This window comes from Pseudooceanicola aestuarii, from assembly GCF_010614805.1.
Taxonomy (GTDB): domain Bacteria; phylum Pseudomonadota; class Alphaproteobacteria; order Rhodobacterales; family Rhodobacteraceae; genus Pseudooceanicola; species Pseudooceanicola aestuarii.
This window is the reverse complement of the sequence record NZ_JAAFZC010000001.1, coordinates 1,535,406-1,758,951: the sequence shown is the minus strand read 5'-3', so window position 1 is coordinate 1,758,951 and position 223,546 is coordinate 1,535,406. Positions and strand designations below refer to the sequence as shown.

Below are 223,546 nucleotides of genomic sequence, written 5' to 3'. Positions count from 1 at the left end.
CCACCGGCCAGCGCGTCGCGTATTTCTTCGGGGTGGCGACCCTGTGCTGCATCCCGTGGTATGGCTTTACCGTGTTGGGAGCACTGGTGGGCAACGCTATCCCGCAAGGGCTGGCGCTGGACTTCGCGCTGCCGATCACCTTCCTTGCGATGATCGCGCCGATGCTGACCACGCCTGCGCACCTCGTCGCCTGTGGCGTGGCGGTTGCCGCATCGCTCTGCCTGACATGGGTGCCATACAATTTCGGCCTGATCCTGTCCGGCCTGGCGGGGATGATCGCCGGGGCGCAGGTCGAACAACGGATGGAGGCCCGAAAATGATCGAACGTCCCGAACTGTGGTACGTGATCGCCGCGCTGGCGGTGGGCAGCTTCGGGCTGCGCTTTGTCTTCATCGGGCTGGTCGGCGACCGCCCCTTGCCGGAATGGCTGCTGCGCCACCTTCGGTTCACCGCCGTGGCCATCCTGCCCGCGCTGGTGGCGCCGCTGGTGGTCTGGCCCTCCGCCACAGGCGGGGAATTCGACGTGCCGCGATTCGGTGCGGCGGTGGTCACGCTGGTCGTGGGCCTGCTGACCCGGCAGACGCTGACCGCGATCCTGTGCGGCGCGGTCACCCTGTTCGGGCTGCTCTACCTGGTGGGCTGACCGCTGGGCGCGTCAGCGGCGAAGTCTCAGGACGCGACCGCGCCCTGAGGGGTGAAATTTTCGTAGAAGGGCACTTGCGGCGCGCCGGTGATCCGTTCGAATTGTTCTGCCAGATCATTGGGATAATATCCGACATCGATACCGGAAAAGCCAGGCAGCTGCCGCAGAATATTGCCGGTGCTGTGGGCGCAATGGGCAGCGGCGACCTCTCCCCTTGCATAGGCCAGCTCCAGCGCGCGGGCGGCCACGGCGGGGGATACCTCGATCCGCTGGGTAACGACGTGATGGGTCGCCCGGGCGTGCATCGACTTGAACCCCTGCCAGAAGGCCGGATCGATGCCGATCAGCACATCGCCGCGCCGCTCGATCTCTTCGTGGTGGAAGGAGCCTGCGGGATCAAAAATCACCCGCTCGCCGGCATTGATCAGCAGCGCGGTATGGGCGCCAAAACCGGTGCGGTTGTTGCGCACCGTGATCAGGGTCAGGGCCGGCGGGCCGGAATGGGTATAGCTTCCCCGCGCCACGACGGATTGCTGCGGTCCGCCGACAAAGGCATCCGTGCCCCCGCCCGGCGCTGCCGCACAACCGGCCAATCCGGTCAGTGCGGCGATCACGAGGATCATCCTGATCATGGGTCTCTCCGTTGCCACCCCGGAAGGAGCAGGTCAGCCGCGCGGGCTCAGGTGTTGAACAGGGCGAGGAACACCAGAACGCCAATCGAAAGAGCGGCCGTCCAGGTTGCCACCTTGATGAACCCGTCAAAGGTCTTTTCCTGAACCGTGGTATCCATTTCACCGTGCTTGTGATCGGCCATCGCGCGAACCTCGTGTATGCTTGTCAATCTGTGATGCGGAATACCGGGTTTTGCAGCCCCTGTCACGCCATCAGGTTTCGCGCGGGGTGGAGTTTTCCAGATCCTCGACCAGCCGGAACCCGATGCGCCGCGCCTGGGGCGCTTCCGGCCGCTTGGGCAGGGCCCGCAGCATCACGGACAGCTGGCTGACATGCTGCACCAGCTGGGTTTTCGCCCCGGCCGGGTCGCGCCCGTGGAAGGTGACGATATCGGGGTCGAAATAGCCCATCCCCTCGATCCGAAGGATGCCGAGTTCGCCGCCGGCGAAGCCCATGGCGACCTCGTGTTCGGCGTCCAGGGTCTCCTCGAACTTCTGGATGTAGAGGATCAGCCGTTCGTAGGCCCATTCCGCCGGGCTTTTCGACTTCACCGGCTTGGTGGTGATGTGGTCGGGCAGCGGCCCCAAGGGTTGCGCGTCGGGATCGGCGATCACCTCGTGACGGCGCGGCAGGACCGCGTTTTCAGCCGCCTCTGCGCTGGTTGCAATCCTGTCGTCCATGTCGTCCCCTCAAATGCTGTGCCACAGGTAGGCGCCATCGTCCCGCAAGGTCCGGGTGGCCGCGCCGGCCTGATGCAGGTGGTTGAGATGGGCCACCGCCTCGACCAGTGCCAGCCCATAGGTGCCGTCGTCAATCTTGCGTTTGAACAGCGGCGGGAAACATTCTACCGCGGTGCGGGGCGTGGCGATGAAATCGCGCAGCCGAGCCAGGGCGCCGTGGTGGTTTTCGATCAGCTGGTGCATCCGCTTGGGCAGGCCGGTAAAGGGCAGCTTGTGCCCGCCCAGCACCAGCTGATCCTCCCGTGCAGGGCCGGACAGGCGCTCGCAGGCCTCCAGCCAATCTGCCAGGGGATCGGCCTCCGGTTCGGAGGGTTGCACCCCGACATTCGGACTGATGGAGGGCAGCAACTGATCGCCGCCCAGCACCAGGTTGTCGTCGCGCGACCACAGGGTGACATGTTCCGGTGCATGGCCGTTGCCCATGCGCACATCCCAGTCCCGGCCGCCGATGCGGATGCTGTCACCCTCGACCAGGCGAGTATAGCCAACGGGGATGGGATGCACGATATCGACGAAGTTGAACGGGCGTTGCGCCATCCGTGCGCGCAGGCGGTCCTCCGGCATGCCGGCGCGGCGCCAGAAGGTTTCGGCCTGGGGCGAGGGCAGCTTTTCCTCGTCCAGCACCAGCATCCGGGCCGTCAGCCATGCGGTGCGCGAGGTGATCAGCTCCGCCCCGTGATGGGTCATGAACCAGCCTGCCATGCCGACGTGATCGGGATGGTGATGGGTCAGCAGCACACGGCGCACCGGACGCCCGCCCAGCGGTCCGGCCAACAGCGTTTCCCACAATGCCACCGACGCCTTGGTGTAGGTTCCTGTATCGACCAGCGTCCAGCCGTCGCCGTCGTCCAGCGCGTAGACGTTCACATGATCCAGCGCCATGGGCAGCGGCAACCGCAGCCACAGCACGCCCGGTGCGACCTCCACCGCCTGATCGGGGCCGGGATGGCCCTCCCAGGGGTAGTGGATCTTGCCGGAGGCCGGGGCGCCCGCCCGCGACGTTGCGGCGCTGCGCCCTGTCTCTGCCTCCGTCACACTCACGCGCTCAACTCCTCCACGCTCAGGGCATAGAGGTCGGCGGCGCCTTCCACGGCCTCCGCCAGGTAGCTTTGATGCTGAGGCAGCAGGCGCTTGATGTAGAACCGGGCCAGGCGGGTGCGCGGGCCATCGGTTTCGGCCTCCGCCATCGCGGCCTTCAGGTGGTAATAGCCGCCCAGCACGCGGGCAAAGCCCATCAGGTAGGGCATGGAGCCGGCGAAACGGTCATTCAGATCGCCCTGGGCGACCATCCATTCCGTCGCCTCGCGCAGCGTTTCGGTTGCCTGCCAGACGGGTTCACCCAGTTCGGGCATCCGGTCGCGGGCCTGTTCGGCGCAGGTCTCGATCTCGTCCAGCAGGGCATAGGCCATCTCCCCGCCGTCCATCATCTTGCGCGCCACCAGATCCATCGCCTGGATGCCATTGGTGCCTTCGTAGATGGAGGTCACGCGCACGTCGCGGCTGTATTGCGCGGCGCCTGTCTCCTCGATGAAGCCCATGCCGCCATGGACCTGTAGCCCGGTTTCTGCGACGCAAATCCCGGTTTCCGTCCCGAACGCCTTGGCAATCGGGGTCAGGAAAGCGGCGCGGGCGGACCATTCGGCTTCGCCCGTGGCCTTCTGCATGTCCAGCGCCACGGCGCAGGCCAATGCGATCGCGCGGGAGGCGAAGACATCGGCCTTCATCGTGGCCAGCATCCGGCGCACGTCGGCATGGTCCACGATGCTGCCCGTACCGCCCGGCTTCCCCTCCAGCGGCGTGCGACCCTGCTTGCGGTCCGACGCATAGGCCAGCGCCGCCTGGTAGGCGCCTTCTGCCACGCCGACACCCTGGATACCGACGTTCAGGCGGGCGTTGTTCATCATGGTGAACATCGCCGCCATGCCCTTGTGCTCCTCCCCGATCAGCCAGCCGGTGGCGCCGTCATATTCCATGACACAGGTGGGGGAGCCGTGCAGACCCAGCTTGTGTTCCAGCGAGACGACGCGCAGTGAATTCGCATCGCCCAGCGACCCGTCCGGGTTCACCAGGTATTTCGGCACCATGAACAGGCTGATCCCCCGCGTTCCGGGCGCGGCGTCGGGCAGCCGGGCCAGCACGGCATGGCAAACATTGCCGCCGAAATCATGGTCCCCCCAGGAGATGAAGATCTTCTGACCGGAGATGGCATAAGTGCCATCGCCCTTCGGCTCCGCGCGCGAGCGCAGGGCGCCGACATCGGACCCGGCCTGCGGCTCCGTCAGGTTCATCGTGCCGGTCCACTCGCCGCTCAGCAACTTGGGAAGATACAGTGCCTTCATCTCGTCATTGGCGTGATGTTCCAGCGCCTCGATCTGGCCTTGCGTCAGCAGCGGGTTCAGTCCCAGCGACAGGCAGGAGGCGCTGAGCATATCGTTCAGGGCCGAGGTCAGGGTGATCGGCAGGCCCATGCCGCCGTATTCCGCAGGCCCCGACAGGCCCATCCAGCCACCGTCGGCAAAGGCGCGGAACCCTTCGGCGAATCCCCGGGACGTGCGCACCACGCCGTTCTCCAGCCGGGCCGGATCCAGGTCGCCGTTGCGTTGCAGCGGCGCAAAGACCTCCTCCGACAGGCGGCCGACTTCGGTCAGCACGGCCTCCACCGTGTCCGGTGTCGCCTCCGCGAACATCTCGGTCGCGGCGACCTTGTCGAAATCGACAACATGTTCGCACAGAAAGGTGAATTCGGAAACGGGTGCCCGGAAAGCCATGAGTATCTCCTCCTGAAAGTCCTTAACAACTGCGGCGCTTGGCCTTATTGCGAAGGTTCCGCCTGCATAGCCTAGATGTCCGGCGGGCACCATCAACCCGAACGCCGCGTCACGACTCGATGTCCCAGCTCCGCCTTTTGAACGACGATGCCACAGGCCATGCCGCCGCAGCCCGATTGCTGGCGCAGGGCGCCCTTGTCGCCATCCCGACCGAGACGGTCTACGGGCTGGCCGCCGACGCCGCCAACGGCGAAGCTGTGGCCGCCATCTACGCGGCCAAGGGGCGGCCCAGTTTCAACCCTCTGATCGCCCATGTCGCCGATCTGCCGATGGCCGAGGCGCTGGCCAATTTCACCCCCGCCGCGCGACGGCTGGCCCATCTGTGGTGGCCGGGGCCGATGACGCTGGTCCTGCCCCGGCGCGACGGGGCGGCTGTGTCATCGCTGGTGACCGCCGGGCTGGACACGCTGGCGCTGCGGATGCCTGCCCACCCCGCCGCCCGCGCAATCCTGCAACGGCTGGGCCGGGCCGTCGCCGCACCGTCAGCCAACCGGTCGGGCCGGATCTCTCCCACCCGTGCCAGCCATGTAGCCGGGGATCTGGGCGACCGGATCGCGGCGGTTCTGGATGGCGGAACCTGCGGGATCGGTGTCGAATCCACGATTCTGGCGCCCGGCGACGGCGCCGATGTCACGATCCTGCGTCCCGGCAGCCTGACCGCCGAGATGCTGCGCGCGGCCGGGTTCATCCCGCAGCTGCCGGATCCATCGGGCGGCATCACGGCGCCGGGAATGCTGGCATCGCACTACGCGCCCGACGCGCCGGTGCGGCTGAACGCGCGCAGCGCGCGCGGGGGGGAGGTGATGCTGGGGTTCGGCGCCGGGGTTGCGGATCTGAACCTCTCCCCCGATGGTCGGCTTGAGGAAGCGGCGGCCAATCTCTTTGACATGCTGCGACGGCTGGACGCGCGCGGTGCGCCGGGCATCGCCGTGGCGCCGATCCCCGATCACGGCCTGGGCGTGGCGATCAACGACCGCCTGCGCCGCGCCGCCGCACCGCGCGGCTGACCACGGGGCCGTTTCGCGCCTCGCGACCGGTGAAACTCTCAGGCTGTGCCGGCCGAAGATGACAGGCTGAGCGCATCGATCCCCTGCGCCTTCAGCGCCCCGTTCCATTTGGCGGCATCGTCCTCGGCAAAAATCAGATCGCAATCCGACGGGCCCAACAGCCAGCCGTTCTGTGCGATCTCCCCCTCCAGCTGACCGGCGCCCCAGCCGCAATATCCAAGCATGACCAACGCCCGGTCCGGCCCGTCGCCGATCGCGATGTCCTCGATCACGTCCAGGGTAGCGGTCATCGCCAACCCCGGCGCGATCTGCATGGAAGAGATGGGAGAGCTGTAATCGTCGCTATGCACGACGAACCCGCGCTCCCCCTCCACCGGGCCGCCGGTCCGCACGGTGGTCACGCTGCTTTGCGGTCCGGGGGGCAGGTCCAGCTGCTGCAACAGATCGGCGAATTGCATCCCGCCTACAGGCTTGTTGATCATCAGCCCCATCGCCCCTTCGTCGGAATGGGCACAGATCAGAATCACCGAATGCGCGAACCTGTCATCGGGCAGGCCCGGCATCGCGATCAATATCTTTCCAGTCAGATCAGAGAGATCAATCAAAGGAGTAACTCGGAATGCCTGTATCTGTTCACCACCACCATGACGTTGGATTGCATCACATGCAACCGACGCGATACTTGTCCGCGCGAACATCGCCTTGGGCGGGGGCGCCCTCGCCGCCTTGTGACTTGGATTTCAGCGCAAGTTGACGCAATTGATTGGCATGTTTCTGTTCCGCTCTGCCGTCTTGGCCCTTATCCTTGGTTCCAGCGCCGCCTGCGCGCAGACGAACCCCTATGCCGACCATCTGCATGCCCGGCTTCTGCCCGGCTGGCGCAATGCCGATGGCAGCCATGTCGCCGGGCTGGAGTTGACCTTGGCCGAGGGCTGGAAGACCTATTGGCGCAGCCCCGGCGAGGGTGGCATCCCGCCACAATTCGATTGGTCCGGGTCGCGCAACCTGTCCGATCTGCGCGTCGTCTGGCCACGTCCGGTCGTGTTTGATCAGAACGGGTTGCAATCCATCGGGTACAAACACCGGGTGATCCTGCCGCTGGTGGTCGATCCGGGGCGGAGCGGAAAAGACGTGGAATTGCAGGCACGTATCGACCTGGGCATCTGTGAGACGGTGTGCGTTCCGCTACAGATCCAGGTGCAGGCCACCCTGCCCGCCGACCAGCGCGCGCGCAGCCCGCAGATCGTGTCGGCCATGGCACAGCGCCCCTATACGGGTGCGGAGGCCGGGGTGACCGCCACCCGATGCAGCATCGCGCCGGGTCGCGACGGCTCCGTCACCGTTGAGGCGCGGGTCAGCGTGCCACCGCAGGGCCGGGGGGAGACCGCCGTGGTCGAAATGGCGGATCCGGCAATCTGGGTCACCCCCACGAAAACCGCCCGCCAGGGGGGGGACCTGGTGGCGCAGGTGGAGATGACGCATGCGGGCGGCGGGGTCTTTGCCTTCGACCGATCTGCCGTAACGGTGACCATCCTGACCGCCGAACGCGCGATCGAGATCTCGGGCTGCGACCGCTCCTGATCACGGGGCAAACGGCCTGCGTCGGCGCGCTTGCCAGCGGCCTGCCCCGTCAGACGCCGCGGGGGGACCGGCGTCTCAGCGCATGGGACAGTGCGCTGACGCCATATAGCACCAGTGACACGACCGCCATTCCCGTCACGAACAGCAGCAGCGCCACCCCCATGCCGGCCTCCGCCCCACCGCCGGGCAGCAGCGCGGCCAGCGGCGCAAACAGCTCCCCACGCAGCAGCACATGGCCCATGGTCAGGCCCAGCCAGGCCAGCATCCCCCCCAGGCCCAGCCAGCCGACCGCCCGGATCCCTCCGGCCCGCCGCGTCCGCAGGCTGCGCCGGAACGCGCCGATCATCCGCGCCACGTCATGCTGCATCGCCATCAGCGCCGGGACGACCAGCAGCACCAGCACCATGCCAAAGCCCAGCCCGTAAACCAGCGTGATCACTGTCGGTTTCAGGAACTGCGCCTGCGAGGAGCGTTCATACAGCAGCGGCGCCAGCCCCAGCACGGTGGTCATGGTGGTCAGCATCACGGGCCGCAACCGGTCAGCCGCACCGTCGATGATCGACGGGAACAGGCCGCGATCTTCGGCATATTCGTCGATCGTCGTCACCAGGACGATGGAATCGTTGATGATGATGCCAGTCATGCCCAGCAGTCCGACCACCGTGAACATCGACAGCGGCACCTCCCACAGCGCATGGCCGTAGATCGTGCCGACCAGCCCGAAGGGGATGATCGCCATCACCACCACCGGCCGGGTCCAGCTGGAGAAGACCCAGGAAAGCACCAGGTAGATCCCGGTCAGCACCAACACCAGGCCGGTGGTGGCGTCGGACAGGAAATCGCCCTCCTGCTCGGCCAGGCCGGACAGGCGCCATTCCACCTGGAATTCCGAGGCAATGGTGGGCAGGATATCGTCCTCCAGCACCTTCATGATCTCTTCCGCGCGGGCGGGATCGTCCTCCGAGATATCACCGGTGACAGAAATCAACCGCAAACCGTTCTCGCGCCGCACGGTGGAGAACCCGGTGCGGCGGTCCACCTGCACGATATCGGCCAGCGGCACATAGGCCCCCTGCGGCGTGCGCAGCATGGTGCGTTCCAGGAAATCGGCGGTCAGCTCGTCCTCCGGCAGTTCCACCCGGATGGTGGCAGACCGGGGGCCATCGGGATAGGTCGCCGCCTCGACCCCGTTCAGCCGGTGGCGCAGCACCTGGCCAAGCATATCGATGGTAAAGCCCAGAGCCTGGCCCTGCGGCGTCAGGTCGAGGATCAGTTCCTCCTTGTCGTAGGACAGGTTGTCCTCCACCGCCGAAACTTCGGCGAAGCGCAGCAGGTCTTCTTTCAGCCGCTCCGACACGGCCTTCAGCGTCTCGGCTTCCGCCCCGTAGAATTGAACATCCAGCGCGTCGCCCCCCGGCCCCGACCGCCAGCCGCGAAAGGAGACCTCTTCCGCCAGCGGATGCTGCACGACCGCCTGCTGCAAATCCGCGACAAAGGCGAAGGATGAATAGGGGCGCAGGTCCGGGTCGATCAGCTCGATCGCGATGGAGCCAAGCAGATCGGCATCCTTCGTCTCGGCCCCCGCAAGGCTGCGCCCGGAATTGCCGCCGAACTCGGCGATCACGTAATCCAGAGGGTTGCGCCCGTGCTCTGCCTCGTATCGGGCCGCGACCTCCTGCGCCGCGCGCTGCATCTCCCGCATCTGCGCCATGGTGTCATCGCGCGTGGCGCCGGGTGCCATCATGAAGTTGCCGGTGACCGATCCGCGTTCCGGCGAGTTGAAGAACCGCCATTGCACGTCACCCCGGATGAACAGCGCCGCCTGGCTGGCAAAGATCACCACCACCCCGGCCAGCACCGGGTAGCGCGCCCGGATCACCCCGGCCATGAACGGTCGGAACAAGCGATGCCGCATCCAGACAAAGCCCCTGTTCACCACCCGCGAGGGTGCGTCGTACCAATGGTCCTTGTCGGAATGTGCCAGCGCGTGGCTCATGTGGTTCGGCAGGATGAGGAAACACTCCACCAGCGACGCCAACAGCACCACGATCACGGTAAACGGGATGTCCTGGATCATGTCCCCGAACCGTCCGCCGATCGCCGTCAGTCCGAAAAAGGCGATCACCGTGGTCAGCGTGGCCGAAAATACCGGAAGCGCCATGCGCCGGGCCGCGTTCTCAGCCGCCTGCACCGGGGTTTCGCGCAGCTTGCGCACCCGCGCATCGGCATGTTCGCCGACCACGATGGCGTCATCGACCACGATCCCCAGCGTGATGATCAGCGCGAACAGAGAGATCATGTTGATCGTCAGTCCGGCCACGTACATCAGCGCGATCGCCGACAACATGGAGGCCGGGATGCCCGCCGCCACCCAGAACGCCGTGCGCGCGTTCAGGAACAGGAACAGCAGTGCCACCACCAGCAACAGGCCCGTCGCGCCATTGTCCACCAGGATGTTCAACCGCCCGGTGATCGCCTCCGCCCGGGTGCGGATCAGATCAATGGAGGTGCCTTCCGGCAGAGTACCCTCCATCTGCGCGGCGACGTCCTCCACCTGGCGCTGGATCTTGATCGCATCGCCCTGGTCGGATCGGTCCACCCGGACGGAAATCGCCGGGTTCTCCCCGACAAAATAGCCACGGGTGCGATCGACGCCCTCCACCCGGATGCGGGCCACATCGCCCACCGTCAGGGCAGAGCCATCGGGATTGGACCGCAGAACGATCCCCGCAATCTCATCGGCCGAGCGTTTTTCCCGGCCCGTGCGCACACGGGCATTGGCGCCGGTGACGTCGCCGGCGGGATCGGCGTCGACCTCTGCGGCGATGGCCAGGGCGATCTCCTGCATGGTGACTTCGTGGGCGATCAGGTTCAACGAAGGTACCTCGATCACCGTTTCGGGCGCCGCGACACCGCGAATGGTGGTGCGGGTGACGCCCTCCGCGAACAGGCGGGTGACGAATTCATCCGCGAACCGGGCCAGTTGATCGACGCCCACCGGACCGGTCAGTACCACGTCCGTCACCCGGTCGCGCCAGCCGCCGCGCCGGACCTCCGGGTCTTCGGCCTCCACCGGCAGGGTGGTGATGGCATCGACCGCCGTCTGCACATCGTCACCGGCGCGCGACATGTCCCATCCGGGTTCGAATTCCAACCGGATGGAGGCGCGCCCTTCGCGGGAATTGGCGATACTGCTTTCCACACCCTCCACCGCCAGAAGGGCAGGTTCCAGCAGCTGCACGATGGCGGTGTCGATATCCTCTGCCCCGGCCCCTTCCCAGATGACGGAGACATCGACATCATCCACCACCACGTCGGGAAAGAACTGCGCCCGCATCCGTGGAACAGCGGCCAGCCCTGCGACCAGCAAGATCACCAGCAGCAGGTTCGCCGCCGTGCGGTGGCGGGTGAAATAGGACAGCAGCCCGCCGGCGGCCTGGGGGATGGGGCGGGTCATCTGGTCACCCTCCCATCCGGGATTCCAGCCGTTCCACCACCTGCGCGGGGACGCTGGGCTGTTCCAGCTGGGCCAGGATGCGGGTGCGCATCGCGTCCGGGAGACGTTTGTTTTCCTGAACAAAGGCGACCAGTCGGGCGCGGCGTTCGGCGCTCAGCTCCACCATCGCGGGGGCGGCGGGGGTCTGCGCCGTCTCGGGTCGGGGCCCCAGCGGCTTGACCCTGATGCCGTCGCCCAGCAGCGGAGAGCGTTGCGTGACCACCGACCGTCCATGCACCGCAGGCCCCCGCACCAGCACGTCGTCGCCCTGCCGCCGGACCAGCGTGACGGGCAGCGTCTCCAGCCGGCTGTCGGCGCCGATCACCAACACCGTGCCCTCGGCATCCAGGGCCGAGGCAGGCAACCGGACCACCCCGGCAAGGGGCTCCTCCCGCACGCGGATTGTGACGAAATCTCCGGGCTTCAGCCCGCGTGCGGCGTCCAGACGGGCCAGCAGCAGCCGCCCGGTCTGCCCTTCGCCCACCGCCGCGCCATCGCGGCTGATCGTGCCGGTGGTGGTCAGCGACGCGCCCAGCACATCCAGCGTGACCTCCACATCCGCAGGACGAAGGGTGCCATCGCGGTCGATCAGGCGGGAATATTGCGGCGTAGAGACCCGGAATGCGACTTCCAGCGCGGCGCCATCGACCAGATCGGCCAGCTTTTCATTGGCCGAAACGCGCCGCCCCTCGACCACTGCGACGCCCGACAGGGTGCCGTCGAATTTCGCGCGGATCACCATGTCATCGACGCGGCGCCGCGCCTCGTCCCGCGCCAGCCTGGCGCGGGTCAGGGTGGTTTCGGCCTGATCCACACGGGTTTCCGCCGCCGCCAACGCATTGCGCGCCGCCAGCACCGCCTGCCGAGCCGAGGCGGCCGCCAGTTCCGCCGTCTCCACCGCGGCTTCGGTCCCCACGCCCCGGTCGCGCAGATCCTGCTGCCGCCTGAACGCCCGGTCGCGCAGGCCGGCCTGGTCCTCGGCGGCGGTCAGGGTGTCGCGGGCGATCTCCACCGCGCGGGCGGCATCGCGGCGATTGGCCTGCGCATCCGCCAGGTCGGCACCGGCACGGGACAGCGCGGCATCGGCATCGGCGGGATCGACGCGGGCAAGCACCTGGCCCTCGGAGACGGTGCCGCCTTCCTCGAAACTGTCGGCCAGCCCGATGATGGTACCGCCGGCGGCGGCGCGGATTTCCAGGGTGCGCCGGCTCTGAACCTCGCCAAAGACGGTCAGGACGGGCGTGACCTCGCGCGGGGTGGCCTCCTCCACCTTGACCGCGAAGACCCGTTCGCGGGCGCGCGGCATCGATGGTTCGTCCGTCAGCCAGGTGTTGATCGCCGAAGAGACGAGTGACCCGGCGTAGACCAGCAGCCCGAGGGTGACGGAAAGAAGAAATAGCCCGGTCAAGCTAAGCCGCAGAAAACGCATTTGGGGTCCAGTCGATCCTTGAAACTGACAACGAAGTATCGTGCCCCGCCGTGGCAAAGCCAAGCCACAAGGCTGTTACGCCCGTTCCCGCGATTTCCACCGGATTTTTTTGCCGCACGTTCGAATTTTCACATGGCCGGCGGCGGGGCGATCACTTGCGGCGCAGATGTTCGTCCAGGCGCGGCATGATTTCCACGAAATTGCAGGGCATGTGGCGATAATCCAGCTGCTTCACCAGGATCTCGTCCCAGGCGTCCTTGCAGGCACCGGTACTGCCGGGCAGCGCGAACAGATAGGTGCCGCCCGCCACCCCGCCGGTGGCGCGGCTTTGCACGGCAGAGGTGCCGATCTTGGCCATGGAAACATGGGTGAAGACAGTGCCGAAGGCGTCGATCTCCTTTTCGTAGACATCGCGATGGGCCTCAACGGTCACGTCGTGCCCGGTCAGCCCCGTTCCCCCGGTCGAGATGACGACATCCACGCCGTCATCCGCGATCCACGCCCGCAGCCGCGCGGCAATGGCGGCCCGGTCGTCGGGTAGCAGGTCGCGATCGGCCAGCAGGTGACCGGCCTGCGCAATCCGCGCCACCAGCGTGTCACCGGAGCGGTCGTCTGCCAGCGTCCGCGTGTCCGAGAGGGTCAGCACCGCGATGCGCACGGGGATGAAGGGGCGATCGGTCATCGTCAGCTCCGTTTTGGAAGGGCCTGCCGCAGGGGGCGGAGGGCGCCCTGGCCGTCGCATTGCCTGCGAATGGACAGGGTCGAGGCCCGGAGCGGGTTCTGCGGCGGGCGGTGCAGGTTCATCTCCCGGCCTCCAGCTTGGCCTGCGCCTCCAGCAGATCCGCCCAGGCGGCGCGCTTGGCCTGGGGTTGGCGCAACAGGTAGGCCGGGTGGGTCATCGGCAAGGCGGGTTTGCCGAAGGCCTCCGCCCATTGGCCACGCAGCTTCAGGATGCCGCGTTTGCCCAGTGCCGCCTGACACGAGATATTGCCCATCAGCAGGATCACGTCCGGATCCACCAGCGCCACGTGACGTTCGACAAACGGCAGCATCATGGCGATCTCGGCCGGTTCCGGGTCGCGGTTTCGCGGCGGGCGCCAGGGCAGGACATTGGTGATGTAGACGCCCCGCTCCGGCACCTCTGCCGTGCGATCCAGCCCGATGGCGCCCATCATCCGGTCCAGCAATTGCCCGGCCCGGCCAACGAAGGGGCGGCCGATCTTGTCCTCATCCCGGCCCGGCGCTTCGCCCAGAACCATCAGGCGCGCCTGCGGATGGCCGTCGGCAAAGACCAGGTTCTGCGCCCCGCGCTTCAGCTCGCAATGCTCAAAGCCGGCGATGGCGGCGCGCAGCTGGTCCAGCGTCTCCACCCCTTGCGCGGCCTGCCGGGCCAGCGCGACCGGATCGGCCCTTGGCTGCTCCACCGCGGTGGCCGGGCTGGCCGGGGCGCCCCGGCGGCCCTGCGGCGCGGGGTTCAGCGCAAACCGGTCCACGGGCGCATCGACGATGCATTCGTCGACGCCCAGTTCAACCTGCCAGGCCAGCAGGGCGCGATCCAGATGCCATTGCTCGAACGATTCCATGGCGGCAATCTACGCGTCCTCCCCGGCGGGCGGAAGCGCGCTTGTGACCCCGGCGCCCCCGCGCCTATAACCCCCGCAATCAGCGGAGTCGCCATCATGACCTTTCAGCAGGACCACCTTCTGGGAATCGAGCCCCTCGCCCCCACCGAAATCACCGCCCTACTGGACCTTGCCGACAGCTACGCCGAACTGAATCGCGCCGAGCACAAGCACGGCGATGCCCTGCGTGGCCTGACCCAGGTGAACATGTTTTTCGAAAATTCGACCCGCACGCAGGCCAGTTTCGAACTTGCGGGCAAACGGTTGGGCGCTGATGTGATGAACATGGCGATGCAGGCATCCTCGATCAAGAAGGGCGAAACCCTGATCGACACGGCCATGACGATCAACGCGATGCATCCCGATCTTCTGGTCGTCCGCCACCCTCATTCCGGCGCCGTGGACCTGTTGGCGCAAAAGGTGAATTGTGCCGTGCTGAATGCCGGGGACGGGCGCCACGAACACCCCACGCAGGCGCTGCTGGACGCGCTGACGATCCGACGCGCCAAGGGACGGTTGCACCGCCTGTCCATCGCCATCTGCGGCGACGTCGCCCATTCCCGTGTCGCCCGGTCCAACCTGATCCTGCTGGGCAAGATGGAGAACCGCCTGCGTCTGGTCGGCCCGCCGACCCTGATCCCCGGCCAGTTCGCCGAATTCGGTTGCGAGGTCTACGAAGACATGGAGGAAGGGCTGCGCGATGTCGACGTGGTGATGATGCTGCGCCTCCAGAAGGAGCGGATGGACGGCGGCTTCATCCCCTCGGAGCGGGAATATTACCACCGCTACGGGCTGGATGCGGAGAAACTGTCCTTTGCCAAGCCCGACGCCATCGTCATGCATCCCGGCCCGATGAACCGCGGGGTGGAGATCGACGGCACCCTGGCCGATGACATCAACCGATCGGTCATCCAGGACCAGGTGGAAATGGGCGTGGCCGTGCGCATGGCCGCGATGGACCTTCTGGCCCGCAATCTGAAGACCCGGCGGGCAGCGGCATGACGGAGATTTCGAAAAAGCCGGCGCACCCGAAAAAGACCGCTCATTCCGAAATGACTGACCATTCCGACATGACGGACGGTTCCGTCATATCAGAAACGACCGCAGGTTCAGACAATGCAGAAATAACTGAACAGACGAACGCAAACGACAAACCGCGCCGCGCCGCACCCTCGGAAGCGGCGATGATGGGGCGGGTGGCCACCATCGTCCTGCTGTTGCTGTTCGCGCTGGTGGCCGTCGTCGTCTGGATCGCCTGACCCGCAGGCTCTCCCCGTCCTCGCAATCCGCGCTTTGCACTGGTCAAACCGGGGCACGGGGTGACAGGATGACCCGGTGACGCAACGGCAGGGCAAACCCATGGCGGAACCGCAGGTCGACGGCTGGGAGGGTATCCTCGCCCCTAACGAACGCATCCTGTGGCAAGGCCGGCCACGCGGCGGGCTGGGCTTTGGCCCCGGCGCGCTGATCGCCCTGCCCTTCGGGCTGGCCTTTTCCGGCTTTGCGCTGTTCTGGATGGTGCTGGCCTCCGGCGCGGGCGGGCTGTTCTGGATGTTCGGCCTGATCCACTTCACCGCAGGGCTGGCCGTGGCCCTGGGGCCGATCCTGTTCCCCGCCTGGCGGCGGCGGCATACCTGGTACACCCTGACCGACCGGCGGGCCTTCATCGCGACGGACATGCCCCTGCGCGGGCGCCGGCTGGACAGCTACGATCTGCGTGCCACAACCCGGCTGAGCCTGGTGCCCGGCCCACCCGCGACAATCCACTTCGCCACCCGCAGCCAACGCGGACGGAATGGAACCCGCGCGGTGCCTGTCGGGTTCGAAAGGATAGAGGACGGCGACAGGGTCTATCGTCTGATGCGCGACCTGCGCGCGTCGTCCGCCGAAAGCCCGCCCGCCCACAGCACTCAGACGGAGCAGCCGACCCCATGACCCTGACCATCCGCCCCGCCGACCGCGATGCCACTTTTGTCTTCGCCACCGACCCTGAGGCCGACGTCCTGGCCCCCCTGCGCGAGGCACCGCCCCTGAACGGTCGGGCCAGCGCCACGGTAGCGGAGGTGCTGGGCCTCTCTGATCTGACCCCCGACGCGGTGGAGGTGGTGCATCCCGCCGATCTGGCCGGTCTGGGCCTGTCCGGCTACCTGACCGACGGGCTGGGATTGCAGGAGGACGCCGTGGCCCGCGACCGGGCCCGGCTGGACGCACTGAGCGCGCCGGTGGTCCTGTTGCAGGGCAGCGCCGCCGGAACCCGGGATCTGACCCTCGACCCGCCCCGCACCTTGCAATTCATCGGCCGCTATCCCGCCGCGCGCGGCAACAGCACGATGGAACCGCTGGTCAGCGACAGCGCCCGCGACCGTCTGGCCACGACGCCGGCGCCCCCGGCGCCAGCGCCACGGCGCCGGGGCTGGACGGCCGCCGTGGTGCTGGGCACCGCCGTGCTGCTGGCGATCCTGGCCACGATCTACGCCATCGTCCAATAAGCCGCCCCGTTGGATCACCCCGCCGCCCGGACGCATCGAAATCGGCGATTCACCCCGCCGCCCGATCTGCTACAAGGCGGGCAACGAACGGGGATGCCAGAATGACCACCACGCTTCTCAAGAACCTGATGCTTGTCGATCCCGAGGCGGGAACCGTCGAACCCGGTGCCCTGCTGATGGCCGAGGGGCGGATCGTCGCCGCCGGGGCCGAAGCCGATCTGCAAGGCGCCGACACGACCCATGATTGCCGCGGGCTGCACCTGGCGCCCGGTATCGTGGATATCGGCGTCAAGGTCGGAGAGCCGGGCGAACGGCATAAGGAGAGCTTTGGCACCGCCGGCCGCGCGGCGGCGGCGGGCGGCGTAACCACCATCGCCACCCGCCCCGACACGCTGTCGCCCATTGACACGCCCGAGACGCTGGAATTCATCGCCCGCCGCGCGCGGGAGGCAACGCCGGTGCGCGTGCTGCCCATGGCCGCCCTGACCAAGGCGCGTGCCGGCCGCGAAATGACGGAGATCGGGTTCCTGCGCGACGCGGGTGCCGTGGCTTTCACCGATTGCGACCAGGTGATCACGGATACCAAGGTGCTGTCGCGCGCCCTGACCTATGCCCGCGCCCGCGACGCGCTGGTCATCGGACACCCGCAGGAGCCGGGCCTGTCGGCGGGGGCCTGCGCCACCTCGGGCAAGTTCGCCGCTCTCAAGGGCCTGCCGTCGGTCACACCGATGGCAGAGCGCATGGCCCTGGACCGCGACATCGCCCTGATCGAGATGACGGGCGTGCGCTACCACTTCGACCAGATCACCACCGCCCGCGCCCTGCCCGCCTTCGAACGGGCCAAGCGCAACGGGCTGGACGTCACGGCGGGCGTGTCGATCCATCACCTCACGCTGAACGAATTCGACGTCGCCGATTACCGAACGTTCTTCAAGGTCAAGCCGCCGCTGCGCTCCGAAGACGACCGCCGCGCGGTGGTGGAGGCGGTGGCCAGCGGGCTGATCGACATCATCTCCTCCATGCACACGCCACAGGACGAGGAAAGCAAACGCCTGCCCTATGAACAGGCCGCATCCGGCGCCGTGGGACTGGAAACATTGCTGCCCGCCGCGCTGCGGCTGGTCCATGCGGGCGATATCGAGCTGGCGCAACTGTGGCGCGCATTGTCCCTGAACCCGGCCCGCCGGCTGGGGCTGGACAGCGGACGGATCGCCCCCGGCGCGCCGGCGGACCTGGTGCTGTTCGACCCCGATGCGCCCTTTGTGCTGGATCGCTTTGCGCTACAGTCGAAATCCAAGAACACCCCCTTTGACGGTGCCCGGATGCAGGGACGCGTGCGCGCGACCTTTGTCGCCGGAACCCAGATCCATGGAGAGCCGCTGTGACCCCCGATCTCGTCACCCCGCCCGTGCTGCTGCTGTTCTGGGCGGTGGCGGGCTATTTGCTGGGATCGGTCCCCTTCGGCATCGTGATGGCACGGGTTTTCGGACTGGGCGACCTTCGACAGATCGGATCGGGCAATATCGGTGCCACCAACGTCTTGCGCACCGGCAACAAGCTGGCGGCGCTGCTGACCCTGATCACCGATGCGGGCAAAGGCGCGGCGGCGGTGCTGATCGCCCGCGCGCTGGCTGGCGAGGATGCCGCACAACTGGCCGGGTTCGCCGCGTTCCTGGGCCATTGCTTTCCGGTCTGGCTGCGGTTCGCCGGGGGCAAAGGGGTCGCGACCTACCTGGGCACGTTGCTGGCATTGGCCTGGCCGCTTGGGCTGGCCGCCTGCGCCACCTGGGCGGTGGTGGCGGCGCTGATGCGCATCTCCTCGCTGTCGGCGCTGGTTGCAGCCGCCTCTACCCCGATCTGGGCGGTGCTGCTGGGCCGGGCGGAGGTGGCCGCCCTGTGCGCGGCGCTGGCACTTCTGATCTTCTGGCGACACGCGACCAATATCCGCCGCCTGCTGGCCGGGACAGAGCCCAGAATCGGCGGCAAATAACCTTTGACTGGGGCAGGACCATTTTGTCTGCTATGCCCGTTACGCATATTTTTTTAGGAGTTTGAGATGGATTTGACCCCCTCCATGCAGAATTTCATCCTGCATTGTGGTGAAATGGGCCCGCGTTGGGGGATGAATAGGTCCGTCGCACAGATCTTTGCCCTGTTGCACGTGGCGTCCGACCCGCTGACTGCCGAAGAAATCAGCACCACCCTGTCGCTGGCGCGGTCCAACGTCTCTACCGGGTTGCGCGAATTGCAGGGCTGGAAGGTCATTCGCGCCAACCGGCAGCTGGGCGACCGGCGCGATTGGTTTACCACGATCCGCGACATGAACGCCCTGACCCGCGCGATCACCGACCACCGGCGCGCGCGTGACCTGCACCCGACCCTGGCCGCGCTGGCCAAGCTGAAGGACGAGGCCGCGCAGGACGGCACTCCCGGCCCCGTGGCGTTACGCATGACCGATTGGCACGACGCGCTGGATGAGGTCGACCGCCTTCTGGCCCAGACCATGGCCCTGACGGCCGCCGAACGGCGCGCGGTGCTGGACGGCGGGTTGCTGATCGATGTGCTGGGCACAGATGAAGGCGCCGAAGACGACGGCGCGGCCGGAGAAGGCGATGGCGGCAAGAAAACCGGAAAGAAGAAAAAGAAATAGGGCGCCGCCCGCGCGCCGCCCTGTATCCTGTTCCGTACCGCTTGGCCCTGCCTGACGGCGCGACGCCGGATCAGTAGCTGTATTCGCCGAACACCCGCGTCACGTCGTGATCCCATGCGCTGTTGTACCGGTCCATCAGCTCATCCGCGGGCACCTTGCCGGACTCGACGCTTTCGCGCAGGGCGTTCAGGAAATGCGTCTCGTCCGGGATCAGGCCCTGGGCGCCGGGACGGGCGCGGGCCTTCAACCCGGCCTCCGCGATGTCCAGAACCTCGCGGGCCAGATCGTGCATGTTGATATCGTCGATCCGCGCCTGCAAGCCGTGATCTGCGGCTGCGATGCGCATCTCGTCGCGCTGCGCGGGCGTGAACCGGCGGGCCACGTCCCATGCGGCATCCAGCGCGCCCTGATCATACATCAGCCCGACCCAGAACGCCGGCAGCGCGCACAGCCGCCGCCACGGCCCCCCATCGGCGCCGCGCATCTCGATGAATTTTTTCAGCCGTGCCTCGGGGAAGATCGTGGTCAGATGATCGGCCCAGTCCGACAGGGTCGGCTTCTCGCCGGGCAGGGCCGGCAATTCGCCCTTCAGGAAATCGCGGAAGGACTGGCCCAGCGCATCGATGTAGACCCCATCGCGGTAGACGAAGTACATCGGCACATCCAGCGCGTAATCGACCCAGCGGTCAAAGCCGAACCCATCCTCGAACACGAAAGGCAACGTGCCGGTACGGTCACCGTCCAGATCGCGCCAGACGCGGCTGCGATAGCTTTTCAGCCCGTTGGGCTTGCCCTCGAAGAACGGCGAATTGGCGAACAGCGCGGTGGCCACGGGTTGCAGCGCCAGCGCCACGCGCATCTTCTGGACCATGTCCGCCTCCGACCCGAAGTCGAGGTTCACCTGAACCGTGCAGGTGCGGCGCATCATGACCCGTCCGGTGGTGCCGACGCGTTGCATGTAACCGTCCATCAGCTTGTACCGGCCCTTGGGCATCAGCGGCATGTCGTCATGCAGCCAATGCGGCGCGGCGCCCAGCCCGATGAAGCCCACACCGACCTTGTCGGCGATGTCCTTCACGTCACGCAGGTGGGCGTTCACCTCGTCGCAGGTCTCGTGAATCGTCTCCAGCGGCGCGCCGGAGAGTTCCAGCTGCCCGCCCGGCTCAAGCGAGACATTGGCGCCGTCCTTGGTCAGTCCGATCAGACGGCCGTCTTCCTCCAGCGGGGCCCAGCCGTGGCCGTCGCGCAGCCCTTCCAGCACCGCCAGGACCGAACGTTCGCCCGCATAGGGGATGGGTTTCAACGTGTCGCGGCAATAGCCGAACTTTTCATGCTCTGTCCCGATGCGCCAGTCGGACACGGGCTTGCAGCCGTCTTCCAGATATTCGGCAAGTTGTTCGTACCGTTCGATCGGCCCGCCGCCGGTTTGGGGTATGGACATTGGGGCCTCTTTTCTCGGTCAGCAGAACATGAACCCCAAGGCATTATTGGAATTGTTCGGCGTGTCAATGCACAGCCGCCTCGGCATCAGTGCAGACGCAGGGCGGCACGCTCCCAGATCACGATGGTGTGAGGGGGCGGGCGCTCCCGGTAGCGCTGCATATGGGTCAGCAGGGTCTCCGTCTTCAGGCCGGGCAACGCTGCGAAGACGTCGAACAGGGCTTCGCTGCCCTCGGCGTTGAAGGGGATGAACAGGTCCGGCTGGCCCGCCTGCGACAGCGACCAGCCGGGCGGGTATGCAGAGGGATCGACCGCCAGTCGGCTGACCTCGCTCAGCGCCACGACGCCCCCATCGAGCGGGCCGAAATAGGCGATCTGCCCCTCGTCCACGCGGACCACGCCAGGTCCGCCGCCATCGGTGCGAAACCGCGCCCGCTGCACCCCCGCCACGATCAGCGCGCCGGCGACCAGCAGCAGCACGGCGCCGATCCAGCGCAGCAGGCCAAAGCTGCCCAGCGTCCAGTACAGCCCCAGAAGCGCCACCACGCCCCCCGCCAGCGCCTCGCGCCATTTCATCAGGGCGGCGCGCGCCTCGGGGCGGACAAAGCTCATGACCAATCTCCCAATGCCTGTTGCCACAGGGTCATCGCGGCCACCGCCGCCGTATCGGCCCGCAGGATGCGCGGGCCCAGCGCGACCGGCGTGGCAAAATCCAACCCGCGCAGGCGCTGGCGTTCAGCCGGCGAAAATCCGCCCTCCGGCCCGATCAGGATGGCCCAGGGGCCGGGTTCGCCGCGCAGGGCGGCGTCCTCTCCCGCAAGGGCCTCGTCACAGAACATCAGGCGGCGCCCGGCAGGCCAGCCGGCCAGCAGGCGGTCCAGCGGCGCCAGCTCCGCCACCTCGGGCACGTAGGTGCCGCCGCATTGTTCCGCTGCTTCCACCGCATGGGCCTGAAGCCGGTCGCGGCGGATCCGCTCGGAATTGGTGAAATCGGTCTGCACCGGCAGGATCCGCGCGGCCCCCATCTCGGCCGCCTTCTCGACAATGAAATCGGTGCGCGCCTTCTTGATCGGGGCGAACAGCAGCCACAGGTCCGGCGGGTCGCGCTGCGGTGCGGTCTGTTCGGCACAGGCCAGTTCCCCACCGCGCTTGCCCGCCTGCGTGACCTCGGCCCGCCATTCCCCGTCGCGCCCGTTGAACAGGGCGACCGCGCCGCCGGTGGCCAACCGCATCACCCCGAAAAGGTAATGCGCCTGGTCCCGCTCCAGCGGAACGGTTTGCCCCGGCCCCAGCGGGTGATCTACATGTAGCCTGACTTTTACATTGCTCATGAGGGAAACATATGACCGGCCCGCAGCAGACGCCAGAGGGACAGGTGGCCGACGCCGTCCAAGGCAATTGGGTGGACCGCCTGGCCCCCGCCGCCACCCGTCCCTACCTGCGCCTGTCGCGGGCCGACCGGCCGATCGGCACCTGGCTGCTGCTGCTGCCGTGCTGGTGGGGCCTGGCGCTGGCGATGCTGTCGGACGGGCGCGCGGCCTGGTTCGATGCCTGGATCTTTGCCGGCTGCGGCATCGGCGCCTTCCTGATGCGGGGCGCGGGCTGCACCTGGAACGACATCACCGACCGCGACATCGACGGATCCGTGGCGCGCACCCGGTCCCGCCCAATCCCGTCAGGGGCCGTCAGCGTCAAGGGCGCGCTGGCCTGGATGGCGGCGCAGGCGCTGGTGTCGCTGTTGATTTTGCTGACCTTTCCGCCCGTAGCGATCGGGCTGGGCGTGTTGTCGCTACTCCCGGTGGCGATCTATCCCTTTGCCAAGCGGTTCACCTGGTGGCCGCAGATCTTCCTGGGGCTGGCGTTCAACTGGGGCGCGCTGCTGGCCTGGGCGGCGCATGGCAATTCTCTGGGCTGGCCCGCCATAGTTCTCTATGTCGCCGGCATCGTCTGGACCCTGTTCTACGACACGGTCTATGCCCACCAGGACGCCGAGGACGACGCCCTGATCGGGGTGAAATCCACCGCGCGCCTGTTCGGAGAGGCCAGTCCCCGCTGGCTGTCCGGGTTCCTGGTGTGCAGCGTGGCGCTGTTCGGGCTGGCGGTAGTCGGCGCGGTGCAGGCCCAGGGCAGCCCGCTGGCCCTTGTGGTCGCGCTGGCCGGGCCCTGGGCGATGGGCTGGCACATGCTGTGGCAGTTGCGCCGGTTCGACGCCGAGGACCACCCCCTGCTGCTGCGCCTGTTTCGGTCAAACCGCGATGCGGGCCTGTTGCCCCTGCCGTTTTTCGCCGTAGCCTTCCTGCTCTGATTGCCATGTGGGGCGCTGCGCCTTAGAGACTTGGTCCGGGACAACAAAAGCGGAGCTTGCATGATGCGTCTGTCTTCGGTCTTCATTCTTGCCGGGGCCTTTACCGTGGCGGCGGTGACCAGCCTGGTCGCGGCCGGATTCGCGGTTTCGCTGATCGAACGCTCCTCCGAAACCGGCGTCCGGACAGAGCTGGACCAGGACGGGCTGGGCTGGGCAGAAGTAGAGGCCGACGGGTTGCAGGTGATTCTCACCGGCACCGCCCCCAGTGAGGCGATCCGCTTTCAGGCACGCACCATGGCCGGCCGGGTGGTCGACGCCGCCCGCGTGATCGACCGGATGGGTGTCGCCGCCGCCGAAGATATCGCCCCGCCGCGATTCTCCATCGAAATGCTGCGCAATGACGAGGAACTCAGCCTGACCGGGCTGATCCCGCTGGTCACGAACCGGGAAGCCCTGATCGACCGCTTTTCGGGCCTGCCCGGCGTGGAGGAGGTCAGCGACCTGCTGCAAACCGCCGATTACGACCGACCCGAAGGCTGGCGCCGGGCGCTGGACTTCTCGGTTCTGGCCTTGCGCGACGTGCCACGGTCCAAGATCTCCATGGATGCCGGCACCGTCTCCATCGTCGCGATGACCGACAGCATGGCCGCCAAGGGCCGGCTGGAGGCGCGGCTGAAGAAATCCGCCCCCGACAGCCTGACCCTGACGCTGGACATCTCCGCGCCGCGTCCCGTGGTCACCCCCTTTACCCTGCGCTACCTGATCGAAGACGGGACCGGGCGGTTCGACGCCTGTTCCGCCGATACAGCCGAGGCGCGGGAAACCATCGTGGCCGCCGCGCGCGACACCCACCTGGAAGGCGCCGCCGATTGCGTCCTGGGGCTGGGTGTGCCGACGCCGGACTGGGCTGCCGCCGCCGACATGGCGATCCGGGGGCTGGGTCGGATCGGCGACGGCTCTGTCACCTTTTCCGACGCCGATATTTCGCTGGTCGCGGTCGAGGGCGCCGATCGCGGCACCTTCGACCAGGTGGTGGGAGAGCTGGAGAACAACCTGCCCGACGTCTTTGCCCTGCACGCCGTGCTGCCAGAAACCCCCGATGCCGAAGAACAGGGACCGCCGGAATTCGCCGCGACCCTGTCGCCGGAGGGGCTGGTGCAATTGCGTGGCCGTGTCTCGGACGAGGTGCTGCGCGCCGCCACCATCAGCTATGCCCGCGCCAAGTTCGGCAGCGACACGGTTCACGCCGCCGCCCGGCTGGACACGGATCTGCCCGACGACTGGCCGGTGCGCGTGCTGGCCGGGCTGGAATCGCTGTCATGGCTCAGCAATGGCGCGGTGACCGTGACGCCGGACGCCGTGTCGGTGCGCGGCGAAACCGGCCGCGAGCTGGCCGGTTCCGAGATCGCGCGCCTGCTGTCCGCCAAACTGGGGGAGAAGGAAGATTTCGCCATCGACGTGGTCTACCGCGAAAAACTGGACCCTCTGGCCGCCATCCCGACGCCGGAGGAATGCCTGGCCCAGCTGACCGAGATCCAGACAGGTCGGAAGATTTATTTCGAACCGGGCAAGGCCACGATCACCGCCGACAGCCGGGGTGTGATGGATGACATCGCCGACGTGTTGAAGACCTGCGGTGAGATCCCGCTTGAAATCTCGGGCCATACCGACAGCCAGGGCCGCGAGGAGATGAACCAGCAATTGTCCCAGGCTCGCGCCCAGACCGTGCTGAACGAATTGCGGATGCGCCGGGTCCTGACCGCCGCCTATACCGCGCGTGGCTACGGCGAAGAGACCCCGATCGCCGACAATGGCACGGAGGAGGGCCGGGAGGCAAATCGCCGCATCGAATTCTCCCTGATCGGGGCGGAGACCACTGCTGTGGAAGGCGCCGAAGCAGATGCGGACGGCGCCGCCACGGACGATGACGTCGAAACCGAACTTGCAAGCCCCGCGCAATCTGTCGCAGAAGGAGATGCTGCCGATCCGTCCGGGGAGGCCGCAAGCTCTGGAGACGCGACGGATGAACAGAACTGAGTTTATCATTGCCACGGCGATCATCCTGTTCGTCGCCTTCTGCATGGGCTGGTTCGCCTATTGGCTGATCCACCGCTTTACCCGCGTGTCGAAATCCGACATCGGAGAGCTGGAGCGCATGGCCCAGGAATTGCACGACGCCGAAGAGACCCGCGATCAGGCGATCACCTATCTTCAGCAGCGCGAAGCGGAACTGACCAACCAATTGTCTCAGACAGAGGCGGAACTCTCCGCCGCGATGGACGGCCTGCGCGAGGCCCGGCACGAGGCCGAAGACCTGCGCGCCTATATCGAACGGGTTCACGCCGCCCAGTGAGCGGGCTGCGGCCAGTCTGACGCCGCGCCTTTGGTCGCTCCCGCTACCAGCGGGTCAGGGCCGCCTCGTCCGCGTCCTTGGCCGCGACCCAATCGGACCCGTCCGCGGTGATTTCCTTCTTCCAGAAGGGCGCGCGGGACTTCAGGTAATCCATCAGAAAATCCGCCGCCGCGAAGGCCGCCGCACGGTGCGCAGAGGCGGTGGCGACCATCATGATCGCCGCACCGGCGTGCAGTTCACCGTGACGGTGCAGGATCAGCACCGCCTCCAGAGGCCAGCGGCCGGCAGCGTCCTGTGCGATGGCTTTCAACGCCTTTTCGGTCATGCCGGGGTAATGTTCGATCACCATCCGGTCCAGCCCGCCGGCGCCGGGCAGATCGCGCACCAGCCCGGTAAAGGTCACGATGGCCCCCGCCCCGCCCGCCTGCGCCACCGCCGCGGCGAACCGGTCGGTTTCAGCGCCGACGGCGAAGGCTGCGGACTGGACGCGGATGTCGGTGATCATTGATCAGCCCCCGGTCATCGGGGGGAAGAACGCGACCTCCCGCACCCCGGCCAGCGGAGCGTCGAAATCCGACAATTCCTGGTCCAGGGCGACGCGCAGGGCGCTTAGGTCCTCGAAGGCGGCGGCATAGCGGTCTTCGCGCGCACGCAGCTCGGCCACCAGATCGGCGACGGTCACGGCCTCTGTCCGTACCGTCTCGCGGGGCAGGCCGATGCGTTCACGAACCCATGCGAAATAGAGAACATCCATGGTCAATCCCTCAGATATGGCAGCGCCTTGCGGAAATAGTCGGTGCCGGTCAGCACCGTCAGCAGCGCCGCGACCCAGATCAGAAGCGCCCCGCCCCAGACCAGCACATCATTGGCCAGCAGCCACAGACGCAGGTTCACGCGGTCCGCCTCCCGTCCATCAAGGATGGCGCCGATCATCTCTCCGTCCATGCCGAAGACGGACATGCCCAGCTGATGTTCCGCAATACCCTGCGCCACCAGCACGACGATGGCGACCATCTGGGCGGTCGTCTTCCACTTCGCCAGCTTCGTCACCTTCAGCAGGCCGGCCGTATCGCCCAGGTATTCGCGCAGGCCCGAAACGAAGACCTCCCGGAACAGGATCAGCGCGCCCGGCAGGATCAGCCAGCCCGACAGCCCGGAGAAGGCCGCCAGGGTGAACAGTGCGATCACCACCATCGCCTTGTCCGCGATCGGGTCCAGCATCGTACCCAGCTTCGACACCTGGTTCCACTTGCGTGCCAGGTAGCCATCAATCCAGTCGGTGGCCGAGGCCGTGGTGAACAGCAGCAGCGCCGCGCCATCGGCCCAGGGGCGGGGCAGCAACAGGTAGCACAGGGCGAATCCCGGCGCGGCCAACAGGCGCAGGAGAGTCAGGAGATTGGGCAGGGTCATGGTCATGGCCCGATACCTAATGCCTCTGCGCGCGCCGGGAAAGCCCGCGCGGTCCAGGCCGGCCCGGTTTGCGGCTTTTCCATGCGCCGCGCACGCCGGTGCGTCACGGATACGCGGCGGATGGGGCGCGCAGGGGGCCACGGCCCTTGCCCGACGGGGCGCCGCGTCTTACATCCGGGTCATGAAAACATGGCTGCCTTTCCTGAACCGCCCGCCCAGTGTCGCAGTCATCCGGCTGTCGGGGATGATTTCCCAGGGCGCCCGTGGCGGGCTGAGCGACGAATCGCTGGCCCCCCAGATCGAGAAAGCGTTCCGCCGCGGCAAACCCGCCGCCGTGGCGCTGCGCATCAATTCGCCCGGCGGTTCGCCGGTGCAATCCTCCCTGATCGCCGCGCGCATTCGACGCCTGGCGGAGGAGAAGAACATCCCCGTCATCGCCTTTGTCGAGGACGTCGCCGCATCGGGGGGCTATTGGCTGGCTACCGCCGCCGACGAGATCCTGGCCGACGAGGCGTCGGTGCTGGGATCCATCGGTGTGATCTCCGCCAGTTTCGGCGCGCATGTCTTCCTGGCCCGCCAGGGGATCGAACGCCGCGTCTACACCGCCGGTGAAAGCAAAAGCATGCTGGACCCGTTCCGCCCCGAAAAGGAAGAGGACGTCGAACGTATCCAGCGCGTGCTGGGCGAGATTCACGAGACGTTCAAGGCGCAGGTCACCCGCCGTCGCGGCGCCAAGTTGGCACAGGATGCGGATCTGTTCACCGGCGAGATCTGGTTGGGCCCCCGCGCCCGCGACCTGGGGTTGATCGACGGTATCGGTCACCTGGTGCCCGAGATGAAGAAACGCTTTGGCGACAAGGTGCGGTTCCGCGTCTACGGCCCGAAAAAGGGGCTGCTGTCGCGTATCGGCGCCTTGGTGCTGGACCAGACCGCCACCACGATCGAGGAACGGGCCGCCTTTGCCCGGTTCGGCCTCTAGGGTGATCCTGAAGGTCGTGACCCTCTTTCTGGTCGGCATGGGCGTGCTGGCGATGTTCGGCAAACTGACATTGCCCGGCCAGAAACGTCTGTCGAACGCAAAATGCCGCCATTGCGGCCGTTACAGGATCGGCAAGGGCCCCTGCCCCTGCCGGAACCGAAAAGGATAAGTCTTTCCATGATGCCCTGGCTTCTCGCCGCCCTCGGGTTGGTGATCCTTCTGCTTGCCGGTGACGCGCTGGTCCGGGGGGCGGTGAACCTCAGCCTGCGGATGGGGATCCCGGCGCTGATCGTCAGCCTGACCGTCGTCGCGTTCGGGACCTCGGCGCCGGAACTGCTGATATCGCTCTCTGCGCTGTTCGACGGCATGCCGGGGCTGGCCCTGGGCAATGTCGTCGGCTCCAACACCGCGAACGTGCTGCTGGTACTGGGCCTGCCCGCGCTGATCGCCACCATGCCCACCAGCGGCTGCGACACGCGCAAATCCTACGCGATGATGCTGGCGGCGACCCTGCTGTTCATCGCGCTGGCCTGGACGGGGCCGTTCCGCTTCGGCACCGGGATCATTCTGCTGGCCGCCCTGGCGCTGGTGCTGGGACTCCAGATCCGCGAGACGCTGGCCCACCGGCGCACCGACCGCGACGCCATCGAGACGGTGGAGGGCGCCGACCCCGCGCTTCCCGGCTGGCGCATCGCGATCTTCCTGCTGATCGGGCTGGCCGGCCTTCCGCTGGGCGCCGAACTTCTGGTCAGAAACGCGTCGATCATCGCGCGTGGTTTTGGTGTCTCGGACACCGTAATCGGGCTGACCCTCGTCGCGGTCGGAACTTCCCTGCCCGAACTGGCGACCACGGGCATGGCGGCGCTGCGCAGGCAGGCGGACGTCGCCTTGGGCAATGTCATCGGGTCGAACATGTTCAACCTGCTGGCGATCATCGGAGTGACCAGCCTCTTTGGCCAGATCCCCGTGGCACCGGAGGTTCTGCGCTTTGACCTGTGGGTGATGCTGGGGGCCACCGTACTGCTGGTGCCGTTCGTTTTCGGCAGTCGGGACATCACCCGGCCCTGGGGCGTGGCGCTGACCGCGCTGTACCTGGGCTACATCACGCTGCTGCTGGTCTGAGCGCCCGTGAGGCGCGGCCGGAACGCGCCCGGTTCCAGATCCCCAGCCCCCCCGCAAGGGCCCCAAACCGGCCGGAGCGGCGAAAGTTGTACACGCCGAAAACGCGTGTCATCAAATCGTTACCAAAAGGTTAAAGTTATCAGGTGCTTGCCGAGAGCACGTTTTAATTTTGTTTAAAATCAATATGATACATAATAGCCCAAAAATTAGGCAAAACAACGAAGTGAGCAATATTGCTGGATTTTTTCCTGAAGGCCACAAAATACCCACGGGGTTATCCACAGATTTGGTGGACACCTTTACTCTTGAGACCACCTTCGGGAAATTGCAGCCCAGCGGAGGAATCGGACCGGTACGGCCATGACCCAGAGTAACGATCAACCGACCAGCGAATCGCCCCCTGTCCCGCAGGGGCGCGAGGTGATCCAGGGCTACCTGTCGTCGCTCACCGGGCAACCTGGCGTCTACCGGATGCTGGATGCCCAGGCGCGGGTTCTTTATGTCGGGAAGGCCCGCAACCTGCGCGCGCGCGTCTCCAGCTATGCGCGGCCGACAGGGCATTCTGCGCGGATCTCCCGGATGATCCGGGACACCGCCTCCATGATGTTCCTGACCACCCGCACGGAGACCGAAGCCCTGCTGCTGGAACAGAACCTGATCAAGCAGCTGAAGCCCAAATACAACGTGCTGCTTCGCGACGACAAATCCTTCCCCAACATCCTGCTGGCCAAGGATCACGCCTATCCGCAGATCCGCAAGCACCGGGGCGCGCGCAAGGCGCCGGGTGCCTATTTCGGGCCCTTTGCCTCGGCTGGCGCGGTGAACCGGACGCTGAACCAGTTGCAAAAGGTGTTCCTGCTGCGCAATTGCTCCGACAGCATGTTCGAAAGCCGCACGCGCCCCTGCCTGCTGTACCAGATCAAGCGCTGCTCCGCGCCCTGCGTCGGGCATATCTCGGAGGAGGATTACGCCGGCACCGTAGCCGATGCCGAACGGTTCCTCTCCGGCCGGTCGACCAAGGTCCAGGAGAAACTGGCCCAGCAGATGCAGGAGGCCTCCGACGCGATGGAGTTCGAGCGCGCCGCCGCCCTGCGCGATCGCATTCGCGCGCTGACACAAGTGCAATCGGCGCAGGGCATCAACCCACGCGGCACCGCGGAGGCTGATGTGATCGCCTTGCATATGGAGGGCGGTCAGGCCTGCGTTCAGGTTTTCTTCATCCGGGCGCATCAGAATTGGGGGAATCAGGATTTCTACCCCCGCGCCGGCGCCGATATCGAGGAGGCGGAGGTTCTGGAGGCCTTCCTGGGCCAGTTCTACGATCAGAAGGAGCCGCCGAAACAGATATTGCTGTCCCATCCCATCGAAAATGACGACCTGATGTCGGAGGCGCTGTCGGACAAGGCCGGGCGAAAGGTCGCCCTGCTGGTGCCCCAGCGTGGCGAAAAAGCAGAGCTGATCGAAGGCGCCGCCCGCAACGCCCGCGAGAGCCTGGGCCGCCGCATGGCCGAAAGCGCCACTCAGGCCAAGCTGCTGCGCGGCCTGGCGGAGGCGTTCGAACTGGACGCCCCGCCGTCACGGGTGGAGGTCTTCGACAACTCCCACATCCAGGGCAGCCATGCGGTGGGCGCCATGATCGTGGCCGGACCGGACGGCTACATGAAGAACCAGTATCGCAAGTTCAACATCAAGGGCGACAGCCTGACCCCCGGCGACGATTTCGGCATGATGAAGGAGGTTCTGACCCGCCGACTGACCCGCCTGCAAAAGGACGATCCCGACCGAGACAAGGGGCTGTGGCCCGATCTGCTGCTGATCGACGGCGGCGCCGGCCAGATCTCCGCGGTGAAGGAGATCATGGACGAGATGGGGGTCAGCGACCTGCCCTTTGTCGGCGTGGCCAAAGGGGTGGACCGGGACGCCGGGAAGGAAGAGTTCCATCGCCCCGGCCTGCGCCCCTTTGCGCTGAAGATGAACGATCCGGTACTCTACTTCGTGCAGCGGCTCCGGGACGAGGCACATCGCTTTGCCATCGGCACGCACCGGGCGCGACGTTCCAAGGCGATATCGGCCAACCCGCTGGACGATATCGCCGGCGTCGGCGCGACCCGCAAACGTGCCCTGCTGGCGCATTTCGGCAGCGCCAAGGCCGTGTCACGCGCCAACCTGGCGGATCTGAAGGCCGTGGACGGGATCTCGGGCCAGCTGGCCGAGGCGATCTACGACCATTTCAACCCGCAGGATTGAAAACGCCGTGCCCACGGACGGGGGACACGGCTGCAAATCCGGGTGACGGGTGGCGGGTGGCGTCAGTCGCGGATGCGCCAGCCGGTCTGGAAGATGCGCCAGATGATCGCCAGGCACAGCAGGGTAAACCCGAGGATCGCCGCCAGGCTGATGCCGATCGGCACATCGGAGACCCCGAAGAAAGACCAGCGCATCCCCGAGATCAAGTAGACCACCGGGTTGAACATCGTCACCTTCTGCCAGACTTCCGGCAGCATGGAGATGGAGTAGAACGACCCGCCCAGAAACACCAACGGCGTCACCACCAACAGCGGAACCAGCTGCAATTGCTCGAAATTCTTGGCCCATATGCCGATAATGAACCCCATCAGCGCAAAGCTGAGGCAGGTCAGAACCAGGAAGGCCACCATCGCCAGCGGGTGCAGGATCGTCAGGTCCACAAAGACCGAGGCGGTGCCCAGGATGACCAGCCCGATGAACAGTGACTTGGTCGCCGCCGCCCCCACGAACCCGGCCGTGATCTCAAGGAAACTGATCGGCGCGGAGAGATGTTCGTAGAATGTACCGATGAACTTCGGAAAATAGATCCCGAAACTGGCGTTGGAAATCGACTGCATGATGACCGAAAGCATGATCAGCCCCGGCACGATGAAAGACCCGTAGGAAATCCCGTCGACCTGGTCGATCCGCGAGCCGATAGCGGTGCCGAACACCACGAAATAAAGCGAGGTTGAAATGACCGGCGAGATGAAGCTTTGCAGCAGGGTTCGGAAGAACCGCTTCATCTCGTAGACATAGATGGCCTGTACGGCGCGCAGATTCATGCTGCGTCCTCCTTGATCATGCCGACAAAGATCTCTTCGAGACTGCTTTGATGGGTCTGGATATCGCGCAGGACGATCCCCGCCTCCTGTAGCCCCGCCATGAGCGAGGCGATGCCGGTGCGGTCGCCGTGGGTGTCGTAGCTGTAGGTCAGGCACATCCCGTCCGCCGCCAGCACCAGATCGAACGGCGCGAGGCTGTCGGGCACGGCGGTCAGCGGCTCCCGCAGGTCGATGCGCAATTCCTTGCGGCCCAGGCGCTGCATCAGATGGTCGGTTTCCTCCACCAGCAGGATCTCCCCGGCGCGGATCACGGCGACGCGGTCGGCGATTTCTTCCGCCTCCTCGATGTAGTGGGTGGTCAGAATGATGGTGACGCCCTCGGACTTCAGCTGGGCGACGGTTTCCCACATGTCCTTGCGCAATTCCACATCCACCCCGGCAGAAGGTTCGTCCAGGAACAGCACGCGCGGTTCGTGGCTGAGAGCCTTGGCAATCAGCACCCGGCGCTTCATGCCGCCGGACAGTTCCTTGATCCGGGTATCTTTCTTGTCCCACAGCGAGAGGGTGCGCAGGATCCGTTCGATCAGCGCGTTGTCGGGTTTCAGCCCGAACAGCCCCCGGCTGAGGCGCACCGTGTTGCTGACCGTTTCAAAGGGCTCAAGGTTGATTTCCTGCGGGACCAGCCCGATCAGCTGGCGGGCGCCGCGCCAATCGCGCACCACATCATTGCCGCCGACCCAGGCGGTGCCATCGGTTGGGGTGGTGATCCCGCACAGGATGGAGATCAACGTGGTCTTGCCCGCGCCATTGGCCCCCAGGAGGGCGAGGATCTCACCGGCACGGATTTCCAGATCCACGCCCTTCAGGGCCTGAAACCCGCCGTCAAAAGTCTTTGTCAGGTTGCGCACGTCAACGATCGGGGTCATCGCAGGTCCTTTCCTGGTTGCCCCCGATACCTAGCGCCTCGCCGGCGATGCGCAAACCACCCGCATGCGCCTATTTCTGCGCGCTGGCGCACATTGAATGCAAGCTCATGCCGTTCCGCGAAGGCACAAACGGGCCAGCGGACCGATTCGGCCCGCCGCACCCCGACACTCCGGGGTCAGTTGCCGCGCAGCCGCGACAGCCAGCCCTTGCGCACCGCCTCTGGCTCGGCATCCTCCGCCTCGGGATCGGAGGGCCCTTCGAGAACCTCCTGGAACCGGGTGAAGAACTGGTCGGCCATCTTGCGGGCAAAGCCGTCGATGATCCGCCCGCCCAGCTGCGCCAGTTTCCCGCCGACCTTGGCCTCCACCTCGTAGGTGAGCTCGGTGCCATCCGGGTGATCGGCAAGGGTGACGCGCGCCTGGCCCTTGGCAAAGCCTGCGGCGCCGCCCTTGCCGTCGCCGGTCAGGGTCAGAGCTTCGTCCTGCACCATGTCGGACACCGTAACCGCGCCCTTGAACGTGGCTTTGACCGGGCCGACCTTCTGCACCACCGTGGCGGTGAACCCGTCCTCCGGCGTGCCGGTGACCTCCTGCGCGCCGGGTACGCAATCTTTCAGAACCTCGGGCGAAAGCAGCGCAGCAAAGACGATGGGCCGTTTTGCCTTGATGACGCGACTGTCGTTCATATCCATGGCGGGTCTCCGATGATGTTGCCCCCGACGGGGTGTCGCCGGACGCTACCGGATCGGCCGGCGGGTGCCAAGGGACCGCCCCGCTCACGCCCTGATCACGGGATCGGGAACCGGCGCCGGGGCGGCGCCGTTGGGGTTGCGTTACCGAACCTGTCACCCCGCCTGACACGCGGGGCACCAACAAGGGGAATTGCGTGGAAAATCTAGCCCGCCGCCTGGGTCTGAAGACCGATCCAACCATCTTTTTCGTCTCGGCGGGGCTGACTGCCGCCTTTGTCCTGATGCTGGTGATCGCCCCGAACCCGATCGGCGACGCCTTTGCCGCCGGGCGCAGCTGGATCGTCACCAACCTGGGCTGGTTCTTCATCCTGGGGGTCAACATCTGGTTGGGCTTCCTGGTCTGGGCGGCCGTCTCCCGCCATGGCCACATCCGCCTGGGCCCGCGCGGATCGCGGCCGCAATATTCCAACCTGTCCTGGTTCACGATGCTCTTTGCCGGCGGGATCGGGACCGTCTTGATGTTCTGGGGCGTGGCCGAACCGATCAGCCATTTCCAGTCCCCGCCAATGCCCGGTGTCGAACCCCATTCGGAGGAGGCCGCCCGGGACGCGATATCCATCGCGATCTACCACCTCGGGCTGCACACCTGGACGATCTTTACCCTTCCGGGCCTGGCATTTGCCTATTTCATCAACCGCTATGACCTGCCGGTGCGGGTCAGCTCTGTCTTCTATCCGCTGCTGAAGGAGCGGATCCACGGCCCCGTAGGCAAGGCCATCGACATCGCCTCCATCCTGGGCACTCTGTTCGGCGTCGCCGTGTCGCTGGGGCTGGGATCCTCGCAGATCGCCGCCGGGCTGTCGGCGCTGTTCGGCTGGCAGGACGGCACCATGCTGAAAGTCCTGATCCTGGCGATGCTGACCATGGTGGCCGTAGGCTCCATCGTGGCGGGCCTGGACAAGGGGGTAAAGCTGCTGTCGAACCTCAATATCGGCATGGCCGTGGGGCTGATGATCTTCGTGCTGTGCACCGGCTCCACCCTGTTTCTGCTACGCGGCATGGTGGAGACCTTCGGCCTCTATTTCGAGAATCTGCCCCGCCTGGCCTTCTGGAACGATATGCTGGCGAACGAGAACCCGACCACCGATGGCTGGGGCTGGCAGGGCAGCTGGACAGTCTTCTACTGGGCCTGGACGGTGACCTGGTCGCCTTTCATCGGGCTATTCGTGGCGCGGATCTCCCGCGGGCGGACGATCCGGGAATTTGTTTTCGGCGTGTTGCTGGCACCGTCGCTGTTCACTCTGGTCTGGTTCTCCATCTTCGGCTGGCAGGCGATGGAGTTCGACGGCATCGGTGCCGCCGCGCGCGCCGCCATGGGCGATCAGGCCGGAGAGATCAGCCGCGCCGTGGCGGAAAGCGTTCCCCTGGCGATGTTTGCCTTTTTCGAACATTTCCCGATGACGGGTTTCGTTCAGGGCTTTGCCGTGGTGATCGTCGCCATCTTTTTCGCGACATCCTCGGATTCGGCCTCCCTGGTCGTGGACATGCTGTGCACCGGCCACGCCCGCCCCGGTCCGGTGCATCAACGCGTCTTCTGGGGCGCGGCCGAAGGGGTGGTCGCGGCGATGCTGATCGTGCTGGCAGGCGACGCCGGGCTGACCGCGTTGCAACAGGTGATCACGGTGGTCGGGCTGCCGATCTTCATCCTGGTAAGCATGATGATCCCCTCGCTGATCCGCGGCTTCGCGCTGGAGGAGATTGACCACGTCACCATCGGAAAACGTCCCCAGCTGGAAGAATTCTGACCCGGACAGGGCGAGGGGCCGGCCCGTGGCCGGAGTTCGGACCGCCAGCTGCCGGCCCCCGACTGCGTCGCAGGATTCGGACAGAGCGCCAGCGCCCCGTCCCGCACATATTTCATGCGATCTCCCCGCGAAGTTGGCCGCCATAAGCGATCTGCGATACATCCGCCAAACGCAGAACATGCCCCTAGGGAAGCGACATTTTGCGCGCACGACAGGGCTATGCGTCAAAATCCCGCAAGTTCTTTGTGCAGAAAAGAAATTTCTCCGGAAGCCCCGCTTGCCAATGGTATGAACTTCGCGCTACGTCCCTATTGCAACCTGCGCTCAATTCAAAGGGCGCGAATAAAAAACAGCAAAAAATTTGTCGCGGCGGGGAATATGGAACGGTTCCGCCACCTGCGTATTTTTGGGATGAGTACATTGACTATCAGATTATTCCGCTGCGAAGCATGCGGGCATAGAATGCGCATGCGCGGTGACCTCTGCGGTCGCTGCCATGCCTACAAGGAATGGTATCAGAAACCGTGGCCCTGGGTCGCGCTTGCGATCTGCGCACCGCTTCTGGTGACGGCAACATTGGCGGCTGCGCTCTGACGCGGTCGCGACGTCCGGCAGGTTCAGTCGCACCTTGAACCTGACCGGCGTTGCCAACCTTGCCTGTCCCGCCACGGGGCAGTGATCCGCTCCCGGCGGCCCGTCGCGCTGCGCACCGTCCCCCACCGGTTTCAAACTGTCGAGGCCTGGGAAAAACCCATGGGGTCGCGCGCAAAATCGGGACCATTGCCCCGCTGCCTGCATGGCAACAAGCGACGTCTCACCTGGATAGAAAATATCTACCCGCGATCGAGGGGGTAAATGGCGCACCGGGGAGGATTCGAACCCCCGACCCCTTGATTCGTAGTCAAGTACTCTATCCAGCTGAGCTACCGGTGCGTGGAGCCGTGGTTTAGACCCTGTGCAGAGGGAGCGCAAGGGCAAAATCCCGGGCATCGCCACGTAACCCAGGGAAAATTTTCGCGGCGGGCGCACCGGGCAGCATCAGGTCTCGCGGTCGGCGAGATCCTTGGGCAGCAGGATCAGGAAGCCGGTGCCCTGGGCGCCGGTATGCTCCAGGCTGATGCTGCCGCCGTGGCCGCGCACCAGCTCCGATGCGATGGCCAGGCCCAAACCAGAACCGCCCTTCTTGGTACCGCCGGTAAAGGGGGTGAACAGGTTTTCCTGCGCCTTGGGGGGCAGGCCGGGGCCGGTATCGGTAACCCGGATCAGCCAATCGGCTTCCGTCTCCGCCGCGCTCAGCGTGACCTGGCCCTCGCGGCCGGTCGGGGCCAACGCCTGGCGGGCGTTGCGCACCAGGTTGATCAACACGCGGTGCAGCTGTTCGGGGTCGGCCCGCAGCTTCAGCCCCGGCGGCACCTCGTCGACGATCTGCACCGGCGCCTCGCCCACGGCCAGCAGCTCGCTCTCTGCCACGTCGGCCGTGACATCGGCCAGCGTGATCCAACTGAGGCGAGGCGCCGGCTCTTCGGCCCGTCCAAAAGCCAGCGTGCTTTCCGTCAGGTGCACGGCGCGGGTGATGGAGTTCACCAACTTGGGCGCCAATCGCTTGACCGTCGGGTCTTCGACCTGTTCGATCCGGTCGGTAAAAAGCTGCGCCGAGGTCAGGATATTGCGCAAATCATGGCTGATCTTGGCCACCGCGCCGCCCAGCTGGGCCAGCCGTTCCTTCTGCCGCAGCGCCGATGTCAGCTGCGTTTGCAGATCGTGCAGCGCGGTCTCGGCCTCGCGCAATTCGCGAATGGTGGCAGTGGGCTCGATGATACGCCGGGCATCCTCGGGCGCGCGCGCGTAGGATTTCATATGGCCCACGACCCCCTTGATCGGGTGGACCAGCAGAGCGCGCACGGCGACGAACAGCAGAACCGCGGTAAAGGCCGAGATGACCGCCGACAGAAGTAGAATCCGCAGCCCGTAATCCAGCATCGCGCTGCGCAGCGGCCCGGTAGGCATCGTGACTTCGATCAGCAGCCCGGCCTCCCGCACCGGATTGCCGAACACCCGGATCACCGCATCCTCCCGGCGCAGCACCGTCCACATCGCATCGCGGATCAAGCGCAGGGCGGTGGGATCGCGCAGGTCATAGGTGCCCACCACCGGCCCCGGCACCGGAGATGAGAGGACCAGCTGCCGCGCCTCGTCCCTGCGCAGCACAACGTTGAAGACTTCTGCGTTGCGCAGCAGTTCTTCTTCGAGGTCGGGGCCGATCATGTCGTCGGCCAGCAGGGCCAGTGACGCGATCTGTGCCCTCTCCAGCCGGGAAAGCAGATAATCCTCCCGGAACCGCGCGACAGATGGCACGAAGATCAGCACTTCGGCCAACATGACGAAGATCACGGTCAAGAACAGGAAACGGCCGGAGAGGGTATTCATCATGGGGCGTGACGCGGGCGCTTTTACCTAGGGAACAAGGCGCTGGACCAGCCGCACCGCGCGTTTGATCCAGGCGTTATCGAACAGCTTTGGTGAAAAATACGCGCTCGCGGCGGATTTGCCCACCTCCGACATGGTCGGATACGGCAAAACCATGCCCGAAATGTCGGAAAGTTTCAGCCCCTTGGAGATCGCAAGAGACCAGGGCGCGATCAATTCCCCCGCCTCCGCCGCCAGGATGGAGACCCCGACGGGCTTTCCGCCCACAACCATCACCTTGATCCGGCCAGCGCGGCGATCCATGGCCACAGCCCGGTCATTGGAGGCCAGCGGTGCCTGCACGACCGACATCTGGCCACCGTATTCACCGCGGGCCTCGGCCTCTGTCAGGCCGATCTGGGCCAGTTCCGGATCGGCATAGGTAACGCGCGGGATATGGCTGGTCTTGGCCGTGGCCGGCAGGCCGAGCACGGCGCGGCGCACCACGATGCCGCCGTGATAGCCGGCGACGTGGGTGAATTGCATCCCGCCGGCGACATCCCCGATGGCAAAGACCTTGCGGTTGGTGGTCCGCAGCGACGAATCGACCTGGATACCCGTTTTCGTCGTCTCGATCCCGGCTGCGTCGAGGTTCAGCGCCGCGGTATTCGCGCGCCGCCCCAATGCAACCAGAAGGTGCGTCCCGGTAATACGCCGGCCGTCATCGGTGGTTACGGTGATCCCCTCTGCCGATGGCGCGACCGCCTCGGCTCGGGCGCCTTCGACCAGATCGACACCTTCGCCCCGAACGATCTCCTTCAGCTCCGCCGCCAGTTCGGGATCGTCATGGCCCAGAGCTGTCTCTGCCTCGATCACGGTGACGGCGCAGCCCAGCCGGCGATGGGCCTGTGCCATCTCGATGCCGATCGGGCCGCCGCCCAGGACGATCAGGTGCTCGGGTTTCTCGCGCTGGTCGAACAGCGTTTCGTTGGTCAGGTAGGGCACATCGGCCAGGCCGGGGATCGGCGGCACGGCCGGGCTGGCGCCGGTGGCCAGGACGATGCGCCGTGCGCTGATCACCGTGTCACCGGCCTGCATCTCGCGGGGGCCGGTGAATCGGGCTTCCTCTCGGATGACGCGAATGCCGAAGCCTTCGAACCGTTCCTGCGAATCGTGCGGGGCGATGGTGGCGATGGCCGCCTGCACATGGTCCATGGCAGCGGCGTAATCGACTGCCACCGCGCCGGTGGAAACGCCGAAGCGACCGGCCTCGCGCGCCTCATGCGCGGCGCGGGCCACGGCGATCAGCGCCTTGGACGGCACGCAACCGTAATTCAGGCAATCGCCGCCCATGCGGCCCTTTTCCACCAGAACCACGTCGGCGCCCATCTGCGCGGCACCTGACGCCACGGACAACCCACCCGAGCCGGCGCCAACCACCAGCAGGTCACATTTGATCCGGTTCATGTCACATCTCCTCCCCGCAACGCGCGGATGATCACCGGCAGAAGCGCCAGCGCCGAAAGTCCCAGCAAGGGCAGCAGGACGAAAGGTTCGAAAACGACCCCCAGGTCCGGCGTGTCGCCCCGGTCGAACACCTCGCCCAGGCCTGCGCCCACGGAGGTAAAGACCACCGCGCCGGGCATGATCCCCAGAAAGGTGGTGATGGCAAAACGGCGCAGCGGCACCGACAGCAACGCCGGCAGCACGTTGGCCACGAAGAACGGCACCACCGGCATCAGCCGGATCAGGAACAGCATCGACCATTGATTGCGGTCCAGCTCGTCCTTGAGCTTGCGAATCCGGCCTTCGGAGGCGTTCATCCTGGCCGCCAGCTGATCCCCCAGTCCGGCGCGCACCGCCAGGAAGATCCCCACCGCGCCCAGCGTCGCGCCCAGCACGTTGAACAACGCACCGGGCCACAGACCGAACAGGAACCCTCCGGTCAGCGTCGCCACCGTGGCGCCCGGCAACGAGAACGCCACGATCGCGGCATAGGCGGCAATGAAGGCCAGCGCCGTCAGGACGGCGTGATCCTGGCGGAAATCCGTCAGCGCCTCCCGGTGCCGGGCCAGCGTGTCGAAACTGAGCGTATCGCGCAGCAGGAAGGCACCCAGCAGGGCCGCCACCGCCACCGCGATCAACGGCAATCGGCGGCGCAGGCGCGACGGGGCGGGGCGGTCTGGGGGCGTGGCGATTTCGCTCATCCTTGGTCCTTGTGCGGTATCTCTGGTGTGACGTACCCCTAGACATGCAGCCAAGGCGACAGCGGCGACAGCCCTGTCACGTCAGGGTGATCGGACGTGACCGAAATCGCCCTGCAACGGGTGTGGAACAGCGTTTCCGAAACATTCCGGGCTGCTGGCGGGAAAACTGTTACAAAACCCCGATGCCGGTTTGACTTCGCCGGCGCCGCTGCCTATAGACCGGGCTTCGAACAGCGCGGGCCGCTTGGGGCGATTCCCGAATTGCACCCGCTTGGCCCTACCCGCAGGCCACGAACCTCGGGCATGAAATGGAGACGGAGCGATGAAGCGCACCTACCAACCTTCGAACCTGGTCCGCAAACGGCGCCACGGTTTCCGCGCGCGCATGGCCACCAAGGCCGGCCGCAAGATCCTGAACGCACGGCGTGCCCGGGGCCGGAAGTCGCTGAGCGCGTAAGCGTATCGGCCCACCGCAGCCCGCGTGTGACCATGACACCGCCGAATGCCCGGCCTGACGCTGACGCACCAGCCGACGGACCCATGGCTTCGGCGGTTTCGTCATGCCCGGACGCCGGCCGCGCACCGGCCGCGCCCGGGCTGGTCACGATGACCAGGCGCGCCGATTTCCTGTCCGCCGCCCGTGCCCGCCGCCAGGGGGGACCTGCGATTATGGTCCAGGCACGCAAGCGGGAGACGCCGGACCCCGCGCCCGGCGCCATCCGCGTCGGCTTCACCTGTTCGAAGAAGGTCGGCAATGCCGTCGCCCGCAACCGCGCCAAGCGTCGATTGCGTGAAGTCGCCCGGCTGGAACTGCCGCTAATCGGGCGGCCCGGCTGGGATTACGTGTTGATCGGCCGCCGCGATGCCACCGCCGACCGCCCCTTTGACCTGCTGTGCGCCGATTTCGTCCGCGCCATCGCCAAGCTGCACGGCAAGGGCTAGCCGATGTCCCCCGCCGCCTATGTGCTGTCCCTGCCGATCCGCGCCTACCGGATGATCTTTTCCCCCTGGGTCGGGCATAATTGCCGGTATGATCCGACCTGCTCGGCCTATATCCTGCAAGCGTTGGACCGCCACGGCCCGTGGCGCGGCACCTGGCTGTCGGTGCGCCGGGTGGCGCGCTGTCACCCCTGGGGCGGCATGGGCGTGGACGACGTGCCGGACTGACGTTCGTTCCAGAAGGGATTCCCATGCTTGACGATGCCGATGACATTCACCCGCTGTTCCAAGGCGCCCCGAAGACGACGGAGTTCAAGAAACTCCGCAAGCGGCTGGTGCAGGCCACGCGGGAGGCGATCGACCAATACGGCATGATCGAACGCGGCGCGCGCTGGCTGGTCTGCCTGTCGGGCGGCAAGGACAGTTATACCCTGCTGGCCGTACTGCACGAATTGCAATGGCGCGGGCTGTTGCCCGTCGATCTGCTGGCCTGCAACCTGGACCAGGGGCAGCCCGGTTTCCCGGCGACAGTCCTGCCCGAATTCCTGAAGAAGATGGGCGTTCCGCATCGCATCGAATACCAGGACACCTATTCCATTGTGATGGACAAGGTGCCTCAGGGCCGGACCTTCTGCGCTCTCTGCTCCCGATTGCGGCGTGGCAACCTCTACCGAATCGCACGGGAGGAAGGGTGCTCTGCCGTGGTGCTGGGCCATCACCGCGACGATATCCTGGAAACCTTCTTCATGAACCTGTTTCATGGGGGGCGCCTGGCGACGATGCCTCCCAAGCTGGTCAACGAGGAAGGCGATCTTTTCGTTTACCGCCCCCTCGCCCACGTGGCCGAGGCCGATTGCGAGCGGTTTGCCCACGCCATGGACTATCCGATCATCCCCTGCGACCTCTGCGGATCCCAGGACGGGTTGCAGCGCCAACAGGTCAAACAGATCCTCGATGGTTGGGAAAAAAATGCGCCCGGACGTCGGCAGAAAATGTTTCGCGCCTTGATGAACACCCGGCCATCACATCTTCTGGACCCAAATCTATTTGATTTCGCAGGACTTTCCCGGCCATCCCCGGCCGAATCCCCGACGGCGGGCGACAAGGAGGTTCCGCAACTGCGTTAAGCTCACGTTGAGAATATGCGCGTAGACCGGCCCTGACGGATCGGGAGACGAGGATGCGCAGAAGAGGGCTGAACAGAACACTGCGTGCGATGCGCAACAGGGCACAGGACCGATTGCTGGGGCCGCAAATGCTGGCCTTTGTCCCCGCGATGGCTCTTTCCGCCTATTGGCTGGGGGGAGAGGCGGCGCTGATCGTCGTCACCCTGGGATTGCCGTTGGCCTATTCCCTGGGCGGCGCCTTTGCCCGACCGGGCCGCTGGAAAGGGCCCGACCGCGATGGGTTGACCGGCCTCCCCCATCCCGACCAGGTGATCGACATGCTGAACGCGGCACTGAACCCGCGACTGGCGACGCATCGTCCTACCCTGTGCATCGTCCTGCGGCTCGACGATATCGAAACCCTGGGCCACCGTCTGGGCCGCGATGGCCTGGCCAGCGCGCAGGTTGCCACGGCCGCCCGCCTGCGCGGCGCGCTGCGCGACGACGATCTTGTCAGCCGCATGGCGCAGGGTGTGTTCGCTATCGCCGTGGCCCCCAAGGCCCAGCTGGATCTGGAAGCGGCGATCCAGTTGTCCTCCCGCCTGCAACGGGAGGTGGAGGCCCCCCTGTCGATGGACGGCGCCGCCCTGAGCTTGACCTGCTCCCTCGGCTTCTGCCTGGGCACGCGCAGCCCGCAGCCCAAGGGCAGCGCGATCCTGGCCGCCGCCACCGCCGCGGCCGAAGAAGCATCTGCCAACGGCCCCTCCGCCATCCGCGCCCACGCGCCCAACCTCGCAGCCCTGGCGGCCGCCACACCGCCTCGGGACGAAGACATGGCTGCCGCTTTCGATACGGGTCAGATCGTGCCCTACTTCCAGCCACAGGTCTCTACCGACACCGGGCAGGTCATGGGGTTCGAGGCGCTCGCCCGGTGGATCCACCCCGCTCGGGGCGTCATCTCTCCCGCTGATTTCCTGCCGGCGCTCAACGCCCAGGGCCTGGCCGGCCGACTGACGGACCTGATGCTGGTCCAGTCGCTGATCGCGTTGCGTCGCTGGGACGACGCGGGACTGAAGGTCGCGCAGATCGGGGTCAATGTATCGGGTGCGGACCTGGCCAACCCCCACATCGTCGACAAGATCGCCTGGCAGCTTGACCGCTACGGCATTGCGCCGGACCGCCTGGCCATCGAGGTTCTGGAAACCGTGGTCTCCCTATCCGCTGACGATGGCGTGACCCGCAATATCACCGCCCTGGCCAAGCTTGGCTGCCGCATCGACCTGGACGATTTCGGCACCGGCCATGCCTCCATCGCCGCCATCCGCCAATATGCCGTCCAGCGATTGAAGATCGACCGAAGTTTCGTCACCCGCGTCGATCGCGACAAGGAACAGCAGGACATGGTCGCCGCCATCCTGACCATGGCGGAACGGCTGGGCATCGACACCCTGGCAGAGGGGGTGGAGACACCTGGCGAACACGCCATGCTGGCGCAACTGGGGTGCAGCCACGTGCAGGGGTTCACCATCGCCCGCCCCATGCCGTTTGAGGAAAGCGTCGCCTGGTTCCGCGATTACCAGGCCTCGCTCAAGGAAACGCCCCCGATCGGGCGACGCGCCGGGTAGTCCTCCGCCCGGCCGGATCCTTCAGACAAAAGGCCCCGCAGGGGTGGCGGCTGGTCGCGCGGGGGCCGAATGCCCTTGACCTTTCGGGCCATGGCAGGTTGAACCCCACTCACCTGACAATAGCATATGGCGCGATATTCGATGGACGACCAAAACAAGAACCTGATCCTTGCGACGGCTCTCAGCTTCATCGTCATTCTTGTGTGGCTCGTCGTGTTCCCCCCACCCGACACCGCGACCGACCCCAATGCGCCCGCCGTGGCCGAACAGACCGAGGACACCCAGACCGCTGCCGGCGGGACGACCCTGTCCCCTGGTGCCGACGGCGCCCCCCAGTCCACGCTCGGCACCACGGACACCACACCGGATGCCGCGCCGCAATCGGCGCGCCTGCCCATCGACACCCCGCGCCTTTCCGGCTCCATCGCCCTGACCGGCGCGCGGATCGATGACCTGGCGCTGAAGGATTACCGCGTCGATCTGACCACCGATTCGCCCGAAGTGACGCTGATGCGTCCTCAGGGGGAGGCGGACGCCTACTACGCCCTGCACGGCTGGATCGCCGGCACCAATGTCGATGCCGCCGCCGTTCCCGGCGCGACCACCGACTGGCAGATCGCCGATGGGGAGACGCTGACCCCCGACACCCCGGTAACCCTGGCATGGGACAATGGCAGCGGCCTGGTGTTCCGCCGCACCATTTCCGTGGATGACCATTACATGTTCCGCATCGTGCAATCGGTGGAAAACACCGGCGATGCGGCTGTCAGCCTGCGCCCCTATTCCCTCCTCCGCCGTCATGGCGAACCTTCGGATTTGAAGAACTTCTTCATCCTGCACGAAGGCCTGGTGCGTCTTTCCGATGGTGAGCTGGAAGAAGCCAGCTATGACAACATGGTCGATTACGACACCGACCCCCGCGAAGGAGCCAATGCGGAACGGATCGAAGTCTCTGACAGCGGCTGGATCGGCTTTACCGATCACTACTGGATGTCGACGCTGATCCCGCCCGCGCAGACTCCATTCCGGTCGACGGCGAAGTTCTACCCCACCCAGAACATCTACCAGGCCGAGGCCGTGCTGCCGCAACAGGAGGTGGCTCCCGGCGCCACCCTGACCAGCGAGACCTACCTCTTCTCCGGGGCCAAGGAATGGGAAACCATTCGCGCCTACCAGAACGATGGCGGCGTGACGAAGTTCCTGGATGCGATCGACTGGGGCTGGTTCTTCTTCCTGACCAAGCCGATCTTTGCCGTGCTGCACTGGCTGCACAGCTTCATCGGCAACATGGGCTGGTCGATCATCGCCCTGACAATCGTGCTGAAAGCGCTGCTGTTCCCGTTGGCCTACAAATCTTACGCCTCCATGGCCAAGATGAAGGAACTGCAACCCCAGATGGAGCAGATCAAGGAGAAAGCGGGCGACGACCGGCAGAAACTCCAGAAGGAGATGATGGAGCTTTACCGCAAGGAGAAGGTCAATCCGGCCTCCGGCTGCCTGCCGATCCTGCTTCAGATCCCGATCTTTTTCTCTCTCTACAAGGTGATCTTCGTGACGCTGGAACTGCGCCACGCACCCTGGGTCGGCTGGATCCGAGATCTGTCCGCGCCTGATCCGTCTTCTATCTTGAACCTGTTCGGCTTGCTGCCATTTGCCACGCCGGATCCCGAAAGCTTCCTGGCGATCATCAGCCTGGGTATCCTTCCGATCCTGTTGGGGATCTCCATGTGGCTTCAGCAGAAGCTGAACCCGGCGCCCGCCGATCCGACGCAGCAGATGATCTTTGCCTGGATGCCCTGGGTGTTCATGTTCATGCTGGGGAATTTCGCAAGCGGGCTGGTTCTCTACTGGATCACCAACAACACCATCACCTTCTTGCAGCAATATGCCATCATGCGGAGCCACGGCTACAAGCCCGACGTTTTCGGCAATATCCGCAAGAGTTTCCGCCGCAAATCCGCGGCCGAAGGGAAGAAATGACCGGGGCCTGCCCCCGGCTGCAGGTGCGCGGATGAGCGCCCTGCCCTTCCCCCTGGCAGAAGCGCCGGATCACCTCACCTCGGAATTGGGGCGGAAGCTGTTCGCCGGTGAGGTCGATTTCGTCAAGGGCGTGGTCGCCATGTCCGGCCTGCCCCCGGCGGACCGGATGGAGGTCTGCTTTGCCGGGCGTTCGAATGTCGGGAAATCCAGCCTGATCAATGCATTGACGGGAAGAAAAAACCTGGCACGCGCCTCCAATACGCCCGGTCGCACGCAGGAAATCAACTACTTCGCCCTGGGCGATGTGTCCTTCCTTGTCGATCTGCCCGGTTATGGCTATGCCAACGCCCCGCTGCCGGTGGTTGAGAAATGGCAAAAGCTGTTGAAGCAATACCTGTCCGGTCGCCAGACACTGCGCCGGGCCTTTGTATTGATCGACAGCCGTCACGGGGTCAAACCCGTCGACGAGGAGATCATGGCCCTGCTCGACAGTGCGGCGGTGGTGTTCCAATGCGTCCTGACCAAGACCGACAAGCTGAAGAAGGGCGAATTCGACCGGATGCTGGCACAGGTGCGTGGCGCTCTGTCCCGCCACCCGGCCGCCTACCCCGAGATTATCGCGACCTCTTCGGAGAAGGGCGAGGGGATCGCGACCCTGCGCAGCATCATTGCCACCCTGGACTGAGCTCGGGCTGGTCCCATCGGGGAAACGCCCCCGTCAGAACTGGTAGATCGCCCGCATCGAGAAGGTATTGACCTTCTGCATCCCGCCGGCCGGTGCGTCGAACCCATGATGCAGCAGCTCGGCGCCGAGTGACACAGGCTCTGCGATGCGGCGTTCGTAGCCCACACCCAGCACATAGCCCGGATGGGCGCCAAAGGCGCCGCCGCTGCGGGCCGCACCGAAGATGCCGTAGACCCTGTCCTGCCGTCGCGCAACGCCCAGCCGCAGCTTCAGCCGCGTGATCCGATCGAGGTTTCCGGAGGCGGTGCCGATATCGGTGCGCGAATGCTCCAGCTCGGCGCCCGCGATCATGGTCCCGAACTGGCGATCGATCCCGACGAATGCGCTGACAAAAGGGGTGTGGTCCGAATCGGTGGCCAATCCCAGCGTGCCGCCAGCATAGGGACCGAACCGTTCCTGCGCCTGCGCCCCGGAGACGAGAGCAAGAGCCGTGGTACAAGTAATTGTGAAAGCATGGGTTTTTCTGATCACGTCCATGCGATCCCAACGCGCCCGCAGCCATTTTGTTTCCCGCAACCTGCCCCCTGCTCACCGGACATGAAAAAACCCGGGCGCGGCGCGCCCGGGTTTCTCTGCATCCTGGGGAGGAATGATGCGGATCAGAAGCGGTAGTTCACACGTGCGGAGAAGGTGTTCGCCGTCACGTCGGTGCCACCACCGTTGAAGTCGTTGAATTCGTGGTACAGGTATTCACCGCCCACGCTGACCTGGTTGGTCACGCGGTATTCCGCGCCCAGACCGGCGACATAACCTTCGTCGGAGCCCATGTTGGTGTTGGCGGAGGCCGCACCGACAACGCCATACAGCAGGGCATCGCCCGCGTCGTAACCGGCGCGCAGTTTCAGACGGGTGATGTCATCGACGTCCACGCCGCCGGTGGTGTCGAAATCACCGGATTGGTAATCCAGCTCGCCACCAAGAACAAAGGTGCCGAAGTCATGATCGTACCCGCCGTGCAGGCCGTAGACTTCGCCGTCGCCATCGGCGGTGCCGGCGTCGAAATCGCCGTAGCCCAAGGACAGACCGCCATAGGCGCCGGTCCAGTCGGTGGTGTTGTAGACGGGTGCAGGCGCCGGTGCGGGCACAACGGGGTCGGCCGGGGCCAGGTTCGCGCTTCCGGCAAAGGCCGGTGCAGCAAGTGCGGTGGACGCGGCAAGGGCGGTCGCAAGACTGCGGATCATGGGTCTCTCCTTAAACTGGGGCGTTTTGCCCACTTTTTTCTCGACGTCGCCGGGGCAACGCCTCAGGTTCCGGTCAGACGGTCACGCCGCCTGGACTGTCGGAACAACGGATAGATAATGCACCTGGTTCCCGTTTGCCCGTGGCCCCGCAGGGCCTGCGCAGAAACCGGCCTACAGCGCCTAGAAGCCCGCACACCGTTGTTCACATGCGATTACGACGCCGTGAACGCGCTTTTAGAGGGCTGAAGTTAATAAATAATTTCTTCAAGAGAGGCGCCAATTTTGCGCGGCTTTCCACCGATGCGCAGCCGCGTCGGTGCGGCGGTCTTCTCTTGGCAGCGCGGGGGCAAGCGCGTATCACGTTGCGGAACGAGGAATGGATGATGAAGAAGCAGACTGCCATGAACCGCGATTGGATCGCCACCGCCCGCACCCTGTCCGAAGCGCTGCCCTATCTGCAACGCTACGAAGGGGCGATCGTCGTCGTGAAATTTGGCGGCCATGCCATGGGCGACGACGAGGCGATGCAGACCTTTGCCCGCGATATCGTGCTGATGCGGCAGGTCGGGGTTAACCCGGTGATCGTGCATGGCGGCGGTCCTATGATCAACGATATGCTGGACCGGCTGGGCGTGAAATCCGATTTCGTCCGGGGCAAGCGGGTGACCGATGCCGCCACGGTCGAGGTGGTGGAAATGGTACTGTCGGGCCGCGTGAACAAGGCCATCGTGCAGGCGATCAACGAACAGGGCGGCAAGGGTGTCGGCCTGTCGGGCAAGGACGCCGGTCTGATGATCTGCGACCAGACCGACCCGGATCTGGGCTTTGTCGGCACCCCGGCCGAGATCGACACCGGCATCCTGCATTCCATGTTCCGCAGCGACATCATCCCGGTGATCGCACCGCTGGGCATGGGCCGCAACGGCGAGACGTTCAACATCAACGGCGACACCGCCGCCGGGGCCATCGCGGGCGCGCTGAAGGCCGATCGCTTGCTGCTGCTGACCGATGTCGCGGGGGTCAAGGACGCGGAAGGCAACGTCGTGACCGAGCTGTCCGATGTGCAGATCCGCGAGATGACCGAGCAGGGCGTGATCGCCGGCGGCATGATTCCCAAGACGGAAACCGCGCTGGACGCCATTGCGCGCGGGGTGCGTGCCGTGGTCATCCTGGACGGGCGGGCACCGAATGCGGTGCTGCTGGAATTGTTCACCGAACATGGCGCCGGGTCGATGATCCGCGCAGGCTGAGGCATGGACCAGGCTGCCGCGATTCGTCTGCCGATATTCCTGGGGCTATTCACCCTTTTCGCCCTGGCAGAGGCATGGGCCCCGCGCCGCGCCCGTGCCCAGAAGCGCCCGCGTCGCTGGTTGACCAACTGGGGGATTTCGATCGGTGGCACCGTGATGCTGCGGCTTATGGCCCTTGGCCTGCCGCTATTGTCCATCGGGGCGGCGCTGGATGCGCAGGCAGGGGGCTGGGGGCTTTTCAACCGGCTGGGCTGGCCCGCAGCGGCGGAGGTGGCGGCCAGCGTGCTGATCCTGGATTTCGCGATCTGGTTTCAGCACCTGGCGACACACAAGGTGCCGCTGCTCTGGCGGTTGCACCAGGTGCACCATGCGGATCGGGACGTGGATGTGACCACCGCGATCCGGTTTCATCCGCTGGAGATCGGGCTGTCGATGCTGTGGAAGATCGGGTTGATCTACGCGCTTGGCCCCTCTGCCCTGGCGGTTCTGCTGTTCGAGATCATCCTGAACGGCACCGCGATGTTCAACCATGCCAACCTGAACCTGCCGCCCTGGCTGGACCGCTGGATGCGGCTGGTGATCGTGACGCCGGACATGCACCGGGTGCATCATTCCGTGCATCGCGACGAGACGGACAGCAATTACGGCTTTGCCTTCTCACTTTGGGATCGGCTGTTTCGCACCTATTCCGCCACGCCGCGCGATGGGCATGACGGGATGGTGCTGGGCCTGGGCTGGCAGGACGAGCGCCCCTCCCGATTGGGGTGGAGCCTGTGGCTCCCCTTTCGTCGCTAGGGATCGCGGATTGGGACCGCGCGGCGCGGCCCTGCGGGCTGCGGGTTTCGGCGGCCCTGCACCCCGCGCCGGATCCCGCGCTGCCCGCCGGGACCGGCACCTTGTTGCTGTTATCGCCGAAGACACCCCGGTTCTGGGCGATCTTTACCGCCAGCGCGGAATATCGCGACGGGGCGGAGGATCCGATGGACCGCTGGTCGCGACGCGTCATCAACGCCCTCACCCGGCAACAGGATGGCGCCTGCGCGGTCTTTCCCTTTGACGGGCCGCCCTATGCGCCGTTCTACGATTGGGCGCGAGTCGCCGGCGGCGTCCAGCGCTCACCGGTGACCCTGCTGGCCGATGCCGAGGACGGGCTGCACCTGGCATTTCGCGGCGCGCTGGCTCTGCCCGCCACCCTGCCCCTGCCCGCGCCCCGACCCGCGCCCTGTACCGGTTGCATCGCGCCCTGCGCCACCGCCTGTCCGGCGGGCGCGCTGACCCCGGCGGGCTATGATGTGCCCGCCTGTCGCGCCTGGTTGGAGACAGAGGCCGGAAAAATCTGCCTTCACCATGGCTGCCAGGTGCGCGAGGCTTGCCCCCCGGCCCGCGCTCGTGGCAGGGTCTTGGCACAAAACATTTTTCATATGCGTCATTTTACCAAGTAACAGCCCAGATGCGCCGCCGCCTCATTCTCATGCGTCACGCGAAATCATCCTGGGCCACCGCCGGTCAGGAGGATCACGCACGCCCCCTGAACGGACGTGGACGGCGCTCTGCGGAGGCGATCGGCAAATGGCTGTTCGACCGCGAATATCTGCCCGACGTGATCCTGTGCTCCACCGCCGCCCGCACGGTCGAGACGCTGGAGCGCCTGAAGATCAGTGGCCGTGTTGAATTGCTGGAGACGCTCTACCACGCGCCCGCCGGCATCATTCTGGATCAACTGCGACTGGCGGACCGCGAGAATGTGCTGATCCTTGGTCACAATCCCGGCGCGGCCGATTTCGCCGCCCGCATCCTGCGCGATGCGCCGCCGCATGGCCGGTTCGCGGATTTCCCTACCTGCGCGACCTTGGTGGTGGATTTCGAGGTTTCGGAATGGGCGGAGGTGCAGTTCGGGACCGGCACGGTGCGCAATTTCATCACGCCGCGCGAGTTGCTCCAAGAGTGACCGGCAGGCCCGCGCCTGCCCCCTGCATAGGCCCCCGAGACAGACGAAAAACTGCGAGGCCCCGAACGGCCTCCCCGCCGTTCGGGGCCTCGCCCCTCGCATGCCCGGCGGACCCTCTCCCCGGATCCGCCGCCACAAACGCCGCTCGTCAGTGCCCCAGGATCTGGGACAGGAACAATTTCGTCCGCTCGGACCGCGGGTTGTTGAAGAACTCTTCAGGTTCGTTCTGTTCGACGATCTGACCCTGGTCCATGAAGATCACGCGGTTGGCGACCTGACGGGCAAAGCCCATCTCGTGCGTAACACAGAGCATGGTCATACCCTCCTGTGCAAGCTCGATCATCGTGTCCAGCACCTCCTTGATCATCTCGGGATCAAGCGCTGAGGTCGGTTCATCGAACAGCATGATCCGCGGCTTCATGCACAGCGACCGCGCGATGGCGACCCGCTGCTGTTGACCCCCCGACAGCTGGCCGGGATATTTGCTGGCCTGTTCGGGGATCTTCACCTTTTCGAGGAAATGCATGGCCGTTTCCTCGGCCTCGCGCTTGGGCACCTTGCGCACCCAGATCGGCGCCAGGGTGCAGTTTTCCAGGATCGTCAGATGCGGGAACAGGTTGAAATGCTGGAAACACATCCCGACCTCGGACCGGATCTTGTCGATGTTCTTCAGATCCGAGGTCAGTTCGGTCCCGTCGACGATGATCCGCCCCGCCTGGTGTTCCTCCAGACGGTTGATGCAACGGATCAACGTCGATTTGCCCGATCCGGAAGGGCCGGCGATCACAATCCGCTCGCCCCTGTTCACCGTCAGGTCGATATCGCGCAACACGTGGAACGTGCCGTACCATTTGTTCATGTTGCTGATCTCGATGGCGACCTCGTCGCTGACCATCAGCTTGGAACGGTCTACCTGGGGCATCGTGTCAAATGCAGTGTCGGTCATGGTCGGACCCTCCTAGCGGTGCCCGGTCTGAAGCTTGCGCTCCAGATACATCGAGTAGCGGGACATGGAAAAACAGAAGATGAAGAAGACGGCGCCGATGAAGATGAACAGCTCCCAGTAGACACCGTTCCAGGCCGTGTCGGCGCGGATGGCATTGGCCAGGCCCAGCGGATCGAACATCGAGATGATCGATACCAGCGTCGTGTCCTTGAACACCCCGATGAAGGTGGAAACGATCCCCGGGATCGAGATCTTCAGCGCCTGCGGCATGATGATCAGGCGCTGCGCCTGCCAGTAGTCCAGGCCCAGGCTGTCGGCCCCCTCGTACTGCCCGGTCGGCAACGCCGCCAGCCCGCCACGGATCACCTCGGCCATGTAGGCGGAGGCGAACAGCGTCACCATGATCATCACCCGCAGGATGATGTCGAAATTGGTGCCCGGCGGCAGGAAGATGTTCAGCAGGGTAGAGGCCACGAACAGCAGCGTGATCAGCGGCACGCCCCGGATGAACTCGATAAAGCCGACGCAGATCGCCTTGACCAGCAGCAGGTCGGACCGCCGGCCCAGGGCCAGGACGATGCCGATGGGCAGCGAACACATGATCGCCGTCACACCGATGGTGATCGACAGCATGAAGCCGCCGAATTCCCGCGATTGCACCGCTTCGATCCCCAACGGGATGATGCTGTGAACCCCGCCCGCGAAGGGCGCGGCCAGCACGGTCCACCACAGCACCGCCAGCACGACCCCGGTCAACAGCGCCAGGGCCGGGATGATCAGCGATGACAATACGCGGAAGGCCACAGCCACGATGACAAAGCCCAGGATCGCCGCGATCGGCATCCAGATCGACCCGCCCCACAGCAACCAGACCGCCAGGAAGGGATAGAGCATGGAAAACCAGATCATCTTTACCGGGACATAGGCGGCAAAGAGGATCGGTCCCAGGGCCACGAACAGCAACACCAGCGCCAGCACCGGCCGCCAGTAGAGGTCGGAGGGGTAGAACCCGAACATCAGCTGTTGCCAGCGCTCGCGGATCACCCCCCAGCAGGCGCCACCATGGCCGCCCTCCCCCGTGGCCGCGAACATCTCCCGGCATTCGGTCAGGGAGGCTGCGCTCCAGGTCGGGGACAGCAGCCAGGGCACCATGCGATAAAGCAGCATGGCGATGAACAGCAGCGACAGGATGGTCAGTGCCGAATTCACCCAGGTCGAGAACAGGTTGGAGCGCGACCAGCCCATGATCCCCACCGTGGAGGATGGTGGCTCCTTCTCCGGCAGCATGGTGTCGCGGACGAAAAGTACGGATTCTGCGTGTGTGTCAGACATCTTACCGCTCCACCAGTTTAACGCGGGAATTGTACCAGTTCATCACCGCCGAGATCAGCAGGGAGATGGCCAGGTAGATCAGCATGCCAAGGAGAACCGTCTCTAGCTCCCGGCCGGTCTGGTTGAGCGTGATGCCCATCAGCGTGCCGGTGATATCCATGTAGCCCACCGCGATGGCGAGAGAGGAGTTCTTGGTCAGGTTCAGGTATTGCGAGATCAGCGGCGGGATGATCACCCGCAGGGCCTGGGGCAGGATGACCAGGCTCATGATCCGGCGCGGACGCAGGCCCAGGGCGGCTGCCGCCTCGGTCTGGCCCTTGGAAATGGCCAGGATGCCGGCGCGCACGATTTCCGCGATGAAGGCGGCGGTATAAAGCGACAGGGCCAGCCACAGCGCGATCAACGAGTTGCGCAGATAGGTGCCGCCGCCAAAGTTGAACCCCTTGAGCACGGGATACCCGAGGTGGAAGCCCAGCACCGCCAGCAGCACGATCAGCGGCAGCAGGATAACGCCGAGCTGGATATGCCATGTTCGGGGTCGGATGCCGGTGGCGTTCTGCTGCGCTTCGGCGCGTTGCGCGATGCGGTTGCGGACGAACAGGCTGCCGCCCAGCACGATCAGAATCGCAATCAGGTCGAGGCTGATGTTGAACGCTCCGCCTATCGGGAAGTCGCCCAACCCGCGCGAGAACAGCGGTTCGGGGATGTAGACACCCCGATTGGTGACGGCCACCGAGTCGAAGAACGACATCGTCGCCGCCGGGTCTTCGCCCCGGAAGTCACGCGGCGCCGGCAGGCTTTCGATCAGGATGGCCATGCTCAGCACGATCCACATCAGCACCGGCACGTTGCGGAAGAGCTCCACGTAGATGGTCATCAGCCGCGCCACCAGCCAGTTGTTGGACAGGCGCAGCACGCCGATCAGCACACCGACGACGGTGGCCGCGACACAGCCCATGAAGGCCACGAGCAGCGTGTTGAGGATACCGACAAACGCGGCACGCAGGTGGCTGGACTGCGAGTTGTACTCGATCAGCCGCTGGTTGATGTCATATCCCGCCGGTTCGAACAGGAACCCGAAAGACGGTTCCTTGCCCAGGTCGGCGAGGTTCTGCGCTGTGTTGAGGGCAAGCCAGCCGAAGAACAGCAGGAAGGCGACCAGCGCGATGATCTGAAAGGTGATGGCTCGATACCGGGTATCGTAGACAAGCATGGATAGCTTGAACGACGCCGCCGGCGGGTCGGTGAGTGTCGACATGGTGATGTGGTCCCCGTTGCCCGACCGTATTCTGATTGCGTCTGCGCGCGTCGGTCGGTGACTGGCTGCCCCGAAGGGCCCGTTGCGAAGGGGCGCGAAAAAATCGCGCCCCTTGCGAGAGACTTAGCGGAACGGGGGGGCGTACATCAGGCCGCCGTCGGTCCACTGTGCGTTCAGCCCGCGGGCCAGGCCGATCGGGGTGCTTTCGCCGATGTTCTGTTCGAACAGCTCGCCGTAGTTGCCACCGGCCTGGATCGCCTTGACGGCCCAGTCGGCCTCGAGGCCCAGCATCTCGCCCAGGTTGCCCTCGGTCCCCAGCAGGCGGTTGATTTCCGGGTTGTCCCCGGCGGAGGACGCCATGTCACCCACGTTGGTGGAGGTGATGCCCAGTTCCTCGGCCGCGACCAGCGCGTTCAGGGACCAGCGGACCACGTCGCCCCATTCGTCGTCACCGTGGCGGACCAGCGGGCCCAGCGGCTCCTTGGAGACGATCTCCGGCAGCACGACATGTGCGGTGGGATCTTCGAACGTGGCACGCGTTGCGGCCAGGCCGGACGCGTCGGTGGTGTAGACGTCACAGGCGCCCGCCAGGTATTGCTGCTGCGCCTCGGCGTTGGTCTCGATCGGGACCGGCTCATAGTTCATGTTGTTCTTGCGGAAGAAATCCGCGAGGTTCAGCTCGGTCGTGGTGCCGGTCTGGATGCAGACGGTCGCGCCGTCCATTTCCTTGGCCGAAGAGACGCCCAGCTCCTTCGGAACCATGAAACCCTGGCCGTCGTAGTAATTCACGCCGACGAAGGTGAACTTCAGGTCCACATCGCGGGAGAACGTCCAGGTGGTGTTCCGCGCCAGCATGTCGATTTCGCCGGAGGCAAGCGCGGTAAAGCGGGTCTTGCCGGTGGTCGGCACGAATTCGACGGCGGTCGGGTCGCCCAGAACAGCGGCGGCGACGGCGCGGCAGACGCCAACGTCAAAGCCTTTCCATTCGCCGTTCGCATCCGGCGCGGCAAAGCCGACAAGGCCGGTGGTCACGCCGCAGTTCAGCTTCCCACGTGCCTTGACATCGTCCAGGGTGGCCGCGGCGGCAGCGCCTGCGGTCAGCCCGGCGACGGTCAGCGCGCCAAGAAATACGGATTTCATCATGTTAACCTCTTCCTGATTGTCCGCCGCTGGATTTGCTCCGGGCGGTTCATCTGGTCCGTGTTGGACTTCGGGTGAAACATATTGAGAAGGTGTTCCCCCCAACAGTATCAGGAGTGTGAGCGGATTCATCGCGGCCGGTCAAGGCTGTCATAACAAATTTTAATCTACTTGCCGCTACGATTCACGACTTGGCACAGCGCAATGCCAAGTAGTGGGTAGATGAATTAGGAACCCAATTCCAAAACTCAGGCTGCGTGCAGAAAATCCAGGAAGCGGCGCGCATTCAAAAACGCCTCTTCCTTGTGCGCCGCCTGGGCGGTGGCTTCCTCATCGGCGCCCCATTGCTCCTGTTGCCAATCCTCGTCGATCCGCGACAATGTCCATATCTCCCCGATTGGCCGCGCGCCGTGGAATGCGGCAAAGCCCAGGATCAGCGATCCCGACAACGACACCAGATCGTGAAAGGCCGTCAGCTCGAATGCCGACATTTCCGACACTTGCGTCTTCAGCCGGGCCAGGTCGCGCGGATCCTGGGGCGCATGCATGACCCCGGGGCGCGGTTGCAGCCGGGCACCCAATGTCGCGCCCGCCCAATCCAGCAGCGGATCCCAGGCCGCAGCCTGCCGCAGCATCAGCGCCTCGGGGCTGGTCGCGCGGTAGCACAGCAGATCGCTGTCGCCGTAATCGGCCAGCATGGCCACCACCTCCTCCCGTTGCGGCGTCACCTTGTCGATGGCGGCATTGGCGGCGCGGGTGACGGGCATGGAGGCAGGGTTCACGGTTTCGACCTGGGCGTCCCACTCCGCGGCGATGGCATGGGCCAGCGCGGCCGAGGGCACGATCAGCGGCGCCTTGGCCGGGGTGCGAACCGGGCGATTGTCCAAATGGATGGCGAAACCGCCGTCCTGCGGTGTCGCCACGGCCTGTTTCCAGAATCGGCGGGGGGCCCATTCGCTCATGTTTTCACCTCGAATACGTCGTCAATCGCGCGCCGCAGCGCGGCGGCATCGGTCACCGCCGGGCGCTGCGGGGAAATCTCTTCGGGCGCATGGTAGCCCCAGCCAACGCCGATAAACCCTGCACCCGCCGCCTGTGCCATGTCGCGGTCATAGGTGGTGTCGCCGATCATCACAGTCTTCGCCGCCGTCACGCCGGTTTCGGCCATGGCGCTCAGCAGCATGGAGGGATGCGGCTTGCCCGGATGGTCGTCGGCCATCTGAAGGGTGACGAAATGCCGGTCCAGCCCGTGCATCTCCAGCAAGGCCAGTAGACCGCGCCGCGACTTTCCGGTGGCGATCCCCAACAGCAGATCGTCGCGACCGCACAGCCCGTCCAGCAGCTCCATCATCCCTGGATAGAGCGGCGTCCCCCCTGCCCCGCCCAACAGGCGCAGGCGCTGGTATTCGGCCTTGTAGCCGCTCACCAGCCGGTCATAGACGCCATCCGCCAACCCTGGCGCGATTTGACGGACGCCGTGGTCAAGCGACAGCCCGACCATGCGCAGCACCGCAGCACGCTCCGGCACCGGCAGCGCCACGCCCAGAAAGGCGGCGGTCATGGAGGCGACGATATCCGCCTGGCTGTCCACCAGGGTGCCATCCACGTCGAACACCACCAGGCGCGGCATCATTGAAACCCCTCGTCCTCGTCAAAGGGATCGACGGGCACGTCGGCGGCGCGCCATTGCATCGCCTCCCAGGTCCGGCCCATATGTTCGGGCAGCGGCGCGGTCAGGTTCAGGGTCCGGCCGGTGATCGGGTGGCGCAGACGCAGGTGGCGGGCATGAAGATGCAGTTTGCGGCTCAGCTCTCCGCCCAGCTGCGCGCCCCAGCCGTCGCCCAGATTTTCCTGGCCAGAGCCACCATACTTGCCGTCCCCGATGATCGGGTGCCCCAGCTCGGCCATATGGGCCCGCAGCTGGTGGGTGCGCCCCGTCACCGGCACCAGCGCGACCCAGGCGGCGCGCTTGGCCAGCGGGGACAGCACCGCGTAATCGCTAACCGCGCGCTTGGCACCGGGGGTCTTGTCGACCTGTCCGGGATGCAGGCACAGCATCTTCTCGCCCTCGCCACCGGCGCCATGGCCCGGCGCCTTCACCAGGCCATAGCGGATCGTCCCCATCGCCGGAGAGGGCACGCCCGCCACCACCGCCCAGTAGATCTTGCGGGTCTCGCGGGCGCGGAACGCCTCAGTCAGCTTGGCCGCGACGGACCGGCTCCGTGCCAGCAGCAGCAGGCCCGAGGTATCCTTGTCCAGGCGGTGCACCAGCCGGGGTTTCTCATCCCCCGGTCGGGTCAGCGCAGCAGACAGGCCATCGACATGACGCGTCTGCTTGCTGCCGCCCTGAACGGGCAGGCCGGCGGGCTTGTTCAGCACGATCAGGTGATCGTCCTCCCACAGCACCGCATCGCGCATCAGCCGGGTGTCGGCCTCTCCGATGCGGGGGATGGGCGGGGCGGCGGGCTGCTGGTCGGGATCGGGCAAGGGCGGCACGCGCACGTCCTGCCCGGCCTCCAGCCGGTGATTGCTCTTGATCCGGCCGCCGTTGACCCGCAGTTCGCCCTTGCGGCACATCTTCTCGATGCGGCCCTGGGTCAGCTGTGGAAACAGGCGCCGCAACCAGCGGTCCAGCCGTTGATCGGCATCCGCCGCGCCGACGGTGATCGTTTGCACGCCGCTCATGTCAGGATCTCCCGGCCAAGCCAAAGCCCGGCCACCAATGCGGCAAGGGACAGGCCCACGGACAGCCCCACATAGGCCGCCGCCTGTCCCAACGCGCCGCGTTCATACAACGTCACCGCTTCCAGCGAAAAGGCCGAGAAGGTCGTGAACCCGCCCAAGAGGCCGGTGACAAGAAAAGGCGCCCAATGGGTCAACCCACGTGCCGCCATCACGGCGACCAGCAGGCCCATCACTCCGGAGCCCAGGATGTTCACCCCGATCACGCCCAGCGGAAAGCCCCCCGCGCCCCAGGCACGCGTGACCGCGACCCCCGAAAGATAGCGCAGGCTGGCCCCGATGGCGCCGCCCAGGGCGACCTGAAGGATCGTTGAAATCATGGCGCCCCCTGTCGCGCCAACCGGGGCGGGAGTCAAGCTGACCCGCCCCCGCCACGCTTCGCCCGCAGGCGGGCGAAATACTCCACCCGCTTGGCCAGGTCACGTTCGAACCCGCGTTCGACGGGGCTGTAGAACTGCTCCCGCTCCATGTCCTCGGGGAAATAATCCTGGCCCGAGAACGCGTCTTCGGCGTCGTGATCATAGGCGTAGCCCGTGCCGTAGCCCTGGTCCTTCATCAAGCTGGTGGGCGCATTCAGGATGTGGCGCGGCGGCATGGCACTGCCGTTCGTCCTGGCGCTGCGGCGGGCGGCCTTGTAGGCGGCGTAGCCCGCGTTGGATTTCGGCGCCAATGCCAGGTAGACGACCGCCTGCGACAGCGCCAGCTCCCCCTCCGGACTGCCGAGACGCTCGTAGGTCTGCCAGGCCTCCAGGCAGAGGCCCTGCGCCTGCGGATCGGCCAGGCCGATGTCCTCGACCGCCATGCGGGTGATGCGCCGGGCCAGGTAGCGCGGGTCTTCGCCGCCCTCCAGCATCCGCGCATACCAGTACAGCGCCGCGTCAGGGTCCGATCCGCGCACCGATTTGTGCAGGGCGGAAATCAGGTTGTAATGCTCGTCCCCCGACTTGTCGTATTTGGCCGCCCGCCGCATCAACCGCGCCGACAGGGCGGCCGTGTCCAAAGGCGCCTCCACGCGCCAGGCGGCAACTTGTTCGACCAGGTTCAACAGCGCGCGCCCGTCGCCATCCGCCATGGCAAAAAGCGCGGCACGGGCCTGCGCATTCAGCGGCAACGGGCGGTTCAGCGCCGCCTCTGCGCGGGCGGTCAATTCCTCCAACTCTACCAGAGAAAGGCGTTCCAACACCAGAACCTGAGCGCGAGACAAAAGCGCGGCATTCAATTCAAAACTGGGGTTTTCGGTTGTGGCGCCCACAAGGATGATCGTGCCATCCTCCATATGCGGCAGGAAACCATCCTGCTGCGCCTTGTTGAAACGGTGGATCTCGTCCACGAACAGCAATGTCCCCTGCCCCGCGCGGCGGCGCTGGCGGGCAGCTTCGAACACCTTTTTCAGATCCGCCACGCCGGAGAAGATCGCGCTGATCTGTTCGAAATGCAGCTTCGTCTCATGGGCCAGCAGGCGTGCGATCGTCGTCTTGCCGGTGCCGGGCGGACCCCAGAATATGATGGAGGACAACGAGCCGGATTCCAGCATCACCGTCAACGGCGCATTGGCGCCAATCACCTGCGGCTGGCCGATCACCTCCGCCAGCGCCTGCGGACGCAACCGATCCGCCAGGGGGCGCGGGCCGTCGGGCATGTCGGGCGCGGCACGGGCCGGCGGGGCGTCGGATCCGAAAAGGTCAGCCATCAGAGGCGGAACCGCATGGTCATCCGCTGGCCGGCACGCAGCACATCCAGCTCCAGGTAGCCGCGCAGATCCCGCAAGAGGCGATCTGCGCCTTCGGACCCGATCACCGGCTTCCCGTTGACGGCCAGCAGCACGTCGCCGATGCGCAGGCCTGCACGGCGGCCCACCGGGCCGGGGTCGGCCACCAGGGCGCCCCTTGCCGTCAACGGCAATTGGTATTCCGCGATCACGGCCGGATTCACACTGTGCAATGTCAGCCCCGGCAGGGCGGACCGGCGTCCGGTCTGGCGTTCGGCGCGCGGCGGATCCTCGGGCGGGGCAATCAGGGTGACAGCAATGTCCTTGCGGTCGCCGTCGCGATACCGCGTGACCTGCATTTCCTCTCCAAGGCCGCGTACGCTCATCCGGAACAGCATTTCCGCCGGACCCGCGACCGGTTGACCATCCACTGCCAGAATGACGTCACCCGCACGGAACCCGGCGGCACCAAACGGGCTGGCCTCATGCAGATCGGCGATCACCAGCCCCTGCGGGCGGTCCAGACCCAGGGTGGCGGCGATATCCACGTCCACCGGCTGGCCGGTCATGCCCGCCCAGGGCCGTTCGAACCGCGCGCCGCCCGCCTGCGCCTGTTCGACGAATTGCGCCACCAGGGCGGCGGGGATGGCGAATCCGATCCCGTTGGAGCCGCCAGATTTCGACAGGATGCGCGTGTTCACCCCGATCAGGTCGCCGTTGATATCGATCAGCGCGCCGCCTGAGTTTCCCGGATTGATCGGCGCATCGGTCTGGATGTAATAGCCACGCGCGTTGCCGATCGCCGTGCCGGTCCGGGCCAGCCCCGATACAATCCCCGACGATACAGTCTGCCCCACGCCGAAGGGATTGCCGATGGCCAGCGCCAGCTCTCCCACTTCGACGGAATCGCTGTCGCGCAGGCGCAGATGCGGCATGTCGGTGGCCCCGTCCAGCCGCAGCACCGCCAGGTCGGCCTCCGCATCCGATAGCAGCACCGTGGCGTCAAATTCCCGGCGGTCGTTCAGCACCACGCGGATTTCGTCTGCCTGGGCCACAACGTGGTAATTCGAAACGACGATCCCGTCTTCAGACAAGATCACCCCTGAGCCAAGCGAATTCTGCACCCGTGGCTGCGACGGGCCGAATTCACGGAAGAAATCGCGAAAGAACGGATCATCGGCGAAGGGCGAGCGGCGCGTTTCCACCACCCGTTTGGCATAGATATTGACCACGGCGGGCGCGGCCTGCCGCACCAGAGGCGCAAAGCCCAGGGAGATTTCAGCCTGGCTGACTGGCACGCGCGTTTCTGCCGCCTCGGGGGCCGAGGAGGGCACCAACAGATAGGCACTGAAAGAAACGATGGCCGTGACGGTCACGGCGGCAAGGGCGGTCAGGATCGGGCGTTGCATGGGATCTCCGTCGCGGCGTCTGGGCCAAGATATGCGAAGCGGCGCACGATTTTGCAAGGAACCGGAAACGCGAAGCCCCCGCAGTCGGCAAACTGCGGGGGCCGGAATTCTGCGCTGTCGGGCGGTATCAGCCCTCTGCTGCCTCGGCCTCGGCCAGGCGTGCCCGGTCACCGGCGCCCTTGGCATCGACGTCGCGGTCGACGAATTCGATGATCGCCATCGGCGCCATGTCACCATAGCGGAAGCCCGCTTTCATGATGCGGATATAGCCGCCCTGACGGTCCTTGTAGCGCGGGCCAAGAATGTCGAACAGTTTTTCGACATATTGGTCCTGTTTCAGCTGGGAGGCCGCCTGGCGGCGGGCATGCAGATCGCCGCGCTTGCCCAGGGTGATCAGCTTTTCGACAATGCGGCGAAGTTCCTTCGCCTTGGGCAGCGTCGTCTTGATCTGTTCGTGTTCGATGAGAGAGCCGGCCATGTTCGCCCACAATGCCTTGCGGTGTTCGTGGGTGCGGTTCAGGCGGCGGTAGCCTCGTGCGTGACGCATGCGTCTTACTCCGAATTGCCCTCTACGGGCGGTTTTGCTTTGTCTGGCCGGCGATGCGTGTCACCGGCTCTCCTTGGGACGCATCAGGGGGATGCGGCCGTTGCGGCGGCAGGGCCAAAATGGCCCCGAAAGAAGACACCCGGCGCCGCACCGGGTGCCCTGTCTGATCAGAACTGGTCTTCGAACTTCTTGGCCAGGTCTTCGATATTGTCGGGCGGCCAATCCTCAACGTCCATGCCGAGATGCAGACCCATGCCCGAGAGCACTTCCTTGATCTCGTTCAGAGACTTGCGACCGAAGTTCGGCGTGCGCAGCATCTCTGCCTCGGTCTTCTGGATCAGGTCGCCGATATAGACGATGTTGTCGTTCTTCAGGCAGTTGGCGGACCGGACAGACAGCTCCAGCTCATCCACTTTCTTCAGCAGGAGCGGGTTGAACTCCAGACCGTCATCCTCGTCCTGGCGACCAGCCGATTCAGGCTCGTCGAAATTGACGAAGATGGACAGCTGATCCTGAAGGATACGCGCGGCATAAGCCACGGCGTCATCCGGCGAGATGGAGCCGTCGGTGTCGATTTTCATCGTCAGCTTGTCATAGTCCAGCACCTGACCCTCGCGGGTGGGCTGCACGTCGTAGGACACCTTCTTGATCGGCGAATAGATCGCATCGATCGGGATCAGGCCGATGGGGGCATCCTCCGGCTTGTTCTTGTCGGCGGGGACATAGCCCTTGCCGGTGTTCACGGTCAGTTCCATGAACAGGTCCGACCCCTCGTCGAGGTGGCAGATCACGTGTTCCTTGTTCAGGATCTCGATGCCCGCGCTTTCGGAGATGTCAGCGGCAGTGACGACGCCCGGCCCCTTCGCATTGACCGAAAGGCGTTTGGGCCCTTCGACTTCCATGCGCAGGGACACGCCCTTGAGATTCAGCACCACGTCGGTCACGTCTTCGCGCACACCGGCGATGGACGAGAATTCGTGCAGCACGTTGTCGATCTGCACGCTGGTGATCGCCGCCCCCTGAAGGGAGGACATGAGAACGCGACGCAGCGCGTTGCCCAGCGTAAGGCCGAACCCGCGTTCCAGCGGTTCGGCAACCACCGTTGCCTGACGGGCCGGGTTGTTGCCCGGCTTGACGTCGAGCTGGGTTGGCTTGATCAGTTCGGCCCAGTTCTTGTGGATCATGTATCCCTCCATTCCCGTTTCGGCCCTGGCTGAGGGACCGAAAACTCCCGAGGTTCAAAATGACGAAAGGCGACCGCGCCGGGGCGCGGCCACCAAAGAGAGTCGCAGACGATCAGACCCGACGGCGTTTCGGCGGACGGCAGCCGTTGTGCGCGATCGGGGTCACGTCGCGGATGGACGTGATGTTGAAGCCAGCGGCGGCCAGCGCGCGCAGCGCGCTTTCGCGGCCGGAACCGGGGCCCTGAACTTCGACTTCCAGCGTCTTGACGCCGTGTTCCTGTGCCTTCTTGCCCGCGTCTTCTGCGGCCATCTGCGCGGCATAGGGTGTCGACTTCCGGGAGCCTTTGAAGCCCATGGTGCCGGCGGACGACCAGGAGATCGCGTTGCCCTGCACATCGGAGATCAGGATCTTGGTATTGTTGAACGAAGAGTTCACATGCGCAACGCCAGCGGCGATGTTCTTGGAAACCTTGCGTTTGGTACGACGGGTATCGCGTGCCATATCTGCTGCCCTCCCTTACTTCTTCTTGCCGGCGATGGCTTTCGCCGGGCCCTTGCGGGTACGGGCGTTGGTATGGGTCCGCTGGCCGCGAACCGGCAGGTTGCGACGATGGCGCAGGCCACGGTAGCAGCCCAGGTCCATCAGGCGCTTGACGTTCATCTGCACTTCGCGGCGCAGGTCGCCTTCGACGGTGAAGTTCGCGTCGATATGTTCGCGGATGGCCAGAACTTCGGCGTCGGACAATTCGTTGACGCGGCGGGTCTGGTCGATGTTCACGGAGTCACAGATGCTGCGGGCCGAAGACGGGCCGATACCGGTGATGTAGGTCAGGGCGATGGGCACCCGCTTTGCAGTCGGGATGTTAACGCCGGCAATACGTGCCAATGTTCTGTATTCCTTTTGTTGCGGTTCCGTAGCTCCAGAACCTTTTTTCACAACACATGGCCCGAGGCTTCAGCCGTCGGGCCCTGGGTCATATGCGAGGCCCCGGCACAGCCGACGAGAATCAGCGACGTTCCGGGATAGGGCTGCGTATGTGTGAATCGCAGGATCGTCAAGAGGGCAAGAAGGTTTTCCCCCGCGCCGGGAGAAAACCAGAATTCCGCCGAGGCAGGGCCGAACCCTGTATTGCCACAGCGAAATTGGGTCAGTTGCTCAGGATCTCGTCGATCTGGCGCTTGACCTCGGACATCTCTGCCAGGCCGTCGACGCGGCGCAGATCGTCCTTGGCATAGTAGTAACCGATCAGCGGCGAGGTCTTCTTGTAATATTCCATCAAGCGGGTCTTGAGGCTTTCCTCGTTGTCATCCGCCCGGCGCTTGAACTCCGTACCGCCGCAATTGGCGCATTTGCCATCGGCGGGGATCGGCTTGGTCACGTCGTGGTAGACCTCCCCGCAATTGCCGCAGGTGGAGCGCCCGACGATACGGGCGACCAGCGCCTCTTCCTCGACCTGCAATTCCACGACGGCATCCAGCGCCTCACCCATGTCGGCCAGCAGATCGGCCAGCGCATCCGCCTGCGCCAGCGTCCGGGGAAATCCATCAAAGATGAATCCGCCCTTCTTCTCGCCTTCCAGCTTCTCGCGGATCAGGCCGATGACGATTTCGTCGGTTACCAGCCCACCCTTGTCCATGACTTCGGCGACGACCTTGCCCATTTCGGTGCCCGAGGACCGGGCCTCCCTCAGCATGTCACCGGTGGACAGCTGGATCATGTCGCGCTCATCGACCAATACGCGGGCCTGGGTACCTTTGCCGGCGCCCGGCGGTCCAAGTAGAATGATGTTCATCGACGTGCTGGTCCTTTTCGTTGCCGGCGCTTGCCCTTGCCGCGCAATTGCGACTTTTCGATCAGGCCTTCGTATTGGTGGGCCAGAAGATGGCTTTGCACCTGCTGGATCGTATCCATGACGACCGATACCACGATCAACACGGAAGTCCCGCCGAAATAGAAGGGAACGGCCATCTGTCCGCGCAGCACTTCGGGCAGCATGCAGACGGCGGCCAGGTAAGCGGAGCCCAGGACCAGGATACGCTTGACCACGTATTCCAGGTATTCCTCGGTCTTCTTGCCGGGCCGGATGCCGGGGACGAAACCGTTCTGGTTCTTCAAGTTCTCCGCAACCTCGTCGGGCTTGAAGGAAACGTTGAAGGTGTAGAAATAGGCGAAGAAGACGATCATCGCGACGAAGAACAGCAGGTACAGCGGCTGCCCCGGCCCGAAATAGGCCAGCAGCGTTGACATGACCGGCCCCGTATCACTGCCCGAGAAGGTGGAGATCGTCACCGGCAGCAGCAGCAGCGAGGAGGCGAAGATCGCCGGGATCACCCCCGCCGGGTTCACTTTCACCGGAAGGTGGGAAGACCCGCCGTCGTAGACCTTCATGCCCACCTGGCGGCGCGGATACTGGATATGGATCTTTCGCAACGCCCGCTCCATGAACACCACGAAGGCAATTGTCGCGACCACCATCAGTACCACGCCCACGATCACCGCGGGAGAAATCGCGCCGGACCGGCCGGAGGCGAAGAACTGCGCCAGGGCGGCGGGAACCTCGGCGATGATGCCGACGAAAATGATCAGGGAAATACCGTTGCCGACGCCGCGCGCGGTGATCTGTTCACCCAGCCACATCAGGAACATTGTCCCACCGACCAGGGTGATCACGCAGGTTGCCCTGAAGAACAGGCCCGGATCCGTCACCAGGTCACCCGATTCAAGCGAGACGGCAAGCCCGTAGGCCTGTAGCGTCGCCAGCAGCACCGTGCCGTAGCGGGTGTATTGGTTGATCTTCTTGCGGCCCTGTTCGCCTTCCTTCTTCAGCTGCTCCAGCGCCGGCACCATGGCCGTCATGAGCTGCACGATGATGGAGGCGGAGATATAGGGCATGATGCCCAGGGCGAAGATGCCCATGCGGCCCAAGGCGCCGCCGGTGAACATCGTCAGCATGCCGCCGATCCCCTGCCCCGCGCCTTCCATGAACTCACGCAGGGCGGCGCCGTCAATGCCGGGAACGGGCAGGAAGGTGCCCAGCCGGTAGACAATCAGCAGCCCGATCGTGAAGAAGATCCGCTTGCGGAGATCGGTCGCCTTGCCGAGGGCGGACCATGAGGTGTTGGCCGCCATCTGTTCTGCTGCGGATACCATCGGCTCTCTCTCTTATGCACAGACGCCGCCGGAACCGTTTTCCGGCTCTGGCGGCGTCATGGGAAAACTCGGAAGGTTATGTAAGCGGAGCATGCCCCGCTCACAACCTCTTATTCGGCCGCTTGCGCCGTCGTGACCGTGAGGGACCCGCCCGCTGCTGCCACGGCATCAACCGCAGCTTGCGAGGCGCCGGTCACTTCCAGCGTCACCTTGGTGCCGATCTCGCCCTTGGCCAGAACACGCACACCGTCCAGTTTGCGGCGCACGGCACCGGAAGCGAGCAACGCATCCTCGGTGATCGTCTGGCCTGCATCCAGCTTGCCGGATTCGATGTACTTGGCGATGATGCCCAGGTTGATCACGGCGAATTTCTTGCGGTTCGGCTTGTTGAAGCCACGCTTGGGCAGACGTTGGTACAGCGGCATCTGGCCGCCTTCGTAACCGTTGATCGCCACGCCGGACCGGGACTTCTGACCCTTGATACCACGGCCAGCCATCTTGCCCTTGCCGGAACCGGGACCACGCGCAACGCGCTTTTTCTTCTGGGTTGCGCCGGGATTGTCGCGCAGTTCGTTCAGTTTCATGTCGCTTCTCCTTGCCGGAACACCTTCCCGAAGCGATGCGGAAGGGACACGGCTGCTGATGTCATGATTCCGTGACCCCGCAGGGCCACCGGGCGCGTATAGGGGTTTGCGATTGTGGATGCAAGAGTGCGCGCGGCGCCCTCAGTGGCAATGCACCCGGCCGACCTTGGTTTCCATGTGGCAGCATCGCCCCGGAGGGGAGGATTTCCGGCAGCCGCCTCCATGAGCGACCACCATCGGCGCCGCCGTGACGATACCCGTGGCTGATGACGTTGCGCCCAGAACAGGCGCGGCGAGATGACACAGGGCCACCGCAAGGAGAGGAATGAACTTCAAGAATAGCCCGCCACAAATCTGCACGAAAAATGTGCGTTAACGATTTGTAAGGAAATGCGGGAAATCGCCCGTCCGTCAATCCCGTTTCAGCGACGACCCGGGTTTGCGCCCTGCCCTGCGGAAGGCTACAGAATCAAAAATGCCCGCGACGATGCGCGGGCATTTGGATCTTGCAGGAAAAGCCGACCGTCAGTCGCGCTCTTCGACGATTTCGACCAGATGCGGGATCTTGTTGACCATGCCGCGCACCGAAGGGGTGTCTTCCAGCTCGCGGGTCTTGTGCATCTTGTTCAGGCCCAGGCCAATCAGCGTCTGGCGCTGCACGGCGGGGCGACGGATCGGAGAGCCGATCTGTTTGACAACGATGGTCTTAGCCATGGTCTCAGGCCTCCTCGGCGACTTGGGTCGACTCGGCAGGCGCCTCGTCGCGTTTCGGCAGGATGTCCGCGACCTTCTTGCCGCGACGCTGCGCGACCATCCGGGGGGAATAGATCTTTTGCAGACCGTCCAGCGTGGCGCGGATCATGTTGTAGGGGTTCTGCGACCCGATGGACTTCGCCACCACGTCCTGAACACCCAGCATCTCGAACACGGCACGCATCGGACCACCGGCAATGATCCCGGTCCCCGTCGGGGCGGTACGCATCACGACACGGCCCGCGCCATGGCGGCCCTCGATGTCGTGGTGCAGGGTCCGGCCCTCGCGCAGCGGCACGCGGATCATCTGGCGCTTGGCCTGCTCAGTCGCCTTGCGGATGGCTTCGGGCACTTCTTTCGCCTTACCCTTGCCAAAGCCGACACGACCCTTCTGGTCTCCAACGACCACGAGTGCGGCAAAGCCGAAGCGCTTACCACCCTTGACCGTCTTGGACACACGGTTGATCGCGACCAGGCGATCCGCAAATTCCGGGGTCTCGTCGCGATCGCGGCGGTCCCGGCGGTTGTCATCACGAGCCATCGGCTCTCCTTTCATCGTGGGTCCGCGCCGTCAGGGCAGCGGCCCGGTTTTCCAATCCAGGTGAGCGTCGAACACTCCCGGATCATCGGGGCGCGCTTGGGGCGCCCTCCCTTTGCGTGGGCCGGGACGGATCCCGGCCTACGAATTTCCACAAATTCCGGGGAAGGCCCCGGTAGGATACGGCGGGCCGGATCGGAACCCGGCCCCCGGTATCAGATCTTCAGTCCGCCTTCCCGCGCAGCGTCGGCCAGAGCCTTCACCTTGCCGTGGAAGAGAAAACCGCCACGGTCGAAATATGCTTCCTCGACGCCGGCTTTCTTGGCCCGCTCTGCAATCGCCGCGCCGACCTTCTGGGCCGCCTCGAGGTTGCATTTGCCGACCACGCCCAGATCCTTCTCCATGGTGGAGGCGGATGCCAGGGTGACGCCGTTGACGTCGTCGATCAGCTGGACGCTGATGTTCTTGTTCGACCGGTGCACCGAAAGGCGCACGCGCCCTGCGTTGACCTTGCGGAGTTTGTTCCGAACGCGCAGGCGGCGCTTCTGGAACAGATCGCGTTTGCTGTTTGCCATTCTCGCCGTCCTTACTTCTTCTTGCCTTCCTTGCGGAAGATATACTCGTCCTTGTACTTGATCCCCTTGCCTTTGTAGGGCTCGGGAGCACGCCATTCACGGATATTTGCCGCGACCTGGCCGACGAGCTGCGCATTGTCACCCTCGATCACGATCTCGGTCGGTTTCGGGGCCGTCACGGTCACGCCGTTCGGAACCTCGAAATTGACCTCGTGCGACAGGCCCAGGTTCAGCTTCAGGACATTGCCCTGCATCTGTGCCCGGTAACCAACGCCGTTGATCTCAAGCTCTTTCTTGAAACCGGTGGACACGCCCTGAACCATGTTCGCAACGATCGTGCGGGACATGCCCCATTGCTGGCGCGCCCGCTTGGACTTGCCACGCGGCGTCACGGTGACGGTGTTGTCCTCCAGCGCGATGGTGACGTCGTCGGTCGCGGTGAAGGTCTGGGCGCCTTTGGGGCCCTTTACTTCGATGCTCTGACCAGAGATCGACGCCGTCACACCCGAGGGCAGATCGACCGGCTTTTTCCCAATACGAGACATATCGACCTCCTCAGAATACGGTGCAAAGCACTTCGCCGCCGACATTGGCAGAGCGTGCGTTGGCGTCCGACATCACGCCCTTGGGCGTGGAGACAATCGACACGCCCAGGCCCTGACGAACCGTGGGAATGTCCTTGACGCCCATGTAGACGCGACGGCCGGGGGTCGAAACCCGCTGCAATTCGCGAATGACAGGAGTGCCTTCGTAGTATTTCAGGCTGATTTCCAGGGCCGGATGACCGTCTTTGCCGGTCGTCTTCTCGTAGCCACGGATGTAACCCTCGTCCGCCAGCACGTCCAGCACCCAGGCCCGCAGCTTGGACGCCGGGGTGGACACGGTGGACTTGCCACGCATCTGAGAGTTGCGGATGCGGGTGAGCATATCGCCGATAGGATCATTCATATCTCAGCTCTCCCTTACCAGCTCGATTTCACCAGGCCGGGAACCTGGCCATTCGAACCAAGTTCGCGCAGCATGATCCGCGACACTTTCAACTTGCGATAATACGCATGCGGACGGCCCGTCAGCTGGCACCGGTTGTGCAGCCGCGTGGGCGAGCTGTTGCGAGGCAGCTCTGCCAGCTTCAGGGTGGCGCGGAAGCGCTCTTCCATCGGCTTGGACTCGTCGTTGATGATTTCCTTCAGCGCGGCACGCTTGGCGGCATACTTTTCCACCAGGCGCTGACGTTTCTTCTCGCGCTCGATCATAGATTTTTTAGCCATAGTCTCTACTCCTCGCGCGATCAGCTGTTGAACGGCATGTTGAAGTGCTTCAGCAGGGCTTTCGCTTCTGCGTCGGTCTGTGCCGTCGTGCCGATGACGATATCCAGGCCCCAGACTTCATCGACCTTGTCGAAGTTGATCTCGGGGAACACGATATGTTCCTTGATGCCCATGGCGTAGTTGCCACGGCCGTCAAAGCTTTTGCCCGGCACGCCGCGGAAGTCGCGGATCCGCGGCATCGCGATGGTGATCAGACGATCGAGGAAATCATACATGCGGTCGCCGCGCAGCGTCACCTTGGCACCCAGCGGCATGTCTTCGCGCACGCGGAAGCCAGCGATGGATTTCTTCGCCTTGGTGATCAATGCCTTCTGACCTGCGATGGCAGTCAGGTCTTCCTGGGCCGATTTGGCCTTCTTGGAATCCTTCACCGCCTCGGCACCGCAGCCGATGTTCAGAACGATCTTGTCCAGACGCGGGATCTGCATGTCGTTCTTGTAGCCGAACTCTTCCTTGAGCGCGGCCTTGATCGTCTCGCGGAACTGCGTCTTCAGACGCGGGGTATAAGTCGCGGTATCAAGCATCGATCACGTCCCCCGTGGTCTTGGCGAAACGCACCTTCTTGCCGTCTTCCATGCGGAAGCCGACGCGGGTGGCCTTGCCGTTGGCATCGACCAGCGCCAGATTGCTGAGATCGATGGGCAGAGCCTTGGGCAGGCGACCGCCCTGGGAGGTCTGCGACTGGCGTGTGTGGCGGACAGCCATGTTCACACCTTCGACGATGGCCTTGCCGGCCTTGGGGTCGACGGAGGCGATATCGCCGGTCTGGCCCTTGTCACGGCCGGACAGCACGACGACCTTGTCGCCCTTGCGGAGTTTGGCAGCCATTACAGCACCTCCGGAGCAAGCGAGATGATCTTCATGAAGTTCTTCGAACGCAGTTCGCGCACCACCGGCCCGAAGATACGGGTGCCGACGGGTTCGCCTGCGTTGTTGAGGATCACGGCGGCGTTCCGGTCGAACCGGATCGCGGTGCCGTCTTCACGGCGAACTTCCTTGGCGGTGCGCACGACGACGGCCTTGCGGACGTCACCTTTCTTCACGCGGCCGCGCGGGATGGCTTCCTTGACCGAGACGACGATGATGTCGCCCACGGATGCGTATTTACGCTTGGAACCACCCAGGACCTTGATGCACTGAACCCGGCGAGCACCGGAGTTGTCAGCGACATCCAGATTGGTCTGCATCTGGATCATATGGTTTCTCCCGACCTTTGGGGGCTGTTCTCGTTAGCTCCCCCAGGGTTTCGATTTACGCGATTGCGGCCCTTAATGGGCCGCCTCGTGTTCTGCGTGACGCTGTGCGTCTTCCTGCTGCTGGAGTTTTGCCGCCTCGGCACGTTCGGCCTTGTAGGCATCCTCCATCTCGGAGGTCATGACCTCCCAGCGTTTGGATTTGGATTTCGGCGCACATTCGCGGATGCGAACCTGGTCGCCGACCTTGAACTGGTTGCCCTCGTCATGGGCGCGGTATTTCTTGGACTTCCGGATCGTCTTTTTCAGAACCGGATGCGTGAACCGGCGTTCGACGGATACGGTGACGGTCTGGGCGTTCTGGTCGCTCGTGACGACGCCGGTCAGGATACGTTTGGGCATCTTGGTCTACCTTATTCCGCGGCCGCTTGGGCTTTTTCGTTCAGGATGGTCAGGACACGGGCCGCCTGACGGCGGGCCTGACGCATCTTGGCGGGGTTTTCCATCTGTCCGGTCGCCTGTTGAAAGCGCAGGTTGAACTGCTCTTTCTTCAGTTGTGCCAGCTCCTCGCGAAGCTGATCCGGGGTTTTGTCCCGGAGCTCTTGAGCGCTCATGCTCTTTTCCCTTCTTCAACATCGCCGGCAGGCCCCTTTGCACGATGTGCGCGGGTCACCCTGATTCCGGCGGAGGTCATGATGAAGGGGCCGTATAGGGGGGAAGTGACCACAAGGCAAGCCTTGTTTTCCAAGGCCCCGCGCCAGGCGGCGGCCTGCTCCGGCGACGATGTTCCTACCGCGGCCGGGTTCACCCCCATGCGTAGTTGAAACTGACGGAGATGCGATCGTCCTCGGCCATGTTCATCGGCACCTCGTGACGCAACCAGCTTTCCCACAGCAGCACCTCCCCCGCTTTGGGGGCCAGGTAGATGAACGGCTTCAGCTCCTCCCGCGCGCCCTTCTTGCGGGGGGGGGCCGCCATCATCATCGGCAGGCGCGGGTCTTCGAGTTTCAGCGCAGACGTGCCGCCGGGCATGGCGACATAGGTCGTGCCCGAAATCACCGAATGCGGATGAATATGCGAGGAATGGCTGCCGCCCTCCGGGAGGATGTTGATCCAGATATCCTCCAGCTTCAGCTGCCGGTCGCCCAGATCGAATTCCAGATGCTCAGCAAAGGCCGCCACATGGCGGTCAAGCGCGGCAATCAGATCGGCGAAGATCGGGAACCGCCACCCCAGGTCGGTCAGCGAGGCATAGGACGTATAGCCGGGATAGGCGTTGTCCTCGCACCATTGCTGGCCCGCCTCGTCGTCATCGGCGATGGAATAGCAGGATGCCTCCAGCTCCCCGTTATCGACCTTCGGATCGAAATCCGACAAGGCGGCGCGATAGAGCTGGGTGGCAAACAGGGATTTGACGTCGGGCATGAACTGTCTCCCAGGCAACGGAACGGGTCTGCCCCGCATCTACCGCAGCGGGCCCCGTTTGGCGAGAGGCGCGCAGCTTGCATTCCGCAGCCTCCACAACGAAAAACCCCCGCCGCAAATGCGGCGGGGGCTTCATCATTTCACAAGCGCCGTCTGGCGCGAACCGGATTACCAGTCTTCGCGGACCACAACGCGGGTCTTGATCGGCAGCTTCATGGAGGCGAGGCGCAGCGCTTCGCGTGCGATCTCCTCGTTGACGCCGTCGATCTCGAACATCACGCGGCCCGGCTTGACCTTGCAGGCCCAGAAATCCACGGAACCCTTACCTTTACCCATCCGCACTTCGGTCGGCTTGGAGGTGACCGGGGTGTCCGGGAAGATCCGGATCCAGACCCGGCCCTGACGTTTCATGTGCCGCGTCATGGCACGACGCGCCGCTTCGATCTGCCGCGCGGTGACGCGCTCAGGCTCGGTCGCCTTGAGGCCGAAGGTGCCGAAGTTCAGATCGGACCCACCCTTGGCATCGCCGCGAATCCGGCCTTTGTGCATCTTGCGGTATTTTGTACGCTTTGGTTGAAGCATCTCTTATCCTCCTCAGCGCCGGCCGCCGGCGCCACGAGGCGCGGGACCGTCCTGGAGTTCCTGAGCCTTGCGATCACGAGCCTGCGGATCATGTTCCATGATCTCGCCCTTGAAGATCCAGACCTTGATGCCGATGATCCCGTAAGGGGTCGTGGCCTCGGAATGGGCGTAATCGATGTCGGCCCGCAGGGTGTGCAGAGGCACGCGGCCCTCGCGATACCACTCGGTCCGGGCAATCTCGGCACCGCCAAGGCGGCCCGCGACGTTCACCCGGATGCCCAGGGCACCCATGCGCATGGCGTTCTGCACCGCACGTTTCATCGCACGACGGAAGGAGACCCGGCGCTCCAGCTGCTGGGCGATATTCTCGCCGACCAGCTGCGCGTCCAGCTCGGGCTTCCGAACTTCGACGATGTTCAGGTGCAGTTCACTGTCGGTCATCTTCGACAGCTTCTTGCGCAGAACCTCGATATCGGCGCCTTTCTTGCCGATGATCACACCAGGACGTGCAGTGTGGACCGTCACGCGGCACTTCTTGTGCGGCCGCTCGATGATCACGCGGGCCACGCCGGCCTGCTTGCACTCGGTCTTGATGAACTCACGGATCTTGACGTCTTCCAGCAGGAGATCGCCGAAATCCTTGGTATCCGCATACCAGCGGCTGTCCCAGGTCCGGTTGACCTGAAGGCGCATGCCGATCGGATTGACTTTCTGACCCATTAGGCTTGCTCCTCGATCTGACGCACCAGGATGGTGATTTCCGAGAACGGCTTCATGATCTTGCCGTACCGGCCACGCGCGCGGGGACGCCCGCGTTTCATCACGAGGTTCTTGCCCACATAGGCCTCGGCGACGATCAGTTCATCGACGTCCAGGTTGTGGTTGTTCTCGGCGTTGGCAATCGCGGACTGAAGGCATTTCTTCACGTCCTCGGCGATCCGCTTCTTGGAGAAGGTCAGATCGTTCAGCGCCTTGTCGACCTTCTTGCCACGGATCAGCGCAGCCACCAGGTTCAGTTTCTGCGGGCTGGTGCGAAGCATACGGGTCTTGGCCATCGCTTCGTTGTCAGCCACGCGGCGGGGGTTCTTTTCCTTGCCCATGACTTACTTCCGCTTCGCTTTCTTGTCAGCCGCATGACCGTAGTAGGTCCGGGTCGGAGAATATTCGCCGAACTTCTGACCGATCATGTCTTCTGAGACGTTGACGGGGATGTGCTTGTGGCCGTTGTAGACGCCAAACGTCAGGCCCACGAACTGGGGCAGGATCGTCGAGCGGCGCGACCAGATCTTGATGACTTCCTTGCGGCCCGATTCGCGCGATGCTTCGGCTTTCTTCAGCACGTAAGCATCGACAAAGGGGCCCTTCCAAACAGAACGGGACATGGATCAGCGGCCTTTCTTCTTGGCGTGACGCGAACGCAGGATAAGCCGCGAGGACGCCTTGTTCTTGTCGCGGGTACGCGCGCCCTTGGTGGGCTTGCCCCAGGGTGTCACGGGGTGACGACCGCCGGAGGTCCGACCTTCACCACCACCATGGGGGTGGTCGATCGGGTTCATGACGACACCGCGGACCGAAGGACGCTTGCCCATGTGGCGGACACGGCCGGCCTTGCCGAGGTTCTGGTTCGAATTGTCCGGGTTGGACACGGCACCGACGGTGGCCATGCATTCCTGACGGACCATCCGCAGCTCGCCCGATGACAGGCGGATCTGCGCGTAGCCGCCATCGCGGCCGACGAACTGGGCATAGGTGCCCGCGGCGCGTGCGATCTGGCCGCCCTTGCCGGGCTTCAGTTCGATATTGTGGACGATCGTCCCGATGGGCATCCCCGAGAACGGCATTGCGTTGCCCGGCTTGATGTCCGCTTTCTGGCTTGCAATCACGCTGTCGCCGACAGCGACACGTTGCGGTGCGAGAATATAGGCCTGTTCGCCATCCTCGTACTTGACCAGGGCGATGAAGGCGGTCCGGTTCGGGTCATATTCGATCCGTTCCACGGTAGCCGCAACATCGTGCTTGTTACGTTTGAAATCGACGATCCGGTAGAGCCGTTTGGCCCCGCCCCCGCGGCGGCGAGATGTGATCCGTCCGGTGTTGTTCCGGCCGCCCGACTTCGTCAGACCCTCGGTGAGGGCCTTGACAGGGCGACCTTTCCACAGCTCCGAACGGTCGATCAGAACCAGCCCACGCTGGCCCGGCGTCGTCGGTTTGTACGACTTGAGTGCCATGCTTACTGTCTTCCGTTTGCTATGCGGCAGGATCGCAATGGTTGATCCCGCCTGACGTAAAGCCCCCCGAAGGTGGCCGGCGAAGTGGGTCCGAAGACACGAACCCAAAAATCACGGGCCCCGGAACGAATCCGGGGCCTCGCGATTGGCGTCACGTAACAGACATATGCATCCCCGTCCATAGCCCGAAAGGCCAATGGGCAAAGACTCTGCTCCCCCACGCAGGCGCCCTGCAACCGGAGCCGCAAGAACACCAAAAGGCCCCCGCCATCGGGCGGGGGCCTTTAGTTCTTCGGGCCGATGACGGCCCGGTCCCTGAACGGATCAGAGGCCGGAGGTGACGTCGATCGTGTTACCCTCTTCGAGGGTCACATAGGCCTTCTTGACGTCCTTGCGCTGACCCAGCTGGCCGCGGAACCGCTTGACCTTGCCTTTGGTGATGGTCGTGTTCACGGCCTTCACCTTGACATCGAACAGGGCTTCGACGGCTTCCTTGATCTGCGGTTTGTTCGCCTCGATCGCCACTTCGAAGACAACGGCATTGGCCTCCGAGGCCATGGTCGCCTTCTCGGTGATGACCGGCTTGCGGATCACGTCGTAATGTTCTGCCTTCGCACTCATTTCAAACGAGCCTCCAGAGCTTCGACACCCGCCTTGGTCAGAACCAGGGTATCCCGGCGCAGGATGTCATACACGTTGGCGCCCATGGAGGGCAGCACGTCCAGGCCTTCGATGTTGGCCGCAGCCTTGGCAAAGCCCTCGTTGACCTCGGCGCCGTCGATGACCAGCGTCCGTTTCCAACCCAGATCCTTGACCTGCTTGGCCAGTGCTGCGGTCTTGCCTTCGGATTGCGCGGATTCGATGATGACCAGCGAACCCTCTTTCACCTTGGCAGACAGCGCGTGGCGCAGGCCCAGCTTGCGGAACTTCTTGGGCAGATCATGCGCGTGGGAGCGCGGCGTCGGGCCCTTGTAGATCCCCCCCTTGCGGAAGATCGGTGCGTTCCGGTCACCGTGGCGTGCGCCGCCGGTGCCCTTCTGGCGATAGATCTTCTTGGTGGAGTAGCTGGTTTCCGAACGGGTCTTGACCTTGTGGGTGCCCTGCTGCGCCTTGTTGCGCTGCCAGCGGACCACGCGGTGCAGGATGTCCGCACGCGGTTCCAGGCCGAAGATCTCGTCGCCGAGATCGACGGAACCGGCAGTACCGCCGTCCAGTTTGATCACGTCGAGTTTCATTCTTCGCCTTCCTTCTTCTCGGCCTCGATATCGGCCTCGGCGTCTTTCAGGGCAGCCTCTTCGGCAGCGGCCTGTTCGGCCAGTGCTGCTTCTTCGGCGGCCTTGGCTTCGGCTTCTGCCTGTGCGGCAGCTTCCTCGGCGGCCTTGGCGGCTTCGTCGGCAGCGGAGCGCAGGGCGGCCGGCAGGATCGCGTTCTCGGGGAACGGTTTCTTGACGGCGTCCTTCACGGTGACCCAGCCACCCTTGGAGCCCGGAACAGCGCCCTTGACCATGATCAGGCCGCGTTCGCTGTCGGTCCGGACGACCTGAAGGTTCTGGGTGGTGACACGGGCAGCACCCATGTGACCGGCCATCTTCTTGCCTTTGAAGACCTTGCCCGGATCCTGACACTGGCCGGTGGAGCCATGGGACCGGTGGGAGATCGACACACCGTGGGAGGCCCGCAGGCCGCCGAAGTTGTGACGCTTCATGGCACCGGCAAAGCCCTTACCGATCGAGGTGCCGGAGATATCGACGAACTGACCCTCGAAGTAATGGTCAGCCGTGATTTCCTCACCAACCTTGATCAGGTTGTCCGGGTCGACGCGGAATTCCGCGATCTTCCGCTTGGGCTCCACATTGGCGACGGCAAAGTGGCCGCGCATCGCCTTGGAGGTGCGCTTGGCCTTTGCGGTGCCCGCGCCCAGCTGAACGGCGGTATAGCCGTGCTGGTCACTGGTGCGTTGCGCAACGACCTGAAGTTTGTCCAGTTGCAGGACGGTGACGGGGATCTGCTTGCCGTCTTCCATGAAGAGACGGGTCATGCCGACCTTTTTTGCGATGATACCGGAACGCAGCATGTTGGTTGCCCTCCTTACACCTTGATCTCGACATCCACGCCGGCCGCGAGGTCGAGCTTCATCAGCGCGTCCACGGTCTGCGGGGTCGGATCTACGATGTCGAGAAGACGCTTGTGCGTGCGGATCTCGAACTGATCGCGGGATTTCTTGTCAACGTGAGGGCCACGGAGAACCGTGAACTTCTCGATCTTGTTCGGCAGCGGGATCGGGCCACGAACCTGAGCGCCGGTGCGCTTGGCCGTGTTGAGGATTTCCTGCGTGCTGGAATCCAGGACGCGGTAATCGAATGCCTTCAGCCGGATGCGAATTGTTTGGCTTGTCATGTGATCAGCCTTCTTCGGCGTTTGAGTTGAGAGGAGGAAACCGGACCACCCGGTCCCCTCGTCGAACCCCTAAATCATGCGCCACGGTGCGTGGACCGTGGCGCCATTATGCAGATCGGCGGGACGCGATCCGATACCGGACCGGTCCCGCCGACGCGGGTCTGTCGACCTGCGATCTTACTCGACGACCTTGGCGACGACGCCGGAGCCGACGGTGCGGCCGCCTTCACGGATGGCGAAACGCAGGCCGTCTTCCATCGCGATCGGGGCGATCAGCTCGACTTCGAACTTCAGGTTGTCGCCGGGCATGACCATCTCGGTGCCCTCGGGCAGGGTCACGGTGCCGGTCACGTCCGTCGTACGGAAGTAGAACTGCGGGCGGTAGTTCGCAAAGAACGGCGTGTGGCGGCCGCCTTCGTCCTTGGTCAGGATGTAGACCTCGGCTTCGAACTTGGTGTGCGGCTTCACCGAACCCGGCTTGCAGAGAACCTGGCCACGTTCCACGCCTTCACGGTCGATGCCGCGCAGCAGGGCGCCGATGTTGTCGCCCGCTTCGCCGCGATCCAGCAGCTTGCGGAACATTTCAACGCCGGTACAGGTCGTCTTCTTGGTGTCCTTGATGCCGACGATTTCCAGTTCGTCGCCCACGTTCACCACGCCACGCTCCACACGGCCCGTCACAACGGTGCCACGGCCCGAGATCGAGAACACGTCTTCGATCGGCATCAGGAACGGCTGATCGACGGCACGTTCCGGCTGCGGGATGTACTCGTCCACCGCGGCCATCAGTTCCTTGATCTTGTTCTCGCCGATTTCCGGGTCACGCCCTTCCATCGCCGCCAGCGCCGAACCCGCGATGATCGGGATATCGTCGCCGGGGAAATCGTATTCCGACAGAAGTTCGCGAACTTCCATCTCCACCAGTTCCAGCAGCTCTTCGTCGTCGACCTGGTCGACCTTGTTCAGGAAAACGGTCATCGCCGGGATGCCGACCTGACGGCCCAGCAGGATGTGTTCGCGGGTTTGCGGCATCGGGCCGTCGGCCGCGTTCACCACCAGGATCGCGCCGTCCATCTGCGCGGCACCCGTGATCATGTTCTTCACGTAATCCGCGTGGCCGGGGCAATCGACGTGCGCGTAGTGACGGTTCTCCGTCTCGTATTCCACGTGAGCGGTCGAAATCGTGATCCCGCGGGCCTTTTCTTCCGGCGCGCCGTCGATCTGGTCATAGGCCTGGAAATCGCCGAAATACTTCGTGATCGCAGCCGTCAGCGTCGTCTTGCCGTGGTCAACGTGACCGATCGTGCCGATGTTGCAGTGCGGTTTGCCGCGCTCAAACTTTTCCTTTGCCATGATGGCCTCCTTTTTCGGGTGCCGGACAAGCGCCGGCCTACGGGTGGTGGGTAGGCCGGGCCAAGGCCCGGCATCCCGTTATGCGTATTTCGACTGGATCTCTTCGGAGATGTTCGACGGAACCGGGTTGTAATGGTCGAACTGCATCGTGAACTGCGCGCGGCCCGAGGACATGGAGCGCAGGGTGTTGATGTAGCCGAACATGTTGGCCAGCGGAACGAAGGACGCGATCGCCACGGCGTTGCCGCGCGGCTCCTGCCCGGACACCTGACCCCGACGGGAGGTCAGATCGCCGATGATCGAACCGGTGTATTCTTCCGGCGTGATCACTTCGACCTTCATCATCGGTTCCAGCAGCTTGGCGCCCGCCTTGCGCAGACCTTCACGCATGCACATGCGGCCTGCGATCTCGAATGCCAGGACGCTGGAGTCGACATCGTGGAACTTGCCGTCGATCAGGGCGACCTTGAAGTCAATCACCGGGAAGCCGGCCAGCGGACCGGAATCCATGACCGATTTGATCCCTTTTTCCACGCCCGGGATGTATTCCTTGGGCACGGCGCCGCCGACGATACGGGATTCGAAGGTGTAGCCTTCGCCCGGCTCGGTGGGGCTGATGATCAGCTTGACCTCCGCGAACTGACCCGACCCACCGGATTGCTTCTTGTGGGTGTAGGAATGCTCGATCTCGTGACCGATGGTCTCACGGTAGGCCACTTGCGGCGCGCCGATGTTGGCTTCGACCTTGAATTCGCGTTTCAGCCGGTCGACCAGAATGTCGAGGTGAAGTTCGCCCATGCCTTTCATGATCGTCTGACCGGATTCGATATCGGTCTCCACCCGGAAAGAGGGGTCTTCGGCGGCCAGACGGGCCAGACCCTGGGACATCTTCTCCTGGTCGTTCTTGGTCTTGGGTTCCACGGCGATCTCGATCACGGGATCGGGGAAGGTCATGGTTTCCAGGACCACCGGTTCCTTGTCGGAGCACAGCGTGTCGCCGGTCGTGGTGTCCTTCAGGCCCGCAAGCGCTATGATGTCGCCGGCATAGGCTTCCTCGATCTCTTCGCGGTTGTTGGAGTGCATCATCATCATACGACCGATGCGCTCTTTCTTGCCCTTGGTGGAGTTCAGGACCGAATCGCCCTTGTTCATCACACCGGAATAAATCCGCGTGAAGGTCAGGGAGCCGACGAAGGGGTCGTTCATGATCTTGAACGCCAGACCGGCGAAAGGCATCGTGTCATCCGCGCGGCGCGGGATGTTCCGCACTTCTTCCTCGTCGCCCGGTTTGAAGCCCATGTAATCGACCACGTCCAGCGGGCTGGGCAGGTAATCGACCACGGCATTCAGCAGCGGCTGCACACCCTTGTTCTTGAACGCGGAACCGCACAGGACCGGCACGAAGGACAGCGACAGCGTGCCCTTGCGGATCAGATCACGCAGGGTTGCGATGTCGGGCTCTTCGCCTTCCAGGTAGGCTTCCATGGCGGCGTCGTCTTGTTCGACCGCGTTCTCGATCAGCTTGCCGCGCCATTCATCGGCCGTGGCCTTCAGCTCGTCACGGATCGGCTGACGCACCCAGGAGGCGCCCAGGTCTTCGCCCTTCCAGACCCATTCTTCCATGGTGACGAGATCGATCATGCCTTCCAGCTCGTTCTCGGCACCGATCGGAATCTGGATCGGGGCTGCGATGGCACCGGTGCGGTCTTCGACCATGGCGACACAGTTGAAGAAGTCGGCGCCGATCTTGTCCATCTTGTTGACGAAGACGATCCGCGGAACCTTGTAGCGGTCGGCCTGACGCCAGACGGTTTCGGTCTGGGGTTCGACACCGGCGTTGGCGTCCAGCACGCATACGGCACCGTCGAGAACCGCCAGCGAACGTTCGACTTCGATGGTGAAGTCCACGTGGCCGGGGGTATCGATGATGTTCATGCGGTACTTGGTGTCATAGGTCCCTTCTGCCGAAGGATCCTCTTGCCACTGCCAGAACGTGGTGGTCGCAGCGGACGTGATCGTGATACCACGCTCCTGCTCCTGTTCCATCCAGTCCATGGTGGCCGCGCCATCATGCACTTCACCGATGTTGTGCGACTTGCCGGTGTAGAACAGGATCCGTTCGGAGCAGGTCGTCTTGCCCGCATCGATATGCGCCATGATACCGAAATTGCGGTACCGTTCGAGGGGATATTCGCGTGCCATGATGTGCAGCCTTTGTGGAATGTATTACCAGCGGTAGTGGCTGAATGCCTTGTTGGCATCGGCCATCTTGTGGGTGTCTTCGCGCTTCTTCACCGCGGACCCGCGGGAGTTCACGGCGTCCAGAAGTTCACCTGCCAGGCGTTCTTCCATCGTGTTTTCGTTGCGCGACCGGCTGGCGGTGATCAGCCAGCGGATTGCCAGGGCTTCGCGGCGTTCGGGGCGGACCTCGACGGGCACCTGGTAGGTGGCGCCACCCACACGGCGGGAGCGGACCTCGACCGACGGCTGGATATTGTCGAGCGCTTCGTGGAAGATTTCCACCGGCGCGCGTTTCACCTTGGCTTCGATGCGATCGAGCGCATTGTAGACGATTTTTTCCGCGATCGACTTCTTGCCGTCGATCATCAGGTTGTTCATGAACTTCGTCAGAACCCGATCACCATACTTGGCGTCGGGCAGGACTTCGCGTTTTTCGGCGGCGTGACGGCGGGACATCTTTCAGATCCTCTTACTTCGGACGCTTCGCGCCATATTTCGAACGGCGCTGCTTACGGTCTTTGACGCCCTGGGTATCCAGGACACCGCGCAGAATGTGGTAACGGACACCGGGAAGGTCTTTCACCCGGCCGCCGCGGATCAGGACAACGGAGTGCTCCTGAAGGTTGTGGCTTTCACCCGGGATGTAGGAAATGACCTCGTAACCGTTGGTCAGGCGCACCTTGGCGACTTTCCGCATGGCCGAGTTCGGCTTCTTCGGCGTGGTGGTATAGACCCGCGTGCAGACACCGCGCTTTTGCGGGCACTGCTCCAGGTGCATGGACTTGGACCGTTTGACTTTCGGCTGCCGCGGCTTGCGGATCAGCTGTTGGATCGTTGGCATTGGGCGTCTTTCCCCGTCTCTTCAACACATGTGCTGCACGGGATGACCCCATGCTGTTTCGTCCGATGGCCCGCGGGCGCGTCCGCCGGGGCCGGTTAATGGCGTCACGCTGATACGCAACGTAAAAAAGCCGCATGCGTCCCCTCGTTCACGGGGAACACGCGGTGGGATTTCCAGAGGATCGGGGTGTGAACCCGGATCGTGACCACTTCGATTCTGGAAGACAAAGGGGGTTTCCCGATGCCTGATTGTGCGGGCGTATAGGCGGAGTCGGGGGGGTTGTCAACACGAGCCGCCCTTATTCGGCGAGGCATCGCGGCGGTCGCGCGGCTATGGCGTCCCGACGCGCACCCAGTCGCGCAACAGCGCGTCAAGGTCAAGGCCGAACCGGTCGCGCAGGACCTGCGCACCCTGTTCCGAGGCCACGTCCTGACCCGCCTCCCCCGTCGGACGGGCGCGGGCGACATTGCTGTCATTGGTGCCATGGGCGCCGCGCAGGTACATCACCGGCTCTGGCAGGCTCAGCGTCGGGATGCGCGACCAAAGCCGCCGGTGGTTGAAATCCTGAATGGACCGGGTTGAACGCGGGCGGTGATAGATCGCGGTGCCTGGCGCCCACAGATGGGCCTGCACGGGCTCCACGCCCAGCCTGGGCTGCGGGGGCATGGCCGGCGGCGTCGCAGTCGGCGCCCCCTCTGCGCGCCGTTCCGCCAGCCCGCCGGTGGCCCGCAGGACCAGCCCGGAGTTGAAATCCACTGCCGTCCGCCCGACATCGCGCCAGAGCGGGCGCAACACGCCAAAAGCGGCGCGCGTCCGGGCGGTGAAATCCACCGCCAGCGCATCGTCGTCGTCGATTGTGAATTCCGCCACCGCGCGGGCCTGCGGATCGCGGGCCGCGCGCAGGATGTCCCGGCAGGTGCCCTTGTGCGGCAGCCCCGCCGGGCGTGGCACCGCGACCACCTGCGGCAGCGGTGCGATGGCATCGCGCAGGCGGGTCAACCACGGTTCGGGCAGCGCCGCGTCATGCAGCAGCAGCACCGTGAACTCGGGATCCTGTTGCGCCGCCAGGCTGGGAAGGCAGATCCGTTCGAAAAACCAGAACCGCAATGCCAGCCGCGCCGGATCGTACAGACGCGCGCGGTTCCGCGCCGCGTCCGTCCCCAGAACGCTGAACCCGTCAAGCGCGGTTGGATAGGAGAACCGGCACAGACCCAGCAGCTGCACCCGGCTCATTCCAGCGGCTCCCCCGCGCGGTGGCCGATGCGGCGTTCACGGTACAGCATGAACAGCCCCGACCCCGCCACGATGGCCGCCCCCAGCAATGTCTGCCAATCCGGCCAATCGCCAAAGACCACGTAGCCCAGCACCAGCGCCCAGATCAGCGCCGTATAGCGGAACGGCGAGACAAAGGAGATTTCCCCCAGCCTCATCGCCATGACGGAGGTGAGATAGGCGAACAGCACGAACCCCGCCGCCCCCAGCACCAGCGCCGCGCTGCCCACCGTCAGCGGCACCCAGGGTTCGGCCACGCTCATCCCGCCGAAAAACACCATGATCGCCGCCGAGGTCAGCGCCGTCACCAACATCGATGACGAATCCGGCGACAGGCGCCGCGTGGACAGATCCCGCACGGTAATGAAACAGACTGCGATCAGGATGTAGACCGAAAAGATGTCGAACACGTCCGAACCCGGCCGGATGATCAGCAACACCCCCATGAACCCGACAACAATGGCCGCCACCCGGCGCCACCCCACCCGTTCCCGCAGGAAGATTGCGGCCGCCAGCGTCACCACCAGCGGCGCGGATTGAAGCACCGCCGTGACATTGGCCAGCGGCATGTTGAACAGCGCAGTCAGGAAGAAGAACGCCGCGCCGATTTCCGCCGCCGCGCGTAGTCCCGCCAATCCCCAGTCGCGCCGCGCCATGCCGCGCCGGAACGCGCCGCTGCGCCAGCAGACCAGCAGCAGAACCGCCGTGGTCACCGTGTTGCGGATGGCCAGGATCTGGTACAGCGGCACCTGCCCTGACAGGGTTTTCATCAGCGTGTCGTTCAATGTGAACAGCGCCAGCGACGCCATCATCAACAGCGCGCCCTTGGTATTGTCAGTCATCTGGGAACCGTTTGTCGTTTCCCGCAGATGATACCGCCCCGCCGCAAAAGGGAAGGCGCGTCATCCGAAAATCGTCGCCGCATCGCGGCATGCGCGAACCGCAATGGTGCAGGCCCCACAAACAAAAACCCCCGCCGAAGCGGGGGTTTTCAATGTCATGCGATGAGGATCAATCGCGGCTTTCCGGGGTCTCGATGAGGTTGTCGTAATTTTCCCCCCCCAGGATGTCGCCATCCTCCGGCGCGGCCAGGGCGGCGGCGGCTTCGGCCTCCTCCCGGCGGGCATCCAGAACCACGTTGTCGCGATCCGAGGCGATGCGGCGCACGCGCTGCGTGGCGCCGCCCGTCCCGGCCGGGATCAGGCGACCCACGATCACGTTTTCCTTCAGCCCGACCAGCTTGTCCCGCTTGCCCTGGACCGAAGCTTCGGTCAGCACGCGCGTCGTCTCCTGGAAGGAGGCGGCGGAGATGAAGGACCGCGTTTGCAGCGATGCCTTGGTGATCCCCAGCAGGATGGGTTCGCCCGCGGCCGGACGACGGCCCTCGGCCTCGGCCTTGGCATTGGCCTGGTCGAACTCGACCTTGTCGACATGCTCTCCCTTCAGAAGGGTGGTCTGACCGCTGTCCTGGATCTCCCACTTCTGGAGCATCTGGCGCACGATGACCTCGATGTGCTTGTCGTTGATCTTCACGCCTTGCAGGCGATAGACGTCCTGCACCTCGTTGATCATGTAGTCGGCCAGCGCCTCGACACCCATGATCGACAGAATGTCGTGGGGGGCCGGGTTGCCGTCCATGATGTAATCCCCCTTCTGGACGAAGTCACCTTCCTGGACGGGAATGTGCTTGCCCTTGGGCACCATGTATTCGACCTGCTCCATCGACTCGTCGGCGGGTTCGATCGCGATGCGGCGCTTGTTCTTGTAGTCGCGCCCGAACCGCACATAGCCGTCGATTTCGGCGATGATCGCGTGATCCTTGGGACGACGCGCCTCGAAGAGTTCGGCCACACGCGGCAGACCACCGGTAATGTCCTTCGTCTTCGCACCTTCGCGCGGGATCCGCGCCACGACGTCACCGGCCTTGATGTCCTGCCCGTCCTCGACGGACAGAATGGCGTCCACCGACATCGGGTAGGTGACCGGGTTGCCCAACTCGTTGCGGACGGGTTCGCCGTCCTCGCCGATGATCAGCACCTCGGGCTTCAGCTCGTTGCCCTTGGGGGCCGCACGCCAGTCCGAAACGATCCGCTGGGTCATGCCCGTCGCGTCATCGGTTTCCTCGCGGACCGCGATGCCGTTGACCAGGTCGACGAACCGGATCTTGCCGCCCTTCTCCGCGATGATCGGCAGGGTATAGGGATCCCATTCGAACAGCTTGGCGCCGCGGGCGATCCTCTCGCCATCCTTGACGAACAGCTTGGTACCGTAACCCAGCTTGTGGCTGGACCGTTCCTCGCCGTGCTCGTCCACGATCCGCAACTTCATGTTCCGGCCCATGATCAGCGTCTCGCCGTTGGCGTTCTCCAGCAGCTGCGCGTTCTCGAACTCGATCGTACCGTCGGTCGAAGCCTCCAGGAACGATTGCTGACCACCCTGCGCAACACCGCCAATGTGGAACGTCCGCATCGTCAGCTGCGTGCCGGGTTCACCGATGGATTGCGCGGCAATGATGCCGACGGCCTCCCCGATGTTGACCCGCGTCCCGCGCGCCAGGTCACGACCGTAGCAGGTCGCGCAGACGCCGTCGTCGGCCTCGCAGGTCAGCGGCGAGCGGATGCGCATCGACTGCACGTTGGCGTCCTGGATCATGTCCGCCAGGCGTTCGTCGATCAGCGTGCCCTTGGTCACCAGCACCTCTTCGGTGCCCGGGCGCAGCACGTCCTCGGCCGCGACACGGCCCAGCACACGCTCTCCGATCGTGGCGACAACTTCGCCGTCGTTCACGGCCGCTTCGGCGGTCACGGCCAGCTCTGTGCCGCAATCCTGCTCCCGGACGATGCAATCCTGCGCCACGTCCACCAGACGCCGGGTCAGGTAGCCCGAGTTCGCGGTTTTCAGCGCTGTATCCGACAGACCTTTCCGCGCGCCGTGGGTGGAGTTGAAGTACTCCAGCACGGTCAGGCCTTCCTTGAAGTTCGAGATGATCGGCGTCTCGATGATGTCGCCGTTCGGCTTCGCCATCAGCCCGCGCATCCCGCCCAGCTGCTTCATCTGGGTGACAGAGCCACGCGCCCCGGAGTGGGCCATCATGTAGACCGAGTTCGGTTCCTGTTCGGCCCCGCCCTCGTCATGACGCACGGCGGAGATGGTGGACATCATCGCCTCCGTGACCTTGTCGTTACATTTCGACCAGGCATCGACGACCTTGTTGTACTTCTCACCCTGGGTGATCAGGCCGTCCATGTATTGCTGTTCGAAATCCTTCACCTGTTCGCGGGTCTCGTCCACGATCGGCCACTTGCCTTCGGGCACGACCATGTCGTCCTTGCCGAAGGAAATGCCCGCCTTGAACGCCTCGCGGAAGCCCATGGTCATGATCTGATCACAGAAGATCACCGATTCCTTCTGACCGCAGTAGCGGTAGACGGTATCAATGATCTGCTGGACTTCGCGCTTCCGCAGCAGACGGTTGACCAGTTCGAACGGCGCCTTGGCATTCATCGGCAGCAGCGCGCCCAGGCGAATCCGGCCCGGCGTGGTTTCCACACGCTGGGTGACCTCGTTGCCCTCTTCGTCGATCTGCTGAATGCGCGCGGTGATCCGGGCGTGCAGGTGCACCTGCCCCGCATCGAGCGCGTATTGCACCTCGTCGATGGAAGAGAAGGTCATGCCTTCGCCTTTCATGCCCTCGCGCATGATCGTGGTATAGTAGAGACCCAGGATCATGTCCTGCGACGGCACGATGATCGGCGCGCCGTTGGCGGGCGACAGCACGTTGTTGGTGGACATCATCAGCACGCGCGCTTCCAGCTGGGCTTCCAGCGAGAGCGGAACGTGAACGGCCATCTGGTCACCGTCAAAGTCGGCGTTGAACGCGGAGCAGACCAGCGGGTGCAACTGGATGGCTTTCCCTTCGATCAGCGTGGGTTCGAAGGCCTGGATGCCCAGACGGTGCAGCGTGGGGGCGCGGTTCAGCAGCACGGGGTGCTCCCGGATGACCTCGTCCAGGATGTCCCAGACTTCGGGCCGCTCCTTCTCCACCAGTTTCTTGGCCTGTTTCACGGTCGAGGACAGGCCCTTGGCTTCCAGCCGCGAGTAGATGAACGGCTTGAACAGCTCCAGGGCCATCTTCTTGGGCAGGCCGCATTGGTGCAGCTTCAGCTCCGGGCCGGTCACGATGACCGACCGGCCGGAGAAGTCGACCCGTTTCCCCAGAAGGTTCTGACGGAACCGGCCGTGCTTCCCTTTCAGCATGTCGGACAGCGATTTCAGCGGACGCTTGTTGGCGCCGGTGATCACGCGGCCGCGGCGGCCGTTGTCGAACAGCGCATCCACGGATTCCTGCAACATCCGCTTTTCGTTGCGCACGATGATGTCGGGCGCGCGCAGGTCGATCAGCCGTTTCAGACGGTTGTTCCGGTTGATCACCCGGCGGTACAGGTCGTTCAGGTCCGAGGTCGCGAACCGGCCACCGTCCAGCGGCACCAGGGGGCGCAGCTCGGGCGGGATGACCGGAATGACGGTCATGATCATCCACTCCGGACGGTTGCCGGATTCCAAGAAGGATTCCACGACCTTCAGGCGTTTGATGATCTTCTTGGGCTTCAGCTCGCCGGTGGCCTCGGCCAGATCGGCGCGCAGCTGCTCTGCCTCCGATTCCAGGTCGATCTGAGACAGCATCTCGCGGATCGCTTCCGCGCCGATATTGGCCGTGAAGGCATCCATGCCATACGCATCCTGCGCATCCATGAATTCCTCTTCGGTCAGCATCTGGCCGTATTGCAGATCCGTCAGGCCCGGTTCGATCACTACGTAGTTTTCGAAATACAGCACCCGCTCAAGATCGCGCAGGGTCATGTCCAGCATCAGACCGATGCGGGAGGGCAGCGATTTCAGGAACCAGATATGCGCAACGGGCGCGGCCAGTTCGATATGGCCCATACGCTCGCGGCGGACCTTTTGCAGCGTGACTTCAACGCCGCATTTCTCGCAGACGACGCCGCGATATTTCATCCGCTTGTACTTGCCGCACAGGCATTCGTAATCCTTGATCGGACCGAAGATGCGCGCGCAGAACAGGCCGTCCCGCTCGGGCTTGTAGGTCCGGTAGTTGATCGTCTCGGGCTTCTTGATCTCACCGTAGGACCAAGAGAGGATCCGCTCCGGCGAGGCGAGAGAGACCTTGATCTCGTCAAACACCTTCGGCGGCGTGAGCGGGTTGAACGGGTTGTTCGTCAGTTCCTGGTTCATGTCGTAATCCTAAATGACAGGGCTCGGAGGGAGAGGAGCGGAGACCAGGCGGATGGCCCGGCCTCCAGGTGGCGCCGGGCGCCTTATTCCTCGTCCTCCGCGTCCAGGAGTTCCATGTTCAGGCCGAGGCCGCGGACTTCCTTCACGAGCACGTTGAAGCTCTCGGGAACGCCCGCTTCGAAATTGTCCTCGCCCTTGACGATGCTTTCGTAGACCTTCGTCCGGCCGGCCACGTCGTCCGACTTGACCGTCAGCATTTCCTGAAGGGTGTAGGCGGCGCCGTAGGCTTCCAGCGCCCAGACCTCCATCTCCCCGAAACGCTGACCACCGAACTGCGCCTTGCCGCCCAGCGGCTGCTGGGTGACCAGGGAATACGGGCCAGTCGACCGTGCGTGAATCTTGTCGTCCACCAGGTGGTGCAGCTTCAGCAGGTACTTCACGCCGACGGTGACCGGGCGCGCGAATTGCTCCCCCGTGCGGCCGTCATAGAGAACCGACTGGCCGCTTTCGTCGAACCCGGCGCGTTTCAGCGCGTCGTTCACGTCAGGCTCCTTGGCGCCGTCGAAGACGGGCGTCGCGATCGGGACACCGCGGGTCACGTTGCCTGCGGCCTCCAACAGGCGGGATTCGTCCATCCCGACCAGCCCTTCCTCGTAGACGTCCTCTCCGTAGGCGAGGCGCATGGCCTCCCGAACCGGGGTCAGGTCGCCCGTGCGGCGGTAATCGTCCAGCGCCTCGTCCACTTTGAGGCCCAGGCCGCGCGCGGCCCAACCCATGTGAGTCTCAAGGATCTGACCGACGTTCATCCGGGACGGAACGCCCAGCGGGTTCAGACAGAAGTCCACCGGCGTGCCATCCCCGAGGAACGGCATGTCCTCCATCGGCACCACGCGGGAGATGACCCCCTTGTTCCCGTGCCGACCGGCCATCTTGTCGCCCGGTTGCAGCTTCCGCTTCACGGCGATGAAGACCTTGACCATCTTCATCACGCCCGGTGGCAGGTCGTCGCCCCGGCGCACCTTCTCCACCTTGTCCTCGAACCGGGCGTCCAGGGCACGTTTCTGCGCCTCGTACTGCTCGTTCAGGGCTTCGACGTGAGAGGCCTCCTGATCGTCTTCCAGCGCCAGTTGCCACCACTGGTTGCGCGCCAGCGTGCCCAGCAGATCCTCGGTGATCTCGGATCCGGCCTTGACGCCCTTGGGCCCTTTGACCGCGGTCTTGCCCAGGATCATGGATTGCAGACGTGCGTAGATGTTGCGGTCCAGAATCGCCAGCTCGTCGTCGCGGTCGCGCGACAGCTGTTCGACTTCTTCCCGTTCGATCTGAAGCGCCCGCTCGTCTTTTTCCACACCGTGGCGGTTGAAGACACGCACTTCGACCACGGTGCCGAAATCGCCCGGTTTCACCCGCAAGGAGGTATCGCGCACATCCGACGCCTTTTCCCCGAAGATGGCGCGCAGAAGTTTTTCCTCCGGCGTCATCGGGCTTTCGCCCTTGGGGGTGATCTTGCCCACCAGAATGTCGCCCGGCTCCACATCCGCACCGATGTAGACGATGCCCGCCTCGTCGAGGTTGCGCAAAGCTTCCTCACCAACGTTGGGAATGTCGCGGGTGATTTCTTCCGGACCCAGCTTGGTGTCACGGGCGGCAACTTCGAATTCCTCGATGTGGATCGAGGTAAAGACGTCATCGCGCGCGATCCGTTCGGAGATCAGGATCGAGTCCTCGTAGTTGTAGCCGTTCCACGGCATGAACGCGACGATCACGTTCTTGCCCAAGGCCAGCTCACCCAGATCGGTGGAGGGGCCATCGGCGATGACTTCGTTCTTCTCGACCGTATCGCCCACCTTCACCAGCGGACGCTGGTTGATACAGGTGTTCTGGTTGGACCGCTGGAATTTCCGCATGCGGTAGATATCCACACCCGGATCACCCGGCTCCAGATCGGAAGTCGCACGGATCACGATCCGCTGTGCATCCACCTGGTCGATGATACCCGCACGCTTGGCCATGATGGCGGCGCCCGAATCCACGGCGACCTTGCGTTCGATCCCGGTGCCGACCAGCGGCGCCTCGGCCTGCACCAGCGGCACGGCCTGTTTCTGCATGTTGGAGCCCATCAGCGCGCGGTTCGCGTCGTCGTTCTCAAGGAACGGGATCAACGATGCGGCGACAGAGACCAGCTGCTTCGGCGACACGTCGATCAGGTCGACGTGCTCCGTCGGGGTCAGGGTGTATTCCCCGGCCTGGCGCGTGTTCACCATCTCGTTCACGAAGCGGCCTTCGTCGGAGATGTTGGCATTCGCCTGGGCCACGACATGGCGCTGTTCCTCGGTCGCGGACATGTAATGCACTTCGTCCGTGACCTGGCCTTCCTTCACCACCCGGTAGGGGGTTTCGATAAAGCCGTATTTGTTCACCCGGGCAAAGGACGCGAGGTTGTTGATCAGACCGATGTTCGGCCCCTCGGGCGTCTCAATCGGGCACATCCGGCCGTAGTGCGTGGCGTGAACGTCGCGAACTTCGAACCCGGCGCGTTCGCGGGTCAGACCGCCCGGCCCAAGCGCCGAGAGACGGCGTTTGTGACTGACTTCGGACAGCGGGTTGGTCTGGTCCATGAACTGCGACAACTGGGAGGAGCCGAAGAATTCGCGCACGGCAGCCGCAGCCGGTTTCGCATTGATCAGATCCTGCGGCATCACCGTGTCGATCTCGACCGAGGACATGCGTTCCTTGATCGCGCGTTCCATCCGCAGCAGACCGACGCGGTACTGGTTTTCCATCAGCTCGCCAACGGACCGGACACGCCGGTTGCCCAGGTGGTCGATGTCGTCCACCTCGCCCTTGCCGTCACGCAGCTCCACCAGCGCCTTGATGCAGGACACGATGTCATCGCGGTCCAGCGTGCGCTGCGTGTCGGGTTTCTCCAGCGCAAGACGCATGTTCATCTTGACCCGGCCCACGGCGGACAAGTCATAGCGTTCGCTGTCAAAGAACAGCGTTTCGAACAGGTTCGACGCGGCCTCCACGGTGGGCGGCTCGCCGGGGCGCATGACGCGGTAGATATCCATGAGCGCGGTTTCGCGGTTCATGTTCTTGTCCTGCGCCATGGTGTTGCGCATGTACGGGCCGACAGTGATGTTGTCGATGTCCAGCACGGGGATCTCGGTGATCCCGGCGTCCAGCAGCTCTTGCAGGGTGCCGCCCGTGATTTCGCCGGCCTTGTCATATTCCAGGGTCAGTTCATCCCCGGCCTCGACATAGATGGCGCCGGTCTCTTCGTTGATGATGTCCCGGGAGACAAAGCGCCCGACGATCCGGTCGAAGGGCACCAGCAGGTTCTGTACAGCGCCCTCGTCGATCAGCTTCTTGACCGCGCGCGGCGTGACCTTCTTGCCAGCCTCGAAGATGACTTCGCCGGTATCCGCATCCACCAGGTCATAGGTCGGGCGGGTGCCGCGAATCCGGTCGGGGAAGAACTTCGTGACCCAGCCCTGGCCGCGACGGAAGTTGAAATCAACCGTCTCGTAATAGGCGTCCATGATGGCTTCCTGATCCAGCCCCAGGGCATAGAGCAGGGTCGTCACCGGCAGCTTGCGGCGGCGGTCGATCCGCGCGAACACGATGTCCTTGGCGTCGAACTCGAAATCCAGCCAGGAGCCACGGTAGGGGATGATCCGGCAGGCGAACAGCAGCTTGCCCGACGAATGCGTCTTGCCCTTGTCATGGTCGAAGAACACGCCCGGCGACCGGTGCATCTGGGACACGATGACCCGCTCGGTCCCGTTGACGACAAAGGTGCCGTTGGGCGTCATCAGGGGCATGTCGCCCATGAAGACGTCCTGTTCCTTGATGTCCTTCACCGATTTCGCGCCGGTATCCTCGTCGACATCGAACACGATCAGACGCAGCGTGACCTTCAGCGGGGCGCTGTAGGTCATGTCGCGCTGCATGCATTCCTCAACGTCGTATTTCGGCTTTTCCAGCTCGTATTTGACGAATTCCAGAACGGAGGTTTCGTTGAAATCCTTGATCGGGAAAACCGACTGGAACACGCCCATCAGGCCTTCGCCTTCCAGGGGCTCGGGCTGATCGCCCGACCGCAGGAACAGGTCGTAGGAGGATTTCTGAACCTCGATGAGGTTCGGCATTTCGAGAACTTCACGGATCTTGCCGTAATATTTCCGAAGACGTTTCTGACCGAGGAAGGTCTGAGTCATGACCAGTGTCACCTTTCTTTCTCATTCGGAGAGACGCGCCGCCGGGCCTCGGGCGCTCTCCTTGCGAGACAGGGGGTTGAGATCAATGCCTGGCCACCGTCCCGACAGGTGGCCTCCCGATCCTCAAACCTCGCCTTAGGGAAGGCTTCGCACCCTCGCGGGAAAAGCCCTCTCTGAGACAGGTTCGGCTGGACCCGGTAATCCCGGGACCAGCCTTCATCAATGCGAGGACACGGCACGCGCCGCGCCACCGATTACTTGACTTCGACCTCGGCGCCAGCTGCTTCCAGCTTGCCTTTGATCTCTTCGGCTTCGTCCTTGGACACGCCTTCCTTGACGGCTTTGCCACCGGCTTCCACCAGTTCCTTGGCTTCTTTCAGGCCCAGACCGGTGATGCCGCGGACTTCCTTGATCACGTTGATCTTGGAGGCGCCCGGCGACTTCAGGATGACGTCGAATTCGGTCTTTTCTTCTTCGGCCGCACCGGCGTCGCCGCCTGCGGGGCCAGCCATCATGACGGCGCCGCCAGCTGCGGGTTCGATGCCGTACTCGTCTTTCAGGATGGTTTTCAGTTCTTGTGCTTCGAGAAGCGTCAGACCAACGATCTCTTCAGCCAGTTTTTTCAGATCAGCCATTTTACTGTATCCCGTATCTCTAAATGTGTTCCAACGTGCGGGTGTTCAACCCTACGCCGTCTCTCGGGTTGCTTACGCCGCCGCCTTGTCCTCGATCGTGGACAAGATGGAAGCGATGTTCGAAGCAGGTGCGCCAATGGCCCCGGCAATGTTCGAAGCGGGTGCGCCGATGCAGCCTGCGATGGAAGCGATAAGCTCCTCGCGGGACGGCATCTTCGACACGGCTTCGACGCCGGCGCGATCGAGAGCGTTTTCACCCATTGCCCCGCCAAGGATCTCGAACTTCTTGTTGTCCTTGGCAAAACCCTCGGCCACCCTGGCAGCTGCCACGGGGTCCTCGGAATAGGTAAGCACGGTCATGCCCGAAAGGAATTCCGCAATGCTTTCGCACGGCTTTCCGTCCAGGGCGATCTTGGCGAGCCTGTTCTTGGCGACGCGGACTGCACTATCGGCCTCGCGGGCACGGGCGCGCAGATCCTGCATCTCGGCAACCGTGAGGCCGGTGTAGTGTGCAACCACCACAACGCCAGAGCTTTCGAAGATCTGGCCGAGTTCCTCGACCACTTTCTCTTTCTGGGCTCTATCCACAGTTTCACTCCAGTCAGGGAGGTGTGACCCTCCGGCTCAGTTCCGCCGGAACACGAGGCCCCGGCATTCGGGTCCAATAACGGGTCCGCCCAAGTCCGCCCCAGGCGCCAAGCGAGAGCTATGGCCTGAAGAAATCTGGTCTTATCCCGTCTCGGGCAGGATTTATGGATTGCTCCACCCACCGTCTCGGACGAATCGTCCGGGCGACTGCACAGGTGCGGCCGCCAAGACAGAAGGTCTCTTATCCAAGGTCGGGCGGAATGTGAAGTGTGAATTTCACGCAAAGTCTCCGTGCGGTCGCGCCGGCTTCGGCGCCGCAGGCAAGACGGCAGGGGCCCCGGACAAGAAAAAGGCGCCTCCGAACGGGGACGCCTTTTCCGAAATCATCTGGCGACGGGCTTAGTTGCCGGTCGCGTTGGCCACGTCGATGGAGACGCCCGGGCCCATGGTGGAGCTGATGGAGACCTTCTGCATGTAAGTCCCCTTCGCACCGGCCGGCTTGGCCTTGCTGACCGCGTCGACGAAGGCGCGGATGTTCTCGGCCAGCTTCTCGGCGTCGAAGGACGCCTTGCCGACGCCTGCGTGCACCACGCCGGCCTTCTCGGCCTTGAACTGGACTTCGCCGCCCTTGGCGGCCTGAACGGCCTGGGCGACATCCATGGTCACCGTGCCGACCTTGGGGTTCGGCATCAGGTTGCGCGGGCCCAGAATCTTGCCCAGGCGGCCGACGACGGGCATCATGTCCGGGGTCGCGATGCAGCGATCGAAGTCGATCGTGCCGCCCTGAATGGTTTCCATCAGGTCTTCGGCGCCAACGATGTCGGCCCCGGCTTCCTTGGCTTCGTCCGCTTTCGGGCCACGGGCGAATACGGCGACGCGCACATCCTTGCCGGTGCCGTTGGGCAGGCCGACGACGCCACGGACCATCTGGTCCGCGTGGCGCGGATCGACGCCCAGATTCATCGCGATCTCGACAGTTTCATCGAACTTCGCCTGCGCGTTGGACTTGATCAGGGCGACCGCGTCCTCGACCGACAGGTTTTCCTTGCCGGCGGCGGCTTCGCGTGCGGCGCGGGTACGTTTTCCGAGCTTTGCCATTACTTCACCTCGATGCCCATGGAGCGGGCGGAGCCCAGGATGATCTGCATTGCGGACTCGATGTCCTGCGCGTTCAGATCCTTCATCTTCGCTTCGGCGATTTCCTTCACCTGGGCGGCGGTGACGGTTCCGACCGTCTCCTTGCCCGGGGCGTTGGCGCCGGATTTCAGCTTGGCGGCCTTCTTCAGGTAATAAGACGCGGGGGGCGTCTTGATTTCCATGGTGAAGGACTTGTCCTGGTAATAGGTGATCACGGTCGGGCACGGCGCGCCGGCTTCCATATCCTGCGTCTTGGCGTTGAACGCCTTGCAGAATTCCATGATGTTCAGCCCGCGCTGACCCAGGGCGGGCCCGACGGGCGGCGACGGGTTCGCCTGGCCTGCGGGCACTTGCAGCTTCATGCTGCCAACGAGTTTCTTGGCCATCGGCCTTCTCCTTTTCAACAGCGGCGTGACGCGTCAGGCCGCCTTCGGTTGCCGTGGTCCGGTTTGGCGATCGCGATCGCCGCCCCTCCCACATGGGTGCCGGATATACCGGCGCACGCCCGTCGCCGGGCGCGGATCTTCATCAGGCCTGTTTGGAGACCTGGGTGAATTCCAGTTCGACCGGGGTTTCCCGGCCAAAGATCGAAACCGAGACCTTCAGGCGCTGGTTGTCCTCGTCGACCTCTTCGATCATGCCGTCGAAATCCTCGAACGGGCCATCGTTGACCTTCACCTTCTCGCCGATCTCGAAATGGATCAGGGTTCGCGGGGCCTCTTCACCCTCCTGCACGCGGTTCAGGATCTGGTTGACCTCGCTGTCACGCATCGGCATCGGGCGGCCCTGCGGGCCAAGGAAACCGGTGACGCGGTTGATCGAGTTCACCAGGTGATACCCCTCGTCGGACATCTCCATGTGCACCAGCACGTAGCCGGGCATGAAGCGGCGTTCGGTCGTGACCTTCTTGCCGCGCCGGACCTCGATCACCTCTTCGGTCGGCACCAGAACTTCGTCGATCTGGTCTTCCAGACCCTTCTCGGCGACGCTCGTCCTGATCTGTTCAGCGATCTTCTTCTCGAAATTGGAAAGAACGCTGACGGAGTACCACCGTTTTGCCATGGCGTCTGTGCCCTCACTGTCTGCCGTCGAGGGCAGAACCTTCTGTCAAATTGCGCGACCTGTCAAAAAGGCCGTCCCCCAATAGAAAATCGGCGCGCCGGTCTCGTCTGGCGCGCCTGAACCTGTGGGGATTGCCGGGTCACATACAAAGACATGGCCCCAAGCGCAAGCCTTAGCCGAACATGCCCAGCAAAGAGCTGAGGCCCGACCGGATGCCCAGATCGACCAGAGCGAAGAAAATCGCCGTCAGGGTCGCCATGATGAACACCATCACGGTGGTCAGGATGACCTCCCGCCGGGTGGGCCATGCGACCTTGGCGATTTCCGAACGGGTCTGCTGAATGAACTGAAGCGGGTTGACCATCTGTTTTCCACGTCGTCGGGGCCGATGCGTCCACCGGCTTTGCGTTCGGGATCACATACGCGCCGCTGCGGGCGATTTCAAGGCCGGGTGGCGGTCGGGACGCGCGGCCCGGCATGGGCGGGTGGACGCCGGTGGCGCAACGCGTGGTTGCGGTGGATCGCGCGCGCGGGGAAGATGCTCCAGCGCCACCAGCCCCAGGGAGATCCGCCATGCCCATGCCCCCACGTCCCGACCGCCGCACGGCTCTGCGCCTGGGGGGATGGACCATGGCCGCCGCCGTGCTGGCCGGATGCACCGGCGGGCCGGCCCCGCGCCCTGCCACCGCACCGGCGCCGGGCCTGCGCCCCGTGGCCAATCCTGCCTATGACGCCTGGGTCGCCGCCTTTCGTGCCCGGGCCCGGGCCGGCGGGATCAGCACCGCGACTCTGGGCCGTGCGTTCCGGGGCGCCGGCTATCTGCCCGGCGTGATCGAGCGGGACCGCGCCCAGACCGAGACGACGCGCACGTTGGAGGATTATCTGGCCATCACCGCCCATGACGGGAAGGTCCGTGACGGCCGCGCCGCCCTGGCCCGGCATCGTCCGCTTCTGCGCGAGCTGGAGGCACAATACGGCGTTCCCGCCGCCGTCATCGCGGCGATCTGGGGCATGGAAAGCAATTATGGCGCGCGGCGCGGCGATATCCCCGTGATCTCCGCCACCTCCACCCTTGCCTTTGACGGGCGGCGCGGGGCGTTCTTCGAGAAACAGCTGGTGGCCGCGCTGCGCATCCTGCAACGTGGCGACGTGGGCGCGGCCGGCCTGGTGGGCAGCTGGGCGGGAGCGATGGGACACACCCAATTCATCCCGACCACCTACCAGGCCTACGCGGTGGATTTTCGCGGCGACGGGCGGCGTGACATCTGGTCGGAGGATCCGACCGATGCGCTGGCCTCCGCCGCCGCCTACCTGTCGAAATCCGGCTGGCGGCGCGGCCAATCCTGGGGGCTGGAGGTCCGGGCGCCTGAAGGCCTGGCCGCCGGCGGCCGGCGTGACGCCGACGCCTGGGGCGCGTCCGGCGTGCGCCCCGCGCGGGGCGGCGCCCTGCCCGGTGGCACGGCCCGACTGCTGCGCCCGCAGGGGACGCGCGGCCCGGCCTTCCTGGCTTACGGGAATTTCGACGTGATCCTGCGTTACAACAATTCGACGAAATACGGCATCGGCGTCGGGCACCTGTCCGACCGGATCGCCGGCGGCGGCCCGTTGGTCACCGACTTCCCGCCCGACATCCACGGGCTGACCCTCGGCGACCGAAAACGCCTGCAACAGCGACTGAATGCGGCCGGGTTCGACGCCGGCACACCCGACGGTGTGCTGGGCAAGAAGACAGAGGCCGCGATTCGTGCCTTTCAGCGGGCGCGGGGCCTGCCGGTCACGGGGACGCCCTCGGCAGCACTCCTGGCACAGCTGTAGGGGCTTGGGCCGAACGGCGGCCCACCCTGCCCCGGCAGGACTTCGGCGGAGGGCCTCCAAGATCAAGAGGGCAGAGCCCCGCAATCCCCACACAGGACGGCAACGCGCCTGGCGGGGCCGCCGGGGCGGTGTGGATCAGATTGTCCGGAAATGCGGCCTGGCAGGGGCAGAGGGACTCGAACCCGCGACCCTCGGTTTTGGAGACCGATGCTCTACCAACTGAGCTATACCCCTAGGCCGTGACGTGGGATAGGCGAGACGCGCGGCAAGATCAAGGGCGTTCCTGCCGGACGTGGCGAAACCTTTGCCCCCGCTCAAAGCTCGGCAAGGAACCGCCCCACCGTCATCGCCGCGAAATCCGCGTTCTTGTGCACCGGGTCATCCTCCTGGCCGATCTCGTCGGAGGCATGTTCGATTCGCGTCAGATAGCCGCCGGTAATCGTCTCCTCCGGCTGGTGCAACAGGGTGATGCGATCCTGCCCCGCCTCTGCGTCCAGCCAGTGGCGCAGCTGATCGCGGTCGGTCGGGCTGGCTTGGGCTGCCTGGGGCAGGTCCGGACCGCCACGCCCTTCGGTCAAAAGCGGCGCCGGGGCAAAGACCACTCGCGCCGCCGGATTCGCCGCGGCAAAGGCCCGCGCGAAGCGATAGGCCCGGCACCCCCGCAGAAAGCGCCGCGTCAGGATGCGGCGGACAGCGGTCGAGACATGGCCATCCTCCGCGCAAAGCGTCTCCAGCAGCGGCGGCATGAACTCCGACATCCGCAACCGCGCGCCGTAGAACAGGAAGGCATCGAAATCCGTCGCCTGCAAAACCTCCCGCCCGGCACCGTTGATCTCGGCCACGATGGGGCGGGCGTCGGGCTTGGGGTGGACGGCATCGCCGCGCAGCTCCAGTTGGCGGAACGCCGGCCCATAGGCGCCCCAGAATTCCATCCTGTGCCCGCGCCAATCGATCAACCCCCGATCCTGCGCATGTTTGACGGAGGCCAGATGACTGTCACCGAACAGGCAGATCCGCAGCGCCTGGCGCGGCGCGGCCCACCGAGCGGTACCGGCGCCGGCCGGAGCACAGGCCGGGCCGGAGGGCTGGTCAGCCAACGGCACGATGGGCGGGGCAAAGGGGTCAGCGGGCGAATGCATTCAGCATCTCCTCCTCGCATTTGACGTCATCCCGCGCAGCGGCAGCCCGGCGCGCGCGGCGGGCTGCACGGCGGGCCGCCCGATCGGTGGAGGACTTGCCGGGCGCTCCGTGGGCGGTGGCCTGGTCGGCGAAAAACCGTTCCATCACCACGGCCACCCCCTCGGGCACCACGCTGCGCTGATTCGGAGCGTAGAACATGCCGCGAAACACCGGGTGGGTGATGATCTCGTAGCTGGGAAAGTAATCCACGAAGGGATGGTCCTGCACAAGCTCTCCGGCCACGGCGCGCAGCGTCGATTTGGATTGGCTGGTCGCGGTCAGCACATGCTGCCCCGAGGCGGTGGCCGTCAGCGGCACCGGCGAGACGGTCAACAGCACCTTCAACGCCGGGTTGCGGGCGCGCAGGCGGGTCAGCACCGCCTCCATGTCGGCCAGGATCGCGCCGTGTCGGTGATTGCGGAACAGGTGCAGATCGGCGTCGAACTCCCCCGCCGCCGTGCCGGGACAGATGGCGTATTCCACTCCGGTGCGGGCATTGTACCAACTTTCCGTCAGGCCAAGGGTGAAGACGAAGACCCCCGCCCCTTCCACGGCGCGGCGGATCGCGGCCAGAGTCGCCCGGCGGGAGGCACGTGCCTCTTCCACGCTTTCGAAACCGCCAGGCTCGATGGCCGGGCGCAGCGGGTCGTAAACGCGGCCGTCACGTTGCCACCACTCGTCGATCTCGATCTCCGCATAGGCCAGTTGCAGCCATTGCAGCAGGGTGCGGGCGGTGTAGATGTTGCCGGTCCGAAAGGAAAAGATCCCGTAGTTGAACTCCCGCGCCGGTTCCGGGGCCAGATGGGCGGGGGCAGGTTCGGCATCCATCCATAAAAACCCCCGCGCCGACAGCGCCCGCCCGATATGCTGGGCAAAGCAGGAACCGGCGGTAACGATCGGATCCGCCATCGCGATTGGCCATTTCGACTGCCACAGCCCCGCGATTTGCAGCGGGTTCCGCTCGGCCACGGCGGTTTTCCAATAGGCGATATCGGGAAGGGACGCATAGGGATGAGTCATGGCGGAAGCCTCCTGAGGGGGCGGATGGGCAAGATGGGCGAGCGCGGCCCGGCCGGGCCATCGCAGCAATTCCAGGCGCAGGACACCAGAACTTTCCGTCGAAATTGAGGCTTGGGCATGACCCCTCCGGCTCAGGGTCGCGGCACGAAGGCGGCGCCGGGCCGCGCATCCTGCGGCCTACATCCAGCGCAGCAGCCGCAATAGCAGCACCTGCACCGCCAGCGCCCCGACCAGCGCCCCGGAGAAAATCCAGAAGGCATGCGGATTGGCGGCACCGGGCATCCCGCCCAGGTTGATACCGAACAGCCCGGTCAGGAACCCCAGCGGCAGGAAGATCGCCGAAACGATGGACAGGATGTACATGTGCCGGTTCAGCCGGTCGCTGATCTCCCCCGAGACCTCGTCGCGCAGGACGGTCAGGTTGTCGCGCAGTTCGTCCACGTTTTCCACCATTCGGCGCTGGCGGTCCTCCGCCTCCGCGATGCGGCGGTGGTCCATCTCCCCCAGCAGGGGCAGATCTGTGGCGCCCAGGTCGCGCAGGGCCACGATCTGCGGCGCGGTGTGGCGGCGCAGCTCGATCACCGCAAGGCGCAGCGTGGCGATCCGTTTGCGCAGGGCGCTGCCCGGCCGGGCGACGACCTGCGGCTCCAACGCATCGACAGCCTGATCCAGCTCGGTCACGAAGGGCTCCAGCCGGGCGGTCAGCCGGTCTGCCAGCGCCGCAACGAAGGCGCCCGCGTCTTCGGGGCCGGTGCCCCTGCCCAGGGCCTCGGCGATGTCTTCCAGCGCGCGCACCCGCTGGCGGGACAGGGTGACGATGCGGCGCGGGTCGATCCACATACGCACCGCAACCATGTCTTCGGGATCCTTGCCGGAATTCAGGTTCAGCCCACGCAGGTTGACCAGCAGGCCATCGTGGATCGGCGTGGCGCGCGGGCGGGTCTCCGGCGCGGTAAGGGCAGCGGTGACCGTCTCGTCCAGATAGGCGAGATGCGCGGCGATCCAGCCCGGCGTTTCGGGGTGATCGGCCTGCAAATGGACCCACCCCAGCCGGTCGGATTGCAGCACCGGCGCGATATCCGCCGGCGCAAGGCTCTGCCCCGCCCCTGCCCCGTCGAGGTCAAGCGCAAAGAGGATGTGATCAAAACGCGAATGCTCCATGGCATGATCCTGCCAGCCCCCGCTGCCCGGCACCAGTCGAAAGCCGCGCGCAGGAACCCGGTCCCGGGGCGCGCGCGTTGCCCCCCCGACGGCACGCACCAGCAAGGGAGCACAGAACATGTTCGACTGGATCGCGGGGGTGATCTCCGCCATGGGTTACGGCGGGCTGGCCCTGCTGATGTTCCTGGAAAACGTGTTTCCTCCGATCCCGTCGGAACTGATCATGCCGCTGGCCGGGTTCCACGCGGCAGAGGGGCGGTTTGCCGCCGTGGGCGTGGTGCTGGCCGGCAGTGCCGGGTCGGTCGCGGGGGTGACGCTATGGTACTGGGCCGGCCGGCGCTACCGCGCGGACCGGCTGCGCGACCTGGCGGGGCGGCACGGGCGCTGGCTCAGCCTTACGCCGGCAGAGGTCGACAGGGCGCTGGACTGGTTCGACCGCCACGGCGAGGCGGCGGTGTTCCTCGGGCGGCTGGTCCCGGCGCTGCGCACGCTGATCTCCATCCCGGCGGGGCTGGGACGGATGCCTCTGTGGCGGTTTCTGCTGTGGACAACGGGCGGGTCACTGATCTGGAACGCGCTGCTGACGGCGGCGGGCCACGTGCTGCACGCCAACTACGACCGGGTCCAGGCCTGGCTGGACCCGGTGTCGACTGCCGTGGTGGTCGGGATGATCGCTATCTACCTCTACCGCGTCGCGACCTTCGGCCGCCGCTCAGGGCAGCAGGCCGACCGGGCCAGGCGAAGCACCGACAGGGCGCCCCGGCAGCGCCGCGGCTGAGCCCGCCCCCCAAAGAGCGCGCAGGAGGTGCTGAACGCCCCCTGAACATGCGAAAGGCGCCACGGCATGAAAGCCGTGGCGCCTTTGCTTTGCGGGTCTCGGGACGGGCATTGGTCAGTGCGTCCGCCGCCGGGGTCGATCCCGAGGCCGGATCTTACTCGACGACCTTGGCGACGACGCCGGAGCCGACGGTGCGGCCGCCTTCACGGATGGCGAAACGCAGGCCGTCTTCCATTGCGATCGGGGCGATCAGCTCGACTTCGAACTTCAGGTTGTCGCCGGGCATGACCATCTCGGTGCCCTCGGGCAGAGTCACGGTGCCGGTCACGTCCGTCGTACGGAAGTAGAACTGCGGGCGGTAGTTCGCAAAGAACGGCGTGTGGCGGCCGCCTTCGTCCTTGGTCAGGATGTAGACCTCGGCTTCGAACTTGGTGTGCGGCTTCACCGAACCCGGCTTGCAGAGAACCTGGCCACGTTCCACGCCTTCACGGTCGATGCCGCGCAGCAGGGCGCCGATGTTGTCGCCCGCTTCGCCGCGATCCAGCAGCTTGCGGAACATTTCAACGCCGGTACAGGTCGTCTTCTTGGTGTCCTTGATGCCGACGATTTCCAGTTCGTCGCCCACGTTCACCACGCCACGCTCCACACGGCCCGTCACAACGGTGCCACGGCCCGAGATCGAGAACACGTCTTCGATCGGCATCAGGAACGGCTGATCGACGGCACGTTCCGGCTGCGGGATGTACTCGTCCACCGCGGCCATCAGTTCCTTGATCTTGTTCTCGCCGATTTCCGGGTCACGCCCTTCCATCGCCGCCAGCGCCGAACCCGCGATGATCGGGATATCGTCGCCGGGGAAATCGTATTCCGACAGAAGTTCGCGAACTTCCATCTCCACCAGTTCCAGCAGCTCTTCGTCGTCGACCTGGTCGACCTTGTTCAGGAAAACGGTCATCGCCGGGATGCCGACCTGACGGCCCAGCAGGATGTGTTCGCGGGTTTGCGGCATCGGGCCGTCGGCCGCGTTCACCACCAGGATCGCGCCGTCCATCTGCGCGGCACCCGTGATCATGTTCTTCACGTAATCCGCGTGGCCGGGGCAATCGACGTGCGCGTAGTGACGGTTCTCCGTCTCGTATTCCACGTGAGCGGTCGAAATCGTGATCCCGCGGGCCTTTTCTTCCGGCGCGCCGTCGATCTGGTCATAGGCCTGGAAATCGCCGAAATACTTCGTGATCGCAGCCGTCAGCGTCGTCTTGCCGTGGTCAACGTGACCGATCGTGCCGATGTTGCAGTGCGGTTTGCCGCGCTCAAACTTTTCCTTTGCCATTGCTTTGGCGCCTTTCCCTTGTGGTCCGGTGCGGACCCGATTTCACTCCGCGCGCCATGTATTGGCTTCGGCGCGGAAAATCAAGCGGCTGTTGCCATGGCCGGGGTCCGGTGGACCCGGCCGGGCGTCAGCCCGCCTGCGTCTGTGCGATGGGCGATACGGTCGCGGCGGGGGCAGTCGCCGGGGTCGCAGCCGGGCCGACCTTTTCCACCACCGGGGCCGGGACGGTGGTCGCCGCCGCATCCGCCGGGGTGGCCGCAACCGGAGCGCGGCGCTGGCGTGGCGCCTTGGGGCCGAACCAGTCTCGGTTCTGGACCAGCCAGTTCTCGATCAGCTTGGCGGCGTTGCGCGTCAGGTTCTCCATCTGCTCTTCCGCCGACTTCGTATAGCCCGACCCGACCAGCGTATCGCCCGACAGGCTTTCGAAGACGGTGATCTGCTCCGGCTTTTCGGTCAGCTTCTTCTGCTCCAGATCATCCCAGACGCTGACATTGACGATCAGGATCGACTTGGGCGACAGAACCAGCGGGATGCCGGGCTGGGCCAGCACATAACCCTCGATGGAGACGCCAAGATGATACATCTTGTCCCCGTCATAGCGCGAGAACCGTTCATCGATGGCCTTCTTCATCGCGGCGGCAAAGACTTCCTGATCCGCTTCGCGCGACATCGGCCCGCGCTGCATCTTGGAGGAGACGACGACGTTGTGGCCCAGGCTGAAATCGCCCAGATCGCGGGTCGGCCCGTCCAGATCATTGGCGTTGGTGCAGGCCGTCACCAGAAGCCCGAGGGCCAGAACCAGAAAAGTGCGCAACATGTTTTGTCCGTTCCGTAAGCGTTCCGGGCCGGCAAAGCCCTGTCCGGGGATAGCCGAAGGGGGACGTTGTTGCAAATGGCTTGTCCCCGCGCGCCGGGCAGAGGCGCCTTTGCCGGCGGCCCCCGCGCGCCTATATCGGAGGAGACCGCCGAAAGGACTGCCATGCCCCGCGCCCGATCCGTTCCTGCCCCTGCCCTGCCGGTGCGCGTTCCGTTGGTGACCGAACCGATGGGAATCCTGCGATCGCTGCGCACCGCGCGGCACAACGTGCTGGCCATCATCCCCGACATCGCCACCCGCCAGCCCATCGTCTCGGGCAGGACCGGCGTGCGCTGGCACATGCTGATGGATCCCGAAGCGATCCGCCGCGTCCTGCTGGAGAAGGTCGACCATTACCCCAAGTCCGACGTGACCAAAAACCTGCTGCGCCCTGCCATCGGCGAAGGTCTGTTCGTCGCGGAGGGCGCGCATTGGCGCTGGCAGCGGCGCGCGGTGGCGCCGGTCTTTTCGCATCGCAATGTCGCGGGGCTGGGCCCGGTGATGACAGCGGCGGCCGCGCGCAGCGCCGAGCGGATCGCCGGGGCCGGCCCGAACGCTGTCAACGTCGCGGAAGAGATGGTCAGGGCGACCTTCGAGGTGATCTCGGACATCACCTTTTCCGGCGGCCGGGCCTTTGACCGCGACGCGGTGCACCGCGCCATCGACGCCTATATCGCCGAGGCCGGGCGCGTCTCGCTGTTCGATATCCTGGGTGTGCCGGGCTGGGTGCCGCGACCGGGGCGGCTGATGTCCGGGACGGCGCTGCGGCAGATGAAATCCGTGGCCGACGATGCAATCACCGCGCGCCGCGAACGGGGCGCTCCGGAGGGCTCGCCCGACCTGCTGGACCTGCTGATGACCGCCGAAGACCCCAAGTCAGGCCGCGCGATGAGCGACGCGGAAATGCGTGACAACCTGCTGACCTTCATCGTTGCGGGGCACGAGACGACGGCCCTGACGCTGGGCTGGGCGCTCTATCTCTGCGGGTTCGACCCGCAGGTGCAGGAGGCCGCCGCCGGTGAAGCCCGCGCCCTGCTGGGCAATCGCGCGGCCAGGGCGGAGGACGTGCCGGCCCTGCCGCTGACCCGCGCGATCATCGACGAGACGCTGCGCCTTTATCCGCCGGCGGCGTTCCTGTCGCGCAATGCGCGGGCCGATGACGAGCTCTGTGGACGGCGGGTGCGTGCCGGAGATACGGTGATGCTGCCGATCTACGCGCTGCACCGCAATCACCTGCTGTGGGACGATCCCGACAGCTTTGACCCAGGCCGATTCGCGGATCGCACGTCGGTGCCGCGCTATGCCTACCTGCCGTTCGGTGACGGGCCGCGCATCTGCATCGGGGCGCAATTCGCGGTGCAGGAGGCGGTCATCGTGCTGGCCACGCTGCTGGCGCGGTTCCGGTTCCGGCGAGTGCCGGGGCGCGATCCGGCCCCGGTGATGATCATCACCCTGCGCGCCGAAGGCGGCGTCTGGCTGGAGGCGGAACCACGGGAAACCCAGCCCGCCTGACACCCTTCCCGGCCAGAGGCCCCATCAGGCAGAATCGCCTGCCAGGACCGGCAGGCGCAGGGCATCAGGTGAACTTGTTGTCTCGCGGGAACCCGCGCGGCGCCATGCGTCCGGCCGTGGCACGCTTGCCCAGCCATTCGGACAGGTCGGCCTCTGTCCGGGTGCGCCCGGCGGGATCGTGCCAGGACAGACCGTCCACCAGGGTCAGGGTGCGCAGGTCGGACAGGCCGCCGTCCTTGTATTTCTGCAACCGAACGCCCTTGCCCCGGCCCATCTCGGGCAACTCGTCCAGCGGGAAGACCAGAACCTTGCGATTTTCCCCCACCACGGCGACGTGATCGCCCTGCACCGGCTTGCAGATCATCGCCCGCACGCCATCGCGCACGTTCAGGACCTGTTTGCCGCTGCGGGTCTGGGCCAGAACCTCGCCCTCTGCCACGATGAAGCCATCCCCGGCCGAGGAGGCGACGATCAGCCGACCGCCCGGCGCGTGAATGCGCATCTCCACGATCTCCGCCTCGTTGGGCAGATCGACCATCAGGCGCAGCGGTTCGCCCATGCCGCGCCCGCCCGGCAGGTTGGACGCCAGCAGCGTATAGATCCGCCCGTTGGAGGCAAAGACCAGGATCTTGTCGGTCGTTTCCGCATGGAACGCGAATTGCCCCTCGTCGCCGTCCTTGAACTTGAACGCCTGGGTCAGGTCCACATGGCCCTTCATCGCCCGAATCCAGCCCATGCGCGAACAGACGATGGTCACCGGCTCCTTCTCGATCATGGCTTCCAGAGGCACGTCCTCGGCCTCGGCCGCCGCCTCGATCAGGGTGCGGCGGGCACCGAATTCGTAATCCTTGCCCAAGGCCTTGCGCGTTTCCTTCAGTTGGTCGGCGATGCGCGACCATTGCACTTCGGGGTTGTCCAGCAGGTCTTCGATCTCGGCACGTTCGGCCATCAGCCGGTCGCGTTCCGAGACCAGTTCCATTTCCTCCAGCCGCCGCAGCGACCGCAGGCGCATGTTCAGGATCGCCTCGGTCTGAAGCTCCGTCAGCTCCCCTTCGCTATCCAGCCCGAGAGGCGAGACATAGGCCGATTCCTCCGCCGCGCGCGCCCGCTTCTTCGACCAATCCTCCGCCATCAGCGCCGCCTTGGGATCGTCGTCATAGCGGATGATATCAATCACGCGATCCAGGTTCAGGAAGGCGGTAATCAGCCCCTCCAGAATTTCCAGACGGCGGTCGATCTTGCCCAGCCGGTGCCGCGACCGGCGCAGCAGAACCTCCTGCCGGTGATCGAGGAAGGCGCGCAGCACCTCCTTGAGCGAGCAGACCTTGGGCGTGACCCCATCCACCAGCACGTTCATGTTCAGCGAGAACCGGACCTCCAGCTCCGAATTGCGGAACAACAGGTTCATCAGAACCTCAGGGTCCACCGTCTTGGAGCGGGGTTCCAGAACCATGCGCACGTCATCGGTGCTTTCGTCGCGGATATCGGCAAGAATCGGAGTCTTCTTGGTCTGGATCAGCTCGGCGATCTTTTCGATCAGGCGCGATTTCTGCACCTGGAACGGGATCTCCGTCACCACGATCTGCCATTGGCCGCGCGGCAGTTCCTCGATCTCCCAGCGGGCGCGCAGACGGAAGGCCCCCCGGCCGGTGCTGTAGGCGCGGGCGATGTTTTCCGGGCTCTCCACCAGCACACCGCCGGTGGGAAAATCGGGGCCGGGCACGTATTGCAGCAGCGTATCGTCGCGCGCATCGGGCGTCTTGATCAGGTGCAGGCAGGCGCCGATCAGTTCACTTGCGTTATGGGGCGGGATATTCGTCGCCATCCCCACCGCGATCCCCGAGGCGCCATTGGCCAGCAGATTGGGAAACGCCGCCGGAAGCACGGCAGGTTCCGTCAGCGTGCCGTCGTAATTATCCCGGAAATCAACGGCATCTTCATCCAGCCCCTCCATCATCGCCTCGGCGATGAAGGTCAGCCGCGCCTCCGTGTACCGGGAGGCCGCCGGGTTGTCTCCATCGATATTGCCGAAGTTGCCCTGCCCGTCGACCAGCGGGTAGCGCATGTTGAAGTCCTGCGCCAACCGGGCCATCGCATCATAGATCGCCTGATCACCATGGGGGTGGTAATTGCCCATCACATCGCCCGAGATCTTGGACGATTTGCGGAACCGGCCCGAGGGCGCCAGCTTCAGCTCTCGCATGGCGAACATGATGCGCCGGTGCACCGGCTTCAGCCCGTCACGGGCGTCAGGCAGGGCCCGGTGCATGATCGTGGACAGGGCGTAGGTCAGATATCGGTCGCCGATGGCACGGCGCAGCGGTTCTGCCAGTTCGCCTTTGCCCAGGCTGGGGGTGTCGGGGTTGTCGGTCATGGGCTGCTGATATCCGTGGCGATTGTCGGCGTAAAGAAGACACTCCGTTTCCGTCACAAAACCTTCCCCGTCCTGCCCGGAGAATCAGCGTATCAAGGAACCATTCACGAGGATGAGCGTTTTCTTGCCAACAGGGCAAACCGTATTTTTTGAGAGGTGATCCGGTCATGAAGAAATTCCTGGTTGTCACGACTTTTTTCCTGGGCTGGGCCTTTTACGAGGTCAGCGGTGGCGCGGAGTTCGATCCGGCTGAAACGACCTTTTCCGCCACTGCCGCTGAACCCGTCTCCGCCGCGCCGATCGTCTCCACCCGCTCTGCCGTCGCGTCCGACACTGCGGCGACGGCCAGCCAGACCGGCAAGATGCGCGTCCCCGACAAGCCCGCCGACACCGAGACGGCCACCGCCCCGGCGCCCTCTCCGGCCGTTGCCGACCTGCCGCTGGTCGTGGTGACCAAGGCCTCGCTGTCGCCCGAGATTGCGCAGGCGCTGGAACAGGCCCGCGCCCCGGTCCAGGCAGAACCCGCCGCAGATATCCGTCAGGTGGCCGGTTCGCGGGTGAACATGCGCAGCGGTCCCGGCACGCGCTATTCCGTCATGGCCAGCCTGCGCGAGGGCCAGGACGTCGAGATCCTGCAAGAGCCGGGCAACGGCTGGGTGAAACTGCGGGTGATCGACGGCGGGCGCATCGGCTGGATGGCCGACTGGCTTGTCACGGCGTCGAATTGATCGGCTGATCGCCCCGCCGCCCATCCCCCCGAGGCCACGGGCGGGACGGGCCCCCGCACGCCCCCCTTCCCCGGCCCGAACGCCCCCAAGCATACCTCTTGTGCTGGCGGCGCCGGACGGGCAGGTTTCGCCGATGACAGAACGTTCCATTCTCATCACCGGCTGTTCCTCGGGTATCGGGCGCGATGCCGCCCACGGGTTGCGCGCGCAGGGCTGGCGGGTCTTTGCCACCGCCCGCCAAGCGACGGATGTGGACCGGTTGCGCGACGATGGTTTTGACGCCGTTCGCATGGACTACGCCGACAGCGAAAGCCTGCGCGCCGGATTGGACCAGGTGCTGGCGACCACCGGCGGCACCCTGGACGCCCTGTTCAACAATGGCGCCTTCGCCATCCCCGGCCCGACCGAGGACATCACACGCGACGCCATGCGCGCCCAATTCGAGGCCAATTTCCTGGGCCCGCACGAGTTGACCAACATGGTGATCCCGGTGATGCGCGCGCAGGGGGCCGGGCGCATCGTCAATTGCTCCTCCGTGCTGGGGCTGGTCGCGGCGCCCTGGCGGGGCGCCTATGTTGCCTCCAAATTCGCGATGGAAGGGCTGAGCGATACGCTGCGCCTCGAGATGGCGGGGACCGGCATTTACGTCATCCTGATCGAGCCGGGCCCCATCGCCACCGATTTCCGCAAGAACGCGATCCGGGCCTTTGAAGCCTGGGTCGATTGGGAAAACTCCGCCCGTGAGGAGCAATACCGCGCCAACCTGCTGGATACGCTTTACAAACGTGGGGACGCGGGCAAACCGCAACGGTTCGAGCTGGGGCCCGAGGCCGTGACTCGCGCCCTGATCCGCGCGCTGGATGCCCCGCGCCCCCGGCCGCGCTATTTCGTGACCGTGCCGACCTGGGGCGCCGCCGTGATGCGCCGGGTGCTGCCAGCCCGGATTCTGGACCGCATCACCCGCAGCGCCTGAGCGCGCCCCCCCCTGCGCGCAAAAGACCCGTTCGCATTTGCCCGCCGGACCGCTACATCTAGCGCAGCAACGAAAAGGAGCCGCCGATGGCCAATGATCCCCTGTTCCTGGTCGCGATCGCCGCCGTTCTGTCCGTCGCCGTCATCCTGATGTTCGGGATCGGCGGCTTCGCACGCGGCGTGGACGGAAAGAAATCCAACAAGATCATGCAGCTGCGCATCGCCGCGCAATTCGTGGCCGTGGTGTTGGTGCTGTTCTTCGTATGGATGAGAAGCGGAGGCTGACCATGGTTGTTCTGTCCAAGATCTATACCCGCACCGGCGATGGCGGAGAGACCGCCCTGGGCGATGGCACGCGGGTGCCCAAACCCTCCCTTCGGGTGGAGGCCTACGGCACTGTCGATGAAACCAACGCGACGCTGGGCCTGGCCCGGCTGCATGCGGATGGGGAGATGGATGCCGCCCTGGCGCGCATCCAGAACGACCTGTTCGACCTGGGCGCCGACCTTTGCCGCCCCGGGATGGACCAGGACGCCGCCGCCGAATACCCGCCATTGCGTGCCACCCCCGCCCAGGTGGCGCGGCTGGAAGCGGAAATCGACACCATGAACGCCAATCTTTCGCCGTTGCGCAGTTTTGTCCTGCCGGGCGGGTCGGCGCTTGCCGCCCATCTGCACCTGTGCCGCACCGTCTCACGGCGGGCCGAACGGCTGGCGGTCGCCCTGATGGCCGAAGAGGGCTGCAACCCGGCGGCGGTGAAATACCTCAACCGCCTGTCAGACTGGTTCTTCGTCGCCTCCCGTCTGGCCAATGACGGCGGGGCGGGTGACGTGCTGTGGGTGCCCGGCGCCAATCGCGACTGATCAGCGCAACGCCGCGTCCCCCTTGCCGCCACCTGCCGGATGGGCCATCCTGTGATCGTTCTCAGGGCGGGGCGAAATTCCCCACCGGCGGTAAGCGGCAGGTCCGCAAGCCCGCGAGCGCCCCGCGCCACCGGTGCGGGGGTCAGCAGATCAGGTGCAATTCCTGGGCCGACGGTCATAGTCCGGATGAAAGAGAACGAGCATTCGTTCCCGCAAAGCGGGAGCGTTTTGCCCGTGATCGCCTTGGGTGACGTGTCAGTCATGAAAGGAGATCACATTGACACTTGCCCGATATGCCTTCGTCAAAGCCAATTGGCATTCCGACATCGTGGACCGCGCGCTTGACGGGTTTCTCAGGATCATTCCGGCCGAACAGGTGGATGTCTACGATGTGCCCGGCGCGTTCGAAATGCCGCTGGTCGCGCGGGATCTGGCGGCGACGGGCCGCTATGCCGCCATCGCCTGTGCCGCGTTCGTGGTGGACGGCGGGATCTACCGCCACGATTTCGTCGCGGCCGCGGTGGTCGAGGGGCTGATGCGCGCCGGGATGGATACCGGAGTGCCCGTGCTCTCCGTCTCGCTGACGCCGCACCAATATCAGGAGACGGCGCATCACGACGCGATCTTCCGCGCCCATTTCGTGCAGAAAGGGGAAGAGGCGGCGCAGGCCGCGCTCAGCATCGGGCGGACCCGCGCGGCCATCGCGGCCTGAGCCGAACCGCAGCCGCGCGCCCCTGCCCGATCGGCTTCGCCGGACAGGTTACAGAACCGGGGCATGGCGGGACGGAGCCGGCGGCGCGATACCGGGCGAAAGGATCAGCCCCCGCGGCCTCGGACCGTCGCACCGGCCAGATCGGCATGAACCGGGGCGGCGGTACTGCTGCCCATGACAACGGCGATGTCGGATCCAAGCTGATCGGCCAGCACCCGCAGAAAGATCTGTCTATGCCGCTCCTGCATTTGCCAGGGCGGCTCCGCTCTCTGCGTCTGGGGCATTCTCTCGGCGATGGCCACACTGTGCCCACCTTCTTGCTGCTGTGCAGAACAAGGGTCTGCAGGTCGGGGCGGGTTACAGGATCGGCGCGGGGCGGTCATGGTGGCTCCTTTCGCGGGGCGACAGGATCATCCTGCGACAGGATTGCGATTTTCGCAATGGCGTTTTTGCGAAAATTCTTCAAGCTTGCCGCAGCGCCTATCCCCCCACCGCACGGCGCACGGTTTCCATGCGGTCCCCGTTCGGCGGATGCGTGCCCAGGAACCTGTCCCCGGGATCGGGAATGCGGGTAAAGTAGCGGGCACCGCGCACCGCGTCATAACCGGCGGATTGGGCGATACGGGCCCCCAGGGCATCGGCCTCCAGTTCGAATTGCTTGGAATAGCTGCGCGCCCCCAGTGCGGCGCCGATACGGGTCGCCAGCTCGACCCCCGCGCCGGACACGCCGGTAGCGGCGGCCCACCCGCCAAACACCTCGGCCCCGGCGGTGGCGTTCACGCGCTGGCGGTCCAGATGGGCCAGGATGTGATGCGCCGCCTCGTGGCTCATGACAAAGGCCAGCTCGTCCGGGTTGCGCACATCCGCGATCAACCCCAGCGTGAAGGCGAGGACCGGTCGGCCGGTGCTGTCCAAGGTCTGAAACGCGTTTACCCCCTGGCCGGGACGATCATCCACCACGATCTGGAAATCGCAATCGGCCGCCGGTGCCGTTGTACGGCAATTGCGTTCGGCCACCGGCTCCACCGTGCGGACGACGCTGGTGAACTGGCGCACCGCCGCCTCTGCCGAAAGCGCTGGACTGTCGTTGGCGACAGGCACCTGCGGGCGCGGCGGCGCCTGCATCGGCGCGGCACAGCCCGCCAGCGCCAGCCCCGCCGCGATCAGCGCACCCCCTGTCCATCTCATGCCTGCGGCCTCTCGAAAGCTGATGTTCGCGGCAGAATAGCATCCCCGTTGCGCGGCGGCAGCCCGCAATCTCGCACGCCCATCAAGACCCGCGCATTAAAGGATGACGCGGGCGCGTCCGGCTTCTACGCTGGGGTCATGTTTACCATCGAACACGAATTCGACTCGACCGTGATCACCCTCGTGGACGAGGCCGGGCCGCATCTTCAGGAAGACGTGGTGATCAACGCCTTCGAGGATTGTATCACCGTCGAACAATATGACCCGCGCACCGACCAGGTGATCCGCATCACCCTGTCACCCAGTCAGCTGGACGACCTGGGACTGGCGCTGGACCTGCCCGAGGGCAGCTACCGACGGGTGCTCACACCCGAAGGTTAGCGCCTATTCCGCGATCCTGAACACCTTGTCCCGCGCCGTTTGGCCCTGTTCCAGCACCAGCGCGGATTTCGGCACGCCCAGGCAGCGGGCCAACAGCTTGACCACCGCCGCATTGGCGCGCCCAGCCTCCGGCACCGTGGTGACCCGCACGCGGATCGCGCCATCCTGTACCGTCACCTGATTGCTGGCGGCGCGTGGCGTGACCCGCACGGCAATCGTGGCGCCGGGGCGTGCCAGGGCGGAGAGGTCGGGCAAGTGTCTTGCCATCGCGGGGGCCGGGCCTTTTTGCCAGGGGGACGGTGCGACGGGTTGCGGTGCCGTCCGGCTGCGGTCAGTCTGTCGCGACTGAAATCGGGGAGGCGACGCGATGTCAACGGGGTTCTACTGGGACGAACGGTGCTTTTGGCACACCGGGGGAAACTACGCCCTGACAATGCCGGTGGGCGGGCTGGTGCAACCCATGGCCGCCGGCGGCCTGCCCGAACACCCGGAGACAAAGCGCCGCCTGCGCAATCTGATGGAGGTCACCGGCATCACTGCTGATCTGGAGATGCGGCACGCCCCCGCCGCCAGTGATGATGACCTGCTGCGCGTGCACCCCGCGCCCTATCTCTCCACCTTCAAGGAGATGTCGGAGGCCGGCGGCGGAGAGCTGGGCCTGCGCACCCCCTTTGCCAAGGACGGCTACGAGATCGCCCGCCTGTCCGCAGGGCTGGCGATCCGCGCGGTGGAGGACGTGCTGCGTGGCAGCGTCGCCAACGCCTATGCCCTGTCGCGCCCGCCGGGGCACCATTGCCTGCCGGACTGGCCCAACGGGTTCTGCCTGTTGGCCAATATCGCCCTGGCGGTCGAGGCCGCGCAGGCCAAGGGGCTCGCGGGACGCATCGCGGTGGTGGATTGGGACGTGCATCACGGCAATGGGACCGAACAGATTTTCTATGACCGGGACGACGTGCTGACGATTTCCGTTCACCAGGAATACAATTACCCGCTGGACACCGGGGACATCACCGACCGGGGGCGCGGCAAGGGGCTGGGCTTCAACATCAACGTGCCGCTGCCGCCCGGCGTCGGCCATGTCGGCTACCTTGAGGCGATGGAACGGATCGTGCGCCCGGCGCTGGACCGGTTCCAGCCCGAGCTGATCATCGTCGCCTGCGGTTTCGACGCCGGGATCTTCGACCCGATCGCGCGGATGCTGTGTACCGCCCAGACCTTTGGCCTGATGACCCGCCAGATGATGGACGCCGCCGAGGCCCATTGCGACGGCAAGCTGGTGATGGTGCACGAAGGCGGCTATTCCGAGGCCTACGTGCCGTTCTGCGGCCACCGGGTGCTGGAGGAACTGTCAGGCTCGGACCGGCGGGCGCCGGACCCGATGGCCGCGACGGTGGCGACACGCCAGCCCAACGCGCAGGCCGATACCTTCATTCGCGGCCTGATCGGAGAGATGGCCGCCGTCCTGCTGTCCGATCCGCCCGCTGCGCCGCCACCCGACAGGGCCTGATCGGCGCGGGCACCCCCCTCGGGACCGCGCCGCCCATGCTTGCCGCTGCTCCCGGCGCCGGCTCTTGCTCCTGCCTTGCCCCGGCCTTGTGCGCCCCCGATCCCATCCCGGCGCCCGCACCGCCGCCCCGGATCGGGACCGCCCCTTGACCCGCCGCGCCGCAGGGCCGACATATCGCCCGTCCCTGACGGAGTGTCCCATGCCCGATCCCAACCCCGCCGCGCTGGAATTCCTGCTAACCCGACGGTCCCGACCGGCCAAGACGCTGATCCCGCCGGTGCCCACGGCGCAGGAGCTGACGCCGATCCTGACCGCCGCCGCCCGCAGCCCCGACCATGGCAAGCTGGAGCCCTGGCGCCTGATCGTCATCCAGGGCGCGGCCTTTGCCCGGCTGGCGGATCTGGCCGAAACCCGCGGTCGCGCGCTGAAGCTGGACGAGGAACAGATCGCCAAGGGCCGTGCGCAATATGATCAGGGCAACCTGGCCGTGGCGGTGATCTTCTCCCCCCAGGACAGCCCTAAGATCCCGCTGGTCGAACAACGCTACTCCGCCGGGGCCGTCTGCCTGGCGTTGCTGAACGCAGCGCTGGCGGCGGGCTGGGGCGCGAACTGGCTGACCGGCTGGCCCGTGCATGACGCGGATTTCCTGCGCGAAGGGCTGGAGGTCACCGCCCCCGAGGAAGTCGCCGGCCTGATCCATATCGGTACCGAACGCATGGTGCCGCCGGAACGCCCGCGCCCCGACCTGGACAGGATCACCACGTGGCTGTCGGCGTGATCCTCGCGGCGTTCCGCGCCGCCCTCTCGCAGATCGGTGACCCGCGATTCCGCCGCGTCCTGCTGCTGGGCGTCGGCCTGACCCTCGCCCTGCTGATCGCCAGCTATGCCGGGTTCCTGCTGCTGGTGCAATGGACCATGGGCGAAGAGGCGGTGATCCCGCTGATCGGGAAGGTGCAATGGCTGGACGACCTGGTGTCCATCACCGGCATCCTCGTGATGCTCTTCCTGTCGGTTTTCCTGATGGTGCCCGTCGCGTCCGCGATAACATCGATGTTTCTGGATGACGTGGCGCAGGCGGTGGAGGACCGGCATTACCCCCACCTGCCTCCGGCCCTGCGCATCCCGCTGTCCACGCAGATCAGCGATACGCTGGGGTTCCTGGGGGTGATCATCGCCGCCAACCTGGTGGCGCTGCTGCTCTATATCTTTCTGGCACCCGTGGCGCTGTTCATCTTCTGGGGTCTGAACGGGTTCCTGCTTGGCCGGGAATATTTCACCCTCGCCGCCATGCGCCGCGAGGGGCGCGACAGCGCCCGTGCCCTGCGCCGTCGCCACATGCCCACGATCTGGGCGGCGGGTGTGCTGATGGCGATTCCGCTATCGGTACCGCTGCTGAACCTGGTGATCCCGATCCTGGGCGCCGCGACGTTCACCCATATCTACCACCGCCTGACCCTGCGCGAGACCTCCCGCCGATAGGCGGAGGGTGCCGCATGCAGGCCCTACCCCTGCGGCGTTGCCATCCGGTTGAACCAGTCCAGGTCACGTATGGTGATCCACCCGGACATGATGATCCCGGCGATGATCGCGAACAGCAGCGTCGCGATCCCGGTGGTGATCCAGAGCTTGAGCTTCAGGTGATGCACCTCCGGCGCGCCGGATTGGGTGCCGGGGGTGACGTGACCCTCGTCCGCCTGGGTGCGTAGCCCCACGGGCACCACGCACAGCAGGGTCATGAACCAGATCACCGCATAAAGGACAATCGCCGAGGTGATGCCCATCAGACCTGCTCCAGCTCGACCAGGCAGCCGTTGAAATCCTTGGGATGCAGGAACAGCACCGGCTTGCCATGGGCGCCGATCTTGGGCTCTCCGCTGCCCAGCACGCGGGCGCCGGTGGATTGCAGATGATCGCGGGCGGCCAGGATGTCCTCCACCTCGTAGCAGATATGGTGGATACCGCCGGCCGGGTTCTTGTCCAGAAAGCCCTGAATCGGAGAGTTTTCGCCCAGCGGATACAGCAGTTCGATCTTGGTGTTGGGCAATTCGATGAAAATCACCGTGACCCCGTGATCAGGTTCGTCCTGCGGCGCGCCGACCTGCGCCCCCAACGCGGTGCGGTATTGGTCCGCCGCGGCCTGAAGATCCGGGACGGCGATGGCGACGTGGTTCAGACGTCCGATCATGGCATGGGCCTCCTTCTGTTCGGCATGGTTATGACGCCGCGGGAGGGGGCGCGCAACAGGCCGGACTGACGCAGCCCGGCCGCAGGCGCGAGAGGCAGGAAATCGTGGCGGCGTTTACCGGCTGTTAGCTCTCGGTGGCCTAGGATGAGGCGGCGCCATCTTCGGTCCACCATAGCCAGGGAACCGCATTCATGGATCTGTTTGCCACCCGTCCGGGTCCGACCACCGACCGCCCGTTGCTGGGCCTCACCATCCTGGTGGTGGAGGACAGCCGCTTCGCCGCCGAGGCGATGCGCCTGATGTGCCTGCGATCCGGTGCCCGGATCCGAAGGGCGGATTGCCTGCGATCGGCTCGCCGCCACTTGCAGACCTACCGGTCACAGGTTCTGATCGTCGATCTGGGCCTGCCGGACGGCAGTGGTCTGGACCTGCTGGTCGACCTGGCACCGTCCCCCGCCCGCCCGCATGCGGTAATCGCCATCTCGGGCGACCCGGCGGGCCGCGTTCCGGCGCTGCGGGCCGGTGCGGATGCCTTCATGGCGAAACCCGTGGCCGGGCTGGCAGAGTTCCAGCGCCAGGTCCTGCGATTGCTGCCCGTCGAATGGCAGACGCCCCTCCCCACTCCGGGGAGCCTCAGCCCTGTTCACCCTGACCCGCTGGCCCTGCGGGAGGATATGGAACGCGCTGCCGCGATGCTGCCCGATGCGGATCGGCGCACCCTGGGATATCTCTGCCGGTTTCTGGAGGGGGTTGCCGTCAGCTCCGGCGATGCTCCGCTGGTCGACGCGGTGCGCCGCATCCGCAACGGCCCTGACAGCGGCGCAGCCCGCAACATCGCCGGCCTGAACCGCATCCTTGAGGATCGCCTTGCCACGCAACCCCTCATCTGACCGCAAACGCCCCACCCGATCGGCATCGGGCAGGGCGGGTCTGTGGCGCAAGGGGTTGCCCGATCCGGGGCCCCAATCTTTGGGGCCCAAACTTGGGGGATAGACGGGCCAGGCGTCGTACGGGCGGGAGGGGCGCTCAGCTCCGGTTGCATCGTGGTGCTGGACCCGGACGCCAGCCCGGGAGACCAGGCCGGCGGATTAGGCCTGCGCATCAGGCCCGCAGGCCGAACCGGCGGACCTGACCGGCGCTCAGGCGGTGGCGACCAGGCGCGTGGCGAATTCGGTCAAACGGCGGGATTGATGCGCCACGGCGGCACGGCCCGCATCGTCAAAGGCGCCTGCCTTGATCGACGTCCCGTAGGGGTTGCCCCCCGCCTCGCCCACGGCAGGATCGGTATAGCCCGGCGCCACGATCAGCGATCCCCAATGCATGATGGTGGTGTAAAAGCTCAGGATCGTCGCTTCTTGCCCGCCATGGGCGTTCCCGGCGCTGGTAGTCGCGGTGACAACCTTGTTCGCCAGCTTGCCTTCCTGCCAGATCGGCCCGCAGGTATCGATGAAGCTGCGCACCTGGCTGGGCACATTGCCATAGCGCGTCGGCATGGAGAAAAAGTAGCCGTCGGCCCAATCCAGATCGTCATGGCTCAGGTCAGGGATATCGCTGTGGGCGGCCAGTTGGTCCTTCCACGCATCCTGTGTGTTCACCACAGCCTCGGGGGCGGTCTCGGCGAACCGGCGCAGACGCACTTCGGCGCCGGCCTCACGCGCGGCGCGGGCGGCTTCGTCGGCCACGGCATGGTTGGTGCCATAGGTGGAATAATAGGCGACAAGGATCTTGGGGGTGGTCATGGTTGGCCTCCTTTCGGCATGGATGTAATGCATCCATGTCGCAATTCGTTCCGGACTGCACCGCTCAGACCCTGTGCGCCTGCGCACGGCGGGGCGGACAGCAAAAAGTGTGACCCCTGCCAAGAGGACGGCCCGCATGACAGACCCCTCGCTGGACCATTTCGAGACGATCGCCCGGTCGGTGGTCGCCGAATTCCCCGATGCCTTTCGCCGCGCGGCAGAAGCCGTGCTGATCCGCGTTGCCGATTGGCCCGCAGCCGACATGTTGCGCGATCTGGGCATGGATCACCCTGAGGAGCTGACCGGTCTCTACGAAGGCATTGCAATGACGGACAAATCCGTCTGGGACGGCCCCGTCGCCCCCGATACGGTCTGGCTGTTTCGAAAACCGATCCTGATCGAATGGCGCGATCGGGGCGATGTCACCCTGGACGAGCTGATCGCCCATGTGACGGTGCATGAATTCGCCCATCATTTCGGCTGGTCCGACGATGATATCGCCAGCATCGACCGCTGGTGGGAATGATCACGAAGTCATCCCGACCGGCCGGCCCATCCCCATGCCCAGCCTCTGCGCTAAAAGGCGCCCATCGCAAGCCCGGCGCCCAGGGCCGCGCCCAGCTCGGTACAGCGGGTCAGGTCTTCGCCGCCGATCCGCTTGGTCGCCATGATCTTTTCCCGTGTGTCGGCATGGGTGCAGATGACCAGCGGCGGCTGCACCTCCCGCAGGCGCCAGCCGGTGGCGATTCGCGCGGTCTGGCGGGCGGCATTCGACCCGTCGGTCCCGGCGCAGACCATCTGAGCATAGGGGCGTCCCTCGATCCGGCCCAACACCTCGTAATAGCTGCGATCGAAGAAATCCTTCATCACGCCCGAGATCGCGGCCAGGTTCTCGGGCGCGCAAAAGAGATACCCGCTCGCGGCCAGCAGATCCTCCGGCCCGGCCTCCGGCGCTGCGATCAGCGCGGTCTCGACCTCCGCCTCCGCCGCGCAGGCGGCGGCTTGCGCCATCTGACGCGCCCCGCCGGTGCGCGAATGGTAGACGACAAGCAACCGTGCCATGGCCAGCCTAGCCCGGATCGCGCCAGCGGTTCACGATGGGATACCGCCGATCCAGCCAGAAGGCGCCCTTGGTCAGCCGGGTGCCGGGCGCGGATTGGAAACGCTTGTATTCGCTGAGATAGATCAGCCGCTCGACCTTTTTCACCACATCCGCGTCATGCCCCGCCGCCACGCAATCCGCGACAGAGGCATCCTGATCCACCAGCATCTCCAGGATCGCGTCCAGCACCGGGTAATCGGGCAGCGAATCACTGTCCTTCTGATCCTCCCGCAACTCCGCCGAGGGTGGCTTGGAAATCACCCGTGCGGGAATGACCTCGCCCGCCGTGGCCATCATCCAGGGCCGGTGATTGGCATTGCGCCAGCGGCATTGTTCGAACACGCGAGTTTTGTAAAGATCCTTGATCGGATTGTAGCCGCCCGCCATGTCGCCGTAGATCGTGGCATAGCCGACCGCGACTTCGGACTTGTTGCCGGTGGTCAGCAGCATCTCGCCGAACTTGTTGGACAGCGCCATCAGCAGAAGCCCACGCAGGCGGGACTGGATGTTTTCCTCGGTCAGGTCGGGTTCGGTGCCTTCGAACAGCGGGGCCAGCGTGGCGGTGATCGCCTGCCGGCCCTGCGCGATGGGCACGTAATCGTAGCGGCAGCCCAGGGCACGAGCGACGGCCTCCGCATCCTCCAGCGAGGCGGAGGAGGTGTATTCCGACGGCAGCATCACGCAGCGCACGTTCTGTGGCCCGATGGCGTCGGCGGCAATGGTGGCCACGATGGCCGAATCGATCCCCCCCGACAGGCCCAGCAGCACCTTGGTAAACCCTGTCTTGCCCAGGTAATCACGCAGGGACAGGACCATGGCGCGGTAATCCTGCTCCCATTCGTCGGGATGGGCGGTGATCTCCTGCGGGGTGATGCGCCAACCTTCGGCCCCGCGCACCAGGTCGATGTGGCGCAGACCGGTTTCGAACACGGGCATCTGCATCGCAATCTCACCGCCGGGGTTCAGCGCGAAGCTGCCGCCGTCAAAGACCTGATCATCCTGACCGCCCACCATGTTCAGGTAGATCAGCGGCAGCCCCGTCTCCACCACGCGGGCCACCATGTGGTTCAACCGGGTCTCGAACTTGCCGCGATAATAGGGTGATCCGTTGGGCACCAGCAGGAATTCCGCGCCGGTTTCCTCCAGCGTTTCGGCGACTTCCGGGTGCCAGGCATCTTCGCAGACAGGCGATCCGATGCGCACGCCGTCCACCGCATAAGGCCCGCCCAAGGGGCCGGCGTCAAAGATGCGAACCTCGTCGAACACCGTCTCGTTGGGCAGGTTATGCTTCAACGCACGGTGCGTCACCTGCCCGCCCTTGAGAATATACAGCGCATTGTAGAGAGAGGCCCCTTCGACATGCGGCCCGCCGATGGCCAGTGCCGGTCCGTCCGCACATTCGCGCGCCAGTTGCTCCAGCGCGGCGATGGCCGTCTGATGAAAGACCGGCTTTTCCACCAGGTCCTGCGTGTTGTAGCCGGTGATGAACATTTCCGTCAGGGCCACCAGGTCGGCCCCGGCGTCACGCCCGGCCTCCCAGGCGGCGCGGGCCTGGGCGGCATTGCCCGCGATATCGCCCACGACGGGGTTCAGTTGTGCCAGCGTGATGCGAAAACTGTCAGCCATGCCATGCCTCCTTGGATCAGGACCGTGTTACCGGCGCCCGGCATGAAGGAAAAGGTGAAACACCAAGGGGTGTTGCGAGGCCACGCGCCATCACATAGGTTTTGATCGAAAGCATGGGATGGGAGAGACCATGGCACCGCGCGCCACACCATTGATCCAGGCCGCCCTCTGGGCCGCTTTGACCGCGACCCCCGTCCTGTCGCAGAACAGCCAGGTCCAGACCAAGCAATATGACGACGGGGGCATCTACGAAGGCACGTTCCAGGACGGGCTGCAACATGGCACCGGCACCTACCGGCTGCCCAACGGATATGAATATACCGGCGACTGGGTTGAGGGGGAGATCCGCGGCCAGGGTCGCGCCCGGTTCCCGAACGGATCGGTCTACGAAGGCGAATTCGCCAAGGGCAAGCCGGACGGCATCGGCAAGATCGTGTTCTCCGACGGCGGCACCTACGAAGGGGAATGGGCCGAAGGCAAGATCATGGGCCAGGGCGTGGCCAATTACGCCAACGACGTCCGCTACGAAGGTGGGTTCCGCAATGCCATGCACCACGGGCGCGGCACGATGGAAAGCCCGTCGGGCTATGTCTACGAAGGCGATTGGGTCAACGGCGTCAAGGAAGGCCAGGGCAAGATCACCTATCCCGACGGCGCCGTCTACGAGGGCGCCATCACCCGTGGCGAGCGGGAAGGTGAAGGCACCCTGACCATGCCCGACGGGCTGATCTATTCCGGCACCTGGTCGAACGGGCAGATCAACGGCAACGGCCGCCTGACCCAGCCCAACGGCGACATCTACGAAGGCGAGCTGGCCGAGGGTCAGCGCCAGGGCCAGGGCAAGGTCACCTACGCCAATGGCGACGTCTACGACGGGGAATTCCAGGACGACAAGCGCCACGGCCAGGGTACCTTTGTCGGCACCGACGGCTACCGCTACGAGGGCGCCTGGCTCGACGGTCAGATCGCCGGCGAGGGCACGGTCACCTATCCCGACGGCTCCGTCTACGTGGGCACATTCAGTGGCGATCTGGCTGATGGCACGGGGAAGATCACCTATCCCGACGGCTCGACCTACGAAGGGCAATGGGTCGCCGGCGTGATCGAGGGCGAAGGCACTGCCACCTACCCCAACGGACTGACCTACAAGGGAAATTTCAAGAACGCGCGCAACCATGGCTTTGGCGTCATGACCTATGACGACGGCTACACCTACGAAGGCAACTGGGTCGAAGGCGAGCGCGAGGGCCAGGGGAAGGCCACCTATCCGGACGGCACTGTTTACGAGGGCGACTTCGCCGGCGGCCAGCGCCACGGCCAGGGCCGGATCACAATGCCCGACGGCTTCTCCTACGAAGGCGCCTGGCAGGATGGTGAAATCTCGGGCGAGGGCATGGCCACCTACGCCAATGGCGACACCTATCGCGGCATGTTCCAGGACGGGCGGCGCCAGGGCGACGGCACGATGACCTACGCCAGCGGAGAAACAGCCTCCGGCGACTGGACCAACGGCGTGCTGGACGAACAGGTGGACGGCGCCGAAGATGGGACGGAGGCCGACGCCGACGAACCCACCGGGAGCGAATAACACCTTCGGGCAGACGGTTTCGGGGCATGGGCCAAGCGTCCGCCCCAACCGCCACCGCCCGCCGGACAGCACCCCGGCCAGGCACCGCTCCGCCCGCCCGAGCAGGTTGCCGGTGCCCTGTCCAGCTCGGCTTGTCGGGAAGTCCGGTAATCCATACCGCGCCTATCGCGGCGCAGCTCGGAAGCCTTTCCGGCCCCCTTCCGGGTGCGGCGCCTTGTTGCCTTCGGGCGAAAAATACCGGCCGCGCAGCGATGGCGCCCCGCAGGGGCGCCATGTGGATCGCCGCCCGTGGCGGCGATGCCTCCGGCGGCGGTACTTGCACGCCCGAAGGGGGCCCCGTCACACAGCAACGGCAACCGTCGGATCAGAGCTGTTCCATCACCTCGTCGGAGGCTTCGAAATTGGAGGTAACGCGCTGCACGTCGTCGTCGTCTTCCAGCGCATCCAGCAGCTTCATCAGCTTCTGCATGTTCTCCAGGTCCATTTCCGTGGTGGTGACGGGTTTCCAGATCAGCTTGGTCGAGGTGCTTTCGCCCAGTTCCCCCTCCAGCGCGGTGGAAACGTCATTCAGGTCGGTGTCGGCGCAATAGATGATATGTCCGTCCTCGGAACTGTCGACATCCTCGGCACCCGCCTCGATCGCGGCCATCATCACCGTATCGGCGTCGCCCGCATCAGAAGGGTAGATGACCTCTCCCTTGCGTTCGAACATGAACCCGACAGAGCCGGTTTCACCCAGGTTCCCTCCGTTCTTGGAGAAGGTGGAGCGGACGCTGGACGCCGTTCGGTTGCGGTTGTCGGTCATTGCCTCGACAATGATCGCCACGCCGTTGGGGCCGTAGCCCTCATAGCGGATTTCCTCGTATTCATCGCCATCGCCGCCCTGTGATTTCTTGATCGCGCGTTCGATCACGTCCTTGGGCACGGAGTTCGATTTCGCCTCCTTTACCGCGAGGCGCAGGCGGGGGTTCTTTTCGGGGTCGGGGTCGCCCATCTTGGCGGCCACCGTGATCTCCTTCGAGAGCTTGGAAAAAAGTTTCGACCGCGCGGCATCCTGGCGCCCCTTGCGGTGCTGGATGTTCGCCCATTTTGAATGGCCTGCCATGTCGATCTCTCCGCCTTGTCCGTTCTGGTCGCGCCTTATTAATTCAGGCGCGGGCGGGCCTGCAAGCCCGGTTGCAAGGTCGGTCCCGCCACAGCGGCTACATCGGCCAGATCAGCGGGATCGCGGCCGAGACGACCAGACCCATGGTCAGGTTCAGCGGAATGCCCACCCGCAGAAAATCCGAGAATTTGTACCCCCCCGGCCCGAAGATCAGAGTGTTCGTCTGGTAGCCGATGGGCGTGGCAAAGCTGGCCGATGCGGCGATCATCACCGCGATCACCAGCGGCCGGGGATCCAATCCCGTCGCCGTGGCGATGCCGATGGCGATCGGGGTGACAACCACGGCCACCGCGTTGTTGGATACCAGTTCGGTCAACACCGAAGTCAGCAGGTATATCGCCCAGATCACGAAGAACGGCGGCAGCCCGGCCAGCCAGGGGGCCAGCCCCTCGGCGATGAGGGTTACCGCGCCGGTATGTTCCAGCGCCGCGCCGATCGCCAGCATGGAGAAGATCAGCGCCAGAAGGCGCCCATCGACAAAGCCGAAAGCCTCGTCCGCGTCGATGCAACGGGTGATCAGCACCACCGCAACCGCCACCACCGCCAGCAGAAAGATCGGTGCCACGCCGAATCCTGCCAGCGCCACGATGGCCAACAGCGCGATCATGGCGATAGGCGCATGTTCGCGACGATAGGCGCGCGCGGTAGGGGTAGCGACGTCGACCATGTCCATTTCCCGCGCCAGGCGGCGAATGTCCTCCGGGGCGCCTTCCAGCAGCAGGGTATCGCCGACGCGGACCACCAGGTCTTCGAGCTGGCGGCCGATGTTCTGATTGCGCCGGTGTACCGCAAGCGCATAGACGCCGTAGCGCCGCCGCAACCGCATGGAGCCGAGAGACCGCCCGACCATCTTGCAGCCCGGGGTGATCAGCGCTTCGACCGTCGTCGTCTCCACGGCGGAGATCTGGTCGACGCGCTTCAGGCTCTTGTCGCGTTGCAGGGACAGCAATTCGGTGATCTGGCTGCGCAGAACCACGCGGTCCCCCACCTGAAGCTTCACCCCTTCCAGGTCGTGGCGCAGCGATTCGTCGCCGCGTACGACGTCGATCAGGCGCACGCCTTCGCGTTTGAACAACTGCACGCCCTGAACTTCGCGGTCGATCAGATTGCTGTCGGGGGGGATCACCGCCTCCGTGAAGAACTTCATCTTGGACCGGTCCGACAGCATGGAGGCCATGGACGTCCGGCGCGGCAGGATCCAGGGCCCCAGCACTCCGAGGTAGAGCGCGCCCCAGGCCACCACCACCAGCCCGATCGGCGTCACCTCGAAAATGGAAAACGGTTCAAGCCCCTGGCTGCGCGCCACGCCGTCCACCAGCAAATTGGTCGAGGTGCCGATCAGGGTCAGCGTACCGCCCATGATCGCGGCATAGGACAGCGGCATCAGCAGACGCGATGGCACGACGTTCAGCTTCCGTGCCAGTTGAACGAACACCGGGATCATCACCACCACCACCGGCGTGTTGGACACGATGGCGGAGCAGAAAACCACGAAGATCAGCAAGGACAGCACCGCCAGGCCGGGACTGCGCTCGGCCAGCCGTTCGGTGGAGCGGGTGAATTCCTCCAGCGCGCCAGTACGTACCAGCGCGCCCATCACGATGAACATAGCCGCGATGGTCCAGGGCGCGGGGTTCGACAGCACCGCCAGCCCCTTGTCATAGGGCAGCAGGCCCAGGGCCAGCATCAGGCTGACCCCGGCGATGGCGACGACTTCGGTCGGGTAGTATTCCCGCACGAACAGGATGAACATGATCACCACGACACCGATGGCCAGAACCGCCTGGCCGGTGGCGCCGATTTCTAGAAACGGCATGTTGCGTATCGCCTTCGGACTTCGGGCTGGGGCTTCGTGGGGGATATCTAGTCAAAGCGCCCGCGTCGGGGCAAGCGCGGGATGACATGACGCCGGCAGGACGCCGCGCGGGTGAGCGGGCCGGCACCGGGTTGCCCGGCCGACGGGCAAGGCGGCAATGGCCCGCAGGCCCGGCCGTACAACCGGGTGGTGTTGCCGGTCAGGGACCGGCCTGGGCCAGGCGTCCGCCCTGGCGCACCATTTCCACACGGGTGGCGCGGCCGGTGCGGTCATCCGTCTCGATATAGACACCGGACAGCGTGGCCGCTCCCGCTGCGGGGGTGAACCGGCCCTTGGGCATCCCGGTCACGAAACGCCGCATCGGCTCTCCCTTTTCCATGCCGATGACGCTGTCGTAATCGCCGCACATGCCGGCATCCGTCAGGTAGGCGGTGCCCTTGTCCAGGATCTGCGCATCGGCGGTGGGCACATGGGTGTGGGTGCCGACCACCAGGCTGGCGCGGCCGTCGCACCAATGACCCATGGCCATCTTTTCAGAGGTCGCCTCGCAATGCACATCGATGATCGCGGCCTGCACCATGCCGCCGGGCGGATGGGACTTCAGCACCGGCTCGATCCCCGAAAACGGATCGTCGAAGGGGCGTTTCATGAACACCTGGCCCAGGATCTGCGCCACCAGCACCTTGCGCCCGCCGGGGGCGTCGAACACCCGAAAGCCACGGCCCGGCGCATCCTTGGCGAAGTTCACCGGGCGGATCACACGCGGCTCCGTGCCGATGAATTGCAGCATGTCGCGCTGGTCAAAGGCGTGATCGCCCAGCGTGACGCAATCGGCGCCCGCCTCCAGCAGCAGCTTGGCGTGATCGCCGGTCAGCCCCGCGCCGTTGCTGGCGTTCTCGCCGTTGACGACCACAAAATCCAGTTTCCACGCCTCCCGAAGGGCGGGAAGCTTCTCTGACACAGCGTGCCGTCCGGCACGCCCCATCACATCGCCGAGGAACAAAATTCTCATGCAGAAATCCGTATGCCCCAACGCCGTCCGGCGCAAGGGCGATGCGGGCGTGGCTAGCCCTCGGCGGCCGGAAAACGGGTGGCCAGGGCGCGGGCCAGCGCCGCCTCCCGCGCGGTCGGGCCACCGCGACCGGCAGGGTTGAACCGCAGGCGAAAGGCGCCCAGCACCGCCTCCTCGGTCGCGCCCTGGGGAATGCGATAGCCGAACCGGCGCAGATCCGCCGTCAGGGCCGACGGGTCCGCGCCATCGCCAGGATCGACCGGCGCGATATCGGGCCAGACGGACAGGCCCAGCCGCGCCAATCGCCGCCAGTCGAACCGGGGGCCGGGATCGACCTTGCGCAGGGGGGCCATGTCAGAATGACCGATCACCCGTTCCGGCGGAATCGACCACCGCGCCAGAACCTCGGCCAGCAGCGCCTCCAGCACCTGCATCTGCGGCTCGGGAAAGGGGTGAGATGAGGGGTTCGCCAGCTCCACCCCGATGGATCGGGAATTCACATCCACCACATCGCCCCATTGCCCTGCCCCGGCATGCCAGGCACGGGCATCTTCCCTGACCATCTGCCACAGGCGCCCATCCTCGGCGATCAGATAATGGCAGGAGACGGGGGAGAGATCACCGGGGGGGCCGGGATCGCAGAGGCGCTGCAACGCGGCCTCCGCAGTATTCATGGCGGTATGGTGCAGGACCACGATATCGGGGCGCGCGCCCCCGCGCCTGTCCCCGACATTGGGCGAGGCCTGCCAGCGCGGCGTCACGCCCATGCGGCGATCAGTCCTCCGCCTGCGCCGCGGCCTTCCGGAACGGGCGCGGATCCCAGGAACAGGCGTAGCCGTCGCCATCGGGGTCCAGGTTCAGCCGGTCGCGTTCCGGTCCCCCCCGGCTGAGAAATTCCGATTGCGCCAGATCGGGCGAAGGGTATTTCGCGCAGTTCCGTTCCGCGCGCGGGATGGAGGCAAAAGCACCGCGCCGGTGCATCATCTTGCCCTGCGGATGGGTCGTTTTCAGTGCATAGGCCACGATATTTGGGCCGGATTCGGTGCGCGGCGGCAGATCCGTGGCGGCGACCTGTTCGTATTGCGCGCGGTTGCGGGCGATCCGCTCGGCGTCGTTCTCGATGGAGCGTTGCGCATCCACGGCGCTGAAATCGTTCTCCCGGCTGATGCCAAGGGAATTCACCGCCTCGGGCGCGGGATTGGACGGGCTGGCGTTCAGCGGCGCCTCGCCGCTATTGGCATTGGAGGCCGCAAGCGCCGCCTGGGTGTCTCGCGCCAGCTGCGCGGCGTCCGAATCCCCCGTCGCGGTCGCCGTCGTGGCGGGGGTCTGCGTCCGCGCCACGGCGCCGCCGGTCGCGTCCAGCGGCGTGGTCGAGACGGCCGGGCCGACGATACTGACACCGGGCGCCGTACCGCCCTGCAATTGCGTTTCGCGGGACTGCCGGTAGCTGTCGTAATTGCCAAAGCCGACCCCGGCCGCGCTATCGGGCACGGCAGGCTGGCAGGCCGCCAGGCCCGCAAGGGAGAAGCCGATCAGAAATGCGCGCATGGTGCTGACCCTTGTCCTGTCCCCGCGCCGCATCGCGCGGGGGTTATGGCTGTTGCGTCGCTTGCCCCTACCACCATTTTCCGGGCTTCGCCACAAAGCCGGCGGCGGCTTCCAGGGCATAGGCGGTGTTCAGCAACTCGCCCTCTTCCCAGGGGCGCCCGATCAGTTGCAGGCCCAGCGGCAGGCCCTGCGCGTCCAGTCCCGCCGGCACCGCGATGCCGGGCAGACCGGCCAGGTTCACCGTCACGGTGAAGACGTCGTTCAGGTACATCTGCACCGGATCGGCATCCGCCATCTCCCCCAGCCCGAACGCGGGCGAGGGGGTGGCCGGGGTCAGGATCGCCTCGACACCCTGGGCGAAGGCATCGTCGAAATCCTTCTTGATCAGAGTGCGGACCTTGCGGGCACGGTTGTAATAGGCGTCATAGAACCCCGCCGACAGCACGTAGGTACCGACCATGACACGGCGCTGAACCTCGGCGCCGAAGCCTTCGGCGCGGGTCTTTTCATACATGTCATTGATGCCGTCACCAGCCGCCAGCTTGGCGCGGTGGCCGTATTTCACCCCGTCGTAGCGCGCCAGGTTCGACGATGCCTCTGCCGGGGCGATGACGTAATAGGCGGGCAGCGCGTATTTCGTATGCGGCAGCGAGATATCGACGATCTTCGCCCCCGCATCGGCCAGCATCTCCTTGCCACGGGTCCACAACTGGTCGATCTCCGCAGGCATGCCATCCAGACGGTATTCGCGCGGAATGCCGATGGTCTTGCCCTTGATGTCGCCGGTCAGCATCGCCTCGAAATCGGGAACGGGAATATCGGCCGAGGTCGAATCCATCGGATCGTGGGAGCACATGCTTTCCAGCATGATCGCCGCATCGCGCACCGTCTTGGTCATCGGCCCGGCCTGATCCAGCGACGAGGCAAACGCCACGACACCCCAGCGGGAGCAGCGGCCATAGGTCGGCTTGATCCCCACGGTGCCGGTAAAGGCGGCAGGCTGGCGGATCGAGCCGCCGGTATCGGTGCCCGTCGCGGCAAGGCACAGATCCGCCGCCACCGCAGCGGCAGAGCCACCGGAGGAACCGCCGGGCGTCAGGTCGGTGCCGTCCTCACGTTTCCACGGGTTGACCGCGTTGCCATAAACCGACGTCTCGTTCGACGATCCCATGGCGAATTCGTCCATGTTGAGTTTCCCCAACATGACGGCACCATCATCGGCCAGGTTCTGGCTGACGGTGGATTCGTATTCGGGGCGGAACCCTTCGAGAATCCGGCTGCCCGCCTGCGAGGCAACGCCCTTGGTGCAGAACAGATCCTTGATCCCCACCGGGATGCCGCACATGGCGGGCGCATCGCCCCCGGCCAGCCGCGCATCGGCGGCGCGGGCCCGCTCCAGCGCGATATCGGGCGTGCGGTGGACAAAGGCATTCAGCGTGGCGGCGCCTTCGATCGCGGTCAGGCAGGCCTCCGTCAGGGCGGTGGAGGTCACGTCGCCCCGGCGCAGCGCGTCGCGGGCCTCGGCAATGGTCAGCTTGTTCAGGTCAGTCATCATTCCACCACTTTCGGCACGGCAAAGAACCCTTCGCGGGCGTCGGGGGCGTTGGCCAGAACCTCGGCGGCATGGCCACCGGCGGTCACGACGTCCTCGCGCCGCTTCAGCCGCATCGGGCTGACGGAGGTCATGGGCTCCACGCCCTCGACATCCACCTCGTTCAGCTGCTCGATGAACCCGAGGATGCGGTTGAACTCCTCGGCCAATGCGGGAAGGTCGCTCTCCTCCACCTTGATACGGGCAAGGTGGGCCACGCGCGCGGCGGTGCTCTGGTCAATCGACATGGATGCCTCTCGGGTCAGTGATCGCGCACGGGTTTAGCGCCGCCTTGGCCCTGCTGCAAGGCGTGGCGCCGCCAGACCTCGATCATCCAGCCCAGCATCAGCGCATTCAGCAGGTGCCACAGGAAATGCGTCCCCTGCCCCGCCGTCGCCGCACAGGTCGGACCATCCGCCGCCCGCGCCGCGATCGACAGGATTAGAAGGCCCGCGCCAATCGCCAAACCCCGCGCCAGTTCCGGCGCGCGGCGGAACAACAACGCCGCATAGACGAGGATGAGCACCGGCAGCGGCGCATAGGCCGCCGAGTTGCCGATCCCCGGAACCTGGGCGAACACCGGCGCCAGCGTGGCGGTGTAGGGAATATAGAGCACCGTCAGTATCAACGCGGGCCAGACCCGCAGCCGCCAGAAATCGCGATTCGCGGCAAAGATGTACAGCAGCACAAACCCCAGGATCGGCAGCACGTCCGCCACCCCCGCCCAGCGGGTCGCCAACGTGTGGAACAGGCCCGAGCCGAGGCCGATCATGAACAGCACAGCCGCCAGCCCCTGCCCCATCGGCATCCCCCGACAGCGGCGCCACATGATGACGGCGGCGACGATGAAGGCCAGGTTGGTCACGGCATTCCAGGGCTCCGCCCAGAGGCCCGGCGCCATCCGCTCGCAATAGCCATCCACCTGCGCGGTCCAGTCCATGCCTTTTCTCCCCCGGTCTCTCTGCTACCTTTGCCCCGACACAGCTAGGAGGCGACAATGAAGATTACATGGCTGGGCCATTCGAGTTTCCGGATCGAGATCGCGGGGCAGGTGCTGCTGCTGGATCCGTTCCTGGGCGACAACCCGTCCTTTCCCGACGATCGGCGGGCCGAGGCGCTGGAGGGCGTGACCCATATCCTGCTGTCCCACGGCCATGGCGATCACGTCGCCGACACGGTGGCCGTCGCGCAGGAAACCGGCGCGCCCGTGTCGGGCATGGTCGAGCTGATGGGCTGGCTGGACTCGAAGGGGGTGGAGAACACCACCGGCTTCAACAAGGGCGGAACGATCCAGATCGGCGAGGTGGCGGTGACGATGGTGCATGCGGTGCATTCGTCCTCTTCTCCCGACGGGGGCTATGCGGGCGGCGAAAGCGGGTTCATGATCGCAGGCGAAGGACACACGATCTACTTCACCGGCGACACCGACGTGATGGCCGACATGAAAGTGTTCAACGATCTGCATCAACCGGATATCGGGCTGCTGTGTTCCGGCGGGCATTTCACCATGGACATGCGGCGCGCGGCCTATGCGGCGAAAACCTTCTTTGATTTCAAGACGGTGATCCCCTGCCATTACAAGACCTTCCCGCTGCTGGAGCAAAGCGCGCAGGAATTGATCGACGCCCTGCCCGGCGTCAACGTGATCGAGGCGGAAGTGATGGAACCGGTGACCATCTGACCGCCGGAAGACACCCAACCACCACGCGCCGCGGTCTTCGGGTCGCGGCGCCTTCGGTCAGGGCGCAGGGACGGCGATTGGTTCAGTACAGATCCCATTCATCTGCATGGCGCAATTCGCCAAATGCCATCCAGCGGACGCGCGCGCGGGCGACCCGCGTGTCGCCCCAGGTGCGGAACACGATGTCGAACCCGCCCACGTCGATGGCCTCGGCAGAGAGATCCACGCGCTGGTTGGTGGCGCTGTCGATATCCCACATCGACAGGGCGCATTGCACCACGGGAATGGTGCGGAAGCTCTCGGAAAACGTGACCCTGCGCCGGCGTTCGCGCGGACCTGTCCCGGTCCACATGTCACCGCCGTCCTGAAAGTCCGAGAAAAGGACATTGTCGCCCTCTTCAACGCCGATGTAGTGATTGCGTAGTCTTTTCATTGTGTTCTGCGGCTCTTGTTCCAAGTCGCGGGGTGCGGTCACGAAGTGGTTAACCTTACGGTGGAAAACCGCCGAAAATCCATCAGAACATGAAAAAACCCCGCCGAGGCGGGGTTTTTCCTTAAGATTTCGCGCCGGATCGTCACGACGCAGGTCAGGTCACAGGTTGGGCTGCTTCGGGCTCAGCCCGATATGCCCACCCAGGGCCACCATGTCAGACAGCAGCTTGGCCGCGGCATCGGCCACGTCCTGATGCGCGTTCTGGTGCGCCTCATGCGCTTCTTGCACCCAGCTGTCGATGATCTCCTGGGTCATCTCTTTCTGGTGCAGGGCGCGTTCGGCCAGCACGGTGACGGTTTCGGCCGAGATCTCGGCGAAACCGCCGGTCACGACATAATCGTCACCGCCGTCCGGCCCGTCGATATGCAGGACGCCGGGGCGCAGCGTGGTGATGAGGGGGCTATGCCCCGCCATCGCCGTCAGGTCGCCCTCGGTCGCCGGGATCTGCACTGCCGTCGCGGGACCGGAGGCGAGGCTCCGTTCCGGCGAGACAAGGCTGAAGGTTACGGTATTCGCCATTGTTCAGCCCCTTACGCCGCTTCCGCGGCCAGCTTCTCGGCTTTGGCTTTCACGTCGTCGATGCCGCCGACCATGTAGAACGCAGCTTCGGGCAGGTGATCGTATTCACCGGCCACAACCGCCTTGAAGGACGAAATCGTGTCTTCCAGCGGCACCTGCACCCCGTCGGAGCCGGTGAAGACCTTCGCCACGTCGAACGGCTGCGAGAGGAACCGCTGGATCTTCCGGGCGCGGGCCACGGTCAGCTTGTCCTCTTCGGACAGTTCGTCCATCCCGAGAATGGCGATGATGTCCTGAAGCGACTTGTAGCGTTGCAGGATCCCCTGAACGTCACGGGCCACCTGGTAATGCTCCTCGCCGACGATCTGCGGGTCCATCAGGCGCGAGGTGGAGTCGAGCGGGTCAACCGCCGGGTAGATCCCCAGCTCCGAGATCGCGCGGTTGAGAACCGTGGTCGCGTCAAGGTGCGCAAAAGTGGTCGCAGGCGCGGGGTCGGTCAGGTCATCCGCGGGAACGTAGACGGCCTGGATCGAGGTGATCGACCCCGCCTTGGTGGAGGTGATCCGCTCCTGCATGGCGCCCATGTCGGTGGCCAGCGTCGGCTGATAGCCCACGGCAGAAGGGATCCGGCCCAGCAGCGCGGACATTTCCGAACCGGCCTGGGTAAAGCGGAAGATGTTGTCCACGAAGAACAGAACGTCGGTCCCGGTCGCGTCGCGGAATTGTTCGGCCAGGGTCAGGCCGGTCAGCGCGATACGGGCACGGGCGCCCGGCGGCTCGTTCATCTGGCCGTAGACCAGCGCGATCTTGGAATCGGGCAGGTTGTCGGGCGTCAGAACGCCGGATTCGATCATCTCGTGATACAGGTCGTTCCCTTCGCGGGTCCGCTCCCCCACACCGGCAAAGACCGACAGGCCGGAGTGCACTTTCGCGATGTTGTTGATCAGTTCCTGGATCAGAACCGTCTTGCCCACGCCGGCACCGCCGAACAGGCCGATTTTACCGCCCTTGGAATAGGGGGCCAGCAGGTCGATGACCTTGATGCCTGTGACCAGCACTTCGGCCTCGGTCGCCTGATCGGCGAAATCGGGTGCCGGCTGGTGGATGGCGCGGGTTTCGGTGGCTTCCACCGGGCCCATTTCATCGACCGGCTCGCCGATCACGTTCAGGATGCGGCCCAGCGTGGCGGTCCCCACGGGCACCGAGATCGGGCCGTCGGTGTCAAGCACCTCCTGGCCGCGGACCAGACCTTCGGTCGCGTCCATCGCGATGGCGCGAACCGTATTCTCGCCCAGGTGCTGCGCAACTTCCAGAACCAGTTTCTTGCCGTTGTTCTCAGTCGTCAGCGCGTTCAGGATCTCCGGCAGGTGATCGTCGAACTGCACATCGACAACGGCGCCGATGACCTGGGTCACTTTGCCTTTTGCGTTTGCCATGTTTCGTCTCCGGTTCCGTTAGAGCGCCTCGGCGCCCGAAATGATTTCGATCAGTTCGTTGGTGATGACGGCCTGACGCGAGCGGTTGAACTCGATCGTCAGCTTGTCGATCATCTCGCCCGCGTTGCGCGTCGCGTTGTCCATTGCAGACATCCGCGCGCCCTGTTCCGAGGCGCCGTTTTCCAGCAGCGCCGCAAAGATCTGCGTCGCCACGGCCCGCGGCAGCAGGTCCGCCAGGATCGCCTCTTCGTCGGGTTCGTAATCGTACAGCGTGGCAGCCCCCTCGTCCGCGCCGTCTTCGACGTCGAACTGGGCGGGGATGATCTGCTGCGCCGTCGGGATCTGCGTCACCACATTCTGGAATTCGGCGAAGAAGATCGTTGCCACGTCGAATTCACCCGCGTCGAACCGCGCCAGGATCCCCTTGGCGATCCCCTGCGCATCCCCGTAGCCGAGAGTCTTCACCTCGGTCAGGTCGACATGTTCGATGAACATGTCGCCGTAGCCGCGGCGCATGTTGTCGCGGCCCTTCTTGCCGACGGTGATGATCTTGACCGTCTTGCCGTCGCGCGTCAGGCGGTCGGCGTGCTGCTTGGCCAGCTTCGCGATATTCGCGTTGAAGCCGCCGCACAGCCCGCGCTCCGCCGTCATCACGACCAGCAGGTGCACGTCATCCTTGCCCGTGCCGGTCAGCAGGCGAGGCGCGGAATCCGCCCCTCCGACCGATGCGGCAAGCTGGGCCATGACCGCGTTGAAGCGCGCCGCGTAGGGGCGAGCGTTCTCGGCGGCCTCCTGCGCGCGGCGAAGTTTCGCCGCGGCAACCATCTGCATGGCCTTGGTGATCTTGCGGGTCGATTTGACCGACTCGATCCTGTTTTTCAGGTCCTTGAGAGAAGGCATCCCGTCTCTCCCTTACGCGAAGTCTTTGGCGAATTCGTCGATTGCTGCTTTCAGCTTGTCCGCGGCTTCACCCTTGATCTTGGGATCTTCGTTGGTGATCCAGTCCAGGATGTCGCTCCGCTCGTTGCGCATGTATTTCAACATGTCGGCTTCGAACCGCTTGACGTCGTTCATCGGCAGATCGTCGAGGAACCCGTTGGTCCCGGCGAAGATGACGCAGACGATTTCAGCGTTGGTCAGCGGCGAATATTGCGGCTGCTTCATCAGTTCGGTCAGGCGCGCGCCCCGGTTCAGCAACCGCTGGGTGGAGGCATCCAGATCGGACCCGAACTGCGCGAAGGCCGCCATCTCGCGATACTGGGCGAGGGACAGTTTCACCGGACCGGCAACGGAGGACATCGCCTTCGTCTGGGCGGAGGAGCCAACGCGGGACACCGAAAGGCCGGTGTTCACGGCGGGGCGGACGCCCTGGTAGAACAGCTCGGTCTCCAGGAAGATCTGCCCGTCGGTGATCGAGATCACGTTGGTCGGGATGAACGCGGACACGTCGCCGCCCTGGGTTTCGATGATCGGCAGCGCGGTCAGCGAACCGGAGCCGTTGTCCTCGTTCAGCTTGGCCGAGCGTTCCAGCAGACGGGAGTGAAGGTAGAACACGTCGCCCGGGTAGGCTTCGCGCCCGGGCGGACGGCGCAGCAGCAGGGACATCTGACGATAGGCGACGGCCTGTTTGGACAGGTCATCGTAGATGATCAGCGCGTGACGACCGTTATCGCGGAAATGCTCTGCCATGGCGGTCGCGGAATAGGGGGCCAGGAACTGCATCGGCGCGGGGTCGGATGCGGTGGCGGCGACGACGATGGAATATTCGATCGCGCCGGTCTCTTCCAGTTTCTTCACCAGCTGCGCCACGGTGGACCGCTTCTGGCCGATGGCGACGTAGACGCAGTAGAGCTTCTTGCCCTCATCCTCGCCGGCGGCATCGTTGTAGGATTTCTGGTTCAGGATCGCGTCCAGCGCCACGGCGGTCTTGCCGGTCTGACGGTCGCCGATGATCAGCTCCCGCTGGCCACGGCCGATCGGGATCATGGAGTCGATCGCCTTCAGGCCGGTGGCCATGGGCTCATGCACGGATTTACGCGGGATGATCCCCGGCGCCTTCACGTCGGCGACCAGGCGGGTGTCGGACTTGATCGGGCCCTTGCCGTCGATCGGGTTGCCCAGACCGTCGACCACGCGGCCCAGCAGGCCGTCGCCGACGGGAACGTCCACGATGGAGTTCGTCCGCTTGACCGTGTCGCCTTCCTTGATGTCCCGGTCGGAGCCGAAGATCACGATACCGACGTTGTCGGCCTCGAGGTTCAGCGCCATGCCCATGATGCCGCCCGGAAACTCGACCATCTCGCCGGCCTGGACGTTGTCGAGGCCGTGAACACGGGCGATCCCGTCACCGACGGAAAGCACGCGGCCAACCTCGGCCACTTCGGCCTCCTGGCCAAAGTTACTGATCTGCTCCTTCAGGATCGCAGAAATTTCGGCTGCTTGGATTCCCATTATCCGACCTCTTTCATGGAATTCTGGAGGGAGTTGAGCTTCGCCGCGATCGAGGTGTCGATCATCTTGGAGCCCACTTTCACAATAAGTCCGCCGATGAGGCTTTCATCGACGGTAGCATTGATATTCACCTGTTTGCCCACGTTGTCGGCCAGCACCTTGGACAGCTTGTCCGACTGGGCCTTGGTCAGGGCCTTGGCGCTGACCACGTCGGCGGTGATTTCACCACGGTGATCGGCCAGCTGCGCGCGCAGGCGGGCGACCAGTTGCGGCAGTGCGAACAGCCGCCGCTTCTGCGCCATCAGGCCCAGCGCGTTCTTCAGCGAGGCGGTCAGCCCCATCTTCTCGCCCACGGCAAGGATCGCCTTTTCCTGGGCCTCGCGGCTGTAGACGGGCGACCCGATCAGGTCATTCAGGTCATCGCTTTCGCCAAGCGCATCACCCAGCGCGTCGACAGACGTCGCCAGCGCATCGAGTTGATCGGCATCCCGCGCGATCTCGAAGATGGCGGTAGCATAGCGGTCGGCAATGCCGGAGGAAATCGAAGCTGGTTCGGACACGTCCACCCTTCCGATTGTCAGGCCCGGAACTGCTGGAACAGCAGCGCAGGGGCGTTGCAGCCTTGGCGGGCGCCAAAGCATCAAAATCGGCGTGGGTGTAGCAGAGGGTCACAGACCCATCAACCCGCTACAGGGCTTTTGCGCAAACAGCGCCAGCCCTTGTTTTCAAGGGCATGTAAAACCTGCAACTCCCTTTTCACCCCCGTCCGTGACCGCAAGATGCATTTTGCGGCGCCTGTCGTTGCGGAAATCGGTCATGAAAGCGCCCGATTAACGTGCACGACGGTATGCAGATTGTATGCCGATGTCGAATCACAACGGCAAGCGCCGGACCATGGCGGCCGGCATGTCGGCATTGTCCTGCTTGCGGAAACAGTTGCGGCAAAGCGTCCCCATTTGCCGGCCAGTCGACAGGCCGTCAGTGGAAACGCTGTGTTTCCACGCCCCGCATGCCCCCCGGATGTAGGGTCCGATGCGTTCGGCGCAACGCCCCTGTACGCGCCCTGACCGGGATGAATGCCATGGAACTGCTCGCGATTTTCTTCTTCTCTCTTCTGGCCGCCAATTTCGTCGGTGGTGATGACGATGACGGCGACAGCCCCCGTCCGGACGGCTCCGACGGCGACGACATCGCCGAAATCGACGGACAGCAGGAGTACCAAGGCCGCGGCGGCGACGACACGTTGCAGGCCAGCGGCAATGCCAAGCTGTACGGCGGGGCCGATGACGACATGCTGAGGCTGCTGGACAATGCCTTTGGCAATGGCGGCAGCGGCATGGACGAGATCATTGCCCGGGGCGCCAGCCGGGGGCTGGGCGGGGACGGGGACGACGATCTGGACGGTGCCGGCGCGGCCACCCTGCGCGGCGGCGCGGGAGACGACGCGTTCAACCTGCGAGACACCGCCCTTGGCTTTGGCGAAGATGGTGCCGACCGGATGTTCGGCTATGACGACGCCTGGGCCCTGGGCGGGGACGGCGACGATGCGGTCTTTGTCGATGACCGCGCGCAGGGCTATGGCGGCCAGGGCGACGACTTCATGAAGGGCGACGATGAGGCCCAGGTCTTTGCCGGGCCAGGGCAGGATCACGTCGTGGCGCGCGGGGACAGCCTTGTCTACGGCAATTCCGGCGACGATTACATCCGCACCATCGAGAATGGCACCGGCTACGGCGGCGATGGCGACGACCTGATGGACGGCACCGGCGACAGCACCCTGTTCGGCGGCGCCGGGGCCGACACCATGAACGTCACGGCCGGAGCCAAGGGCAACGGGCTGGCGGGCGACGACGTGATCACCGCCAGCGACGGCGCCATCGGACGCGGCAACGAAGGGGATGACCAGTTGTTCGCCACGGACCAGGCCCTCGCCTACGGCGGCGCCGGCAACGACATGATGGAAGCCGACGGCCAAAGCACCATCCGTGGCCAAACCGGAGACGATACATTGCACGTACAAGGCCAAGCTCGCGCCTTCGGGCAATCCGGCGACGACACGATCACGCTGGACGGCGGTGCAGGCTGGGGCGGGCCGGGCGACGACGTGCTGCGCTTTGCCGATGTGGAAAGTCGTGACGACTACTCCGGCGTTGACCTGGCCGACCGCAACGTCGCCACCGGCGGCGACGGGGCGGATACCTTCCTGGTCGGGCTGGAAGCCTATGCCCCCGGCGATCTGGAGCCCGGCGATCTGTCGGCGCAAGGCGATCTGGGCGTGATCACCGATTTCGTCAAGGGCGAGGACGTGATCGCCATCGAGATGGGCGTGCAGGAGGGGCTGGTCCTGGACGACATCTCCATCCGCGCTGCGGAGGACGGCACCTTCTCAGAGGTGCAGTTTCATTTCCGCGACGTGAATTCCGATGACGGCGCCGCCGACATCATGCGCAGCGTCCGCGTCGAGGGCGTAACGGATCTGACGGCGGAGGACATCGCTGTCGTCACCACGTGGGGCGAACCCGCTGCTTTCTTCGACGCCTCCGGCACGGCCAACGTCAGCAGCGCCCAGCTGGCCACCGGCAGCGCCGAGGCCGACACCATCACTGGCACCGATGCCATGACCCGCAGCCTGATCGACGGGTTGGACGGCGCGGATACGATCACCGGGGTGGAGGGCGACAGCACCGTGCTGGGCGGTCCCGGCGACGATGTACTGGCTGCCTCCGGCTCTGCCGACATGGCCGGCGGGGATGGCGCGGATACGCTGGCCTTTACCATCAACGCCCAAAGCGTGGCCAATGGCGCGACCGGCCTTACCTCGGATATCGACCTGACGGACCGCGCGGACAGCCTGACCATCGACCAGGACGACAGCCTGCCCGGCCAGATCCACCTCGTCCGCCTGACCGAAACCGACACCCCGGCAGAGAACGTGACCACCCGCAGCTATTCCACCCTGGTGGTCCACACGCCCGCAGACACCGAATTCGACGCCGCCGCCTGGCAGGCCGATCCCGAGGGGCAACCCGGCACCCTGGTGATGCGGATCAACCAGGGCACGTCGATGGCCGAAGTCACGCCCTCCGGCTCAAGCGTGTCTGGCCAGATCAACCTGACCCCGGAGCTGAACGTGCCTGACGCCGCATCCGACACGGCGCTGTCGCTGTAGCCCGGCCCCCGGTGGGGGCAGGCACGGGATCGCGCCGCCGCAACAGACCCGCCGGAAGGACCGCCCGTCACCGGCGATGGTTGCCGCTTGGTGAGATGTATGGCCCCTGCCCAGCGTGGCGGGACTCACAATGACGCAAAGCAGCGTCAGGGGGCGATATCGCGGGCCGTCTTGGGCTTGCCGGCGCCCAGACCTTCCAGCACGCCCAGCCCACGCGCCGGACGATCGCGCACCCCCGGCCCGCTGGGCGCCTGCACGCGTTTCGTCGCCTCCACGATCAGAACTCCGCCGGAAATCACCACCGACAGGGCCGCGCCGGTCCGTTCCCAGAACACCGCCGTCCTGCGCCAGAACCGCCGGTGCGAGGGCGGTTGATACAGCGTGTGCACATGACGCTCGGGCAGGAAGGCGTGGCGCTTAAGCTGCGATTCCAGCTGCCCCTGGCTATAGGGCCGGCCATAGCCGAACGGCGTCCGGTCCGACCGCGACCATAGCCCCGAGCGATGCGGCACGATGAACAGCGCCTTGCCGCCCGGCCCCAGCACGCGGAAACATTCTTCCAGAAGGGCGGAGGGGTTTTCCGACGTTTCCAGCCCGTGCATCAGGATCAGCCGATCGACATGCCCCGTCTCCACCGGCCACAGCGTTTCCTCGCACAGCACCGACACGTTGGGCATGCCGGCGGGCCAGGGCATCACCCCCTGCGGCCCGGGCATCAGCCCGATCACCCGGCGCGCGTCCTTCAGGTAGGGGCGCAACAGCGGCACCGCAAAGCCGAAGCCAGCCACCGTCTGGCCCTTGGCCTCCGGCCACAGCCGCTGCACCGCGCCGCGCACCTGCGCCTGCGCCGCCCGCCCCAGCATGGAGCGGTAATAAAAGTTGCGCAGATCCTGTACGTCCAGATGCATTGCACACCGCCCGGCAATCGGTTTCACTGAAGACAATAGCAAGCGGAGTGCAAATGACCATGGCCCTCGACATCGTGACGGTCCCCTGCCTGAACGACAATTACGCCTACCTGGTGAAGGCGCCCGATGGTGTCTGCATCATCGACGCGCCGGAGGCCGCGCCGATCATCGCCGCGGCCGAGGCACGCGGCTGGGAGCCCGGCGTCCTGATGATCACCCATCACCACCACGATCACGTCGGCGGGCTGGACGCGCTGAAATCCCGCTTTGGCCTGATGACCATGGGCCCGGCTGCGGAAAAGGCCAGGCTGCCGCCGCTGGATCACTACCTGAACCCCGGCGATACCGGCGGCGACGGCCCCGCCCATACCATCGCGATGGAGGTCGGGGGCCACACCCTGGGCCACATGGCGTTCCATTTCGACCAGGCCGGCGCCGTGTTTACCGCCGACAGCCTGATGGCCTTCGGCTGCGGCCGCGTGTTCGAGGGGACGTATGACCAGATGTTCGACAGCCTGCGGAAACTGGCCGCGCTGCCGCCGGACACGATGGTCTATTCCGGCCATGAATATACCGCGGCCAACGCGAAATTCGCCCTGACCATTGAACCGCAAAACGAAGCACTTATTTCGAGGGTCGAGGCGGTGAAAGCCGCCCGTGCCGCAAACCGTCCGACCGCGCAGGTCAGACTCTCCGAAGAACTGGACACCAACCCATTCCTGCGGTCGCATGTGCCGCAGGTTGCGGAAAACCTTGGCATGCAGGGGGTCTCTCCTGCCGAGGTGTTTGCCGAAATCCGGCGCCGCAAGGATGCATTCTGATGCCACAGCTCCGCGCGAAATCGGCAACGCGCAGCGAAATGTGATCAGCGAAATGCAGAAAATCCTTGAAGACGCGCCGGTATCGACCAAACTTTAACCTTATGAGGCCATGGTTGGACCGGGGCCTGCGCTTCGCTCCAACCTAATCGAAAAGGAGCACCCAAGTGCCTTCATTCTCGACCACGCTGGAACAGGCAATCCACGCGGCGCTGGCCTTGGCCAACGCCCGCCGACATGAATTCGCAACGCTGGAACATCTGCTGCTGGCGCTGATCGACGAGCCCGATGCCACCCGCGTCATGAAGGCGTGTTCGGTGGATACCGAGGATCTGCGAAAGACGCTCGTCGAATTCGTCGAGGACGAGTTGGCCAATCTGGTCACCGATGTCGACGGTTCGGAGGCCGTGCCGACCGCTGCCTTCCAACGGGTGATCCAACGCGCCGCGATCCATGTCCAGAGTTCCGGCCGGACCGAAGTCACCGGCGCCAACGTGCTGGTGGCGATCTTCGCCGAACGCGAATCCAACGCGGCCTATTTCCTTCAGGAACAGGACATGACCCGGTATGACGCGGTGAATTTCATCGCCCATGGCGTGGCCAAGGACCCCGCCTACGGCGAGAACCGCCCCGTCACCGGCGCACCCGAGGCGGAGGAGGAGACACACAGCACCTCCGCCACCCCCGAAGGCGACGGCAAGGAAAGCGCGCTGGACAAGTATTGCGTGGACCTGAACACCAAGGCCCAGCATGGCGATGTCGATCCCCTGATCGGCCGCGAACACGAGGTCGAACGCTGCATCCAGGTCCTGTGCCGCCGCCGCAAGAACAACCCCCTGCTGGTGGGCGATCCCGGCGTCGGGAAAACTGCCATCGCCGAAGGGCTCGCGCGCAAGATCATCTCGGGCGAGACCCCAGAAGTGCTGTCGCAGACCACGATCTATTCGCTGGACATGGGCGCGCTGCTGGCCGGCACCCGCTACCGCGGCGATTTCGAGGAACGGCTGAAGGCCGTGATGACCGAACTTGAGGATCACCCCGACGCCGTGCTGTTCATCGACGAGATCCACACCGTGATCGGCGCCGGTGCGACCTCCGGTGGGGCGATGGATGCCTCCAACCTGCTGAAACCCGCGCTTCAGGGCGGGAAGCTGCGCTGTATGGGTTCCACCACCTACAAGGAATTCCGCCAGCATTTCGAAAAGGACCGCGCCCTGTCGCGCCGGTTCCAGAAGATCGATGTCTCCGAACCCTCGGTGGAGGATACGGTGAAGATCCTGAAAGGGCTGAAACCCTATTTCGAGGATCACCACCAGATCAAGTACACCTCCGATGCGATCAAGACGGCGGTTGAACTCTCCGCCCGCTACATCAACGACCGGAAGCTGCCGGACAAGGCCATCGACGTCATCGACGAGGCCGGCGCCGCCCAACATCTGGTCGCCGAAAGCAAGCGGCGCAAGACCATCGGCACCAAGGAGATCGAGGCCGTCATCGCCAAGATCGCGCGTATCCCTCCGAAGAACGTGTCCAAGGACGATGCCGAAGTCCTGAAGGACCTCGAACGTTCCCTGAAACGGGTGGTGTTCGGGCAGGACAACGCCATCGAATCCCTCGCCTCCGCGATCAAGCTGGCCCGCGCCGGCCTGAGGGAGCCGGAAAAACCGATCGGCAACTACCTGTTCGCGGGTCCCACCGGCGTCGGCAAAACGGAAGTGGCAAACCAGCTGGCGGATACGCTGGGGGTGGAATTGCTGCGCTTCGACATGTCGGAATACATGGAGAAACACGCGATTTCCCGCCTCATCGGTGCGCCGCCCGGCTATGTCGGGTTCGACCAGGGCGGGCTGCTGACCGATGGCGTGGACCAGCATCCGCATTGCGTTCTGCTGCTGGACGAGATCGAGAAGGCGCACCCGGATGTCTACAACATCCTGTTGCAGGTCATGGATCATGGCCGCCTGACCGATCACAACGGCCGCACCGTCGATTTCCGCAACGTGGTCCTGATCATGACCTCCAACGCGGGCGCCACGGAACAGGCGAAATCGGCCATCGGCTTTGGCCGTGATCGTCGCGAGGGGGAAGACACCGCCGCCATCGAACGGACATTCACACCGGAATTCCGCAACCGTCTGGATGCCGTCATCTCCTTTGCACCGCTGCCCAAGGACGTGATCCTTCAGGTGGTGGAGAAGTTCGTCCTGCAACTGGAGGCCCAGCTTCTGGATCGCGGGGTCAGCATCGAGCTGACGCGTCCCGCCGCCGAATGGCTGGCCGACAAGGGCTACGACGACAAGATGGGCGCCCGTCCCCTGGGCCGCGTCATCCAGGAGCATATCAAGAAGCCCCTGGCTGAAGAATTGCTCTTCGGGAAGCTGGCCAAGGGCGGCGTTGTCCGCGTCGCGGTGAAGAATGGCGATCTGGACTTGCAGATCAACGGGCCGGACAAGCCGCGCCTGTCGGGGAACAAACCCCCGTTGCTGACAGCCGAATGATCCAGGAAACGACCGAAAAGGCGGGGCTGGTCCCCGCCTTTTCGCTGTCCGCCCCGGACGGCCGGTTCACCATGCCCCGCCCCGCGCGCCTTGCCCGGCGGCTGGGTGTGCTGCTGCTGAGGGGCGCGCTGGCGATGGCCGCATCGACAGCCCTGGCGCAGGACCTGGGGCCACCGCTGCTGGACCTGCCGGTGGACTGCGTTCCCGGCACCACCTGCCACATCCAGAATTTCGTCGATTCCGATCCCGGCCCCGCCGCGCAGGACTTCACCTGCGGGCCACTGACTTACGACGGGCACAAGGGAACGGATTTCGGCCTGCCCACCCTGCGTGCGATGGCGGCCGGGGTGAACGTCGTGGCCGCAGCGCCCGGCGTGGTGCGCGGGATGCGTGACGGGATGGAGGATCGCCTTTACCGCGCCGAACATGCCGAGACCATCAAGGATCGCGAATGCGGCAATGGCGTGGTGATCCGCCACGCCGGCGGTTGGGAAACCCAATATTGCCACCTGAAACGCGGCAGCGTCACAGTGCGCAGCGGGGATCGTGTCGCGGCAGGTGACGTGTTGGGCCAGATCGGCCTGTCCGGGCGCACCCAATTCCCGCATCTTCACCTCTCCCTGCGAGAGGGGGACCGGGTGGTCGATCCCTTCGCCCCGGAAGCTGTCACCTGCGGCGGGCCAGCGCAGGAGACGCTTTGGCGTGACAAGACATTGGCACTGGTGCCCGGAGGGTTGATCGGGGCGGGCTTCTGGACCGCCGTTCCGGAATATGCCGACGTGAAGGCCGGGACAATGCACAGCGCCGAAATTTCCCGCGCCGACGGGGCGCTGGTGGTCTGGGTCCATGCCTTCGGCACGCGACAGGGCGACGTGATCACCCTGCGTATCGACGGGCCGGACGGCCTTTTCTACGAGACCCGCCAAACGCTTGAGAAGACCCGCGCCCAGATGTACCGCGCAGGCGGCCGCCGGATGAAGCCAGAATTTCCTGATGGCCCCTACCGGGGGGAGGCGATCCTGTCCAGAGACGGGGTGGAGATCGGCCGGATCACCGCATCCACCCTGCTGACCCGCTGAACGGTGTCAGGCAGCGCCTGGCGGCGCGCCCGGGCGCCCAGCAAGCCTAGGCCCCTGCCATCCTGAGCCCTGCCATCCTGACCACCTCTCTACCCGCCAAACCTTACCGTTCGGTGAACTTCAGTTCGATTCGGCGGTTCTGGGCACGGGCACTTTCACTGTCACCGGGCGCGATGGGCTGGTACTGGCCAAAGCCATTGGCCGACAGGTGATCCGGCGGCAGGCCCAGGAAATCGGTCATGAAGCGCACGACCGACAGCGCCCGCGCCTGCGACAATTCCCAATTGTCGACGAACTCGCCAAAGCCCGACAGCGGCACGTTGTCCGTGTGGCCGTCGACGCGGATGATCCAATCGATTTCCGGGGGGATGTCGTCGATCACAGCGCGCAGCGTGTCGGCGACCCGCGCGATGTTGCGCTGACCCTCGCTTGACAGGGTTGCCTCTCCCGGCGCGAACAGCACTTCGGAGGAGAAAACGAAACGGTCGCCGACGATGCGCACGCCTTCCTGATCGCCCAGAATCTGGCGCATCCGACCAAAGAAATCAGAGCGGTAGTTTTCCAGCTTCTTCGCCTCCTCGGCGGCAAGGCGGGCCTCTTCCTCCAGGCGCCGGGCCTCTTCTTCCAGGCGCTGACGTTCCTTCCGCTCCGCCGAGGCGACCTGCGCGAGCGCCGCATTCAGCTCCGAGCCCAGCGATTGCAACTCTACCTGCGCGACCGCGTCGCGTTCCTTGTAATCGTCCAGCAACGCCTTGAGGCTGGCCAATTGCGAGCGCAGGGCCGACACCTGCTGATTCAACAGGGTCGCACGGCGCTGGCTTTCGGCGGATTGGGCCTGTTGCTGTTCCAGCTCCTTGTTGGCCTGGCGCAGCAGGATGTCGCGCTGCTCCGCCTCGCTCAGCCGGGATTCGGCCTCCTGCTGGGCCTTCAGCTTGGCGGCCAGCGCGGCGGTCAGTTGGCGCTGCACCTCGGCAGCGTCTGCCGTTGCCGCCTCGGCCTTCTGGCGGGCGGCCAATGCCTCTGCCAGGCGATCGCGCAAGGACGCGATGCGCTGAGCGGATTGATCCTGCGCGGTCTGGGCATCCTGCGTGGTGCGCGCCAGCGTGGCCTCCAGCGCGGCAAGTTTCTGTTCCAACTCGCCAATCCGGGTCTGGCGGGTTTCCACGGCGGCCTGCGCACCTTGCAGATCGGCTTCCAGCGCCTCTTTGTCCTGACGCAGGGCGGCGGCCATGTCCTCCGCTTTCAACGCAGAGGCAAGACGGTTTTCCAATCCCGCCTTCTCCGAAGCGGCGCGGGCCAGCGCGGCTTCCAACGCGACGATGCGGCGTTCGACGCTGTCCAGCGCATCGACGGCGCCGGCGTTGTCCTGTTGCAATGCCTCCAGTCGGGCGGTCAGGGCGCCTTCGCGTTCGGCAGCTTCGGCGCGCAGGCGGGCGATTTCTGCTTCCAGCTCTTCCTGGGTGGCTCGGGCCAGGTCGAGGTTGCGGGCCGCTTCGGCTTCGGCCGCGCTACGGGCGGCTTGCGCCGTCTCCAACTGCTCTGACAGGGCGCCGGTTTCCGCAGTCAACCGGGCCTGAAGGGTGGCACGCTCTTCCTCGGCGGTGCCCAGGGCGGCCTCCAGCACGGCCAGCCGGGCGTCCATCTCCGCCAGCTTGGCTTCCCGGTCATCGACATCGGCCAGCGCGGCGGCAAGCGCCTGTTCCAACGCGGAAAGCTGGCCAAAGCTGGCCTGGCGACCGGCCTCGGCTTCCTCAAGCCGGTCGCGCGTGGTGGCCAGCTCGTTCCGGGCCTGGTTCAGCGTGGCGGCGGTTTCCTCCTGCGACAGCAGGGCAGCGGCCAGGCGGCTGTTCAGATCGTCCCGCGCGGCATCGGCGGCGGCCAGCAGGGTCAGCGTATCCTCCGCCCGTTTGCGCTGTTCCTCCAGTGCCAGGGTCATGGCGGTCAGCTCGCTGTCGGCGTCCTTCAGCCGGTCGCGCAGGGCCTGGGCTGCGGCGGCCTCCGCCAGGCGGGCCTGTTCCTCGGCGCTCAGCTCAGCTTCCAGCGTTTCGACGCGGCTGGTCAGGGCGGCGGTTTCTTCGCCGGCCTGCGCATTGCGGCTCCGCAGATCGGCGACCAACGCTTCCAGCGCGTCGCTGCGGGCTGCGGCCAGACGGGCGGCTTCGGCTTCCGCATCGATTTCCGATCGCGCATTTGCCAGCGCCAGCTCCAGCGCCTCCTGCTGCGACAACAGATTGTCCTGCGCGACCTCCAGTTCGGCCACGTTGCCCAGGGCCGCGTCGCGCTGCGACAACAGGGCCGTCACCTGCGCCTCGAAATCGGTGATGCGGGACTGCGCCGCCTCCAGGGCGGCACTGCGTTCCGCCCGCTCCGCGGTCAGTGAGGCGATCAACGCGGCCTGTTCGCCGGCGCGGTCCTCGGTTTCCGTCAGGGTGGCGCGCAATTCACCAAGGTCGTCGGTCAGATCCTCCGCCCGCTGTCGTTCCACGCCCAGCGCCTGGGTCAGCGCCGCGATTTCCGACGAAAGAGTCGTCAGCTCCGATTCCTGGCCAGAGATCGTCTCCTTGAGGACGAATTGCACGACCATGAAGATCGACAGCACGAACATCAGAACCAGCAGCAGCCCCGACATCGCATCGACGAAGCCCGGCCAGATGGACGCCTGGAACCGCGCCCCTGATCTACGGGACAGCGACATCGCCTACCCGTCCGTCGGCTTGCGCACCGGGGCGGGCCGCGCCTGGGCCTGGGTGCGCTGCGTCTGGGAAATCACGCGGCTGAGAGCGGCAATATCGGTGCGCAGCTCTGCCATGGTTTCGTGACGACCGGCTGAGATTTCCTCGAGAATGCGCAGCATCTGCACATCGATGGACCGCAGGCGCATCCGGCTTTCGGCGTCCAGCCCTTCGCTTTCTCCCGATTGGGTCAGCCGGGCCAGCAAGGCCTCCTGCCCCTCCGCCACGCGCAACAGGGCGTCGTTCACCGGAGCCATGTCACCGCCCTGTACGGGCGCGGGCATCCGATCGGTCAGGCGGTCGATGGCATCAGCCAGGCCGGTCAGCCGGGCATCCACGCCGTCGCGATTGGCGTTGGACTGGGCCAGCATGTGGTGCAGGTTGTCCATTTGCACGGCCATCTGTTCGGCCAGCTGGTCGACCACGCCCGCCATGGCAGCCTGTTCCGGCGCCACCTCCGCATCCCCGGCGGCGAACCCGACGCGGGTAATCGTGGACATCCATTCCTCAAGCTCTCGGTAGAACCGGTTCTGCCCGTGCCCTGCGAACAATTCCAGCAGCCCCACCACCAGCGATCCGGCCAGACCCAGCAAGGAGGACGCAAAGGCCACGCCCATGCCGCCCAGCTGCGCCTCCAGCCCGGTCATCAGGCGGTTGAACACCTCCACCCCGCCTTCCCCCTCCTGCGGGGCCAGGCTGCGGATCGTGTCGACCACCGCTGGAACGGTGGTGGCCAGCCCGTAGAACGTCCCCAGAAGACCAAGAAAGATCAGAAGGTTGACGATATAGCGCGTGATCTCCCGCGCCTCGTCGATCCGGGTCGCCACAGATTCCAGGATGGAGGTCGCAGAGGTCGATGAAATCTGCATCCGCCGCGCCCGCGCGCGCAGCAACGTGGCCAACGGCGCCAGCAATTGCGGCGCCTTGCGGTCGTTGTTGGCGCCGCTGTCCTGGGCGAAGGCCTCGATCCAGCGAACCGAGGAGATCAGCTGTGCCACCTGCCAGAAACAGGCCAGGACGCCGAATATGAACACCATCGCGATGAAGCCGTTGAGATAGGGATTGGCCTCGAACACGGGCATGACGCTGGGCGCGGCGAATACCGCGCCTGTTGCCGTCAGCCCGAGAGCGATCAACATCAGAACGATCTGGCGAATCGGTTGCGAGAATTGCGGCTCGGCCTCGCGGTCCGGCTGGTCCATAAGGACAGCTCCTGACAGGGTTTATCCCGTTTTTTGTAGTCTTTCCGGGCCTTCAAGCCAATAGATTATCCGCGAATCGCCCGCACCTTGGCTGACAAATCCGTCAGATAAGCATCCCCCAGCCCCAGGTCCTCCAGGTGGCGGGCGGTATTCCACAGATATTCGGTGTTCGGGCCCATTCCGCCATGGGCGCGGGCGATGATCCGGGCCTGGTCCGCCACGGGCAGGCCGCCGCAATATTGCACGTGCTGCGGGTCGATCACATAGGCCAGCGCGGATTGCATCCGCCCGTCCGACAGGGTCAGGTCCACCATCCGCTCAAGATAGGCGGAAGAGACAAGTTCGCGTTCCCGCAGCATGGCCAGCACCGGCGCCTCCTCGTCGGTACGGACCTTCATCGCCAGCCCGGTGCAGCGGCTGCCCGGCTGTTCGTCAAGCGCCAGCACCAGCCCCGGCTCCGCCTCGCTGCCGCGATGGTGGATGGAGGACATGCAGAAGGACCGCGCGTAGCCCTCCAACGTGGCAACCACGCTTTCCTCCGGGTCGAACCCGGGGTTCCACAACAAGGATCCGTAACCGAACACCCACAACGCCATCGTGACTGGCCCTCCGTTTTGCAGGCCCTATAAACACGTTCACCACGGATGGGCAAAGGGGTGGGCATGAAACGGCTGGTATATGTGATCCTGGCGGCGGCACTTCTGTGGTCGGGCTACTGGGTCGTCGGCGCCATCGGGGCGAAACGCGGGCTGAACGCCTGGTTCGACGCCCGCCGCGCCGAGGGCTGGGTGGCGGAGCATTCCGATTTCACGCTGCGCGGATTTCCCAACCGGTTCGACGCCACCTGGCGCGACATGACGCTGGCGGATCCCGACACCGGCCTGGCCTGGGAGCTGCCGATCTTTCAGCTGCTGGCCCTGTCCTACCGCCCGACCCATGTCATCGCCGTCTGGCCCAGGGAGATGCAGGTCGCCACACCGCAGGCGAAATTGCCGGTGACGAATGACGATCTGCGCGCCTCTCTCCGGCTGGAAGCCGGGACCGAGCTGGCGTTGATCCAGTCCAACCTGGTGGCCAGCAACCTGGCCGTGCAGACCAACGATCCCGCGCGCATGGACAATCTTCGCCTGGCCCTGGCCCGCCGGGGCGACACGGGCAGCACCTACCGCCTGGGCGTGCAGGCCGATGGCGTGTCGCCCCCGGCGGCGCTGGTGCGGCGGATGGCCGGCGGGGTCGCCCTGCCCGATGCGGTGCAGGAGGTGAAGATCGACGCCGATGTCACCTTTGACAAGCCGTGGGACATCTCGGCGCTGGAAGTCGCGCGGCCGCAGCCGCAGCGCATCGCACTGTCCCTCGCGCGGGCCGAATGGGGCCGCCTGGCGCTGCAAGCCACAGGCACGCTGGATATCGACGCCCGTGGCCTGCCCTCCGGCGATCTGGACGTGCAGGCGCGCAATTGGCAGGACATGTTGCGCGTCGCCGTCTCGGCGGGGGCCCTGTCCGAAGGCGCCGCCCGGTCGGCCGAAAGCGCACTGGGCCTGATGGCGCGGCTGAAGGGCAATCCCAACACGCTGGATGTCACGCTGAGTTTTCGCGACGGGATGGTCACTTTTGGCCCGATCCCGCTGGGCCCGGCACCGGTTCTGCGCCTGCGCTAACCGCCCCGGCGCATTTAGCGGCAGTAGCTGCCAGAACGGTAGCGCGCCGTGTCGAAATGGAAATGGTCGCGGTGATAGACATTGGCATCCGGCCCCAGCACGGTGCCGAAGGGGCCGCAGGCGCTGGCATGGGCCTTGTGCAGGATGCGCCCCTTGCGGCCATCGGACCAATCGGTCAGGACGGTCAACTCGCTGCCGTCCTTCAGCTTGATCCCCGCGATGTCGATCGCCCGGCCTTTCCCGTGTTCGGAGATCTTGGCCCCCTTGCGGTTGTTGCGCGTCCGGCACGAATAATGCGCCACCACCCGCAGGCTGGAGACGCCGCCGCCATAGCCCTTCACCGCCGGTTTCAACCCGCCGTCCACCCATGATTTCAACGCCTGCGCGGTGCCGCAATCCATCACCGAATGGGTTGACAGGGCAACACCGCTTACAGATTGCAGACGGATCGCGGATTGCACGCCACAGCCCGCGACCTTGCCCGGAATTCGGCCCACCGGCACGCCCTGCAACGCCGGATCGCCGCAGACCTGCCCGCGCACCCGCGCCGCCGACACTGCCCGCGCCTGTTGAACCACATGCGAGGGACGCGCCCGCGGGCGAAGCGAACGGAAGACCAGCGTCGCATGGGGCCGACCGTCCCATTCCACGCCATAAGTCTCGCGCCCGCCCCGGCGATCGGCCGCGCTGGCCGGCACCTCCGGCACGCTGCGGGGCTGATCGAGATCGCGGCGGACAAAGACATCGGCGGGCAGAACCTTGCCCTGCACCAATTGCCCGCGCGCCACCGGCCGCAAGGAGGTCTCCGGCGCGTTGGCCCCCGCGACGACCGGCACGAGGCAAGCCAGAAGCAGGAGCGCCCGCCGCATCAGTCCCGGCGGCCCAGGCCGCGCCCGAAATCCGGGGCGTCAATATCCTGGCCCGCGTCCAGAATACCGCGCCGGATCGCGCGGGTACGGGTAAAGTAATCGTGCAGGTGCTGGCCATCGCCGGTGCGAATCGCCCGTTGCAGGGCAAACAGCTCCTCGGTGAAGCGGCCGAGGATCTCCAGCGTGGCCTCCTTGTTGGTCAGGAACACGTCGCGCCACATGGTCGGATCACTGGCCGCGATCCGGGTGAAATCTCGAAACCCGGCGGCGGAATACTTGATCACCTCGCCATCGGTGACGCGGCGCAGATCGTCGGCCACGCCCACCATCGTATAAGCGATCAGGTGCGGCGTATGGGAGGTGACGGCCAGCACCAGGTCGTGGTGTTCGGCGTCCATCTCCTCCACGTTGGCGCCCAGTGCGCGCCAGAACCGGCCCAGTCGCGCGACTTCCTCCGGATCGCTGTCCTCAACCGGGACCAGCAGGGACCATCGGTTGTCGAACAGCTCGGCAAAGCCGCTTTCGGGGCCGGAATGTTCCGTACCGGCAAGGGGGTGGGCGGGAATGAAATGCACGCCGTCCGGAAGGTGCGGGGCCACCGCTTCGATCACCGCCTTCTTGACGGAGCCGACATCGCTGACCACCGCGCCGGGTTTCAGCCGTGGCGCGATCTCGGCGGCGACATCCCCCATGGCACCCACGGGCACGCAAAGGATCACCAGGTCCGCGTCTTCCACCGCCGCCGCCGCGCTGTCGCAGATGCGGTCGCACAGCCCGATGCGGCGGGCGGTGTCACGGGTGGCCTTGCTACGGGCGTAGCCGGTGAACTCCGCCGCCACGCCGCCCCGCTTCCCTGCCCAGAAGATCGACGAGGCGATCAGCCCCAGCCCGATCAGGGCCACACGTTGGTAGATCACCGCGCCCCCCCCTTGAACTGGCCGACCGCATGGGCGATGCGCCGGCAGGAGCTTTCGTCGCCGATGGTGATCCGCAGGCAATGGGGCAGCTTGTAGCTGCCGACCGGCCGCACGATCAGCCCCTGGGATTTCAGGTAGAGGTCGCAGGCGATCGCCTCCTCCTCGGAGGCAAATCGGGCCAGCAGGAAATTCCCGCAGGAACTGTCGGAGGGCACGCCGAGTTCGGCCAGCGCCTCTGCCAGCCAGGCGCGCAGCCGGGTGTTTTCACGGCGCGATTTCTGCACATGGTCACGGTCCCGCACGGCAGCGGTGGCGGCGGCCAGTGCCCCTGAAGACAGGTTGAACGGCCCGCGGATGCGGTTCAGCACGTCGATCACATGGGCCGGGCCATAACCCCAGCCGATGCGCAAACCGCCAAGCCCGTAGATCTTGGAAAAGGTCCGGGTCATCACGACATTCTCGCGGCTGTCGATCAGGCCGGCGCCGCCGTCATGCCCTTCGACATATTCGGCATAGGCGCCGTCCAGCACCAGCAACGCCTTCGGCGGCAGGCTGTCGGCCAGGCGTGCGACCTCGTTTGCGCCGATCATGGTGCCGGTGGGATTGTTCGGATTGGCGATGAACACCAACCGGGTCCGCTCCGTCATCGCGCCGATCAGCGCTTCGACATCGGTGATCCGCTCCCGCTCCGCCACTTCGACGGGGATGGCGCCGACCGCCTGGGCGTTGATCTTGTACAGGCCGAACCCGTGTTCGGTGAACAGCACCTCGTCCCCCGGTCCGGCATACGCCTGGGCCAGCAAGGTCAGGATCTCGTCGGACCCGACACCGCAGATGATGCGGTCGGCCTCCAGCCCGTGCACCTCCGCGATGGCCGCGCGCAGTTCCGCATGATCGGTGGAGGGATAGCGATGCAGGTTGTGCGATGCGTCGCGATAGGCCTTGATCGCGGCATCGCCGGGACCATAGGGGTTCTCGTTCGACGACAGTTTCACCACGTCGCTGACACCGGCGACTTTCGACGCCCCGCCCTGGTAGGGGGCGATGTCCAGGATACCCGGTTGGGGTTCGATTTTCTGGGTCATGGTCACTTCCTCTGCACCGGGCGGTTCTAGCCGCGTTGGGGTGCCGAGGAAAGGACAACAATGCCGCGCCGCGACCCGCGCCCGAAGGCGCGGCGCAAGGGTTGCAACTTGGCCTCAGTCCCGCGCCGGGATCAGAGGTTTTCCGGCTGCGGCATACCCAGAACGTGGTAGCCGCCGTCGACGCGGATGATCTCTCCGCTGGTGCAGCTGCCCGCGTCGGAGGCCAGGTAGACCGCCGTGCCGCCGACCGCCTCCAGCGTGGCATTGGCGCGCATGGGGGCGTTCAGCTCGGTCTGTTTGAACGTCTTGCGCGCCCCGGAAATGGCCGCGCCCGCCAGTGTCTTCATCGGGCCGGGAGAGATCGCATTCACACGAATCCCGTCGGGGCCCAGATCGTTGGCCAGATAGCGCACCGCCGCCTCCAGCGCGGCCTTGGCCACGCCCATGACGTTGTAATAGGGCGTCACGCGGGTGGAGCCCTGATAGGTCATGGTCAGGATCGTGCCGCCGCTCTTCATCAATGGCGCGGCGCGGCGGCTAACCTCGATCAGGGAGTAACAGGAGATATCCAGCGAATGCTTGAAGTTCTGGCGGGAGGTGTTGATGAACCGGCCCGCCAGTTCGTCCTTGTTGGAATAGGCGATGGCGTGGACCAGGAAATCCAGCCCGCCCCACCCTTCGCGCAGAGTGCCGAATGCCGCATCCAGGGAGGCGTCATCGGTCACGTCCGCCGGGATCACCATGTCGGAACCGACGCTTTCGGCCAGCGGTCGCACCCGTTTCTCCAGGTTTTCACCCTGATAGGTAAAGGCCAGTTCGGCCCCCGCATCGGCCATCGCCTTGGCGATACCCCATGCGATGGAGCGGTCGTTCGCGACCCCCATGATGAGGCCACGCTTGCCCTGCATCTGTCCCGTCATCGTCACCTACCCCGTGAAACGCGACAGCAGCATAGAGCCGTTCGTGCCGCCAAAGCCAAAGGAATTCGTCATCACGGTGTCCAGCTCCGCAGCTTCCTTCAACGCCGTGGCAATTTCGGAAGGATCAAGCGCGGGGTCCAGCGTTTCGACGTTGATCGAGGGGGCGATGAAATCGCCTTTCAGCATCAACAGGCAGAAGATCGCCTCCAGCGCGCCGGCAGCGCCCTGGGCATGACCGGTCAGCGACTTGGTCGAGGAGATCGGCGGCGTGCTGCCCTGGCCGAAGACGCGGCGCACCGCCTCGACCTCGCCGACGTCGCCCACCGGCGTGGAGGTACCATGCGCGTTGATGTAATCGACCTTGCGACCCTCCGGCAGGGTGTTCAGCGCCAGGCGCATCGCCCGTTCGCCGCCCTCGCCCGAGGGGGCGACCATGTCGTGCCCGTCCGATGTGGCGGCATATCCCGTCACCTCGGCATAGATCGTGGCACCGCGCGCCTGCGCGTGCTCCAGATCTTCCAGCACGATCATGCCGCCGCCGCCGGAGATCACGAACCCGTCCCGGTCCACGTCGAACGCCCGTGAGGCGCGGTCCGGCGTGTCGTTGAACTTCGACGACATCGCGCCCATCGCGTCGAACAGGCACGACAGCGTCCAGTCCAGTTCTTCACCACCGCCGGCGAACATCACGTCCTGCTTGCCCAGCATGATCTGTTCGGCCGCGTTGCCGATGCAATGCAGCGACGTGGAGCAGGCGGAAGTGATGGAATAGTTGATGCCCTTGATCTTGAACGCCGTCGCGAGGTTGGCGGAGATCGTGGAGGACATGCATTTCGGCACCGCGAAGGGACCGATCCGTTTCGTCCCGCCGGTCTTCAGAACCGTCTGATGCGCGGTCAGCATGGCCGAGGTCGACGGCCCGCCAGACCCCGCGACCAACCCGGTGCGCGGGTTCACGATTGTGGATTCGTCCAGCCCGGCATCGGCGATGGCCTGCTGCATGGCGATATGGGCATAAGCCGCCCCCGGCCCCATGAATCGCAGGGTCCGCTTGTCCACATGTTCGGACGGGTCGATCTTCAGCGTGCCCGCGACGCGACTGCGGAATCCGTGTTCCGCCATGTCGGGGCTGGCTTCGATTCCCGATTTCCCCGCCTTGAGAGAGGCGGTCACTTCTTCTGCATTATTCCCGATGGAGGAGACGATCCCCAACCCGGTAACGACGACGCGGCGCATGGTGCTCTCCTTGTCCTGGAAGTCAGCTCTCGGAGAGAGCGACCTTCATGTCCTTGACCTGATAGATGAGTTCGCCGTCGGCCTCCACGCGACCATCGGCGACGCCCATCGTCAGGCGCCGAGTTTGCACGGCTTTCGTGAAATCCACGTAATAGGTCAACTTTTTGCGGTCGGGCCGCACCATGCCTTTCAGCTTCACTTCGCCGACCCCCAGGGCATAGCCACGCCCCTGCCAGCCGCGCCAGCCCAGGTTGAACCCGGTCAGCTGCCACAAACCGTCAAGGCCCAGGCAGCCGGGCATGATCGGATTTCCGGGGAAGTGGCATTCAAAGAACCACAGGTCCGGGGTGATATCGAATTCCGCAACGACGTGGCCTTGCCCGTGCGGGCCGCCATCGCCGGAGATGTCCGTGATCCGGTCCATCATCAGCATGGGCGGTTCCGGCAACTGGGCATTGCCGGGGCCGAACAGCTCCCCGCGCGCGCATTTCAGAAGGTCGTCCCTGTCGAAACTTGTGGGATATCCGGCCATTCAGGCGCGCCCCTTTCGTGCTGTGTCTAGATACTCTGTCACGTGGTCCCGCCCCCTCTATCACCGCGTTCGCGCAGGTTGCAAGTCTGCCGCATCCGGCCGCAACCCGTGGCCGGATGTCGCCCGGACCGCTAAATCATTTGAAGTCCGGCGCGCTTTTTTCCTATATTGAGCGCCGAACGCAAGGATACAAGCGACGCATGAGCGAAGTTGAATTCTCCCGCGGCGCCGACTGGCTGAACACGGTCGGGTTGCGCCCAACCAAGCAACGCCTCGGCCTGGCCGCCCTGCTGGTGGGCGACGGGCACAACCGGCATGTCACCGCAGAAAGCCTGTTCGCCGCCGCCAAGGAATCCGGCCAACCGGTTTCCCTGGCCACGGTCTACAACACCCTGCGCGCCTTCTGCGACGCCGGTTTGATGCAGGAGATCACGGTGGACGGGTCGAAAAGCTATTTCGACACCAACATGCACGATCACCCGCATTTCTTCTGGGAAGACAACGGCGAACTGACCGACGCCCCGGCGGAGGAACTGGAGATCACCCGCCTGCCAAAGGCCCCCGACGGGACCGAGGTGGCGAAGGTCGACGTGGTCATCCGCCTGCGCCAGCGCAGCCGCAACTGACCACCCCGGCGCCTGCCCGTCTCTGACCTGCCGCCGATATGTCACGCCGCGCGGCATGCGCGCCGGGCAGTCGCATCGGCCAACATGTCAGCGCGGCATATCGGCGGACGGAACCGCATCGGCCCCGCCCGCCGGATCGGTCAGGCGATTTCAACCAGCTCGATGTCGAAGACCAGGTCCTGGCCGGCCAGCTGGTGGTTGGCGTCCAGCGTGACTTCGCCGTCCGAAATCTCGGCCACGGTCACCGGAACCACCTGCCCCTGCGGTGTCTGCATCTGCAATTGCAGGCCCTTTTCCAGGGTGATGTTCTCGGGAATCGCGTCGCGCGGGACGTTCTGCATCGCCTGCGGATCGCGGTCGCCATAGGCCTCGGCACAGGGGATTTCGACCTTTTTCTGGTCGCCCACGCTCATGCCGGGGATGGCCTTGTCCAGGCCGGGAATGATCTGGCCGCCGCCGACAGTGAATTCCAGCGGATCGCGCCCGGTCGAACTGTCGAAGGTCGTGCCGTCGGTCAGCGTACCAGTATAGTGAATGCGGACGGTGTCGCCCGATTTTGCTTCGCTCATGCGATATCCAATCTGTTGGGGATGGGTTTGGGGGCTGCGCGCCTTGCCACGCAGGTTACCCCTCTCTCCACGCGGAATTTAGGGACGCTGGCCCGGAAACGCAAGGAATGCAGGGGAAATCGACGGGGTTTGCCGGTGAACCCGCCAGAATCTGCCCGCAGTCCCCCAGAAACCGGCGGCCTTTCCGACGCGGGGCGAAGCCGCTTTCCCTCTGCCCATCGCCGTGGCATCGTTCCCGCGACCCGAGGGAGGACCAAGCAGATGGCCGTCACAACCTGCGTCTTCGACGCCTATGGCACCCTGTTCGATGTGGCCGCCGCTGCGCGCGAAGCCGCCGCCGAGCCGGGGCGCCAGGACTTCGCCGCCCATTGGCCCGCCATCGCCGAACGCTGGCGGCTGAAACAGCTGGAATATTCATGGCAACGTGCCATTCGCGGCGCCCATTGCGATTTCTGGCAGGTCACACAGGACGGCCTGGATTATGCGCTGGCCGCCGAAGGGCTGGAGGGCGACGCCGATCTGCGCGCCCGCTTGCTGGCCCTGTATCATGAACTTTCCGCCTACCCGGAGGTGCCCGCAATGCTGGCCGCGTTGAAGGTCCGCGGGCTGAACACCGCGATCCTGTCCAACGGCTCCCCCGACATGCTGCGAGGCGCGACCGTCTCAGCCGGGATCGGCGACCGGCTGGACGCCCTGCTGTCGGTGGAGGACGTCGGCATCTTCAAGCCAGCGCCTGCCGTCTATGATCTGGTGGGCACGCGGTTCGGCACCACGCCGGATCAGGTGCTGTTCGTGTCGTCGAACGGCTGGGATGCCTCGGCGGCGACGGATTACGGATTTCACACCGCATGGGTGAACCGTGCGGGTCTGCCCGTGGATCGCCTGCCCGGCCGCCCGCCCCGCATCCTGCCCGATCTTGCCACCATCCCGGAACTGGACCTCTACTGATGCCTCATTTCACTGCCGCCGACGGCGCGTCGATCTATTTTGAGGACGCGGGCGAAGGCCTGCCTCTGCTGTGCCTGTCCGGCCTGACCCGCAATTCCCGCGATTTCGACTATGTCGCGCCGCATCTGGACGGGGTGCGGATGATCCGCATGGATTATCGCGGGCGCGGCCAGTCGGACCGGACCGGGCCGGACACCTACACCCTGCCCCGGGAATCGCGGGACGCGGTGGCTCTGCTGGACCACCTGGACATCCCGGCGGCGGCGGTTCTGGGCACGTCGCGCGGCGGAATGCACGGAATGTTTCTCGCCGCCACCGCACCCGATCGGGTGCTGGGCGCGGCGCTGAACGATGTCGGTCCAGTGCTGGATCCCGGCGGGTTGGAGGCCATCATGACCTATCTCGGCGTGCCCCCCGCCCATGACACGCTGGAGGACGCCGCCCGCGCCCGACAGGCCGGGGCGACCGCCTTCCCCGGTGTTCCATTCGACCGCTGGCTGCAAGACACCGGCCACACGGTGGACGTCACGCCCGACGGCCTGCGCCTGGCCTATGACCCGGCCCTGCGGGAGGCCGTCGCGGCAACGCTGGGCGGACCGGCGCCCGATCTCTGGCCGCTGTTCGACGCGCTGAAGGGCAAACCCACGGCGCTGATCGTGGGGGCGAATTCGGACCTCCTGCCGGCCAGCGTGGTGGCAGAAATGATCGCCCGCCACCCCGGCCTGATCGTTGGCCATGTGCCCGATCGCGGTCATGCACCGTTTCTGGATGAACCGCAGGCCCTGACGGCGCTGCGCAACTGGCTGGAGCAGATGGCATGAACATCGACATGATCCACGCCGCCGCGCGCCGCCTCGCCGGGCACGCCCGCCGCACACCGCTGCTGCATTCGCCATTCCTGGACCGGGTCGCCGGGCGCCGGGTGCTGATCAAGCCCGAATGCCTGCAACGTACCGGCAGCTTCAAGTTTCGCGGCGCCTGGTCGGCGATCTCCGCCATGGCACCGCAGGTGCGGGCGCGCGGAGTGATCGCCTTTTCCTCCGGCAACCATGCCCAGGGGGTGGCCCATGCGGCGGAATGCCATGGCATTCCGGCCGTCATCATCATGCCCGCCGACGCCCCCGCGTTGAAGATCGCCAATACCCGCGCCCATGGTGCGGAGGTGGTCCTCTATGACCGCGCGACCGAGGACCGGGACGAGATCGGCGCCCGGTTGGCCAGGGATCGCAGCCTGACCCTGATCAAACCCTTTGACGAGCCGCAGGTGATCGCCGGGCAAGGCACCACCGGGCTGGAGATCGCGGAACAGGCAGCGGCGACAGGAATCGACCGGGCCGATGTGCTGGTCTGTTGCGGTGGCGGGGGGCTGACCTCGGGCGTGGCGCTGGCCTGCGCGGCCCATGCCCCCGGCCTGCGCGTCCGTCCGGTAGAGCCTCAGGGCTTTGACGATGTCGCCCGCTCGCTCGCGGCGGGTGAAATCCGGCGCAATTCGGCGCTGACCGGCTCCATCTGCGATGCGATCATCACACCGCAACCGGGGGATATCACCTTTCCCTTGATGGCGGCGCATTGCGGCCCCGGACTGGCGGTCAGCGAAGACGCCGCGCTGGACGCCATGGCACAGGCCTTCCTGCGGCTGAAACTGGTGGCGGAACCGGGTGGCGCCGTGGCGCTGGCCGCGGCACTGGACCCGGATGCGGACCTGCCCGACACGGTGATCGCCGTCATCTCGGGCGGCAATGTCGATCCCGCGATGTTCGCCCGCGCCTTGAACCGGGAACAGCCCGCATGACCGAATTCACCATCGCCAGTTTCAACGTCAAGAACCTGATCGGCCCGGATCGCGAATATTACCGGTTCCAGTCCTACACGCCCGAGGAATACGCCTGGAAAGAAGATTGGCTGGCCGATCAGCTGCTGACCCTGAACGCCGATATCGTCGGATTTCAGGAGATTTTCGAAGAGGACGCCCTGCGCGACGTCATCGCGGAGACGGATCGCCGGGGCCATGCCTCCAACGCCGCCGCCGTGCCGGGCAAGGCCGCGCGCTATCACCGCAAGGCGATCTTTCGCAAACTCGCCTATGACGATTACGCCAACGCGGCGCTGGCCTTTGCCCCCAATGTGAATGACACCGGCCAGCCGGGGCAACGGCGGCCCGGTCTGGCGATCCTGTCGCGGCTGGGGTTCGACGGCGCGCCGGAGGTGATCCAGGATCTGGCCACCCCGGTGGAGATCCCGTTTGCAGAACTGGACGGCGGCGATGCGGGCAGCTTTCGCCTGTCGCGGCTGTCGCGGCCCATCCTGAAGGTGCGGGTGCCGGTCGGCGGGCGCGTGGTCACGGTGTTCAACTGTCACCTGAAATCGAAACTGGGTGAATTCCCCCGCCCGGAGGGCGCCGCCTTTGCCCCGGAGGCCGATTTGACGCGCTATGACGCCGCCGGCCGGGCCATGGGCGCCCTGCGCGCCGCGCTGCGCCGCACCGCCGAGGCCTGGGTGCTGCGCCGCGAAATCCTGAAGGTGCTGGAGCGCGGAGAGCCGGTGATCGCCCTGGGCGATTTCAACGATGGCGACCACGCCGTAAGCTCCGAAATCATCGCCGGAGAGATCCCGTTCCGCAATTATTCCTGGATGCTGCGCCACGATGCGGCGCATTCCGGCGACCGCTATACCGCCAAGGAAAACCAGCGCATCACCGAGGATGTCGACAGCCGCCGCCTGCATTCGGCGGAAAAGCTGTTCGTCCGCAAGAGCCTGCGCGACATGGTCTATACGGCGGCGTTTGGTGGCGTCTACGAAAGCATCGACCAGATCTATCTGTCGCGGCATTTCCACCCGGAGTTCGACGGACGTATCGGCGGGCTGGACTATTTCTCGGTGTTCAACGACCACCTGACGGACGGCAGCCATCCTGAGGCGCCGTATAACAAGCTCGCCTCGGACCACGGGCAGATCATGGCCCATCTGCGGTTCGACGAATAAAGGGAGAGGGGCATGTATTTCGACGATTTGCAGACCGGATACCGGTTCGACACCGCCGCCGAGGGCCTGACCGAGGACGCCATCCTCAGCTTTGCCCGCGCGCATGATCCGCAACCTTTTCACACCGACCCGGAGGCGGCGAAAACCTCCATCTACGGCGGCTTGATCGCCTCGGGATTGCAGACCATGGCGATCAGCCTGCGCCAGACGCTGGAAACCGGGGTGTTCAGCGACAGCTCGCTGGGGTCGCCGGGTATGGACCGGGTGCGCTGGCTGCGCCCGGTGCGCCCCGGCGACAGCCTGCAAACGCGGGGCACCGTGGCCAGCGTCACCCCGAGCCGGTCGAAACCTGATCGCGGCGCGGTGGTCATTGATTACGAGGTGGTCAACCAGGCCGCCGAGGTCGTGTGCAGCTATTCCACCACCCACATGTTGGCGCGGCGCCCGGTCGGCTGACCGGCGCGGCGCTTGCGCATCGGGGCGGGGCTGTTGCACATGGGCCCTGCACCGGAACGGACCAACAGGGGAGACACAGATGCAGATTGCAGAACTCGACGGGCTGAACGTCCATTACCGCGACGAGGGCGACCCCGACGGCGCGCCCGTCGTCTTTGCCAATTCGCTGGGCACCGACCTGCGGCTGTGGGACCAACTGATGCCTCTGCTGCCCGCCGGGCTGCGCGTCATCCGCTATGACAAGCGCGGCCACGGCCTGACCGATCTGACCCCTGGCCCCTACAAGATGGGCACCCTGGTCAGCGACGCCGAAGCACTGATGGACCACCTGGGCGTCAAGAACGCGCTGTTCGTCGGCCTGTCCATCGGCGGCATGATCGCGCAGGGGCTGGCGGTGAAGCGGATGGATCTGGTGCGGGCGGTCGTCATCTCCAATTCCGGTGCCAAGATCGGGACAAAGGAGATCTGGGCCGACCGGATCGAAACCTGCCGCGCGCAGGGCATCGAACCCATGGCCGACGCGGTGATGGAGCGGTGGTTTTCCCCCGCCTTCCGCGAAACACCGGAATTGCAGGCCTGGCGCAACATGCTGACACGCACCCCTGCAGAGGGCTACGCCGCCTGTTCGGAGGCGATCTCCGGCACGGATTTCTACACAACCACCTCGGGGCTGCGACTGCCCGCCCTGGGCATCGCCGGTGATCGGGACGGATCGACCCCGCCCGACCTGGTACGCGAAACCATCGAATTGATCCCCGGATCCGACTTTGCCCTGATCCGGGGCGCGGGGCACCTGCCCTGCGTGGAAAACCCGCTGGAATATGCGCGCATCCTGAATGACTTCATCGCCCGGACCGGCCACCTGACCGGCGCCGGCGCCGCTGGCTGAACATGGCGCATTTCGTTCTGGTCCACGGCGCCTGTCATGGCGGCTGGTGCTGGGAGGCCGTCGTGCCACTGCTCAGCGCCGCCGGGCATTCGGTCGCCTGTCCCGACATGCCGGGCCGGGGCGACGATCCGCGCGATCCTGCCGGGCTGACCCTCGCCGATCAGGCCCGCGCGGTGCTGGACGCCGCCCGCGCCGCCCCCTCGCAGGAGAAGGCTGGCGGCGGGGAAGTCATCCTGGTCGGACATTCGGCGGGCGGCTTTGCCATCGCCGCGGCCGCCGAAGCCGCGCCCGAGCTGGCCCGCCGACTGGTCTTTGTCGCGGCACTGCTGCCGCGCGACGGCCACCGCCTGACCGAGGTGATGCGCAACCTCTCCGCCCGGCATCCCGACATGCGGTTCATACCGGCGCGCCATGGCGCCGCCTATGTCTTTGACACCGCGCGGGCCGGACCGGTTCTCTACAACGGCACCACGGACGCACAGGCGGAGGCGGCGCTTGCCCGCATCTGCGCCGAGCCGACCGCCCCCCATGGCGAGGCCATAGCCCTTGGCCCGGCGTTTGACCGCGTGGCGAAATCCTACGTGCTGTGCACGGCGGATCACGTCATCCCCGCCGCCGATCAGCAGCGCATGGCCGCCGCCGCTGGCGCCGCGATCACCCGGATCGACACCGGGCATTCGCCTTTTCTGTCGACACCGGGCGCATTGGCCGATCACCTGCTGTCGCTGACAGGGAGCGCATAATGGCCGGGTCTGTTCACGACAGCACGATCTACCACCGCCTGTTTCCCGCCGGGGAGGCCGGGCGCCTGTTCACCGACACCGCCGAGGTCCGCGCCATGCTTCTGGTGGAGGGCGCGCTGGCCAAGGCCCAGGGCGCCATGGGCCTGATCCCCGAGATCAGCGCCCAGGCGATCCACCGCGCCACGTTGGAGATCCCGCCAGATCCCGGCGCATTGGGAGCGGCTGCCGGGCAGAACGGAGTGCCGGTGCCCGGCCTGGTCGCGGAATTCCGCAAGGCGATGCAGGCGCCCGAACATGCGCAATACCTGCATTGGGGGGCGACCTCGCAGGACATCATGGACAGCGCCCTGATGCTGCGTCTGCGGCAATTGCTGATCCAATGCGAAACCGGCCTGCGGGCGGTCCTGACCCCGCTTGCCGATCTGGCGGCGGCGCAGGCGGATCAGCCCATGGCAGGCCGCACCTACGGGCAGGACGCGACGCCGACCTCCCTGGGGGCGCATGTGGCGCAATGGGGCTGGCCGCTGCTGGAGCTGCTGGCGGAATTGCCCGCCCTGCGCGCGGGCGCGCTTTGGGTGTCGCTGTCGGGCGCCGCCGGAACCGGAGCGGAATTTGCCGGACGCGGAGCAGAGCTGCGGGCGGCGCTGGCCGTTGCGCTGAACCTGCAGGATCCGGGGCGCAGTTGGCACGTCGATCGCGGCCCTGTGCTGCGCATCGCCGCCTGGCTGACGCGGGTGGCCACCGCCCTGGGCAAGATCGGCGAGGATCTGACCCTTGCCGTGCAATCGTCGCAGGGGGAATTGCGGCTGGGTCAGGCGGGCGGTTCCTCTACCATGCCGCAGAAGCAGAACCCGGTGCAGCCCTCGGTCCTGATCGCCCTGGCGCGGCAGGCAGGCGGGCTGAATGCCACGCTGTCGCAGGTGGCCCTGTCGCGGCAGGAACGCGACGGCGCGGCCTGGTTCACCGAATGGCTGACCCTGCCTCAGCTGTGCCTGGGCACTGCCGCCGCGGTGGAAACCGCGCGCGCCATGGTGCCCGGCATTGCCCCGGTGCCGCAGGCGCTGGCTGCCGGGCTGGCGCGCTCCGGCGGGTTGATCCATGCGGAGGCATTGTCCTTTCGACTGGCCCGCGACATGCGGCGGCCGGAGGCCCAGCAGGCGGTGAAGGACCTGGCGCGCCACAGCGCGGAGACCGGGCACCCCTTGTCAGGACTGGCGCAGCGGGCCTTTCCCGAGGCGGAGCTGTCGGAGATCTTCGACCCTGCCCGCCAGATGGGCGAGGCCCCGGCCAACGCCCGCGCCTTTGCCTCCGCCGTCCGGGACCTGCCCAGGTCGCACGGCTGAGGATTGCAACGCCGACAGGCAGACGCCCCGCGCCTGCCATGCCATGCCCCGCCCGATCCGGGCGGCTCTGTGCAATATCGAGGGGAAGTGGCGATTGGTTCGCCCTGACCGGCGACCGAGACCGACCGCGACGTGATTCCCCGCCCGGCACGCGATGCGCCGGGCGGGGGAAAGTTTCAGAACAGCAGGTTCGGCAGCGCCATGCTGATCATCGGCACGTAGGACAGCAGCAGGAGGGCCACCAGCATCAGTGCGATGGTCGGCAAGGTGGCGCGGAACACCTCGCCCAGGGACATCTTGGCCACACCCATCGCGACGAACAGGTTCAGACCCACAGGCGGCGTCAGCATACCGACCGACAGGTTGACAAGCATGATCACCCCGAAATGGATCGGATCCACGCCGAATTGCTGCGCAATCGGCATCATCAACGGCCCGAGAATGATGATCGCGGAGGCACTGTCCAGGAAGCAGCCCGCCACCAGCAGGATCAGGTTGAACGTCGCGATCACAAGGAACGGATTGTCCGTCCCGCCCAGCACGTAGGCCGCCAGATCGCCCGGGGTGCCGGTGCTGGCCAGCAGCCACGAGAACGCCGAAGCCCCCGCAGTGATCAGCAGCAGCGGGCCGGAGATCAGGCCAGTGTTGCGCAGCACCGTCAGCGTTTCGCGGAAGGAGATGGAGCGGTAGATCACCGCGCCCACCAGCCAGCCGTAAAGACAGGCCGCCGCCGCGCTTTCGGTCGGGGTGAAGACGCCGGAATAGATCCCGCCCAGCAGGATCACCGGCAGGCCCAGACCCCAGGCCGATTGTTTCAACGCCGTGAAGACGCTGGCCACGGTCGGGAAGGCATCGCGGGGATAGCCCTTGCGCGCCGAATACCAGGTGGCATAGCCGACCAGCAGCCCGCCGATCACCAGCGCGGGCAGCAGCCCGGCCGCGAACAGCTTGCCCACCGATGTCCCGGTGACAGAGCCGTAGATGATCAGCGCGATGGAGGGCGGCACAATCGGTCCCAGAGTGCCGGCCGTGGTGATCAGCCCGATGGAAAACCGCTTGTCATAGCCGGCCGCGACCATGGCCGGAAACAGGATCGACCCGATGGCGATCACCGTCGCGGGCGATGACCCGGAGATGGAGCCGAACATCAGGCAGGCGACCACCGCCGCCGCGGCCAGCCCGCCGGGCAGCCATCCGATCAGCGCGCGCGCCAGGCCGATCAGCCGGTCAGACAGCCCGCCGATGCGCATCAGCTCGGCCGCGAGGATGAAGAAGGGGATCGACATCAGGGAGAAGTTGTTCATCCCCGAGAACATCCGCATGGGAACCAGTACGGGGTCCATTCCGCCCCAGAAGTAGAAGACCGCCGCCACGGCCAGGGCAAGGGCGGCAAAGATCGGCAAGCCAAAGATCAACAGGCCGAAGAATACGGGTACGAGTGCGCCAACCATGGTCTGACCTCAGCTTGTCTTGATATCGACTTGCGGCGGTTCATAGCTGCGACCGGCCACCAGGTCGCGCAGGACCAGCAGGTATCGCAGCGCCATGAAGACGCCCGCCGTCGGAATGACGGCGTAGATGTAGTAGACGGGGATGCGCATGGCGGGCGACAGCTGCCCCATGCGCGAGGTGTTCATCACAAGTTTCCCCCCGTACCAGACCAGCACGGCGGCAAAAACCAGGCCAAGGCAGGCCGCCCCGATCCGAAGAAACTTGGCAGTGCGGGGGCCCGCGAAGGCATAGACCGCTTCGACGCTGATATGCGAGGCATAGCGCACGCCCATCCCCATGGTCAGGAAGCTCATGGTGATGAGCGAATAGAGGATCAGCTCCTCCGACCAGAACAGGGAATTGTTGAACACGTAGCGCGCAACAACCTGCAAGATGGCGACAAGCGTGGCGACCAGGACGAGGGAGGTCACAAGAACCCCCTCTACCCAATCCACGATGCGGTTCAGCCAGACGATCATGATACCGGGCCCCCGTTGATGATTATTCGCCTGCGGCGGCGGCCAGGGCCTTGTCCATCAGCTCCGGCGTGACCTTGGCGCGGAATTCCTCGTAGATCGGCTTGGACGCCTCGACGAATGCCGCACGGCCTTCGGGGGAGAGTTCCGAAATCTCGATCTGGTCTTCGATATCTGCCAGGATCTTCGCTTCGTCCTCAAGGGTGAATTCCCGCGCGGCGTCACGGCCCACGATCATCGCATCCGCGACGACCTGTTGCAGATCCTCGGGCAGAGTATCCCAAGCCTGCTTGTTCATCACGGCCGCATAGGTGTGGTAGGCGTGGTTCGTCAGGGTCATGTAGTCCTGAACTTCGTAGAACTTCATCGACGCGATATTGGCCAGCGGGTTCTCCTGACCTTCGACGACGCCCTGTTGCAGGCCGTTGTACACCTCGACATAGGCCATGGCGGTGGGGTTGGCGCCATAGGCGCGATAGGTCGCCAGGATGGTCGGCGCCTGCAAGGTCCGCATCTTGATGCCTTCCAGATCCTGCGGGCCGGTGATCGGGCGGATGTTGTTGGTCATGTTGCGGAAACCCGCGCCCCACATGGCGATCCCGTGCAGGTTGTTGGCGTCCAGCGTGGCCAGCAGCTCGGTCCCGACTTCGCCGTCCAGCACGCGCTTCATCGCGGCGTCGTCACCCATCAGGAAGGGCAGGTCGAACAGGTACATCTGCTCGTTGAAATTCGCCAGGTTGCCGGTGGGCGGGATGGCGATATGGACCAGGCCCATCTGGGTCTGCTCAATGATCTCGACGTCACCGCCCAGCTGGGCGGCGGGACGGATGTTGATTTCGATCCGGCCGTCGGAATTCTTCTCCACCTCTTCCTTGAACACCACCGCCGCGCGGGCGTTGGGGGTGTCCTCGGTCAGGACGTGGGCAAAGGTGAAGGTGTGATCTGCCGCTGCCGCCATGGAAGCGAAAAGCGCGCTGGCCGCGACGGCCAGTGTGGTGCGAAGAATGGGAAAGGACATGTCAGTCTCCTGTTGGGATCATGGTGAAGGTGAAAGGGATCAGAGCGGCGGAGCGCCCAGAAGATCGGGACCGGCGCCGAGCACCGCCTCGGCCCCCAGGCTGGCGGCCAGCAGGTGATTTTCCTGCCGGGGCGGCGCGATGAGTTGCAGGCCCGAGGGGATGCCGAACCCGTCCAGCCCGGTGGGCAATGTCGTTGCGCACCAGCCCAGCAGGTTGACGATCGCAGTGTTGCGCAGGGCCATCATGTTGGCCTGGCGGTAGGCGTCCGGGTCGGACAGATCCGCCAGCAGCGGTGCGGTCGCCGGGATCGTCGGCGAGACAAGAAGATCCAGATCGTCGAACACCACCCCCGCCTGCCGCCCGCATTCGGCCAGCGTGGCACAGCGTTGCAGGTAGTCGGACGCGGTGATCGCATCCGCCTGGTCGACGCGGGCCCGCACCATCGGATCCAGCCGCGCGATCCGATCCGGCGCGGTCCGGTCTAGGAACCCGCGCAGTTCCGGCGCGCCCAGACCGCCCTGACGGAAAATCGTCATGGCCGGATCGACGGCGGGCAGATCGACATCCACCAGCGTGGCGCCTGCGGCCTCCAGCCGGGTCAGCGCGGCGCGGGTGTTCTCGGCGATGATCGGGTCGATATCGTCCCAGACCAGGTTGCGGATCACCCCGATCCGCAGCCCCGCCATGGCCCGCGCCCGCACCGGAGCGGCGTTCTGGAGCGCGCCATAGAGGAACGCCAGGTCGTCGATGGTCCGGGCCAGCAGGCCAGGCGTGTCCATCGACGGCGACAGCGGCACGATCCCGTCCAGCGCCCAATGGCCATGGGTCACCTTCAGTGCGACCTGCCCGGTGTAGGAGGCGGGGATGCGCACCGAACCGGCAGTGTCCGTCCCCAGGGCGGCCAGGGCGCTGCCCTGCGCCAGCGACACACCCGCCCCCGAGCTGGACCCGCCCGGCGCGCGCGGCGCATCCGACGCCGACCAGGGGTTCACCGGCGTGCCCCAATGCGGGTTGGTGCCCAGCCCGCCAAAGGCGAATTCCACCGTATGCGTCTTGCCCGTCACGATGCCCAGCTGGGCCAGCACGCGCGCCACCAGCGGGCCGGGGCGCTGCCATTCGGGACCGAATTCCGTATCCGTTCCGGCAAAGACCGGCAGACCGGGAACGCCGAACAGATCCTTGACCGAAATCGGCAGCCCCATCAGCGGGCCCAGATCCACCCCCGTGGCCAGCAGGGTGTCAGCCGCCGCCGCCTGCCGCGCGGCGCGCTCGCCCGCCCAGGTGCGATAGGCACCCAACCGGGCCTCCGTCGCGCCGTGGCGTGCGGCGGCATCGGCCATCAGGCCTGCCGCACTGGTGGTTCCATCGCGCAGCCGGGCTGCGGTCTGATCAAGCGAAATGTGGGTCACCTGCATTTCCTTTCGGGTCGTTCTGGTGCTGCATCCTTATGCGGCGCGGCGCGTGACGCTACTCCCCAGATCGCCGAGAGATCTGCGGCGCCCCATCCGCGCGCTGCTGGTTGGCGCAGATTATCTGCCTGAATTAAAAGAGGAAATACCGTATTTACCCAATCCAAAACGCGCCGGCGCGTTGCCGTTTCGGCAAAGGGGCGTTGCTGCTTGCGCCCTCGCGGTCATCCGCAAACTGCCTAATTTGGCACCGCAGACGCCAACCAAGAACGGAGGCCCCCGTGGCACATGAAACCGAACGCCGCCTGAACGAGATGGGCATCATCCTGCCCCGCAGGCCCAAACCCATCGGCAATTACGTCCCCGGCGTCATCGTCGGCAACATCCTCTATACCTCCGGCACACTGGGCACCCAGCCGGACGAGAATGACAACGACGTGCTGCCCTATGTCGGCAAAGTCGGCTCGGACCTGACGATCGAGGAAGGCTACGCCTCCGCCCGGTTGATGGCGATCAACCATCTGGCGATGATGAAAGACGTGCTGGGTGATCTGGACCGCGTCAAACGGATCGTGAAAATGATCGGCTACGTCTCCTGCGCGCCGGGCTTCCATGAGCCGCACAAGGTGCTGAACGGGGTCTCGGACCTGTTCGTCGCGCTGTGGGGAGAGGAAAACGGCAAACACGCCCGCGCCGCCCTGACCCAGCACGAACTGGGCCTGAACGCCCCGGTGGAGGCCGACATCACCATCGAAATTCACCCCTGAGCGGCGCGAATCCGGGCGAGGAATGCGGCATCGGATTTCTCGCCCTCGGCAAAGACCGACAGGATGGAGGCGATGAAGGCCTCGCAGGCGGGGGAGCGGACCTGCCCCCGGCGCACCACCGCATAGATGAAGCGGTGTTCGAAATCCGCCGAATCCAGGTTCAGCGGCACCAGTTTGCCACTGGTCACTTCGCCCATCACCGCTTGCAACGGCAGGTAGATGATGGCGGTATTGCGGATCGCGTGAGTGATCAGGAAATGAAACTGGTCCGCCACCACGATGGGCCGCGGGCTGCGCCCGATCCGGGTGAAGGCCCGGTTCAGCAGGTGGTGGATGCCAAAGCTGGAATCCGGCAGCACGCAGGGCAGATCGGCCAGATCCGCCAGCGTGACCCGCCGCCCGTCGGTCAGCGGATGCGAAGGCGGGGCCAGGGCAAGAAGCGGCTGCCGCCACTGGCCGACCGTCTCGATCGCCTCGTGGCTGAAATGGTCGTAGACAAAGCCGATCTGCGACAGGTGCTGCTCCACCGCCTCAAGAACCCGTTCGCGCCCCCGGATGCGGACGTGGAATTCGATCCCGGGATGACGGTTGCGGAATTCGGTGATGTGGGTGGACATGAAGGGATCGGTGATCCCCTCTACCGTCGCGATGGACACGGTCCCCGCCTTCAGGTCGCGCAGGTCCGCGATCTCTCCCTTGGCGACGTCGATCCGGTCGAAGATCACGGCAAGGTGGTCGGCCAGCACGCGCCCCGCCTCGGTCAGGCGAACGCCCTCGGCCCGGCGTTCCAGCAGCTGTTCCTCGAATTCATGCTCCAGTTTGACCACCTGCCGGCTGATCGCGGAGGGCGAGACATGCAGCCGCTCTGCCGCCAGCCGGATGGAGCCGAAGCGGGCGACATGCAGGAAATATTGGCCAGCGGTCAGGTTGATCATCCGGGCTCCGGGTTGCGCAACACTGCACCCTTGTACGGGAGGGCGCGGCCGGACGGTATGTTTTTTTGACCTCGGCGGAGCAGGGTCAATCGTCGCGGATCACCCGCAAGGGTTGAAACACCGGCCCCTCCGGACCCTGCGCCCGATACGCGGTAATGTGAAAGGCCCGCGCGATCAGCGCATCGGTCAACACGCGGTCCGGCGGGCCATCCGCCAGAATTCCGCCCTCTGCCAGCAGGATCAGCCGGGTGCAATGCCGCGCCGCCAAGCCCAGGTCATGCAGCGACAGCAGCACGCCGCGCCCCTCCTCCGCCAGGGCGGCCAACACGTCCAGCGTGGCGATCTGGTGGGCCGGGTCCAGCCCGGCGATGGGCTCGTCCGCGATCAGCAGCGGCGCCTCCTGCGCCAGGGCACGGGCGATCAGGGCGCGAGCCTGTTCCCCGCCTGACAGGCGCGTAGCGGTGCGGTGGCGCAGGTTGTCCAGCCCCATGCGCGTAATCGCCCCGGCCACCGCCGCGCGGTCGGTGGCTGTGTCGCTACGCCCGCCATGCGGCAGCCGGCCGAGTGTCACCAAAGCCTCCACGCTGACCGGCCAGGCGATTTCGCGGGCCTGCGGCATCCAGGCGGCGGCGCGCGCGCGGGCATCGGGGGACAGCGCGGCCAGGCTGCTTGTGCCTGTCGCCGGGATCAAACCCAGAGCGGCGCGCATCAGCGTGGTCTTGCCCGCACCATTGGCTCCGATCAGGCCGACCAGTTCTCCGCCTTGCACGGACAGGGAAATATCGCGCAGTACGGCCCGTCCCCGCCGGGTGACGGACAGACGATCGAGGCACAGCAAACTCATGCCTCCGCCCGCCCGGTGCTGCGCACGAGGTGCAGGAAGAACGGTGCCCCGACCAGCGCGGTCAGCACCCCCAGTTTCAGATCCTGGCCCGGCAGCACCACCCGCACCGCGATATCCGCCGTCAACAGCATCGCCGCCCCCCCCAGGGCCGAGGCCCCCAGCAACGCGCCGGGTCGGGCGCCGACCAGCGGGCGCAGCAGATGCGGCACCACCAATCCGACAAAGCCGATGGTCCCCGCCACCGCCGTGGCGGCACCAACCACGCAGGCCGTGCCGATGACCAATTGCCATCGAGTGCGCGCCAGGTCCATGCCCATGGCGGCGGCGGCGTCCTCCCCCAGGGTCAACGCCTCCAGCGCGCGGGCCAACGGCAGCAGCAGCGCCCAACCCAGGGCCATCAGCGGCAGCGCCAGCCAGACATGCAACATTGAGCGGTCGGCCAGCGATCCCATCATCCAGAACACGATCTCGTTCGCGGCATAGGGGTTGGACGACAGGTTCAGCACAAGCGAGGTCAGCGCCCCCGCCATGGCCGAAATCGCGATGCCTGCCAGGATCAGGGTCAGCGCCCCGCCGCGTGGCCCGGCCAGCGCCAGCAACAGCAGAACCGACACCAGCGCCCCCGCCAGCGCCGCCAGCGGCAGGGCCAGCGCAAAAACCGCGACCGCGCCGGTCTGGATCGCCAGTACCGCACCCAAAGCGGCAGAGGCCGACACGCCGATCAGCCCCGGCTCCGCCAGCGGGTTGCGCAGGTAGCCCTGCATCGCCGCCCCCGCCAACCCCAACGACGCACCAATCGCCAGCCCCAGGATCATCCGGGGCAGACGGATTTCGCGCATCACCAGGGTCATCGGCCCCTCCCCGCCCGCGATCAGCGCGCGCAAACTGTCGGCCCAGCCGATGCCCGCCGGGCCGATCAGCAACGAGGCAAGGCACAGCAGCGCCACCACCCCCAGCAAAATGCGGTTGACCGGCCTCATTCCGCCACCAACCCCTGCCGCAGCGCCCGCATCCGCGCCACGGCGTCCAGCACATGTGGCGTACCGCAGATCCAGTCCCGATCCGTCAGCACCGCCCCCGCCGCGCGACGCCGCAGGGCCTGCAACGCGGGGTGATGCAGGATTTCCTCGGCACGGGCGGCGCCGGGATGGGGCCGCCCGGTGATCACCATGTCGGGGGCGGCCATGGTCAGAACCTCCAGTGGCAAATGCCCGCCCGTGGGCAGGCCGACCTCGGCCGCGATATTCGTGAAGCCTGCGGCGGCAATGACCTGTCCGGCCAGCGTCCGGTCCCCCGAGGCATAGCCGTTCGCATGGTAGAGCGCGGCGCGCGGACGCTCACCGCCCCTGGCTCGCAGGGTGGCCAGCCGGCTCTCGAATTCGTGGATCATGGCGCGGGCCTGTTCCCTGCGGCCCAGCGCGGCGCCCATCTCTGCCAGGCGGTCGGGCACGTCGGCCAGGGAATAGGCCGGCGCAATCACCACCACCGGCACGCCCAGGCGGCGCAGCATCGCCACGCTCGCCCGGTTGGAAAAACTGCCGGCGATCACCAGGTCCGGCTCCATCAGCCAGATTTCCTCGGCCCGGCCATGGTTCACCGGATAGGCTCGCGCCTCCGCCGCCATGACCGAGGAACGCGGGTCGCGACTGAGCGCGCTGACCGACAGCAATTGTCCCGGCGCGGCCAGCAGCATCGCCAGCTGGTCGGTGCACAGGTTGATCGACACGACGCGGCCGGGCGCGGCAGGCCCCTGCCCGCCCGGCGTCATGGGGCGGTCCAGCGCCCGCCCCGGCCCTGCCGCTGCCGCCACCGTGATCAGCAGCGCCAGAAGACGGGCCGCGCGCCTCACCAATCCGCACCCAGCCCGACATAGGCGGTGCGCCCGCGCCCGGCATAGCCCCAGGCATCGGAATGGGCGGCGTCGAACAGGTTGTCGACCCGCGCGGTCAGGCGCAGGTTGTCCCCGATCCGGCGGCTGCCGGCCAGGTCCACGGTCCAGTAGGACGGCAATTCCTTGGTGGCGTAGCTGCCCCAGAATTGCGTATCGGCATTGCCTGCGACATGCAGCGCCTGCGCGTCCAGCGTGGTGCGGCCATCGGCACTGGTCCAGGTGGCGCCCAGCGACAGCTGGTGCCGGGGGCGCCGGATCTCGACGCTGCCGTCGGGATTGGTGGCGTCCAGCAGGGTATAGCCCAGGCGCAGCGCCAGTTGATCGGTCGCGTCATAGCGGCCGCTGACCTCCACCCCACGGCGCAGGCTGGTGCCGGATTGGTTGACATAGCTGTAGCTGCCGGGCCCGGTGGCAACCGCGGTGATCTCGTCCTCCAGCCGTTCCTGGAACAGGGTCACGTCCACCACCCCGCGCCCCAGGGGCAGCTCCACCCCCAGGTCGACGGATCGGTTGCGTTCCGGATCAAGATCGGGATTCCCGACATAGCCCCATGCATTGGCGAACAGCTCGAAATAGCTGGGATTGACGACGCCCGCCCCGGCAGAGGCATGCAGCCGCGCCCCGTTGTCCAGCGTGTAGGCCGCCGCCGCGTTCCAGGTCACGGCGTTGCCGAACACGCTGTTGTCATCGTAGCGCGCGCCGATCTGCACATCCAGCCCGCTGTCGAAGGTGCCACGATATTCCAGCGCGACAGAGCGCGTGTCGCGGTCATAGCCGGGATTGGCGGTGCTGCTGTCGTGTTCATCCTCCAGCAGCAGGGACAACACCTGCGCCCCGGTGGCGACCGGACCGTCCAACCCGTAGGACAGGCGCAGCCGGGTGGCGCGGCTGTCCTGATCGGTGGGCGCGCCGCTGTTGATCTCCTGCGTCAGGCGGGTGCGCTCCAGCCCCAGCCGGGCCGACAGCCGGCCATCGGGCGTGGTGTAATCGGCGTAGATCTGGCCGCCTTCCTCCTCCCGCACGGTCTGGGCGGCGGGGTCGTCCAGCACGTAATCCCCCGGCCCCGTGGCCACAAGGGCGGTGGCGTCGGTGTCGCCGTCCTCCTCCGAGCGGCGGTAGGTGAAGCCCAGGGTCAGCCCCTCGGCCACCGCGTGATCGCCCGACAGGGTCAGCGTCCGGCGGAAGATGCCGTCCCGTTCCCCGCCGGACCCGGAATAATCCCAGCCCCTGTCCTGCATCCGGGCAAAGCCCAGCGCCACGCCACCCTGCGCCCCGCGATATGCCAGGTAGCCCGAGGCCGACCAGCCGGCGCCGCCCTCCACCTTGCCGCCGTAGGAGAATCCCGACCCCTCGGATTTGCGGGTGATGATGTTGATTACCCCCGCCGAGGCGTCCGAGCCGTAGGCTACCGATTGCGGGCCGCGCAGAACCTCGATCCGGGCGATATTCGCCGTCTCCAACCCACTGAGGACATAGGCCGCATCCCCGCCCGCCGCGCGCACGCCGTCGATCAGGATCAGGGTGTGATTGGCCTCTCCGCCGCGGATGCGGACCTGGGTGAAACTGTGGCCATTGGCGTTCACGCTGACCCCGGGCACCGCGCGCAGGGCGTCCTGCACGGTGGTCAGCCCGCGATCGGCGATGTCCTGCGCCGTCAGCACCGTGGCCGCGCGACCGTAGCGGGCCGCCGCGATCGGGGTGAGGCCGGCAGAGACGATGATGTCCTCCAGGGCGAAATCCGTGGTGCTGTCCTGCGCCATCACCGGCGCGGCGGTGGCGGCGGCAAGTGCGATGGCTGAGACGGTGATGAAGGTGGTGACAGAGACGGCGGAACGGGCCGTCGGATTGGTGAGGCTCATGATCTATCCCTTCCCTGCGCCGGATCCGACGCATGGCGATTGCGAACGACCCACGGGGGGAGGGGCTCCCGCCGACGGTCAGGCGACTGCCACCACGACGGAAAAGGTCCGTTGCCTCGCGCGCGCCCCGCGTGCGGACTGGGTGATCGGCTTCGGCAGGTCTCCTGACTTGCGGGTCGATGCTGTGCCGGGTCTTCCCATCCCCGAGGGGACAGTGACATGGTCCGGCGTCGCTCTCCGCTTACAGTTGCGGGGGCAGTCGCGGAATTGGGTCAGACCCGCACCGCGTTCCCTATTCACCGGACGCGCGAACGCCCGGACCGAAGCATCCCGAGTGCTAGACCATGCCACCCCGTCGGGCAAGGGGCGATCAGCCCCCCCGGGATCGGCGTTTGATCGGCGCTTGATCAGCACCCGCTTGCCCCCCGGTTGACGCCCGGTCGCCACCCGGCCGGGGACGATCCGGCCACGGCTACGGTTACGGCGGCGCGGGGTCGCGGTGGGGCACCATGGGGCGGCGGCGGGCAGGCAGGCCGGGCAGACGCCCCCGTTCCTACGCCGGAGATCTTGACGAATGATTACCGCCAAAGCGGTTTTCCGCTGCGCTGCCGGTCAATGCCACGGAGCCGGACCGGCGCCTTGCACCTGGCCAAAGATGTTCTCCCGGTGCCACCGCAGGTTTTCGGGATGGGGCGCATTGCGCGGGTCTTCGGGTTGCAACAGCTTGCCGCTCGGGGCCAGCAGGCGGTCGATCACCTCTCCCGGTACCTTGTTGCGCGACACCAGCACTGTCTCGCAATCCTCCGCGACCGAGATCAGGCCCCGATCGAACATCCAGTGCAACGTCCCGGACAAGGCCAACCCGTTGCGCACGGAATCGTTGCCCCTGCGATCGACGGGACGGATATGCGCGGCCTGTACCTCCGGCCGCCCGCCACCGTTTCGCAAGCGCAACCCGGACAGGGCACAGCGGTAGCCATAGGCCTCCCGGACCTTGCGGCGGAACGCGACATCCCGGTAGGCGCGGCGGGTCAGCCGTTCCAGCACCGGGCGTTCGAACGGTTCCGCCCCCTCCGCCATTGCGGCGGACCGCGGATCATAGCGTCGGGCTTCGAGGGCCTCCAAATCCCGGGGAAGGCCCAGATCCAGAATCCGGGCGAACTCCGCCTCCGGCAGCACCCGCACCGCGCGCTGGACCAAACCGCCCTGTGCGGGGGTGCCGTCCGATCGGGTCAGCGCGGCTTCCAGCGGACGGCCCTCCACCAGCCGGGGCACCTCCTGGACGAAAGGCAGGAAACTGCCCGCTTCCATGAGGGCGAGGAACCGCCCCTCCACCCCGGGTTTGGGGATGATCCGTGATATCCTGGCGACCGCGAAATAGCCGTGCGGCCCGGCCTTGACCGGCTCGTAATAGATGATCCAGTCGCCGACTGCCGCGCGCATGTCCTTCAGGTAGGCGCGGGGGAAGTCGTAGACGACATCAGGCTCGTCCTCGTAGATCGAGTCGGCCTTGTGCAGAAGAACCAGTTTCACCATGCCGCCCAGGAAAGCGCCATCCCACCGGAAAGCAACAATTTTCACGATTTTCCCGACCCGAACGCCGCACCGGGCCGGGTGCGCCGGCGCGCAGAGGTGATTTGATCCCGCTCCGAAAGCGGGTAAATTCGGGATCATGATGCCTGACCTTCAGTCCCGGTTCCCGCCGCGCCCGACCCGTGTGCACGAGATGTGCGGCACCGGGGCGGCGTGCTTTGCGGCGATCTGTGCGGCCCGGCTGCCGGTGGCGGGAACGCCGTTATTCTGGGTGCGCGAGTCCTGGCGGAACGAGACCCTCAACCCCTTGGGATTGGGGGATTTCATCGACCCGTCGCAGCTGCTTCTGGCGCAGGCGGGCAACCAGGCGGAGGCCCTTGCCGTGGCCGAGGAGGCGCTGCGCGACGGGGCTTTGCCGCTGGTTGTCATCGAGTTGAGTCAACCGCTGAACCTGACCGCCGGGCGCCGGTTGCAACTGGCCGCCCAGGCCGGGAAGGCGACCGGGCTGTGCCTGATTCCCGAAGGCGCCGGCAGCAATGCCGCCGAAACCCGCTGGCGTTGCACCCCCGCCTTCGACCCGGAGACGGAGACCAGGGCAGACGACGGGAGGTCGACCTTGCATCGGTGGGATCTGATCAAGAACAAATCGGGAACAATCGGCGCCTGGCACGTCCGTTGGGACAGCGCCGCGCGGCGCCTGCACGACATTATCCCGGTTGCCCCCTGATCGGCTCGATAGGCACGCCCGACGCGCTCTGGTCATGGCGCGGCAGCCGGGCGCCGTTTGCCAGCCGCCCCCGGCGCGCTAGCTTCAATGGCCATACCAATGCTCGGATGGCCCGACCCGATGAACACGCAGATTGGACCGGATATTCGCGCCTTGCGCAAAGCGCGCAAACTGACCCTCGTCCTGGCCTCCGGGAAATTGGGGCGTTCTCCGGCATGGCTCAGCCTGATCGAACGCGGCGTGACCACCCCCTCGATCGACGACCTGGCCCGGATCGCGGACCTCTACGGGATCAAGCTGTCGTATTTCTTCCGCTCCGCCACCCGGTCCCCGGCAGAGCAGGGGCAGGTCCTGCGCGCGGCCGACCGGATACCCATCGGATCGGCGGAAACCGGGCTGGTGGAGGAATTGCTGTCGCCGCGCCTTGATGGCCGGTTCGAGATCATCAAATCCACCTTTGCCCCCGGGGCCGAAAGCGCGGGCCAAAAGGGCGGCGGCGAACGCGAAGATGGGGGGCTGATCCTTTCGGGGCGGTTGCAGCTGACCCTGGAGGAGACGCATTTTGACCTGTCGGCCGGGGACAGCTTCCAATTCCAGGGCGCGCGCTACGCCTGGCGCAACCCGGGGCCGGAACCGGCGGTGGTGATCTGGGTCATCGCCCCCGTGGTCTATTGACCCGCCGTCCGGGCCCCGACGGGCCGTCAGGCGCGGACCGGTACGCCCCCGGCCTCAGGCGGCGTCGGGGAACCGGGTGGGATCGGCGGCAATGGCGGACCAGCACATGCGCAGGATGTCGTCCTTTTTCTCCGCCGTCAGCGGGCGGGACGAGGCCCGGTGCCATTTCAGCGCGTTCCGAATGCCGCCCCCGGCGAACCCTGCCATGGAGCGCGGGTCCAGCGGCTTGAGGATGCCCTGGGCCTGGGCCTCCGTGAACAGGGCATTGTTGTAGGTGCGCAGCGGGCGAAAGACCTCGGCGATTTCGGGGGTGGCGATCAGAGGCACGTTGGACAGGTATTCGAACAACACCGCCCGATCCGCATCGGCCCAGAAGAAATCGACGTAATTGCGCAAGTAGCGCAGCACCCGCGCGCCCGCATCGCCGGCGTTGCCCGAATCAGGCGCGGCGGGAATGTCGGGCCTGTCGGTGGGCGCTGCGGTCAGGGCGCAGATGATCTGGTCGGCGAGCTGCTGGTAGACGCCCAGGATCAGATCCTGTTTCGACGGGAAGTAATTGTAGATCGACCCGACAGCCACGCCCGAGTCCCGCGCAATGCGCGAGACCGGGAATTCCAGCCCGTTGGTCACGATCAACCCGGCGGCGGCGGACAGGATGCGCGCCCTCTTGTCCCGCGCGGCGGGGGCCGCCGGAGGCGCATCGGCCCTGTCGATCACCAGCCCCGCGCCCCGCGCCTCCGCCGGTTCAGACCGCATAGACCGACCTCAGCACCGCGACGTCGGGATGGGTCATGGCGGCGGGAAACTGCATCTGCACGTCGACGCCCATCGGGGAAAACCGGTATTCGGTCAACCCGCAGCGCTTGTCCCCCACGCGGGGTTGCATCTCGTCGGGCATGGTAAAGGCCGTGGCGGGGCACCAGATGTGGCGCGTGTCGCCGACGCGGTGATCGCGGGCCTGATGGACATGACCACAGGCGAACAGGCGCACATCCGCCCCGGCCATCGCCTGTGCCAGCGGTCCGCGATCGGCCAACGGGACATAGCGGTAGGGCACGTCCACCGGCTCCTCCAGCGCGTCGCGCAGCAGCGGCTTGTGACAGAAAATCGCCACCGGGCGGCCGTCGCTGTCGGCCAGCGTGTCGGCCAGCCAGTCCTGCTGTACCGTCGCCCGCGCCAGCCCCGAGCTGAACAGCTGCGCGTTCAGCCCGATCAGCCGCCAGCCGCCCATGTCCAGATGCCAATGCCCCGGCCCGAACAGCGCCTCGTAGGTGTCGACCAGCGGATCGCTCACCCGTTTTTCGGGAACGTAGCCATGGTCGGAAGGGTTGTCGCCAACGTCGTGATTGCCGGGGATGCAGCGGTATGGGGTCCCCAGGGCCTCCATCGCTTCGCGGCCATGGACCAGATCGTCGGCGCGGGCCGTCGCCTCTACCGCGATATCGCCGGTATGGACCACCAGATCGGGCTTGGCTGTGGCGATGTGGTCGGCGGCGATGGCGAAATTGGGGACAAAGTCCGGGCGCTCCCGCGACAGGTGGGTGTCGCTGATCTGGATCAGGCTGAAAGTGTCCACGATATACCTCCCGGACAGTTGGCACTTGTTCTGCTTCGGCGGTAATCACATGATTTCATGACATTTTTGCGACGGAATGAATATTCGTTCAGTCTTCATCAAAGCGTTACGGACCCGTTGGAAAACCGTGATCAAGTGGTGGTCGAACTGCGGCTGCCTTCTGCATCCAACCGGAGACACCAGATGCTTTTCCAATCCCTGAAGTCCGCCACGTTGACCGCCGGCCTTGCCGTCGCCTCCAGCTTGGGCGCCACGACATTCGCCGCCGCCGAGACCGAAATCACGTTCTACCACTACCAGTCGGGCGGCAATTACGAGGCGCTGCGCACCATTCTCGACGATTTCGAAGCCGCCAATGACGGCATCACCGTCAAGGACATCTTTGCCCAGTCACAACAGATCACCGCCGAGGTCCAGGCCGCGCTGGCCGCCGGGCGTCCGGTGGACGTGGCCACGGTGATCGGCAAGAACATCGTCTACTTCCTGAACAACACCAACGCGGTCGACATGGTCGCGGCCTCCGACGGCGACACCGCCTGGCTGGACGGCTACCTGCCGAACTTCCTGGATCTGGGCCGCGACGGCGAGGCGATCTACGCCATCCCCCATGCCTATGGCACGCCGATGATGTACTACAACAAGGACATCTTTGCCGAGGCCGGGCTGGACCCCGAGATGCCCCCCGCCACCTGGGCCGAATTCCTGGAAGCCGGCAAGACCATCACCGAGAAGACGGGCAAGCCGGGCGGCGCGCATCTTCATGCCTCCATGGGCGATTACGGCACCATGGTCATGGTCACCAACGCCGGCGCCACCTACCTGAACGCCGACGGAACCGAAGCCCAGTTCGACAGCCCCGAAGGCATCGCCGCCCTGCAGAACTGGCAGGACATGGCCGTCAACGGCATGATGCCCATCGCAACCGACCGCAGCTGGAGCGGTGCGTTCATGGGTGGCCAGATGGGGATGTACATCACCTCCTCCGCTGCGCTGCGGGCCGCCGTCGCTGCATCGGAAGACAAGTTCGAACTGGGTGTGGCCAACTACCCTCTGTTCGGCGACAGCCCGCGCCGGGTGAACAATTCCGGCGCCGCGCTGATGCTGTATTCCCAGGACGCCGACAAACAGGCGGCTTCCATGGCCTTGCTGCGCTTCATCTCGCAGAAGGAGATCGCAAACCGGTGGTCCCGCGCCTCGGGCTACATGCCCGTCATCCAGGACCCGCTGGCCGATCCCGCGATGCAGGAATATGTCGAAGGCTTCCCCTTTGTCGTGCCGGTGATCGACCAGATGTCCCAGACCGTGCCGACGAATGTCTGGCCGGCCAAGGGCACGCTGGAAGCGCAGACCGAGATCCGCGCCATGCTGGACGAGCTTTGGGCCGCCAAGCGTCCCGCCGCCGAAATCGTTCCCGAGGCCGTGGCCCGCGTGAACGCCGCATTGGCCGCGAACAAGTGACCCTGCAGCGGTCCGACATGACCGCCGCCGCCGGCGCGACCCCCATCGGGGCCGCGCCGGTGCGCCGCGCGCCCGCATCGCCCACACCGCGCCCCCATGCCCCCGCTGGCCGCAGGCGCCGGCGGGCGGTGGGGGCCGCGGCGGTTCCCTGGCTCTACCTGGCGCCGACGCTGGTGCTGTTGGGCCTGTTCACCTACTGGCCGCTGTTGCAGACCGCCTATTTGTCGATGGTGGACTGGAACCTGAACCCCGGACAGCAGCCCGAATTCGTCGGGCTGGAGAATTACGGCCGCGTGACGGGTTCGACCCTGTTTCAGGCGGCGCTGACAAATACCTTCATCTACATCCTCGCCTCCATCCCGCTGAAGGTGCTGCTGCCGATCCCGGTCGCCGTCTTCCTGTGGGGGATGGGCACGCGCGGACATATGTATCGGGCGGTGCTGTTCCTGCCGACGCTGATCAGCTTTGTCGTGGTGGGTATTGCCTTCCTGTGGATCCTCAACCCGATCTTCGGCTACGCCAAGGTGATCTTTGCCGAGATGGGAATGCGCTTTCCCAACTACCTGGCCGATCCCGACGCCGCGATCTGGGTGATCATCGGCATCTCCACCTGGAAGGTGCTGGGCTTCAACGTGCTGATCTACCTGGCCGGGCTGGCCAGCATCAACCGCGAATATATCGAGGCGATGCGCATGGACGGCGCGGGGGACATCACGATCTTTCGCCGGCTGATCTGGCCTCTGCTGACGCCGACGCTGACCTTTGTCGCGATCTCCACCGTGATCTTCACCATGCAGCAGGTGTTCACACCCATCGACCTGATGACCGAGGGCGGGCCCTCCAATTCCACGACCAACCTGTTCTACATGATCTACCAGTACAGTTTCGTCACCTTCGACGTGGGCGGCGGCGCGGCGGGGACGATGATCCTGTTCGCCTTCCTGATGGTCATGGCCTTCCTTCAGTTCCGTGTGCTCGACCGGCGCGCGCAATATCAGCAATAGGAGCCCGTGATGCAGCTGTCCCGACCCGTGCGCGTGACCGGACATATCGTCCTGCTGGCGATCTGCCTCTCCATCCTGTTCCCGATGCTGATCGTCGTCACCACCGCGTTCAAGCCGATGAACGAGATCTACGCCGGCGCCCTGATGCCACAGGCCCCGACCTGGGAGAATTTCGCCCGCCTGTTCGATAAGACGGCTTTTGGCTGGTACATCTGGAATTCCACCGGCACCACGGTCCTGCGGGTGCTGGGGCAGCTGGTGCTGGGGGTGCTGGCCGCCTATGCCTTTGCGCGGTTCCGGTTTCCGGGCCGCGAGATCCTGTTCGGCCTGGTACTGGGCGCGATGATGATCCCGCAGGTGCTGACCATGCTGCCGATCTACATCATGATGGCGCAGCTGGGCTGGTTCGACACCTGGTGGGCGCTGATCGTGCCCAACCTGGCGACGCCCATCGCCATCTTCCTGTTGCGCCAGCACATGATGTCCTTCCCGGACGAGCTGATCGACGCGGCACAGATGGACGGCGCCGGGCATTGGACGACCCTGTGGCGGGTGATCGTGCCGAACCTGGGTCCGGCGCTGGCCGCGCTGACCATCATCATCTTCATCGACAGCTGGAACGAATATTTCTGGCCCCTGCTCGTCACCGAAAGCACCCAGTCGCGCACCATCCAGATCGGCCTGCGCGAATTCCTTCAGGAGGACATGGACGATTACGGCGCGCTGATGGCCGGGATCATCGTGGCCAGCCTGCCAGCCATCGCCGTCTTCGCGTTCTTTCAACGACAGGTGATGGACACCTTCGTTTCCTCTGGCCTGAAAGGATAGCCCATGGCTTCCATCACTTTTGAACATGTGGGCAAACAGTTCGACACCGCCCGCGCCGTGGATGATTTCGACCTGCGGATCGAGGATGGCGAATTCGTCGTGCTGGTCGGGCCTTCGGGCTGCGGCAAGACAACCAGCCTGCGCATGCTGGCCGGGCTGGAACAGCCGACGGAGGGGCGCATTCACCTGGGCGGGCGCGACATCACCGACCTTCCGTCCAAGGCCCGGTCGCTGGCGATGGTATTTCAGTCCTACGCGCTCTATCCGCATATGAGCGTGGCCGAGAACATCTCCTTTGCGCTGTCGTTGAAACGGCTCCCACGGGCGGAGATCGCGGAGCGGGTGCAGCGCGCCGCCGCCATGCTGGGCATCGACCACCTGCTGGAGCGCAAGCCCCGCGCCCTGTCCGGCGGGCAACGCCAGCGCGTCGCCGTGGCGCGCGCGATCATCCGCGATCCGCAGGCATTCCTGTTTGACGAACCCCTCAGCAACCTGGATGCAAAGCTGCGCCATTCCGCGCGGGTGGAGATCCGCAAGCTTCAGCAGGATCTGGGAACCACCACCGTCTACGTCACCCACGACCAGGTGGAGGCGATGACCATGGCCGATCGCATCGTGGTGATGGAGGGCGGGCGCATCCGCCAGCAGGGCGCCCCCATGGAGCTTTACCGCAACCCCAATTCGCGCTTCGTCGCCTCCTTCCTCGGCTCTCCGCCGACGAATTTCATCGACGGGCATTGCGTGCATGACGCCGGCACCGCGCGCTTTGTCGGCGGGGCACTCTCCGTTCCACTCAACGCCCGCGTCCCGGCGGGGCAGGTCACGCTCGGCCTGCGCCCGGAGAGCCTGCGCCTGTCGCAGGACGCAGCGGGCACGATCCGGCTGGCCGGGGGCGTGCGCTTCGTCGAAGCGCTGGGCGCCGAGACGCTGGTGGACCTGGACTCGCAGGGTGCGCAGGACGGATCAGCCGGACACACGATCACCGCCCGCCTGCCCGGCCAGCACGCCCTGGCCCCCGGCACCCGGCTGGATATGGGCATCGCCCCCGCCGACCTGATGCTGTTCGATGCGCAGGGCGACGCGATTCCCGCGGCCTTTGCCCCCTGATGCGCCCGTGCGGGCCCGGTTTCGGGCCTGCGCTCCGCGCATATCCGCCTTGCCCCCCGCCCGCACGGGGTGGCAGGGCGGAACAGTTTTTCCCCTGCGCCGTTCACTCCGGAACAGGTGTCCCCGCCGGACGCCGCCACACGGACCAACCCCCCGGCCGAGCGCCCCCTGCACGGCGGGTTGTTCTCCATTTTCCGGGTGCATTGAACCGCGTCGGATTCGGGGACATGTCAGGCGTCAAACGCATCAGGAGTGATTGCCATGATCAAGACCATCGCCGCCGCCGCCGCACTTGGCGCCACCTTCGCCGTCAGCCTGGGCGGCTCCGCCACGGCCCAGGATACCGACACCCTGCGCGTGGGCATGTCCGGGGGCTACTTCCCCTTTACCTTCGTCCGCCAGGATGTGCTGCAAGGGTTCGAAGTGGACGTCATGGATGCCGTGGGTGAAGAGGCCGGTTTGACCATCCAATATGAAACGATGTCCTTCTCCGGCCTTGTCGGGTCTCTCGAAGCGGGGCGCATCGACACCATCGCCAACCAGATCACCATCACACCCGAGCGGGAGGCCAAATTCGCATTCTCCCAACCCTATGTGATCGACGGCGCGCAGGTCGTGGTGAAGAAGGGCAACGACAGCATCACCGGCGTCGATGACCTGCGCGGCAAGACCGTGGCGGTGAACCTCGGCTCCAACTTCGAGACGCTGCTGAACGATCTGCCCTTCGCCGATGAGGTCACTGTGAAGACCTACGAATCCAACATCGCCCAGGATACCGCCCTGGGACGTGTCGATGCCTTCGTGATGGACCGCGTGTCCTCCGCCCAGTTGATCCAGGAAAGCCCCCTGCCGCTGCAACTTGCGGGCAAACCGTTTTCGGAAATCCGCAACGCCCTGCCCTTCCGCGACGATGCCGAAGGCCGGGCTCTGCGCGACCGCGTGGACGCGGCGCTGACCACCCTGCGCGAAGACGGCACCCTGGCCGAAATCTCGCAGAAATGGTTCGACAGCGACATCACGACGGCGGAGTGACCTGACAGATGCGGGCGCTTGACCTCGACTACATGCTGGGGCTGGTGCCCGTTCTGCTGGGTTATCTGCCACTGACCCTTCTGATGGCCGCCGCCGGGATGGTGGCGGCCCTTGTCCTTGCCTCGTTGCTGGCAGTGGAACGGGTGATAAAGGTGCCCGTTCTGGACCCGCTGGTGGTGCTGTTCATCAGCTTCTTCCGGGGCACGCCGTTGCTGGTGCAGCTGTTCCTGTTCTACTATGGGCTGCCACAGGTCTTGCCCTTCCTGGCCGGGATCAACGGGGTGACCGCCGCAATCATGGGTCTGACGTTGCATTTCGCCGCCTACATGGCCGAAAGCATACGCGCCGCCATTGCCGGCGTGGACCGCAGCCAGTGGGAGGCCGCCCAGTCCATCGGAATGACCCAGGGCCAGATGATGCTGCGGATCATTCTGCCGCAGGCCACGCGCATCGCCGCGCCGACACTGGTCAATTACTTCATCGACATGATCAAGGGCACCTCCCTCGCCTTCACCCTTGGCGTGACGGAAATGATGGGCGCCGCCCAGAAAGAGGCGGCGGGCAGCTTCCTGTTCTTCGAGGCCTATCTGGTCGTCGCGGTCATCTACTGGGTGATCGTGGAGGTTCTGAATCAGGCGCAGCAGCGGCTGGAAATCCATCTGAACAAGGCATTCGCACGATGATCGACATCCAGGCCCTGACCAAGCGTTTCGACGGCGCGCCGGTGCTGAACGGCATCGACCTGTCCATCGCCGAAGGGGAGCGGGTGGTGATCATCGGCCCCTCGGGCACCGGGAAATCGACGCTGCTGCGCAGCCTGAATTTCCTGGATCGTCCGCAGGAAGGGCGGATCACCATCGGCGATCTGACCGTGGATGCCGCCCGCGCCAGCCGCGCCGATATCCTGGCGCTGCGGCGACGCACCGCCTTCGTGTTCCAGAACTACGCGCTGTTCGCCAACAAGACCGCGCAGGAAAACATCATGGAGGCGCTGGTCACCGTCCAAGGCCAATCCCGCGATCAGGCCGCCGCCCGCGCGCGCGAGATCCTGACCGAAACCGGCCTGGCGGAAAAGGCGAACAGCTACCCCGCGGCGCTGTCCGGTGGACAGCAACAGCGCGTCGGCATTGGCCGCGCCATGGCGCTGGAGGCCGATCTGATGCTGTTCGACGAGCCGACATCGGCGCTGGACCCCGAATGGGTGGGGGAGGTGCTGGACCTCATGCGCCGCGTGGCGGAGAAGCGCCAGACCATGCTGATCGTCACCCACGAGATGCAATTCGCCCGCGAGATCGCGGATCGCATCGTCTTCATGGATGGTGGCCGCATTGTCGAAGAAGGCCCCCCCTCCCAGATCTTCGACGCCCCCCGCGATCCCCGCCTGCAACGGTTCCTGAAACGCGTCGGCGGGTAGGCCGGGCAGCCCGTCTCCCCGGCTTCGGACATCGCGACCTCCCGACCTCCCGGTGAGGCGCAGGCCGGGGCGCACCCTCCGGCAGCCCTCCATCAGGCCCCGCCAACCTTCAGGCAACCCGCCTCCAAGCACCCTCCTCAAGAACTGGCGGGGCGTAGCGCTGGAGCAGCATCCAGGCAGCCGAAATCCTGCAACGTGGCGCGCACCGCCTCTGTCAGCGGTGTCGCGGGTTCCGGGCCGATCAGCCGCTCCAGCCGGCTGTTGTCCAGCTCCACGGGATGGGACCAATAGGGCGTGATCTCGGCCGCCTCGCGCAGGAACCCGCCCAGCGGCGCCAGCAGGCGCAGTGCCCACCAGGGAAACCGGCGCACCGGCAAGCGATGCCCACAGGCCTGTTGCAGCGCGTCGATCATCGCGGTGCCTTCGGCGTCGTAGAGGCCCCGGAACTGCACCCGCTCGAACGGGGCCAGCGCCTCTGGCGTTTCCAGCAACAGGGCAAAGGCGCGCGCCAGGTCGGGCAGGTAAGCCCAGCTGTGCCCGGCGCTGCGGGCCGGGTTCACGATCCGCCGCAGTGGCTGGCCCGGCTTCACCATCGCCTGCGCAAACCAGCTGGAACGCGTGGCCCCCGGTCCAAAGAAATCCCCCGACCGCAGGATCAGTGCCGGCACCTCGGGCGCAGCGTCTTGCAGCCGCTGTTCCATTTGCACGCGGATCCTGCCCTTGCGGCTGCGCGGCGCCTGCGGAGAGGTCGCCCCCAGCACCGGCGTTTTCGCCGGGTCGAAATTGTAGATCGTTCCGGGCAGCACCACCCGCGCCCCGCCGACCGCACGGGCCGCCGCGATCGTGTTGTCGATCATCGGCAGCACCAGTTGCGCCCAGTTGCGATAATTGGCCGGGTTCACGGCGTGCACGATCACGTCCACCCCATCGGCGGCGCGGATCACGTCGTCGCGGCGCATCGCGTCGCCAGTGACCCAGTCGATCCCGCCCGGCGCACCCACCCGGTCAGAGCCGGCGCGCGCCATGCCCCGCACGTGCCATCCCGCTTGCAGCATCGCCCCGGCAATCGCCCCGCCGATCCCGCCGGTCGCCCCCAAAACAAGCATCCTTTTCCCGTATTCCATCGCCCCGATCCTTTCCTGAGCTGTTGACATCCCCAGGATCGCAGGCCACCCCATAGAAAGGGAATTCCAAGAAAACCGTCATCGGATAGAAAGAATTTTATGATCCTGCCGATCTCCTGGGAGGATCAGCGCGTCTTCCTTGCCGTGCTGGAAACTGGCAGCCTGTCGGCGGCGGCACGGCAGCTGGGTCTGTCGCATCCCACGGTGCGCGCCCGGATCGACACGCTGGAACGACGGTTGGAGTTGGTGCTGTTCACCCGCTCTGCCAGTGGGCTGACCCCCACCCCCGCCGGAGAGGCGCTGCGTGCCCCGGCCCGCGCCATGGCCCATGCTTCGGACCTGTTCGTGCGGCAGGCCTCGGATCGGGGCGCGGCGGCGGGCGTTGTCCGGCTGAGTGTCCCTGATCTCATGGGCGTGGAGGTCGTGCCCGCCCTCCTGCGCCCCCTGCGCGACAGCCATCCCGCCCTGCGCATCGAACTGGCGCTGAGCAACCTGCCCGCCGACGTTTTGACGCAGGAAGTCGATATCGCCGTGCGCACCGTCACGCCGACGCAGGCGGCATTGGTGGCGCAAAAGGCCGGGACCGTGCCGCTGGGCCTGTTTGCCGCGCGGGGCTACATCGATCGACACGGGCGGCCCGATGCCATCGCCGATCTGGCGCGGCACGACATGATCGGCCCTGACCGCAGCCGCGCGGATCTGAACATCGCGCAGACGCTGATCGCACGCATCGGGTCCGACACTTTTGTCCTGCGCACCGACAGCCACCCCGCCCAGCTGGCCGCCGCCCGCGCCGGGCTGGGCATTGCGGTGACGCAGGTGCCGGTGGGGCGCGCCGATCCGGGTCTGGTGCATGTCCTGCCCGATGTCGTGGTGGCGCGGCTGGGGGTCTGGATCGTCACCCACGAGAACCTGGCCCGCGTGCCCCGCGTGCGGGCGGTGTTCGACGCGCTGGTTGCCGGGTATCGCGCCATGTCGCGCCGCGCAGGCGGGCCGGAATGAGGCGAGGCGCCGCCGCGGCTTGACGCCCGCCCTGCTGCCGGGTCATTGATCGCCCCCGTCCCCGCCTGATGGCGGGCAGCAATCGGAAAGGAGCGGCCATGACCTGTGTTCTGGGCCTCGATGCCGGGTCTTCGGTGGTCAAGGCCGCGTGCTTTGACCTTGACGGGCGAATGCTGTCGGTGGCCACGCGGCGCACGCCGCTGTCGCGCCCCGGCAATGGCCGGGTGGAGGCCGATGGCAACGCCTGTTGGGCCGCCACCTGCGCCGTGCTGCGCGAGGCGATGGAAGCCAGCGGCCGCCCTCCTGAAGACCTGATCGGATTGGGGTTGAGCGCCGCAATGGTCGGCCTGTGGCTGGTCGATGACGCGGGCCTGCCCCTGCGCCCCGGCATCAACTGGGAGGACAGCCGCAGCCAGCCCCTGCTGGATCGGATGATCTCCGCCCGGCCCGGCTTGATGGCGGAAATTTTCGCCTCCTCCGGGTCGGTGATGCAGCAGGGCTGTACCCTGCCTCTGCTGGCCACGCTGGCGGAGGAAGAGCCCGATCTGGTCGCCGGCGCCCATGCCGCGATCTCCTACAAGGACATGTTGCGCGCCCGGCTGACCGGCACCATCGGCATCGACCGGACCGAGGCCGCCGTCGCCCCCGGCTGCGCGCGCAGCCAATCGGGAAGCGCCGCAATGCGCGACCTGTTCGGGCTGGGCGGGCTGGCCCATCTGTTCCCCGCCCCGCAGGACAGCTCCGCCTGTGCCGGGCGGATCACTGCCGCCGCCGCCGCGCAAACCGGCCTGCCGCAGGGGGTGCCGGTGGCGGTGGGCGCGGGCGACGTGCCCGCCACGGTGATCGGCGCAGGCGGGTTGGCACCCGGCGCGGCGACGGCGGTTCTGGGCACCACCTGCATGGTGGGCCGGATCAGCGACGTGCCGGTGTTCGACCCGCCGGACCTGGGGCTGCTGTTCTCCCTTCCCGGTGGGTTGTGGTATCGCGCGATGGTCAACGTGGCCGGCACGCTGAACCTGGATTGGGCGATGTCCCTGTTGGCGCCGGACCTGTTGGCGGCGCCCGACGGCTACGACCAGCTGAACGCGCTGGTGGCGGAGGTGCCGGTGGGCGCCGGTGGCGCGACCTACCTGCCCTATCTCAGCGAAAGCGGGATCATCGCGCCCGTCGCCGATGCCGCAGCGCGGGCGCAATTCGCCGGGCTCTCCCCCGCCCATGGCCGCGCCGATCTGCTGCGCGCGGTGTTCGAGGGCGTGACCTTTGCCATCGCCGATCTGGTGGAGTTGTTGCAACTGCCGGCAGACCAGCCGCTGACCCTGACCGGTGGCGGCAGCCGCAGTGCGCTGTGGTGCGATATGATCGCCGAGGCGACGGGCCGCTGCGTGATCGTGCCGGAGGGCACCGAATTCGGCGCGCGCGGGGCGGCGATGCTGGCCGCCGTGATGGCCGGTGCGCATCCCGATATCGTCACCGCCAGTACCGCGCTGACCGGGCTGGGCCAGCGCCGTCATCCGCCTCGGGGGCGCGACGCTGCGCTGTGGACCGCCGCCCGTGCCAGATATGCCGACCACCGCGACAGGCTGCTGGGAACCAACGGCCCCTGACCAACCGACCGGGGCGGCCCGCCGGAGCGGCGCGCCTCACGGCTCATTCCTTGATCCAACTCTGGTTTCCCTGCCCCGACCCGACCGCAATCGGGCCATTGCCCCTTGCACTTCTAAAATTGGTATGTACCAATACGACAAATGGACCAGTCCGAAGACACCAACCTGCCCCGCTACCTCGCCATCGCGCGGGATATCGAGGCCGACATCCGCGCCGGTCGCCTGGCCGAGGGGGCGCGCCTGCCCTCGGAACGGGACATGGCGAAGGACCGCCAGATCAGCCGGATGACCGCCCGTCAGGCGCTGCGCCACTTGACGCAGCGCGGTTACCTTGAGGCGCAGGTGGGGCGCGGTACCTTTGTGCGCAGCGGGGCCATCCAGCAGGAGTTGACCGCGCTGACCGGTTTCTCCGAGGCGATGCGCCTGCAGGGCCGCGACATCGCCTCCGTCGTGATCGAGGCCGCCACCAGGACCCCCGACCCGGATACGGTTCTGGCCCTGGGCCTCGCGCAGGGTGCGCCGATCCACCGCCTGACCCGCATCAGGCTGGTGGACGGCGCTCCTGTCGCGATCGAGATGTCCGAGATCGATGCCAGCGTCACCCCCGGCTTCTTCGACGGGGCGGATTTCGCGCGGCAATCGACCTATGCGCGGCTGCGCGCGGAATATGACATCACGCCCACCACCGCCGAACAGACGCTGGAAGCTGCCGCCGCCGACAACGAGACCGCGCACCGGCTGAACCTGCCCGAGGGCGCACCGATCCTGCGGCTGACCCGCCTGACCCGCGATGCACAGGGAGGGGCGTTTGAATTCGTCCGGTCGCTCTATCGCGGGGATGCGTTCAACATGAAAGTTCACCTGACCCTGGGGGGCGCCGAATGACCGATGCCGCGCTGCATTACCTGAACGGGCTGACCGCCCTGATCACCCGGCTGAAGAACGACGGCCCGGCGCAGGCCATTGCCGCCACCGCCGCCGCCGTGACCCGCGCCGCCCGCGCCGACCGGCAGTTCTTTGTTTTTGGCACAGGCCATTCCCACATGCTGGCCGAAGAGGTGCTGTACCGCGCCGGCGGCCTGGCCTGCGCCGTGCCGATCCTGTCCGCGGCCACCATGCTGCACGAAGGGGCAGTCTCGGGCTCCGCGCTGGAGCGGACCGAAGGGCTGGTCGCACCGATCATCGGGCGCTACGGGCTGGGCGCGGGCGACGTTCTGCTGGTGATCTCCAATTCCGGGGTCAACGCCGCACCGCTGGAGGCCGCGCGGCTGGGCCGGGAAGCCGGGGCAACCGTGGTGGCGCTGACGTCGCTGGACTATTCCACCGCCGCCGCCAAGGGCCGGACCCGGCTGGCAGACCTGGCCGATATCGTGATCGACAACGGGATCGAGGCTGGCGACGCCATCGCCGCCTTGCCCGGCACCGACCTGCGCGCCGGCCCCGCCTCTACCGTGGTGGGGGCCGCGATCCTGAACGCCGTCGTGGTGGAGGTCGCTCAGGCACTGGCGCAGGACGGTGATCCGCCCGTCTTTCGCAGTGCCAACATGGACGGTGCGGCAGAGAACAACGCGCGCCTTGTCGCCCGCTACCGCGACCGCAATCCACACCTGAAATGACCAGGGGCCGGAAAGAGCCCCCAACCCCAGCAGAGAGGAAGACCATGACCCGTATGCACAAGACCACCCTTCTGGGCGGCGCCGCCCTGGCAGTCCTGCTGCCGTTCGCCGCCAGCGCCCAGACCGAACTGACCCTGTGGCACATGGAGCAGCCGCCCCATCGCGTCGACCGGGTGCAGATGCTTCTGGACGAGTTCAACGCCGCCCACCCCGAGATCGAGGTCAGCCAGGAGCCGCAGAACTGGGGCGAGGTCTACGCCAAGGCGCCCGCCGCGCTGGCCGCCGGCGCCGGGCCGGACATGTTGTTCGCGATCCCCGATTTCGCCCCGATCCTCAAGGGGATGGGCGCTCTGACTTCGGTCGCCGACTTCGTGGAGGAACTGGACGCCGAACATGATTTCATCGATTCGACCGTAGAGGCCTATTCCTACGACGAAGGTGTCTGGGCCGTGCCGCTTTACAACATGTCGATGAACCTGTGGTACCGCCCCTCGGTGTTCGAGGCCGCCGGGATCGACGTGCCGACCACATGGGACGACTGGTCCGCCGCCGCCAAGGCACTGACGGCCGACGGCACCTATGGCATGGGTCTGCCCGCGAACCAGCAGCTTTATACCGATCAGACCGTCTATTCCGTGATGGCAAATGGCGGCGCCTCCGAGATCTACAACGAGGACGGCAGCTTGCGGTTCGACAATCCGCAGACCGTGGCGGCCTATGACTTCTACAACGGGATGCTGGAATTTTCTCCGCCCGACGCGCCGTCCTGGACCTGGGGCGAGGCCGAGGCCTGCTTTGCCTCTGCCAGCTGCGGGATGATCATGCAGTTCTCCGTTATCTCCACCTATGATACCCAGGCCGAAGGCGATGCTGCCGATCTGGGCGTGGCGGCGATCCCCTCGCAGGATGGCGAGACGCACAATACCATCGCCTACGCCAATGCCGTCATGCTGCTGAGCCGTGACGAAGGGAAGATGGAAGCCTCCAAGACTTTCATTCGCTGGCTGCTGAAGCCCGAAAATTACGGACGGTTCCTGAACATGGAGCCGGGGCTGTTCATGCCCGTCACCGCCGACGGTGCAGAGGCCGACAGCTTCTGGTCCGATCCGATGGTCGAGAAGTATCGCAGCCAGATCGAAACGGTGATCGACAATTCCGCCAACGGGATGCTGTTCGGCTTTACCTCCGGGCGGGTGTTCCCGGCCATTGCGGCCATTTCCGCCCAGAACGTGCTGGCGGAGACCCTGCAATCCGTGGCGGTCAAGGGGATGGACCCGACCGAGGCCGTGGCCGATGGTCAGGCGCGCATGCAAGACCTGACCGAGTAAGAAACCGGAGCCGGGGCGATGAAACTACCCAGGCATATCCTGCCGTTTGCCTTCATCGCCCCGGCGATCCTGTTTCTGGCGGCACTGCTGCTCTGGCCGCTGGGCCAGGCGGTGGTGCTGTCATTGCAGGATGTGCGGTCCGTGGGCATGCCCGGCAGATGGGTCGGTCTGGAAAACTATGCCGAGGTTCTGACCGACGGCGATTTCTGGTCCGCCTCCTGGCTGTCGCTGCTGTGGGTCGTCACCAATGCGGTGTTGCAGACCGTGCTGGCGCTGGTCGCGGCGCTGGCCCTGAACCAGAATTTTCCCGGCGTGCGGATCGCACGTACCTGGATCGTGCTGACCTGGATCATCCCCACCGTGGTGGTCGTGATGATCTGGCGCTGGCTGTTCTCCACCTCTGGCGGGATCGTGAACCCGCTGCTGATGCAATCGGGCCTGACCGACGCGCCGGTTGGATTCTTTGCCCGGCCCGGCACCGCATTTGCCACGCTGGTCTTCATCAATTCCTGGCGTTGGTTCCCCTTTATCACGCTGATGATGCTGGCCGGGCTGACGCGTATCCCCGGCGACCTGTTCGAGGCGGCGCGGATCGACGGCGCAGGCCCGTGGAAACGGTTCAGCCGCATCACCTGGCCACTACTGGCGCCGACACTGGGCGTGCTGCTGGTGATCGGGACGTTGCTGTCCTTCAACGTGTTCGACATCATCTGGCTGCTGACCGCCGGCGGTCCGGCGGACGGCACCCGCACCCTGCCCGTCCTGATCTACGAGACCGCGTTCAAATCCTATCGCATGTCCGAGGCGGCGGCGGTCGCGGTGCTGGCCACCGTCTTCCTGATGGGCTTTGCCCTGATCGCCACCCGCTGGCTGGCCCGTCCCCCGGAGGCCCGTTGATCCGATGAAACGTCCCCTGCGCTGGAACATCGCCTTGGGCGTCGTGCTGCTGCTGCTGGCCGCGCTGGTCCTCGCACCGTTCTGGTTCGTGCTGACCGGATCGGTGAAAGACCCGGCCGAGATCATAGCGCGCCTCCCGACCATGATCCCCGACAACTTCACCCTTCAGCACTACACAAAGCTGCTGGCGGCATCGGATTACCCGATCTACATGCTCAACAGCCTGTTGGTCGCCACCGCGTCGACATTGGTCACGCTGGGGCTGGCGATCCCGGCGGGCTACGCGTTCTTCCGCATGTCCTTCCGGGGGCGCGAGACGCTCTACCGGGCGATCCTGCTGGCCTATGCCTTCCCCTCCATCGTGATCCTGATCCCGCTGTTCGGCATCTTCGCGAAACTGGGGCTGGTGGACAGCAGGCTGGCGCTGGTGCTGGTCAACGTGGCCTTTGCCCTGCCCTTCGCGATCTGGCTGCTGCGGTCGTTTTTCGCCGGCATCCCGGTGGAGATCGAGGAAGCCGCCCGCCTGGACGGCGGCGCCCCTTTCACCGTACTGCGCCGGATCATGATCCCCCTGGTGGCGCCGGGGATCGCGGCGGTGGCGGTCTTTGCCTTTGTGACCGCCTGGACGGAATATGTCTTTGCCTCCGTGCTGATCCTGTCCGACGACAAGCGGCCCGTGCCCGTCGGGTTCTCTGGCATCATCGGGCAATACCAGATCGATTGGGGTCTGCTGCTGGCCGGGGCCAGCCTGTCGATCCTGCCGGTGGTGATCCTGTTCGCCTTTGTCGGGCGCTGGTTCGTCGCCGGGCTGACCGAGGGCGCCGTGAAATGAGAAAGGAACGCCATGGGTGAGGTTACGCTGCGCGGTATCGCCAAGAGTTTTGGCGAGGTGGAGGTCATCCCGTCGCTGGACCTGTCGATCGAGCCGGGGGAATTCGTCGTCTTCGTCGGCCCCTCCGGCTGCGGGAAATCCACGCTACTGCGCATGATCGCGGGGCTGGAAGAACCTTCGGCGGGCACCATCTCCATCGCCGGGCGCGACGTGACCCGGGCCGAACCGGCCGATCGCGGGCTGGCGATGGTGTTCCAGACCTACGCGCTTTATCCGCATATGAGCGTTGCGGAGAACATGGGCTTTGGCCTTGAGATGGCCAAGGTGCCTGCGGCCGAACGTCGGATGGCCGTGCTGCGCGCAGCGGAGATCCTCCAGATCACCGACCTGCTGGAGCGCAAACCGCGCGAGCTGTCCGGCGGCCAGCGGCAGCGTGTCGCCATCGGCCGGGCCATCGTGCGTGATCCGGCGCTGTTTCTGTTCGACGAGCCATTGTCGAACCTGGATGCCGAATTGCGGGTGCAGATGCGGCTGGAGATCGCGCGCCTGCATGCCGAATTGTCCGCGACGATGGTTTACGTGACCCACGACCAGACAGAGGCCATGACCATGGCCGACCGCATCGTGGTCCTGCGCAAGGGCGTGATCGAACAGGTGGGCCGGCCGTCCGATCTATATGCCGATCCCGACAACCTGTTCGTCGCCGGTTTCATCGGCAGCCCCCGGATGAATTTCCTGGACGCTGTCGTCACCGGCCGCACCACCGAGGGCCTGGCCCTTGTCGATCTGCCCCGGCTGAACCTCACCGGACTGGAGGTACCTGTGCGCCACCCCGACACCCTGCCCTCCGGTCCCGCCACCCTGGGCCTGCGTCCCGAGGATTTCGGCCCCCCTCACGACGCGGCCCATATCGTGACCCTGACTGCCGAAGTGGTGGAGAACCTGGGCGGCACCGCCTATCTCTATACCGATGCGGGCCGTGAGGATGCGATTGTCGCCGAGGTGCCGCGCCGCACCCTGCCCGCCCTTGGCGAGCCCGTACGGTTCGGCCTGCCGGGTCACGAATGCCACTTGTTCGGGGCGGATGGCGGGCGGCTCTGATGCGGGTCCTGATCTGTCATGACGCCGCCGCCGCCGTGGCCCGCGCGGCGCAGATCCTTCAGGACACCGTCGCCGCCCGCCCCGAAGCGGTGCTGGGCCTGGCCACCGGCGGCACGATGGAGCCGCTCTATGCCCTGCTGCGCGCGCGCATCGCCGACGGGGCGCTGGATCTGCGGCAGGTGACGACCTTCAATCTGGACGAATATGTCGGGCTGGCCGCCGATCATCCGCAAAGCTACGCCGCCACCATGCGCCGGCTATTGTTCGACACCGCAGGCATTGGCCCGGATCGCGGGCACCTGCCCGACGGCACAGCCTCCGATCCCGTGACCGAGGCGCGCGCCTACGAGGCGGCGATCACAGCGGCGGGCGGCATCGACCTGCAAGTGCTGGGGATCGGACGCAACGGCCATATCGGGTTCAACGAACCGACCTCCAGCCTGGGATCGCGGACGCGGGTCAAGACGCTGACCGAAGACACCCGCCGCGCCAACGCCCGGTTCTTCGGCGCGCAGGAGACCGCCCCGGAATTCGCCATCACCATGGGGATCGGCACCGTGCTGGACGCCCGCGCCTGCCTGTTGCTGGCCACCGGCCCGGAGAAGGCCCGCCCCGTCGCCGCCGCGGTGGAGGGTCCGCTGTCCGCCGCCTGCCCGGCCTCGGCCCTGCAATTGCATCCCGACGCGACGCTGGTCCTGGATCCCGCCGCCGCCGCCGACCTGCGGCTGCGCGACTATTACCAGTTGGTGCATCCCGATGGTGGAAAGGCACGGCTGTGACCCACCGCTACGTCCATGCCGAAACGCTGTATGACGGCAGCGGCGCTCCCGCCCGCCACGATTGCCTGGTTGAGGTCACCGGGGACCGGATCACCGCCGTGACCCGCGCGCCCACCCGCCTGCCTTCGGGAACCGCGCGGGTGGCGATCGCGGCCCCCGGCTTCATCGACTTGCAGATCAACGGCGCGGCGGATGTGCAATTCAACGACGATCCCAGCCCGGTGGCCATCGCACGCATCGCGCATGGCGCCCGCGCCGGCGGGGCGGCGCATGTGCTGCCGACCTTCATCACCGCCGACGGGAACGGCTGGCACCAGGCCCTGCGCGCCGCCCGCGACGCGCTGAACGCGCACAGCCCCGGCGTCCTGGGCCTGCACCTGGAGGGGCCGTTTCTGTCCCCGCGGCGTCCTGGCATACACCCGGCACAGGCCATCCGCCCGCTGGCGGAGGCCGACCTGGCGCTGCTGGAGACCGCGCAGATCCCCCTGCTGCTGACCCTCGCCCCCGAGGAACAGCCGCCCGGCGCGATTCGCCGCCTGGCCAGCGCCGGGATCACCGTCTTTGCCGGGCACACCGCCGCCAGCGCCGCCCAGATCGACGCCGCCGTGGCGGAGGGGCTGCGCGGCGTTACCCACCTGTGGAACGCCATGCCTGCACCGCAGGGTCGCGCGCCGGGGGTGGTGGGGCGCACCCTGACCCATCCCACGCTCTTTGCCGGGATCATCGCGGATGGCCATCACGTTGATCCGCTGAACCTGATGCTGGCGGCGCGGATGATGCCCAACCGGCTGTGCCTGGTGACCGACGCGATGCGCACCTATGCCGGGCAGGTCACCGAGTTCGACCTGATGGGAACCCCCGTGGCGCTGCGCGACGGACGGCTGACCGGGCCGGATGGCACGCTGGCCGGTGCACATCTTGGGCTGGACACCGCGCTGCGCCTCATGGTGCGGAGCGCCGGGGTTCCGGTGGAACAGGCCGTCGCCATGGCCAGCGCCACCCCCGCTCGCGTCCTGCGCCTGGAGGGGGAGCTGGGCCGCATCGCGCCGGGCTATCGCGCCAGCCTGACCCACCTGAACACGGATCTGCACGCCATCGGCGGGCTGGTCGACGGCATCCCATTCGAGGATCTGCCCACCGGCTGACCGCACCACCGGCCCCCCCGCCACGCAAAAGGGCCCGGCGCTGGCCGGACCCTTTGCCTGTCGTCAGCCTGTCGCTCAGGCGGTTTCCTTGGGCGACCAGGCGAATTTCTCGAACACCGGATCGACCGGGGTCTGCGCCAGGTGGTTGGTGTAATTGGACATCACCTTCTGCGAATAGCCAAGGATCACCTCCAGCACGTTCCGCTTGGTGAAACCGGCGTCAAGAAACGCCTGCACATCGGCATCGGCGACGAAACCACGTTCCCGCACCAATTTCAGGGTGAAGTCGCGCAGCGCCTCCAGCCGATCGTTGGGCAGCGGGGTCTTGTTGCGCAGGGCCTCGGTGATGGCGTCATCCACACCCATGGATTTCGCGATGCCGGTGTGGGCGGGCACGCAGTAATGGCACTCGTTCTCGACGTTGATCGCCTGCCAGACCACCGTCAACTCGTCCTTGTCGAAGGAGGAGTTCACGAACAATTCGTGCAGTTTCTGGTAGCCTTCCAACAGGCCGGGAGCCTCAGCCATGACGGCGTGCAGACCGGGCAGACGGCCAAAGGCGGCCTTGGATTTCTCCAGCAGCGGCTTGCTGTCGTCGGGGGCGGTCGTCTCGTCATGTTTGGTAAAGGTTTTCATCGGATGGTCCTTTCTGTGACGTGTCCTGAACGGGTCGCGATCTGGCGCGTTGTCTCTGCGCCGGGGATGAGTGAGAGATAGTTGATTTGAGCGACCGCTCAATACCAAGTTTGAGCATTCACTCAAACGTGAGAATTGACTTTGCCCCCTTGGACGGGACAAATCCGGACAGATCGCTTATCTGGATGGCATGGCACGCGCACGACCATATGACCGAGACACCGCACTGGACGCGGCGCTGAGCCTGTTCTGGCGCAAGGGCTATCACGCGACCTCTCTCAAGGACCTGGAGGGCGCGTTGAACATGCGCCCGGGCAGCATCTACGCCGCTTTCCACAGCAAGGAGGATCTCTACCTGGCGTCGCTGGAACGGTATTTCGACCGCAACAGCAGCCAGTTGCAGGATCTGCTTGAACGCTCCGGCTCGCCGCTGGGAGCGCTGGCCAATCACCTGCGCAGCTTTGCCCGGCCCGATGCCACCAGCGGCCACCGCGCCTGCATGCTGGTCAAGACGCTGCTGGACGTGACCGAGGCCGACACCGCCATCGCCGATCGCGCACGTGGTTACATGGATGCCATGACAGAGCTGTTCACCGCCTTCTTCGACAAGGCGCAAGCCATGGGAGAGTTGCCGCAGGACGCCAACACCGCCCAGCTGGCGCGGCGCTACCAGGCCGATGTCACCGCCCTGCGGATCGAGGCGCAGCGCGGCGGCGATCCCGGTGCCTTTGCAGCCCTGGCCGAGGGGATGGCCCGCGATGTCGCGCGGCTGGGTCAAGCGCCGCAGGCTTGACATCGTTGCGAATGCAACTACTTTCGCCCATGCAATGAACTGCTCCGGGGGCATTCGTCCTGCGCTTTCGCCCCCTGTTCGCCCCCCGACTGACCGCGCAGCCGAAAGGACAGACATGGCCAAGGCCTTTGCCTCTCAGGGGGATCTGAGCGAAAAGCAGACCTCCTTTACCGAGATCGGACGCGATCTCTATGCCTTCACCGCCGAGGGCGACCCCAATTCCGGCGTGATCATCGGCGACGACAGCGTCATGATCATCGAGGCCCAGGCCACCCCGCGACTGGCCAACAAGGTGATCGAGGAGGTCCGCAAGATCACCGACAAGCCAATCACCCACGTCGTGATGACCCATTATCACGCCGTCCGCGTTCTGGGCTGTTCGGCCTTCGGCGCGCAGAACGTGATCATGGGCGAGAAGGCCCGCGCCATGGTCGCCGAGCGCGGGCAGGAGGATTGGGACAGCGAGTTCGGCCGCTTTCCTCGCCTTTTCGCAGGGCACGAGGACATCCCCGGCCTGACCTGGCCCACCATGACCTTCAACGACCGGATGACCGTCTACCTGGGCAATCGCCGCGTCGACCTGATGCACCTGGGCCGCGCCCATACGGCGGGCGACATCGTCATCTACGTGCCCGATGCCAACGCGATGTTCACCGGCGATATCGTGGAATACAGATCGGCCTGCTATTGCGGCGACGGTCATTTCCACGATTGGCCCGCCACGCTGGACCGCATCCGCGCCTTTGACCTGGACGCCATCGCGCCGGGGCGCGGGGATGCGCTGCAAGGACAGAAGATGGTGAACGCGGCATTGGACAGCACGGCGGATTTCGTCCGCGCCACCTACCTGCCCGCCGCGCGTGTGGCCCTGCGTGGCGGCACGCTGAAAGAGGCCTGGGACGCCGTGCGCGCCGAATGCGACCCGAAATTCGCCGATTTCGCGATCTATGAACATTGCCTGCCCTTCAACGTCGCCCGCGCCTATGACGAGGCCCGCGACATCGACACCCCCCGCATCTGGACCGCAGCCCGTGACCGGGAGATGTGGCAGGCCTTGCAGGGATGACCTGCGCGGCGGGACGGCGGCGGAGGCCGCGCCATGCCCCATGAATACCAGCGTTTCCCCTATGTCGCCCCGCCCGGCCTGACGGAGGCAGAGCCGCGCCACCCGGTGGTCATCGTCGGCGCAGGACCGGTTGGTCTTGCCGCTGCGCTGGACCTCGCGGGGCAAGGGATCGCCTGCTTGGTGGTGGATGACAACGATGTCGTCTCTGTCGGATCGCGGGCGATCTGCTGGTCGAAACGCTCGCTGGAGATCCTTGACCGGCTGGGGCTGGGCGAGGCCTGCCTGGCCCGAGGCGTGACCTGGAAGGTGGGACGCACCTTTCACCGCACGGCGGAGGTCTTCTCCGTCGATCTGCAACCGGAGGCCGGACACAAGATGCCCGCCTTCGTCAACCTGCAACAATACCACGTGGAAGCGCATCTGATCCGGGCGGCCCTTGCCTCCCCCCTGGTAGAACTGCGGTTTCTCAATCGCGTCACCGGCTTGCGGCAGGAGGCCGAGGGCGTGACCCTGCGGGTGGAGACCCCGGACGGCTCCTATGACCTGCCCGCCGCCTGGGTGCTGGCCTGCGACGGCGCCAGCAGCCCGATACGCCGGATGATGGGGCTGGATTTCACCGGCGACCTGTTCGAGGACAGGTTCCTGATCGCCGATATCGAGATGCGCGCCGACACACCCCCCGAACGCTGGTTCTGGTTCGAACCGGATTTCCACCCCGGCCAATCCGCCCTGCTGCACAAGCAGCCGGACAACATCTACCGCATCGACCTGCAACTGGGCTGGGACGCAGATGTCGAGGCCGAGCGGCAGCCGGATCGCATACGCCCGCGTATTGAAAAGGTCGTGGGCCACGGCGACTTCCGCCTGGACTGGTCCTCCGTCTACACGTTCCAATGCCGCCGGCTGGACCGGTTCGTGCATGAAAGAGTGATCTTTGCCGGCGATTCAGCGCATGTGGTCTCTCCCTTCGGGGCGCGCGGCGGCAACGGCGGGTTGCAGGATGTCGATGCCCTGGGCTGGCGGCTTGCGGCGGTGGTGAACGGCGCCGATCCCGAGATCCTGACCGATTACGAGCGGGAGCGCCGTCATGCCGCGGACGAGAACATCCGCAATTCCAGCCGTGCCACCCGGTTCATGTCCCCCGCCCCCGGCGCCGAGCGCTGGTTCCGGGACGCCACACTGGCGCTGGCCGCCCATGCGGAGTTCGCCCGCCCCATGGTGAATTCCGGCCGCCTCTCCGTGCCCTGCCGTTATCCGTTGGCGGGGGCGCCGGACGATGCCACCCTGCCCGACCTGTCCGCGCCGGGCTGCGTGGCCCCCGATGCCCCCCTGGGAGACGGCTGGTTGCTGAACCGGCTGGGCGGGCAGGTGTCCCTGCTGGTGCTGAACAGGCCGCCGCCCCAGGGCACCGGCCTGCCCTGCCTGGCCCCGCCGCCGGACGACCTGCTGCGCGCGCGCTACCTGGGCGAGGCGGAGGGCGCGATTTACCTCATCCGGCCCGACCAGGTGATCGCCGCGCGCTGGATCACGGCCGACCCCCCTGCCATCGCGGCCTGCGCCGCCCGCCTGACGAGGCCCGCATGAGCCTGATCACCCGGCCCAACCTGCCCCCGCATCCCGACGACAGCTATGCCCGCCTGCTGGCCGCGCATCACGGCCTGAACGAGGCCGAGAGCATCGCCCTGAACGCCCGGCTGATCCTGATCCTGATGAACCACATCGGCGACCCTGCCGTGCTGGAAGAGGCGCTGGCCCTCGCACGGGCCGCCGGGACCGCCCCTTCTGACTGAGCCCGGCGCCCCGCCTCTGCGCGGAGTGAGCGCGGCACAGGGGCGGGAGCCTCCTCACCTGTCACCGGCACCGCCACCGGGAAAAAGACCCGGGTTCCACTACCCGCACCCCTTCCCGACGCGTCGTCCGCCAGATCCCGCGCGCGCAGAACAGCCGTTGCGCCCTCCCGAGGCGGGCCGGAACACGCAGCCCGTCGCCACGTCCGCCCTGCGACGGCTGAGCCTTTTCCTTCTGCCCGATCCTTGGGCATAACCCCTGCGATCAGCCCACCTCACCAGGGGAAAGCCCCATGTACCGTTCCGCACCGACCCTACCCGCCGCACTGCGCCGCGCGTTGTACGGCTGCTTGCCCGTGCTGCCGCGCCCCGCCCCGGCCGAGGTTCTTCGCGCGACGATCGGTGGCGTGCTGGGCATCGGCTGCTGCCTGCTTCTGGCGATGGCCTGGCCCGGCACCCAAAGCCTGCCCATGGGGCTGATCGCTCCGCTGGGGGCCAGCGCGGTGTTGACCTTTGCCGTGCCCAACGCGCCCCTGGCGCAGCCCTGGTCGGCCGTCATGGGCAACACCCTGTCGGCGCTGGCGGTCTGGGCGCTTCTGTCGGTCTACAGCGGCCCCTGGGCGCCCGCGCTGGCCGTCGGGCTGGCCCTTCTGGTGATGATGCCGACCCGGTCGCTGCACCCGCCGGGCGGCGCCGTAGCCCTGCTGGCCGCGCTGGACCCCGCGCCGGTGCTGGCCGCTGGCCCCGCCTTCGCGCTGATCCCCGTGGCCGCGATGACTGCCACATTGGTGGCGGCGGCGGTGGTCTACAACCGCCTGACGGGCCGGGTCTATCCATTTCGACAGAGCACTGCGGCCACGCCCCCGCCCGCTCTCACCGAAGACGAGTTGCAGAGGCTGTTGCGCAGTTTCAACCAGGGCACCAACATCGGCACCGCCGACCTGGGGCGCCTACTGGCCGCCGCCGAGGCGGAGCTGGCCCGCCACCGGTTCGACGGGATCACCTGCGGCGCGGTCATGACCGCCGGACTGATCACAGCCCAGCCCGACGATGGCCTGCGCCACCTTGCCCGGCTGTTCCGCCGCCACGCAATCAAATGCCTGCCCGTCGTCACCGCCGAGGGTGCCCTGTCCGGGCTGGTCCTGCAATCGGACCTGATCGCCGCGCTGGCGGACCCGCGCCACGGCGTGCAAGCCGCCAGCCGCGCGCGCCGCGCCACCGCTGCCCGGATCGCCCGCCCGGCTCCGGCCAGCGTCACGCCGCAGACCCCGGTGGGCCATCTGCTGGACCGCCTGGCCCTGCAAGGTGTCGAGGTCGTACCCGTGATGGAGGGCGATCGTATCCGGGGTATCATCACCCGGTCGGACATCCTGCACCTGATGCGGATGACGTCCCAAGCCGCGGCGCCGGGCTGACTGCAGAGCGCCCGAACCGGAGACAGGTCATGAAAAAAGGCGCCCTCCGGCGCCTTGATCTACTGGTCGGAGTGAGAGGATTCGAACCTCCGACCCCTGCCTCCCGAAGACAGTGCTCTACCAAGCTGAGCTACACTCCGACCGTGAGGTCGCGAGGTAGCGCCTTTGCGCTGGAATGGCAAGCGGGAACTGCCCCCGATCGGCGGAAATCATGACGGTCCCGGCGCCACCGAAACCGGGACCGGGGGACGCGGTGATTGACGGGCTTCCCGCAGGACGATGTAGATGCCCGACCCCACGATCAGCACCGCCCCCAGCAAGGTCGACCCTTCGGGCACCTCGCGGAAAAACAGGAAGCCGAACAGCACCCCCCACAGCAGTTGCGAATATTGCATCGGCGCCACCAACCCGGCCTCCGCCCGCTTGAACCCCTCGATCAGGCAAAGCATCGCGGCAAAGGCCAATACGGCGAGAACCGCCAGCCCGCCAAAGGCCCGGCCGGTCACCGGCGCGAAATCCAGCGGCAGCAGGCAGCCCAGGATCAGCGTCGTGGCCAGCATCGGATACAGCACCATCAGCGGCAGGCGCTCGCTGCTGCCGATCCGGCGCGCGGTGATATGCACCATCGCGTTCCCCAAGGCCGAGGCCAGCGCAGCCAGGTGGCCCAGCCCGATCTCCCGTGTGCCCGGCTGCAGGACGACCAGCACGCCCGCCAGCCCGACCAGCACGGCCAGCGCCCGACGCCACCGCAGCGCCTCCCCCAGCAGGGGGACTGCCAGCAGGGTGATCAACAGCGGCGCGGCAAAGAGGATCGTGTAGGTTTCCGCCAGCGGCAGCACCAGGAAGGCATAGAAGGCCCCCACCGTCGCCGTCAGCACGCCCAGCACCCGCAGCGCCATCCACAGCGGGTTAGCCGGTCGCAGGTTGGCCGGGGCCGGATCGGCCACCAGCATCATCAGGATCAGCGGCAGCCCCAGCAGATAGGCGAAGAAGGCGATCTGGATGGCCGGCAATTCGGCGCCCAATCCCTTGATGATCGCGTCATGCGCGGAATAGAGCGCGGCCCCGACAAGAGCGATCAGGATGCCCTGGATATTGCGGCTCATCTCACGCTCCCAAGAGTTGGACGGGTTCAGCCTTGGCCGGTATCGCGCCCCCGTGCAAGGGGCGCGGCGCGGGCGGCGCGGGCCAGACACCGTTGCCGGACGCCGTTGGCGTTGCATCGGATCCGGCTATCGGGGCCTTGGGCCGGGCACGGCGCTCCGGAAGGGGGCCGGGCGATGGTGGCCCGGCCGCGCCTTACAGCGTGGCGTCCAGCGCCGCGATCACCGCATCGCCCATTTCGCTGGTGGTGGCCGGGGTGATCCCGTCCTCGTTCAGCAGATCGGCCGTGCGCACACCGTCGGCCAGCACCTGCTCCACAGCTTTCTCCAGACGCGTGGCCTCCGCGCCCAGGTCGAAGGAGTAGCGCAGCGCCATGGCGAAGGACAGGATGCAGGCACAGGGATTGGCCTTCCCCTCGCCCGCGATATCGGGAGCGGAACCATGCACCGGCTCGTACAGCGCCTTGGGCCGACCATTGTCCATCGGCGCCCCCAGCGAAGCCGAGGGCAACATGCCAAGCGAGCCGGTCAGCATCGCCGCCAGATCCGACAGCAGGTCGCCGAACAGGTTGTCGGTGACGATGACGTCGAACTGCTTGGGCCAGCGGGTCAGCTGCATGGCGCCGGCATCGGCATACATGTGCGACAGTTCGACCTCCGGATAATCCTTCCCGACCTCGGTCACGACTTCGCGCCACAGAATGCCGGATTCCATCACGTTGGCCTTTTCCATGGAGCAGAGTTTCTTGCCCCGCTTCATCGCCAGATCAAAGGCGGACCGTGCGACCCGCTCGATCTCCGACTCGGTATAGCGCTGAGTGTTGATGCCCACACGTTCGTTGCCTTCCTCGAAGATACCGCGCGGTTCCCCGAAATAGACGCCGGAGGTCAGTTCGCGCACGATCATGATGTCGAGACCGGCCACCACGTCCTTCTTGAGGGAGGAGAAATCCGCCAGCGCGTCAAAGCACTGTGCCGGACGCAGGTTGGAGAACAGGTCCATCTCCTTGCGCAGGCGCAGCAGGCCGCGTTCCGGCTTGACGGAGAAATCCAGCGCATCGTATTTCGGACCACCCACGGCACCCAGCAGAACGGCGTCCACCTCCTGCGCGCGGGCCATGGTGGCATCGGTCAGAGGGGTGCCATGGGCGTCATAGGCGGCGCCGCCCACCAGATCCTCGGAGACGTCGAAGGCCAGGTCACGCTTGGCCCCGAACCAGTCAATGATCTTGCGTACTTCGGCCATCACTTCGGGGCCGATACCGTCCCCGGCGAGGATGAGTAGCGAGGGGTTGCTCATGGCACTGTCCTTCCTGAATTTCCTTGCCTCACCGCGTAGCCGGTGGCGCGGGGACGGTCAAGAAACGAACCGAGGGAACGTTACCCCGGGGGTGTCGCGGAGCGCGATGCCGGGGCGGTCACGGCGGACGCGGCAGCGGTGCGGGCCAATCGATATCCACCCAGACCAGCCGGTGCCGGCTGGCCGCTTGAGCCAGGGCCGCGGCAGGGCCATCCGCGGGCCAGTGAACCCCCGCTCCCCGCACCGCCAGCGCGGCGGAGGGCAGGACATAATCCACCCGCATCCGTCCCGGCGGATCCGGCCAATCGGTGGTCTGCGTGCCACCGCCGGCACGCGCCGGTACCGGATCTGTCAGGCGTGGATCGCGCAGCAGGGCGCGGATGGCATCACGCATCCCTTCCCCCCGATCGGGGTCCAGGTTGGCGCCGCCCAGCAGGACAAAGGGCGCGGTCAACGGCCCATCCATCAGGTGCCGCCACAGCGTGACCTCGTCATGGTTGCGCCGGCCATTGCGGTCCTCCGGTCCGTCGAAGACCGGCGGCGTGGCCTTGAACACGCCAAGGGTCAGCGCGCCGCCCGGCAAGTTGACAGGCAACAGCCAATGCACGGTGGAAGACAGACGCTGTACCGCGAAACCCGGATCGTCGGCGGCAATCAGGCTGTCGGGCAGATCCTTCCACAGAACGCCGGATCGATCCTGCCATCCGGCGTGGTCGAACGGATATCGCGACAGAACCGCCAGCCCGTCCTGACCGCCGAACCAGCCATAGCCCTGCGCATCGCGCGCCTCTCCCGTGCGGCCATTGCCGTCAAGATCGCGGCCCGTGGGCAGCCCGGTGTTGGGCATGGCGGAGAAGAGATGCGGATAGGGTGAATCCAGCCCGCTGTTCAACGCCTTGAGCGTCAGCAGATCGGCGTCGTAATCCACGCCGGCCAGCACCAGCACATCGGGTTGCACCACCGAAAGCACCTGGCTCACGGCCTGCGTCTGGGGATCATCGCCAGACAGCAGCGCCTTGAACAGAAGGCCGGGGCCACGGCGGGACAATTCGGTGTCGAAATAGGCCAGGCGCAGCACATCCGCCCGACCGGAGCCCACAAGGAACAGCAAGGCCACCGCCCCGGCCAGAAGCCGCAGCATCAGGCGGTTTGCAGGATTTCCGCCTTGGCCGCCGCGTAGGTGCGGCGTCGCTGTTGTTCGATCATCGCCGCCAGCTGGCCCAGGGCCACGCCACGCATGATCAGGTTCACCGGAATGAATGCCCATGCCACCATCGTCCAGATCAACGATTGCGGATCGTCCATCGCCTTGGCCCCCAGTCCGGGTCCGCAAAGCTTGACCACCGCCGGCAACAGGAATGGCAGAAGAAACCCTAAGACGATGTTAACAGAGCTGTCCCGTTTCAGCCGCGACAGCACATCGCCGCCCCCTGTCGGGTCGAATAGCGGCAGGTTGATCCAGACGTTGAACGACCCGTAGCGCGCCGGCCAGCCATAGACCCGCACCAGCAAACCAAAGGCGATTAGTCCTGACAATCCAGTCAGATAGGCGATTCCGGCCGATTGGCGCACCGCCTCGACCCGGGCGGGATCGGTGTCATCGGGCAGGGCCAGCAGAACAAGGCGCACGGGAGAATATGGAAAATCGATCGCATCCACCAGGATATGCCCCAGTGTGCCCAGCAGATCCGCGATCGGCGTGTCCAGCGCCTGTTCGGAGCGGTTCACCGTCAGCAGCAGGATCATCGCGAAGGCGGTGAAATAGCGCAGGCGATTCACCGGCGGGGCAAAGCGGAACTCGATCAAGGTGGGGAATTGGCTGAAATATTCGGCAAAGACGAATCCGGCAGCGACCAGCGCCACAACCAGCACGACCTGTGCGGAATCGGGCCCGATGTCCGGCAACAGGATGGCCGGTGTCGCGATCGCCAACGCGATCAGCAGGGCGCGTAGGAACGCCCCTGTTATCCTAACGATCACTGCGCTTTTCCTTCAAACTGGCCTGAAACGATACGTCGCCGTTCCGATGTTCCAACTTGATGCCGCGTCATGCGGGCTGCCTCAATTTTGCCTAAATGTTGACGCGCTTTCGCCCAGCGCTCAAGGGGCACCTTCATTGGACAGGTATAATGAGGCCAAAAGACGGAGAAACTGGTGCGTCTTTGCATCAATATCTGCACGAAAAAGGGGCCCTCGGCCCCCTGGATCAGCATCTTGTGGCTTCCGGACCGATCTTACACCAGATCGGTCCGGCCGGGCCTCAGACCCAGGGGCGCGATTGAGTAGCCTGGGATTCAAACGTGTCGATGGCAGCGGCCTTTTCCATGGTCAGGCCGATATCGTCCAGGCCTTCCAGCAGGCAATGCTTGCGGAAAGGGTCGATCTCGAACCGGAACTCCTCGCCGTCGGAGGAGGTGACCACCTGGTTTTCCAGGTCGACGATGATCCGCGCATTCGATCCTTTTTCCGCGTCCTTCATCAGCACGTCGCGCTGATCTTCGGGCAGGACGATGGGCAGGATGCCGTTCTTGAAGCAATTGTTGAAGAAAATGTCCGCGAAGCTGGTGGAAATCACGCAGCGGATGCCGAAATCCTTGATCGCCCAGGGAGCGTGTTCCCGAGACGAACCGCAGCCGAAATTGTCGCCGGCCACCAGGATCTCGGTGTCGCGGTATTGCGACTTGTTCAGCACGAAATCGGGGATTTCCTTGCCATCGTCATCATAGCGCATCTCGTCGAAGAGGTTCACGCCCAGGCCGGAACGCTTGATCGTTTTCAGGAATTGCTTGGGGATGATCATATCCGTGTCGATATTGACCAGCGGCATGGGCGCCGCGATTCCAGTGAGTTTTTCGAATTTATCCATAACATCTGTCCTTGGTCGGTGCCGGTCGGTGCCGGGACTGAAGGAAGGCGGGGCCAGGTCGGCCGGCCCCGCGCACCGGTTCACATCATCTCACGGACGTCGGTCAGCCGGCCGGTGACGGCGGCGGCCGCGGCCATGGCGGGGGACATCAGATGCGTGCGCCCGCCGCGACCCTGGCGGCCCTCGAAATTGCGGTTCGACGTGGCCGCGCAGCGTTCTCCGGGGGACAGCTGATCGGGGTTCATCGCCAGACACATGGAACAGCCGGCCAGGCGCCATTCGAACCCGGCCTCCTTGAAGATGTCGGCCAGGCCTTCCTCTTCGGCCTGGGCGCGCACCAGGCCGGAGCCGGGCACCACCATGGCACGCAACCCGTCCTTGATCTTCTTGCCCTTCAGGATCTCGGCGGCGGCGCGCAGATCTTCGATCCGGCCATTGGTGCAGGAGCCGATGAAGACCGTGTCGATCTCGATATCGCTCAGCTTCTGGCCGGGGGTCAGGCCCATGTAATCCAACGCGCGCTGTGCCGCGCCGACCTTCCCGCCGGTAAAGCTGTCGGCGGCGGGCACGTCGGCGGTGATGGGCAGGACATCCTCGGGAGAAGTGCCCCAGGTGACAACAGGGGCGATATCCTCGCCCTTGATCGTGACGACCATGTCCCATTGGGCGTCATCGTCGGAATACAGCGTCTTCCACCAGTTCAGCGCGGCTTCCCATTGCGCGCCCTTGGGCGCATGGGGGCGGCCCTTGACATAGTCGAACGTCTTTTCATCCGGCGCGATCAGACCGGCGCGGGCGCCGCCCTCGATGGCCATGTTGCAGACCGTCATCCGCCCTTCCATGGACAGGTCGCGGATCGCCTCGCCGCAATATTCGATGACGTAGCCGGTGCCGCCGGCGGTGCCGGTCTTGCCGATCACCGACAGGGTGATGTCCTTGGCCGTGACGCCGGGACGCAGCTTGCCGGTGATCTCGACCTTCATGTTCTTGGACTTCTTCTGGATCAGCGTCTGGGTGGCCAGCACATGCTCCACCTCGGAGGTGCCGATGCCATGGGCCAGCGCGCCGAATGCGCCGTGGGTCGCGGTGTGGCTGTCACCGCAAACCACCGTCATGCCGGGCAGGGTCCAGCCCTGTTCGGGGCCGACGATATGCACGATACCCTGGCGGACGTCGGACACGGGGTAGTAATGGATGCCGAATTCCTTGGCATTGGTGTCCAGCGCGGCCACCTGAATGCGGCTGTCCTCGGGCATCTGGTCGGGATTGTCGCGCCCGGCGGTGGTGGGCACGTTGTGGTCCGGCACCGCGATGGTGCGTTCGGGGGCGCGCACCTTGCGGCCAGCCATGCGCAGCCCTTCGAAGGCCTGCGGGCTGGTCACCTCGTGAACGAGGTGGCGATCGATATAAAGAAGGCAGGTGCCGTCGTCGGCTTCGTGGGCGACATGGGCATCCCAGATCTTGTCATAAAGGGTCTTGGGGGACATCGGTCCTCTCCCGTGGTTTGGCTATGGGCTTGGCGAAGGGTCGGGAGCGCGGCCGCAGAACTGGCGGCGCGCGGGGCGCGTCATAGACGGGCCAGCACGCTGTGGGTCGCGCCAAAGAACCTCCAGGGGAGGCGGGCGCGATCATCCATGTCGAATATCCGTGTCATGCAGGATGAGATACATCGCGCGCCCGTTTGCCGCAAGGGATCGGTGCATCGCGTGCTGACATCGTGATCAGGGGGCCGGGGCGCCAGGGGCGCGGCGCGATCACGGTCCCGGCGTGGCCGGCGGCCGGGGCCGCGCCTGAAGGCCGGCAAGCCAGGCACGAGCCTCCGGCAGGGCCTCGAACTGGGCGAGTGTCAGCCGGTCCAGCCCATAGGCATGGCCCAGCATCATCCGCCCTATGCCATAGCCCAGAGTGTCCGGGGTCGACACGATGGCAAAAGGCAGCACCTGCCGCGTGTCCGGCCAGCCGATCAGCATGGCGCGCTCACAGGCCAGCAGGATGCGTCGCGCCCTGCGGCTGGTCAGATCCGAAGACGATTGCGCGCGCAGGTCGAACAACATTCCGGTCAGCTGTCGGGAGGAGATCATCACCAGCGCGTCGCCCAGAATCCGGTCCACAACTTCCGGGGCCGGTGCCTCCTCCACGCGGAACGTCAATAGCCCGTCCTGTTCGGACAGCTGGAACTCGGTACTCATACGGTCACCCACACGACACGTCGTGGTTGATAGAAGCATATCCGCGGCCACAGTACCATAACAGTCTGCCCCGCCATCCGACGCGCCCGGCCCGGCACTGGACAAGTTGCGCCAGCTCTCTACCTTGACCTTGATCCCGACAGGAGGACGGATGGAGCCGCAGAGCCAGACCACCGCCGCAGTCGCACAGGAGATCGCCACCCGGCTGGTCTCCGAAGCGCAGGTGTTCGCCACCAGCCTGTTGCGGCCCTGGAACGGCTATCAGATCGTCATCGCGCTGATCCTTATGGTTGTGGCCCACCTGGCGGCGCGGTTCCTGGCACCGCGCTATCACCACTGGCTGCGCGACCGCGACGGCTGGCCGAAATGGCGGCTGCGCTATGCGCTGATGTTGCACAAGCGGCTGCGCCTGACCCTGTTCGTGGCGATGATCTGGCCGCTGATCTGGGTGATGCGGGAGGTCACCTGGCCGTCCCGGTCCTATCTGCTCGGGATCGTGGGCAGCCTGGCGCTGGCCTGGCTGCTGATCGCGCTGGCCACCCGCCTGATCGTCAACGACATCGCGCGCGCACTGATCCGGCTGGGCGGCTGGATCTGGGTAACACTGGTGATCCTGGGTCTGACGGATGAGACGCAGCGCCTTTTCCAGTCCATCGGGTTCGACTTCGGTGACACCCGCCTGACCCTGTGGACGACGCTGCAGGCCATGGTGCTGCTGACGGCGCTGTTTGCGATGGCCCGGTTCCTGGCCCATGCCAGCGCCGCCAATATCAGCCGGGTGGAAGACATCTCCCCCTCCATGCGGGTACTGGTGGTAAAGTTCCTGCAATTGCTGCTGTATGGCATGGCGCTGTTTGTGGGGCTGCACAGTGTCGGCGTGGATCTGACCGGACTGGCGGTGCTGTCGGGGGCGATCGGTGTCGGGCTGGGCTTCGGCCTGCAAAAGGTCGTGTCGAACCTGGTGTCGGGGATCATCATCCTGCTGGACAAGTCGGTGAAGCCGGGCGACGTGATCTCCCTGGGGGAGACGTTCGGCTGGATCAATGCCCTGGGCGCGCGCTATGTCTCGGTCGTCACGCGGGACGGCAAGGAATACCTGATCCCGAACGAGGACCTGATCACCGGGCAGGTGGTCAACTGGTCCCATTCCAACGATTTCGTCCGGCTGGATATCTATTTCGGCACCGCCTATGGCGACGATCCCCACCTGGTGCGCCGCATCGCCATCGAGGCGGCGCAAGGCGTCGATAGGGTACTGACGCAGAAGCCGCCGGTCTGTCACATCGTGGGTTTCGGCGACAGTTCGGTGGATTACATCCTGCGATTCTGGATCACCGATCCGACCGGCGGGCTGACCAACATTCGCGGCAACGTCTACCTGGCGTTGTGGGACGCTTTTCGTGCGCATGGCGTCTCCATCCCGTTTCCGCAGCGCGAGGTGCGGATGCTGGGCACGGGCCAGGACATCCCCACCGAGGGGCAGGCGCCCGCCCCCGCCACAGCCCCGCCCACCGCCCCCAAAGGCTGAGCACGGAACCCCCGCCTGCGCCCTGTGTTGAGCCCTCGAAAGGAGGGCCCATGTCCCACATCTTGACCCTGCAAGAGAAAACCCCCGTCACCCATGACGTGAACCGCTATGTCTTCAACCGGCCCGACCCGTTCGATTTCGCGCCGGGCCAGGCGACGGAGATGTCGATCATCCAGCCCGGTTGGGAGGACAAGGGCCGCCCCTTCACCTTTACGTCCCAGCCCGAGGACGACCACCTGGAATTCACCATCAAATCCTATCTCGACCATGACGGCGTGACGGCCCGCCTGCGGCTGCTGAAGCCCGGCGACAAGGTGCAGGTCACCGAGGCTTTCGGCGCGATCCAGGACCAGGGGCCGGGCGTCTTCCTGGCAGCGGGGGCCGGCATCACGCCTTTCATCTCCATCCTGCGACGCCGGTTCCGTGACGAGACGCTCGCAGGATCTCAACTGCTTTATACCAACAAGTCCGAGGCCGACATCATCCATGCGGAGCAATGGGAGGCGATGACCGGCCTGCCGACATTCTTCGCGGTGACCGACGCGCAGACGGGCCGGTTCCACCCCGGCCCCATCGACCGCGAGGTTCTGGAGGCCCGGATTGATTCGACGAACGGGCCGTTCTACCTGTGCGGGCCGCATGGATTCGTCGATGACATGCGCGACACGCTGCGCGCGATGGGGGCCGATGCAGATGCAGTCATCACCGAAAAAGGCTGGTAAGCCCGTCATTTTGCCCCTCTGCGGCAGCCCCGCACCCAACCGGAGGCGCCCCGCCTGTTGCGGCAATGCCGCAGCGGCGCGGGCTTCGTTGAAAAGCGGCACGGGGATTGCTACATTGGGATCATGCCCAGCACCGGGGTTCCGACGGTGCGCCACCAGGAGGACGATGTCCTGTCACTCGACGCCATCGCGGGGGCACCCGCACCCAAAGGGGCCGCTGTCATGAGCGCCCCGCAAGAGCTGTCTTCCGAAGAGCAGCTTTCCCTGATCCTGACATCGCTGGATGACGACAAGGCGGAGGAGATCGTGAAGATCGACCTGCGCGGAAAGTCCTCCATCGGCGATTTCATGGTGATCTGTTCCGGCCGCTCCACGCGGCAGGTCTCTGCCATGTCGCAAAAACTGGCGGAAAAGCTGAAGCAGACCACCGGTCGCACCGCCAAGGTCGAAGGCAAGGAAACCGGCGACTGGGTTCTGATCGACACGGGCGACGTGATCGTCCATGTCTTCCGCCCCGAAGTCCGCGAATTCTACCAGCTGGAAAAGATGTGGCTTCAGCCCGGCCAGGCCGCGACGACCGCCTGAGCGACGCATGCGGGTCCAGATCTGCGCCATCGGGCGCCTGAAATCCGGCCCAGAGAAGGCGCTGATTGATGATTACCTGACCCGGTTCGACCGGACCGGACGGGCGCTTGGCCTTGGCCCTGCCACCGTGGTCGAAGGCGACGAGCGCAAGGGCGGCAGCATGTCCGCAGAGGCCACGCTGCTGCGCCGCACCTTGCCCGAAGGCGCGACCCTTGTCGCGCTGGACGAACGCGGCATGACCCTGACATCGCCCCAATTCGCCGAGATGCTGGCCGGATGCCGCGACAACGGGACACGCGACTGTGCCTTTGTCATCGGCGGCGCCGACGGGATCGACCCGGCGCTGCGGGCGCAGGCGGATCGGCTGATTTCTTTTGGACGGATGGTCTGGCCGCACATGCTGGCCCGTGTGATGCTGTCCGAACAACTGTACCGCGCCGCGACGATCCTGGCCGGCGGGCCCTACCACCGGGCCTAGCGCGGCGAACCCCGGTTCCCTCGCCCTGACGAACCCGCAATGAAAAACGCCCCGTGGCCGGACCACGGGGCGTTTCGTCAATTTCAGGCAACCGGGATCACTTCCCGTTCAGAGCTGACAATCCCTTGAGGATATCAATGGCATAGGCCAGCTGGTAATCCTCTTCGCGCAGCTTCGCGGCCTCTTCGGCCTTCTCCTGCTCCTCCTCGATCTGGCGGATCTGATCTTCGGACAGCGAATCGTTGTCCAGCGATCCGCGCAGGTCGGCCTCGCTCCGCGACCGGCGGGCGGCGGAGTCTTCTTCCTCCTCCTCCTCGGTACGGCGCGGCTGTTCGACCACGATATCGGGAGAGACGCCCAGCGCCTGGATCGACCGGCCCGAGGGCGTGTAATAGCGCGCGGTGGTCAGGCGCATGGCCCCGTCGCCCCGCAGCGGCATCACGGTCTGCACCGACCCCTTGCCAAAGGACTTCGTACCCACCACGATCGCCCGGCGGTGATCCTGCAACGCGCCCGCGACGATTTCCGACGCAGAGGCTGAACCGCCGTTGATCAGCACCACCATCGGCTTGCCGGCGATCAGGTCCCCCGCCTCGGCGTTGTAGCGATCGCCATCCGCCGGATCACGGCCCCGCGTCGATACGATCTCGCCCTTCTCCAGGAAGGCGTCGGAGACGCGGATCGCTTGGGTCAGCAGCCCACCGGGATTGTTGCGCAGATCCAGCACCACGCCGTTCACGTTGTCGATGCCGCCTGCGGCCTCGATCTGCTCGGCCAGCCCGGCCTCCAGATTGGGGTAGGTCTGGTCATTGAATGTCGTGACCCGCAACACCACGGTGTCGCGTTCGGTCCGCGAACGCACGGCGGTCAGGGTGATCGTGTCGCGGATGATGGAGATGTCGAACGGTTCGGCCGAACCTTCGCGCACCACGGTCACCACGATTTCGCTGCCCACCGGGCCGCGCATCAGTTCCACCGCGTCGTTCAGCGTCAGGCCCAGCAGGCTTTCGCCGTCGACATGGGTAATGAAATCACCCGCCTCGACACCGGCGTCATAGGCTGGCGTGCCGTCCATCGGCGTCACCACCTTGACGAAACCATCCTCTTGCGTGACCTCGATCCCCAGCCCGCCGAATTCGCCACGGGTCTGCACGCGCATGTCGGCGGCATCCTTGGGCGACAGGTAGTTGGAATGCGGATCAAGCGAGGTCAGCATACCGTCAATCGCGGCCTCGATCAGGTCGGCTTCATCAACTTCTTCGACATATTGATTGCGAATCCGCTCAAAAATGTCGCCGAAAAGGTCCAACTGTTCGTAGACGTTGGAATTGCGATCGCTTTCCTGTGCCAGCAACGGCGCGGCGACCTGCGTAGTGGCGATCACCGCTGCGGTCATGCCGCTGATGATGGCCATGGCGAATTTCATCTTCATTGCGTGTCCTTCGTGACTGCGAACCAGGGTTCCGGGTCCGTTGGTTCGTTTTCCCGCCTGAGTTCCAGGTAGAGCGTTTCCGTTCTCTCCGCCCCGCTACCGACGGAGAGATCCGACAGGATGGCCCCCGGTCCAGGATCTTCTCCCCCCATGAGGCCCACGGGGGCGCCTTCGGGGATGACCTCTCCGGCGGAACCGTAAACCACATCTAGCCCCGCCAATACCAACAAAATTCCGGGCTGCGGCTCAAGGATCATCACGTTTCCGTAGTCCAGAAGCGGCCCGCGATAGCGAATCGTCGCAGCAAAAGGCGCCGTGACCAGCGCGCGCGGCCGGGTGGCCAGAACAATGCCGGGCCGGATGATGCCTGCCGCGTCCGCCTCTCCGGCACGGCGCAGCACGCGGCCACGGACAGGCAGCGGCAAATCGCCCCGGCGGTCGGTGACTTCGGGCAAGTCCGGCGCGACACCCTCTTCGCCTTCGGCTACGGCCGATAATCCTTCGGCGAAACTGCCCAGCGTCTCGGCAGAGGCGATCAGCAGCGCCGTCCCCTCCGGGTCGGAGGTGAAGCGGCGCGGCAGGTCCGTACGGTCCGACACGGCCTGGCTCAGCGCGGTGCGGGCGCGCTGCACACCGTCCAGTCCCGTATCCAGCTGATCCACCGCGCTTTCCTGAAGAGCCCGCAGGGTGCGGACCTCCTGCAACCGGGCGCGCAGCCCGTCCGCGCGGGCATTCAGCGCCGGTGCCACATCGGCCAGGATCATCCCCGACCGGGCGGTCCCGGTGGGGCCATCGGGATGCAGCAGCAGGGTCGGCGCGGGCGCGCGGCCCATGGTCTGCAAAACGGCCAGAAGTTGGGCGATCTCCCCCTCGCGAGATTGCAATTCGGCGGTCAGTTCGGATTCGCGCAGCACGGCGCGACGCAGGCTTTCGCGCAGGGCGCCCAACCCCTTCTCGTAGGCGCGCAGCGTGTCGGTCAGCGCCGCGACCCGGTCCCCCGCACCCTGCGCCGCCTGCAAGGCGCGCGCCGCCGCGTCCAGGTCCGCCGCCGCCGCCTGGGCCAGGGCGCCGGCATCCGTCGCTGCCCGCAGAGGCAGGACAGCGGCCGGCACCAGGCATATGCCGGCAGCCAGGGCAAGCGCGGCGCGGCGGATCATGCGATCAGGCTCTCCCCCGTCATTTCCGCGGGTTGCGGCAGCCCCATCAGCGCCAGCAGCGTCGGCGCCAGATCCGCCAGCCGCCCGTCCCGCAGCCGCGCCCCCTCCGGGCCGCCAACCAGGGCCACGGGCACCAGGTTGGTGGTGTGGGCGGTATGCGGCGCGCCGGTGTCGGGATCGACCATGACTTCGCAATTGCCGTGATCGGCGGTCACGATCATCGCGCCCCCGGCGGCCTTCAGCGCGGCCAGCACGCGGGCCAGCCCGGCATCCACCGCCTCGCAGGCGGCGATCGCGGCGGCCAGGTCGCCGGTATGGCCGACCATGTCGGGATTGGCGTAATTGGTGACGATCAGGTCATACCCGGCCTCGATCGCGGCGACGAAACGGTCCGTGACCTCGGCCGAGGACATCTCCGGTTGCAGGTCATAGGTCGCGACCTTGGGCGAGAGCGGCATGAACCGGGTCTCCCCTTCCTTTTCCGTCTCGGCACCGCCATCCAGGAAAAACGTCACATGCGGGTATTTCTCTGTCTCCGCCAACCGGTACTGGCTGCGCCCCTGCCGCGCGACCCATTCGCCAAGGGTGTTCACGATCTTCCGTTTCGGAAAACAGGTGGTCATGAATTCACCATGCGCAGCAGAATATTCAACCATGCCCAACAGCGCGGCCAGCTTCGGGCGCGGCCCCGTGTCGAACCCGTCAAACCCCGGCTGGCCGATGGCCGCCAGGATCTCCCGCGCGCGGTCGGCGCGGAAGTTCAGACAGAACATGCCGTCGCCATCCTGCGCGCCCGCATAGGTGCCGATCACGGCCGGGACGACGAATTCGTCCGTCTTTCCATCGGCATAGGCGGCCTCCACCACCGCGCGGGGGGTGTCGGCGCGCGTGCCCTTGCCCTGGATCATGGCGGCATAGGCCTGTTCCACCCGCTCCCAGCGGTTGTCGCGATCCAGCGCGAAATAGCGCCCCGACACGGTGACGATGGCCGCCCCTTCGGGCAGCGCCGCCTCAAGCGTCTCAAGATACCCCAACGCGGAGGACGGCGCCACGTCGCGCCCGTCCGTCACGGCATGAAAGGCCACCGGCACCCCGGCCCCGGCGATCACCCGGATCGCCGCGATGACATGGGCCAGGCTGCCGTGCACCCCGCCATCGGACAACAGGCCCATCACGTGGGCCGTGCCGCCCGTCCCCTTCAGCGCCGCGATCATGTCCTGCAACGCCGGGTTGACGGCAAAGGATCCGTCCTCGATCGCCAGGTCGATCTGGCCGAGGTCCATCGCCACCACGCGTCCGGCGCCGATATTGGTGTGCCCGACCTCGGAATTGCCCATCTGGCCCTGTGGCAGGCCCACATCCGGGCCATGGGTGATCAGCCGCGCATTCGGGCAGGTCGCCATCACCTGATCAAAGGCCGGTGTCCGCGCCAGATGGGGCGCGTTCGCCTCTGTCCGTTCGGAGATGCCCCAACCATCGAGAATGCACAAAACAACGGGTTTCGGAACTGCCATGCCTGCCTCTTCTGCCTGTCCGCTCCAGCTATGCGGCAGCGCTGCGGCAATGTCCACCGGCTCCCCCCGATGGCCAAGGGGGCCGGCGCCTGCGCGCCCGCCCCCGGTCTGTCTTGTCAGGCGCTCGGGCCGGCCCTGCGGCCCCTGCCCCGCGTCCCGGCGATCAGAAGAACGCCTGCAACCCGGTCTGCGCCCGGCCCAGGATCAGGGCGTGCACGTCATGGGTGCCTTCGTAGGTGTTCACCGTCTCCAGGTTGGCGGCATGGCGCATCACCTTGTATTCGATCTGGATGCCGTTGCCGCCATGCATGTCGCGGGCCATGCGCGCGATATCCAGCGCCTTGCCGCAATTGTTGCGCTTGATCAAGGACACCATTTCCGGCGCCGCCTTCGCCGCATCGAACAGCCGGCCGACGCGCAGCGCGGCTTGCAGGCCCAGGGTGATCTCCGTCTGCATGTCGGCCAGTTTCTTCTGGTACAGCTGCATCCCCGCCAGCGGCTTGCCGAACTGGGTGCGGTCCATGCCGTAGCTGCGCGCTTGAAGCCAGCAATCTTCGGCCGCGCCCATCACGCCCCAGGCGATGCCGTAGCGCGCGCGGTTCAGACAACCGAACGGACCTTTCAGGCCGGACACATGCGGCAGCAACGCGTCCTCGCCGACCTCGACATTGTCCATCACGACCTCGCCGGTGATGGAGGCGCGCAGGCTCAGCTTGCCGCCGATCTTGGGGGCGGACAGGCCCTTCATGCCCTTTTCCAGGACAAAGCCGCGGATCGCCCCGTCATGCGCCTCCGACTTGGCCCAGACCACGAAGACATCCGCGATGGGCGAGTTGGAAATCCACATCTTCGCGCCGTTCAGCACGTAGCCGCCGTCGGATTTCCTGGCCGTGGTCTTCATCCCGCCGGGATCGGAGCCCGCGTCGGGCTCCGTCAGGCCGAAACAGCCGATCCATTCGCCCGAAGCCAGTTTGGGCAGATATTTCTTGCGCTGCGCTTCGGAGCCGTAGGCGTAGATCGGGTACATCACCAACGAGGATTGGACCGAACACATGGAGCGGAAGCCGCTGTCCACGCGCTCCACCTCCCGCGCGACCAGACCGTAGGACACGTAGCCCGCGCCCAGCCCGCCGTATTCCTCCGGCACCGTGACGCCAAGCATCCCGGCTTCGCCCATCTCGGCGAAGATCTCGGGATCGACGCCTTCTTCCAGGTACATCTTCTCCACCCGGCCCATCAGCCGATCCTGCGAAAACGCCCGCGCACTGTCCGCGATCATCCGTTCGTCCTCTTCCAGCTGATCGTTCAGCAGGAAGGGGTCTTCCCAGGCAAAGCTGGACATGTTCGGACGGTCCTTGTCCTTCAGAAGCGGCTTGTCGGCGATGGTCATGGTGCATCTCCCAATTCGTGGCAAACATGGATTCCGCGCCGGTATAGGCCATTGCCCCGACCGTATCTAACAAGTATTTTTCGCGCAGTTGATCGCAAATAGTCATCAGTGTCCCGCAAATGCGCAAATCTTACATCCCCTCCGTCGGAGAGCTTGAAGCCTTTTGCGCATCTGCGCGTCTGGGCACGACCCACGCCGCCGCGCAGGATCTGGGCCGCACGCAAAGCGCCGTCAGCCGGGCCATCGCGGGGCTGGAGGACCGGCTGGGCGTGGCGCTGTTTCATCGCGCGCGCAAACGGCTGGTGCTGTCGGACGCAGGCCGGGCCTTCCTGCGCGATGCCGAACGGCTGTTGGCCGATTTGAATGCCGCCGCCGTGGGGGTCATGGCCTTTGGCGGGCAGACCGGCGTGCTACGGCTGGCCACCCTGCCCAGTTTCGGACGATCCTGGCTGATCCCCAGGTTAGGCGCCTTTCAATCCGCGGTGCCGGGCGTGACCTTCGACATGGCCGCACGCCTGGCGCCGGTGAATTTCGACGCCGAACCCTTTGATCTGGCGATCCAGCGCAGCCAGCACCGCAGCGAAGGCGCGCATCACCTGCATCTGCTGGACGAAACGCTGGTCGTGGTGGGCGCCCCGACGCTGATCGGGCGCGGGGGGCCACTGGCCGATGACGACCTGTTGCGCCTGCCCCTGCTGCAACAGGCCACCCGCCCGACGCTCTGGCCTGATTGGTTCCGCCGGGCAGAGCTGGACCCTCGCCGCACCCTGCGCGGCGCACGATTCGACCATTTCGACATGGTGATCGACGCCGCCATCGCCGGTCTGGGCCTGGGGCTGGTGCCCGAGATCCTGGCCCGCGCACCCCTGGCGCAGGGGCGGCTGCGCCTTGCATCGCCGCACGAGATGCCCACCGGACAGGCCTATACCCTGATCTACCCCGATCGCAGCGCCGCCCTGCCCCATTTCGCGCGGTTCCGCGACTGGATCACCGCCGAAATCGCCGGGATCTGGGCCTGAGTCCGCTGGCCATCGCTGCCCGCGCCACTATGCTCCGCCCGAACGGAGGTACCCATGACACCCGAAGATATCGCCAAACTGCCCTACCGCCCCTGTGTGGGGGTCATGCTGATCAATGCCGAAGGCCGCGTATTCACCGGCCAGCGGATGGATTTCAAATCCGACGCCTGGCAGATGCCCCAGGGCGGTATTGATCCGGGCGAAAGCGTGGAGACGGCAGCCCTGCGGGAATTGTGGGAGGAAACCGGCATCACCGCCGACAAGGTCACGGTCGAGGCGATGACAGAGGGATGGATCCCCTATGACCTGCCGCACGAGCTGGTGCCCCGGATCTGGAAGGGCCAGTTTCGCGGCCAGGAACAGAAATGGGTGCTGATGCGGTTTCACGGAACCGACGCGGATGTGAACATCGCCACCGAACATCCCGAATTCGCGGAATGGACCTGGATGCCGGTTGATGCGTTGATCGACAATATCGTGCCGTTCAAACGCGCGGTCTATTCCCGCGTTCTCGACGCTTTCGGAGACAGGTTGTGAAACAGATCCTTGCCCTTTCCCTTGCTGCCACGCTGCTCGCCGGTCAGGCGCAGGCTCTGTCCTGCATGCGTCCCGATGCCGCCCGCAGCTACACCCGCGCGGCGGAGGCGGCCGAACCATATGTCGTGCTGCTGGGCACCCTGACCCATCAGTCTGGCCCCCTGCCCGAACGCGACCTGTCGGACCCGGATCCCGAAGAGCGCAGCTTTGCCGCCAGGTTCGAGGGGCATGCCCTGGCCAAACGCGGCTTTTCTACGCGATTCGCCACGCCGCTGACGCTGGAATTGACCTGCGCCGGGCCGTGGTGCGCCGGCTTGCCGGAGCAGGAGGGCGAGGTGCTCGCCTTTGTCGAACAACGCGCAGAGGGCTATCACCTACGGCTCGATCCCTGCGGTGGCACGCTCTTTCCCGACCCCGAGGCATCGACGGTCCGCCAGGTGACGCGCTGCCACGGCACCAATACCTGCCTGCCCGAGGACTGACCGGCGCGCGCGCCTCAGCCGCGCCAGTCGAAGAAGCCCGGCCCCGCAAGGGTCAGCATTTCTGCCGCCATGGCCCGGCCCAGTTCGGCCCCGTCGGCGACCGGTGCGCTGCGGTCATCGCACAGCCGTTCGGACCCGTCGGGGCGCAGGATCTCCCCGCGCAGGCGCAGGGTACCGCCCGTCACCTCGGCCAGCCCGGCAATCGGCGTTTCGCACGACCCGTCCAGCCGCGCCAGAAAGGCACGTTCGGCGGCCAGCTGTTCGGCGGTGGCGGGATCGTGGATCGCCTCCAGCAGCGCGGCGGCGCGGCGGTCATCGGCACGGCGCTCCACCCCGATGGCGCCTTGCGCGATGGCGGGCAGCATTTCCTCGGGCATCAGCGGTCCGCGCGCCACATGCGCCATATCCAGCCGGTTCAGCCCGGCCATCGCCAGAAATGTCGCCCCGGCCACGTTATCGGCCAGCTTGCGCAGGCGGGTCTGGACGTTGCCGCGAAACTCCACCACCTCCAGGTCGGGCCGTGCCACCAGAACCTGCGCCCGTCGCCGCAGCGACGAGGTGCCGACCCGCGTGCCTGCCGGAATATCCGCCAGCCCCGCATAGGCGGTGGAGACAAAGGCATCGCGAAAATCCTCTCGCGGCAGGTAGCAATCCAGCACCAGCCCGCTGGGTTGCAGCACCGGCATGTCCTTCATCGAATGCACCGCGATGTCGATTTCACCGGTGATCATCGCCTGCTCGATCTCGCGGGTGAACAGGCCCTTGCCGCCGACCTCCTTCAGCGGGCGATCCTGGATGCGGTCGCCGGAGGTGGAAATCGGGCAGATCTCGAAGGCGTCATCGGGCAGATCGAAGGCGGTGGCGATCCGGCGGCGCGTCTCTTCGGCCTGCGCAACGGCAAGCGGCGAGCCACGGGTTCCGATCTTCAGGGGCTGGGCGGGGCTGGGCAATTCGATCGACATGGCCCCGCCATACTCGCGGCAAATCGCCCTGACAAGCGCGCATCGCTTGACACTTTGTCGCCTGCGGGCGACCACGCCGACAACGCTTGCCACCCCTTCCCCCGCCCCAATCCCCGAGGACGGAACTCCGATGACCGAGACCACCACCGCCACGCCCCCCCGCAGCGGCAACCGCGCCGACAAGACCCTCCTGCGCGCCCTGCGCGGCGAGGCCCTGCCCACGCCGCCGGTCTGGATGATGCGGCAGGCCGGGCGCTACCTGCCGGAATACAAGGCAACGCGGGCGCAGGCGGGCGACTTCCTGTCGCTGTGCTACACCCCGGACCTGGCCGCCGA

234 protein-coding genes, 3 tRNA genes and 2 riboswitches (2 of these 239 only partly in view) are annotated in these 223,546 nt (G+C 65.7%); of the genes, 93 read left to right on the top strand and 144 right to left on the bottom strand.

The annotated features are described in order from the left end of the window. Positions 1-320, top strand: partial view of an AzlC family ABC transporter permease gene (locus tag G5A46_RS08415; protein WP_163848971.1) — the 3' portion only. It extends 385 nt beyond the left edge of the window; only the last 320 of its 705 coding nucleotides appear in the window; the start codon falls outside the window, past its left edge; the stop codon is at positions 318-320. After that, positions 317-643, top strand: coding sequence for an AzlD domain-containing protein (locus G5A46_RS08410; RefSeq protein ID WP_163848970.1), 327 nt, complete (start codon positions 317-319; stop codon positions 641-643). Before G5A46_RS08415 ends, G5A46_RS08410 begins: the two co-directional genes overlap by 4 nt. A 26-nt stretch (positions 644-669) precedes the next feature. Here G5A46_RS08410 and G5A46_RS08405 read toward each other — a convergent pair whose 3' ends face one another. The 5 genes from G5A46_RS08405 to G5A46_RS08385 all read right to left on the bottom strand — a co-directional run bounded on the left by G5A46_RS08405 (position 670) and on the right by G5A46_RS08385 (position 4,823). Then, a complete protein-coding gene (locus G5A46_RS08405) occupies positions 670-1,275 on the bottom strand; it encodes a hypothetical protein (RefSeq protein ID WP_163848969.1) in 606 nt (201 codons plus the stop codon). A gap of 47 nt (positions 1,276-1,322) precedes the next feature. Next, positions 1,323-1,457, bottom strand: coding sequence for an aa3-type cytochrome c oxidase subunit IV (locus G5A46_RS08400; RefSeq protein WP_163848968.1), 135 nt, complete (start codon positions 1,455-1,457; stop codon positions 1,323-1,325). A 70-nt stretch (positions 1,458-1,527) separates the two neighbouring features. Then, positions 1,528-1,995, bottom strand: coding sequence for a DUF6173 family protein (locus G5A46_RS08395; RefSeq protein WP_163848967.1), 468 nt, complete (start codon positions 1,993-1,995; stop codon positions 1,528-1,530). Positions 1,996-2,004: 9 nt separating this feature from the next. Further along, on the bottom strand, positions 2,005-3,024 hold the full coding sequence (locus tag G5A46_RS08390) for an MBL fold metallo-hydrolase (RefSeq protein WP_239520858.1): 1,020 nt from the start codon (positions 3,022-3,024) through the stop codon (positions 2,005-2,007). A gap of 68 nt (positions 3,025-3,092) precedes the next feature. Further along, positions 3,093-4,823, bottom strand: coding sequence for an acyl-CoA dehydrogenase family protein (locus G5A46_RS08385; RefSeq protein WP_163848966.1), 1,731 nt, complete (start codon positions 4,821-4,823; stop codon positions 3,093-3,095). Positions 4,824-4,942: 119 nt separating this feature from the next. Between G5A46_RS08385 and G5A46_RS08380 the strand changes: the two genes are divergently transcribed. After that, on the top strand, positions 4,943-5,890 hold the full coding sequence (locus G5A46_RS08380) for an L-threonylcarbamoyladenylate synthase (RefSeq protein WP_163848965.1): 948 nt from the start codon (positions 4,943-4,945) through the stop codon (positions 5,888-5,890). Positions 5,891-5,928: 38 nt separating this feature from the next. Here the strand turns inward: G5A46_RS08380 and G5A46_RS08375 are convergent, their stop codons facing one another. After that, the gene (locus G5A46_RS08375; RefSeq protein ID WP_275585263.1) at positions 5,929-6,492 is read right to left on the bottom strand and encodes a YqgE/AlgH family protein; all 564 of its coding nucleotides are present in this window, start codon (positions 6,490-6,492) and stop codon (positions 5,929-5,931) included. Between the two features lie 148 nt (positions 6,493-6,640). Between G5A46_RS08375 and G5A46_RS08370 the strand changes: the two genes are divergently transcribed. Then, the gene (locus tag G5A46_RS08370) at positions 6,641-7,471 is read left to right on the top strand and encodes a protein-disulfide reductase DsbD domain-containing protein (protein WP_239520675.1); all 831 of its coding nucleotides are present in this window, start codon (positions 6,641-6,643) and stop codon (positions 7,469-7,471) included. Positions 7,472-7,520: 49 nt separating this feature from the next. On the opposite strand, the gene G5A46_RS08365 is transcribed toward G5A46_RS08370, so the two are convergent. The 4 genes from G5A46_RS08365 to G5A46_RS08350 form a co-directional block, all read right to left on the bottom strand. Then, entirely contained in the window at positions 7,521-10,928 is a 3,408-nt protein-coding gene (locus tag G5A46_RS08365; RefSeq protein WP_163848963.1) for an efflux RND transporter permease subunit, read from the bottom strand. A gap of 4 nt (positions 10,929-10,932) precedes the next feature. Beyond that, positions 10,933-12,396 carry an efflux RND transporter periplasmic adaptor subunit gene (locus G5A46_RS08360; protein WP_163848962.1) on the bottom strand — a complete coding sequence of 488 codons (1,464 nt, stop codon included), beginning with the start codon at positions 12,394-12,396 and terminating at the stop codon, positions 10,933-10,935. A 151-nt stretch (positions 12,397-12,547) separates the two neighbouring features. Then, a complete protein-coding gene (gene moaB / locus G5A46_RS08355) occupies positions 12,548-13,078 on the bottom strand; it encodes a molybdenum cofactor biosynthesis protein B (protein ID WP_163848961.1) in 531 nt (176 codons plus the stop codon). Positions 13,079-13,196: 118 nt separating this feature from the next. Continuing rightward, positions 13,197-13,979, bottom strand: coding sequence for a uracil-DNA glycosylase (locus G5A46_RS08350; protein ID WP_163848960.1), 783 nt, complete (start codon positions 13,977-13,979; stop codon positions 13,197-13,199). A 96-nt stretch (positions 13,980-14,075) separates the two neighbouring features. Between G5A46_RS08350 and G5A46_RS08345 the strand changes: the two genes are divergently transcribed. The 7 genes from G5A46_RS08345 to G5A46_RS08315 all read left to right on the top strand — a co-directional run bounded on the left by G5A46_RS08345 (position 14,076) and on the right by G5A46_RS08315 (position 19,157). Continuing rightward, complete coding sequence (locus G5A46_RS08345) at positions 14,076-15,020, top strand: aspartate carbamoyltransferase catalytic subunit (protein ID WP_163848959.1); 945 nt, start codon at positions 14,076-14,078, stop codon at positions 15,018-15,020. After that, positions 15,017-15,277 (top strand): hypothetical protein, encoded by a 261-nt coding sequence (locus tag G5A46_RS08340; protein WP_163848958.1) that lies wholly within the window; start codon positions 15,017-15,019, stop codon positions 15,275-15,277. The genes G5A46_RS08345 and G5A46_RS08340 overlap by 4 nt, the downstream gene beginning before the upstream one ends. A 76-nt stretch (positions 15,278-15,353) precedes the next feature. After that, positions 15,354-15,953: an aspartate carbamoyltransferase catalytic subunit gene (locus G5A46_RS08335; RefSeq protein ID WP_239520672.1), complete on the top strand. Its 600-nt coding sequence runs from the start codon at positions 15,354-15,356 to the stop codon at positions 15,951-15,953. Beyond that, entirely contained in the window at positions 15,950-16,507 is a 558-nt protein-coding gene (locus tag G5A46_RS08330) for a hypothetical protein (RefSeq protein ID WP_163848957.1), read from the top strand. Before G5A46_RS08335 ends, G5A46_RS08330 begins: the two co-directional genes overlap by 4 nt. A gap of 101 nt (positions 16,508-16,608) precedes the next feature. Next, entirely contained in the window at positions 16,609-17,892 is a 1,284-nt protein-coding gene (pyrC, locus tag G5A46_RS08325; protein ID WP_163848956.1) for a dihydroorotase, read from the top strand. Continuing rightward, positions 17,889-18,497, top strand: coding sequence for a glycerol-3-phosphate 1-O-acyltransferase PlsY (gene plsY / locus G5A46_RS08320; protein WP_163848955.1), 609 nt, complete (start codon positions 17,889-17,891; stop codon positions 18,495-18,497). Before pyrC ends, plsY begins: the two co-directional genes overlap by 4 nt. Before the next feature lie 66 nt (positions 18,498-18,563). Continuing rightward, the gene (locus G5A46_RS08315; protein ID WP_163848954.1) at positions 18,564-19,157 is read left to right on the top strand and encodes a GbsR/MarR family transcriptional regulator; all 594 of its coding nucleotides are present in this window, start codon (positions 18,564-18,566) and stop codon (positions 19,155-19,157) included. A gap of 70 nt (positions 19,158-19,227) precedes the next feature. Here G5A46_RS08315 and G5A46_RS08310 read toward each other — a convergent pair whose 3' ends face one another. The 3 genes from G5A46_RS08310 to G5A46_RS08300 all read right to left on the bottom strand — a co-directional run bounded on the left by G5A46_RS08310 (position 19,228) and on the right by G5A46_RS08300 (position 21,928). After that, complete coding sequence (locus tag G5A46_RS08310) at positions 19,228-20,598, bottom strand: glutamate--cysteine ligase (protein WP_163848953.1); 1,371 nt, start codon at positions 20,596-20,598, stop codon at positions 19,228-19,230. An 86-nt stretch (positions 20,599-20,684) separates the two neighbouring features. Continuing rightward, complete coding sequence (locus G5A46_RS08305) at positions 20,685-21,209, bottom strand: hypothetical protein (protein ID WP_163848952.1); 525 nt, start codon at positions 21,207-21,209, stop codon at positions 20,685-20,687. After that, on the bottom strand, positions 21,206-21,928 hold the full coding sequence (locus tag G5A46_RS08300; RefSeq protein ID WP_163848951.1) for a 16S rRNA (uracil(1498)-N(3))-methyltransferase: 723 nt from the start codon (positions 21,926-21,928) through the stop codon (positions 21,206-21,208). Before G5A46_RS08300 ends, G5A46_RS08305 begins: the two co-directional genes overlap by 4 nt. An 11-nt stretch (positions 21,929-21,939) precedes the next feature. Here G5A46_RS08300 and ubiA point away from each other — a divergent pair, with 11 nt between their 5' ends. The 3 genes from ubiA (at position 21,940) to G5A46_RS08285 (ending at position 25,255) form a co-directional block, all read left to right on the top strand. Then, complete coding sequence (ubiA, locus tag G5A46_RS08295; RefSeq protein ID WP_163848950.1) at positions 21,940-22,902, top strand: 4-hydroxybenzoate octaprenyltransferase; 963 nt, start codon at positions 21,940-21,942, stop codon at positions 22,900-22,902. 63 nt (positions 22,903-22,965) lie between these two features. After that, a complete protein-coding gene (locus G5A46_RS08290) occupies positions 22,966-24,939 on the top strand; it encodes an OmpA family protein (protein WP_163849943.1) in 1,974 nt (657 codons plus the stop codon). After that, a complete protein-coding gene (locus G5A46_RS08285; protein WP_163848949.1) occupies positions 24,926-25,255 on the top strand; it encodes a hypothetical protein in 330 nt (109 codons plus the stop codon). Before G5A46_RS08290 ends, G5A46_RS08285 begins: the two co-directional genes overlap by 14 nt. 43 nt (positions 25,256-25,298) lie before the next feature. On the opposite strand, the gene G5A46_RS08280 is transcribed toward G5A46_RS08285, so the two are convergent. The 3 genes from G5A46_RS08280 to pgsA are packed head-to-tail and all read right to left on the bottom strand — an operon-like array spanning position 25,299 to position 26,671. Then, positions 25,299-25,760, bottom strand: a complete 462-nt coding sequence (locus G5A46_RS08280) for a molybdenum cofactor biosynthesis protein MoaE (RefSeq protein ID WP_163848948.1) — start codon at positions 25,758-25,760, stop codon at positions 25,299-25,301. Positions 25,761-25,763: 3 nt separating this feature from the next. After that, the gene (gene moaD / locus G5A46_RS08275) at positions 25,764-26,009 is read right to left on the bottom strand and encodes a molybdopterin converting factor subunit 1 (RefSeq protein WP_163848947.1); all 246 of its coding nucleotides are present in this window, start codon (positions 26,007-26,009) and stop codon (positions 25,764-25,766) included. A gap of 2 nt (positions 26,010-26,011) precedes the next feature. Beyond that, a complete protein-coding gene (gene pgsA, locus G5A46_RS08270) occupies positions 26,012-26,671 on the bottom strand; it encodes a CDP-diacylglycerol--glycerol-3-phosphate 3-phosphatidyltransferase (RefSeq protein WP_163848946.1) in 660 nt (219 codons plus the stop codon). 175 nt (positions 26,672-26,846) lie between these two features. On the opposite strand from pgsA, the gene G5A46_RS08265 reads away from it, so the two are divergent. The 3 genes from G5A46_RS08265 (at position 26,847) to uvrC (ending at position 31,013) form a co-directional block, all read left to right on the top strand. Then, a complete protein-coding gene (locus tag G5A46_RS08265; protein ID WP_163848945.1) occupies positions 26,847-27,644 on the top strand; it encodes a S49 family peptidase in 798 nt (265 codons plus the stop codon). A 177-nt stretch (positions 27,645-27,821) separates the two neighbouring features. Further along, on the top strand, positions 27,822-28,766 hold the full coding sequence (locus G5A46_RS08255; protein ID WP_163848943.1) for a calcium/sodium antiporter: 945 nt from the start codon (positions 27,822-27,824) through the stop codon (positions 28,764-28,766). 360 nt (positions 28,767-29,126) lie between these two features. After that, complete coding sequence (uvrC, locus tag G5A46_RS08250) at positions 29,127-31,013, top strand: excinuclease ABC subunit UvrC (protein WP_163848942.1); 1,887 nt, start codon at positions 29,127-29,129, stop codon at positions 31,011-31,013. 62 nt (positions 31,014-31,075) lie between these two features. On the opposite strand, the gene G5A46_RS08245 is transcribed toward uvrC, so the two are convergent. The 3 genes from G5A46_RS08245 to G5A46_RS08235 all read right to left on the bottom strand — a co-directional run bounded on the left by G5A46_RS08245 (position 31,076) and on the right by G5A46_RS08235 (position 33,455). Next, entirely contained in the window at positions 31,076-31,837 is a 762-nt protein-coding gene (locus G5A46_RS08245; protein WP_163848941.1) for an ABC transporter permease, read from the bottom strand. After that, positions 31,834-32,763, bottom strand: coding sequence for an ABC transporter ATP-binding protein (locus G5A46_RS08240; RefSeq protein WP_163848940.1), 930 nt, complete (start codon positions 32,761-32,763; stop codon positions 31,834-31,836). The genes G5A46_RS08245 and G5A46_RS08240 overlap by 4 nt, the downstream gene beginning before the upstream one ends. Positions 32,764-32,939: 176 nt before the next feature. Next, positions 32,940-33,455, bottom strand: a complete 516-nt coding sequence (locus tag G5A46_RS08235) for an SRPBCC family protein (RefSeq protein ID WP_163848939.1) — start codon at positions 33,453-33,455, stop codon at positions 32,940-32,942. Positions 33,456-33,649: 194 nt separating this feature from the next. On the opposite strand from G5A46_RS08235, the gene G5A46_RS08230 reads away from it, so the two are divergent. After that, positions 33,650-35,260, top strand: a complete 1,611-nt coding sequence (locus G5A46_RS08230) for a BCCT family transporter (RefSeq protein ID WP_163848938.1) — start codon at positions 33,650-33,652, stop codon at positions 35,258-35,260. A 219-nt stretch (positions 35,261-35,479) separates the two neighbouring features. Then, entirely contained in the window at positions 35,480-35,854 is a 375-nt protein-coding gene (locus tag G5A46_RS08225) for a hypothetical protein (RefSeq protein ID WP_163848937.1), read from the top strand. Positions 35,855-36,116: 262 nt separating this feature from the next. Here G5A46_RS08225 and G5A46_RS08220 read toward each other — a convergent pair. The 4 genes from G5A46_RS08220 to G5A46_RS08205 form a co-directional block, all read right to left on the bottom strand. After that, a tRNA-Arg gene (locus tag G5A46_RS08220) sits at positions 36,117-36,193 on the bottom strand. 105 nt (positions 36,194-36,298) lie between these two features. Beyond that, a complete protein-coding gene (locus G5A46_RS08215; RefSeq protein ID WP_163848936.1) occupies positions 36,299-37,690 on the bottom strand; it encodes a sensor histidine kinase in 1,392 nt (463 codons plus the stop codon). Positions 37,691-37,714: 24 nt separating this feature from the next. Next, positions 37,715-39,133: a dihydrolipoyl dehydrogenase family protein gene (locus tag G5A46_RS08210; RefSeq protein ID WP_163848935.1), complete on the bottom strand. Its 1,419-nt coding sequence runs from the start codon at positions 39,131-39,133 to the stop codon at positions 37,715-37,717. Then, positions 39,130-39,873 (bottom strand): TVP38/TMEM64 family protein, encoded by a 744-nt coding sequence (locus G5A46_RS08205; RefSeq protein WP_163848934.1) that lies wholly within the window; start codon positions 39,871-39,873, stop codon positions 39,130-39,132. The genes G5A46_RS08210 and G5A46_RS08205 overlap by 4 nt, the downstream gene beginning before the upstream one ends. A 322-nt stretch (positions 39,874-40,195) precedes the next feature. Here G5A46_RS08205 and rpmH point away from each other — a divergent pair, with 322 nt between their 5' ends. From rpmH to yihA, 7 genes are all read left to right on the top strand, one after another. Next, positions 40,196-40,330, top strand: coding sequence for a 50S ribosomal protein L34 (gene rpmH / locus G5A46_RS08200; RefSeq protein WP_005980833.1), 135 nt, complete (start codon positions 40,196-40,198; stop codon positions 40,328-40,330). 32 nt (positions 40,331-40,362) lie between these two features. Continuing rightward, complete coding sequence (rnpA, locus tag G5A46_RS08195; RefSeq protein ID WP_163848933.1) at positions 40,363-40,815, top strand: ribonuclease P protein component; 453 nt, start codon at positions 40,363-40,365, stop codon at positions 40,813-40,815. 3 nt (positions 40,816-40,818) lie between these two features. Beyond that, positions 40,819-41,040, top strand: a complete 222-nt coding sequence (yidD, locus tag G5A46_RS08190) for a membrane protein insertion efficiency factor YidD (RefSeq protein ID WP_163848932.1) — start codon at positions 40,819-40,821, stop codon at positions 41,038-41,040. Positions 41,041-41,063: 23 nt separating this feature from the next. After that, positions 41,064-41,939, top strand: a complete 876-nt coding sequence (gene ttcA, locus G5A46_RS08185; protein WP_163848931.1) for a tRNA 2-thiocytidine(32) synthetase TtcA — start codon at positions 41,064-41,066, stop codon at positions 41,937-41,939. A 53-nt stretch (positions 41,940-41,992) separates the two neighbouring features. Beyond that, positions 41,993-43,543 (top strand): GGDEF domain-containing phosphodiesterase, encoded by a 1,551-nt coding sequence (locus G5A46_RS08180; protein ID WP_239520669.1) that lies wholly within the window; start codon positions 41,993-41,995, stop codon positions 43,541-43,543. A gap of 141 nt (positions 43,544-43,684) precedes the next feature. Beyond that, the gene (gene yidC, locus G5A46_RS08175) at positions 43,685-45,523 is read left to right on the top strand and encodes a membrane protein insertase YidC (RefSeq protein WP_163848930.1); all 1,839 of its coding nucleotides are present in this window, start codon (positions 43,685-43,687) and stop codon (positions 45,521-45,523) included. Positions 45,524-45,554: 31 nt separating this feature from the next. After that, complete coding sequence (gene yihA / locus G5A46_RS08170; RefSeq protein WP_163848929.1) at positions 45,555-46,208, top strand: ribosome biogenesis GTP-binding protein YihA/YsxC; 654 nt, start codon at positions 45,555-45,557, stop codon at positions 46,206-46,208. Between the two features lie 33 nt (positions 46,209-46,241). Here the strand turns inward: yihA and G5A46_RS08165 are convergent, their stop codons facing one another. Next, complete coding sequence (locus G5A46_RS08165) at positions 46,242-46,739, bottom strand: outer membrane beta-barrel protein (RefSeq protein ID WP_204318714.1); 498 nt, start codon at positions 46,737-46,739, stop codon at positions 46,242-46,244. Positions 46,740-46,867: 128 nt separating this feature from the next. Beyond that, the gene (locus tag G5A46_RS08160) at positions 46,868-47,449 is read right to left on the bottom strand and encodes an outer membrane protein (protein WP_163848927.1); all 582 of its coding nucleotides are present in this window, start codon (positions 47,447-47,449) and stop codon (positions 46,868-46,870) included. A 383-nt stretch (positions 47,450-47,832) separates the two neighbouring features. Here G5A46_RS08160 and argB point away from each other — a divergent pair, with 383 nt between their 5' ends. From argB to G5A46_RS08140, 4 genes are read left to right on the top strand one after another with little or no spacing between them, the layout of a single operon-like run. After that, positions 47,833-48,699: an acetylglutamate kinase gene (argB, locus tag G5A46_RS08155; RefSeq protein ID WP_163848926.1), complete on the top strand. Its 867-nt coding sequence runs from the start codon at positions 47,833-47,835 to the stop codon at positions 48,697-48,699. Positions 48,700-48,702: 3 nt separating this feature from the next. Then, positions 48,703-49,494 (top strand): sterol desaturase family protein, encoded by a 792-nt coding sequence (locus G5A46_RS08150; RefSeq protein ID WP_163848925.1) that lies wholly within the window; start codon positions 48,703-48,705, stop codon positions 49,492-49,494. Beyond that, positions 49,473-50,141 carry a ferredoxin gene (locus G5A46_RS08145; protein ID WP_239520668.1) on the top strand — a complete coding sequence of 223 codons (669 nt, stop codon included), beginning with the start codon at positions 49,473-49,475 and terminating at the stop codon, positions 50,139-50,141. The genes G5A46_RS08150 and G5A46_RS08145 overlap by 22 nt, the downstream gene beginning before the upstream one ends. An 8-nt stretch (positions 50,142-50,149) precedes the next feature. After that, a complete protein-coding gene (locus tag G5A46_RS08140) occupies positions 50,150-50,647 on the top strand; it encodes a SixA phosphatase family protein (protein WP_163848924.1) in 498 nt (165 codons plus the stop codon). A gap of 148 nt (positions 50,648-50,795) precedes the next feature. On the opposite strand, the gene G5A46_RS08135 is transcribed toward G5A46_RS08140, so the two are convergent. From G5A46_RS08135 to secE, 52 genes are all read right to left on the bottom strand, one after another. Further along, entirely contained in the window at positions 50,796-51,593 is a 798-nt protein-coding gene (locus G5A46_RS08135) for an amino acid ABC transporter ATP-binding protein (protein ID WP_163848923.1), read from the bottom strand. Positions 51,594-51,605: 12 nt separating this feature from the next. Continuing rightward, positions 51,606-52,925, bottom strand: a complete 1,320-nt coding sequence (locus tag G5A46_RS08130; protein WP_163848922.1) for an amino acid ABC transporter permease — start codon at positions 52,923-52,925, stop codon at positions 51,606-51,608. A gap of 1 nt (position 52,926) precedes the next feature. Beyond that, positions 52,927-54,183, bottom strand: a complete 1,257-nt coding sequence (locus G5A46_RS08125; protein WP_163848921.1) for an amino acid ABC transporter permease — start codon at positions 54,181-54,183, stop codon at positions 52,927-52,929. A gap of 123 nt (positions 54,184-54,306) precedes the next feature. Continuing rightward, a complete protein-coding gene (locus tag G5A46_RS08120; RefSeq protein WP_163848920.1) occupies positions 54,307-55,326 on the bottom strand; it encodes an amino acid ABC transporter substrate-binding protein in 1,020 nt (339 codons plus the stop codon). Between the two features lie 245 nt (positions 55,327-55,571). Continuing rightward, entirely contained in the window at positions 55,572-56,285 is a 714-nt protein-coding gene (locus tag G5A46_RS08115; protein WP_163848919.1) for an ATP12 family chaperone protein, read from the bottom strand. After that, positions 56,282-56,956, bottom strand: coding sequence for an HAD-IA family hydrolase (locus G5A46_RS08110; RefSeq protein ID WP_163848918.1), 675 nt, complete (start codon positions 56,954-56,956; stop codon positions 56,282-56,284). Before G5A46_RS08110 ends, G5A46_RS08115 begins: the two co-directional genes overlap by 4 nt. Then, positions 56,953-58,008 carry an RluA family pseudouridine synthase gene (locus G5A46_RS08105; protein ID WP_163848917.1) on the bottom strand — a complete coding sequence of 352 codons (1,056 nt, stop codon included), beginning with the start codon at positions 58,006-58,008 and terminating at the stop codon, positions 56,953-56,955. Before G5A46_RS08105 ends, G5A46_RS08110 begins: the two co-directional genes overlap by 4 nt. Then, complete coding sequence (gene crcB / locus G5A46_RS08100; RefSeq protein WP_163848916.1) at positions 58,005-58,385, bottom strand: fluoride efflux transporter CrcB; 381 nt, start codon at positions 58,383-58,385, stop codon at positions 58,005-58,007. Before crcB ends, G5A46_RS08105 begins: the two co-directional genes overlap by 4 nt. Before the next feature lie 32 nt (positions 58,386-58,417). Next, positions 58,418-59,755 carry a replication-associated recombination protein A gene (locus G5A46_RS08095; protein ID WP_163848915.1) on the bottom strand — a complete coding sequence of 446 codons (1,338 nt, stop codon included), beginning with the start codon at positions 59,753-59,755 and terminating at the stop codon, positions 58,418-58,420. After that, positions 59,755-61,182, bottom strand: coding sequence for a trypsin-like peptidase domain-containing protein (locus tag G5A46_RS08090; protein WP_163848914.1), 1,428 nt, complete (start codon positions 61,180-61,182; stop codon positions 59,755-59,757). The genes G5A46_RS08095 and G5A46_RS08090 overlap by 1 nt, the downstream gene beginning before the upstream one ends. A 127-nt stretch (positions 61,183-61,309) precedes the next feature. After that, a complete protein-coding gene (gene rplQ, locus G5A46_RS08085) occupies positions 61,310-61,729 on the bottom strand; it encodes a 50S ribosomal protein L17 (protein ID WP_163848913.1) in 420 nt (139 codons plus the stop codon). Between the two features lie 167 nt (positions 61,730-61,896). Then, complete coding sequence (locus tag G5A46_RS08080) at positions 61,897-62,913, bottom strand: DNA-directed RNA polymerase subunit alpha (RefSeq protein ID WP_163848912.1); 1,017 nt, start codon at positions 62,911-62,913, stop codon at positions 61,897-61,899. A 112-nt stretch (positions 62,914-63,025) separates the two neighbouring features. Continuing rightward, the gene (rpsK, locus tag G5A46_RS08075; protein ID WP_163848911.1) at positions 63,026-63,415 is read right to left on the bottom strand and encodes a 30S ribosomal protein S11; all 390 of its coding nucleotides are present in this window, start codon (positions 63,413-63,415) and stop codon (positions 63,026-63,028) included. 15 nt (positions 63,416-63,430) lie between these two features. Beyond that, positions 63,431-63,799: a 30S ribosomal protein S13 gene (gene rpsM / locus G5A46_RS08070; protein WP_163848910.1), complete on the bottom strand. Its 369-nt coding sequence runs from the start codon at positions 63,797-63,799 to the stop codon at positions 63,431-63,433. A 262-nt stretch (positions 63,800-64,061) separates the two neighbouring features. Then, positions 64,062-64,706: an adenylate kinase gene (locus G5A46_RS08065; RefSeq protein ID WP_163848909.1), complete on the bottom strand. Its 645-nt coding sequence runs from the start codon at positions 64,704-64,706 to the stop codon at positions 64,062-64,064. Next, positions 64,703-66,064, bottom strand: a complete 1,362-nt coding sequence (gene secY / locus G5A46_RS08060) for a preprotein translocase subunit SecY (RefSeq protein WP_163848908.1) — start codon at positions 66,062-66,064, stop codon at positions 64,703-64,705. Before secY ends, G5A46_RS08065 begins: the two co-directional genes overlap by 4 nt. A 110-nt stretch (positions 66,065-66,174) precedes the next feature. Then, positions 66,175-66,648: a 50S ribosomal protein L15 gene (gene rplO / locus G5A46_RS08055; protein ID WP_163848907.1), complete on the bottom strand. Its 474-nt coding sequence runs from the start codon at positions 66,646-66,648 to the stop codon at positions 66,175-66,177. Between the two features lie 525 nt (positions 66,649-67,173). Next, positions 67,174-67,362, bottom strand: a complete 189-nt coding sequence (gene rpmD / locus G5A46_RS08050; protein WP_163848906.1) for a 50S ribosomal protein L30 — start codon at positions 67,360-67,362, stop codon at positions 67,174-67,176. Positions 67,363-67,366: 4 nt separating this feature from the next. Next, the gene (rpsE, locus tag G5A46_RS08045; protein ID WP_163848905.1) at positions 67,367-67,942 is read right to left on the bottom strand and encodes a 30S ribosomal protein S5; all 576 of its coding nucleotides are present in this window, start codon (positions 67,940-67,942) and stop codon (positions 67,367-67,369) included. Positions 67,943-68,154: 212 nt separating this feature from the next. Then, positions 68,155-68,514: a 50S ribosomal protein L18 gene (rplR, locus tag G5A46_RS08040; protein WP_163848904.1), complete on the bottom strand. Its 360-nt coding sequence runs from the start codon at positions 68,512-68,514 to the stop codon at positions 68,155-68,157. An 11-nt stretch (positions 68,515-68,525) separates the two neighbouring features. Continuing rightward, positions 68,526-69,059 (bottom strand): 50S ribosomal protein L6, encoded by a 534-nt coding sequence (rplF, locus tag G5A46_RS08035; RefSeq protein WP_163848903.1) that lies wholly within the window; start codon positions 69,057-69,059, stop codon positions 68,526-68,528. A gap of 10 nt (positions 69,060-69,069) precedes the next feature. After that, positions 69,070-69,462 (bottom strand): 30S ribosomal protein S8, encoded by a 393-nt coding sequence (gene rpsH, locus G5A46_RS08030; protein WP_163848902.1) that lies wholly within the window; start codon positions 69,460-69,462, stop codon positions 69,070-69,072. 14 nt (positions 69,463-69,476) lie between these two features. Then, the gene (rpsN, locus tag G5A46_RS08025; protein WP_163848901.1) at positions 69,477-69,782 is read right to left on the bottom strand and encodes a 30S ribosomal protein S14; all 306 of its coding nucleotides are present in this window, start codon (positions 69,780-69,782) and stop codon (positions 69,477-69,479) included. Positions 69,783-69,802: 20 nt separating this feature from the next. Then, complete coding sequence (gene rplE, locus G5A46_RS08020) at positions 69,803-70,366, bottom strand: 50S ribosomal protein L5 (RefSeq protein WP_163848900.1); 564 nt, start codon at positions 70,364-70,366, stop codon at positions 69,803-69,805. Next, entirely contained in the window at positions 70,359-70,670 is a 312-nt protein-coding gene (gene rplX / locus G5A46_RS08015) for a 50S ribosomal protein L24 (protein WP_163848899.1), read from the bottom strand. Before rplX ends, rplE begins: the two co-directional genes overlap by 8 nt. Further along, the gene (rplN, locus tag G5A46_RS08010; RefSeq protein ID WP_104017210.1) at positions 70,670-71,038 is read right to left on the bottom strand and encodes a 50S ribosomal protein L14; all 369 of its coding nucleotides are present in this window, start codon (positions 71,036-71,038) and stop codon (positions 70,670-70,672) included. Before rplN ends, rplX begins: the two co-directional genes overlap by 1 nt. A 72-nt stretch (positions 71,039-71,110) precedes the next feature. Next, positions 71,111-71,437 carry a 30S ribosomal protein S17 gene (gene rpsQ / locus G5A46_RS08005; protein WP_163848898.1) on the bottom strand — a complete coding sequence of 109 codons (327 nt, stop codon included), beginning with the start codon at positions 71,435-71,437 and terminating at the stop codon, positions 71,111-71,113. Between the two features lie 11 nt (positions 71,438-71,448). Then, a complete protein-coding gene (rpmC, locus tag G5A46_RS08000) occupies positions 71,449-71,649 on the bottom strand; it encodes a 50S ribosomal protein L29 (RefSeq protein WP_163848897.1) in 201 nt (66 codons plus the stop codon). A 190-nt stretch (positions 71,650-71,839) separates the two neighbouring features. After that, a complete protein-coding gene (locus G5A46_RS07995; RefSeq protein WP_163848896.1) occupies positions 71,840-72,460 on the bottom strand; it encodes a TIGR02466 family protein in 621 nt (206 codons plus the stop codon). 168 nt (positions 72,461-72,628) lie between these two features. Continuing rightward, on the bottom strand, positions 72,629-73,042 hold the full coding sequence (gene rplP / locus G5A46_RS07990; protein WP_163848895.1) for a 50S ribosomal protein L16: 414 nt from the start codon (positions 73,040-73,042) through the stop codon (positions 72,629-72,631). Positions 73,043-73,054: 12 nt separating this feature from the next. Next, on the bottom strand, positions 73,055-73,762 hold the full coding sequence (gene rpsC, locus G5A46_RS07985; protein ID WP_163848894.1) for a 30S ribosomal protein S3: 708 nt from the start codon (positions 73,760-73,762) through the stop codon (positions 73,055-73,057). Beyond that, entirely contained in the window at positions 73,762-74,142 is a 381-nt protein-coding gene (gene rplV / locus G5A46_RS07980; protein WP_163848893.1) for a 50S ribosomal protein L22, read from the bottom strand. The genes rpsC and rplV overlap by 1 nt, the downstream gene beginning before the upstream one ends. Positions 74,143-74,145: 3 nt before the next feature. Further along, positions 74,146-74,424: a 30S ribosomal protein S19 gene (gene rpsS / locus G5A46_RS07975; RefSeq protein ID WP_163848892.1), complete on the bottom strand. Its 279-nt coding sequence runs from the start codon at positions 74,422-74,424 to the stop codon at positions 74,146-74,148. A 3-nt stretch (positions 74,425-74,427) separates the two neighbouring features. Beyond that, positions 74,428-75,270, bottom strand: a complete 843-nt coding sequence (gene rplB / locus G5A46_RS07970) for a 50S ribosomal protein L2 (protein ID WP_163848891.1) — start codon at positions 75,268-75,270, stop codon at positions 74,428-74,430. A 324-nt stretch (positions 75,271-75,594) separates the two neighbouring features. Then, positions 75,595-75,891: a 50S ribosomal protein L23 gene (locus G5A46_RS07965; protein WP_163848889.1), complete on the bottom strand. Its 297-nt coding sequence runs from the start codon at positions 75,889-75,891 to the stop codon at positions 75,595-75,597. After that, a complete protein-coding gene (gene rplD / locus G5A46_RS07960; RefSeq protein WP_163848887.1) occupies positions 75,888-76,505 on the bottom strand; it encodes a 50S ribosomal protein L4 in 618 nt (205 codons plus the stop codon). The genes G5A46_RS07965 and rplD overlap by 4 nt, the downstream gene beginning before the upstream one ends. Continuing rightward, positions 76,502-77,344, bottom strand: a complete 843-nt coding sequence (gene rplC / locus G5A46_RS07955; protein ID WP_163848886.1) for a 50S ribosomal protein L3 — start codon at positions 77,342-77,344, stop codon at positions 76,502-76,504. Before rplC ends, rplD begins: the two co-directional genes overlap by 4 nt. Positions 77,345-77,358: 14 nt before the next feature. Next, a complete protein-coding gene (gene rpsJ, locus G5A46_RS07950) occupies positions 77,359-77,667 on the bottom strand; it encodes a 30S ribosomal protein S10 (RefSeq protein WP_163848884.1) in 309 nt (102 codons plus the stop codon). A 177-nt stretch (positions 77,668-77,844) separates the two neighbouring features. Next, positions 77,845-79,020 carry an elongation factor Tu gene (gene tuf / locus G5A46_RS07945; RefSeq protein ID WP_163848852.1) on the bottom strand — a complete coding sequence of 392 codons (1,176 nt, stop codon included), beginning with the start codon at positions 79,018-79,020 and terminating at the stop codon, positions 77,845-77,847. A 78-nt stretch (positions 79,021-79,098) separates the two neighbouring features. Further along, complete coding sequence (gene fusA / locus G5A46_RS07940) at positions 79,099-81,222, bottom strand: elongation factor G (protein ID WP_163848882.1); 2,124 nt, start codon at positions 81,220-81,222, stop codon at positions 79,099-79,101. Between the two features lie 24 nt (positions 81,223-81,246). Beyond that, complete coding sequence (gene rpsG / locus G5A46_RS07935; RefSeq protein ID WP_163848880.1) at positions 81,247-81,717, bottom strand: 30S ribosomal protein S7; 471 nt, start codon at positions 81,715-81,717, stop codon at positions 81,247-81,249. 13 nt (positions 81,718-81,730) lie between these two features. Beyond that, positions 81,731-82,102 (bottom strand): 30S ribosomal protein S12, encoded by a 372-nt coding sequence (rpsL, locus tag G5A46_RS07930; protein ID WP_005980675.1) that lies wholly within the window; start codon positions 82,100-82,102, stop codon positions 81,731-81,733. A 330-nt stretch (positions 82,103-82,432) separates the two neighbouring features. Beyond that, positions 82,433-83,335, bottom strand: a complete 903-nt coding sequence (locus tag G5A46_RS07925) for a glycosyltransferase (RefSeq protein WP_163848878.1) — start codon at positions 83,333-83,335, stop codon at positions 82,433-82,435. Beyond that, positions 83,332-84,216, bottom strand: a complete 885-nt coding sequence (locus G5A46_RS07920; RefSeq protein ID WP_163848877.1) for a DMT family transporter — start codon at positions 84,214-84,216, stop codon at positions 83,332-83,334. Before G5A46_RS07920 ends, G5A46_RS07925 begins: the two co-directional genes overlap by 4 nt. A gap of 169 nt (positions 84,217-84,385) precedes the next feature. After that, on the bottom strand, positions 84,386-88,627 hold the full coding sequence (gene rpoC / locus G5A46_RS07915; protein WP_163848875.1) for a DNA-directed RNA polymerase subunit beta': 4,242 nt from the start codon (positions 88,625-88,627) through the stop codon (positions 84,386-84,388). 83 nt (positions 88,628-88,710) lie between these two features. Further along, positions 88,711-92,847: a DNA-directed RNA polymerase subunit beta gene (gene rpoB / locus G5A46_RS07910; protein WP_163848873.1), complete on the bottom strand. Its 4,137-nt coding sequence runs from the start codon at positions 92,845-92,847 to the stop codon at positions 88,711-88,713. Between the two features lie 254 nt (positions 92,848-93,101). Next, positions 93,102-93,482: a 50S ribosomal protein L7/L12 gene (rplL, locus tag G5A46_RS07905; RefSeq protein ID WP_163848871.1), complete on the bottom strand. Its 381-nt coding sequence runs from the start codon at positions 93,480-93,482 to the stop codon at positions 93,102-93,104. A 72-nt stretch (positions 93,483-93,554) separates the two neighbouring features. After that, on the bottom strand, positions 93,555-94,070 hold the full coding sequence (gene rplJ, locus G5A46_RS07900; protein ID WP_163848869.1) for a 50S ribosomal protein L10: 516 nt from the start codon (positions 94,068-94,070) through the stop codon (positions 93,555-93,557). Between the two features lie 399 nt (positions 94,071-94,469). Beyond that, positions 94,470-95,168 (bottom strand): 50S ribosomal protein L1, encoded by a 699-nt coding sequence (gene rplA / locus G5A46_RS07895; RefSeq protein ID WP_163848867.1) that lies wholly within the window; start codon positions 95,166-95,168, stop codon positions 94,470-94,472. Beyond that, on the bottom strand, positions 95,168-95,593 hold the full coding sequence (gene rplK, locus G5A46_RS07890) for a 50S ribosomal protein L11 (RefSeq protein ID WP_163848865.1): 426 nt from the start codon (positions 95,591-95,593) through the stop codon (positions 95,168-95,170). Before rplK ends, rplA begins: the two co-directional genes overlap by 1 nt. Positions 95,594-95,735: 142 nt before the next feature. Then, positions 95,736-96,269, bottom strand: a complete 534-nt coding sequence (nusG, locus tag G5A46_RS07885) for a transcription termination/antitermination protein NusG (protein WP_163848864.1) — start codon at positions 96,267-96,269, stop codon at positions 95,736-95,738. Positions 96,270-96,441: 172 nt separating this feature from the next. Next, positions 96,442-96,633 (bottom strand): preprotein translocase subunit SecE, encoded by a 192-nt coding sequence (gene secE, locus G5A46_RS07880; RefSeq protein WP_163848862.1) that lies wholly within the window; start codon positions 96,631-96,633, stop codon positions 96,442-96,444. 209 nt (positions 96,634-96,842) lie between these two features. Between secE and G5A46_RS07875 the strand changes: the two genes are divergently transcribed. Further along, the gene (locus G5A46_RS07875) at positions 96,843-98,084 is read left to right on the top strand and encodes a lytic murein transglycosylase (RefSeq protein WP_420821353.1); all 1,242 of its coding nucleotides are present in this window, start codon (positions 96,843-96,845) and stop codon (positions 98,082-98,084) included. A 158-nt stretch (positions 98,085-98,242) separates the two neighbouring features. Here the strand turns inward: G5A46_RS07875 and G5A46_RS07870 are convergent. From G5A46_RS07870 to G5A46_RS07855, 4 genes are all read right to left on the bottom strand, one after another. Beyond that, positions 98,243-98,318 (bottom strand) — tRNA-Trp (locus G5A46_RS07870). An 80-nt stretch (positions 98,319-98,398) separates the two neighbouring features. Continuing rightward, complete coding sequence (locus G5A46_RS07865) at positions 98,399-99,223, bottom strand: hypothetical protein (protein WP_163848860.1); 825 nt, start codon at positions 99,221-99,223, stop codon at positions 98,399-98,401. After that, positions 99,207-100,283 (bottom strand): GSCFA domain-containing protein, encoded by a 1,077-nt coding sequence (locus tag G5A46_RS07860; RefSeq protein WP_163848858.1) that lies wholly within the window; start codon positions 100,281-100,283, stop codon positions 99,207-99,209. The genes G5A46_RS07865 and G5A46_RS07860 overlap by 17 nt, the downstream gene beginning before the upstream one ends. A gap of 177 nt (positions 100,284-100,460) precedes the next feature. After that, a complete protein-coding gene (locus G5A46_RS07855; RefSeq protein WP_163848856.1) occupies positions 100,461-101,444 on the bottom strand; it encodes a zinc transporter ZntB in 984 nt (327 codons plus the stop codon). Between the two features lie 118 nt (positions 101,445-101,562). Here G5A46_RS07855 and G5A46_RS07850 point away from each other — a divergent pair, with 118 nt between their 5' ends. Then, complete coding sequence (locus G5A46_RS07850; RefSeq protein ID WP_163848854.1) at positions 101,563-102,222, top strand: DedA family protein; 660 nt, start codon at positions 101,563-101,565, stop codon at positions 102,220-102,222. A gap of 154 nt (positions 102,223-102,376) precedes the next feature. Here the strand turns inward: G5A46_RS07850 and tuf (G5A46_RS07845) are convergent, their stop codons facing one another. Then, a complete protein-coding gene (gene tuf, locus G5A46_RS07845) occupies positions 102,377-103,552 on the bottom strand; it encodes an elongation factor Tu (RefSeq protein WP_163848852.1) in 1,176 nt (391 codons plus the stop codon). A gap of 127 nt (positions 103,553-103,679) precedes the next feature. Further along, positions 103,680-104,369, bottom strand: coding sequence for a hypothetical protein (locus G5A46_RS07840; protein ID WP_163848850.1), 690 nt, complete (start codon positions 104,367-104,369; stop codon positions 103,680-103,682). A gap of 162 nt (positions 104,370-104,531) precedes the next feature. Here G5A46_RS07840 and G5A46_RS07835 point away from each other — a divergent pair, with 162 nt between their 5' ends. Continuing rightward, the gene (locus G5A46_RS07835) at positions 104,532-105,920 is read left to right on the top strand and encodes a cytochrome P450 (protein WP_239520667.1); all 1,389 of its coding nucleotides are present in this window, start codon (positions 104,532-104,534) and stop codon (positions 105,918-105,920) included. 64 nt (positions 105,921-105,984) lie between these two features. Here G5A46_RS07835 and G5A46_RS07830 read toward each other — a convergent pair whose 3' ends face one another. Next, positions 105,985-108,294, bottom strand: a complete 2,310-nt coding sequence (locus G5A46_RS07830; RefSeq protein WP_163848848.1) for a DNA topoisomerase IV subunit A — start codon at positions 108,292-108,294, stop codon at positions 105,985-105,987. A gap of 167 nt (positions 108,295-108,461) precedes the next feature. Between G5A46_RS07830 and G5A46_RS07825 the strand changes: the two genes are divergently transcribed. The 5 genes from G5A46_RS07825 to G5A46_RS07805 all read left to right on the top strand — a co-directional run bounded on the left by G5A46_RS07825 (position 108,462) and on the right by G5A46_RS07805 (position 111,569). Continuing rightward, entirely contained in the window at positions 108,462-109,022 is a 561-nt protein-coding gene (locus G5A46_RS07825) for an SH3 domain-containing protein (RefSeq protein ID WP_163848846.1), read from the top strand. Positions 109,023-109,155: 133 nt separating this feature from the next. Then, complete coding sequence (locus G5A46_RS07820; protein ID WP_163848844.1) at positions 109,156-109,995, top strand: SDR family NAD(P)-dependent oxidoreductase; 840 nt, start codon at positions 109,156-109,158, stop codon at positions 109,993-109,995. Between the two features lie 86 nt (positions 109,996-110,081). After that, positions 110,082-110,279, top strand: coding sequence for a twin transmembrane helix small protein (locus G5A46_RS07815; protein WP_163848842.1), 198 nt, complete (start codon positions 110,082-110,084; stop codon positions 110,277-110,279). Between the two features lie 2 nt (positions 110,280-110,281). Then, positions 110,282-110,857, top strand: a complete 576-nt coding sequence (locus tag G5A46_RS07810) for a cob(I)yrinic acid a,c-diamide adenosyltransferase (protein ID WP_163848840.1) — start codon at positions 110,282-110,284, stop codon at positions 110,855-110,857. Positions 110,858-110,910: 53 nt separating this feature from the next. Next, positions 110,911-111,059, top strand: a riboswitch (FMN riboswitch). Positions 111,060-111,134: 75 nt separating this feature from the next. Beyond that, positions 111,135-111,569: a 6,7-dimethyl-8-ribityllumazine synthase gene (locus G5A46_RS07805; protein ID WP_163848838.1), complete on the top strand. Its 435-nt coding sequence runs from the start codon at positions 111,135-111,137 to the stop codon at positions 111,567-111,569. Between the two features lie 480 nt (positions 111,570-112,049). On the opposite strand, the gene G5A46_RS07800 is transcribed toward G5A46_RS07805, so the two are convergent. Then, positions 112,050-112,757: a M48 family metallopeptidase gene (locus G5A46_RS07800; RefSeq protein WP_163848836.1), complete on the bottom strand. Its 708-nt coding sequence runs from the start codon at positions 112,755-112,757 to the stop codon at positions 112,050-112,052. A gap of 138 nt (positions 112,758-112,895) precedes the next feature. Between G5A46_RS07800 and G5A46_RS07795 the strand changes: the two genes are divergently transcribed. Continuing rightward, positions 112,896-113,138, top strand: coding sequence for a hypothetical protein (locus G5A46_RS07795; protein WP_163848834.1), 243 nt, complete (start codon positions 112,896-112,898; stop codon positions 113,136-113,138). A gap of 3 nt (positions 113,139-113,141) precedes the next feature. Here G5A46_RS07795 and G5A46_RS07790 read toward each other — a convergent pair whose 3' ends face one another. After that, complete coding sequence (locus G5A46_RS07790) at positions 113,142-113,405, bottom strand: DUF167 domain-containing protein (RefSeq protein ID WP_163848833.1); 264 nt, start codon at positions 113,403-113,405, stop codon at positions 113,142-113,144. A 100-nt stretch (positions 113,406-113,505) separates the two neighbouring features. On the opposite strand from G5A46_RS07790, the gene G5A46_RS07785 reads away from it, so the two are divergent. The 3 genes from G5A46_RS07785 (at position 113,506) to G5A46_RS07775 (ending at position 116,124) form a co-directional block, all read left to right on the top strand. Then, positions 113,506-114,645: a class II histone deacetylase gene (locus tag G5A46_RS07785; protein WP_163848831.1), complete on the top strand. Its 1,140-nt coding sequence runs from the start codon at positions 113,506-113,508 to the stop codon at positions 114,643-114,645. A gap of 199 nt (positions 114,646-114,844) precedes the next feature. Further along, positions 114,845-115,423, top strand: coding sequence for a nitroreductase family protein (locus G5A46_RS07780; protein WP_163848829.1), 579 nt, complete (start codon positions 114,845-114,847; stop codon positions 115,421-115,423). Further along, entirely contained in the window at positions 115,408-116,124 is a 717-nt protein-coding gene (locus G5A46_RS07775) for an EI24 domain-containing protein (RefSeq protein ID WP_239520665.1), read from the top strand. The genes G5A46_RS07780 and G5A46_RS07775 overlap by 16 nt, the downstream gene beginning before the upstream one ends. A gap of 23 nt (positions 116,125-116,147) precedes the next feature. On the opposite strand, the gene G5A46_RS07770 is transcribed toward G5A46_RS07775, so the two are convergent. Further along, positions 116,148-116,426, bottom strand: coding sequence for a DUF1467 family protein (locus tag G5A46_RS07770; protein WP_163848827.1), 279 nt, complete (start codon positions 116,424-116,426; stop codon positions 116,148-116,150). Beyond that, a complete protein-coding gene (gene mce / locus G5A46_RS07765) occupies positions 116,426-116,830 on the bottom strand; it encodes a methylmalonyl-CoA epimerase (protein ID WP_163848824.1) in 405 nt (134 codons plus the stop codon). Before mce ends, G5A46_RS07770 begins: the two co-directional genes overlap by 1 nt. Before the next feature lie 191 nt (positions 116,831-117,021). Here mce and G5A46_RS07760 point away from each other — a divergent pair, with 191 nt between their 5' ends. After that, positions 117,022-117,720 carry a response regulator gene (locus G5A46_RS07760; RefSeq protein WP_163848823.1) on the top strand — a complete coding sequence of 233 codons (699 nt, stop codon included), beginning with the start codon at positions 117,022-117,024 and terminating at the stop codon, positions 117,718-117,720. 249 nt (positions 117,721-117,969) lie between these two features. Here the strand turns inward: G5A46_RS07760 and wrbA are convergent, their stop codons facing one another. After that, on the bottom strand, positions 117,970-118,569 hold the full coding sequence (gene wrbA, locus G5A46_RS07755; protein ID WP_163848821.1) for an NAD(P)H:quinone oxidoreductase: 600 nt from the start codon (positions 118,567-118,569) through the stop codon (positions 117,970-117,972). Positions 118,570-118,705: 136 nt separating this feature from the next. Here wrbA and G5A46_RS07750 point away from each other — a divergent pair, with 136 nt between their 5' ends. Then, the gene (locus G5A46_RS07750) at positions 118,706-119,095 is read left to right on the top strand and encodes a metallopeptidase family protein (RefSeq protein WP_163848819.1); all 390 of its coding nucleotides are present in this window, start codon (positions 118,706-118,708) and stop codon (positions 119,093-119,095) included. A gap of 50 nt (positions 119,096-119,145) precedes the next feature. Here the strand turns inward: G5A46_RS07750 and G5A46_RS07745 are convergent, their stop codons facing one another. Further along, a complete protein-coding gene (locus G5A46_RS07745; protein ID WP_163848817.1) occupies positions 119,146-119,631 on the bottom strand; it encodes an NAD(P)H-dependent oxidoreductase in 486 nt (161 codons plus the stop codon). A gap of 7 nt (positions 119,632-119,638) precedes the next feature. Then, positions 119,639-121,297, bottom strand: a complete 1,659-nt coding sequence (locus G5A46_RS07740; protein ID WP_163848815.1) for an NAD+ synthase — start codon at positions 121,295-121,297, stop codon at positions 119,639-119,641. Between the two features lie 130 nt (positions 121,298-121,427). Here G5A46_RS07740 and G5A46_RS07735 point away from each other — a divergent pair, with 130 nt between their 5' ends. Beyond that, positions 121,428-122,885: an MORN repeat-containing protein gene (locus tag G5A46_RS07735; RefSeq protein ID WP_204318713.1), complete on the top strand. Its 1,458-nt coding sequence runs from the start codon at positions 121,428-121,430 to the stop codon at positions 122,883-122,885. A gap of 364 nt (positions 122,886-123,249) precedes the next feature. Here G5A46_RS07735 and G5A46_RS07730 read toward each other — a convergent pair whose 3' ends face one another. The 8 genes from G5A46_RS07730 to G5A46_RS07695 all read right to left on the bottom strand — a co-directional run bounded on the left by G5A46_RS07730 (position 123,250) and on the right by G5A46_RS07695 (position 130,957). Further along, on the bottom strand, positions 123,250-123,990 hold the full coding sequence (locus tag G5A46_RS07730; RefSeq protein ID WP_163848812.1) for a YebC/PmpR family DNA-binding transcriptional regulator: 741 nt from the start codon (positions 123,988-123,990) through the stop codon (positions 123,250-123,252). 97 nt (positions 123,991-124,087) lie between these two features. After that, the gene (locus tag G5A46_RS07725) at positions 124,088-125,866 is read right to left on the bottom strand and encodes an SLC13 family permease (protein ID WP_163848810.1); all 1,779 of its coding nucleotides are present in this window, start codon (positions 125,864-125,866) and stop codon (positions 124,088-124,090) included. A 199-nt stretch (positions 125,867-126,065) separates the two neighbouring features. After that, positions 126,066-126,878, bottom strand: a complete 813-nt coding sequence (locus G5A46_RS07720) for a TIGR00282 family metallophosphoesterase (RefSeq protein WP_163848808.1) — start codon at positions 126,876-126,878, stop codon at positions 126,066-126,068. 53 nt (positions 126,879-126,931) lie between these two features. Then, positions 126,932-127,645, bottom strand: a complete 714-nt coding sequence (locus tag G5A46_RS07715; RefSeq protein WP_239520663.1) for an N-acetylmuramoyl-L-alanine amidase — start codon at positions 127,643-127,645, stop codon at positions 126,932-126,934. A gap of 7 nt (positions 127,646-127,652) precedes the next feature. Next, positions 127,653-128,426 carry a hypothetical protein gene (locus tag G5A46_RS07710; protein ID WP_163848806.1) on the bottom strand — a complete coding sequence of 258 codons (774 nt, stop codon included), beginning with the start codon at positions 128,424-128,426 and terminating at the stop codon, positions 127,653-127,655. A gap of 67 nt (positions 128,427-128,493) precedes the next feature. Continuing rightward, positions 128,494-129,978: an Asp-tRNA(Asn)/Glu-tRNA(Gln) amidotransferase subunit GatA gene (gene gatA / locus G5A46_RS07705; RefSeq protein ID WP_163848804.1), complete on the bottom strand. Its 1,485-nt coding sequence runs from the start codon at positions 129,976-129,978 to the stop codon at positions 128,494-128,496. Beyond that, positions 129,978-130,265 (bottom strand): Asp-tRNA(Asn)/Glu-tRNA(Gln) amidotransferase subunit GatC, encoded by a 288-nt coding sequence (gene gatC, locus G5A46_RS07700; RefSeq protein WP_163848802.1) that lies wholly within the window; start codon positions 130,263-130,265, stop codon positions 129,978-129,980. The genes gatA and gatC overlap by 1 nt, the downstream gene beginning before the upstream one ends. A 14-nt stretch (positions 130,266-130,279) precedes the next feature. Beyond that, positions 130,280-130,957: a ceramidase domain-containing protein gene (locus G5A46_RS07695; RefSeq protein ID WP_163848800.1), complete on the bottom strand. Its 678-nt coding sequence runs from the start codon at positions 130,955-130,957 to the stop codon at positions 130,280-130,282. Positions 130,958-131,014: 57 nt separating this feature from the next. Here G5A46_RS07695 and G5A46_RS07690 point away from each other — a divergent pair, with 57 nt between their 5' ends. Further along, complete coding sequence (locus G5A46_RS07690) at positions 131,015-131,698, top strand: metal-dependent hydrolase (RefSeq protein WP_163848798.1); 684 nt, start codon at positions 131,015-131,017, stop codon at positions 131,696-131,698. 82 nt (positions 131,699-131,780) lie between these two features. Here G5A46_RS07690 and G5A46_RS07685 read toward each other — a convergent pair whose 3' ends face one another. From G5A46_RS07685 to G5A46_RS07660, 6 genes are all read right to left on the bottom strand, one after another. Next, a complete protein-coding gene (locus G5A46_RS07685) occupies positions 131,781-132,131 on the bottom strand; it encodes an H-type lectin domain-containing protein (protein WP_163848797.1) in 351 nt (116 codons plus the stop codon). Positions 132,132-132,290: 159 nt separating this feature from the next. Next, positions 132,291-132,710 (bottom strand): F0F1 ATP synthase subunit epsilon, encoded by a 420-nt coding sequence (locus G5A46_RS07680; RefSeq protein WP_163848795.1) that lies wholly within the window; start codon positions 132,708-132,710, stop codon positions 132,291-132,293. Between the two features lie 11 nt (positions 132,711-132,721). Continuing rightward, positions 132,722-134,146, bottom strand: coding sequence for a F0F1 ATP synthase subunit beta (gene atpD / locus G5A46_RS07675; RefSeq protein WP_163848793.1), 1,425 nt, complete (start codon positions 134,144-134,146; stop codon positions 132,722-132,724). 18 nt (positions 134,147-134,164) lie between these two features. After that, positions 134,165-135,046 carry a F0F1 ATP synthase subunit gamma gene (locus G5A46_RS07670; protein WP_163848791.1) on the bottom strand — a complete coding sequence of 294 codons (882 nt, stop codon included), beginning with the start codon at positions 135,044-135,046 and terminating at the stop codon, positions 134,165-134,167. 12 nt (positions 135,047-135,058) lie between these two features. After that, positions 135,059-136,597: a F0F1 ATP synthase subunit alpha gene (gene atpA, locus G5A46_RS07665; RefSeq protein WP_163848789.1), complete on the bottom strand. Its 1,539-nt coding sequence runs from the start codon at positions 136,595-136,597 to the stop codon at positions 135,059-135,061. After that, positions 136,597-137,157, bottom strand: a complete 561-nt coding sequence (locus tag G5A46_RS07660) for a F0F1 ATP synthase subunit delta (RefSeq protein WP_163848788.1) — start codon at positions 137,155-137,157, stop codon at positions 136,597-136,599. Before G5A46_RS07660 ends, atpA begins: the two co-directional genes overlap by 1 nt. Positions 137,158-137,678: 521 nt before the next feature. On the opposite strand from G5A46_RS07660, the gene G5A46_RS07655 reads away from it, so the two are divergent. After that, positions 137,679-139,766 carry a hypothetical protein gene (locus tag G5A46_RS07655; RefSeq protein ID WP_163848786.1) on the top strand — a complete coding sequence of 696 codons (2,088 nt, stop codon included), beginning with the start codon at positions 137,679-137,681 and terminating at the stop codon, positions 139,764-139,766. A 146-nt stretch (positions 139,767-139,912) separates the two neighbouring features. Here G5A46_RS07655 and G5A46_RS07650 read toward each other — a convergent pair whose 3' ends face one another. Beyond that, on the bottom strand, positions 139,913-140,674 hold the full coding sequence (locus G5A46_RS07650) for a class I SAM-dependent methyltransferase (RefSeq protein ID WP_163848784.1): 762 nt from the start codon (positions 140,672-140,674) through the stop codon (positions 139,913-139,915). 53 nt (positions 140,675-140,727) lie between these two features. On the opposite strand from G5A46_RS07650, the gene gloB reads away from it, so the two are divergent. The 3 genes from gloB to G5A46_RS07635 all read left to right on the top strand — a co-directional run bounded on the left by gloB (position 140,728) and on the right by G5A46_RS07635 (position 145,069). Further along, positions 140,728-141,495: a hydroxyacylglutathione hydrolase gene (gene gloB, locus G5A46_RS07645; RefSeq protein WP_338050027.1), complete on the top strand. Its 768-nt coding sequence runs from the start codon at positions 140,728-140,730 to the stop codon at positions 141,493-141,495. A 164-nt stretch (positions 141,496-141,659) separates the two neighbouring features. After that, positions 141,660-143,990 carry an ATP-dependent Clp protease ATP-binding subunit ClpA gene (clpA, locus tag G5A46_RS07640; RefSeq protein ID WP_163848782.1) on the top strand — a complete coding sequence of 777 codons (2,331 nt, stop codon included), beginning with the start codon at positions 141,660-141,662 and terminating at the stop codon, positions 143,988-143,990. Continuing rightward, positions 143,987-145,069 carry a M23 family metallopeptidase gene (locus tag G5A46_RS07635; protein WP_239520661.1) on the top strand — a complete coding sequence of 361 codons (1,083 nt, stop codon included), beginning with the start codon at positions 143,987-143,989 and terminating at the stop codon, positions 145,067-145,069. Before clpA ends, G5A46_RS07635 begins: the two co-directional genes overlap by 4 nt. A gap of 103 nt (positions 145,070-145,172) precedes the next feature. On the opposite strand, the gene G5A46_RS07630 is transcribed toward G5A46_RS07635, so the two are convergent. From G5A46_RS07630 to G5A46_RS07620, 3 genes are all read right to left on the bottom strand, one after another. After that, a complete protein-coding gene (locus tag G5A46_RS07630) occupies positions 145,173-147,764 on the bottom strand; it encodes a peptidoglycan -binding protein (RefSeq protein WP_163848780.1) in 2,592 nt (863 codons plus the stop codon). Positions 147,765-147,767: 3 nt separating this feature from the next. Next, the gene (locus tag G5A46_RS07625; protein ID WP_163848778.1) at positions 147,768-149,003 is read right to left on the bottom strand and encodes a biopolymer transporter ExbB; all 1,236 of its coding nucleotides are present in this window, start codon (positions 149,001-149,003) and stop codon (positions 147,768-147,770) included. Positions 149,004-149,068: 65 nt separating this feature from the next. Further along, a complete protein-coding gene (locus G5A46_RS07620; RefSeq protein ID WP_163848776.1) occupies positions 149,069-149,599 on the bottom strand; it encodes a gamma-glutamylcyclotransferase in 531 nt (176 codons plus the stop codon). A gap of 66 nt (positions 149,600-149,665) precedes the next feature. On the opposite strand from G5A46_RS07620, the gene G5A46_RS07615 reads away from it, so the two are divergent. After that, on the top strand, positions 149,666-150,661 hold the full coding sequence (locus G5A46_RS07615) for a DUF2125 domain-containing protein (RefSeq protein ID WP_239520660.1): 996 nt from the start codon (positions 149,666-149,668) through the stop codon (positions 150,659-150,661). A 14-nt stretch (positions 150,662-150,675) separates the two neighbouring features. Here the strand turns inward: G5A46_RS07615 and G5A46_RS07610 are convergent, their stop codons facing one another. The 6 genes from G5A46_RS07610 to fabA form a co-directional block, all read right to left on the bottom strand. Then, a complete protein-coding gene (locus G5A46_RS07610; RefSeq protein ID WP_163848774.1) occupies positions 150,676-151,530 on the bottom strand; it encodes an extensin-like domain-containing protein in 855 nt (284 codons plus the stop codon). Next, on the bottom strand, positions 151,530-152,444 hold the full coding sequence (locus G5A46_RS07605; RefSeq protein ID WP_163849934.1) for a prephenate/arogenate dehydrogenase family protein: 915 nt from the start codon (positions 152,442-152,444) through the stop codon (positions 151,530-151,532). The genes G5A46_RS07610 and G5A46_RS07605 overlap by 1 nt, the downstream gene beginning before the upstream one ends. Beyond that, positions 152,444-153,532, bottom strand: a complete 1,089-nt coding sequence (gene hisC / locus G5A46_RS07600; protein ID WP_163848772.1) for a histidinol-phosphate transaminase — start codon at positions 153,530-153,532, stop codon at positions 152,444-152,446. The genes G5A46_RS07605 and hisC overlap by 1 nt, the downstream gene beginning before the upstream one ends. 131 nt (positions 153,533-153,663) lie before the next feature. Beyond that, complete coding sequence (locus G5A46_RS07595; protein WP_163848771.1) at positions 153,664-154,452, bottom strand: enoyl-ACP reductase FabI; 789 nt, start codon at positions 154,450-154,452, stop codon at positions 153,664-153,666. Between the two features lie 6 nt (positions 154,453-154,458). Further along, the gene (fabB, locus tag G5A46_RS07590) at positions 154,459-155,688 is read right to left on the bottom strand and encodes a beta-ketoacyl-ACP synthase I (RefSeq protein WP_163848769.1); all 1,230 of its coding nucleotides are present in this window, start codon (positions 155,686-155,688) and stop codon (positions 154,459-154,461) included. A 22-nt stretch (positions 155,689-155,710) separates the two neighbouring features. Beyond that, positions 155,711-156,220, bottom strand: a complete 510-nt coding sequence (gene fabA, locus G5A46_RS07585) for a bifunctional 3-hydroxydecanoyl-ACP dehydratase/trans-2-decenoyl-ACP isomerase (protein WP_163848767.1) — start codon at positions 156,218-156,220, stop codon at positions 155,711-155,713. Between the two features lie 200 nt (positions 156,221-156,420). Between fabA and irrA the strand changes: the two genes are divergently transcribed. After that, positions 156,421-156,846, top strand: coding sequence for an iron response transcriptional regulator IrrA (gene irrA / locus G5A46_RS07580; RefSeq protein ID WP_163848765.1), 426 nt, complete (start codon positions 156,421-156,423; stop codon positions 156,844-156,846). 140 nt (positions 156,847-156,986) lie between these two features. On the opposite strand, the gene G5A46_RS07575 is transcribed toward irrA, so the two are convergent. Next, the gene (locus tag G5A46_RS07575; RefSeq protein WP_163848763.1) at positions 156,987-157,415 is read right to left on the bottom strand and encodes an FKBP-type peptidyl-prolyl cis-trans isomerase; all 429 of its coding nucleotides are present in this window, start codon (positions 157,413-157,415) and stop codon (positions 156,987-156,989) included. 261 nt (positions 157,416-157,676) lie between these two features. Between G5A46_RS07575 and G5A46_RS07570 the strand changes: the two genes are divergently transcribed. From G5A46_RS07570 to G5A46_RS07535, 8 genes are all read left to right on the top strand, one after another. Next, positions 157,677-158,363 (top strand): haloacid dehalogenase type II, encoded by a 687-nt coding sequence (locus G5A46_RS07570; protein WP_163848761.1) that lies wholly within the window; start codon positions 157,677-157,679, stop codon positions 158,361-158,363. Then, positions 158,363-159,184, top strand: coding sequence for an alpha/beta fold hydrolase (locus G5A46_RS07565; protein ID WP_204318712.1), 822 nt, complete (start codon positions 158,363-158,365; stop codon positions 159,182-159,184). The genes G5A46_RS07570 and G5A46_RS07565 overlap by 1 nt, the downstream gene beginning before the upstream one ends. Further along, complete coding sequence (locus G5A46_RS07560; protein ID WP_163848759.1) at positions 159,181-160,155, top strand: threonine ammonia-lyase; 975 nt, start codon at positions 159,181-159,183, stop codon at positions 160,153-160,155. Before G5A46_RS07565 ends, G5A46_RS07560 begins: the two co-directional genes overlap by 4 nt. Further along, the gene (locus G5A46_RS07555; RefSeq protein WP_163848757.1) at positions 160,152-161,345 is read left to right on the top strand and encodes an endonuclease/exonuclease/phosphatase family protein; all 1,194 of its coding nucleotides are present in this window, start codon (positions 160,152-160,154) and stop codon (positions 161,343-161,345) included. Before G5A46_RS07560 ends, G5A46_RS07555 begins: the two co-directional genes overlap by 4 nt. A 12-nt stretch (positions 161,346-161,357) precedes the next feature. After that, a complete protein-coding gene (locus G5A46_RS07550) occupies positions 161,358-161,801 on the top strand; it encodes a MaoC family dehydratase (RefSeq protein ID WP_163848755.1) in 444 nt (147 codons plus the stop codon). 79 nt (positions 161,802-161,880) lie between these two features. Then, positions 161,881-162,690 (top strand): 3-oxoadipate enol-lactonase, encoded by an 810-nt coding sequence (gene pcaD, locus G5A46_RS07545; RefSeq protein ID WP_163848753.1) that lies wholly within the window; start codon positions 161,881-161,883, stop codon positions 162,688-162,690. A gap of 2 nt (positions 162,691-162,692) precedes the next feature. Next, complete coding sequence (locus G5A46_RS07540) at positions 162,693-163,433, top strand: alpha/beta fold hydrolase (RefSeq protein ID WP_163848751.1); 741 nt, start codon at positions 162,693-162,695, stop codon at positions 163,431-163,433. Next, a complete protein-coding gene (locus G5A46_RS07535; protein WP_163848749.1) occupies positions 163,433-164,776 on the top strand; it encodes a lyase family protein in 1,344 nt (447 codons plus the stop codon). The genes G5A46_RS07540 and G5A46_RS07535 overlap by 1 nt, the downstream gene beginning before the upstream one ends. 176 nt (positions 164,777-164,952) lie before the next feature. On the opposite strand, the gene G5A46_RS07530 is transcribed toward G5A46_RS07535, so the two are convergent. From G5A46_RS07530 to G5A46_RS07515, 4 genes are read right to left on the bottom strand one after another with little or no spacing between them, the layout of a single operon-like run. Then, positions 164,953-166,227 carry a TRAP transporter large permease gene (locus tag G5A46_RS07530; protein ID WP_163848746.1) on the bottom strand — a complete coding sequence of 425 codons (1,275 nt, stop codon included), beginning with the start codon at positions 166,225-166,227 and terminating at the stop codon, positions 164,953-164,955. A gap of 9 nt (positions 166,228-166,236) precedes the next feature. Further along, the gene (locus G5A46_RS07525) at positions 166,237-166,746 is read right to left on the bottom strand and encodes a TRAP transporter small permease (RefSeq protein WP_163848744.1); all 510 of its coding nucleotides are present in this window, start codon (positions 166,744-166,746) and stop codon (positions 166,237-166,239) included. A gap of 22 nt (positions 166,747-166,768) precedes the next feature. Then, positions 166,769-167,761 (bottom strand): TRAP transporter substrate-binding protein, encoded by a 993-nt coding sequence (locus tag G5A46_RS07520; protein WP_163848742.1) that lies wholly within the window; start codon positions 167,759-167,761, stop codon positions 166,769-166,771. A 39-nt stretch (positions 167,762-167,800) separates the two neighbouring features. Continuing rightward, entirely contained in the window at positions 167,801-169,171 is a 1,371-nt protein-coding gene (locus tag G5A46_RS07515; protein WP_204318711.1) for an amidase, read from the bottom strand. Positions 169,172-169,452: 281 nt separating this feature from the next. On the opposite strand from G5A46_RS07515, the gene G5A46_RS07510 reads away from it, so the two are divergent. Further along, complete coding sequence (locus tag G5A46_RS07510) at positions 169,453-169,938, top strand: RidA family protein (RefSeq protein ID WP_204318710.1); 486 nt, start codon at positions 169,453-169,455, stop codon at positions 169,936-169,938. Here G5A46_RS07510 and G5A46_RS07505 read toward each other — a convergent pair. The 6 genes from G5A46_RS07505 to G5A46_RS07480 all read right to left on the bottom strand — a co-directional run bounded on the left by G5A46_RS07505 (position 169,929) and on the right by G5A46_RS07480 (position 177,048). After that, positions 169,929-170,873: a LysR family transcriptional regulator gene (locus tag G5A46_RS07505; RefSeq protein WP_163848738.1), complete on the bottom strand. Its 945-nt coding sequence runs from the start codon at positions 170,871-170,873 to the stop codon at positions 169,929-169,931. The genes G5A46_RS07510 and G5A46_RS07505 overlap by 10 nt on opposite strands. Positions 170,874-170,958: 85 nt before the next feature. Further along, positions 170,959-171,717 carry an ABC transporter ATP-binding protein gene (locus tag G5A46_RS07500; protein WP_163848737.1) on the bottom strand — a complete coding sequence of 253 codons (759 nt, stop codon included), beginning with the start codon at positions 171,715-171,717 and terminating at the stop codon, positions 170,959-170,961. Continuing rightward, entirely contained in the window at positions 171,714-172,697 is a 984-nt protein-coding gene (locus G5A46_RS07495) for a FecCD family ABC transporter permease (RefSeq protein ID WP_163848735.1), read from the bottom strand. The genes G5A46_RS07500 and G5A46_RS07495 overlap by 4 nt, the downstream gene beginning before the upstream one ends. Continuing rightward, positions 172,694-173,569 (bottom strand): ABC transporter substrate-binding protein, encoded by an 876-nt coding sequence (locus G5A46_RS07490; RefSeq protein WP_420821352.1) that lies wholly within the window; start codon positions 173,567-173,569, stop codon positions 172,694-172,696. The genes G5A46_RS07495 and G5A46_RS07490 overlap by 4 nt, the downstream gene beginning before the upstream one ends. Continuing rightward, a complete protein-coding gene (locus G5A46_RS07485; protein ID WP_163848733.1) occupies positions 173,563-175,467 on the bottom strand; it encodes a TonB-dependent receptor plug domain-containing protein in 1,905 nt (634 codons plus the stop codon). The genes G5A46_RS07490 and G5A46_RS07485 overlap by 7 nt, the downstream gene beginning before the upstream one ends. Positions 175,468-175,604: 137 nt before the next feature. After that, a riboswitch (cobalamin riboswitch) is annotated at positions 175,605-175,807 on the bottom strand. 272 nt (positions 175,808-176,079) lie between these two features. Then, positions 176,080-177,048, bottom strand: coding sequence for an HNH endonuclease (locus G5A46_RS07480; RefSeq protein WP_239520658.1), 969 nt, complete (start codon positions 177,046-177,048; stop codon positions 176,080-176,082). Positions 177,049-177,139: 91 nt separating this feature from the next. On the opposite strand from G5A46_RS07480, the gene G5A46_RS07475 reads away from it, so the two are divergent. Together G5A46_RS07475 and G5A46_RS07470 are read left to right on the top strand one after the other, a co-directional pair. After that, on the top strand, positions 177,140-177,727 hold the full coding sequence (locus G5A46_RS07475) for a hypothetical protein (protein ID WP_204318709.1): 588 nt from the start codon (positions 177,140-177,142) through the stop codon (positions 177,725-177,727). Between the two features lie 120 nt (positions 177,728-177,847). Further along, entirely contained in the window at positions 177,848-178,402 is a 555-nt protein-coding gene (locus tag G5A46_RS07470) for a helix-turn-helix domain-containing protein (RefSeq protein ID WP_163848730.1), read from the top strand. A gap of 54 nt (positions 178,403-178,456) precedes the next feature. Here G5A46_RS07470 and G5A46_RS07465 read toward each other — a convergent pair whose 3' ends face one another. Next, a complete protein-coding gene (locus G5A46_RS07465; RefSeq protein WP_163848728.1) occupies positions 178,457-179,158 on the bottom strand; it encodes a TetR/AcrR family transcriptional regulator in 702 nt (233 codons plus the stop codon). Beyond that, a complete protein-coding gene (locus tag G5A46_RS07460) occupies positions 179,148-179,978 on the bottom strand; it encodes a metallophosphoesterase family protein (RefSeq protein WP_163848726.1) in 831 nt (276 codons plus the stop codon). The genes G5A46_RS07465 and G5A46_RS07460 overlap by 11 nt, the downstream gene beginning before the upstream one ends. A gap of 183 nt (positions 179,979-180,161) precedes the next feature. On the opposite strand from G5A46_RS07460, the gene G5A46_RS07455 reads away from it, so the two are divergent. The 7 genes from G5A46_RS07455 to G5A46_RS07425 all read left to right on the top strand — a co-directional run bounded on the left by G5A46_RS07455 (position 180,162) and on the right by G5A46_RS07425 (position 186,821). Further along, positions 180,162-181,436 carry an ABC transporter substrate-binding protein gene (locus tag G5A46_RS07455; RefSeq protein ID WP_163848724.1) on the top strand — a complete coding sequence of 425 codons (1,275 nt, stop codon included), beginning with the start codon at positions 180,162-180,164 and terminating at the stop codon, positions 181,434-181,436. 17 nt (positions 181,437-181,453) lie between these two features. Further along, positions 181,454-182,440, top strand: coding sequence for a carbohydrate ABC transporter permease (locus G5A46_RS07450; RefSeq protein WP_163848722.1), 987 nt, complete (start codon positions 181,454-181,456; stop codon positions 182,438-182,440). Positions 182,441-182,449: 9 nt separating this feature from the next. Further along, entirely contained in the window at positions 182,450-183,268 is an 819-nt protein-coding gene (locus tag G5A46_RS07445; protein ID WP_163848721.1) for a carbohydrate ABC transporter permease, read from the top strand. A gap of 3 nt (positions 183,269-183,271) precedes the next feature. Continuing rightward, positions 183,272-184,375: an ABC transporter ATP-binding protein gene (locus tag G5A46_RS07440; protein WP_163848719.1), complete on the top strand. Its 1,104-nt coding sequence runs from the start codon at positions 183,272-183,274 to the stop codon at positions 184,373-184,375. A 261-nt stretch (positions 184,376-184,636) separates the two neighbouring features. Then, positions 184,637-185,407: an amino acid ABC transporter substrate-binding protein gene (locus G5A46_RS07435; RefSeq protein ID WP_163848717.1), complete on the top strand. Its 771-nt coding sequence runs from the start codon at positions 184,637-184,639 to the stop codon at positions 185,405-185,407. A gap of 8 nt (positions 185,408-185,415) precedes the next feature. Continuing rightward, positions 185,416-186,090, top strand: a complete 675-nt coding sequence (locus tag G5A46_RS07430) for an amino acid ABC transporter permease (protein ID WP_163848715.1) — start codon at positions 185,416-185,418, stop codon at positions 186,088-186,090. Beyond that, positions 186,087-186,821 (top strand): amino acid ABC transporter ATP-binding protein, encoded by a 735-nt coding sequence (locus tag G5A46_RS07425; RefSeq protein ID WP_163848714.1) that lies wholly within the window; start codon positions 186,087-186,089, stop codon positions 186,819-186,821. Before G5A46_RS07430 ends, G5A46_RS07425 begins: the two co-directional genes overlap by 4 nt. Before the next feature lie 137 nt (positions 186,822-186,958). Here G5A46_RS07425 and G5A46_RS07420 read toward each other — a convergent pair whose 3' ends face one another. Further along, complete coding sequence (locus tag G5A46_RS07420) at positions 186,959-187,945, bottom strand: NAD-dependent epimerase/dehydratase family protein (RefSeq protein ID WP_163848712.1); 987 nt, start codon at positions 187,943-187,945, stop codon at positions 186,959-186,961. A gap of 99 nt (positions 187,946-188,044) precedes the next feature. On the opposite strand from G5A46_RS07420, the gene G5A46_RS07415 reads away from it, so the two are divergent. From G5A46_RS07415 to nagA, 10 genes are all read left to right on the top strand, one after another. Continuing rightward, positions 188,045-188,947, top strand: coding sequence for a LysR family transcriptional regulator (locus tag G5A46_RS07415; RefSeq protein WP_163848710.1), 903 nt, complete (start codon positions 188,045-188,047; stop codon positions 188,945-188,947). A gap of 98 nt (positions 188,948-189,045) precedes the next feature. Further along, positions 189,046-190,551 (top strand): FGGY-family carbohydrate kinase, encoded by a 1,506-nt coding sequence (locus tag G5A46_RS07410; protein WP_163848708.1) that lies wholly within the window; start codon positions 189,046-189,048, stop codon positions 190,549-190,551. Between the two features lie 141 nt (positions 190,552-190,692). After that, positions 190,693-191,436: a GntR family transcriptional regulator gene (locus tag G5A46_RS07405; protein WP_163848706.1), complete on the top strand. Its 744-nt coding sequence runs from the start codon at positions 190,693-190,695 to the stop codon at positions 191,434-191,436. Next, entirely contained in the window at positions 191,433-192,167 is a 735-nt protein-coding gene (locus tag G5A46_RS07400; RefSeq protein WP_163848704.1) for an SIS domain-containing protein, read from the top strand. Before G5A46_RS07405 ends, G5A46_RS07400 begins: the two co-directional genes overlap by 4 nt. A gap of 44 nt (positions 192,168-192,211) precedes the next feature. Beyond that, entirely contained in the window at positions 192,212-193,495 is a 1,284-nt protein-coding gene (locus tag G5A46_RS07395; protein ID WP_204318708.1) for an ABC transporter substrate-binding protein, read from the top strand. An 18-nt stretch (positions 193,496-193,513) separates the two neighbouring features. After that, positions 193,514-194,392, top strand: a complete 879-nt coding sequence (locus G5A46_RS07390; RefSeq protein WP_163848702.1) for a carbohydrate ABC transporter permease — start codon at positions 193,514-193,516, stop codon at positions 194,390-194,392. 4 nt (positions 194,393-194,396) lie between these two features. After that, positions 194,397-195,224 (top strand): carbohydrate ABC transporter permease, encoded by an 828-nt coding sequence (locus tag G5A46_RS07385; protein WP_163848700.1) that lies wholly within the window; start codon positions 194,397-194,399, stop codon positions 195,222-195,224. 12 nt (positions 195,225-195,236) lie between these two features. After that, positions 195,237-196,325 (top strand): ABC transporter ATP-binding protein, encoded by a 1,089-nt coding sequence (locus G5A46_RS07380; protein WP_163848699.1) that lies wholly within the window; start codon positions 195,237-195,239, stop codon positions 196,323-196,325. Then, a complete protein-coding gene (nagB, locus tag G5A46_RS07375; RefSeq protein ID WP_163848697.1) occupies positions 196,325-197,104 on the top strand; it encodes a glucosamine-6-phosphate deaminase in 780 nt (259 codons plus the stop codon). Before G5A46_RS07380 ends, nagB begins: the two co-directional genes overlap by 1 nt. After that, positions 197,101-198,249 carry an N-acetylglucosamine-6-phosphate deacetylase gene (gene nagA, locus G5A46_RS07370; protein WP_163848695.1) on the top strand — a complete coding sequence of 383 codons (1,149 nt, stop codon included), beginning with the start codon at positions 197,101-197,103 and terminating at the stop codon, positions 198,247-198,249. The genes nagB and nagA overlap by 4 nt, the downstream gene beginning before the upstream one ends. Positions 198,250-198,324: 75 nt before the next feature. On the opposite strand, the gene G5A46_RS07365 is transcribed toward nagA, so the two are convergent. Beyond that, positions 198,325-198,885, bottom strand: a complete 561-nt coding sequence (locus G5A46_RS07365; RefSeq protein WP_163848693.1) for a carboxymuconolactone decarboxylase family protein — start codon at positions 198,883-198,885, stop codon at positions 198,325-198,327. 190 nt (positions 198,886-199,075) lie between these two features. Here G5A46_RS07365 and G5A46_RS07360 point away from each other — a divergent pair, with 190 nt between their 5' ends. The 5 genes from G5A46_RS07360 (at position 199,076) to G5A46_RS07340 (ending at position 203,946) form a co-directional block, all read left to right on the top strand. After that, a complete protein-coding gene (locus G5A46_RS07360) occupies positions 199,076-199,678 on the top strand; it encodes a TetR/AcrR family transcriptional regulator (protein ID WP_163848692.1) in 603 nt (200 codons plus the stop codon). A gap of 115 nt (positions 199,679-199,793) precedes the next feature. Beyond that, positions 199,794-200,744, top strand: a complete 951-nt coding sequence (locus tag G5A46_RS07355; RefSeq protein WP_163848690.1) for an MBL fold metallo-hydrolase — start codon at positions 199,794-199,796, stop codon at positions 200,742-200,744. A 33-nt stretch (positions 200,745-200,777) separates the two neighbouring features. After that, the gene (locus tag G5A46_RS07350) at positions 200,778-202,328 is read left to right on the top strand and encodes an FAD-dependent monooxygenase (protein ID WP_163848688.1); all 1,551 of its coding nucleotides are present in this window, start codon (positions 200,778-200,780) and stop codon (positions 202,326-202,328) included. After that, on the top strand, positions 202,325-202,534 hold the full coding sequence (locus tag G5A46_RS07345; RefSeq protein WP_163848686.1) for a DUF2783 domain-containing protein: 210 nt from the start codon (positions 202,325-202,327) through the stop codon (positions 202,532-202,534). Before G5A46_RS07350 ends, G5A46_RS07345 begins: the two co-directional genes overlap by 4 nt. A gap of 290 nt (positions 202,535-202,824) precedes the next feature. Next, positions 202,825-203,946, top strand: coding sequence for an HPP family protein (locus G5A46_RS07340; protein ID WP_163848685.1), 1,122 nt, complete (start codon positions 202,825-202,827; stop codon positions 203,944-203,946). Between the two features lie 63 nt (positions 203,947-204,009). Here the strand turns inward: G5A46_RS07340 and G5A46_RS07335 are convergent. The 9 genes from G5A46_RS07335 to G5A46_RS07295 form a co-directional block, all read right to left on the bottom strand. Next, a tRNA-Pro gene (locus G5A46_RS07335) sits at positions 204,010-204,086 on the bottom strand. A 69-nt stretch (positions 204,087-204,155) separates the two neighbouring features. Next, positions 204,156-205,052 carry a DMT family transporter gene (locus G5A46_RS07330; RefSeq protein WP_163848683.1) on the bottom strand — a complete coding sequence of 299 codons (897 nt, stop codon included), beginning with the start codon at positions 205,050-205,052 and terminating at the stop codon, positions 204,156-204,158. A gap of 193 nt (positions 205,053-205,245) precedes the next feature. Further along, on the bottom strand, positions 205,246-206,349 hold the full coding sequence (gene leuB, locus G5A46_RS07325; protein WP_163848681.1) for a 3-isopropylmalate dehydrogenase: 1,104 nt from the start codon (positions 206,347-206,349) through the stop codon (positions 205,246-205,248). A 118-nt stretch (positions 206,350-206,467) separates the two neighbouring features. Further along, positions 206,468-207,490, bottom strand: coding sequence for an endonuclease/exonuclease/phosphatase family protein (locus G5A46_RS07320; protein ID WP_239520657.1), 1,023 nt, complete (start codon positions 207,488-207,490; stop codon positions 206,468-206,470). Further along, positions 207,490-208,329, bottom strand: coding sequence for a hypothetical protein (locus G5A46_RS19740; protein ID WP_239520656.1), 840 nt, complete (start codon positions 208,327-208,329; stop codon positions 207,490-207,492). Before G5A46_RS19740 ends, G5A46_RS07320 begins: the two co-directional genes overlap by 1 nt. Continuing rightward, a complete protein-coding gene (locus tag G5A46_RS07310; RefSeq protein ID WP_163848677.1) occupies positions 208,326-208,562 on the bottom strand; it encodes a hypothetical protein in 237 nt (78 codons plus the stop codon). The genes G5A46_RS19740 and G5A46_RS07310 overlap by 4 nt, the downstream gene beginning before the upstream one ends. A gap of 47 nt (positions 208,563-208,609) precedes the next feature. Next, positions 208,610-209,215: a 3-isopropylmalate dehydratase small subunit gene (leuD, locus tag G5A46_RS07305; RefSeq protein WP_163848675.1), complete on the bottom strand. Its 606-nt coding sequence runs from the start codon at positions 209,213-209,215 to the stop codon at positions 208,610-208,612. An 80-nt stretch (positions 209,216-209,295) separates the two neighbouring features. Next, entirely contained in the window at positions 209,296-210,702 is a 1,407-nt protein-coding gene (gene leuC, locus G5A46_RS07300) for a 3-isopropylmalate dehydratase large subunit (RefSeq protein ID WP_163848674.1), read from the bottom strand. Positions 210,703-210,969: 267 nt separating this feature from the next. Beyond that, positions 210,970-211,404, bottom strand: a complete 435-nt coding sequence (locus G5A46_RS07295) for a hypothetical protein (protein WP_163848673.1) — start codon at positions 211,402-211,404, stop codon at positions 210,970-210,972. 151 nt (positions 211,405-211,555) lie between these two features. On the opposite strand from G5A46_RS07295, the gene G5A46_RS07290 reads away from it, so the two are divergent. The 4 genes from G5A46_RS07290 to rlmH all read left to right on the top strand — a co-directional run bounded on the left by G5A46_RS07290 (position 211,556) and on the right by rlmH (position 214,717). Next, positions 211,556-212,932: a mechanosensitive ion channel family protein gene (locus tag G5A46_RS07290; protein ID WP_163848671.1), complete on the top strand. Its 1,377-nt coding sequence runs from the start codon at positions 211,556-211,558 to the stop codon at positions 212,930-212,932. A gap of 50 nt (positions 212,933-212,982) precedes the next feature. Further along, positions 212,983-213,654, top strand: a complete 672-nt coding sequence (locus G5A46_RS07285) for an FAD-binding oxidoreductase (protein WP_163848669.1) — start codon at positions 212,983-212,985, stop codon at positions 213,652-213,654. A gap of 222 nt (positions 213,655-213,876) precedes the next feature. Then, positions 213,877-214,239, top strand: a complete 363-nt coding sequence (gene rsfS / locus G5A46_RS07280; protein ID WP_163848667.1) for a ribosome silencing factor — start codon at positions 213,877-213,879, stop codon at positions 214,237-214,239. 7 nt (positions 214,240-214,246) lie between these two features. After that, entirely contained in the window at positions 214,247-214,717 is a 471-nt protein-coding gene (rlmH, locus tag G5A46_RS07275; protein ID WP_163848665.1) for a 23S rRNA (pseudouridine(1915)-N(3))-methyltransferase RlmH, read from the top strand. A gap of 97 nt (positions 214,718-214,814) precedes the next feature. Here the strand turns inward: rlmH and G5A46_RS07270 are convergent, their stop codons facing one another. The 4 genes from G5A46_RS07270 to G5A46_RS07255 form a co-directional block, all read right to left on the bottom strand. Then, a complete protein-coding gene (locus G5A46_RS07270) occupies positions 214,815-216,143 on the bottom strand; it encodes a S41 family peptidase (RefSeq protein ID WP_476705172.1) in 1,329 nt (442 codons plus the stop codon). 2 nt (positions 216,144-216,145) lie between these two features. Further along, positions 216,146-217,306 (bottom strand): murein hydrolase activator EnvC family protein, encoded by a 1,161-nt coding sequence (locus tag G5A46_RS07265; RefSeq protein ID WP_163848661.1) that lies wholly within the window; start codon positions 217,304-217,306, stop codon positions 216,146-216,148. Then, the gene (gene gpmI / locus G5A46_RS07260; RefSeq protein WP_163848659.1) at positions 217,303-218,820 is read right to left on the bottom strand and encodes a 2,3-bisphosphoglycerate-independent phosphoglycerate mutase; all 1,518 of its coding nucleotides are present in this window, start codon (positions 218,818-218,820) and stop codon (positions 217,303-217,305) included. The genes G5A46_RS07265 and gpmI overlap by 4 nt, the downstream gene beginning before the upstream one ends. Positions 218,821-218,983: 163 nt before the next feature. Beyond that, positions 218,984-220,210, bottom strand: a complete 1,227-nt coding sequence (locus tag G5A46_RS07255) for an acyl-CoA dehydrogenase (RefSeq protein ID WP_204318706.1) — start codon at positions 220,208-220,210, stop codon at positions 218,984-218,986. A gap of 119 nt (positions 220,211-220,329) precedes the next feature. On the opposite strand from G5A46_RS07255, the gene G5A46_RS07250 reads away from it, so the two are divergent. The 3 genes from G5A46_RS07250 to G5A46_RS07240 are packed head-to-tail and all read left to right on the top strand — an operon-like array spanning position 220,330 to position 222,248. Beyond that, positions 220,330-221,229, top strand: coding sequence for a LysR substrate-binding domain-containing protein (locus tag G5A46_RS07250; protein WP_163848657.1), 900 nt, complete (start codon positions 220,330-220,332; stop codon positions 221,227-221,229). Between the two features lie 54 nt (positions 221,230-221,283). After that, a complete protein-coding gene (locus G5A46_RS07245) occupies positions 221,284-221,766 on the top strand; it encodes an RNA pyrophosphohydrolase (RefSeq protein WP_163848655.1) in 483 nt (160 codons plus the stop codon). Further along, on the top strand, positions 221,763-222,248 hold the full coding sequence (locus G5A46_RS07240) for a hypothetical protein (protein ID WP_163848654.1): 486 nt from the start codon (positions 221,763-221,765) through the stop codon (positions 222,246-222,248). Before G5A46_RS07245 ends, G5A46_RS07240 begins: the two co-directional genes overlap by 4 nt. Before the next feature lie 14 nt (positions 222,249-222,262). Here G5A46_RS07240 and hemC read toward each other — a convergent pair whose 3' ends face one another. Beyond that, positions 222,263-223,210, bottom strand: coding sequence for a hydroxymethylbilane synthase (hemC, locus tag G5A46_RS07235; protein WP_163848652.1), 948 nt, complete (start codon positions 223,208-223,210; stop codon positions 222,263-222,265). Positions 223,211-223,340: 130 nt separating this feature from the next. Between hemC and hemE the strand changes: the two genes are divergently transcribed. Beyond that, a protein-coding gene (gene hemE / locus G5A46_RS07230) for a uroporphyrinogen decarboxylase (RefSeq protein ID WP_163848650.1) crosses the window boundary here: on the top strand, positions 223,341-223,546 show its start. It continues 868 nt past the right edge of the window; the window shows 206 of its 1,074 coding nt (coding positions 1-206); it begins with the start codon at positions 223,341-223,343; the stop codon falls past the right edge of the window.

Coding starts and splice junctions, on each gene's coding strand:
- G5A46_RS08410 (WP_163848970.1), top strand. CDS start 317: ATGATCGAACGTCCCGAACTGTGGTACGTGATCGCCGCGCTGGCGGTG.
- G5A46_RS08405 (WP_163848969.1), bottom strand. CDS start 1,275: ATGATCAGGATGATCCTCGTGATCGCCGCACTGACCGGATTGGCCGGT.
- G5A46_RS08400 (WP_163848968.1), bottom strand. CDS start 1,457: ATGGCCGATCACAAGCACGGTGAAATGGATACCACGGTTCAGGAAAAG.
- G5A46_RS08395 (WP_163848967.1), bottom strand. CDS start 1,995: ATGGACGACAGGATTGCAACCAGCGCAGAGGCGGCTGAAAACGCGGTC.
- G5A46_RS08385 (WP_163848966.1), bottom strand. CDS start 4,823: ATGGCTTTCCGGGCACCCGTTTCCGAATTCACCTTTCTGTGCGAACAT.
- G5A46_RS08380 (WP_163848965.1), top strand. CDS start 4,943: ATGTCCCAGCTCCGCCTTTTGAACGACGATGCCACAGGCCATGCCGCC.
- G5A46_RS08365 (WP_163848963.1), bottom strand. CDS start 10,928: ATGACCCGCCCCATCCCCCAGGCCGCCGGCGGGCTGCTGTCCTATTTC.
- G5A46_RS08360 (WP_163848962.1), bottom strand. CDS start 12,396: ATGCGTTTTCTGCGGCTTAGCTTGACCGGGCTATTTCTTCTTTCCGTC.
- moaB (WP_163848961.1), bottom strand. CDS start 13,078: ATGACCGATCGCCCCTTCATCCCCGTGCGCATCGCGGTGCTGACCCTC.
- G5A46_RS08350 (WP_163848960.1), bottom strand. CDS start 13,979: ATGGAATCGTTCGAGCAATGGCATCTGGATCGCGCCCTGCTGGCCTGG.
- G5A46_RS08345 (WP_163848959.1), top strand. CDS start 14,076: ATGACCTTTCAGCAGGACCACCTTCTGGGAATCGAGCCCCTCGCCCCC.
- G5A46_RS08340 (WP_163848958.1), top strand. CDS start 15,017: ATGACGGAGATTTCGAAAAAGCCGGCGCACCCGAAAAAGACCGCTCAT.
- G5A46_RS08330 (WP_163848957.1), top strand. CDS start 15,950: ATGACCCTGACCATCCGCCCCGCCGACCGCGATGCCACTTTTGTCTTC.
- pyrC (WP_163848956.1), top strand. CDS start 16,609: ATGACCACCACGCTTCTCAAGAACCTGATGCTTGTCGATCCCGAGGCG.
- G5A46_RS08315 (WP_163848954.1), top strand. CDS start 18,564: ATGGATTTGACCCCCTCCATGCAGAATTTCATCCTGCATTGTGGTGAA.
- G5A46_RS08310 (WP_163848953.1), bottom strand. CDS start 20,598: ATGTCCATACCCCAAACCGGCGGCGGGCCGATCGAACGGTACGAACAA.
- G5A46_RS08305 (WP_163848952.1), bottom strand. CDS start 21,209: ATGAGCTTTGTCCGCCCCGAGGCGCGCGCCGCCCTGATGAAATGGCGC.
- G5A46_RS08300 (WP_163848951.1), bottom strand. CDS start 21,928: ATGAGCAATGTAAAAGTCAGGCTACATGTAGATCACCCGCTGGGGCCG.
- ubiA (WP_163848950.1), top strand. CDS start 21,940: ATGACCGGCCCGCAGCAGACGCCAGAGGGACAGGTGGCCGACGCCGTC.
- G5A46_RS08290 (WP_163849943.1), top strand. CDS start 22,966: ATGCGTCTGTCTTCGGTCTTCATTCTTGCCGGGGCCTTTACCGTGGCG.
- G5A46_RS08285 (WP_163848949.1), top strand. CDS start 24,926: ATGAACAGAACTGAGTTTATCATTGCCACGGCGATCATCCTGTTCGTC.
- G5A46_RS08280 (WP_163848948.1), bottom strand. CDS start 25,760: ATGATCACCGACATCCGCGTCCAGTCCGCAGCCTTCGCCGTCGGCGCT.
- moaD (WP_163848947.1), bottom strand. CDS start 26,009: ATGGATGTTCTCTATTTCGCATGGGTTCGTGAACGCATCGGCCTGCCC.
- pgsA (WP_163848946.1), bottom strand. CDS start 26,671: ATGACCATGACCCTGCCCAATCTCCTGACTCTCCTGCGCCTGTTGGCC.
- G5A46_RS08265 (WP_163848945.1), top strand. CDS start 26,847: ATGAAAACATGGCTGCCTTTCCTGAACCGCCCGCCCAGTGTCGCAGTC.
- G5A46_RS08255 (WP_163848943.1), top strand. CDS start 27,822: ATGATGCCCTGGCTTCTCGCCGCCCTCGGGTTGGTGATCCTTCTGCTT.
- uvrC (WP_163848942.1), top strand. CDS start 29,127: ATGACCCAGAGTAACGATCAACCGACCAGCGAATCGCCCCCTGTCCCG.
- G5A46_RS08245 (WP_163848941.1), bottom strand. CDS start 31,837: ATGAATCTGCGCGCCGTACAGGCCATCTATGTCTACGAGATGAAGCGG.
- G5A46_RS08240 (WP_163848940.1), bottom strand. CDS start 32,763: ATGACCCCGATCGTTGACGTGCGCAACCTGACAAAGACTTTTGACGGC.
- G5A46_RS08235 (WP_163848939.1), bottom strand. CDS start 33,455: ATGGATATGAACGACAGTCGCGTCATCAAGGCAAAACGGCCCATCGTC.
- G5A46_RS08225 (WP_163848937.1), top strand. CDS start 35,480: ATGCGTCAAAATCCCGCAAGTTCTTTGTGCAGAAAAGAAATTTCTCCG.
- G5A46_RS08215 (WP_163848936.1), bottom strand. CDS start 37,690: ATGATGAATACCCTCTCCGGCCGTTTCCTGTTCTTGACCGTGATCTTC.
- G5A46_RS08210 (WP_163848935.1), bottom strand. CDS start 39,133: ATGAACCGGATCAAATGTGACCTGCTGGTGGTTGGCGCCGGCTCGGGT.
- G5A46_RS08205 (WP_163848934.1), bottom strand. CDS start 39,873: ATGAGCGAAATCGCCACGCCCCCAGACCGCCCCGCCCCGTCGCGCCTG.
- rpmH (WP_005980833.1), top strand. CDS start 40,196: ATGAAGCGCACCTACCAACCTTCGAACCTGGTCCGCAAACGGCGCCAC.
- rnpA (WP_163848933.1), top strand. CDS start 40,363: ATGACACCGCCGAATGCCCGGCCTGACGCTGACGCACCAGCCGACGGA.
- yidD (WP_163848932.1), top strand. CDS start 40,819: ATGTCCCCCGCCGCCTATGTGCTGTCCCTGCCGATCCGCGCCTACCGG.
- ttcA (WP_163848931.1), top strand. CDS start 41,064: ATGCTTGACGATGCCGATGACATTCACCCGCTGTTCCAAGGCGCCCCG.
- G5A46_RS08180 (WP_239520669.1), top strand. CDS start 41,993: ATGCGCAGAAGAGGGCTGAACAGAACACTGCGTGCGATGCGCAACAGG.
- yidC (WP_163848930.1), top strand. CDS start 43,685: ATGGACGACCAAAACAAGAACCTGATCCTTGCGACGGCTCTCAGCTTC.
- yihA (WP_163848929.1), top strand. CDS start 45,555: ATGAGCGCCCTGCCCTTCCCCCTGGCAGAAGCGCCGGATCACCTCACC.
- G5A46_RS08160 (WP_163848927.1), bottom strand. CDS start 47,449: ATGATCCGCAGTCTTGCGACCGCCCTTGCCGCGTCCACCGCACTTGCT.
- argB (WP_163848926.1), top strand. CDS start 47,833: ATGAAGAAGCAGACTGCCATGAACCGCGATTGGATCGCCACCGCCCGC.
- G5A46_RS08150 (WP_163848925.1), top strand. CDS start 48,703: ATGGACCAGGCTGCCGCGATTCGTCTGCCGATATTCCTGGGGCTATTC.
- G5A46_RS08140 (WP_163848924.1), top strand. CDS start 50,150: ATGCGCCGCCGCCTCATTCTCATGCGTCACGCGAAATCATCCTGGGCC.
- G5A46_RS08135 (WP_163848923.1), bottom strand. CDS start 51,593: ATGACCGACACTGCATTTGACACGATGCCCCAGGTAGACCGTTCCAAG.
- G5A46_RS08130 (WP_163848922.1), bottom strand. CDS start 52,925: ATGTCTGACACACACGCAGAATCCGTACTTTTCGTCCGCGACACCATG.
- G5A46_RS08125 (WP_163848921.1), bottom strand. CDS start 54,183: ATGTCGACACTCACCGACCCGCCGGCGGCGTCGTTCAAGCTATCCATG.
- G5A46_RS08120 (WP_163848920.1), bottom strand. CDS start 55,326: ATGATGAAATCCGTATTTCTTGGCGCGCTGACCGTCGCCGGGCTGACC.
- G5A46_RS08115 (WP_163848919.1), bottom strand. CDS start 56,285: ATGAGCGAATGGGCCCCCCGCCGATTCTGGAAACAGGCCGTGGCGACA.
- G5A46_RS08110 (WP_163848918.1), bottom strand. CDS start 56,956: ATGATGCCGCGCCTGGTGGTGTTCGACGTGGATGGCACCCTGGTGGAC.
- G5A46_RS08105 (WP_163848917.1), bottom strand. CDS start 58,008: ATGAGCGGCGTGCAAACGATCACCGTCGGCGCGGCGGATGCCGATCAA.
- crcB (WP_163848916.1), bottom strand. CDS start 58,385: ATGATTTCAACGATCCTTCAGGTCGCCCTGGGCGGCGCCATCGGGGCC.
- G5A46_RS08095 (WP_163848915.1), bottom strand. CDS start 59,755: ATGGCTGACCTTTTCGGATCCGACGCCCCGCCGGCCCGTGCCGCGCCC.
- G5A46_RS08090 (WP_163848914.1), bottom strand. CDS start 61,182: ATGCAACGCCCGATCCTGACCGCCCTTGCCGCCGTGACCGTCACGGCC.
- rplQ (WP_163848913.1), bottom strand. CDS start 61,729: ATGCGTCACGCACGAGGCTACCGCCGCCTGAACCGCACCCACGAACAC.
- G5A46_RS08080 (WP_163848912.1), bottom strand. CDS start 62,913: ATGATCCACAAGAACTGGGCCGAACTGATCAAGCCAACCCAGCTCGAC.
- rpsK (WP_163848911.1), bottom strand. CDS start 63,415: ATGGCACGCGATACCCGTCGTACCAAACGCAAGGTTTCCAAGAACATC.
- G5A46_RS08065 (WP_163848909.1), bottom strand. CDS start 64,706: ATGAACATCATTCTACTTGGACCGCCGGGCGCCGGCAAAGGTACCCAG.
- secY (WP_163848908.1), bottom strand. CDS start 66,064: ATGGTATCCGCAGCAGAACAGATGGCGGCCAACACCTCATGGTCCGCC.
- rplO (WP_163848907.1), bottom strand. CDS start 66,648: ATGAAACTGAACGAACTGCGCGACAATCCCGGCGCAACCCAGAAGAAA.
- rpmD (WP_163848906.1), bottom strand. CDS start 67,362: ATGGCTAAGACCATCGTTGTCAAACAGATCGGCTCTCCGATCCGTCGC.
- rpsE (WP_163848905.1), bottom strand. CDS start 67,942: ATGGCTCGTGATGACAACCGCCGGGACCGCCGCGATCGCGACGAGACC.
- rplR (WP_163848904.1), bottom strand. CDS start 68,514: ATGGCAAACAGCAAACGCGATCTGTTCCAGAAGCGCCGCCTGCGCGTT.
- rplF (WP_163848903.1), bottom strand. CDS start 69,059: ATGTCTCGTATTGGGAAAAAGCCGGTCGATCTGCCCTCGGGTGTGACG.
- rpsH (WP_163848902.1), bottom strand. CDS start 69,462: ATGAATGATCCTATCGGCGATATGCTCACCCGCATCCGCAACTCTCAG.
- rpsN (WP_163848901.1), bottom strand. CDS start 69,782: ATGGCTAAAAAATCTATGATCGAGCGCGAGAAGAAACGTCAGCGCCTG.
- rplE (WP_163848900.1), bottom strand. CDS start 70,366: ATGCTTGATACCGCGACTTATACCCCGCGTCTGAAGACGCAGTTCCGC.
- rplX (WP_163848899.1), bottom strand. CDS start 70,670: ATGGCTGCCAAACTCCGCAAGGGCGACAAGGTCGTCGTGCTGTCCGGC.
- rplN (WP_104017210.1), bottom strand. CDS start 71,038: ATGATCCAGATGCAGACCAATCTGGATGTCGCTGACAACTCCGGTGCT.
- rpsQ (WP_163848898.1), bottom strand. CDS start 71,437: ATGCCCAAACGTATCCTGACCGGCGTCGTCACGAGCGACCAGAACGCC.
- rpmC (WP_163848897.1), bottom strand. CDS start 71,649: ATGAGCGCTCAAGAGCTCCGGGACAAAACCCCGGATCAGCTTCGCGAG.
- G5A46_RS07995 (WP_163848896.1), bottom strand. CDS start 72,460: ATGCCCGACGTCAAATCCCTGTTTGCCACCCAGCTCTATCGCGCCGCC.
- rplP (WP_163848895.1), bottom strand. CDS start 73,042: ATGCTTCAACCAAAGCGTACAAAATACCGCAAGATGCACAAAGGCCGG.
- rpsC (WP_163848894.1), bottom strand. CDS start 73,762: ATGGGTCAGAAAGTCAATCCGATCGGCATGCGCCTTCAGGTCAACCGG.
- rplV (WP_163848893.1), bottom strand. CDS start 74,142: ATGGGCAAGGAAAAGAACCCCCGCCGCGTGGCTGACAACGAAGCGATG.
- rpsS (WP_163848892.1), bottom strand. CDS start 74,424: ATGTCCCGTTCTGTTTGGAAGGGCCCCTTTGTCGATGCTTACGTGCTG.
- rplB (WP_163848891.1), bottom strand. CDS start 75,270: ATGGCACTCAAGTCGTACAAACCGACGACGCCGGGCCAGCGTGGGCTG.
- G5A46_RS07965 (WP_163848889.1), bottom strand. CDS start 75,891: ATGAGTGCGAAGGCAGAACATTACGACGTGATCCGCAAGCCGGTCATC.
- rplD (WP_163848887.1), bottom strand. CDS start 76,505: ATGAAACTCGACGTGATCAAACTGGACGGCGGTACTGCCGGTTCCGTC.
- rplC (WP_163848886.1), bottom strand. CDS start 77,344: ATGCTGCGTTCCGGTATCATCGCAAAAAAGGTCGGCATGACCCGTCTC.
- rpsJ (WP_163848884.1), bottom strand. CDS start 77,667: ATGACAAGCCAAACAATTCGCATCCGGCTGAAGGCATTCGATTACCGC.
- tuf (WP_163848852.1), bottom strand. CDS start 79,020: ATGGCAAAGGAAAAGTTTGAGCGCGGCAAACCGCACTGCAACATCGGC.
- fusA (WP_163848882.1), bottom strand. CDS start 81,222: ATGGCACGCGAATATCCCCTCGAACGGTACCGCAATTTCGGTATCATG.
- rpsG (WP_163848880.1), bottom strand. CDS start 81,717: ATGTCCCGCCGTCACGCCGCCGAAAAACGCGAAGTCCTGCCCGACGCC.
- rpsL (WP_005980675.1), bottom strand. CDS start 82,102: ATGCCAACGATCCAACAGCTGATCCGCAAGCCGCGGCAGCCGAAAGTC.
- G5A46_RS07925 (WP_163848878.1), bottom strand. CDS start 83,335: ATGAGCCGGGTGCAGCTGCTGGGTCTGTGCCGGTTCTCCTATCCAACC.
- G5A46_RS07920 (WP_163848877.1), bottom strand. CDS start 84,216: ATGACTGACAATACCAAGGGCGCGCTGTTGATGATGGCGTCGCTGGCG.
- rpoC (WP_163848875.1), bottom strand. CDS start 88,627: ATGAACCAGGAACTGACGAACAACCCGTTCAACCCGCTCACGCCGCCG.
- rpoB (WP_163848873.1), bottom strand. CDS start 92,847: ATGACTCAGACCTTCCTCGGTCAGAAACGTCTTCGGAAATATTACGGC.
- rplL (WP_163848871.1), bottom strand. CDS start 93,482: ATGGCTGATCTGAAAAAACTGGCTGAAGAGATCGTTGGTCTGACGCTT.
- rplA (WP_163848867.1), bottom strand. CDS start 95,168: ATGGCAAAGCTCGGAAAACGTACCCGCGCCGCACGCGAAGCCGCCGCC.
- rplK (WP_163848865.1), bottom strand. CDS start 95,593: ATGGCCAAGAAACTCGTTGGCAGCATGAAGCTGCAAGTGCCCGCAGGC.
- nusG (WP_163848864.1), bottom strand. CDS start 96,269: ATGGCAAAACGGTGGTACTCCGTCAGCGTTCTTTCCAATTTCGAGAAG.
- secE (WP_163848862.1), bottom strand. CDS start 96,633: ATGGTCAACCCGCTTCAGTTCATTCAGCAGACCCGTTCGGAAATCGCC.
- G5A46_RS07875 (WP_420821353.1), top strand. CDS start 96,843: ATGCCCATGCCCCCACGTCCCGACCGCCGCACGGCTCTGCGCCTGGGG.
- G5A46_RS07865 (WP_163848860.1), bottom strand. CDS start 99,223: ATGCATTCGCCCGCTGACCCCTTTGCCCCGCCCATCGTGCCGTTGGCT.
- G5A46_RS07860 (WP_163848858.1), bottom strand. CDS start 100,283: ATGACTCATCCCTATGCGTCCCTTCCCGATATCGCCTATTGGAAAACC.
- G5A46_RS07855 (WP_163848856.1), bottom strand. CDS start 101,444: ATGGAGCATTCGCGTTTTGATCACATCCTCTTTGCGCTTGACCTCGAC.
- G5A46_RS07850 (WP_163848854.1), top strand. CDS start 101,563: ATGTTCGACTGGATCGCGGGGGTGATCTCCGCCATGGGTTACGGCGGG.
- tuf (WP_163848852.1), bottom strand. CDS start 103,552: ATGGCAAAGGAAAAGTTTGAGCGCGGCAAACCGCACTGCAACATCGGC.
- G5A46_RS07840 (WP_163848850.1), bottom strand. CDS start 104,369: ATGTTGCGCACTTTTCTGGTTCTGGCCCTCGGGCTTCTGGTGACGGCC.
- G5A46_RS07835 (WP_239520667.1), top strand. CDS start 104,532: ATGCCCCGCGCCCGATCCGTTCCTGCCCCTGCCCTGCCGGTGCGCGTT.
- G5A46_RS07830 (WP_163848848.1), bottom strand. CDS start 108,294: ATGACCGACAACCCCGACACCCCCAGCCTGGGCAAAGGCGAACTGGCA.
- G5A46_RS07825 (WP_163848846.1), top strand. CDS start 108,462: ATGAAGAAATTCCTGGTTGTCACGACTTTTTTCCTGGGCTGGGCCTTT.
- G5A46_RS07820 (WP_163848844.1), top strand. CDS start 109,156: ATGACAGAACGTTCCATTCTCATCACCGGCTGTTCCTCGGGTATCGGG.
- G5A46_RS07815 (WP_163848842.1), top strand. CDS start 110,082: ATGGCCAATGATCCCCTGTTCCTGGTCGCGATCGCCGCCGTTCTGTCC.
- G5A46_RS07810 (WP_163848840.1), top strand. CDS start 110,282: ATGGTTGTTCTGTCCAAGATCTATACCCGCACCGGCGATGGCGGAGAG.
- G5A46_RS07800 (WP_163848836.1), bottom strand. CDS start 112,757: ATGAGATGGACAGGGGGTGCGCTGATCGCGGCGGGGCTGGCGCTGGCG.
- G5A46_RS07795 (WP_163848834.1), top strand. CDS start 112,896: ATGTTTACCATCGAACACGAATTCGACTCGACCGTGATCACCCTCGTG.
- G5A46_RS07790 (WP_163848833.1), bottom strand. CDS start 113,405: ATGGCAAGACACTTGCCCGACCTCTCCGCCCTGGCACGCCCCGGCGCC.
- G5A46_RS07785 (WP_163848831.1), top strand. CDS start 113,506: ATGTCAACGGGGTTCTACTGGGACGAACGGTGCTTTTGGCACACCGGG.
- G5A46_RS07780 (WP_163848829.1), top strand. CDS start 114,845: ATGCCCGATCCCAACCCCGCCGCGCTGGAATTCCTGCTAACCCGACGG.
- G5A46_RS07770 (WP_163848827.1), bottom strand. CDS start 116,426: ATGGGCATCACCTCGGCGATTGTCCTTTATGCGGTGATCTGGTTCATG.
- mce (WP_163848824.1), bottom strand. CDS start 116,830: ATGATCGGACGTCTGAACCACGTCGCCATCGCCGTCCCGGATCTTCAG.
- G5A46_RS07760 (WP_163848823.1), top strand. CDS start 117,022: ATGGATCTGTTTGCCACCCGTCCGGGTCCGACCACCGACCGCCCGTTG.
- wrbA (WP_163848821.1), bottom strand. CDS start 118,569: ATGACCACCCCCAAGATCCTTGTCGCCTATTATTCCACCTATGGCACC.
- G5A46_RS07750 (WP_163848819.1), top strand. CDS start 118,706: ATGACAGACCCCTCGCTGGACCATTTCGAGACGATCGCCCGGTCGGTG.
- G5A46_RS07745 (WP_163848817.1), bottom strand. CDS start 119,631: ATGGCACGGTTGCTTGTCGTCTACCATTCGCGCACCGGCGGGGCGCGT.
- G5A46_RS07740 (WP_163848815.1), bottom strand. CDS start 121,297: ATGGCTGACAGTTTTCGCATCACGCTGGCACAACTGAACCCCGTCGTG.
- G5A46_RS07735 (WP_204318713.1), top strand. CDS start 121,428: ATGGCACCGCGCGCCACACCATTGATCCAGGCCGCCCTCTGGGCCGCT.
- G5A46_RS07730 (WP_163848812.1), bottom strand. CDS start 123,990: ATGGCAGGCCATTCAAAATGGGCGAACATCCAGCACCGCAAGGGGCGC.
- G5A46_RS07725 (WP_163848810.1), bottom strand. CDS start 125,866: ATGCCGTTTCTAGAAATCGGCGCCACCGGCCAGGCGGTTCTGGCCATC.
- G5A46_RS07720 (WP_163848808.1), bottom strand. CDS start 126,878: ATGAGAATTTTGTTCCTCGGCGATGTGATGGGGCGTGCCGGACGGCAC.
- G5A46_RS07715 (WP_239520663.1), bottom strand. CDS start 127,645: ATGGGCGTGACGCCGCGCTGGCAGGCCTCGCCCAATGTCGGGGACAGG.
- G5A46_RS07710 (WP_163848806.1), bottom strand. CDS start 128,426: ATGCGCGCATTTCTGATCGGCTTCTCCCTTGCGGGCCTGGCGGCCTGC.
- gatA (WP_163848804.1), bottom strand. CDS start 129,978: ATGACTGACCTGAACAAGCTGACCATTGCCGAGGCCCGCGACGCGCTG.
- gatC (WP_163848802.1), bottom strand. CDS start 130,265: ATGTCGATTGACCAGAGCACCGCCGCGCGCGTGGCCCACCTTGCCCGT.
- G5A46_RS07695 (WP_163848800.1), bottom strand. CDS start 130,957: ATGGACTGGACCGCGCAGGTGGATGGCTATTGCGAGCGGATGGCGCCG.
- G5A46_RS07690 (WP_163848798.1), top strand. CDS start 131,015: ATGAAGATTACATGGCTGGGCCATTCGAGTTTCCGGATCGAGATCGCG.
- G5A46_RS07685 (WP_163848797.1), bottom strand. CDS start 132,131: ATGAAAAGACTACGCAATCACTACATCGGCGTTGAAGAGGGCGACAAT.
- G5A46_RS07680 (WP_163848795.1), bottom strand. CDS start 132,710: ATGGCGAATACCGTAACCTTCAGCCTTGTCTCGCCGGAACGGAGCCTC.
- atpD (WP_163848793.1), bottom strand. CDS start 134,146: ATGGCAAACGCAAAAGGCAAAGTGACCCAGGTCATCGGCGCCGTTGTC.
- G5A46_RS07670 (WP_163848791.1), bottom strand. CDS start 135,046: ATGCCTTCTCTCAAGGACCTGAAAAACAGGATCGAGTCGGTCAAATCG.
- atpA (WP_163848789.1), bottom strand. CDS start 136,597: ATGGGAATCCAAGCAGCCGAAATTTCTGCGATCCTGAAGGAGCAGATC.
- G5A46_RS07655 (WP_163848786.1), top strand. CDS start 137,679: ATGGAACTGCTCGCGATTTTCTTCTTCTCTCTTCTGGCCGCCAATTTC.
- G5A46_RS07650 (WP_163848784.1), bottom strand. CDS start 140,674: ATGCATCTGGACGTACAGGATCTGCGCAACTTTTATTACCGCTCCATG.
- gloB (WP_338050027.1), top strand. CDS start 140,728: ATGACCATGGCCCTCGACATCGTGACGGTCCCCTGCCTGAACGACAAT.
- G5A46_RS07635 (WP_239520661.1), top strand. CDS start 143,987: ATGATCCAGGAAACGACCGAAAAGGCGGGGCTGGTCCCCGCCTTTTCG.
- G5A46_RS07630 (WP_163848780.1), bottom strand. CDS start 147,764: ATGTCGCTGTCCCGTAGATCAGGGGCGCGGTTCCAGGCGTCCATCTGG.
- G5A46_RS07625 (WP_163848778.1), bottom strand. CDS start 149,003: ATGGACCAGCCGGACCGCGAGGCCGAGCCGCAATTCTCGCAACCGATT.
- G5A46_RS07620 (WP_163848776.1), bottom strand. CDS start 149,599: ATGGCGTTGTGGGTGTTCGGTTACGGATCCTTGTTGTGGAACCCCGGG.
- G5A46_RS07615 (WP_239520660.1), top strand. CDS start 149,666: ATGAAACGGCTGGTATATGTGATCCTGGCGGCGGCACTTCTGTGGTCG.
- G5A46_RS07610 (WP_163848774.1), bottom strand. CDS start 151,530: ATGCGGCGGGCGCTCCTGCTTCTGGCTTGCCTCGTGCCGGTCGTCGCG.
- hisC (WP_163848772.1), bottom strand. CDS start 153,532: ATGACCCAGAAAATCGAACCCCAACCGGGTATCCTGGACATCGCCCCC.
- G5A46_RS07595 (WP_163848771.1), bottom strand. CDS start 154,452: ATGACGGGACAGATGCAGGGCAAGCGTGGCCTCATCATGGGGGTCGCG.
- fabB (WP_163848769.1), bottom strand. CDS start 155,688: ATGCGCCGCGTCGTCGTTACCGGGTTGGGGATCGTCTCCTCCATCGGG.
- fabA (WP_163848767.1), bottom strand. CDS start 156,220: ATGGCCGGATATCCCACAAGTTTCGACAGGGACGACCTTCTGAAATGC.
- irrA (WP_163848765.1), top strand. CDS start 156,421: ATGAGCGAAGTTGAATTCTCCCGCGGCGCCGACTGGCTGAACACGGTC.
- G5A46_RS07575 (WP_163848763.1), bottom strand. CDS start 157,415: ATGAGCGAAGCAAAATCGGGCGACACCGTCCGCATTCACTATACTGGT.
- G5A46_RS07570 (WP_163848761.1), top strand. CDS start 157,677: ATGGCCGTCACAACCTGCGTCTTCGACGCCTATGGCACCCTGTTCGAT.
- G5A46_RS07565 (WP_204318712.1), top strand. CDS start 158,363: ATGCCTCATTTCACTGCCGCCGACGGCGCGTCGATCTATTTTGAGGAC.
- G5A46_RS07560 (WP_163848759.1), top strand. CDS start 159,181: ATGAACATCGACATGATCCACGCCGCCGCGCGCCGCCTCGCCGGGCAC.
- G5A46_RS07555 (WP_163848757.1), top strand. CDS start 160,152: ATGACCGAATTCACCATCGCCAGTTTCAACGTCAAGAACCTGATCGGC.
- G5A46_RS07550 (WP_163848755.1), top strand. CDS start 161,358: ATGTATTTCGACGATTTGCAGACCGGATACCGGTTCGACACCGCCGCC.
- pcaD (WP_163848753.1), top strand. CDS start 161,881: ATGCAGATTGCAGAACTCGACGGGCTGAACGTCCATTACCGCGACGAG.
- G5A46_RS07540 (WP_163848751.1), top strand. CDS start 162,693: ATGGCGCATTTCGTTCTGGTCCACGGCGCCTGTCATGGCGGCTGGTGC.
- G5A46_RS07535 (WP_163848749.1), top strand. CDS start 163,433: ATGGCCGGGTCTGTTCACGACAGCACGATCTACCACCGCCTGTTTCCC.
- G5A46_RS07530 (WP_163848746.1), bottom strand. CDS start 166,227: ATGGTTGGCGCACTCGTACCCGTATTCTTCGGCCTGTTGATCTTTGGC.
- G5A46_RS07525 (WP_163848744.1), bottom strand. CDS start 166,746: ATGATCGTCTGGCTGAACCGCATCGTGGATTGGGTAGAGGGGGTTCTT.
- G5A46_RS07520 (WP_163848742.1), bottom strand. CDS start 167,761: ATGTCCTTTCCCATTCTTCGCACCACACTGGCCGTCGCGGCCAGCGCG.
- G5A46_RS07505 (WP_163848738.1), bottom strand. CDS start 170,873: ATGATCAACCTGACCGCTGGCCAATATTTCCTGCATGTCGCCCGCTTC.
- G5A46_RS07500 (WP_163848737.1), bottom strand. CDS start 171,717: ATGAGTTTGCTGTGCCTCGATCGTCTGTCCGTCACCCGGCGGGGACGG.
- G5A46_RS07495 (WP_163848735.1), bottom strand. CDS start 172,697: ATGAGGCCGGTCAACCGCATTTTGCTGGGGGTGGTGGCGCTGCTGTGC.
- G5A46_RS07485 (WP_163848733.1), bottom strand. CDS start 175,467: ATGAGCCTCACCAATCCGACGGCCCGTTCCGCCGTCTCTGTCACCACC.
- G5A46_RS07475 (WP_204318709.1), top strand. CDS start 177,140: ATGATGCCTGACCTTCAGTCCCGGTTCCCGCCGCGCCCGACCCGTGTG.
- G5A46_RS07470 (WP_163848730.1), top strand. CDS start 177,848: ATGAACACGCAGATTGGACCGGATATTCGCGCCTTGCGCAAAGCGCGC.
- G5A46_RS07465 (WP_163848728.1), bottom strand. CDS start 179,158: ATGCGGTCTGAACCGGCGGAGGCGCGGGGCGCGGGGCTGGTGATCGAC.
- G5A46_RS07455 (WP_163848724.1), top strand. CDS start 180,162: ATGCTTTTCCAATCCCTGAAGTCCGCCACGTTGACCGCCGGCCTTGCC.
- G5A46_RS07450 (WP_163848722.1), top strand. CDS start 181,454: ATGACCGCCGCCGCCGGCGCGACCCCCATCGGGGCCGCGCCGGTGCGC.
- G5A46_RS07445 (WP_163848721.1), top strand. CDS start 182,450: ATGCAGCTGTCCCGACCCGTGCGCGTGACCGGACATATCGTCCTGCTG.
- G5A46_RS07440 (WP_163848719.1), top strand. CDS start 183,272: ATGGCTTCCATCACTTTTGAACATGTGGGCAAACAGTTCGACACCGCC.
- G5A46_RS07435 (WP_163848717.1), top strand. CDS start 184,637: ATGATCAAGACCATCGCCGCCGCCGCCGCACTTGGCGCCACCTTCGCC.
- G5A46_RS07430 (WP_163848715.1), top strand. CDS start 185,416: ATGCGGGCGCTTGACCTCGACTACATGCTGGGGCTGGTGCCCGTTCTG.
- G5A46_RS07425 (WP_163848714.1), top strand. CDS start 186,087: ATGATCGACATCCAGGCCCTGACCAAGCGTTTCGACGGCGCGCCGGTG.
- G5A46_RS07420 (WP_163848712.1), bottom strand. CDS start 187,945: ATGGAATACGGGAAAAGGATGCTTGTTTTGGGGGCGACCGGCGGGATC.
- G5A46_RS07415 (WP_163848710.1), top strand. CDS start 188,045: ATGATCCTGCCGATCTCCTGGGAGGATCAGCGCGTCTTCCTTGCCGTG.
- G5A46_RS07410 (WP_163848708.1), top strand. CDS start 189,046: ATGACCTGTGTTCTGGGCCTCGATGCCGGGTCTTCGGTGGTCAAGGCC.
- G5A46_RS07405 (WP_163848706.1), top strand. CDS start 190,693: ATGGACCAGTCCGAAGACACCAACCTGCCCCGCTACCTCGCCATCGCG.
- G5A46_RS07400 (WP_163848704.1), top strand. CDS start 191,433: ATGACCGATGCCGCGCTGCATTACCTGAACGGGCTGACCGCCCTGATC.
- G5A46_RS07395 (WP_204318708.1), top strand. CDS start 192,212: ATGACCCGTATGCACAAGACCACCCTTCTGGGCGGCGCCGCCCTGGCA.
- G5A46_RS07390 (WP_163848702.1), top strand. CDS start 193,514: ATGAAACTACCCAGGCATATCCTGCCGTTTGCCTTCATCGCCCCGGCG.
- G5A46_RS07385 (WP_163848700.1), top strand. CDS start 194,397: ATGAAACGTCCCCTGCGCTGGAACATCGCCTTGGGCGTCGTGCTGCTG.
- G5A46_RS07380 (WP_163848699.1), top strand. CDS start 195,237: ATGGGTGAGGTTACGCTGCGCGGTATCGCCAAGAGTTTTGGCGAGGTG.
- nagB (WP_163848697.1), top strand. CDS start 196,325: ATGCGGGTCCTGATCTGTCATGACGCCGCCGCCGCCGTGGCCCGCGCG.
- G5A46_RS07365 (WP_163848693.1), bottom strand. CDS start 198,885: ATGAAAACCTTTACCAAACATGACGAGACGACCGCCCCCGACGACAGC.
- G5A46_RS07360 (WP_163848692.1), top strand. CDS start 199,076: ATGGCACGCGCACGACCATATGACCGAGACACCGCACTGGACGCGGCG.
- G5A46_RS07355 (WP_163848690.1), top strand. CDS start 199,794: ATGGCCAAGGCCTTTGCCTCTCAGGGGGATCTGAGCGAAAAGCAGACC.
- G5A46_RS07350 (WP_163848688.1), top strand. CDS start 200,778: ATGCCCCATGAATACCAGCGTTTCCCCTATGTCGCCCCGCCCGGCCTG.
- G5A46_RS07345 (WP_163848686.1), top strand. CDS start 202,325: ATGAGCCTGATCACCCGGCCCAACCTGCCCCCGCATCCCGACGACAGC.
- G5A46_RS07340 (WP_163848685.1), top strand. CDS start 202,825: ATGTACCGTTCCGCACCGACCCTACCCGCCGCACTGCGCCGCGCGTTG.
- G5A46_RS07330 (WP_163848683.1), bottom strand. CDS start 205,052: ATGAGCCGCAATATCCAGGGCATCCTGATCGCTCTTGTCGGGGCCGCG.
- leuB (WP_163848681.1), bottom strand. CDS start 206,349: ATGAGCAACCCCTCGCTACTCATCCTCGCCGGGGACGGTATCGGCCCC.
- G5A46_RS07320 (WP_239520657.1), bottom strand. CDS start 207,490: ATGCTGCGGCTTCTGGCCGGGGCGGTGGCCTTGCTGTTCCTTGTGGGC.
- G5A46_RS07310 (WP_163848677.1), bottom strand. CDS start 208,562: ATGCTGATCCAGGGGGCCGAGGGCCCCTTTTTCGTGCAGATATTGATG.
- leuD (WP_163848675.1), bottom strand. CDS start 209,215: ATGGATAAATTCGAAAAACTCACTGGAATCGCGGCGCCCATGCCGCTG.
- leuC (WP_163848674.1), bottom strand. CDS start 210,702: ATGTCCCCCAAGACCCTTTATGACAAGATCTGGGATGCCCATGTCGCC.
- G5A46_RS07295 (WP_163848673.1), bottom strand. CDS start 211,404: ATGAGTACCGAGTTCCAGCTGTCCGAACAGGACGGGCTATTGACGTTC.
- G5A46_RS07290 (WP_163848671.1), top strand. CDS start 211,556: ATGGAGCCGCAGAGCCAGACCACCGCCGCAGTCGCACAGGAGATCGCC.
- G5A46_RS07285 (WP_163848669.1), top strand. CDS start 212,983: ATGTCCCACATCTTGACCCTGCAAGAGAAAACCCCCGTCACCCATGAC.
- rsfS (WP_163848667.1), top strand. CDS start 213,877: ATGAGCGCCCCGCAAGAGCTGTCTTCCGAAGAGCAGCTTTCCCTGATC.
- rlmH (WP_163848665.1), top strand. CDS start 214,247: ATGCGGGTCCAGATCTGCGCCATCGGGCGCCTGAAATCCGGCCCAGAG.
- G5A46_RS07270 (WP_476705172.1), bottom strand. CDS start 216,143: ATGAAATTCGCCATGGCCATCATCAGCGGCATGACCGCAGCGGTGATC.
- G5A46_RS07265 (WP_163848661.1), bottom strand. CDS start 217,306: ATGATCCGCCGCGCCGCGCTTGCCCTGGCTGCCGGCATATGCCTGGTG.
- gpmI (WP_163848659.1), bottom strand. CDS start 218,820: ATGGCAGTTCCGAAACCCGTTGTTTTGTGCATTCTCGATGGTTGGGGC.
- G5A46_RS07255 (WP_204318706.1), bottom strand. CDS start 220,210: ATGACCATCGCCGACAAGCCGCTTCTGAAGGACAAGGACCGTCCGAAC.
- G5A46_RS07250 (WP_163848657.1), top strand. CDS start 220,330: ATGCGCAAATCTTACATCCCCTCCGTCGGAGAGCTTGAAGCCTTTTGC.
- G5A46_RS07245 (WP_163848655.1), top strand. CDS start 221,284: ATGACACCCGAAGATATCGCCAAACTGCCCTACCGCCCCTGTGTGGGG.
- hemC (WP_163848652.1), bottom strand. CDS start 223,210: ATGTCGATCGAATTGCCCAGCCCCGCCCAGCCCCTGAAGATCGGAACC.